Origin of the sequence: uncultured Nocardioides sp. (genome assembly GCF_947489365.1) — a bacterium.
GTDB lineage: Bacteria > Actinomycetota > Actinomycetes > Propionibacteriales > Nocardioidaceae > Nocardioides.
In genome coordinates, this window is sequence record NZ_CANLDB010000005.1 from 1 (window position 1) to 230686 (window position 230686).

The following is a 230686-nucleotide window of genomic DNA, read 5'->3' on the forward strand; positions in this document are numbered from 1 at the left end:
GCCCCGCCCGCGCCCGCACGACCGGCCGCTCCCGCGGCTCCGCCCGCGGCACGACCGAGCGGGCCCGCCTTGGCCGCGCTGCTGCCGGCTCCGATGGGCCGAGCGCCCGCCCCGGCGGCCTTCGCGGCCGAGGCCGCTCCGGACCTGGCCATGGCGGCCGCGCCCGCGGCCGCCGGGGCGACGGCTGCCGCCGCGGCGCCCGCGGAGGCGCCGGACGCACCGGGTGAGGCCGGAGCCGTCGCGGCGGGGGCGCTGCCCCCACCGATCGGCGCCGCCTGGCCCGGGCCGGCGAGGCCGCCGCCGGGGTCGGTGGCGACGGGCGTGGCCACGACGGCCTCGCCCGGGCTCGCGGGCGTCGGGGTCGTCCCGACGGCGTCGGGCTGGCCGGGGACGGGCTCGCTCGTCGAGGTGCCGGACCCGTACGTCGGCCGGCCCCCGCCGGAGGAGGACCCGCGGCCACCGATCGAGGAGGGGTCCGAGCCGTTGCTGCCCGCGGAGGAGCCGCTGGCTCCCCACGACGTGCCGCCGGTGCCTTCCTGGTGGGCCGCGCCGGGGTTCATCTTCCGCATCGTCGCGGCGCTCTCCCGCAGGTCGCGGTCGAGCTGCTGGTTCGCGAGCCTCGCCCGCTCCTCGCGCTCGGCGAGCTGCTGGTTGTAGGACCCGAGCTGCCGGCCGAAGGTCTGCTCGGCCCGCAGCTGGTCGCCCTCCCGCATCGTCGAGAAGTTCGCCGGCTTCGAGGGCTCGCTCGGCGCGCCCTGCTGGTCGAGGCTCCGCAGCGTCGACCTGGCGGTCCGCAGCGCCTGGGCGGCGTTGAGGAGGGCGGTCTCGCCCTCCCGCATCGCCTGGGCGCGCTCCCGGGCCCGCGACCCGGCGTTCGCGAAGGAGGTCTGGGCCGCGGCCCGGGTCACGTCACCGAGCTCGCCGTCCAGGCCGGTGCGGCCCTCGTCGAGCTGGGCGGCGACCTGCTCCAGGTCCTGGGCGTTCTTGCCCCACGTGGTCGCGGCGGGGTCGATGACGTCCGGGTCGGCGCCGGCCAGGTTGGACCGGAGCTTCTCCACCTCTGCTTCGTGCGGCATGACCTCAGTCCTTCCCCGGGTCGAAGTTGCCGATCTGGCGCAGTGCGACGGCGTTCAGCGTGTCCGAGTCCAGCTGGTCCTGCACGGATCCCCGGAGGTTCACCGCGTAGTCGCCGAGCATGGTCACGCACTCGTCGTTCTGGTTGACGGCGTCGGCGAAGGCGCCCTCGTAGTGGCCGCCGAGGTCGGCGCCGGCGGTCGAGGCGCCGAAGTGCACGGCCCCGAGCGGCAGGGCCGCGAAGTCGGACCCGGCGACGTTGTCCGACTCCGTGCGGAGCCGGTCGGCGATCTGGTGGACCTTCTCGACGGTCAGGTTGACCTGGCCACCGCCACCGCCCTGGTTCTGGTTGGTCACTGGCTGCTCACCCCTCGATGCTCTGCCTGTGTGGTGCTGGACGTGCTGCGGGTGTCACGTCCACGAGGTGTGGACGTGGCCGACGGAGGGACCGGGTCGCCCGCGGCGTCCGGCCCCTCCGTCGGGCGACTGCGCGTCGCTCAGCCGCGGAAGCGGTCCTCGCCGCGGAGGTCCGCGGCGCGGTAGGCGGCGGAGGAGTCGCGCACGGTGTTCGAGGCGCCCTCGAGCACCTGGATCATCTCGCGCATCAGCTGGTCCCACTCGGCCTTCGCGGAGTCGTAGGCCTGCTTCGCGGAACCCTCCCACTCGCTGCGCAGCGGGTTGAGCTGCGCCTCGAGGCCGTCGAGGTCGCTGTTGATCGTCTTCGCCTGGGTCACCAGGTCGTTCGCGGCGCCGTCGAGGGCGCTCTGCTGAATCCTCAGGTCCATCTCAGATCCCTTCTCGTGTCAGGTCGGGTGTCGCTGGAGGTCGCTCAGGCCTCGAGGCCGCGAGCGATGGTGGCGACGCCCTGCCCGATGTCGGCGTCGTTGGCCACGCTGTCGCGCTCGGTCTCGTCGAGCGCCTCCGCGAGCTGCCCGAGGACCCGGGTGATGCGCTGGTGGCGCTGCTGCCAGGCCTGGGCGAGGCCCTGGAAGGCGTTGCCGCCCTCGCCCTGCCAGCCGCTCGCCATGCCGGCGATCTTCTGCTGCAGGTTGCCGGCGTCCTTGTCGAACTTGCTCTGCGCGTCGCGGACGACGCCGGCGGCGTTCTTGAGCCTGCCTTCACCGAGCCTGATGTCCTGTGCCATGTCGCTCCTCCTCACCGGCGTGGTGAGCCGGTTCGTCGTTGGCTGACTTCTTCGGGGAGACCCCGTGGGCTCCCGCTCAGGAGGGTGTATGCCCGGCCGTGGGACCTCTAAACCTCAGGACGTCAATTCCCACAAGAACCTGAAGAGACCGGTCGCGACGAGCACCGCGGCGAGGGCCAGGGCGCCGCTGAGGGCCTCCCCCTGCTCGGCCCGGCGGGACCACCACAGCGAGCGCCACCCCTGCCCGGTCGCGACCCCCGCCGCCACGCACCCGCCTCCGGCGAGGGCCATCACGACGCCCCCCACCAGCAGCACGCGGTCGCCGAGGAGGCTCAGCCCCACGGCGGCCAGCGCCACCCAGCAGGCGAGGCCGGCGACCCGGAGCAGTCCCTGCGCGGCGCGGTGGCGGTAGCTGCGCGCGGCGAGCAGCAGGGCGCCGCCGGCGAGGAGGACCTGGGCCCAGGCGCCGATCCGGTCCAGCTCCAGCGTCGCGGTCGCGAGGAGCATCGGGGCGCCCACGACCGCGGCGAGGGCGACCGCCGCGGCGGCCGCGGTGACGAGGCGCGACCCGCGGTCGACGAGACCGGACACGGCGTCGGCGGTGACGACCATGCTGGAGCGGCGGCCGCGGCGCGTGTCGCGCGCGCTCCACGCGGTCACGGCCAGGCGGTCGAGGTCGAGCAGGACCTGGTCGGGGACGTCGACGGCCAGCGAGGGCACGAACCGGGCCGCGAGCATCGCCGCCAGCAGGAGCAGCGACCACACCACGGCCGGCCGGACGCCGACGACGGCGGCCGTCCCGGCCAGCACGAACACGGCACCGCCGGCCACCATCCACACGCGGAGGGCCTCGTCCTGCTCGTCACGCCAGGACCGGGCGACGGCGGCCGTGACCGCCGCTCCGAGCGCGGCCGTGCCGAGCACCATGGGCAGGCGCTCGGCGCCCGGCGACCAGGCCACGACGAGTGCGGCGCCCGCCCCGAAGGCCGGGGCGGTGACGGCGCGCTGGCCGGCCAGCTGACCGACCGGCGCGGCGGCCAGCAGGGCCGTGCCGGCGAGGACGGCGGCCACGACGCTCGACTCCGGGCCCGGGCCGGTCTGGCCCGCCCACCAGCCGGCGAGCAGCCCCAGTGCCCCGGCGAGCGTGAACCACAGGGCGGAGAGCCGGCCGGGCTGCACCCGCTCGGCGCCGCGCCCGACCTGCGGGGCCGTCGTACGGCGCTCCTCGCGGGCACCGGTCGTGGCGACGACGACGTCGCCGGCCTCGACGCCCGCCGACGACAGGGGTCGCTGGGCGGGCAGGGCCTCGCCGAGCGGGGAGTACAGGTGCGGGAGGACCTCGAGGCCGGCCAGGCGGGCGTACTCGCGGGCCACGTCGACGCCGGTCGCGCCGTCGGGGACGACGAGGTCGAGGACACCGGTGGGGCCGTGGATGCTCAGCGCCATCGTGTCGCCGGAGCGCACGGCCGGGCCGGAGCGCGGCAGGGCCCGCTGGCTCACGCGACCCCCTCCCCTGGCGTCCGTCGGCTGGACCACCCGTCGACCCCCGCCGACGACGAGTCGCAGCCTAGACGCGTACCACCCCACGCGGGGGGGCACTCGGACCTATCATCGGCCGCAGCGTCGGGCCCGGTGGCACGGATGGGACGACGAGACGGAGGTTCGGGGGCGGGCGACCGCGCCGGAGCCGTGCGGTGGAGGGGGTCCCCGGGTGAGCACCACGCTGCGTGCCGGCCAACGGGTCGAGCAGCCGGAGATGCCCAGCGGCCGGATCGAGGTCCAGCCGCCACCGGAGCTGCAGGACCACGAGGGCGCCGCCGGGGTGGCGATGAACGCCATCCCGATGCTCGGCAGCCTCGGCTCGATCGTGCTCGTCGCGACCATGGCCGGCGGCGACAGCGAGACCCGCAACCGCAGCCTGATCGCGGCCGGCATGTTCCTGTTCGCCACCCTCGGCTTCATCGCCATCCAGATCGACCGTCAGCGCAAGCAGAAGGCCCAGCAGCTGACGGGGTCGCGCACGGAGTACCTGCGCTACCTCGCCAACGTCCGCAAGGTCGCCCGGGAGGCCGCCGACCAGCAGCGGCGGGCGCTGAACTGGCACCTCCCCGAGCCGTCCGTCCTGCCCTCGCTCGCCGAGGACCGCACGCGGCTGTGGGAGCACCGCCCGGACGACGAGCGGTTCCTCGAGGTCCGCTACGGCCTCAACACCCAGCCGCTCGCCCTGGAGCTGGTGCCGCCGGAGACCACCGCGGTCGACCAGGTCGACCCGGCCGCCGCGTCGGCCCTGCACCGGCTGCTCGTCGTCCACCGCCAGCAGCCGCACCTGCCTGCGTCGGTCGACCTGCGCGGGTTCGACCGGATCGAGCTGTGCGGCGAGGCGGAGACCGCCCGGTCGCTGGCGCGGTCGATGATCTGCTCCGCCGCGGCGTTCCACTCCCCCGACCACCTCGTCGTCGCGGTGCTCGCCTCGGACCGCAACCTGGCCCACTGGGACTGGGTGAAGTGGCTGCCCCACGCCCAGAGCGCGGAGCGCACCGACGCCGTCGGCCCGATGCGGATGGTGACGACCTCGTTGGAGGAGCTGGGCACGATGCTGCCGCCCGACCTCAGCGAGCGCCCCCGGTTCGGCGCCGACGAGCGCGGCGCGACCCCGCACATCCTGCTCGTCCTCGACGGCGGTCACCTGCCGCCCGGCAACCACATCGTCCCGCCGTACGGGCTGCACGGCGTGACGCTGCTCGACGTCCCGTCCCGGTGGGACGAGCTCGAGGAGCCCACCCGGCTGCGGCTCCAGCTGCTGGACGCCGAGCCGCCGCGGACCGGCCCCGCCGCCGGGAAGCCCCCGGTGCGTGCCGTCCTGGTCCGCGAGGAGCCCGTCTCGGCGTACGCCGACCAGTGCGACCTCGCGACCGCCGAGGCGTTCGCGCGGCGCCTGGCCCCGCTGCACGTGGTCTCCGCCGGCTCCGAGTCGTCCGGGCCGGCCGAGCTCACCGGACCCACCGACTTCATGGACATGCTCGGCCTGGGCGACGTCCGCACCTTCGAGACCGACGGCGCCTGGCGTCCCCGCCCGGCGCGCGACCGGCTCCGCGTGCCGATCGGACGCGGTGACGGCGGTCTGATCAGCCTGGACATCAAGGAGTCCGCCCAGCAGGGCATGGGCCCGCACGGCCTGGTCATCGGCGCCACCGGCTCCGGCAAGTCGGAGTTCCTCCGCACCCTCGTGCTCGGCCTCGCCCTCACCCACTCCCCCGAGCAGCTGAACATGGTGCTCGTCGACTTCAAGGGCGGCGCGACGTTCGCCGGCATGTCCGACATGCCCCACGTCTCCGCGGTGATCACCAACCTGCAGCAGGAGCTCACCCTCGTCGACCGCATGCAGGACGCGCTGTCCGGCGAGATGGTGCGACGCCAGGAGATGCTGCGCGAGGCGGGCAACTTCGCCTCGATCCGCGACTACGACAAGGCCCGGTCCTCCGGCGAGGACCTGCCGCCGATGCCGTCGCTGTTCATCGTCGTCGACGAGTTCTCCGAGATGCTGTCGGCCAAGCCCGAGTTCATCGAGCTGTTCGTCGCCATCGGACGCCTCGGCCGCTCCCTCGGCCTGCACCTGCTCCTGGCCTCGCAGCGCCTGGAGGAGGGTCGGCTGCGCGGCCTCGAGTCGCACCTGTCGTACCGGCTGGGGCTGCGGACCTTCTCCGCCGCCGAGTCGCGCACCGTGCTCGGCGTGCCCGACGCCTACGAGCTGCCCGCCGACCCGGGCCTGGGCTACCTCAAGCCCGACCAGTCCCAGCTGCTGCGGTTCAAGGCGGCGTACGTCTCCGGGCCGCCGCCCGGCCGCCGGCGGGTCCAGCGCGACGAGGGCGGCAACGTCCGCGGCATCCTGCCCTTCTCGGTCTCCGAGGTGCTCGCCCTCGACCCGGGCGACGACGAGCCCGAGGCCGAGCCGGTCGTCGCGCCCGTCGGCGAGGGCGACCAGAAGAGCCTGCTCGACATCGCCGTGGAGCGGATGCTCGGCAAGGGCCTGCCCGCCCACCAGGTGTGGCTGCCGCCGCTGGACGAGCCCGACACCCTCGACGCCCTCATGGGCGACCTGACCGAGGACCCGCAGCTCGGCCTGGTCTCGCCGTCCTGGCGCTCCCGCGGCGGCCTCGTGATCCCCCTCGGCACCGTCGACAAGCCCCGCGAGCAGCGGCGCGACACCCTCACCATCGACTTGGGCGGCGCGTCCGGCCACGTCGCCGTCGTCGGCGGTCCGCGCAGCGGCAAGAGCACGCTGCTGCGCACCATCACCGCGAGCCTCGCGCTGACGACGACCCCGCTCGAGTCGCAGCTGTTCGTCCTCGACTTCGGCGGCGGCACGTTCGCGTCGCTGACCGACCTGCCGCACGTCGCCGGTGTCGCGACCCGCTCCGAGCCGGACGTCGTCCGCCGCATCATCGCGGAGGTCTCCGGCGTCGTGGACCGTCGCGAGGCGTACTTCCGCTCCCAGGGCATCGACTCGATCGAGACCTACCGCAGCCGCCGCGCGGCCGGCCGGGTGGACGACGGGTGGGGTGACGTCTTCCTCGTCGTCGACGGCTGGAGCACCCTGCGCGCCGACTTCGAGGACATCGAGATGGAGCTGCAGCAGCTGGCTCCCCGCGGTCTGACGTTCGGCCTGCACCTCGTCGTGGGCGCGACCCGCTGGGCGGACTTCCGCGCGGCGATGCGCGACATGTTCGGCACCCGCCTCGAGCTCCGGCTCGGCGACCCGCTCGACTCCGAGGTGGACCGCAAGGTCGCCGACCTCGTGCCGAGCGGCCGCCCCGGCCGCGGTCTCGTGCCGGGCAAGCTGCACTTCCTCGGCGGTCTGCCCCGTGTCGACGGCAGCTCCGACGCCAGCACCCTCACCGACGGCATCGAGGACCTCGTCAAGCGCTCCTCGGCCGCCTGGTCGGGCCAGACCGGCCCGAAGCTGCGGCTGCTGCCGGAGCGCATCGACCTCGAGCGCGTCATCGAGCTCGCCGGGGCCGGGGACGACGACCCGCGCGTGCTGCTCGGCATCGACGAGAAGGAGCTGGCCCCCGTCGCGCTGGACCTGGAGAAGGAGCAGCACCTGCTCGTCTTCGGCGACAGCCAGTCCGGCAAGTCGACGCTGCTGCGCTCCTACATCCGCGAGGTCGTCCGCTCCCGCGACGCCAAGCAGGCGCAGCTGATCGTCGTCGACTACCGCCGCTCGCTGCTCGGCGAGACGCCGGAGGAGCACCTGCTCAACTACCTCACCTCCGCGGCGCAGGCCGGTCCCGTGCTGGCCGACCTCGCGACGTACCTGGAGCGCCGGATCCCCGGCCCCGACGTCACCCCCGAGCAGCTGCGCAACCGGTCGTGGTGGTCGGGCGCCGAGTGCTTCGTCGTGGTCGACGACTACGACCTGGTCTCCACGCAGAGCAGCTCGCCGCTGGCCGCGCTGCAGCCGTTCATGGCCCAGGGCCGCGACGTCGGCCTGCACGTGGTCGTCGCCCGCCGGGCCGGCGGTGCGTCCCGGGCGCTCTACGAGCCGATCATCCAGTCGCTGCGCGACCTGGCGATGCCCGGCATCCTGCTGTCCGGCCCCAAGGACGAGGGGTACCTCATCGGCAACAACCGCCCCCAGCCCGCCCCGCCCGGCCGCGGCAAGCTCATCACCCGCGACCGCGGCACCGAGACCGTCCAGCTGGCGTACTGCGAGTCGCGGATCTGACCCGGCGCCCGGCCGCCCACCGCCCGCCCAGCATGTAACGCGGTGTTACCGCCACTGCACAGGGCGCGGGCGGGGTCCGGAGCGCCGTCAGACCGCGGCAGACGGCCCGGACGGCGGTCGCCGGCGTACGCCGGGGGTCGGTGCGGGCGGGCGGGGAGCCACAACATTCCTGTAACCCGGAGTCAACCTCCTGGCGACCTGGATCGTTAAAACTGGTGCACGTCCCTCCCCTCCACCCGAGATGGAGCACCACCGTGAGCCAGACCAGCACCCACCGTCAGGCCGACACCGCCGACACCGTCGCGGCCGACCCGAAGGTCGACACCCAGCTCGAGCGTCTCAGCGCCCAGCGAGCCCAGCTCGTCACCCGCCACTCCCGCAAGCTGCGCGACCTGATGGAGTCCCGCTCCGACCTCCGCGGCGTCCACGCGATGGCCGACTACGTCGACGACGCGGTGCGCTGGTCCGCCTGAGGCACCTCACCGCTCCGGTCGCGGCCCCGGGATCCGCGATCGGAGCGGGCGCCCGCGCGATCGCTATGATCCGCCCGTGATCTTCAAGCGGGTGGGCGACGGGCGTCCCTACCCCGAGCACGGCCTCGGCTCGCGGGAGTGGGCGAAGATCCCCCCGCGCCAGGTCCGGCTCGACCAGCTGGTCACCACGCGCGACACCCTGCGGCTGGCCGACCTGCTCACCGAGGACTCGACGTTCTACGGCGACCTGTTCGCCCACGTGGTGGCCTGGCACGACGAGCTGTACCTCGAGGACGGCCTGCACCGGGCGATGCGGGCCGCGCTGCACCAACGTCCCGTGCTGCACGCCCGCGTGCTGGAGGTGGCGGACCGGTGAGCCGCAAGATCCGCTCCGCGATCACCCTCACCGTGATGGCGGTGGTCATCCTCGCCGGCGCCACGTGGGCGTGGGCCGCGCTCACCGACCCCTTCCCGGAGGGCGGCCTGTTCGGCGGCGGCGGGACGACGCCCGAGGTCGAGGTCTGCGCGCCACGCGCGTTCGGCCCCGGCGACACCCTGTCGACCGGCCAGGTCACCGTCAGCGTCCTCAACGCCGGGTCCACCGCGGGCGCCGCGGCCGGCACCCTGGAGGAGCTCGTCGGGGCGGGCTTCGGCGAGGGTGTCGAGGGCAACGCCCCCGAGGACGCCGACGTCGACTTCGTCCAGATCTGGACCGGCGACCCCGCCAACCCGTCCGTGCGGCTCGTGAAGACCTGGGTCGGCGAGGACACCCTCGTCGTCGAGCGTGAGCTGGACAGCCCCGAGGTGTTCGTCGTCGTCGGCGACCGGTTCGGCGACCTGGCCGAGGGCCGCGAGAGCGTGCAGGTCCAGCGCGACGTCGAGGTGTGCGGACCCGCCAACGCCGGCTGACCCGCCGTACGGCGCCTCCTACGGGGTCCGGTCGGTGCCCTCCGCGGGAGGGTTCCAGCGCGCGAGCCGGCCGCTGGTGGAGATGTCGCGCAGCCGCCGCTCGGTGGCCTCGCGGTGCCCGCGCGGGACGACGACCAGCAGGTCGTCGCCGTGGCGCAGGACCGTCCGGCCGTCCGGCACCAGGATCTCCTCGCCGCGCACGACGAGGGAGAGCGACGCCCCCGGCGGCAGGCGCAGCTCCCGCACCTCGACCCCGTGCAGCCGTGAGGTCTCCCCGACGCGCAGCTGGAGCAGGTCCGCGGCCATCCGGTCGAGCGGGGCCGCCTCCACCTCGAGGTCCCGCGGGCCGGCGCTCGCGACCCCCAGCCAGCGCGCCACCGCCGGCAGGGTCGGACCCGTGATCAGCGTGTAGACGACGACCAGCACGAAGACGATGTCGAACAGCTGCTCCGAGCCCGGCACCCCCTGCGACAGCGGGATCGTCATGAGGACGACGGGGACGGCGCCGCGCAGGCCGGCCCACGACAGGAACGCCAGCTCTCGCCACGGCAGCGGCTGCACGACGGCGGAGACCGCGACCGACACCGGCCGGGCGACGAAGGTCAGTACGAGCCCGGCAACGACCGCGGTGAGCACCGTCGAGAGCGTGATCCGCCCCGGGGACAGCAGCAGCCCGAGCATCACGAACAGGCCGATCTGCGCCAGCCAGGCGACGCCCTCCGCGAAGGACCGGGTGGCGTTGCGGTGCGGCAGGTCGGCGTTGCCCAGCACGAGCGCCGCCAGGTAGACCGCGGCGAACCCGGAGGCGTGCAGGCCGGCCGCGGCGCCGTACGCGAGCAGGGTCAGGCTGAGCACGGCGATCGGGTAGAGCCCGGACGACGGCAGCGCGGCCCGGCGCATCAGCCAGGCGCCCCCGAAGCCGACGCCCAGGCCCACGAGGGAGCCGAGGGTGAGCTCGAAGACGATCTCACCGAGCATGGCCAGGACGCCGTGCTCGGTCGCGGCGCCGGACGCCACGAGGGTGACGAGGACGACGGTCGGGGCGTCGTTGAGTCCCGACTCGGCCTCCAGGGTGCCCATCAGGCGTCTCGGCAGCGGCACCACCCGCAGCACCGAGAACACGGCGGCGGCGTCCGTCGCGGACGTCGCCGCGCCGAGCAGGACCGCGAGCTGCCAGGGCAGACCCAGCAGCAGGTGGGCGCCGACGGCCACGACGAGGACGGAGACGGCGATGCCGACGGTGGCCAGCGTCGCGCCCAGCGCGATGGCCGGGCGCACCTCGCTCCACTTCGTCGTCAGGCCGCCCTCGGCCAGGATCAGCGCCAGTGCGGCGAACCCCAGCGCGTGGGCGAGGTCGGCGTCGTCGAAGCCGATGCCGGCGCCGGCCTCGCCGATCGCGACGCCGATGAGCAGGTAGAACAGCAGGCTCGGCAGGCCGGCACGGCTGGAGAGGCGGACCGCGAGGATCGCCAGGAGGGTGACGGCGGCGCCCACGAGCAGGAAGCCGTCCAGCTGCTCGACGTCGAAGGTCACGCGCACCTCGCTGCTCGCCGTGGCCGGGTTCGCAGACTACCGGCGAGCCGCACTCCGTCCCCAGGCGGCGGGGTGCGCGTCGTGTCCACAGCCTCCTCGGCGACCGGCCCGCGGGGTCCGCCGGCGGGCGGAGTCTGCTCCCGGGACCGGCGGGTCGGCGGGTCCGGGAGGAGGACACGGGATGGATGGGACCGGGCTCGGGACGGGGTCGGGCACGGCCGGCATCCGGGCGCTCGCCCGCCGGGTGCGGGCGTACGCCGACGCGACGAGCACCGACGCGGCCGCCACCCGGGGATCGGTGGCCCGGACGGGGTGGGAGGGGGCCGCCGCCAGGGCGGCGTCCGCGTCGGCCGCGCGCGGGGCGGACCGGCTCGACGCCACCGCCGCCGCGCTGCGGGAGGCCGCGGACGCCCTGGACGCCCACGCGGACGCCGTGGACCGCCGGCTCGTCCTGCTCCGCACGCTCGGCGACCGGGCGGCGTCGTACGCCGAGGAGGTGGGCGGCGTGCTCCCCCCGCTGCCGGACCTGCCGGACCTGCCGGACCTGCCGGACCTGCCGTGGTCGGCGTGAGCGTGGACCCGGCGGACCTCGTCGTGCGGGGCGGGGTGGGCGGCCTCGCGGCGACGTACGCCGACCTCCGGGACCTCGCCGACGCCCACGACGCGCTCGGTGACCGCGTCCGCGCACGGGGCCGGGCCGTCCTCGCGCTCACCACGGAGGGCGACCTGCTCGCCTCCGCGGCCCTCTCCCCTGTCAGCTTCGCGACGGCCGAGGCGGCACTGACGGGCGCGGTCTGGGGCACCGACGGGGCGTACGCCGCCGCGTCGCACGTCGAGGCCGACGCGGTGGCGGTGCGGTCGGTGGTCGCGCTCCTCGCCGGCGCCGACGGCACGGTCGCCAGCGGGGTCGGGATGCTGGCCCACGGCCTCGGCCGGGCCGCGGCCCCGGGCCTGGTCGCGGTGGCCGCCCCGATCGCCGCCGGCCTGACGCTGGTCCACCTCGGCGGTCGGCTCGGTGCCGTGCCGCCGCTGGTGACGGCCGCGGCGCGCCACCCCGGCCTCGTCGAGCCGGTGGTGGTCGCGGTGTCGGGGTCGGTCGACGTCCTCACCGGGCGCGCCCCACCCGTGCCCGGCGTCCTGGCGCTGCCCGTGGCACCCGACCTGCTGGGCTCGACCGGGGTGCTGGCCGGCGCCTACGGACCCGACGGTCCCCCGCGGGTGGCGCACCGGGGCGACCTGGACGGTCCGGTCGCACCGCCGCGCGGGGTGGCCGACCTGCTGGACGGGCTCACCGTCGTCCACGGGCTGTCCGACGCGCCGGGCGGGCACGGCACGGTCGCCGTCGACACCCTCGTCGGGGCCGACGGGTCGCGGCGGCACGTGGTGCACCTGCCGGGCACCGACGACATGGGCACGCCGCCGTGGGGGCAGGACGACGACGTCCGCGACCTCGCCACCAACCTGCGGCTGATGGCGGGCGAGCCGACGACGTACGGCGCGGGGGTGGTGGAGGCGATGCGCGAGGCCGGGGTGCGCCCCGGCGAGCCCGTGCTGCTCACCGGTCACTCCCAGGGCGGGATGCAGGCGGTGGCGCTCGCCGACGACCTCGCCGGGTCGTCGTACGACGTGCGGCAGGTCGTGACGGCCGGGTCGCCGACCGCCCAGGTGCCGCACCTCGGCGAGGACGTCGCGGTGCTGTCGCTGGAGAACCGCGGCGACGTCGTCCCGCTGCTCGACGGCGCACCCAACCCGGACACCCCGCAGCGGGTGACGGTGACCTTCGACGCCCCGGTCACCCACGGGGACGGGGACGGGGACGGGGACGGGGCCACCGACCCGGCGGAGCGGCACCGCCTCGGGCACTACCGCGACGCCGCCGCGGCCGTCGACGCCTCGATGGACCCGTCGCTGCGGACCCAGGTCGACCGGATGCGCGAGTGGGGGTTCCTCGACGCCGAGTCCGCCGAGCGGCGCGTCTTCCGGATCACCCGGTGAGGCGGTCGTGGGAGGCTGGGGTCCTCGGGTCCGCCGCAGGTTTCGCGGCGACCGCCGTGGGGCAGCAGTCCAGGAGTCCGGTGGAGGAGGCAGGCGATGTACGGCGATGTCGCGGTGATGCGTCGGCGGGTCGGTGACCTGCGGGAGCAGGCGACCGAGGTGCGCTCGCGCGCCCAGTCGCTGGTCGCCCAGGCCGAGAGCGTCCCCTGGACCGGACGCGCCGCCGAGACCATGCGGGAACGGGTCCGCGACCGAGCCTCGCGCCTGCGGGACGCGGCCCGCCTCCACGAGGAGGCCGCTGACGCGCTGGAGAAGCACCTCACCGAGGTCGAGCACCTCACCGAGGCGATCACCGCCGCCGAGCAGCGCCACCGCGATCGCGACGACGAGCCGCGCGACGCCGTCACGGCACGGGAGCCCGAGACCCCGCCGCCCGGCCACCGCGACTGGCTCACCTACTCCTCCGACGCGCGCTGAGAGGACCCCGTGCCCACCGTCGACCTCTCCACCCCGCCCCCGCCGCCGGACCACCTGCTGGCCGGTCTGCCCCGCCGCCTCAGCGTGACGCTGCCCGAGCTGCGGCTCGTGGCCGAGCGCTCCGGCGGGGCTCCGCTGCCGTTCCTCGCGCCCGCCCCGGACGCCGGCCGCTCCTCCGGCCTCGAGTCGCGGCTCGGCCCGAGCCGGGGCTCCGGCGACGACGCGGCGTACGCCGCCGCGCTGGCGGGCCTGCACGACCCGATCGACTCACTGACCCGCCGCGGGCTGCTCGACCAGTGGGGCGAGCCCGACCCGGGTCTCGCCGGCGCCGTCGGTCTCCTGGCCACGCCGCGGGTCGCCGTGGACCTCGACCTCAACATCGGCGGCGCCCAGCTGCGCGCCTGGCACCGTCAGGGACGGGCCGCGGTCGCCACCCTCGCCACCGCCGACGGCCTCGTCTTCGAGCTCGCGTGGTTCGCCACCGCGCAGTGGCCCGGCGAGCTGGCCCGCGTCGCGGCGCTGCCGGCCGAGCTGCCCCGTCGGACCTCGGCGCTGCCCGCCGTCCTCGACCTGCCGTACGAGCTGCTCGACGCCTCCGGGGAGGCCCTCCGCGCGGGACGGGCGGACGTCGTCCCGGTCCTCGCGGGCCACCACTCCGGACGGGTCCTCGCCGACGGGACGACGCTCCCCGACGCCCAGGTGCCCGGCCTGCTCGGCGCCCTGCAGCAGGAGTCCCGCGGCCGGCTGCGTGCCCTCGTCGCGGACCTCCCGGCCTCCCCCGACGACGGCACCGACGACGGCACCGACCAGGCGCCGCCCGTTCCCGACACGGTGGGGGTCACCTCCTGGCTCCTGCTCGCCGACGGCTGGCACGCCCTGCGTCCGCACGTCGACGACCACGACGGGCGGCAGGAGGGCCGGGTCGAGGTACGACGGGTGGAGCCGGCCGACCTCGCGACCTCGCTCGCCCCGGTGCTCGCGGAGGTGAGCCGATGACCAGCGACCCCAGCGCCACCACCCCCGGCCACGGCCTGTCGGGCGACCCCGGCACCGGCACCGGCCCCGGCACCGAGCGCGGCGTGACCCAGGTCGAGGCCGCGGGTGACCGGTACGACCGGATGACCCAGCTCGCCGAGCTCTTCGACCGTGTCGGGGGCGAGCTGCGGGAGCGCTCCCGCCTCGGCGTCCGGATCCTCGGGGACGACGACGTGGCGGCGTCCGCGGCGCTGTCCCCGCGGACCTGGGAGGCCGCGGAGGAGGCCGTCCGCCGGGCCACCACCGGCAAGAGCGGCCTGCTGCCCGGCTCGACCGAGCTCGACGCCGACGCCCTGGTGGTCCGCGCGACCGTGCTGACCTACCGGTGGATCGACGAGCTCGCCGAGACCGCGTCCCGCACCATCGGCTCCATCGCCGGCCGCGCCATCGGGTTCCTCGCCCCCGAGGTCGAGCTCGGCGGCGTCGTCGTCGCCGCCGGCCTCATCGAGACCGACCTCGACGACCGCGAGGGCATCGCGGCGTACCTCGGGGAGCTCGCCGAGCTCCACCCCGACCTGATGGACCACATCAGTACGGCCGGTGGCCTGCTCGACGGGCTCCAGCTGCGCACGCTGCTCACCCCCGGGCTGGCCAGTGGCGGCGAGACCGCCACGGCGGGCACCGCGCTGGCGGGGCTGCGCGCCGTCGGCGTGCCGGCGTTCGGGGCGGACGCGACGAGCGCCGTCCGCGACGTCGCCGGCGACCTCCTGGGTGCCGACCCCTCGACCCCGCGCGGACCCGCCCGGGTGGCCGCGACCGGCCTCCCCACGGGCCTCGAGCAGCTCATGACGACGCTGGCCGGGGTGGACGCGAGCGTGGAGGTCCACCGGGCCTCCCCCGGTCGTTACCTCGTCTATTTGCCCGGCCGCACCGGCGGCGACGGCGGCCGCCTGCGGCTCGTCGGCGGCGACCACGCGACGTACGCCGCCGAGGCCGTGCGCGTCGTGGAGGCCGCCGTCGAGGCGTCCGGTCCCGCCGGGCCCGGGGACGCGGCGGCGCGGGTGATGCTCGTCGGCGGGGGGCGCGGTGGTGTGGCCGCGGCGGAGGTCGCCGCCCGGCAGCCGTCGGCGCGGTTCACCGTCGACGCGGTCGTGACCGTCTCGTCGCCCGCCTCGCAGGTCCCGCGGATCGGGGGAGACGTCCGGGTGCTGTCGCTGGAGGACAGCGCCGACCCGGTCGCCCTCCTCGGCTCGCTGATCAACGCCGGCGAGTCCCACCGCACCAGCGTCGTCTTCGACGGCGGCGGCGCGGTCGGGCCTGCGGCGTGGGCCCTCGGCGGCCGCGCGGCGGACGCCTCGGAGCACGAGGGTCTCCGCGGCGAGCTGGACCGGCTCCGCGACCTGGGCTACCTGGCCTGACCCGCGGTCAGCCGACGGGCGGTGCCCCGCGGTGGCGGACGACCGCGGCGGCCACCTCCGTGAGCGTCCCGGCGGACGCCGCGGTCAGCTCCAGCAGCCGGGCGTAGGCCCCGCCCATGTCGAGGTCCTCGGTCCAGGCCAGCACGCCCTTGGCCTGCTCGACGACCGTGCGGTCGGCCAGGGCGCGGCGCAGCTGCGTCCGGACGGCGGCCGGGTCGTCGAGGGCCGGGTGGGCCAGGGCGAGGGCGACGAGGTCGGCGTACACGAACCCCGGCTCGCCCGCCGGCGCCGGCTCCTCGGTCACCTCGCTCGGCCAGAACAGGGTGAGGCCCGCCAGGGTGACGCCGCGCCAGGTGACCGGGTAGGCGCTGACCGCCAGGAAGCCCGCCTCGCGCATCAGGGCCCCCACCGTCGCGTCCCGGGCGTCCTCGGCCACGGCGGTGCGGTGCACCGCGAGGGAGCCGTCGATCGCGTCGACGCACGGACCGCTGTCGTGCTGGGCCTGCCAGAGCTCCATCTCGAGGTCGGTGTGCGACGACGCGGCGAGCAGCTCCAGGCCCGGTCCCCGCTCGCCCACGAGGACCGCGACGGCGAGCGCGCCGCAGGTCTCGGCGCAGTCGACGACCAGCGTGGCGAGGACGTCGGTGACGTCCGGCGCCTCCCCGGAGAGCGCCGCGAGGACACGGCCCACCCGCGGCACCTGCGGGGTCGTACGTCGTCCGGTCACCGCGGCCCGCTCCCGTCCGGTCCTCCCTCGCCGCGGCCCAGGTCCAGCTCGCGGCTCACCACACGTCGGCTGACCTCGGCGACCGTGACGCCGTCCGCGAAGGCGCGTGCCCTGATGAGGGCGAGGGCGTCCTCGGGGGTCCCCCCGGTCTGTGCGACGACCATCCCGACGGCCTGGGCGACGCGGTCCCGGTCGATCCACCGCAGCTGCTCGTCCTCCGGCAGGAAGGTGTCGGCGAGGACGACGGCGCCGAGCGTGTCCGCCACGAACAGCACGTCGGCGAGGGCGTCGGCCCTGGCCTCGTCGGAGCCGCCGTGCAGGTGCCGCCCCAGGCTCGAGCGCAGGCCGTGGTGGATCGTGAGCACCCCCACCACCTCCGTCGGCTGGGCCGTCATCGGCACCGCCACGACGGGGCCCGCCTCCACCGTGCCATAGAGGGCACCGAGCCGGGGCCAGCGACGGAGGTCACCGTCGCCACCGGTCACCAGCACGGGCGCCGACGTCGCGAGGACGTCGTGGACGGGGCCCTCGCCGCAGATCTCCTGCGCCTGCCCGTACGCGGCGGCCCGCCGGCTGGAGGCGCAGAGCATCTCGGGGACGCCGGCGACCGACAGCGCGATGCTCCCGTCGTCCACGCGCAGCCCGCGCACCGCGGCCCGACACAGCGCCGGCCAGCGATCGGCACGGGGGTTCTCGGCCAGGGCCCTGGAGAGGCCCAGGAGCAGGTCAGCGTGATCGAACATGGTGGTCCTCCGGGCAACTGGCAAGCATGGATGCTCGGCAGCTCGTGTCCCCCAGGCCCCACCGACCCAGGGAGTATCACCCGGGTCGTGCCCTGGGGCCGACGCTGACGCGCCGGTTCCGGGCGATGGCCCAAGTATGTGGTCCGTGCAGATGGATCCCCACATCGGCGACGTCGTTTGACGGACCCCCTCAGGGGGGCCCTAACGTCGTAAGCCTCAGCTCACTGAAGCAGCCGGTGAGACCCAGGCACCGCCCGCGCCAGTGAGGTCTCCATGGTCGCCCCTCCCGTTCCGTCGCCCTCTCGTACCGACGCCTTTCCCCGGACCACCTGGGTCGAGCTCGTCGCCACCGCCCGCCGCCAGGTGCGCTGCACCCACGACGAGCGCCGTGCGCTCTCGCAGGAGCTGCTCGTGCGCGCAGGCGCCACCGCCGAGCCCGAGGCCCGCGCCGAGATGCTCGACGCGGTCATCGGGCTGAACCACCGGGTGGCGCTCGCCGTCGCACGGCGGTACTCCGACCGCGGCATCGACCTCGAGGACCTCGAGCAGGCCGCCGCCGAGGGGCTCGTCAAGGCGGTACGCCGCTTCGACCCCGCCCGTCAGCACGACCTCCTCAGCTACGCCGTGCCGTCGATCCGCGGCGAGGTGCTCCGCTTCTTCCGCGACCACGGCTGGATGGTCCGCCCACCCCGCCGCGTGCAGGAGCTGCAGCTGGCGCTGCGGCGGGCGTCGTCCGACCTCAGCATCTCCACCGGTCGCGAGGCCACCCCCGACGAGGTCCGCGAGGCCACCGGCACGTCGCGGGCCGACTACGCCGAGGCCGGCAGCGCGCTCGGGTGCTTCACCCCCGCCTCGCTCGACCAGCCGCCGGAGTCCGGGTCGACCGTCACGCTCGGCGACACCCTCGCCGCGGAGGACGCCCTCGGCGCCGCCGAGGCCCGCCTGATCCTCGGCGGGGTGCTCGGCCACCTCGGCGAGCGTGACGCGACCGTGCTGTACCTCCGCTTCTTCGAGGAGAAGTCGCAGCGCGAGATCGGCACCCGCTTCGGGGTCACCCAGGCGACCGTCTCCCGCTGGCTCGGCGAGATCCTCGCGGAGCTCCGCGGCGCGATCGAGGGCACTGCCGAACCCGTCACCGCCGTCGCCTGACCCGGCCGCCTTCGCCCGTGGCCCGTGGCTCGTGGCTCGTGGGTGCGGTGCGTCGTCCACAGGGCGGGGCGGGTAGTCCCCTGAGGAACTGTCCTCCCGCACCCCGTCGAACGACCGATGCTCAGGGGACTACCGCCCGAGGTGGGGCCCAGGCTGTGGACGGAGCCCGGCCGGACCGCGAGGCCCGGGTAGTCCGTGACGTTGTGCACCCCCGTCAGGCCGTACGACGGTGCACAACGTCACGGAGTACCCACCTCCGCCGGCCGCCGAGCGCGCGCTCCACCGTCGTCCACAGGTCGGGCGGGTGCGGCGGGTAGTCCCCTGAGGAACTGTCCTGCCGCACCCCGTCGTACGACCGATGCTCAGGGGACTACCTCCCGTGGCGGGGCTCGGGCTGTGGAGGAGCGCGCGCTACAGGTGCTCGCGCACGAAGCGGGCGAGCTGGTCGAGGTCGCGGCACTCGGCCATCGGGACGACGCCCGCGTAGCGGCCGGCGTCGGAGTCGCCGGTGTCCCACTGGCGGCGGGGCTCGGGGTTGAGCCACCACGCCTGGCGGGCGTGCTCGACCATCCGCCGCAGCGGGACGAGTCCGGGGTCGGAGTAGTTCGACCGCGCGTCGCCGAGCACGAGCACCGTCGTCCGGGGGCCGACCGCGTCGGCGTGCCGCTCGACGAACGAGTTCAGGGAGCGGCCGTAGTCCGTCCGCCCCAGCCGTACGGCGCGCCCCCGGGCGTCGACCAGGTCGGCGAGCACCTCGGCGACGTCGGCGCCGGGGCGCAGCAGGTCGGTCACCTCGACCACGTCGTCGACGAACGCGAACGCGCGGACGCCGTTGAACTGCTCCCGCAGCGCCACCACCAGCATCAGCGTGAACCGTGCGAAGTGCGCCACCGAGCCGCTGACGTCGCACAGCACGACGAGGTCCGTTCGACGGGGGCGCCGCGGCCGGTGGTGCGTCGTCAGGGGTACGCCGCCGGTGGCCAGGGACGAGCGCACGGTCCGGCGTACGTCGAGGGGCCCGCGGCGTCCCGTCCGGTGGTCGCGGGCGAGCCGTGCCGCCAGCCGCCGGGCCAGCGGGGCGACCGCGCGGCGCATCTCGGTCAGCTCGGCGGCGCTCGCGGAGGTGAAGGCGACGCGGTCGGTGGCGGGGCGTACGGCGGTCCGCCCGACGTGCTCGGCGCCCTTCTGCTCCGCGATCCGGCGCAGCGCCTCGCGCTGCACCCGCGCCTCGAAGTCGGCCAGCGCGTCGTCCGGCACGTCGAGGTCGCCGGGCGCGAGGCGCCGCAGGGTCGTGTACGCCGACCACGTGCTCGCCCCCGCCGGCCGCCCCGACAGGCGCCCGAACCGGCCCACCGCCTCGACCGCGAGCGCCTCGACCTGGGCGTCGGTGGTGGTGGGGTCCGTGAGCGCCTCCGCGAGCCGCCGGCGCAGGTCCTCCCGCTGCTCCCCGGAGTCCGGGGCGCCGCCGTTCTCTGCCGTTTCTGCCGAATCGGCATCAGCCTCGGCACCAGAACCGGCCCCCGACCCCGTCCGCGACGTCCCCACCCGCGGCGGGAACCACAGGTCGAACAGTGCGTCGAAGGCGGCGCGGTGGGCGGTGCGCTTGAGCAGCGTCGCGGCGTACGCCTCGCGCACGGACGCCCGCCGCTCCCAGTCCAGGGAGCGCACGGCGGCGAGGGCGTCGAGGTCCTCGCTGACCGCCACCGGCACCCCCGCGGCGCGCAGCGCGCCCACGAAGCCGAGGTGGCGGTCGAGCATCATGCGCGCGCGAGCTCCTTCGCGGCCGCCTCGAGGTCGGAGCCGTGCTTCACGACCACGCCGAGCGTCCGCTCCATCGCTGCGTCCGCCCCGTCGCCGAGGGAGCCGGACTGCAGCGCCACCAGCGTCCGCACCCAGTCCACGGTCTCCGCGATCGACGGCGCCTTGCGCAGCTCGAGCGAGCGCAGCCGGCCGACCACCTCGACGACCCGGCGTACAAGACCCTCCTCGGCGTCCGGCACGTGCGACAGCACGATCTCCCGCTCACGCTCCGGCGTCGGGTGGTCGAGGTGCAGGAAGAGACAGCGACGCCGGACGGCCTCGCTCAGGTCGCGGCTCGCGTTGGAGGTGAGGACGACGTACGGCCGCCGCGTCGCCGTGATCGTCCCGAGCTCGGGCACGGTCACCGCGAAGTCCGAGAGCACCTCCAGCAGCAGCCCCTCGACCTCGACGTCGGTCTTGTCGACCTCGTCGACCAGCAGCACGGTCGGTCCCGTACGCCGGATCGCGGTCAGCAGCGGCCGCGTCAGCAGGAACTCCTCGCTGAAGATGTCGTCCTGCGTCGCCGCCCACCCCTCGTCCTCGGCGCCGGCCTGGATCCGGAGGAGCTGCTTCTTGTAGTTCCACTCGTACAGCGCCCGCGCCTCGTCGAGGCCCTCGTAGCACTGCAGCCGCACCAGCTCCGCGCCGTGCGCGCGGGCGACGACCTTCGCGAGCTCGGTCTTCCCGACCCCCGCCGGGCCCTCGACGAGCAGCGGCTTGCCGAGCTCCCCGGACAGGAAGGCGGAGGTGGCGGTCGCGTCGTCCGCGAGGTAGCCCGCCTCTCCCAGTCGTACGGCGGCGTCGTCGGGCGAGGCGAACCAGGTCACCCGGTGAGCCTAGGAGCACCACGGGTGGAAAAGTGACGAGCGTGAGCGACCAGACCGACCCGCAGCGCCGACTGGCCGCGCACGAGGTCGCCGCGGAGGGTCTCGACGACTGGCGGTTGCTCTTCGACCGGCTCCACGCCAGCTACGACACCGGTGACCTGGGCGCCGCGGTCGCGCTCGTCGCCGAGGTCGCGCGGGCCGCCGGCGCGAGGGAGCACCACCCCGACCTCGACGTCAGGTCCGGACGGCTCGACGTCCGCCTCACCACCCATGACGTCGGCGGGGTGACGTCCCACGACGTGGCGCTGGCTCGCAGGATCAGCGAGCTCGCCCGCGACGCCGGGGCGACGCCCCGCCCGGAGCGCACCGTCGTCCTGGAGCTCGCCCTCGACACCCCGGACGTCGACGGGGTGGCGTCGTTCTGGGCCACCCTGCTCGGCTACGACACCGCCGAGGTCGAGGTGACGGGCGGGGCGACGGAGCTCGAGCTCCGCGACCCTGCCGCGCGCCGGCCGTCGATCTGGTTCCAGGAGTCCGAGGACGGCGAGGTCCCGAGCCAGCGCTGGCACCTCGACGTCTGGCTCCCCGACGAGGTGGCCGACGACCGGGTCGCCGCCGCACTCGAGGCCGGCGGGACGCTCGTCGATGACACCGCGCCCGGGTGCCGGGTGCTCGCCGACCACCAGGGCAACCGCGCGTGCGTCGTCACCTGGCAGGGTCGGCAGCCACCCGGCTGACCCCGGCTCAGACCGGCAGCGGCTTGCGGCTGGTCTCCCGCAGGGTCAGCACGGTGACGATGCCGATGACCACGACGCCCATCACCCAGAAGGCCGGCGCCATCGAGTTGCCGGTGCTCTGGACGAGCTGCGCCGCGATGTACGGCGCGCTGCCACCGGCGATGATCGTGCCGATGTTGAAGCCGAGCGCGACGCCGGTGTAGCGGACGTTGCGGGGGAACAGCTCGGTGAACTGGGGGAACGCCGGCACCTGCGCCAGGCCGTTGAACATCATGTAGGCCACCCACACGATGCCCACGACGAGGATCGAGTCCGTCGAGCCCATGATCGCGAAGACGGGGTAGGCGAGCACGAGGAACCCGACGTACGCCGTGAGCAGCACCGGCTTGCGGCCGAACCGGTCGGTCAGCAGGCCCGCGAGCGGGAAGCTGGCGCAGGCGATCGCGATGGCGATGGCGGCGGTCCAGTAGATGGCCTGGGGATCGAAGCCCTCGCCGGTCAGGTAGATGGAGAAGTAGGTCAGGCCGATGTAGCCGGAGCCGTTCATGGCGATCGCGATGCCGATGACGCGCAGCACCGACATTGGGTGCTCGCGGATCACCTGCAGCAGCGGGCTGCGGACGACCTCGGCCTTCTCGGCCATGGCCTCGAACTCCGGGGTGTCCTCGAGCTTCACCCGCGCCCACAGGCACAGGATCGCCAGCGGGATCGAGAGCAGGAACGGGATGCGCCAGCCCCAGGCCGACATCTGCTCGGGGGTGGTGAGGGCCGACACGGTGCCGACGACCGCGGCGGCGACGGAGAAGCCGAGGGTCGAGCCGATCGGGGTCATCGAGCCGAAGATCCCGCGGCGGCCGGCGGGCGAGGACTCCGCGACGTACGTCGCCGCGCCGCCGATCTCGCCGCCCGCGCTGAAGCCCTGCGCGAGCCGGATCAGCACCAGCAGCACCGGGGCGAGGACGCCCACGGTGGCGTGGGTGGGCAGCATGCCGAGCAGCGCGCAGCACACGCCCATCGCGACGACGGTGACGACGAGGGCGTGGCGGCGGCCGCGGCGGTCGCCGAGGCGGCCGAAGAACCAGCCGCCGATGGGCCGCATGACGTACGCCGACCCGAACACCGCCAGCGTCAGCAGGACGCCGACCGCGGGCTCGTCGGAGGGGAAGAACAGCGGCGCGAGCGTGACCGCGAGGAAGGCGTAGACGCTGAAGTCGTAGTACTCGATCAGCGTGCCGACGCCGCCGGCGAGGGCGGCGCGCTTGGCGGTGGTCGGGCTCGGCTCCGCTGCCGATTCGGCAGAAACGGTGGAGCCGGGTCGGGTGTCGGTCATCGTGGTTCCTCGGACGTCGGGAGGGCTGGTCAGGACGTGGGGGCCGGGGTGCGGCCGTGCTCGGCGAGCAGGAGGTTCAGGGAGCCGCCCGCCGCGATCACGTGGGCGACGCGGTCGCTGGGCGGGGTGCCGACGAGGTGGGCGCCGGAGTCCGGGAGCCGGACGTCGGCGGCACGCCAGTCGAGCACGACACGATCCCCGGTCGCCGCGGTGCGGCTGATGCCGGGCACGGTCAGCAGGGGGACGCCGTTGTAGGTCTCGCCGCGCCAGAAGCCCGGCGAGAACGACTCAGCGAGCACCGCGGCGATCCCGAGGTCGCGCAGCGCCACCATCGGCGGGTAGTGCGGGTGGCCGTACCCGAAGTTCCGGCCACCGACGACGACGTCGCCGGGGCGGACGCGGTCGACGAACGTGGGGTCGTACGCCTGCATGCAGACCCCGCGGAGGAAGTCGGCGTCGTACGACTTGATGTTCTCGACCCCGATGACGAGGTCGATGTCGAAGTCGTCGCCGAAGACCCAGGCGACGCGTCCGGTGATGACGTCGGGCGGCGGCGGGTAGGTCCTCATGCGCGGCCCACCTCCTCGGCGGTGGTGATCGACCCGGCCAGCGCGGACGCGGCGACGGTCGAGGCGGAGCCCATGTAGATGTTGGCGGCGGTGCTGCCCATGCGCCCGGAGATGTTGAGGACGCCGGTGGAGATGCAGTTCTCGTCGGGCTGCAGCGGCTTCTGGTAGCCGAAGCAGAAGTCGCAGCTCGACCGCGCGATGGTGGCGCCGGCGCCGCGGAGGACGTCGAGCAGCCCCTCGGCCTCGGCCTGGTCGTGGACGGCCTGAGAGGTGGGGACGACGTTCAGGTCGACGCCGTCCGCGACCGTGCGGCCGTCCAGCACGAGCGCGGCGGCGCGGATGTCCTCGATCCGTCCGCTGGCGCAGGAGCCGATGAACGCCTTGGTCACCGGCGTCCCGGCGAGCTCGACGGCGTGGCGGGTGTTCGCCGACCGGGCGGAGCCGGGCTCGACCACCCGGGGACGCAGGGTCGCGAGGTCGATGGTGTGCCGGGCGGCGTACGACGCGTCGGGGTCGGGCAGCACGGGATCCCCGGCCTCGACGCCGAGGGAGGCCAGGTGGGTGGCGACCTTGTCGTCGGCCTCGAACACCGCGGAGACGGCGCCGGTGAACATCGCCATCCCGCACAGCGACTGGCGGTGCCCGATGGCCATCGTCTGCGCACCGGGGCCACCGAACTCCATCACCTGGTGGGCGCAGCCGTCGGCGCCGAGCAGGGCGATGATCTCGTGGACGAGGTCGCGGGCGTCGACGCCGGCCGGGAACTCGCCGACGAGGTCGAACCGCGTGGTGGCGGGGACGTCGAGGTGCAGCTGGCCGGTGACCCATCCCTCGAGGAGGTCGCGGCGCACGCCCCAGCCGAGCGCCCCGAACGCGCCGGCGCCGGAGATGTGGCCGTCGAAGTGGACGAGGAACGCTCCGGGGACCACGTACCCCTTCTCGACCATGACCTGGTGGCCGATGCCGTCGGCCTCGTGGAGCGCGATCCCGTAGTGGTCGCACCAGTCGCGGGTGACCTGGTGGACCTCCTGCTCCCGGCCGTCGCCGCGGGTGAGCATGTGGTCGATGAAGACGACGTACCGCTCGGGCTCCGCGAGCTCGGTGATCCCGAAGTCGTCGTGCATCTGGCGGAACATGACGTCGGTGTAGCCGGGGAAGTCGTAGGCCATCATCCGGTCCGGGCGGACCGGCAGGTTCTCCCCCGCGGTGACCTGCTCGCGGCCGGCGGTGCGGGCGAGGATCTTCTCGACGATGGTGCTGGGCATGTCGGCTCCTCTCCTCTCTGGTGTCCGGGTCTCAGACCGACGCGGGCAGGTAGGTGTCGCGCAGGCGGTCGACCTCGTCGGTGCCGATGACGTCGACGAACGTCGCGTGCGGCATGGCGTCGGCCCCGACCGTGGCGGGGTCCTCGCCCTTCGCAAGGCGGGTGAGGGTCTGCTGGGCGGCCTGCGCGACGCTCATGAGGAGCTGGGTGGGCAGCAGCGCGAGGCGGACGCCGACCTCGCGGCAGACCTCCGGGGTCAGAGCCTTCTCCGTCCAGGCCGACGCGGTGAGCGTGGCCATCAGCGGGACGCCGAGGGTCTCGTGGCAGCGGCGCCACTCCTCGACGGTCGTGAAGGTCTTCGTCACGGGCATGACCAGGTCGGCGCCGGCGGCGACGTACGCCTCCATGCGGCGCAGAGCGTCGTCGCCGCGGGCGTCGGTGCGGGCGATGACGAGCATCTGCCGGCTCGGGTCCTCGGCGGACTCGCGGGCGGCGTCGACGACGGCGCGGACCTTGCCGGCGGCCTCGTGGGTCTCGAGGAGGGGGACGTCGGCGCCGGTGGTGAGCGGGCAGCGCTTCGGGGAGAGCTGGTCCTCCATGAACACGGCCTGGACGCCGGCGTCGGCGAAGCGGCGGGCGGTGCGGGAGGCGTTGACCGCGTTGCCGTAGCCGGTGTCGATGTCGGCGACGACCGGGAGTCGGCTGGCCTCGCGGACCCGTCGTACGGCGTCGAGGTTCTCGGTCATCGTGTAGAGCTCGGCGTCCGGGTAGCCCAGGGACGCCGACACCGCGAAGCCCGACGCGCACAGCGCGCGGAACCCGGCCTGCTCGGCGAGGCGGGCGGTCAGCCCGTCCCAGACGCCAGGGGCGTGGACGAGGTCCTCGTCGATCATCTGCCGCAGGTGCACCTGAGTCTCCGTTTCGTCTTGCGGAACGCGTTTCGCGGAATGCGTTCCGGAAGTGAACCGTGACGGCGGTCACCCTGTCAACAGCGATGGCTACGATCACGGCGACCGCCACCGGAGGGGAACGCATGACCGAGCGCGAGACCGTGGGCTCGGTGCTGCGCGCCTGCGGCCTCCTGGGCCACTTCAGCGCCGCGCGGCCGGTGGTGACGCTGGCCGAGCTGGCCGTCGAGTCGGGGCTCAACAAGCCGACGGTCCACCGGCTGATGTCGACCTTCGTCGAGGCCGGCTGGGTCGACCGGGACGCCCAGGGCGCCTACTCGATCCGGATGCCGCTGTTCGTCATCGCCTCCGCCGCGCTCGCGGACGGCGACCTGCGGGCCCTGGCCCGCTCCGACCTCGAGGCGCTCGCGGCCCGGTTCGGCGACACGGCGTTCCTGATGCTCCCCGCGGACGCCGGCGCGGTCGTGGTCGACCGCGTGCAGGGCGGCCGGTCGCTGCAGGTCACCGGCATCGGCGTCGGCACGGTGCTGCCGTTCCACGCCGCCGCCGGACCCGTCGTGATGGCGGCGTACGACGACGCGATCGGCCGCCGCCTGCTCGCGGCGCCGGCGACGGCGTACACCGACGCGACCGTCGTCGAGGCCGACGCCCTGGAGGCGCGGCTGCAGGAGGTGCGCCGCGACGGCGGGGCACTCAGCCACGGCGACTACCTGGACGGCGTCTCCGCCGTCGCGGCCCCGGTGCTGGGACGCGCCGGCGAGCTGGTCGCCACCCTCAGCCTGGGCGGGCCGAGCTCGGACTTCACCGACGCGGCCGGGGCGGAGCGCTTCAGCGCTGTCGTCGAGGCCGCCGACCGGCTGACGCAGTCCCTGGCCATCGTCAGCGCCTGACCCGACCTCGACCGGCCCTCGGGCCCGACCGGTCCTCAGGCCGACGGGCCCCCGTCGTGGCTCTGGAGGACCATCCGGGCGACGTCCTCGACGTCGACCCCGGCGCGGTGGGCGGCCCGGCGCAGGGACTCGGCGGCGTCCTCGAGCTCGACGTCCATCCGTGCGGCGAGCACCTCCGCGGCCCGGGCGACCACCCGCTCGGCCTCCAGCCTCGCCGGGGCCTGCTGCGAGGTGGCGAGGGTGGAGAAGGAGAGATCGGCGTTGCGGACGGCGTCCGCGGCGTGGCCGCCGACGATCACCGCGACCGCGTCGTGGTGGCCGTCGAAGGCGTCGGGGGTGGCGGCGTACAGGTTGACGGTCCCCACCACCGTGCGGGCGTCGTTCAGCAGGGGGACGGTCAGCGTGCTCGCCACCCCACGAGCTGCCGCCGCCCTGCTGAACAGCAGCCACCGGTCCTCGTTGAGCGGGCTGTCCATCCGGGTGCCGAAGGGCTGCCCGCCGGTGTCGACCTCGACGCACGGGCCGCCGTCGAGGTACTGCACCGCGTCCAGCGCGGCCGTCGCGACGTCGCTGGCGACGAGGGTGAACGAGACGCCGAGGTCGAACCACGCCACGCTCATGCCCACGCACTCGGGCACCACCGACTCGACCAGGTCGGCGACGTCCCCGAGGTAGCCGAGGAGGTCCAGGTCGGGGTCCGCCGCGCCCAGGTCGCCGGCGGCTCGCACCGACTCGTCGATCGGCTGCATCCTCGAGAACATCAGGTCTCCTGCTCAGCCCGCGGAGGTCGGCCGACACTGCTCGGGGCGGGCTGCGAGGCAATGGCCACCCCTGGTGCCCCGTCCCGGGCCACGCACTCGTGGGAGCCGGGTCCTCAGATCGGGTCGAGCAGCCGCCGGCGCTCCTGCAGCGCCGCCGAGACCCGGCTCGGCCCCTGGGGGCCGCTCGATCCCGGGCCGGGCCTGGTCTCGACGTCGTACGGCGCGGGGCTGGTGCCGCAGGCCGGGCACCGCCCCGTCCGGTCGAGGTCGGTGCCGCACGCCGCGTGCGAGAACAGCCGGCGCGGGCCGTCGGGCGAGGCGTGGTCGTCGCCCCAGGCGAGCAGCGCGACCACGACCGGCCACAGCGCCAATCCCGCCGCGGTCAGCTCGTAGGCCTCCCGCTCGCCGCTGGGCACCCGCGCCAGCACGCCGTCGTCCACCAGATGCGTGAGGCGCTCGGACAGCACGGCCCGCGAGACGCCGAGGTGCTCGCGCAGGTCGGTGAAGCGGCGTACGCCGAAGAAGCAGTCGCGCACGATCAGCAGCGTCCAGCGCCCGCCGACGACCTCGAGGGTGCGGGCGACCGAGCACTGCTGCGCGGCGTAGTCGACTCCGAGGGCCATGTCCGCACGATAGCGAATGGTCCGGTGACCAGACCGGAACCTGCTACGGTCCAGCCCGTGACCACCGAGGCCGGACGCCGGACGACGCGGGCCACGCTCGCCGTCGTCGCCCTGGGGACGACGACCTCGCTGGCGGCGTTCACCGCTCCCCTGGCGACCATCACCTCGACGGCCGCCGGTCTCGGCGCCGGGCCCGCGGGCCGCACGTGGATCCTCAGCTCGATGGCGATCGGCCTCGGCGCGTTCCTGCTGTCGGCCGGCACGCTCGCCGACGACCGCGGCCGCCGCCGGGTGTTCGTCGCGGGCCTCGGGCTTCTCACGGCCTCGTCGGTGGTGTGCGTGGTCGCGCCGGAGGAGGTCTCCTTCGTGCTGGGCCGGGTCGGGCAGGGCGCCGGCGCGGCCGCCGTGATCGCCGCCGGGCTGGCGCTGATCTCCGCGGCCTTCCCTCCCGGTCCGCTGCGGGCGCGGGCCAGCGGCGTGTGGGGCGCCAGCGTCGGCGCGGGTATCGCGATCGGTCCGCTCGTGTCGGCCGGGCTCGACCGGGCGATCGGCTTCCGGGCCGTCCACGGCGTCCTCGCCGTCGCGGCGTTGGGTCTCGCCGTGCTCGCCCTGCGCCGCGTCGAGGAGTCACGGACGCCCGAGCCGCGCGGTCTCGACCTCGCCGGCACCGTGCTGTTCACCGGGGCCGTCGGCTGCTTTCTGGCCGCGCTCGTGGAGGGCAGGCTCGGGTGGGACCGCACCCCCACCCTCGTCCTCGCCGTGCTCGCCGTCGTCCTCGGCGTGGCCTTCGTGGTCGTCGAGCGGCGCGGCCGCGCGCCGATGCTGGACCTCGGGCTGCTCACCCGCCCCGCCTTCCTCGCCGCCACGGTGGCGGCGACCGTCACCGGCGCCGGGATCATCGCGCTGCTCTCGACGATGTCGCTGTTCCTGGGCGGGGCGCTCGGCATCTCCGCGTTCGGGGCGGCCTGGCTGCTGCTGGCGTGGTCGGGCACGTCGGTGGTCACGGCCCTGCTCGCGCGCCGGCTGCCCGCGTCGGTCACCGGTCGCCACCAGCTCGCGGCCGGGCTGCTCGTCGTGGCCGTGGGCCAGCTGCTGCTCTCCGGCGTCGACGTCGACGCGACCTGGGTCCGGTTCCTGCCCGGTCTGCTCGTCGCCGGGGTCGCGACCGGGGTGGTCAACTCCGCGCTGGGCCGCGAGGCCGTCGCCAGCGTCCCCCCGGGCCGGGCCGGCATGGGCAGCGGCGCCAACAACACCGCCCGGTACGTCGGGTCCGCGGTCGGTGTGGGCGTGGTCGCCGCGATCCTCGGCGCCCCTCGGCCGGGCTCCCCGGCGGAGGCCCTGGTGCAGGGGTGGAACCTCGCCGCCGTCGTCACGGCGGTCGTCACGGCGGCGGGCGCCGTGGTCGTCGCGCTGTGCCGGGAGCGGACGCCCCGCGCCTGAGCTCCCGCATCGGGTGTGAATTTCGGGTCAATCCTCGGGGGGCATTTCCCTGTGTCCTGCGTCTCCTTTACGGAAAAGCCGTGGTGAGGCAATCCGTGCGCGGCGGTGGTGGCGAATACCGGACATCACACCGATGCAATACCAAGGAGCTCCACCATGTCCCTCAAGACTTCCCTGACCGCCCGTCGCGGCCTCGCGACCGTGGCCCTCGTGGCCCTCGCCACCGGCACCCTGGGTGCCTGCAGCACCGACTCCGGCACCGACGCCCAGTCCGCCGGCTCGTCCTCCTCCGACGCCTCGCCGGTCTCGCAGTCCGAGCAGGGCCCGCCGCAGCCCGTCGCGTCCATCGACTCGCTCACCGGCGACGACACCGAGGTCGCGCTCGACGAGGGCTTCACCACCGCCCTCGGCGACCTGGGCCTGACGCCGGGCACCGTCGGCGACGGCAAGCTCACCAACGCTGGGGCGCTCCGCTTCCCGGTCACCGGCGGCAACGTCACGGTCTTCGAGCCGGGCGAGGTCTCGCCGTACGTCATCGGCCAGGTGCAGCACGAGGGCTCCGGCTTCTCGCTCACCGCGGGCCAGGGCGACGACCAGACCGTCGTCGAGATCGAGAACCTGAACGTCGACCCGGGCGTCTCCCGCGTGTACGGCGACGTCACGGTGAACGGCGAGCTCGCCGCCGCGAGCGCCTACATCTTCTCGCTGAACGGCAACACCCTGCAGCCCCTGCAGACCGAGGGTGACACCGCGGTCCTGGAGGGCTCGGAGGTCTACGTGTCCCCGGTCGCCGCCGGCCTGCTCAACGACACCTTCGGCACCGACGCGGTGACCGAGGACCTGCTCGTCGGCATCGCCACGGTCACCGTCAACACCACCCCGGGCGACTGACCGACTCCCCCTCCGCACAGGGCGCGGGACTCGCATGACACGGCGGGCTCGGGTGACTCCAGGTCACCCGGGCCCGCCGTGGCGCGCCCGGCCACGGTTCTCCACGCTTCTCGGAATTCATTTCTTCCGGCGACCTCACTCGTCCGGGGCAATCTCGGACGACAACACCAGGAAAAAGGCCGCCCGTCGGAGCCGGCCGTATTTCCCGGGTGCTCGCCGCGTCAATTCCCGACGCCCGGCCGTGGCGGTCGAGGACGGCGTGGTCCGGCGTACCGATCCAGGAGCCGGGCACGCCCTGGCCGGCGCCTACGCCGTCGACGCGATCGCCACCCACGACGCGGGTGACGCCTCGGCGCGCGGGGCGTTCGAGCGCCACCTCGCGAGGTGCCCGGACTGCCGAGACGAGGTCGCCGGCCTCCGCGAGGCCGCGGGCCTGCTCGCCGCCACCTGCACGACCGCCCCTCCTCCCGCCCTGCGGAGCGAGGTGCTGGCGCAGATCCGTCACGTCCGGCCCCTGCCTCCTCTGGCGGAGCCAGGGTCGGACGGCGGCCGACGGCGACCGCTCCGGGCGGCCGCGGTGGTCGTGCTCGCCGTGGCCCTCGTCGTGACGCTCGTCCTCGGGCTCGTCCTCGGTCTGGACGTCGCCGGGTCCGGCTGACCCTCCGGCGCCGGCCCCTGGGCGGGGCCGGCTCACTCGACGCGGGTCGCTGTCGCGAGCAGGTGGGGGCTCAGCCCCAGGAGCTCGGGCACCCTCTCGATCGTGCGGGCGCTGTCGAGGAGCATCGCCCACGCCGCGGCGTCGTCCGCCCGCTCCGCGACGTCGGCGCTCGACAGGGGCAACCCCTCGACGCCCACCAGGTCGTCGAGACGGAGGCCCGCCTGCGTCACCTCGTCCGCGAGCTCGCCGGGACGGTGGGTGTAGCCGAGGAAGCCGCCCTCGACGACCGGCGGGAGGGCGCCCGTCATCTCGGACTCCGCGATCTGCGGCAGGAACTCCGGGTAGCGCTGGTCGAGCCGTTCCTGCAGCCCGCCGTCCAACCGGGCGGCCCAGCGCGAGATCGCGGCGACGAACACGGGTCCGCCGGGGCGGGTCACCCGCGCGGCCTCGCGCAGGCACCGCAGCCGGTCGGCGCGGTCCTCCAGGTGGTACATCGGCCCCAGGAGCAGGACGGCGTCGACGGAGGCGTCGGCCAGGTCGACGTCCCGGGCGTCACCGACGGCGGACCTGATCGACACCTCGCCCAGCGCGTTCACCTGCTCGACGTGGAGGTCCATCACGTCGCGGTGCTCGACCTCGTGGCCGAGGCCCGCGAGCCAGGCGGCGTACCGGCCCGGTCCGCCGCCGATGTCCGCCACCACGGCGGGCGGGTCCGGCAGCCGCCGCAGGACGACCTCCTGGGTCCGCTCGAGCTCCAGCCTGCCCTTCGGCGTGGCGAGCCGGTCCCGCTCTCGGCCACGGTCGTAGTAGGCGCGCAGGGCGGCGTCCGGATGTCCCATGCCCGGACCCTGCAGGATCCGCCGCGGTTCCACCACCGCCTTTCCCGCGGCCTGCCGTCGCCGCTCAACCCCCGCCCGGCCCCGCTCAGCCCCCCGCTCAGCCCTGCGGCCGGAGGTCGAGCCGGCGCAGCAGCTGGGCGTTGAGGGCGACCACGACGGTTGAGACCGACATCAGCACCGCGCCGACCGACATCGGCAGCACGAACCCGATCGGGGCGAGCACGCCCGCCGCCAGGGGGACCGCGGCGAGGTTGTAGCCGGCGCCCCAGGCGAGGTTCTGCACGCTCTTGCGGTACGTCGCCCGCGACAGGTCGATCACCGAGAGCACCGAGCGCGGGTCGTCGGAGGCGAGGATGATCCCGGCCGAGGCGATGGCGACGTCGGTGCCGGCGCCGATGGCGACGCCGACGTCGGCCCGCGCGAGGGCGGGCGCGTCGTTCACGCCGTCGCCGACCATGGCGACCAGGCGACCCTCGGCCTGCAGCGCGGCGACCGTGCCCGCCTTGTCCTCGGGGCGGACGCCGGCGTACACGCGGTCGATGCCGAGCTCGGCCGCGACCGAGGTGGCCACCGCCTCGGCGTCGCCGGTGACCATGACGACCTCGACGCCCCGGCGGTGCAGCTGCTCGACGGCGACGCGGGACTCGGTCCGGACCTCGTCGGCCAGCCGGAGCGCGCCCGCGACCTCGCCGTCCACCACGACGTGCAGGATGATCGCGCCGTCACGGCGCCACTGCTCGGCGACGCCCAGCTCCGCGGCCCCGGCCTCCTCGAGGAGGGCGGGCCCGCCCACCTGGACCCGGCGACCGCCGACCCGGGCGCTGACGCCCACGGCCGGGCGGGAGTCGAACTCGGTCGCGCGGGGGACGTCGAGGTCCCGGTCGGCGGCGGCGCGGACGATCGCGCGCGCCAGCGGGTGCTCGGAGTCGGTCTCCGCGGCGGCGGCGAGGGCGAGCACGTCGTCGGCGGACCGGGCCGTCCCCGGCTCCACGGCGGTCACCGCCGGCCGGCCCTGCGTGAGGGTGCCGGTCTTGTCGAACAGCACGGTGTCGACGCGCCGCATCTGCTCCATCGCGAGGCGGTCCTTGACGAGGACGCCGGCGCGGGCGGCACGCTCCGTCGAGATCGAGATGACGAGCGGGATCGCCAGGCCGAGGGCGTGGGGGCAGGCGATGACGAGGACGGTGATGGTGCGGACGACGGCGTCCTCGGGCAGGCCCACGACCGACCACACGGCGGCGGTGAGGACGGCGGCGCCCAGGGCGTACCAGAACAGCCAGCCCGCGGCGCGGTCGGCGAGGCGCTGGGTGCGGGACGCCGAGGACTGCGCCGCGGCGACGAGCGCCCGGATGCCGGCGAGCGCGGTGTCGTCCCCGACGGCGGTGACCTCGAGCCGGAGGCCGGAGTCGGTGGCGACCGTGCCGGCGACGACCTGGTCGCCCCGGGTGCGCCGTACGGTGCGGGACTCGCCGGTGATCATCGACTCGTCCATCGCGACGGAGCCCTCCACCACCGTGCCGTCGGCCGGGACCCGCGCGCCGGGGCGGACGACGAGGACGTCCCCGACCTCCAGGGTGGCCGGGTCGACGACCGTGACCTCCCCGTCGGCGCCGACCTTCTCGGCGGTGTCGGGCAGCAGCGCCGCGAGGGAGTCGAGGGCCGAGGTGGTCTGCGCCAGCGAGCGCATCTCGACCCAGTGGCCGAGCAGCATGATCGAGACCAGGAGCGCGAGCTCCCACCAGAAGTCCAGGTGGTGCGGCAGCACACCGAGGGTCGAGCCCCACGAGGCGACGAACGCGACGGTGAGCGCCAGGGCGACGAGCAGCATCATGCCCGGTGCGCGGTCCCGCGCCTCCTGCCAGCCGCCGGCCAGGAACGGGCGCCCCGCCCAGAGGTAGAGCACTGTGCCGAGGACCGGGGAGACCCACGCCAGGCCGGGGACGTCGGGCAGGTCGTAGCCGACCAGGCCCGCGAACATCGACGAGGCCGCCACCGTCGGGACCGCCAGCACGAGCGAGGACCAGAACAGGTGGCGGAACATCGCCACGTGGGCCCCGTGGCCGGCGTGTCCCTGGTGGTCCTCGTGCGCCTCGTCGGACCGGACGTCGGTCCCGGACGGGTCCTCGGTGGTGCTGCCGTGCTGCATCGTCTGCTCCTGCCTGTCGGTACCCCCCAGGGGTATATGTCCGACCGTACTAGGTACCCCCCAGGGGTATCAAGGCGAGTTCGACATGGCGGAGCGGGCCGTGGCACGAGACACGGCGCGGTGCGAGGGTGGGGCCTCGTGATCGCCCTGCTGTCGGCCCCGACCAACCTGGGGCTGCGGCCCCCGCAGCCGGGCAGCGTCCCGGGGTGCGCCAAGGCGCCCGAGGCGCTGCGCGGCGCCGGCCTTCACGCCCGGCTGGCCGCGAGCGGAGCCCGGGACGCCGGCGTCGTCATGCCCGGCCGCTACCTCAGCGAGGTGCCGGCGGGCCGGTCGCGCAACGAGGAGGCGATCGTCGACCACGGACGACGCCTCAGCGCCGCGGTGTCGTCGCTGTGGGCCGAGGACCGGACGCCGCTCGTGCTGGGCGGCGACTGCAGCGTCCTGCTGGGCGTCGGCCACGCCCTCGCGTGCCGCGGCCGCTCCGGCCTCGTGCACGTCGACGGCCACACGGACTTCCGCCACCCGGGCAACTCCTCGACCTGCGAGAACCTCGCCGGGGAGGACCTCGCGACGGTCGTCGGCAGGCACCGCCCGGCGGTCGCGGACGTCGACGGCCTCGCGCCGTACGTCGACGCCCGGCACGTCACCCACCTCGGCTGCCGGGACGACGACGAGCACCTGGCCGAGGTCCGCGACACGCTCGGGTGCGTCGTCCCCGCCTCGACCGTGCTGGCCGACGGGCCCGGGGCGGCCGCCGGCGTCCTGCGCGGTGCGCCCCACGAGACGGCGCCCGCCGGCTTCTGGCTGCACCTCGACGTTGACGTCCTCGACCCCACCGTCCTGCCCGCCGTCGACAGTCCCGACCCCGGTGGCCTGCGGCCCGACGACCTCGTGGCCGTCCTGGGCGAGCTGGCGCCGCTGGCGGTCGGTGCGAGCGTCTGCATCTACGACCCGGACCTCGACCCCACGGGTGGGTACGCCGCGCTGCTGACGGACCTACTGGCGTCCGGCCTCGCGCGCCTCGGCGCCGACCGGGACGGCTGAGGAGCCGAGCGAGCGCCGGTGCTCGCCCATCGCCGTGACGGCGGAGCGCAGGAAGCGGTCGACGACCTCGAGCTCGGCCGGGCCGAGGCCGTCCATCGCGGCGCGGGTGCGGTCGCGGAGGGGGTCGAAGAACGCGTCGGCCAGCGCGCGACCGGCCGGCGAGTAGCGCACGAGCACCCGGCGGCGGTCCGCGTCGTCGCGCTCGCGGACGAGGTGGCCGGCGCGCACCAGCCGGTCGACCACCGCCGTCGTCGAGCCGGTGCTGCGTCCCAGCTCGGCGGCGAGCACCCCGGCGGTCAGCGGCGTGCCGCGCGCCTCCGCGACCTGCACGTGGGTGAGGGCCTCGACGTCGGTGCGGTGCAGGCCGTGCGCCGCCGCGAAGTCGTCGACGACCTTCGAGCCCTCGGTGACGAGCAGCTGGACCAGCCGCTGCAGCTCGTCGCGCGGATCGTTCTCCGTCATCGCACCCTCGGTTTCTCTCGACTATCGAGATACTCTGTTGCCGAGCATTCTACGACCACCAGAGGAGAGAACGCATGCGTCTCGTCGTCTTCGGCGCGAACGGCCCGACCGGCCGCCTGGTCGTGAAGCAGGCCGCGGCCGCCGGTCACCGGGTCGTCGCCGTCACCCGCCGGCCGGCGGACTACCCGGTCACCGGCCCGCTCGTCGAGGTGGCCCGCGCCGACGTCACCGACGCGGACGCCGTCGCCGCCGTCGTCCGGCCCGACGTGGACGCCGTGATCTCGACGTACGGCGTGCCGTACAGCCGGCAGCCCATCAGCGTCTACTCCGAGGGCATGGCGCACGTCGTCGCGGCCATGACCGCGGCCGGCGTCGGCCGGCTCGTGTGCGTCACGTCGACGACGGTGGCCGCCGAGGAGGCGCCGGGGATGTCGCTGGCCTGGCGGAAGGTGATCGAGCCGCTGCTGCGCCGCGTGCTCGGCCGCACCCTGTACGACGACATGGAGCGGATGGAGGACGTCGTCCGCCGCAGCGACCTGGCATGGACGATCGTGCGGCCCGCGGGCCTGTACGACGCCGACGAGCCGAGCGGCGACCACACGGTCTCGACCGGACGCCTCTCCGGGCACCACACCTCCCGCGCCGACTCGCCGAGGTGCTGCTCGCGGAGGCGACGGGCCCGGGCCACCCGCGCTCGACGATCGAGGTCGTCAGCGCCGCCGGTCCCCCGCACCCGCTCCGCACGGTCCTCGCCGAGGTCCGCGGACGTCGCTAGCCCGCGACATCCCGGCGGTGATGCGTCCCGCGGCCGCTCGTGCAGGCGCGCAGCCAGAAATATTCCCGGTCGACGATTTCTGGCGATCCTCGGAAAATGCCCGACAGAGCAATCCACCGACGCTCCCGGCGCCGAATTGCAGACATCAATTCGACGCCCATCTCAAGGAGCTCCACCATGTCCCTCAAGACGTCCCTGACCGCCCGTCGCGGCCTCGCCACCGTCGCCCTCGTCGCGCTCGCCACCGGCACCCTCGGCGCGTGCAGCAGCGAGTCCGAGACCGACTCGCAGTCGGCCAGCTCGTCCTCCTCGGAGACCTCCGAGTCCGCCCAGGCCGACCAGGGTCCCCCGCAGCCCGTCGCGTCCATCGACTCGCTCACCGGCAACAACACCGAGGTCGCGCTCGACGAGGGCTTCACCACCGCCCTCGGCGACCTGGGCCTCACGCCCGGCACCGTCGGCGACGGCGAGCTCACCAACGCCGGCGCCCTCCGCTTCCCGATCACCGGCGGCAACGTCACGGTCTTCGAGCCGGGCGAGGTCTCGCCGTACGTCATCGGCCAGGTGCAGCACGAGGGCTCCGGCTTCTCCCTCACCGCAGGTCAGGGCGACGACCAGACCGTCGTGGACATCGAGAACCTCAACGTCGACCCGGGCGTCTCCCGCGTGTACGGCGACGTGTCGGTCAACGGTGAGCTCGCGGCCGCGTCCGCCTACATCTTCACCCTCAACGGCAACACCCTGATGCCGCTGCAGACGCAGGGCGACACCGCCACGCTCGAGGGCTCCGAGGTCTACGTGTCGCCGGTCGCCGCCGACCTCCTCAACGACACCTTCGGCACCGACGCGGTGACCGAGGACCTGCTCGTCGGCATCGCCAAGGTCACCGTCAACACGACGCCGGGCGACTGACACCCCCGCCGGGAGCACCCGGCAGACGCATGGAGGGCGGGCTCAGGTGACACCAGGTCACGTGGGCCCGCCCTCGGCGACACCTTCGGTCGCGACATGGGGCGCGCCCGAGGACGGCGACGTGGTCGTCGCCGAGCTGCTGGTGCGCACCGGCCAGGGAAGTCACAGCGCTTTTGCGGAGCTCCATCGCACGTGCGCGGCGAGAATTCACGGTCTCGCCCAGCGAATAGTGCGAAATCACTCACAGGCGCAGGAAATCACCCAGGACGTCTTTCTGGAGTTCTGGCAGAAAGCAGGGACTTTCGACCCTGCACGCGGATCGGCCATCAACTGGATGCTGACGGTCGCGCGTCGCAGGGCGATCGACCGCGCGCGGGCGACGTACGCCAGCGTCCGCCGCGACACGGTCTTCCACCACCGTCACTACTCCACGGCGCACGACAGCACGTCGGAGGCGGTCCTCGCCTCGCTGGAGGCCCACCGGGTGCACGTGGCGCTCTCCGGCCTCAGTGCCGTGCAGCGGGAGGCCCTCGAGCTGGCCTACCTCGAGGACCTCACCCACGTCGAGGTCGCCCGGCTCCTCGACCTGCCGCTCGGCACCGTCAAGGGCCGGATCCGGGACGGCCTGATCCGACTGCGAGCCGCCGAAGGGGTCGGACGGTGACCGACGAGCACACCGACGACGCCCTCGGCGGCGGGTCGTGGCCGGACCACGCGCTGGTCGGCGCCTACGCGCTCGACGCCGTCGACCCGCAGGACCGCGCGGCCGCCTTGTTCGAGCGCCACCTGGCGAGGTGTCCCGACTGTCAGGACGAGGTCGCCAGCCTCCGCGAGGCCGCGAGCACGCTCTCCGCGATCTGCAGCGCCACCCCGCGCGCCGAGCTGCGTCTGGCCCTGATCGAGCAGATCGGCCGGGTCCGGCCGCTGCCACCGACCGATCAGCGGTCCACGCCGGCCCGGCTTCCCGGACCCGGGCACCGTGACAGGCCGACCGCCCGGCACCGGCGTGGACGACGCCGGGCGGGCGTCGTCCTCGCCCTGGCCGCGGCTGTCCTCGTCGTCGCCGGTCTCGGTGCGACCCGACCCTGGGACGACGCCGTGCTCAGCCCGTCGCAGCAGGTTCTCCGAGCAGCGGACGCCCGCTCGGCCTCCGTCGACCTGGGCAGGGGCGCCCGCGCGACCCTCGTCCACTCCGACGACGTCAACAGGTCGGTCATCGAGACCGAGAACATGCCCGTGCCTCCGACCGGCTCGGTGTACCAGCTCTGGTACGAGCGCGACGGCACGCTCGTCTCCGCCGGCCTCATGCCGCGCGGCCCGGACCACACCGTCCGCCTCCAGGGCGACGCCCGTGGAGCCGACGGCGCCGTCGTCACCGTCGAGCCCGAGGGCGGCTCCGAGCGGCCGACGTCCGAGCCCGTCGCCGAGTTCGACTTCGGTCTCATCGGGTGAGGGCGGGCTCCGCGGCCGGCGAGTACGACCCCGCCCAGGGCTCCCCCGGCCAGGCCCACCCGGTCGGCGAGGACTTCCCCGACGAGGCCGTGACGTTCGACGACCCGGAGCACCGCCCCCGGTCCTGACCGGGACCGCACGGAAGCAGGCGGAAGCAAGGGCCGGCGGGCGGCGTTGGGGCTTGCACCCCAGCAGAAGGAGGCCCCGTGGCCACCAAGCGAGCGCTCGTCGTCGTCGACGTGCAGAACGAGTACGTCGAGGGACCGCTCCAGGTCCAGCACCCGCCGGTCGACGAGGCCGTCGCCCACGTCGCACGGGCGATCGACGCCGCTGTCGAGGCGGGGATCCCGGTCGCCGTCCTCCAGCACGAGCTGCCCGAGGGCGCGCCCGTCTTCGCGGTCGGCTCGCACGGGTGGGGGTTGCACCCGGAGGTCGAGAAGCGGCTGCGCCCCGAGTTCAAACGGGCAACCAAGCAGCACGGCAGCGCCTTCACCGCCCACGGCCTGCCCGAGTGGCTGGCCGAGCAGCAGGTCGACACCCTCACGATCGTCGGCTTCATGACGAACAACTGCGACCTCGCCACCGCGGCGGACGCCGAGGCGCGTGGTCTGGGCGCGGAGGTCCTGTCCGACGCCACCGGCGCCATCCACCTCGCGAACGACGCCGGTAGCGTCTCGGCCGCGGACCTGCACCGAACGCTGATGACGCTGCTGCACTCCAACTTTGCCGCCGTCGCCACCACCGACGCCTGGATCGAGGCCGTCCGCGCCGGCACCGAGCTCCCGAAGAGCGACCTCGGCACCTCCGCCACGAAGGGCCGCGCCGAGTTCGGCTGACCACGAGGTGGTCGAGGTGCGAACCGCCCCACCGGTGGTTGAGGTGCGAACGGCCACACCGGTGGTTGAGGTGCGAACGAAGTGAGCCTCGAAACCCGGTGAGAGGGGTTTCGAGGCTCGGCGCTGGCGCGCCTCACACCTCAACCACCGACGGCGGTGGTTGAGGTGCGAACGAAGTGAGCCTCGAAACCCGGTGACACTCTTGGCGCCATGCGCCCCGACGACGTACGCGAGCTCGCGCGCTCGGCGCCGTACCGTTGGATCGAGCTGGACCTCGTCCACCGCTCCTCGGGCGGTGAGCACCTCGAGGTGAGCCTCCGGCACGGCGTCCTGACGGGCCGGGACGTCGCGCACGGGCGGGACCTTCGCGACACGCAGTGGCCGCCGTCCTCGTTCTTCCGGCTGGTCGAGCCGTACCCGACCAACTACCGGTGGTGCGCGATGCTCGACCCGTACGAGCTGTCCCGCGACGTCGACCTCTCCGAGATCGCCGAGGGCGAGCTGTTCGGGCGGCCGGTGGTCAGCTTCGTCGCGCACGCCGAGGACGGGTACGACCCGATCTGCACGTGCTGCCCGCTGGTCTACTCCGAGGCCAGCGAGCGCCACGAGCAGCCTGACGGCTGGACGCCCGCCCCGGGCCAGTTCCCGGACGGCGTCGAGCTCGCCCTCGACCGCGAGGTCGGCATCGTGGTGAGCAGCCGCGACCGCGGCGGTCGGCTCGGCGGGTGGTTCACGACCGAGATCACCCGGGTGGACCGGTAGACGGATATGCCGAGGGGCCGGCCCGACCTCGGTCGGACCGGCCCCTTGCTACAGCGAACGGCTCAGCGGCGGACCCGCAGCCGCACGGTGTCGCTGGACGACGCGGTGAGCGTTGCGTTGGGCAGCACCCGCGCCCGCAGGGCGTAGGTGCCGGCCCCCAGCTCGGGCAGCTGCACCCGCACCTGCCCACCGGCGGGGACGGTCCGGGTCAGCAGCACCCGGTTGCCCCGCAGGACCGTGACCTGTCCGGCGCTCGGTGCGTCGAGCCCGAGCACGATCGGCGCCCGGGTGCCGGCCTTGACGGTGGACTTCGGCAGGCGCGCCGTCACCGTCGGCCGGGCCCGGCTGACCTTGACCTGCGCCGTCGCCCCGCTGGGTGCGACGCTCGACGAGCCGGCGTACGACGCAGTGACGACGTGGGTGCCGACGGAGATGTCGTCCGGCAGGACGACGTCCACGGACCCGCCGGCGAGGGTCCCCTCGACGGTCTTCCCGTCGACCTCGACGCTCACCGCGCCGGTGGCCTCAGGGTCGGCGGCGACGCTGACGGTGGCGGGGACGCCGGTGCCGTAGCGGGTGGCGGTCGTCCCGAGCGTGAGCGAGGTGACCGACTCCGCCGGCCCGGACCAGGGCAGCGCGGGGGCGTACTCGCTGAGGGGCGCGGCCTGCGCCTGCTGCTCGAGCGCGTAGCCCATGCCGACCACGTCGGCGTCGGTCCACGCGCGGCCCAGGATCTGGATCGCGTTGGACTGCCCGTCGTCGTTCGCGCCGATCGGCACCACGACGGTCGGCATGCCGGCCGCGGAGGTCAGCACCCCGGTGCCGCGGTCCGAGCTGAGGACGGCGGACGACGCGTCGTTGTTGCCCATGCTGGTGAGGAAGCCGGGGTAGATGACGGCGTCCACACCGTTGTCGTCCATCCAGGACGCCACGTTCTCCTTGTAGGTGTCGCGCCGGGCCAGGAACGTCTCGGTGTTGGCGTCGTCGAGGCCGGTCGCGCTCGACGGCTGCGAGACGTTGTACGGCAGGTTCTGCGGCGAGCCGAGGATGCCGTTGCGGTCCGCGAACGGGAACGTCGGGTGCTCGGCGATGTAGCGCTCCCAGCCCTCGACGCTCGCGCTGCCCTGGCTCGTGTTCGGCGGGTTCGTCGCCGAGCCGGTCATCTCGACGACGGTGGCTCCCGCCGCGGTGAGCGCCTCCCGGGCCTGGGCCAGCGCGACGGGTCCGGCGGTGTCGTCGGCGACCGACGTCGAGGCGAACGACGCCGGCAGGAAGCCGATCGTCTTCCCCTCCAGCGCGTCGGCGTCCAGGGACGGGCTGAACGCCTCCGGCCGCAGGTCGTTGTCGACGCGGGAGGTGAGCAGGTCGTCGGGGTTGTTGCCCGTCGTCCGGGTGGCCGTGGCGTCGAGCAGGTGCGCCAGGTCGGTCACCGACCGGGCGATCGGGCCGCCGAAGTCGGAGGCCCACGTCAGCGGCAGGATCCCGCCGGTGCTGGTCAGGCCGTCCGTGCCGCGGAACGTCGTGAGCCCGGCGCCGGTGGTCGGCGCGTAGAGGGAGACGCCCGTCTGGCTGCCCATCGAGCCGGCGGCCATGCTCGCCGCCACCGAGGTGGCCGAGCCGCCGGACGAGCCGAAGGACGTCTTCGACGGGTAGAGGCCGTTCCACGCCTGCTTGAAGCCGCTCTCGCTGAACGAGCCCGAGTTCGCGAACTCCGACAGCGTCGTCTTGCCGATGATCACTGCACCCGCGCGGCGCAGCGCGGCCACCTGGAACGCGTCCGTGGTCGGCCGCCAGTCGGCCAGTGCCCGGGTGCCGTTGGTGGTGGGCATGTCGAGGGTGTCGTAGTTGTCCTTGATCGACAGCGGGACGCCGAGCAGCGGGCTGTCCTCGCCGTCCGCGCGCGCCGCGTCGGCCGCGCGGGCCTGGTCGAGGGCGTTGTCCGCGACGGTGATGAAGGCGTTGAACCCGAACGGCCCGTCGTCGTACGCCGCGATGCGGTCGAGGTACGCCTGCGTCAGCTGGACCGAGGTCACACTGCCGTCGGCGAGGTCGGCGGACAGCTCGTCGATGGTCTTGCCCACCACGTCGTAGGCCACGTCGGTGGTGGCGTCGGCGTCCACCTGGGCCGCGGGCAGCTGCAGCGGCTCCGCGCCGGCGCAGGCGGTGGCGTCGACGCCGGGGACCTCGGTGAGGTCCCAGTTGGCGAGCGTGCACCGCTCGTCGAGCGACAGGTCGGAGAAGTCCGGCGTCGCGGCGAGCGCCTCGGTGGCGTCGACGGTCTGCTGCGTCGCCCCGGTGGCGCCGACCACGACGAAGTGCGCCAGCGACCGGGTCTCGCCGGGCTCGAGGGCGAGGGAGCGGACGAAGCCGGGGTCGTTGCTGTCGCTGCCGGTGGTCGAGTACGCGTCCTCGAACGGGTCGTCCTGCTGGTCGCCGACGCGGTCGACCCGCTCGCCGTTCGGCGAACCGAGCACGATGCCGGTGGCGCGCAGCTGGCCGTCGGGTGCGGCGACGGCCCAGTCGTCGTCGGTGTCGATCTCGGCGTCGCCGTCGCCGGAGTCGCGGACGACGCCCTGGTTGGCGCCGGTGCCGTAGCCGAGGGTGCCGCCGAACGACACCTCGACGTCCTGCGGCTCGGTGGCCACGGAGGTGAAGGTGTCGAAGAACAGCGCGGCGCCCGAGGCGGCGTCGATCTCGAGGCGCCGGGTGACCGCGACGTCGCCGAGGCGGACGGCGTTCGTCGAGGCGTACCCGCCGCCCCCGGTCGGGGTGAGCCCGAAGCCGCGGAGCATCTGGTCGTCCATGCGGGGCGCGTCGGTGTCATCGGGCTCGGCGACGCTCAGGAAGAGGCTGCCGAACGCCTCCATCCGCGACTGGCTGACGTTGCGGACGCTCCCGGTGTCCAGGCCCGGGCGGCGGGCGTCGTTGACGTTCCACGTCGCCCCGTTGTCGGCGGTGACGGTGCTGATCGCCTGCGCCGGCGCGGCGGCGTACAGCCCGCCGGTCACCAGTGCGGCCACAGCCGCGGCGCTCAGGCCGCGGGTCACCCTCGTGCGTGTCATGTGTGCGGTGTCCCTCCCGCCCGGGTCCGTCCCGGGCGGGCTCACTCCAGCAGCGCGTTGGACGCCCTGCGTGTCTGCTGTGAGTCAGCCGTGTAAATCGCGCCGGGCCGACCTGCCGCGGTTTGGGTCGCCGTCGGCAGGGACACACTGCCGGTGTGAGCACCCCGCAGAGGACCGCCGAGACCTCGCCGATCGGAGCGCTCGAGACGGGGAAGGTCCGCGGCTTCACGACTCAGTCCTTCAACCGTGCGGTAGGCACGGTCTTCGACGCCGCGGAACGCGTCGCGGCCACCTCCGGGCACCAGGTGCGTGAGGTCGACCGGGGCGAGCACACGATCACCGTCACCTCACGCGACGACGCTGGTACGCCGGCCTGGTCCCACGAGCTGGGCGTCGCGGACGACGAGACCGGCGGCTCCAGGCTGCTGGTCCTCACCACCGCCGACCAGGCCGACACGACCCGCGCCGAGCGGCGCGCCGGCCGACGTACGGCCCGCCGGTAGGTCGAGCAGATCAGCGCGGCGGTCGAGAAGGTCGAGCCGACCGCCGCCGAGGCCAGGATGCTGGCCGACCTGCCCGGCGCGAAGCGGCCCCTGCTCGCCCGCCTCACCGGGCGGCGTGCCCTGCTGGGCGCCATGGTGCTGACCGTGCTGTACGCAGAACCACTGCTGCTCACCTGGGCGATCGCGCGGGCTGCTGCGGCCGGACTGCTCGGTGACGTCCGGTGGCTACCGATCACCCTGGCCCTCGTGCTGGGGCTCGGTCTGCACATCGCGCTGACCGTCAAGCTCGGCGCCTGGGTGCAGATGGTCCAGTGGGGGGAGGAGTACATGATCACCTTCCCCCCGGTCTCGGGCTTCCTGCTGGGCTGGTGGCGCTTCGTCGTCCAGCTCGCCTCGTTCATCCTGGTCGTCTTCCTCGCCGCCGACGCCGACGAGGTCGCCAAGGAGCGGCAGATGTCCAACCCGGTGAGCGAGGCGCTGCCCGACTACGCGCAGCGCGCCCCCGCGCCGGAGGGGGCCGAACCGGGGCTGGGTGACGACGTCACGCAGAACGAGTACGTCGGCCGGCCCAACGCGACGTACGAGCTCAGCTACGCGGTCCCGGCGACCTTCGACCTCGCGGACGTCGAGTCCTACCTCGGCGACCCGGCCTGGGCCGACGGGGTCGACGGTGGCGAGCCGATCGGCGCGCTGCAGCAGATCGAGTGCGACACCATCCCCGACGTCTGCGAGGCGGAGGTGACCCCGCCCGGCGGCGAGCCGGTGGAGTACACCGTGGAGACCCGGCTCAACGACTCCTACACCGTCACGATGGACAACGGCGAGGACGGCCAGCTGCTCGACGTGGCGATCGAGTACGTCGAGGCGGAGTAGCGCTGGACCCGGCGACCGGCTGCGCTACCAGAGGACCTCCCGCCGCGGGGTGACCTTGTCCGGCGGGCGGTGTCCGATGGTCTCGAGCACGTCGATCTCGATGGTCCGGGTGATCGCGGTCATGGGCACGTCGTGCACGTCGTCGCTGAACGGGTCGGCCAGGTCCTTGCCGACCTGGACGGCGACGAGGTACATCATCCCGACGAGCCCGGACCCGATCGGTGTCAGCCACTGCAGGTCCTGCACGATCGCCAGGGGCAGGACGATCGCGAAGGTCCGCGCGAAGAACGAGGGCAGGAACCGGTACTGCACGGGCAGCGGGGTGTTCTTGATCCGCTCGAGGCCGCCCTGGGCGTCCGCCAACGTCGAGAGCGTGGTCTCCATCTGCACACGAGGGAGCTGTTCGATCATGTCCCGCTTGCGCGCCTCGGTGACCAGGGCCCCGACGTGGTTCAGGACCGCGTTGGGCCGGTTCGCCGCCGCCTGCGCGCGCTCCGCTGCGTCCGCTGTGAGGTAGCGGCCGAACTCGGGAGGGGTGTCCTGGCCTCGGAGGCTGGTGCGCAGGACGTGCACGTAGGCGGCCTGCGCCCGGACGAGCTCGTCGACCAGGCCCGCGCGCGCCCGCGGCGCGTCAGTGTCGATGAGGGTGACGGCCTGGCGGGCCAGGTTGCGGGAGTGGTTGGTGATCGACCCCCACAGGGTGCGCGCCTCCCACCAGCGGGCGTAGGCCGCGTTCACCATGAACCCGAGGAACAGCGCGACGGCCGTGCCGTACAGCGTGTACTGGATGGTGATGGTCTCGAAACCGAGCCACCCGCGCATGTAGGCCACCGTCACGGCCACGTCCCAGGTGAGCATCAGGAGGACCGGCCCGAGGAGGCGACGCCACGCGGGGACCGCGGTCGGCAGGTTCGCAACGATCACACTGTCGATCCTGGCGGGGTGCTGTTAGGGCGCACATCACATCCCGCCGCCGGGCGGCTCATCCCAGCAGCAGCGCCACCATGAGCGACACCGGCAGCGCGGCGACGGTGGTGACGAAGATGGTCTCGCGGGCCATGTCCTCACCGATCCGGTAGCGGGAGGCGTGGACGAAGATGTTCTGCGCCGTCGGCAGCGCCGCGACGATGACGACGCCGAGCAGCAGCGTCCCGTCGAGGCCGAACGCGAGCGCCACCAGCCACGCCACCAGCGGCATCACGACGAGCTTGAGCACCGACGCGACGGCGACCTCGGCGTTGTGCCCGGACCCGCCGACCGGGGGCGCCAGCCGCATGGCGACGCCGTACGCGAGCAGCATCGCCGGCACCGCCAGCCCCGCGAGCAGCGACAGCGGCTCCTCGACCAGCGCGGGCAGCCGCCACCCGGTGAGCGCGAGCACCAGCCCGATCGCCGCCCCGACGGTGAGTGGGTTGGTGACGATGCGGCGTACGGCGGCCCGTACGCCGGTCCCGGCCGCGCGGCGCCGGTCGAGGTAGGCCAGCGCGAGCGGCTGGACGAGCAGCATCTGCACCAGCAGCGTCGGGACGACGACCGCGACGTCGCCGACGACGAACGCCGCGACCGGGATGCCGAGGTTGCCGGCGTTGACGTAGCCCGCGGTCAGCGCCCCGATCAGCGCCTCTCCCCCGTCGCGGCGCAGGAGCAGCCGCGCGACGAGCAGGTAGATCACCATCGCCACGGCCAGCGACGCGACCGCGGCGACGACGTTGGCCGCGAGGTCGGCGTCCATCTCGACGTCAGAGATGACCAGCAGCATCAGCGCGGGGCTGGCAGCGAAGAACGAGACGTCGTTCAGGGTCCGGCGCCCGGCGTCGTCGACCAGCCTGAGGTGTCCGAGCAGGACGCCGACCAGCACGACGCCGACGACCGCGGCGAAGCCCGTCAACAGGTCCACTGGACACCTCCCCGGCACTTATGCGATAACTACGTCACTCATCATACAAGTAGGAGTGACCCCATGCCCGACGCCATCCGTCATCTGACCCTCTCGCACGTCGTCCTGCCCATCGACAACCCCGTCAGCGACGCCAAGGTGCTCACCGGGCGGCAGAAGCCGCTGACCGAGACGGTGATGCTGTTCGTCGAGGTGCTGACCGAGGACGGCCACCGGGGCATGGGGTTCAGCTACTCCAAGCGCGCCGGCGGTCCGGCGCAGTTCGCGCACCTGCGCGAGGTCGCCGAGGTCGCGATCGGGCAGGACCCCTCCGACATCGCGAAGATCTACGAGTCGCTGATGTGGGCGGGCGCCTCCGTCGGCCGCTCAGGCGTCGCGACCCAGGCCGTCGCCGCCCTCGACGTCGCGCTGTGGGACCTGAAGGCCCGCCGCGCCGACCTCCCCCTGGCGAAGCTGCTCGGCGCGCACCGTGACTCGTGCCGCGTCTACAACACCTCCGGCGGCTTCCTGCAGGCTGGAGTCGAGGAGATGAAGGAGAAGGCCACCGCCTCCCTCGAGGCCGGGATCGGCGCCATCAAGATCAAGGTCGGCCAGCCCGACTGGCGCGCCGACCTCGACCGCGTCGCCGCGCTCAAGGAGCACCTCGGCGACGTCCCGCTCATGGTCGACGCCAACCAGCAGTGGGACCGCGCCCGCGCCCGCCGCATGTGCCGCGAGCTCGAGCAGCACGACCTGGTGTGGATCGAGGAGCCCCTCGACGCCTGGGACGCCGTCGGCCACGCCGACCTCTCCCACACCTTCGACACCCCCATCGCCACCGGCGAGATGCTGACCTCGGTGGGCGAGCACATGGCGCTGATCGACGCGGGATACCGCGGCATCGTGCAGCCCGACGCCCCCCGCATCGGCGGCATCACGCCGTTCCTGAAGTTCGCGACGCTCGCGAACCACGCCGGCCTGGCGCTGGCGCCGCACTACGCGATGGAGATCCACCTGCACCTGGCGGCGGCGTACCCGACCGAGCCGTGGGTGGAGCACTTCGAGTGGCTGGCCTCGCTGTTCGAGGAGCAGCCGGAGATCCGCGACGGGCGGATGTGGGTGCCGGACCGTCCGGGTCTGGGGTTCACCCTGACCCAGCGGATGCGGGACCTGACCAAGGAGACCGCCTCGATCGGACGCCCGTGACCAGGACCCCCGGCGGCCTCGCCGCCCGCGTGGTGTCCGGGTTGAAGGACCGGGTGCTGGCCGGCGAGCTCGCCCCCGGCACCCGCCTGCCGAGCGAGGCGGAGCTGATCGAGACGTACGGCGTCTCGCGGACGGTGGTCCGCGAGGCCGTCGGCCAGCTCCGCGCCGAGGGCCTGGTCGAGACCCACCAGGGACGCGGCTCGTTCGTGCTCGCCGTCCCCGAGCCCTCGACGTTCAGCCTGGAGTCCTCGGCGATCCGCTCCCAGCACGACGTCCTGGCGATGATCGATTTCCGCCTGGGCGTGGAGTGCGAGGCCGCCGCCCTGGCCGCCCGAGCGATTACCCCAGAGTCAGCCGAGGCGGTGCGTGCGGCGCTCGCCCAGCTCGAGACCGCCGCCCCCTCCGACGCCGTCGAGGCCGACTTCGCCTTCCACCGCGCCATCGCCGCCGCCACCGGCAACCGCTTCTACCTCGACCTGCTTGACTCACTCGGGCCGATGATGATCATGCTGCCCCGGACACGCCTCGGCGACGCCCACTCCCACTCCGAGGCCGAACACGTCGCGCGGGTGCAACGCGAACACGCTCAGGTCGCGGACGCCGTCATGGCGGGCGACGCGAGGACAGCGCACGCGGCCATGCGGGTGCACCTAGGCAACACACGGCGACGGCTCACACGCTCGTAACCTCGACGTGGCCTCGAGAACGTACTTGGTGACCTGACGCGGCACCCTCCGCGGCAGCGGGCGTCGCGTTCGAGATGCCTAGCCAGCCTTCGACGAAGGTCATCCAATTGGCGCGGGTCGGGGTGAAGAGCAAGACGAGACAAACCGGGGATTCGGGCCTCGCGGCGTCTCGCCGCCAAGTCGGTCAGAGACCGCCTCAAAACCAGGATCCACGCCGCGATCGGCGGCTGGAAAGACCACTATTGCTCTTTGGAGTGGACCAAGACCGCCGCACAGATCCTCGCAAAACGAATCGTCCAACAACATGACACCCGCGCCAAGCGATCGCAGATCTCCTTTGAACTGCTCCCCTCAAGCGCACTGCCCGCTATCGTGCCAAGCAGACTCCACGCCATGCACTAAAGCCTACGTCGTGGCAGCATTCGTCGAACCGCCTGAGCACGACAACCCGCGAGTGTACGTAAGCGATGACTGCGCTATTGGGGCGGAATGAATCCCGGGGTCAGGAAATCGCGACACGAGTTCCAGACCCCAGCAGCGCCTAGCACTGTCGCCCCTTCATTAGAGGTAACTGCGCAACGCGACCAGTATTACGGCCGCAGTGACCGCCAGTTGCGGTCGTACTGCCAGGCGAACGAATCACCCGAAGAATGGCAAGACCGGGCAAAAGCGGACCCGGTGTCTGTTTGCTGCTCGCACACTGACCATCTCGACGCGATATACGGCTAATCGGGGATGGTGCGCCCTCTCCATAGATCGACCCTTCAACACGAAGTCCCTCGAGTGACACCAGCCTCAAACTCAGCGGAAAGGACGGCGGAGCATCTGGAGTTGAGGTGGCATGGGTGGGTCTTTTAGACCACCCTGACTACTTCTCCCATCGACAAACCTCCGACGCAAGTTAGACAGCCAGCGCTCCTCATCCGAGGATTCTAGACGAATCGCAGCATGCATCATACGTCGATGGTGGACAGGGAAGTCGCGCTCAAAAGCCTGATGTGTGACCAAGGCGTCAAAAAAACACTTCCAGTAGTGCTCCAGGAGATTAGACATTACCGTAACCCGGAATAATGAGATTTCTTGAAGTTTTTCAGTCCGGGTCTCATTGACACCATCCGATGATCTCGCTAACGCGGTTCGCCATTCGCCGTGGGCCAAGGAGTTTCGAGTATCGATTAGCGGGTCAAGATACTCACGCGCTACGCGGCTTAAATCTGCGTATCGCCGCTTATCATCGCCAGTCAATCTTCGCGGCATCTCGCCAGGACCAACCAGAACAGGGGGATCGCGACGCGATAAGCGATCGCTAAAAGCCAAACGCAAAAGCAGTTTCCAGCGCGAGGCGATACCGCCCTTTAGAGCCTCGGCTCGCTGAGTAGTATCGAGTCGTGAATCCGGGTGCCAAACGAGCCAACCCAGACGCGCCTCATATTGCGCCGCTAGGAGTAGGTAAGCAACTCTCGCCGTCGTGTCGGCAGCCACCATCCGCCCGTCAGTGTTTGCCCCTGAGATCCTCGATGCCGGGGCCCGGGCAGCCTGACTTTTCGCTTGTAGCAGCACTTGCCGCAAAGCAGACGTGCCCGTTCGAACGTTTTCGTCGATAGCAGCAAAGAGCCGAAGCTCATCCTCTGACATCTGCCACCTCTCGTACCGACGCAAGACATGACCCGTGGTGCATGTCCTCCGCCGGTACGGGAGTCGAACCCGAAAACTCCTGTCTCATCGGTGGTGACGCGCTGCGCATGCTCTCGGCGACACCCCTCCACAGACGTGTTTCCCATTACACCAACCGGCCACGACGGGGGCGACCCCGGCGGGAGCAGTACTGTAACAGGGGGGTCATGAGGCCAGCAGGCGCAGTCGGAGCTTCTTATGATTCCTGACCGCCCGCCCACGCTTGGGCGTACGTCTACACGTCGCGCATAGGGGTCGCGGCACATACGGTGCGCGCGGTAGGCACCCTGACGGCCTAGGTGCAGAGTTGCCGCGGCATCGGATGTGTTTCTAAGCCGCGGGTCTATATCAAAGGGACGGTGCCGCCGCCCCGCGCTCCTCGTCCGGCCCACTGCCCGTTGGCGAGGTATTTGTGCTGCGATCGGTTCTAAACCGACTCAACTCGGCCACTAGAAGGCAAGTCGACTTCCAGGAACCGGACACACATCCTGCGGCGACAAAAGAGATCGGACCCGACCGCAGCCTCGGCCATACTCTCAGTCGAGCCACCTCCGAACCGTGAACCTTGAGAACTCATGGCCAGGAAGCCAATGGTCTTCTAGAGTCACTTGAGTGTCGACCGATTACTACGCCAAGTTGCCAAGACTCCTGCAAGACGAGCTATTGGAGGGGCGTTGGTTGCCAGTCGTGGGTGCGGGGATGTCCGCCAACGCTGTTGCTTCAGACGACCGCAAGCCCCCAGGCTGGGCGAAGCTCGCGAAAGACATTGAGTTGTACTTGGACGATGAACACGGCTCGACTGGTGCGATCGACGCAATTAGCAACTTTGAGCAGCGGTACGGCCGACTGCCGCTAATCGACAAACTACGCGACCTGCTTCTGATTGATGAAGTCAAGCCAAGCCAGCTCAATATTGAACTTGGTCGGATTCCGTTCGATGCAGTTCTCACGACCAATTTCGACTTTGTGCTCGAGGACTCATGGCGCGAGTTGAACTGGCCTTTTGAGCCAATCGTGGGCGAGCAGAGGCTAGCTGCTCGCCGCCGTAGCCGCGCGACCCTCCTCGTGAAATTTCATGGCGACGTGCATCATCCGGATGAATTGGTTGCCACCGAGAATGACTATGATGGCTTCTTAACGAAGTACCCACTGTTAGCAACTTTCGTAGCCAACCTGCTCATCACTCGCGTCCCAGTTCTCATTGGCTACTCTGCAGACGACCCTGACTTCAGGGCCCTGCTGGCTCTGATCAAGAATCGATTGGGCTCAAACAGTTCTACACCATGGGTTATTCTGGCGACTGGAACCACCAGTCAAGTTAGTCGATTCGAACGTCGCGGCGTGCGAGTTGTCGTTCTGGAATCTCGTCGGGGAGTTAGTCGGACGTCGGTCTTCCAAAACTTCTTCAAGCAGTTGGCCGACGCACTCGAGGGGTCAGCAGCTTCACGCGCAGAATCGACCGAGGACTCCTTGTTAGCGGAGCTCCGAGTGCCAGTTCCTTCGGGGACGATGGTCGTTTTTCTTGGCGGCAACGAGGCCCTTGCGCGCTACCGCGAGGCAATATTCCCGGCGTTGCGCATGAACGGGCTCATCCCCGTGACACCCGACGATATTCAGAGCCAGCCCTCGCTGCACCTTGCGTCGTTGAGCCAACTCTTAAGGCGCGCGGCCGCTGTCGTTCTGGATGGAAGAAACCGTGATCAGTCAGCCGCCCTTGAGATCGGGGTGGCTCGTTCCACAGTAGATCCACAAAGAATGATTGTTGTCGACCCTGACGCAAACGCAGAAGTTGGTGGCAGGCGAGTCGTGTCGGAAGAAGCGGATGAGTTCGACCTCTATGGATTAATGACCATCGAGGATCGGGTGTTTGACGAGATTCTTCAGATGGTGGGACCAAGGACACCCGCGCTGACTGCAAACTCGGTCACCAGTCGGTTGAAGAATGGGGATAGCACTATGGCCTTTCTTGAGGCAGTTGTTGCCATTGAGGCTCAATTGAGAAGCCGGCAAGGCTTCCGGCAACAGTCGTTTCGACAACTGGTTAATGAGGCCAACATTCCGAAGGAGTACGTGCCCACCCTCCACGAGGCATACAAGTTGCGTGGAGAGTTTCTGCATCGCGGAATCCAGCCTCCCGCGGCGAAAGCGTCAGAAATGACATTAAAGTTGCTGTCGATCCTCGGAAGCCTGCCGCAGATTGATCTGCCGGAACGCTAGAGCATGTCCTGAGCTCAAGGTCGGCACCAATGTCAGGCCCCAGCAAGCCCTGGCCATTTATTGATGTACGCATGCTACAACTTATCCATCTATTTCAGAGGCCAGCACCATTGCGCACGCGCAAATCCCAGATGCTCGCGCCCAGTCGTTGAGGCGCTCCGAGCCCTAGCGAGAAAAGGACGAAATATGGTGACAATACGTCGATCGGACGCCAAAGATTCCACCTACGAGAACTGGGTCACTACACTGCACTGCGGCAATCAAAAGTCCCTTGATGTCTTTGAAGAGGCGTTGCACCCGGGCGAGCACCCTTGAAACCGAGTGAGCCGGCGCGCGTTTAGGTGACCCGGTTCTGAAGCAAGCAGGAATGGGTGGTCGTTGCATTCCGACTCCCAGCCTTGTGGCTCGACCGTTGGCGCCACGGGCTCTAGCTTTTCGTCAGTTCACACTAGAACCTCTACCGCTGCGCCGACACGCACTCCTTTAAAAATCCAGGATCCTTCGTGCGAGCAGGAGCCCTACTGTGGCTTCACCGCCAACACCGGCACGGGCAGCTCGAGGAGCAGGCGCTGGGCGTTGCTGCCCATGACGAGCTTGCCGACCGGCGTACGACGGCGCAGGCCGATGACGGCGAGGGTGATGGGGTGCTTCTCGGCGAGGCTCACGAAGGTGTCGACGAGGGACGAGCCGTGCTCGGCGTGGTCGACGGTCGCGGTGACGCCGGCGTCCTTCGCGCGCTGGACCAGCGTGGAGCTGGCGGCGGAGTCGAGCATCGAGCCGTCGACGGGGACGCCGCGGCGGGGGCTGTTGAGGATGACGGCGTCCTCGCCGCGCAGGCCGGCCTCGCGCAGGCCGGCGTCCAGCGCCGCCTCGCCCTCGGGGGTGGGCACGTATCCGATCAGGATGGTCACGGCCTGACGTCCTCTCGCTCGGAGCTGTCGCGGGCCGGGTCGGCTTCACGAGACCACCTGCAGCGTCGCAGACTCAGCCGGTGGGCTCCACCGGCGGCTTCACGGCGGTGACCGGGCAGCGCGCCTCGAGGATGACCCGCTGCGTCAGCGAGCCGAGGAGCAGCTTGCCGACCGCCGACCGGCGGCGCTGGCCCATGACCAGCAGCTCCACCCCGGCCTCGTAGGAGAGGTCGATGAGGGCGTCCGCGAGGTCGTGCTCGGAGTCCACCAGCTGGATCGTCACCGTCCGCGAGCGCAGGGTCGCCTCGGCGAGCGCGCGGTCGGCCGCGAACTCCGGGGTCTCCCCCACCGCGCGGGGGCTGACGATCACCAGGTCGGAGCCGTGCAGCGCGCACTCGTGCACGGCGTGGCCGAGCGCGGCGCGGCTCTCCGGGGTGCCGAGGTACCCGAGCCCGATGCTCATCGGACCGACTCCGGCACCGGGGTGACGAGCTCGCCACGGTCGAGAAAGGCCTCGAGGTTGTCGAGCGTCAGCTGCTCCATCGCCGCGCGCGTCTCGACGGTGCCGCTGCCGAGGTGCGGCAGCAGGACGACGTTGTCGAGGCCGAGCAGGGCGTCGGGGACCTTCGGCTCGTGGGCGAAGACGTCGAGGCCGGCGCCGGCGAGGCCGCCGGAGACCAACAGGTCGACGAGGGCGTCCTCGTCGACCACGGACCCGCGGGCGATGTTGATCAGCCAGCCGTCGGGACCGAGGGCCTTCAGCACCGTCCGGTCCACCAGGTTCGCGCTCTCCGGCCCGCCGGAGGTGACGACGACCAGGATGTCCACGGCGGCGGCGAGCTCGGCGGGCGAGGCGGCGTACGCGTAGTCGACGCCGTCGACCTGGCGCCGGGAGTGGTAGGTGATCGGGCAGCCGAAGGCCTCGAGGCGCTGCGCGACGGCGCGGCCGATGCGGCCCAGGCCGAGGATCCCCACCCGCTTGCCGGACAGCCGCCGCATCAGCGGGAACGACTTGCCCGCCGACCAGTCGCCCCCGCGTACGAACCGGTCGGCGGACGACAGGCCCCGGAGCACGTCGAGCGCGAGCCCGACCGCGGTGTCGGCCACGCAGTCGGTCAGCACGTCCGGGGTGTTCGAGACGACGACGCCGCGCTGCTGGGCGGCGGCGACGTCGGTGGTGTCGTAGCCGACGCCGAAGTTGCAGACCGCCTCCAGCGACGGCAGCGCCGCCATCAGCTCGGCGTCCACCCCGAAGCGGCCGGAGGTCACGACCACGCGGACGTCGCTGCCGTGCTCGGCGAGGTACGCCGCGCGCTCACCGGGGTCGGTCGGCAGCACGGGCGCGTCGTGGGTCTCGGCGAGCGTCGCGACCAGGGAGGGCTTGAGGTCTCCGACCGTCAGCACCTGGGACATGGCATCTGCCTTCCGTCGTTCATGGGGCGGTCATCGGTCGAGCGCCGGGCGCTTCGGGTCGAAGGTCCAGCCGGGCACGAGGTACTGCATCGCCACGGCGTCGTCGCGCGCGCCGAGGCCCTCGGCGAGGTAGAGCTTGTGGGCGGCGGCGAGCCGGTCCTCGTCGAGCTCGACCCCGAGGCCGGGGGCGTCGGGCACGGTGAGGTGGCCGTCGGTGATCCGCAGCGGGTCGCGGGTCAGACCCTGCCCGTCCTGCCAGATCCAGTGGGTGTCGATCGCGGTGATCTCCCCCGGCACGGCGGCGGCCGCGTGGGTGAACATCGCCAGGGACACGTCGAAGTGGTTGTTGGAGTGCGACCCCCACGTCAGGCCCCAGCTCTCGCACAGCTGACCCACCCGCACCGAGCCGGCCATCGTCCAGAAGTGCGGGTCGGCGAGCGGGATGTCGACCGCCCCCGACCGCACCGCGTGGCCGAGCTGGCGCCAGTCGGTGGCGATCATGTTGGTCGCGGTCGTCAGGCCGGTGGCGCGCTTGAACTCCGCCATCACCTCGCGCCCCGAGAAGCCGTTCTCGGCGCCGCAGGGGTCCTCGGCGTACGCCACGACGCCACGCAGCGCGCGGCCGTGGCGGATCGCGTCGGCGAGGAGCCAGCCGCCGTTCGGGTCCAGGGTCACGCGGGCCTCGGGGAACGCTGCGGCGAGCGCGGTGACGACCTCGACCTCCTGCTCGCCGGGGAGCACTCCCCCCTTGAGCTTGAAGTCGGCGAAGCCGTAGCGCTCCTGCGCCGCCCGGGCGAGCGCGACGACGCCGTCGGCGTCCATCGCCTCCTCGTGGCGCAGCCGCGACCAGTCGTCGGCCGCGTCGGACCCCGCGTCCGGCCCCGCGTCGTACGCGAGGTCGGTGCGGCCGCGGTCGCCGACGAAGAACAGGTAGCCCAAGGCGGGCACCCGGTCGCGCTGCTGGCCGTCGCCGAGCAGCTCCGCGACGGGGACGCCGAGGTGCTGGCCGTGGAGGTCGAGCAGCGCGGACTCCAGTGCGGTGACGACGTGGACGGTGGTGCGCAGGTCGAACGTCTGCAGACCGCGTCCCCCGGCGTCGCGGGAGGCGTACGCCGCGCCGATGCCGCGCAGCAGGCTGCGGAAGCCCGCGACCTCCTGGCCGATGAGCCGGTCGCCGGCCTCGACGAGGGTGCTGCGGATCGCCTCCCCGCCGGGGACCTCCCCGACGCCGACGAGGCCGTCGGAGTCGGTGAGGACCACGATGTTGCGGGTGAAGTAGGGCCCGTGCGCGCCGCTGAGGTTGAGCAGCATCGAGTCGTGGCCCGCGACGGGCACGACCCGGACCGACGCGACGACCGGACGATCAGCCACGACCCGGCTCACCGTCGACGAGCCGCCACAGCCCCAGGCTGTTGTCGACGTCCACCTCGGCGGGCAGCAGCGCCGGCGGCACGTCCTGGTAGGCGACGGGACGCACGAACCGCTCGATCGCCAGGGTGCCGACCGACGTCGACCGCCCGTCGCTCGTCGCGGGGAACGGGCCGCCGTGCACCATCGCGCTGCCGACGTCGACGCCGGTCGGCCAGCCGTTGAACAGCACCCGGCCGACCTTGGTCTCGAGCACGTCGAGCAGGCCCGCGGCGGCGGCGTGGTCGGACTCGACCGCGTGGACGGTGGCGGTGAGCTGGCCCTCGAGCCGCTCGGCGACGCCGGCGAGCTCCTCGGCGTCGTCGACCTGCACGACCAGGGAGGACGAGCCGAAGTTCTCCTCCTGCATCGCGGGCTCCGCGGCGAAGTCGCCGAGGGCGGCGGTGAAGACGTGGGCCTGGCCGCCGGCGGCCAGGGACTCGTCCTGCTTGCCGCTGCCCACCGTGGCCACCCCGTCGAGCGCGCCCGTGCTGGCCACGCCCTCGACGTAGGAGGCGTGGATGCCCGGGTTGAGCATCGGCAGCGCCGGGCTGTCGGCCAGGCGCGCGGCGACGGCGGCGAGGAAGGCGTCGAGGTCGGGCCCACGGACGCCGAAGACGAGGCCCGGGTTGGTGCAGAGCTGGCCGACGCCGACGGTGAGCGAGTCGACGTACGCCGCCGCGAGCGCCTCGGGCCCGGTCGCGAGGGCCCCGGGGAGCAGGAAGACGGGGTTGATGCTGGACATCTCGGCGTACACCGGGATCGGCACGGGCCGCCCGGCCGCCGCGGCGACGAGCGCGAGGCCGCCGGAGCGGGAGCCGGTGAAGCCGACGGCGCGGATCCGCGGGTCGGTCACGAGGGCCGTGCCGACGCCGCGGCCGTCGCCGTACACCATCGAGAAGACGCCCTCGGGCAGGTCGTGGGCGGCCACCGCTGCCGCCAGGGCGCCCGCGACGAGCTCGGAGGTGCCGGGGTGGGCGCTGTGCGCCTTGACCACGACGGGGCAGCCGGCGGCCAGCGCGGAGGCGGTGTCGCCGCCGGCGACGGAGAAGGCCAGCGGGAAGTTGCTGGCGCCGAAGACCGCGACCGGGCCCAGCGGGATCTTGCGCTGGCGCAGGTCGGGGCGCGGGAGGGGCTTGCGGTCGGGCAGGGCCGGCTCGACGCGGGCGCCGACCCAGCTGCCCTCGCGGACGAGCGCGGCGAAGCGGCGCAGCTGGCCGACGGTGCGGCCCAGCTCGCCCCGCACGCGGGGCTCGACGATGCCGGTCTCGAGCTGCACCTGCGCGACGAGGGTCTCGCCGAGGGCCTCCACGTTGTCGGCGGCCGTCTCCAGGAACGCGGCGCGCTCGCTCGGGGAGGTCCTGCGGTACGTCGCGAAGGCGGCGTCGGCGAGCTCGGCGGCGCGGGCGACGTCGTCGGTGCCGCCGAGGCCGTACGCCGGCTCGAGCTCGGCGCCGGTGCGGGGGTCGACCCCGCGCACGGTGCCGTGGCTGCCCCTCACGCGGGTGGCACCGAGGAACATCTCCCCGGTGAGGGTGCTGGTGCTGGTCTGCGTGGCCGTCATGGTCACACCACCTTCTTGACGAGGTCGGTCAGCTCGGCCATCTCGGACTCCGAGAGGTCGGTGAGCGGGGGACGGACGGGGCCCGCCGGTCGCCCGGCCGCGGCCAGGCCGGCCTTGACGATGGACACGCCGTACCCGGCCTCGCGGTCGCGGATCGCGATGTAGGGGACGACGAACTCGGCGAGCATCCGCTGCACGGTCTCACGCTCGTGCGCGCGCACCGCGGCGTAGAAGTCGACGGCCCACTGCGGGGCGAAGTTGAAGATCGCGGAGGAGTAGGTGCTCACCCCGAGCTCGAGGTAGGGCATCGCGTAGGTCTCCGCGGTGGGCAGGCCGCCGATGTAGACCAGCCGGTCGCCGAGCTCGGCGTGGAGCGTCACGAGGAGGTCGATGTCGCAGACCCCGTCCTTGAAGCCGATGAGGTTGGGGAACTCCTCGGCCAGGCGGATCACCGTCTGCGCGTCGTAGCGGGCGTTCGCGCGGTGGTAGACGATCACGCCGAGCGAGGTGGCCGAGCAGACCCGCGCGACGTGGTCGAAGAGGCCCTGCTTCGGCAGCTCGGTGAGGTACGGCGGGAGCAGCAGGATGCCGTCCGCGCCGATCTCCTCGGCCTGGCGTGCCATCTGGATGGCCTGCGAGGTGCCGTAGCCGGCGGCGCCGAGCACCGGGGTGCCGTCGGAGATCTCGTCGACGGTCGCGCGCAGGACCTGGGCCACCTCGTCGTGGGTGAGGGAGAAGAACTCCCCCGTACCGCCCGCGGCGAAGAGTCCGGCCACGTCGTACTGGTCGAGGTGCCGCAGGTGCTCGCGGTAGGCCGCCTCGTCGAAGGAGAGGTCCGCCGTGGTGTGCGTGACCGGGAAGGACAGCAGCCCACGGCCGAGCGCCTGGGCCAGCTCGTCGGGTGAGTAACGCGCCATCGATGTCTCCTGACTGGGGTGTCGTGGCCGCCGGTCGGCACACGTCAACGTGAGCGCCACGTTAGCAGCACTCAACTACCTATTGGAACATCGTCTGCGTATGTGTATGGTTCTCGACGTGATGTGAGGTGGGTCATGCGTTGACGGTCCTCGGGGGCGCTTCTACTGTGATCCACACTCACGTACGACATCCTCATTCGTAGATGAGCCGTCAAACGGAGGACCCATGACCCACTCGCGAAGCCCGCGCCCCCTGCGCTCGGTCGCACGACCGGCCACGCTGGGCGCTCTCGCGCTCGGCCTCGCCGTCAGCGCGACCGCGTGCTCCGTCAGCAACAGCGGTGGCTCCGGCAGCAGCGCCGACGGCTCCACCGTCCGCATCGTGCTGCCGGAGGAGCCGCCCACGCTCGAGCCCTGCGAGGCGTCGCTGACCTCGACCGGCGTCGTGGTGCGCTCCAACATCACCGAGCCCCTCGTCGAGCGCGACCCCACCAGCGGCGAGCTCGGCCCCAAGCTCGCGACGGAGTGGGAGCAGACCGCGGACGACACGTGGACCTTCTCGCTGCGCGACGACGTCACCTTCAGCGACGGCACCCCCTTCGACGCGGAGGCCGCCGCCTTCTCGATCGACCGCGCGGTCAACTCCGACCTCGGCTGCAACGTCGAGGGCTACGTCTTCGGTGACGTCGACCTCGAGCTGGAGGCCACCGACGCCACCACGCTGACCGTGACCACGCCCGAGCCGGACCCGATCCTGCCGCTGCGCATCTCCTTCGTGGAGATGGTCCCGCCCTCCACCGACACCGCCGAGAAGGTCCGCGAGCCCGTCGGCACCGGCCCGTACGCCGTCGACGTCTGGGAGGCCGGCCAGAGCCTGACCCTGGCCGCCAACCCCGAGTACTGGGGCGACGCGCCCGCCTACGACGCCGCCAACTACGTGTGGCGCAGCGAGGGCAGCGTCCGCGCCGCGATGGTGACCAACGACGAGGCCGACGTCGCGACGGGCCTCGGGCCCACCGACGGCGCCGGCGACCTCGCCGTCGAGTACCCCAACAACGAGACGACTGCGGTCCGCATCCAGACCACCACGCCGCCGCTGGACGACATCCGCGTGCGCCAGGCGATCAACATGGCCGTCGACCGCGAGGGCATCACGAGCTCGCTGTTCGGCGAGTCCGCCGAGGTCGCCGCGCAGCTCGTGCCGTCGGGCATCGTCGGGTTCAACGAGGAGCTCGAGCCCGCGCCGTACGACCCGGAGGCGGCGCGCGCGCTGCTCGACGAGGCCGAGGCCGACGGCGTCGACCTCTCCCCGCAGATCCGCCTGATCAGCCGTACGGCGCTGTTCCCCCGCGTCGAGGAGACCCTGCAGGTCATCCAGCAGGACCTCTCCGACCTGGGTCTCGACGTCGAGATCGAGCTGATGGACACCGCGGGCTCCACCGAGTACCAGGAGCGCCCGTTCCCGGAGGACTCCGGCCCGTACCTGCTGGTGATCCAGCACGGCAACCAGGCCGGTGACGCCGCCTTCTCCATGGACCAGTACCTGCTCTCCGACGGCTTCCAGAGCTCGGGCGGCACCGAGGAGCTGGACCAGCAGATCCGCTCGGCCGAGGAGCTCACCGGCGACGAGCGCCAGGAGGGCCTCGCCGACGTCTTCGCCGAGGAGCCCACCGAGGTCGGCCAGTTCGCCTACCTCGCTCACATGAACGGCGTGCTGGCCGTCGGGCCGAACGTCTCCTACGAGCCGAACTCGGCCACGGGCGACGAGATGCACGTGTTCGAGATGTCGCCGAGCAGCTGACGGCCTGGAGGGCCGGCGACGACCTCGCCGGCCCTCCGCCCCGCTCCACCCCCGATCCCCCGACGGACACCCGAGGAACCCGATGCTCACCTTCCTGCGCAAGCGGGCGCTGACGAGCCTGCTGCCGCTGCTGCTCGTGCTGCTCGGCGTGTTCGTGCTCGCCCGGCTCACGGGCAACCCGGCGTCGCTCTACCTGCCCGAGTCGGCGACCCCCGCCCAGCGGGCGGCGTTCACCGAGCGCAACGGCTTCGACGACCCGATCTGGCGCCAGCTGCTCGACTACCTCGGCGGCGTGCTGCAGTTCGACTTCGGCACCTCGCTGCGCACCGGCGAGGCCGCCTCGACCATGGCGCTGCGGGCCTTCCCCGCCACCCTGCAGCTCGCGGCCGCCACGATGATCATCGCGATCGTCCTCGCGGTCGTGATCGGCAGCTGGGCGGCGTACCGGCCCAACTCGATCGCCGACCGGATCTCCTCGTTCCTGTCGATGACCGCGGCGAGCGTGCCGGACTTCTGGATCGCGATCATGGGCATCTACCTCTTCGCGGTCGTCCTCGGCGTGCTGCCGACGTCGGGCACGAACGCCGGGGCGCTGTCGTGGATCCTCCCGGTCGCCACGCTCGCCATCCGCCCCGTCGGCGTCCTCACCCAGGTCGTCCGCGGCGCGATGGTCTCCGCGCTCTCGGCGCCGTACGTGCGGCTGGCGCGGAGCACCGGCGCCGGCGACGTCCGCGTCGTCACCCACCAGGCTCTGCGCAACGCGGCGGCCCCCGCGCTCACCGTCGCCGGCGACCTCACCGTCGGCCTCGTCAACGGCGCGGTGGTCGTCGAGACCATCTTCGGCTGGCCGGGCATCGGCAAGCTCATGATCGACTCGATCGTCGGCCGCGACTTCGCGGTCCTCCAGGCGGCGGTGCTGCTGACCGCGATCTCGATCTTCGTGCTCAACGTCCTGATCGACCTGGGCTACGCGCTGCTCGACGCCCGCGTCCGCGAGAAGGCGAAGGCCTGACATGACCCTCGACAACCCGACCGAGCCCGTGAAGAGCGAGGCCAAGGCCGCCGAGCCCGCCACGCCCGAGAAGGCCCGGGCCGCGAAGATCTCGATGTGGGGCCTGCTGTGGCGCGACAAGGTCGCGCTCGTGGCCGCCGCCGTGCTGGTCGCGCTCGCGCTGGTCGCCGTCCTCGGCCCCACGCTGGTCGGCGACGCCGCCACCGACCAGGACCTCGCCGCCGGCGTCACCCCGCCCCGTCTCGGCGACGGCTGGGTCAACTGGCTCGGCACCGACCCCCTGGGCCGCAGCCTGCTGGGCCGCATCGTCGTCGCGACGCAGACCACCTTCTCCGTCGCGGTGCCCGCCGTGATCATCTCGATGGTCATCGGCTCGCTGATCGGGATGTGGGCCGGCTACCACCGCGGCGTCCGCGAGACCATCGCGATGCGCATCGCCGACGTGATCATGAGCTTCCCCTCGCTCCTGCTCGCCGTCGTCGTGCTCTACGTCTTCTCCCCCAGCGCCGCCAACATCGTGCTGGTCCTCGCCATCACCCGGATCCCGATCTACTTGAGGACCGCCCGCGCGGAGTCCGCCGAGCTGCAGAGCCGGACCTTCGTCGACGCGGCCCGCACCTTCGGCACGCGGCCCAACGCGATCATCCGGCGCCACGTCTTCCCGATCGTGCTGCCGACGCTGCTCACCGTCGCGACGCTCGACTTCTGCTTCGTGATGCTCGCCGAGTCGTCCCTGTCCTTCCTGGGCATCGGCATCCAGCCCCCGGACGTCTCCTGGGGCCTGCTCGTGAGCCAGGGCCGCACCTACCTGCAGACCGCCTGGTGGCTGTCGTTCTTCCCCGGCCTGGCCATCGTCGTGACCACCGTGTCCACGACGATCCTCGCCTCGTGGGTGCGGATCGCGACCGACCCCGACCAGCGCTGGCGCCTCACCGTGCCGCGCTCCTCGCGGCGCAAGCTCGCCCGCGCCGACAAGGCCGCCGCCCGCCGCCGCGCCCGCGTCGGCGCCGCCACCTCGACTGTCCAGGAGAAGCGATGACCGCGACGTACGACCTGCCGGACGCCGGCACGGGCGGGACCGCCGCCGGCACGGGCTCCGTCGTCCTGGACGTCGACGGGCTGTCCGTCGACATCCGCACCCCGCAGGGCGTCGTACGAGCGGTGGACGGGGTGTCGTTCGGCGCCCGCCGCGGCGAGACGATCGCGCTGCTCGGGGAGTCGGGCTGCGGCAAGTCGATGACGGCCCAGGCGATCGTCGGGCTTCTCGCCCCGGTGGCCGACGTGTCCGCCGGCGAGGTCCGCCTCGACGGCACCGACCTGGTCACCGCCAGCCGCAAGCAGCGCCGGGCGCTGGCCGGGCCCGAGATCGCCATCGTCTTCCAGGACGCCCTCACCGCGCTCAACCCGGTCTACACGGTGGGCTACCAGCTGGCGGAGCCGTTCCGGATCCACCGCGGCATGTCGCGCAAGCAGGCGCGCACCGAGGCGATCGCCCTCATGAAGCGCGTGGGGATCCCCGAGCCCGAGAGCCGGGTCGACAACTACCCCCACCAGTTCTCCGGCGGCATGCGCCAGCGGCTGCTGATCGCGATCGCGGTCGCCCTGTCCCCCACCGTCCTGCTCGCCGACGAGCCGACCACCGCGCTCGACGTCACTGTGCAGGCGCAGATCATGCAGCTGCTCACCGACCTGCGCAGCGAGCGCGACATGGCCGTCGTCCTCATCACCCACGACCTGGCGCTCGTCTCCGAGCAGGCCGACCGCGTCGTGGTGATGTACGCCGGGACCGTCGTCGAGCAGGGACCCGTCGGCGAGGTCTTCGGCCGGCCGCGCCACCCGTACACCAAGGGCCTGCTCGACTCCGTGCCCGCCGGCGCGACCCGCGGCAGCGACCTGCGGTCGATCGGCGGGTCCCCGCCGGAGCTGCAGGACATCCCCGCGGCCTGCGTCTACCAGGACCGCTGCCCGCTGGTGCAGGACATCTGCCGCACCGAGCGGCCGGCGCCGCGCCACGTCGGGACCGACCACGCCTCGGCGTGCCACTTCAGCGAGGAGGTGTCGCGATGAGCGTCACCCACGACAGCACCGAGGCCACGTCGGGCACCCGGCCGCAGGGCGACGCCCTGCTCCAGGTGCGCGACCTGACGAAGGTCTTCGACGTCCGCCAGGGCCGGCAGACCACCCACCTGCGGGCCCTCGACGGCGTCACCCTCGACCTGCGCCGCGGCGAGACCCTCGGCCTGGTCGGCGAGTCCGGCTGCGGCAAGTCGACGCTGGCCCGCACGCTGCTGATGCTCGAGCGGCCCAACGCCGGCACGATCCGCTTCGACGGGGTCGACCCGCTGTCGCTGAGCGGCAAGGAGCTGCTGGCGTTCCGGCGCCGGGTGCAGATGGTCTTCCAGGACCCCTTCGCCTCGCTCAACGCCCGCATGACCGCCGGTGAGATCGTCGGCGAGCCGTGGGCGACCCACAAGGACCTGTACGCCACCTCCCGCGACCGCGCGGCCCGGGTGCGGGAGCTGCTGTCGCTGGTGGGGCTGCGTCCCTCCGACGCCGACAAGTTCCCCCAGGAGTTCTCCGGCGGCCAGCGCCAGCGCCTCGGCATCGCCCGCGCCCTGGCCCTGAACCCCGACGTCATCGTCTGCGACGAGCCCGTCTCCGCGCTCGACCTGTCGGTGCAGGCGCAGGTGCTGAACCTGCTCAACGACCTCCAGCAGCAGCTCGGGGTCTCCTACCTCTTCATCTCCCACGACCTGTCCGTGGTGCGCCACGTCGCGGACCGCGTGGTGGTGATGTACCTCGGCCGGATCATCGAGCAGGGCGACACCGAGCCGACGTTCGACCGCCCGCTGCACCCGTACACGGGTGCGCTGATGTCGGCGGCGCCGTCGCTGGGGGCCCGGACACGCGAGCAGATCATCCTGTCCGGCGAGATCCCGTCGCCGCTGAACCCGCCGTCCGGCTGCCGCTTCCGCACCCGGTGCTGGAAGGCCACCGACGAGTGCGCCACCACCCCGCCCGTCGTGCAGGGGTCGGGACCGGAGCACACCGCCGAGTGCTTCCACCCCCTCGGGGCCTCGGAGCTCGTCGACGTCGCCCCGTGATGCCGGGACTGCCCGCGGTGTCGATCGCGGGCTTCCTGGTCATCGCCGTCGCGGTCGTCCTGGCCTCGGCGCTGCAGGCCTCGATCGGCTTCGGGATGGGCATGTTGGCCGCGCCGATCGTCGCGTTGGTCGACCCCTCGCTGCTGCCTGGGACGCTCATCGTGCTGGCCGTGGTGGTGACGGTGCTGGTGGTGCTCGCCGAGCGGCAGCACGTCGACCTGACGGGCACCGGGTGGGCGATGGCAGGCCGGGTGCCGGGGTCGGTGGTCGGGGCGCTGCTGGTCGCGACGCTCCCCCAGCGCGGGCTCGCGCTCCTGCTGGCCGCCGTCGTGCTCCTCGGCGTCGCGGTCACCTCGCTGGGCTGGGCCCCGGCCCCCCGTCGTACGACCCTGGTCGCCGCGGGCGGCGCCTCCGGCGTGCTCGGCACCGCCACCTCGATCGGCGGACCGCCGATGGCGCTGGTCTGGCAGGGCAAGGAGGGCCCCGGCCTGCGGGGCACGATGAGCGGCTTCTTCCTCGTCGGCTCCCTGATCTCGATCGCCACCCTGGCCGTCGCCGGGGCGATCACGACGCACGTCCTGCTCGCGGTCGCGTGGCTCGCGCCGCTGCCGGTCCTCGGCTGGGCCCTGTCGCTGCTGCTCAACCGCCACCTCGACAAGCAGCGCCTGCGCCGCACCGCGATCGTGGTCTCCGCGCTCGGCGCCGCAGTCCTGGTGGTCCAACAGCTCGTCTGACCGCCGAGTCGGCCCGAACGCACGTGCTCACGGCGCCGAGTCGGCCCGAGCGCACGTCCTGATGGCGCCGAGTCGGCCCGAACGCACGACCTGACGGCGCCGAGTCGGCCCGAACGCACGACCTGACGGCGCCGAGTCGGCCCGAGCGCACGACCTGACGGCACGGAGTCGGCCCCAACCATCGCAGTTCGGGCCGACTCGAGGCCGATACGGCGTGGGTTCGGGCCGACTCGAGGCCCGTACGGCGTGCGTCCGGGCCGACTCGAGCCCCGTACGACGTGCGTCCGGGCCGACTCGAGCCTTCTGAGGCGTGCGTTCGGGCCGACTCGGCGGTCAGCGGGCGACGGGGTTGCGCAGCGGCCGGCCGGCGGCGAGGGCGTCGACGTTGTCGGTGACGTCGCCGGCGCGGCCGGCGAAGACCTCCGCGGTGTGGCCGGACTGGTGCGGGGTGAGGACGACGTTGTCGAGGCCCGTGAAGTCGAGGTACGACGGCGGCGGGGCGTCGGGGTCGCGCGGGTTGCGCCACCACACGTCGATCCCGGCGCCGGCGATCCGGCGCTCGGTCAGGGCGTCGTGCAGCGCCTGCTCGTCGACGACCGCCCCGCGGGCGACGTTGACGAGCACCGCCGTCGGCTTCATCGCCGCCAGCTCGGCGGCACCGATCAGACCGGTGGTGCCGGGTCCGAGGGGCACGGTGACGACCACGACGTCCGAGGCCGCGAGCAGCGCGAGGAGGTCGCCCTCGCCGCCCACCCAGTCGACCTGGCCCGCGTCGAGGCCGGCGGGCAGCGGGGCGTCGGGACGCCGTCGTACGGTCCGGACACGCATGCCGAGCGCCGCACCGGCGCGGGCGACGGCGGCGCCGATCTCGCCGAAGCCGACGACGCCGAGCGTCCGGCCGCCGAGGACGCCGCCGAAGGGGTGTCCGGGGGTCGCGACGGCGTTCGACCAGGTCCCGCGCCGCATCGCCGCGTCGCTGGCCATCACGCCACGGAGGAGCATCATCGAGACCATCACGACGTGCTCGGCGATGGAGCGGCCGTGGTGGTAGGTGTTGGCGAGCGCCACGCCGTCCCGCAGCGCGGCGGTGTCGATCTTGTCGGTGCCTGCGCCGGTGACCTGGACCAGCCGCAGCCCGGTCATCGCGTCCAGCAGCGGCGCGCGGGCCGAGGAGCAGACCAGCACGTCGTACGACGCCAGGGCGGCGGGGTCGGGCAGTCCGTCGAGGGCCCAGTCCCAGGTGTGGGGTGACGCCCCGTCGCGGGTGAGGACGTCGGCGAAGCGCTCCATCACCGGCTCGGTGATGAGGACGCGGAGCCCGGGTGCGGCGCTCACCAGCGCGGGATCGTGTTGTCGAAGTCCGGCTGGAAGCGGCGCATGTAGCCGGTGTCGTCGCGCTCGGTGAGGCCGCAGCGCTCGTACTGCTCGTGGAGGCGGTCGAGCCGGTCGCGGCCGAGCTCCACCCCGAGGCCCGGCCCGGTCGGCACCGGGACGGCGCCGTCCTCGATCCGCAGGACGCCGTCCACGACGACGTCCTCGTCGGCGCGCTTCCACGGCCAGTGGGTGTCGCAGGCGTAGTCGAGGTTGGGCGTCGCGGCCGCGAGGTGGGTCATCGCGGCCAGCGAGACGCCGAGGTGGGAGTTGGAGTGCATCGACAGGCGCATGCCCCAGGTGCGGCAGATGGTGGCGAGCTGCTGCGACTGCCGCAGGCCGCCCCAGAAGTGGTGGTCGCTCAGGATCACCTGGACGGCGTCCTGCGCGACGGCCGGCGGCAGGTGGTCGAACGCCACGACGGCCATGTTGGTGGCCAGCGGCATCGCCGCGGCGCGGGCGACCTCCGCCATGCCGTCGATGCCGGGGGCGGGGTCCTCGAGGTACTCGACGACGCCGGCGAGGTCGGCGGCGACCTGGATCGAGGTCGGCACGGTCCAGGCGGCGTTGGGGTCGAGGCGCAGCGGGAGGTCGGGGAACGCCTCGCGCAGCGCGCGCATGGCCGCGACCTCCTCGGCGGGCGGCATCACGCCGCCCTTCAGCTTGAGCGCGGTGAAGCCGTAGGTGTCGACGAGGCGGTGGGCCTGGGCCACGATGCCGGCCGGGTCGAGGGCCTCGCCCCACTCGTCGTAGGGCTCGCCCGGGTGGCCGGCCCACTTGTAGAAGAGGTAACCGGAGTAGGCCACGCGGTCCCGCACGGCGCCCCCGAGCAGGTCGGACACCGGGACGCCCGCGAGCTTGCCCTGCAGGTCGAGCGCGGCGACCTCGAACGGGGAGAAGACGCGGTCGGGGGTGGCGGAGCCGGTGACCATGCCGGACATCCCGTGCCCGCCGATGCCGTCGTCGGTGGCCAGCGACTCGACGACGGCCCGGCGGATGCCGTTGGTGTCGTGGACGTCGAGGCCCACCAGGTGCTCCGCCGCACGGCGCAGCCGGGTCAGGTGCGGCAGGTCGCCGTACGACTCGCCGAGGCCGTAGGTGCCGTCGGCGAGGACCACCTCGACGACCGAGCGCAGGGCGTACGGCTCGTGCACGCCGACGCTGTTGAGCAGCGGCGGGTCGCGGAAGGCGACCGGGGTGACGACGACGTCCGCGATGCGCGAGCGCGTCGGGGAGTCGTCGACGGACGGGTGGACTGTCGGCTCACGGAGGGACGTCACTCCCGCAGTGTGTCATGCGTCTACGAGTGCAGACAACACCCACGAGTGCGAACAGGGTGGCGGGCTAGCTCCAGGCGATCGACTGGCTCATCGGTCCCACGACCCGGGCGATCCGGTCGCCGACGTGGCGCAGCGTCTCGGTGATCTCGCGCTCGCGGGCCTCGTCGAGCCGCACCATCGGGATCGAGGCGCTGATCGCGTCCGTCGGCGGGTCGGCGTACCGCAGGGCGACGGCGAAGCAGCGCAGGCCGAGGGTGTTCTCCTCGTTGTCGATCGAGAAGCCCCGCTCTCGTGTGAGCCGGAGGTCCTCGGCGAGCGAGTCACGGTCCGTGTGCGTCTTCGGGGTGACCGGGCTGAGCTCGGCGGGCAGGTGCTCCTCGAGCTGCTCCGGGGGCAGCTGAGCGAGCACCGCCTTGCCGAGCGAGGTGGAGTACGCCGGCAGCCGGCGCCCGACGCGGCTGTACGGGCGGAGGTACTGGCTCGACTCCCGCGTCGCGAGGTAGACGACGTCGGCGCCGTCGATGCGGCCGAAGTGGAAGGTCTCGTCGAGGGCCTCGCGCAGCTCGTCGAGGAACGGCGCGACCATCGGCAGGTAGGGGTCGGTGTCGAGGTAGCTCGTGCCAGCCAGCAGCGCGCGGATGCCGATCCCGTAGAGGGTGCCGGTGGTGTCGGCGCGGACCCAGCCGTGCTTGGCGAGCGTCCGCAGCAGTGCGTGGAGGCTGCTGCGGGGGACGCCGAGCGCCTCGCTCAGCTCACGCAGGCGCACCGGCCGGTTCTGGCGGGCCGCCAGGAACTCGAGGATCTCGACCGTCCGGGCCGCGGACTTCACCTCACGGACGCCCCCGGCCGGGGCGGAGCTCACGTTCTCACTCATGGTTCTCCGTCGCTGGGGGCCGACCTGGCCCAGAGAGCCCACAGCATAGTCGAGCAGGTAGACGCTTGCCCACATATGAGGACGACGTCCTCGCGGCCGCCTGCCCCGTCGCTCCGCGGCGACTGCTCTCGGAGATAGGTAAGCCTTGCCATATCCTCTGGACGGACGTCTCCCCCACCCGAACGAGGACCCTCATGCGCCGCCGCTTCGTGAGCCTGATCGCCTGTGCGCCGCTGGTGCTGACGACCGCCGGGTGCGGGATCTTCGGCTCGGGCGGCGAGGACGCCGACCTGCAGGTCTACTCCGCTCGCCACTACGACCTGGAGGAGGCGTTCGCCGACTTCACGGACGACACCGGCATCACCGTCGAGTTCCTGTACGGCGAGGACGCCGAGCTGCTGGAGCGCCTCCGGTCCGAGGGCGAGGACACCCCGGCCGACCTGTTCATGACCGTCGACGCCGGGATGCTGTGGAAGGCCGCCGAGGAGGGGGTCCTGGCGCCGGTGGAGTCGCGCGCGATCGAGACCGCCGTCCCCCGCGACCTCCGCGACCCCGAGGGCCGCTGGGCCGGTCTGGCGATGCGGGCGCGGACCCTGATGTACGACCCGCGGACCGTCGACCCCGCCGACTTCGACCCCGTCGACAGCTACGCGGGCCTCGGCGACCCGCAGTGGGAGGGCCGGCTGTGCATGCGCGACGAGACGTCGTCGTACGTGCAGTCGCTGGTCGCGAGCCTCATCGACACCCAGGGTCGCGAGAAGGCGCTCGAGACCGTGCAGGGCTGGGTCGACAACGACGTCGAGATCGTGAGCAACGACGTCGAGCTGCTCGAGACCATCGCCGCGGGCGGCTGCGAGGTCGGCATCACCAACCACTACTACCTGGCGCGCCTGCTCGAGGAGGACCCCGACCTGCCGGTGGCGCCGTACTGGGCCAGCCAGGAGGGCGACGGCACCCACGTCAACATCTCCGGCGCGGGCGTGGTCGAGGGCTCGGACGCCGCCCCCGAGGCGCAGCAGCTGATGGAGTGGCTCGCCACCGAGGGCCAGAGCGACTTCGTCGACGACAACCACGAGTACCCCGTCAACCCGGACGTCGCGCCCGAGGACCTCATCGCCACCTTCGGCGAGTTCGACCGCATGCAGGTCGACGCGGCGGCGTACGGCGCCCGCAACGCCGAGGCCGTCGAGCTGCTCGACGAGGCGGGCTACCGGTGACCCGGACGGGGTCGTGACCGACCTCCTCGGTCGGGTCCCCACGCCGCTGCCCGAGCTCACCGGGCCCACCCCGTCGCGCGCACGGCGCCGGCGGGCCGCCGGGTCGGGCCGACCGGCCTGGTCGCTGCTCGTCGTCGTCCTCGGCGCGCTGGTCTGCTGCCCGGTCGTGGCGGTGACCGTCTGGGCGCTCACCCTCGGCGACGACCTCGCCCTGCCCGGCGGCGTCGGCGCGATGGTGCTGACCACCGTCGCCCTGCTCGTCGGGGTGGGTGTGGGGTGCGCCGTCCTCGGCACCGGCCTGGCCTGGCTGGTCACGGCGTACGACTTCCCCGGCCGGCGGGTGCTCGAGGTGCTGCTCGTGCTGCCGCTGGCGATGCCGGGCTACGTGCTCGGCTTCGTCTTCCTCTCCACCTTCGACTACCCCGGCCCGGTGCAGACCGGGCTGCGCGGCCTGCTCGGCGACGACCTGCCTGCGCTGCCGGTGCGCTCGCTCGCCGGGGCCGTGGTCGTGCTGGTCCTCACGCTCTACCCGTACGTCTACCTCGTCGTCCGCGCCGCCTTCCTCGAGCTCGCGCCCGCCGCCTGGGACGCCGCCCGCACCCTCGGCGCCTCGCGACGCCGCGCCTTCCGCAGCGTGCTGCTGCCGCTCGCCCGGCCGTCGTTGGTCGGCGGCCTCGCCCTGGTGATGATGGAGACGCTCACCGACTTCGCGACGGTGCAGTACTTCAACGTCCGCACCGTCTCCGTCGGCGTCTACCTGACGTGGAAGGGCAGCTTCGACGTCGCCTCCGCGGTGTCGGTGGCCGTGCTGGTGCTGCTGCTCGCCGTCGCGGTGCTGGGGCTGGAGCGGACGCTGCGGGGCCGGGCCCGCTTCGCGCAGCGCGGGGGCGCCGGCCGCGGCCTGGAGCGCCGTCGGCTCACCGGGCGCCGCGCCGCCGCGGCCACCCTCGTCGCGGGCGCCGTCGTCACGGCCGGGTTCGGCCTGCCGGTGCTCCGGCTGCTCACCTGGGCGGTGGACGCCGCCCGGACGCCCGGCACCCTCACCGACGACCGGTTCTCCGAGCACCTCGCCAACAGCGCCACCCTCGCCGCGCTGGTCGCGGCGGTGTGCGTGCTCGTCGCCCTGGTGATGTCCCACGCCCGGCGGCTCGGCGGCGGCCGGGTGGTCGGCACCGCGGCCCAGCTGACGATGGTCGGGTACGCCGTCCCCGGCGCGGTCATCGGCATCGGCGTCCTCGCCTCGTTCGACGCCGTCGACCGCTTGCTCGTGGCGCTCGGCGTCGACGGCGGCACCGGGCTGCTCGTCACCGGGTCCGTGCTCGGCGTCGTCGTCGCGTACGTCGTCCGCTTCACCGGGCCCGCCTACCAGGCGGTCGACGCCAGCTTCACCCGCGTGCCGACGTCCGTGACGGCCTCCGCGCAGGTCCTCGGCGCCGGGCCGGGCCGGCTGCTCGGCCGGGTCCACCTGCCCCTGGTGCGGTCGGGGGCGGCGGTGGCCGCCACCCTGGTGCTCGTGGACGCCGTGAAGGAGCTGCCGCTCGTGCTGCTGCTGCGCCCCTTCGGCTTCACCACCCTGTCGGTGTGGGTCTTCGAGCTGGCCTCGGAGAACTACTGGGAGCGGGCCGCGCTGCCCGCCCTGCTCATCGTGCTGCTCTCCGTGGTGCCCGTGGCGCTGCTGCTGCGCCACGGCCGCGCCCCGGGCCGGGAGGTCCGGTGACCGCCCTGTCGCTGCGCGGGGTGACCAAGCGCTACGGCAGCGTGGCCGCGGCGCTCGACGTCCACCTCGAGGTCGAGGAGGGCGAGATCGTCACCCTCGTGGGGCCCTCGGGCTGCGGCAAGTCGACGCTGCTGCGTCTCGTCGCCGGTCTCGAGCGCTCCGACGCGGGCACCATCACGATCGGCGGCGAGCTGTCCGACGACGGGCGCCGCCACCGCCCGCCGGAGCACCGCCGGGTCGGGATGGTGTTCCAGGACCACGCCCTGTTCCCCCACCTGGACGTCGCCGCGAACGTCGCGTTCGGGCTCACCGACGTCCCCCGCGACCGCCGGGCCGCGGAGGTCGCCGCGGCGCTGGAACGGGTCGGGCTGCCCGGCCTGGGCGCCCGGATGCCGCACGAGCTCTCCGGCGGCGAGCAGCAGCGGGTGGCGCTGGCCCGCGCCCTGGCCCCGCGACCGTCGGTGGTGCTGCTCGACGAGCCGTTCTCCAGCCTCGACGAGAACCTCCGCGCCCGCGTCCGCGCCGACACCGTCGCCGCGCTGCGCGACACCGGCAGCGCGGCGCTGCTGGTGACCCACGACCAGGTCGAGGCCCTCGCGCTCGGCGACCGCGTCGCCGTCCTCGACGCCGGCGGCCTCGAGCAGCTCGGCACCCCCCAGGACGTGTTCGACCGGCCCCGCAGCCGGTTCGTCGCGACCTTCATGGGCGAGGCCGACGTCCTCCCGGCGACGTACGACGACGGTCGCGTGGCCTGCGAGCTCGGGGCGCTGCCGCTGTCCGTCCCGCCGTCGGTCGCCGAGGGGCGGACCGACGACCTGGAGGTGCTGCTGCGCCCCCACGACCTCGAGGTCGTCGCGGACGCCGGCTCGGCGGCGCGGGTGGTGGGCTCGGAGTACCACGGCGTCCAGACCGCCCACGTCGTCCGCCTGCCCTCGGGCGCGACGATCACGGCGTGGTCGGCGCACCGCACCCGTCACGCGGAGGGGACGCCGGTGACGGTCACCGTCCTCCCGGGGTCGGTCCCGGTGCTGGTCCGCGGCGAGGACGTCGTCGCCACGACCAGGGCGCCGGCCCCCGGAGCCTGAGCGGCACGACGACGGGACGCGACCGCGTCCGCGCCCCGCCGGGCGAGCGGCACGACGCGCTGCACCGCGGCCCACACCGCCACCCCGGCCGCGAGGGACAGCACCACCCCGAGCAGCGGGCGGTCGTCCTCGAAGTGCGGGTAGACCTGCCAGTGCACGAGGTAGACGTGCAGCGACGCCGCGGCCAGCAGGCCCACCACCCGTGACGCCGCCCGCGGGATCCGCACCCGCGGCACCCACACCAGCAGCAGCATCCCGACGCCGACCACCGCCTCCCGCGCCGGGTCGTCGAGGAACCCGGGCGTCGCGAGGCAGACCAGCGCCGTGACGACGGCCCGGTGGCCCGTCGTCGTCGCCCGGGACGCCGCCCACCCGGCCAGGAACAGCCAGGCCAGCACGTGGGCGCGGTGGATCTCGTCGCCGCCGCGCAGGGACACGACGTCGTAGCGGGTGAGCAGCGCGACCACGGCCAGCGCGAGGGGCAGCCAGAACGGCCAGCGGCGCTCGAGGCGGTGGACGGCGGGCAGCGTCACCAGCGCCGTCACGCCCGCGACGAGCACCACCAGCGCCTCGAGGAACCACAGGTGCCAGGCGGGCTCGGCCCACTCCTCGGGCCCGAGCAGGCCGTTGAGGAGCAGCGCCGTCTGCCAGGGGTAGGCGGAGGCCAGCAGGGCGAAGCCCCCGACCCACAGCACCGTGGGCACGACCACCCGGGCCAGGCTCGCCAGCACCCGGCGCACGCGCTCGCGCCGGGAGGACCCCGCGAGCTGGAAGCGGGCCAGGTTGAAGCCGGCGAGACCGAGGAGCAGGTGCGCGCCGCCGGTGAGCACGAACAGGTTGCCGTGGGTGCCGACCACGGCGACGATCGCGACCGCCCGCAGGACCAGGCCGGTCTCGACCGACGCCCCGCGGCGGCGCCGTACGGCGGGGCTCAGCCGGCGCAGCGGCGTGGTGTGCCAGTCGGCGGGCAGGTGGCCCAGCCGCTCCTCGAGGCGCAGAGAGACCTCGACGTACGACAGGGAGTCACCGCCCAGCGACACGAACGAGTCGTCCTCGGTGACGTCGTCGCGGTCCAGGAGCTCGGCGTAGAGCGCCACGAGGTCGGCCGTGGCCGTCCCGGCGCCCTCCGGGGCCGGCTCCTGGGCCGCGGTCGCGGCGGCCAGCGCCGCGACCGCCCGGTGGTCCGGCTTGCCCGACGGCAGCCGCGGGAGCGCGTCGACGGCGTGGACGTCGAGCGCACCGGCCGGCACCTCGGTGCGGCGGGCCAGGAGCGCGCGCACCCGCTCGGCGGCGCCCGGCCCTCCCGTGACGGCCACGACCACGCGATCACCCTCGGCAGCGCACCAGGCCTCGAGCCCGGCGTCGGCGCAGAGGTGCTCCAGCCGGTCCAGGTCGACCCGCAGCCCGAGGACCTTCACGGAGCGCGACGCCCGCCCGACGACCTCGACCAGGCCGTCGTCGGTGAACCGCGCGAGGTCCCCGGTCCGCAGCTCGGTGACGACGCGGCCGCGGGCCAGGTCGGCCGGCGAGTCGGCGTACCCGAGCATCACGTTGGGGCCCGCGTAGACGAGCTCGCCGATCTCGGCGCCTGCCGGCTCGATCCGCAGCGTGCCGCCGGGCACGGCGCGGCCGACGGCGTGCGGGGCCGCCGCCGCCAGCTCGGGCGGCAGGTAGGCCATCCGGGCGGTGGCCTCGGTCTGCCCGTACATCACGACCAGGTCGAAGCCGCGACGCTGCCCCAGCTCCGCGAGGGCCCGCACCTTCTCGGCGGCCAGCTTGCCGCCGGCCTGCGTGAGCAGGCGCAGGGACGGCAGCGCGGTCACGGCCCCCTCCCCGCCCCGGCCGAAGCCGAGGCGGTCGAGCAGCTCGAAGGTGTGCGGCACCCCGGCCAGGGACGTCACCCGGTGCATCCGGCAGAGGTCCCAGAAGCAGCGGTCGACCACCGACAGGGACGTCAGCACCACCGAGGCGCCCCGGAGCAGGTGGGAGTGCAGGACCGACAGGCCGTAGCAGTAGTGCAGCGGCAGCGAGGTGACGGCGACGTCGCGCGGCTGCAGGTCGAGGTAGGTGGCGATCGACTCGGCGTTCGCCTGCACGTTCTCGGCGCTCAACCGCACCAGGCGCGGGGACCCGGTGCTGCCCGAGGTCGACAGGAGCAGCGCGAGGTCGGGGTGGAGGCGGTGGGCCGTCCCGGGTCTGCGCTGCCGGGCCTCGCCGTCCCTGACCACCACGTCGGGGTCGTAGGTCGCCACGAGCTCGCGGTCGTCACCGGCCGGGTCGGTCAGCAGCACGGGGTGGCCGCCGGCGAGGCAGGCGAGGTACTGCACCACGCTGCCGAGGTCGTTGCCCACGGCCAGGAGGACCAGCCGCCGCTCGGGCCCCAGGCGCTCGCCCGCCCGGTCGACCAGCCGCGCCAGCTCGTCGTAGGAGACGACGCCCTCGGAGGTGCGCAGCGCGACGCGGTCACCGAAGCCGTGCAGGGCCCGCGCCAGGGGCACGCCCGTCACGGGCCGGAGGGGGCTGAGGGTCACGAGGAGGATGGTAAGGGAAGGCTAACCTGGGCGGCCGATCGCTCGTCCGTGCCCGTCCCCGGTCAGGATGGGAGGAACGCAGGATCCGGCGTCTACCCTCGTCGCCATGTCCCTGCGCCCGGCTCGCACGGCGGTCCTGGCGCTGCTCCTGGCCTCGACCCTCGCCGCCTCCCTGTCAGCGGCCCCGGCCGTCGCCGAGGGACCGACCGACCGGGGCGAGACGCCGTTCTGGTCCGAGGAGTTCGACGGCCCGGCCGGCACCCAGGTCGACCCCGCGGTCTGGACGACGAAGGTCGGCAACCGCGAGACGCAGGGTTGGTACAACAACGAGCTGCAGTACTACACGAGCTACGCCGGCAACTCGGCGTACAACGGCAGCGGCTCGCTCGACCTCACCGCCCGGCGCGCGGTGCGCAGCTCGCGGCACCCCTGCTGGCCGTCGGGGTTCTGCGACTACACCTCCGCCCGCCTCACCACCGAGGGCACGGTCGCGCTCGGGTGGGGCCGGGTCGACGTCCGAGCCAAGCTGCCCACCGGCCGCGGCCTGCTGCCGGCGATCTGGATGCTCGGCGAGACCGACGAGATCTGGCCCGCGCAGGGCGAGATCGACATCGCGGAGGTCGTGGGGCACGAGCCGCGGACGGCGTACGGGACGGCCCACGGGCCCGGCTACTCCGGCCCGGACGGCATCGGCCACTCCACCGACCTCGGGGCGGCGGCGAGCAGCGGCTACCACGTGTTCTCGGTGGTGAAGGAGCCGTACAAGATCCACTGGCTCGTCGACGACGTCCCGGTCTACACGCTCACGCCCGAGATGCTGCCGCCCGGCAGCCGGTGGGTCTACGAGCAGGGGATGCACCTGCTGCTCAACGTCGCGGTCGGCGGCGACTGGCCGGGCTCCCCGACGCGGACGACGAAGTTCCCGGCGACCATGAGCGTCGACTACGTGCGGATGTACGGCACCGGCTGGGTCGACGGGCAGATGGTGCACTCGCCGTCGTGAGGCGCGAGCCGTCCTGTCAGGGAGAACGGGAGAAAGGCCCGATATCGGCCCGGTACCGGCGCGATCCGCTCCTTGGTCCCGTTCGCCGCCACGAAGGAACGGCGACCATGAGTGCCCTCTCATCCGCCGCTCACCATCGCCTCATCGCCACCCGTGAGCGTGTGCGCCATGGACACCACGACCCCCCTCGCCCCCCAGCGCCTCCGCGGAGTGAAGGCCTCCTACACGACCCGCTACGTCGCCGCCGCCGTCGAGGCCAGCGCCGACGGCTACCACCTGCTGAGCGGTCCGGACGTCGTCCCGGCCGCCGGTGACGTCGTCGTCGCCCGCGTCACCGAGATCGGCAAGCACACCCGCCTCGAGAGCCCCGTGTCGCGGCGGCAGCTGCTGTTCCCCGGCGACGAGATCCTCCTGGCCTACGGCCCGCGCTACGCCCCCGACCAGTTCCTCGCCGAGGTCCCCTCCGACCTCGGGCCCTGCGACCTCGTGGCCGCCGGCGGCCTCGCCGGCACCGTGATCGAGCAGCACGCCTCCATCGACTGCCCCACCCGCATCGAGCCGCTCGGCCTGCTCGCCGACGCCCGCGGCGTGGTCACCCTCGCCGACCACGCGCCGTACTCGCCCGACGCTCCGCGCGCGACGGTGGCGAAGGAGCCGCTGGTCGTCGGCGTCCTCGGGACGTCGATGAACTCCGGCAAGTCCACCGTGCTCGCCTCGCTCGTCAACGGCCTGACCCGGTCCGGCCTCGTCGTCTCCGCCGGCAAGGCCACCGGCACCGGCGCGGGCAACGACGCGAACGTCTTCCGCGACGCCGGGGCGCTGCGCGTCCTGGACTTCACCGACTTCGGCCACGCCAGCACCTACCGGCTCGACCTCGACGAGGTGACGGCGACCTGGACCGCGCTCGTCGACCAGCTCGCGCTCGACGGACCCGACGTCGTCGTGGTCGAGGTCGCCGACGGGCTCTACCAGGGCGAGACCGCGCAGCTGCTCGCCGACCCGGCGTACGCCGGCCGCGTGGACGCCGTCGTCTTCGCCGCGCAGGACGCGCTCGGGGCCGCCGCCGGCGTACGCCGCCTGCGCGAGCTGGACCTGCCCGTGGTGGCCGCGTCCGGCGTGGTGACCGCCAGCCCGCTCGCCGCCGGGGAGGCGCACGCCGCCCTCGCGGGGACCGGGGTGCCGGTCGTGGACACCTACGACCTCTGCCTCCCCGGTGTCGGCCTCGACCTGATCGGCCACGCGGGGCTCGAGGTCGGGGCGGCCTGATGCCCCCCGTCCTCGCCGGGAGCCGCCGCGCTCTGGTGGCGTGGCTCGTCGTGGTCTCGGTAGCGCAGAGCGCGGCGACGATGGGGCTCGCGCTGCTGGTCGGGCGGCTGGTCTCCGGGGGTGTCGTCACCACGACCGTCGGGCTGCTGCTGGGCGCGGTGGCCGCGACCGCGACGACGACGTACGGCGTGCGGGTGGTCGCGGAGCGGCTGGGGCAGGACTACGTCCACGAGCTGCGCGGCCGGCTCGTCGGCTCCGCGCTGTCCGCGCGGCGAGGGCCGTCGCTCGGCATCACGCTGGCCCGGACGACGAACGACCTCACCGCCATCCGCGGCTGGGTCGCGCAGGGGGTGCCGCCGCTGGTCGCGGCGGTCCCGCTGGTCGTCGGCGCCCTGGCGGTGCTGGCCTGGCTGGACCCCGTCGTGGCCGTCGCTGCGGCGACCCCGCTGGTGATGATGGGGACGGCGGCCTCGGTGCTGATGCCGCTCGCGTTCGAGCGGGCGCGACGCCTGCGGCGGATCCGCGGGCGCCTCGCCTCCCGGCTGACCGACACGCTGCAGGGGCGGGAGGGCATCCTCGCCGCGGGCGGGGAGGACCGGGAGCGGCGCCGCCTCGCCGACGACAGCCGCCAGGTCGCGGGCGCCGCCGTCGCGCGGGCCCGGACGGCCGGGGCACTGCAGGCCGCGGCCGCCGCCACGGCGGCGTCGATCGCGGTGCTCGTCGTGGTCGCGGGGCTGGGGATGGACCTCACCCCCGGCCAGCTCGCCACCGCGCTCACCGTGACCGCCGCCCTGGCCACCCCGCTCACCGAGACGGGCCGGATCGCGGAGCTGCGGCAGAACTACCGCGCCGCGCGGCGCATCCTGGCTCCACTGGTCGCCGTCCAGCCGGTTACGAGGCCGGCGCCGCCGACGAGGGTCGACGACAGCGACGCGCTCGTCGAGGTCGAGAGCCTCCTCCGGGCCCGGGCGGGCGACCGCATCCGGTTGGTGTCCTCGGACCCGGAGACGGCCTCCCGTGTCCTGAGGGACCTGGCGTCGCCCGACCCCGGCCGCCGGGTCGTGGTCGACGGCTGGCCCCTGGCGGAGCTCCCCGCCCAGCGGCGCCGGGAGCTCGTCGGTCTCGCCGCCGCCGGGCAACCCCTGGAGCGCGGGACCGTGTCGCGCGCCGTCCGCTACCGACGCCCCGACACCCACGCGGGCGCCGCCACGGCGGTCCTCGACCGCGTCGGCCTCAGCGCCACCGTCGCCGGCCTCGACCGCGGGGAGCGCACGGAGCTGCGCCGCGGCGGTGAGCCGCTGTCGTCCGCCGACCGGGCCCGGCTCCGGCTGGCGCGCGCCTGCCTGGGCGACCCGCCGCTCCTGCTGCTCGACCGCATCGACGGCGACCTGGACGCCGCCGGGCGCGCCTGCCTGCGCGACGTGGTCGACGCGCACCCCGGCGTCGTGGTCTTCACCTCCGACGTGCCCGACGCGGTCGCCACGACCTGGCGCGGCGTGGCCGCCGACGCTGTCGGAGCACCGTGACAGCCTGAGCCCATGGACGCCCCCGAGCTGCTGGTCCTCGACGTCAACGAGACGCTGTCCGACGTGACCGCGCTCGGCGCCCGCTTCACCGACGTGGGCGCCCCGACCGCGCTGGCGGTGCCGTGGTTCACCGGCGTGCTCCGCGACGGGTTCGTGCTGACCATCCTCGGCGGGTCCCGGCCGTTCGCCGAGGTCGCCACCGACGGGCTGCGGACGGTCCTCTCGGCCCAGTCGGACCTCGACCGTCCGCTCGACGACGCCGTCGCCCACGTGCTGGCCGGGTTCTCCGAGCTGCCCGTGCACGCCGACGTCGCAACCGGGCTGCCACGGCTCGCTGCGGGCGGCGTCCGCATGATCACGCTCTCCAACGGCTCCACGTCCGTCGCCGACTCGATCCTCACGAAGGCCGGGTTGCGGGACACCGTCGAGGACGTGCTGTCCGTCGAGGACGCCGGCGCCTGGAAGCCCGAGCCGCGTGCCTACGCGTACGGCGTCCGGAGGGCGCAGGTCTCCGAGCGCGCCGCGATGATGGTCGCCTGCCACCCCTGGGACCTCGCCGGCGCCGACGCGGCCGGCTACCGGACGGCGTACGTCGACCGCACCGGCGCGCCGTGGCCGTCGGTGTTCCCCGAGCCCGACCTCGTGGTGTCCGGGTTCGACGAGCTGGCGGACGTCCTGCTCCAGGGGTAGAGGGAACCGGAACGGCACGCCGCGCGTCGAACCCGCGGAAGGCGGACGATGGGGGGTTCGTGACCGAGCAGGACAGCACGCAGCTCACGGGGTGGGACCGGGTCGTCCGGCGCCTGCAGGACGCACGCCACACCGCAGGCGACCCGTCGTACGCCGACATCGCGCAGCGGGTCGTGCGGCTGCGCGTCGACCGCGGTGAGAGCGAGGACGCCGCCCGCCTGGCCCGGTCGACGGTCTACGACTGCTTCCGGACGGGGCGGGCGCGTCTCAACGTGCCCCTGGTCCGCGACATCGGCGAGACCCTCGACGTGCCTCCCGCCGAGATCGACCGGTGGGTCGCCGAGCGCGACCTCCCCATCGACCCGCCGCCTGCGCCGGAGCCCCCGGTCGTCGAGGAGCCCGCGCCCGCCGGGGAGCCGGCGCCCGTCCCGGTCGTCCCGCCCGTCACCGCGGCCCTCGCCGCGCTCATCATGGTCGGGAGCGTCCTGCTGAACCTCGCCGGCGTCCAGCTGCAGGTCGCGCTGGGCCTGCCGGTCCACCTGGACATGGTCGGCACCGCCGTCGCGGCCATCGCCCTCGGCCCGTGGCGCGGCGCGGCGGTCGGCGTGGCCACCAACGCGCTCGCCGTGGCGTTCTTCGGGTGGGTGAGCCTGCCGTTCGCGCTGGTCAACGTGGTGGGCGCGCTGCTGTGGGGGTACGGCGTCCGCCGGTGGGGCCTCGGCCGCACCCTGCCGCGCTTCCTCGGGCTGAACGTCCTCGCCGGCGTCGGGTGCTCGCTCGTCGCCCTCGTGCTGATCGCCGTGGTGTTCGGGCCGGAGCCCGCCGCGAGCGGCTCGGAGCTGCTCGGCGGGCTGCTCGTCGGCACCCCCGCCTGGGTCGCGCTGGTCGTGTCCAACCTCGTCACGTCGGTCGGCGACAAGGTCCTCAGCGGGTTCGTCGCCCTCGCCGTGGTCGGGCTGCTGCCCGTCGCGGTCCGCGCCGGGCTCGGGTCTCGGCTGGTCGGCACGTCACCCGCGGAACCGCAGCGGGTGGGCTGACGTCCGAGAGCCGTGACCGCCCGACGCCGTACGACGGCCCTCCTCGCGCTCCCGGCCCTGCTGCTGCCGCTCGCCGGCTGTGGCGCCGACCTGGCCGACCGTGACCCGGACGCGACGCTGGTCGACCTGGCGTTCACCGACAGCTCGGTGCCGCCGGAGTACCACCGCTCGTGGGAGCTGCTGGTCGACTCCGAGGCCACCGTCTCCACGGTCACCGACTACGAGGAGGTCCTCGACGAGGGCTCCGCTGAGACCGACCCGCAGGCGTGGCAGGAGTTCCTGGACGCCCTCCCCGACCTGGTCGACGACGCCGACGGCGCGGGCGACGACCCGGACGACTGCGCGGGCGGGACCACCCTCACCATCGTGGTGCACGACGCCGAGCCGGGCGAGGTGGACCGCGGCGCCGCCGACGAGGTCAGCGAGACCACCGTCGGCAGCTGCGCGGGCGGCGAGGAGATCGACGCGGTGCTGCGCGCGGTGACCCCGCTGGCCGAGCCGACCGGGCTGCCGCGGGAGGCACGTACCTGGCCGTGACGGCCTGTTCACCTCGCTGTCGGCGCCGAGCCCTAGTCTCGACGCGGGCGTCGTGCACGGCGCCCGACGAGTCGAGGAGGGGGCCGCATGGCCGACAGACCCACCGTGGTGGCGGAGGACCTGCGCAAGACGTTCGGCAAGGACGTGAAGGCGCTCGACGGGGTCTCGTTCGAGGTGCAGCCCGGCACGGTGCTGGGCCTGCTCGGCCCCAACGGCGCCGGCAAGACCACGAGCGTCAACGTGCTCACCACCCTGCTGCGGGCCGACTCCGGGCGTGCCGAGGTCGCCGGCGTCGACGTGATGGCCGACCCCGCCGAGGTGCGCCGCCGCATCGGGCTGGCCGGCCAGTACGCCGCCGTCGACGAGATGCTCACCGGCCGGGAGAACCTCACCCTCGTCGGGCGGCTCAACCACATGGCCACCGCCGACACCAAGCGGAGGGCCGGCGAGCTGCTGGACCGCTTCGAGCTCTCCGACGCCGGCGACCGCCCCGCGAAGACCTACTCCGGCGGCATGCGGCGCCGCCTCGACCTCGCCGCCGCCCTCGTCGCGCGGCCGCCCGTGCTGTTCCTCGACGAGCCGACCACGGGCCTCGACCCCCGCAGCCGACTCGGGCTGTGGGGCGTCATCGAGGACCTCGTCCGCGACGGCACCACCCTGCTGCTGACCACGCAGTACCTCGAGGAGGCCGACCGCCTCGCCGACCGCATCTCGGTCATCGACCACGGCCGCGTCATCGCCGAGGGCACCTCCGCCGAGCTCAAGGCCCGGCTCGGCGCCGCCGTCGTCGAGGTCGTCCTCGACACCGAGGAGCAGGCGGAGGAGGTGCGACGCCTCCTCGGCGAGTGCCGCGAGGCCACCCGGGAGGAGGAGACCGTCCGCGTGCCCGCCCCCGACGGGACGGCGACGCTGGCGACCGTCGTCCGCACCCTCGACGACGCGGGCCTCACCGCCCGCGGCCTGCAGCTGCGCGAGCCCAGCCTGGACGACGTGTTCCTGGACCTGACCGGCAAGCCCGCGGACGCCGGCACCACCGAGGAGAAGAGCGCATGAGCACGACGTCGAGACCCGGCGACGCCGGCGGCAGCGGCCCGCTGTGGGCGCTGCGCGACACCCAGGCGATGGCGGTGCGCAACCTGCGGCGCCTGACCCGTCAGCCCGAGCAGATCGTCTTCAACCTCATCAGCCCGATCATGTTCGTGCTGCTGTTCCGCTACGTCTTCGGCGGCGCGATCCAGGGCCTCGAGGACCTCGACTACGTCAACTACCTGATCCCCGGCATCGCCGTGCAGACCGTGCTGTTCAGCGCCGGCGTCACCGGCTTCGCGCTCGCCGAGGACATGCAGAAGGGCTTCGTCGACCGGCTCCGGTCGCTGCCCATGTCGCGCAGCGCCGTCTTCGGCGGCCGCGTGTACGCCGACTCCATCAACAACGCCGTCGGCCTCGGCATCCTGGTCGCGACCGGCTTCGCCGTCGGGTTCCGGCCCTCCGACCCGTTCGGGCTGCTCCTGGCGATGCTGCTCCTGCTGCTGTTCGCCCTCGCGGTGAGCCTCGGCTACGCCCTGATCGGGCTGACGGTCCGCAGCGCGGAGGCGGTCAACGCGGCGACCTTCCCGATCATCTTCCCGCTCACCTTCGCCTCGTCGGCGTTCGTGCCCGTCGAGACCATGCCGGACTGGCTGCAGGGCTTCGCGACCCACCAGCCCGTCAGCGTCGTCATCAACGCGGCGCGCTCGCTGATCCTCGGCGACGACGTCACCGCGCCGCAGCGCGAGTTCCTGCTCGCCGGGCAGGACACCACCTCGCTCGTCCTGCAGTCGCTGGCCTGGACGCTCGGCATCGCCCTGGTCTTCGGCCTGCTCTGCACGAGGAAGTACCGCTCGCTGAGCCGGTGAGGTCGCCGACCCGGCGGGGCCGTGCATGACCTCCCCCCATCCGGGAACTCGGGAGAAGCGGTGCAGCCACCCGCCGCCGGCCGCAGGACACCCCGCACCACGGAGTGACCTGTCCGGCCCGTCGTCGGTCCCGCCGCGCCCTCCTCGTGACGAGCGCGCTCCCGACGGCGCCCGTCACCGGAGGAGGAGTGGAACGCCGTGCCGCAGGTCAGCCCCGTCACCCGTGCAGCCCGACCCGTCGAGGTCGTCTCTGTGCCCGCCGGGCACCCCTACGTGCAGCAGGCGATCGCCGGCGGCTCCGGCGTCGTCGTCCACCCCGACCGCGACCCGGACGACCCCACCCGCCTCGCCGGGGACCGCTGGTGGCCGCCGGTCGCCCTCGACCCCACCTGGGTCGCCGGGGCCGACCTCGACGTCCTCCACGTCCACTTCGGGTACGACGGCGCCTCCCCCTCCGACCTGGCCCGCCTGGTCGACGTGCTCGACGACCGGGGCGTGCCGCTGGTCCTGACGCTGCACGACCTGCGCAACCCGCACCACGAGGACCCCGCCCAGCTGGAGCGCCAGCTCGACGTCCTGATCCCCCGCGCCGCCGACCTCGTCACCCTGACCGACGCCGCCGCCGACGCGGTCGCGCGCCGGTGGGGACGGCGTCCGCTGGTGCTGCCCCACCCCCACCTCGTCGACCTCGACGCCATGACCGCCCTCCGCGCGGAGCGACGGGCCCGCGCCCGCGAGCTGCCCGTCCCGGTGGTGGGACTGGCGGTCAAGGAGCTGCGCCGCAGCAGCGACCCGCTGCGCCTGCTGCCCACGCTGGTCGCCGGGGTCGAGCGCCACCCCGCCGCGCGGCTGCGGATCACCGTCCACACCGAGGTCCGCGACCCCGACCGGCTCGCCCGCGACCCCGCCGCCCGTGAGGTCGTCCGACGCCTCGACGCGGTGACCGGGAGCGACCGCGTCGACGTCGTCTGGCACGAGCGGCTCTCCGACGCCGAGCTGTGGCGCGAGCTCGCCGGGCAGCACGTCGCGGTCCTGCCGTACCGCTTCGGCACCCACTCCGGCTGGCTCGAGGCCTGCCACGACGTGGGCACGCGCGTGCTGGCGCCGTCCTCCGGCTGCTACGGCAGCCAGGGCGCCGACGCCGTGTTCACCGCCGACGAGGACCACGTCGACACCCACTCCCTCGCCGCCGGCCTCGACCGGCTGCTGCGGCAGCCCTCCGACGTGCTCGCCGGCGCCGAACCGGAGGAACGTGACGCCGAGCGACGCGCGGTGGTGGCCGCCCACCACGCGCTGTACGCCGAGGTCGTCCGCCGGGCCCGCGCCACCCGCACCGCCCGGCAGGGGGGTGCCGCGTGAGGCCGTTGCGGATCTGCGTCATCGCCTCCAGCCGCTTCCCCATCGCCGAGCCGTACGCCGGCGGGCTCGAGGCCCACACCGCCGCGCTCGTCGTCGAGCTCCGTGCCCGCGGGCACGACGTCGACCTGTTCGCCGCGCCCGGGTCGTCGCCCGCGCTCGGCGCCCGGGAGCTGCCGGTCGCTCCGTTCGCCAGCTCCCCCGCCGCCCGCGCCGACCTCGCCGCCCCGCCGGAGACGTGGATGCGCGAGCACCACGCCTACCTCGACCTGATGCTGGGCCTGCACCGCGGCGCCGGTGACCGGGGCGGCCGCGGCACGTACGACGTCGTCCACAACAACTCGCTGCACCACCTGCCCGTGGCGATGGCGAGCACCGTCCCCGCGCCCGTCGTCACCACGCTGCACACCCCGCCGATCCCCTGGCTCGAGTCCGCGGTCGGCTTGTCGCGGGCCACGAACACCCACTTCATCGCCGTCAGCGACGCCACCCGCGTCCAGTGGGCGCCGCTGGTCGACGCCGAGGTGGTCCACAACGGCGTCGACACCGACGCCTGGGTCCTCGGCCCCGGCGGCGACCGCGCCGTGTGGTCCGGACGCCTCGTGCCGGAGAAGGCGCCGCACGCCGCCGTCCTCGCCGCACGCGCCGCCGGCATCCCGCTCGACCTGATCGGACCCGTCGGGGACCCCGAGTACGTCGCCACGCAGGTCCTGCCGCTGCTCGACGACCCGGGCGACCCCCACGCCGACTACCGCCACCTCGGCCACCTGACCCGCGCTGCCCTGGCGCGGGCCGTCGGGTCCGCGGCGGTCGCCGTCCTCACGCCGGCCTGGGAGGAGCCGTTCGGGCTCGTCGCCGCCGAGGCGATGAGCTGCGGCACCCCGGTCGCGGCGTACGCCCGCGGGGCCCTGCCCGAGATCGTGGACGCCGACACCGGCCGCCTCGCCGAGCCCGACGACGTCGCCGGACTCGCCGCCGCCATGCGTGACGCGACCCGGCTCGACCGGGTCGGGGTGCGCACCTCGGCGGTGAAGCGGTTCGGGCTGACCGCGATGGTCGACGCCTACGAGGACCTCTACCGCCGCGCCGTCCACTCCCTGGGCCAGGCCGCGTGATCGGCTACTACGTCCACCACCACGGCCAGGGGCACCTGCACCGGGCGCGCGTGCTGGCCGAGGAGCTCGCGACCGGACCGGAGCCGGAGGCGGTCACCGTGCTGACCTCGCTGACGCGACCGGACGACGAGACGCTGCCCTGGCTGGGCCTGCCGTACGACGCCGACCCGGCGACCGCGGCGCGTCCCGACGACCCCACCGCGCGGGGCACGCTGCACTGGGCGCCGCTCGGCCACGCCGGGCTGCGGCAGCGGATGGCGGCGCTGTCGGCGTGGCTCGAGCACGCCCGCCCGCGGCTCGTGGTCAGCGACGTCTCGCAGGAGGTGACAATGCTGTGCCGCCTGCACGGCGTCCCCGTCGTCTCGGTGGTCCTGCCGGGCCGCCGGTCGGACCCGGCCCACCTGCTCGGCCTGCGGGCGTCGTCCGCGCTGGTGGGGTTCTGGCCCCCCGCGGCCACGCACCCGCTGCCCGGCGTACCGGCCGACGTCGCCGACCGCGTCGTCGCCCTCGGTGGGCTGTCCCGCTTCGCCCCCGTCCCCGGACGACCGCCCGCGGCCACCGCGCGGCGGGTCGTCGTCCTCGGTGGCCGCGGCGGTGACGCGTGGACGACGGCGCAGGTCGAGGCGCTGCGGGCGGCCCTGCTGCCGACCGGTCGTGAGGTCGTCGTCCTCGGTCCGGGCCGCACCTGGGTCGAGGACCCGTGGCCGCTGCTGGTCGGCGCCGACGTCGTCCTCACCCACGGCGGGCAGAACGCCGTCGCCGAGGTCGCCGCCGCCCGGGTCCCCGCGGTCGTCGTCCCCGCCGAGCGACCCTTCGAGGAGCAGGCCGTGTCCGCCCGCGCGCTCGACGGCGGCGAGTGGCCGGCCGTCATGCTCGACTCCCTCGACCACCCGGACTGGCCCGGACTGCTCGACCACGTCGCCGCGCTCGACGGACGCCGCTGGGCGGAGTGGTGCGACGGTGACGCGGCCGCCCGCTTCGCCGCCGTCGTCGGCGACCTGACGCGCTACGACACGCCCCTGGGTGGTGCCGCGTGAGCCGCCTCGCCGTCGTCACCGTTGCGCGCGGACGCCGCGACCACCTCGCCGCGCAGCGCACCACGCTCGCGCTGTCGGAGCGGACCCCGGACGTCCGCGTCGTCGTCTCCATGGGCGACCCGGAGATCACCGGCGCGGACGTCGTCCACCTCGACGTCGCCCCCGGCGAGGCCCTGCCCGTCGGGGCCGCCCGCAACCTCGCCGCCGCCACCGCGCTCGACCGCGGCGCGGAGACACTGGTGTTCCTGGACGTCGACTGCCTCGTCGGCCCGGCCACGCTGGCGGCGTACGAGGTCGCCGTCGACGACCGCCCCGACATGGTCTGGTGCGGGCCGGTGTCCTACCTGCGCGCCGAGGACCGGCCCTACCCGCTCACCGCGCTGGGCACCCTGCACGACCCGCACCCCGCCCGGCCCGCGCCGGAGCCCGGGACCCGGGAGGCGGGCGACGACTGGGAGCTGTTCTGGTCGCTGTCGTTCGCGCTGTCGGCCGACGCCTGGACCCGGGCGGGCGGCTTCGACGAGGCGTACGTCGGGTACGGCGCCGAGGACACCGACCTCGGGCAGCGCTTCCGCGCGATCGGCCTGGGGCTGGGCTGGGTCGGCGACGCGCCGGCCTACCACCAGCACCACCCGGTCAGCGACCCGCCGGTCGAGCACGTCGCCGACATCGTCCGCAACGGCCGGCTGTTCGCCGACCGGTGGGGCTGGTGGCCGATGGCGGGCTGGCTCGAGGCGCTCGCCGAGCGCGGCCTGGTCGAGCGGGACGCCGCCGGGGACTGGCACGAGGTCACCCAGTGACGCCCGCGCACCTCCTCGTCGCCGGCACGGAGCGGCACGGGGTGACGATCCTCGCCGCGCAGCTGGCCGAGAGGACCGGCGCCCGCACCGTGCACGACCACCTCGACCTGCCCGCCGGGACACCGCTGCACGTGCACTTCACCGACCGCCTGCTCGGCGCGGACCCCGTCACCGCGGCCGGGACCGTGGTCGCGATGGCCGCCCGGCACCGGCTCACCCTGACCCTCCACGACGTGCCGCAGCCCACCGACGGGGACGCGTTCGCCGAGCGGCGGACGGCGTACCGCCGGGTGCTGCAGGCCGCGGCCGGGTGGGTCGCCTGCTCGGAGACCGAGCGCGCGACCGTCCTCCGCCACTGCTCGCCGCCGGGCTCCGGCCGCGGGGGCACCGTCATCCCGCTGCCCGTCGTCGACGCCGAGCCCGTCCCGGCGCGCCACGGCCACGGCTCGGTCCCGCCCGGGGAGGCGAGCGTCGCCGTCTTCGGGTGGGTCTACCCCGGCAAGGGCCACCGCGAGGCGATCCAGGCCGCCGCGCTGCTCGGCGACACGCCCGAGGACCGCCCGCAGGTCGTGGCGCTGGGCGCGCTCTCCGCCGGTCACGAGGACCTCGGCACCGAGCTCGCCGCCCTCGCCCGACGCCTCGGCGTCCGCCTGACCATCACCGGCTGGCTCACCGACGCGCAGGCCGCCGCGGGCCTCGCCGAGGCGACCGTCGGACTCGTCGCCCACGGCAACGTGTCGGCGTCCGGGTCGCTGCACAGCTGGCTCGCGGCCGGGCGGCGTCCGCTGGTGCGGGACAGCCCGTACGCCCGCGAGGTCCTCGCGCTGCGCCCGGACACCCTCGAGCTGCTGGACACCGACGCCGGGGCCGACGGACTGGCCGAGCGCCTCCGGGCTCGCCTCGCCGACCGGGCGTCGGGCGACCTGGACGGGCCCGCGCCCGGACCCCGGCTGCCGGAGGTCGCCCAGGCCTACGAGCGGTGGTGGCGACGGTGGCCGGCGCTGTGGGCGGTCCCGTGAGGTCCGGTCGGGTCTCGGTGGTGGTCGCCCACTACGAGCAGCCCGCCGAGCTCGCCCGCACGCTCGCCGCCCTGGCCCGGCAGGACGTCGTGCCGCACGAGGTGATCGTGGCCGACGACGGCTCGGCGACGACGCCGACGCTGCCGGACGGCGTCCGCCTCGTGCGCCAGCCCGACGACGGCTTCCGCGCCGCGCGGGTCCGCAACCGCGGCGCCGCCGTGGCGACCGGCGACGTGCTGGTCTTCCTCGACGCCGACACCGCCCCCGAGCCGTCGTACGTCGGGGCGCTCGCCGCGGTCGTCGACGCCGAGCCGGACGTGCTCGCCGTGGGGCTGCGGCACCACACGGTGTTCCCCGGACTGGACCCCGACGACCCCCTCCTGGGGGCCACGGAGCACGCGTTGGCCGACCCGGCCTGGCTGGCCGACGGCTGGCGCGACACCGACGACCTGCGGGCCGCCGACGCCTCCTCGTTCCGGTACGTCATCTCCGCGACGATGGCCTGCTCCGCGGCGTGGTTCGCGCGGCTCGGCGGCTTCGACGCCGGGCTGGTCGGCTACGGCGGCGAGGACTGGGAGCTCGCGCACCGCTGGTGGACCGCCGGCGGCCGGCTCCGGCACGTGCCCGCCGCGGTCGCCTGGCACGACGGACCCGCGGCCGGGGAGGGCGACCGGTCCGAGCCGACGACGTCCGAGCGTCGTACGCGGGAGGCGGTGGCGATCGGTCGCCGGGTGCACGCGTGGCCGGTGGCGTTCCGCGGGCTCCGCTCGGCGCCGCCGCGGGTCGTCGTCACGCACGAGGAGTCGGTGTCGGACCACGCGCTGCTGGTCTCCGCCGACGGGCTGCTGGCCGCGGCGCCGCAGGCCGTGGTGCTCAGCGACCGGGGGCTGTGGTCCGACGTCGGCGACGACCGGGTGCGCCGCACGTCGGACCCCGCGCTCGAGCGTGCGGCCCTGCGGGTGCACCTGCACCGCGGCGTCCGGGCCGAGCCCGAGGCGTGGCGCGCGCTGGCCGCCCCACCCCCGCCCGGGGTGGGCGCCGTCGACCGCGGCGGCTTCGCGACGGTCACGGACCTGCGCCTCCGTCGTCGCGCCGACCTGGACCTCGAGCCGCTGGTGGAAGCCACCGAGCCCGCCCCGCCGGGCGTCACCGACGCCACCGGCGTCGCCCTCGACGCGTGGCTCGGCGGCTGGGGCTGAGCCCACCCCGCATCGGAGGTCGAGGTGCGAGGAGCCCCGGAGGTCGAGGTGCGAGGAGCCCTGGCGACGAGCCACGAGACCCCGCCAGAGGCCCCGTGATCCCGCACCGGATCTCGTGGCTCGGCCGCGGCCGGCCTCGCACCTCGATCCCCGACGTAACCGCTCGGCCGTGGCCGGCCTCGCACCTCGATCCCCGACCTCGACGAACCCCGGACCCACCGGAGGTCGAGGTGCGAGGAGCCCCGGCGACGAGCCACGAGACCCCGCCCGAGGCCCCGTGACCTCGCACCAGATCTCGTGGCTCGGCCGTGGCCGGCCTCGCACCTCGATCTCCGACGTAACCGCTCGGCCGTGGCCGGCCTCGCACCTCGATCCCCGACCACGACGCACCCCGGACCCACCGGAGGTCGAGGTGCGAGGAGCCCCGGCGACGAGCCACGAGACCCCGCCCGAGGCCCCGCGACCTCGCACAGGATCTCGTGGCTCGGCCGCGGCCGGCCTCGCACCTCGATCTCCGACGGAACCGCTCGACCACCTTTCCTACGGGCGGTCCAGGAGCTTGTGGGTGCCGTCGCACCACGGCGCGACGGCGGAGGCGCCGCAGCGGCAGACCGCGGTGACGGGGCGGGTGGAGCGGTGGACGACGCCATCCTCGGTGGTCACCTCGACGTCGCCGTCGACGAGGAGTGGGCCGTCGGGGCAGGCGCGGATGCGGGCGGTCACGCCGCCGCCTCCCCGCGACCCCACCGCTGCAGGGTCGCGGCCGCGTTGCGGGACTCCAGGTCGAGGCAGGTCCACGCCCCGAACATCACCGACTCCGCCTGGTCCGGCTCCGCGGCCACCAGCGCGCCGCACACCTCCCGGACCGCGAGCTGCTCGTGGACGGCGTCCGCCTCGACGTGCTCGTCGTAGTACGCCGCGAGCGACTCCGGGAAGCCGAGCCGGCGCATGCCCCGCGCCAGGCGGCGCGACGGCAGCGAGCTCGTGGTCTCGAACGCCGCGAAGTGTCCGAGCGCGGCGCCGCGCAACCGGCGGTGGCGGCCGAACAGCCCCATCGTCGTGTTCTGCTCGAGCGTCTCGAGCCACGCCTCGCCGACGTGGGCGCCGTACGACGCGTCGAGGCCGGCGTCCGCCATGCCGCGCTCGAACAGCGCGTGGTGGACGGCCTCGGGGCGGCCGGTGCCGTACTCGTCGTACTGCACCTGGACCAGCGCCGCCTTCGGGGCCGCGTCCAGGCGGGGGATCACCCACGCCGTGGGGTCGGCCTCCTTGAGGTGGTAGACCGACCGCTGCCGCAGCAGCTCGGTGACCTCGTCGCGGGTGGCGTGCCGCTCCACGTGGCGCGCCAGCGACGGGCCGTCGTGGGTCTCGGCGAGGGCGAACAGGTCGGCGGCGACGTCGCCGGTCGAGGCGGGGAGGTCGGCGCGCGCGGCGTCGTACCGCTGCCGCAGCCGGGCCTCCAGCTCCGACTCGAGGGCGTGGGTGAGCGGCGTCAGGGCGGGGTGGTGCTCCCAGGCGTCGTCGACCTCCTCGAAGCCGCGGTAGCCGAGCTCCTGCACGGTCCACAGGCTGAGCGCGTCGTCGTCGGGGTCCTCGCCCACCGCACGGACGGCGTCGTCCGCGCCGCGGACGAGACGGTCGCCGGGGTCGGACAGGAGGAGGTCGTGCAGCCGGGCGCCGACCGCTCCGCGGGCCGCCGGGAGCCTCATCGCGCACCCCCCGTCAGGACGCCCGGGTGCATGGCGGTCACCGGACGGGTCACCGGGGCCCCACCACCCTCCCGATCGGAGGGCCGGGAGAGGAGAGACCGATGACGCTCACGCACCACACGTTCGCCGACCTGAAGATCGCCCACACCCCGGGTGTGCTCGAACCCCGGCCGTGGACGGCGATGCAGTCGGACTGGGCCGCCGAGCTCCTCCACGACGCCCCGCCCGGGCCGCTGCTCGAGCTCTGCACCGGCGCGGGACAGATCGGCCTGCTCGCGGCGCACCGGTCGGGCCGCCCGCTGGTCGCGGTGGACGCCGACCCCGCCTGCTGCCGGCTCGTCGCGCACAACGCGGAGGCGAACGGGCTCGACGAGGTGGAGGCCCGGCTGGGCGACCTCGCGGAGGTCCTGGTGGACGGCGAGGTGTTCGCGCTGGCGCTGGCCGACCCGCCGTGGGTCCGCAGCACGCAGGTCGAGCGGTTCCCGGAGGACCCGCTCACCGCCATCGACGGCGGCCTCGACGGCCTCGGCCCGGCGCGGGCCTGCGTGGCGGCGGTCAGCGGTCACCTGGCCCCCGGCTCGAGCCTGCTGGTGCAGCTCGGGGACGACCGTCAGGCCGACACGCTGGCCGCGGAGGCCGCCGACGCGGGCTGGTCCCCCGGCGGCCGTCGGCACGGTGAGCGGGGGCTCGTGCTGCGGCTGCGGCACGGCTGAGGAGGTCTTGTGCATGCCCGCGCGGTACCCCTCGCGCGGCGATGGATCGAGCCCGGGCGTGTCGGCGGGGGGTCGGATCGGACCCCTCGGCCCCGGGTACGGGAGTGCTCGCGCCCGGGTCGGACGACCGGGGCGCCCCTCGACACGACGGAGCTTCTCCATGGCAGGCAACTCGATCTCCCGCAGCATGCACGACGTCGGCCTGGCCGCCTGGTTCGGTGGCGGCCTGATGGGTGCGGTGGGCCTCAACGGTGCCGCCGCCCAGGCCAACGACCCGAAGGAGCGCCTCGAGCTCTCCGCGAAGGGCTGGGCCCGCTGGGCCCCCGTCGACGCCGCGGCGATCGGCGTCCACCTCGTCGGCGGCCTCGGCCTCATCGGCGCCAACAAGGCGCGTGTCGCGGCCCAGCCCGGCGCGAAGTCCAACACCAACGCCAAGGCCGCGCTGACCCTCGCGGCGATGGGGCTCACGGCGTACGCCGGCGTGCTCGGCCGCAAGGTCGGCGAGGGCTCGCACCAGGGCGGACAGGGCGCCACCGAGCCCGGCGCCGGCACCAGCCCCGAGGTCGCCTCGGCGCAGCGCCAGCTGAAGATCGTCCAGTGGGCCATCCCCGCGGTCACCGGCGCCCTCGTCGTCCTGGGCTCGGTCCAGGGCGAGCAGCAGCGCCCCGAGCAGCTCGTCCGCGCGCAGCTCAGCCGCATCCCCGGGGTCTCGCGCGTCGCGTGATCCCTGCCCCGGAGGTCGAGGTGCGAACGACGTGAGCCTCGAAACCCGGTGACGGCCGCAGCACGTCCCACCGGATCTCGTGGCTCGGGCCTAGCGGCCCTCACACCTCGATCACCGGGTGGGACCCGTGTGACCACCACGACACCCCGTCCCACCGGAGACAGACACCCGGTGCGGGCGGGGTGTCGTGTGTGGTCTGCTGCTCGTCCGCACCCCGCGAGCGGCAGGAGCACCCCGTGGACCTCACCCCCGGCGACGTCGAGAAGCTGCTGCTCGCCACGGCCGGCATGGTCGCCCGCGACCGCCAGGCCCGCGGCGTCCGCCTCAACCGCCCCGAGGCCATCGCCCTGCTGTCCTGCTGGGTGATCGAGCGCGCCCGCGACGGCGCCACGGTCGCCGAGCTGATGGAGGCCGGGCGCGACGTCCTCGGCCCCGACGACGTGATGGACGGCGTCGCCGAGATGCTCCACGACGTGCAGGTCGAAGCGACGTTCCCCGACGGCCGCAAGCTCGTCACCGTCCACGACCCCATCGGGGCGGCGTACGACGGCTCCGGACCCGGCGCGGTCCGGGTCGGCGAGGGCACCGTGGCCCTCAACGAGGGCCGCGAGACGGTGACGCTGGTCGTCGAGAACACCGGCGACCGGCCCGTCCAGATCGGCTCCCACCTGCACCTGCCCGACGCCAACGGCGCGCTGGACTTCGACCGCGAGGCGGCCCAGGGGTTCCGGCTCGACATCCCGTCGGGCACCTCCGTCCGCTTCGAGCCCGGCGCCTCCCGCGAGGTCGTCGCCGTCGCGCTGGCGGGCGCGAGACGCGTCCCCGGTCTTCAGCGAGGGAAGGACTTCTGATGGTGCTCATCGACCGCTCCCGCTACGCCGCCCTGTACGGCGCTACCACCGGCGACCAGATCCGCCTCGCCGACACCGACCTGTGGGTCGAGGTCGAGCGCGACCTCACCGTCGGTGGTGAGGAGGCCGTCTTCGGTGGCGGCAAGTCCGTGCGCGAGTCGATGGCGCAGGGGACGACGACCCGCGCCGGGGGCGCCCCCGACACGGTGGTCACCAACGTCGTCGTCCTCGACTGGTGGGGCGTGGTGAAGGCCGACGTCGGCATCCGCGACGGGCGGATCTGCGGCATCGGCCGCGCCGGCAACCCCGACGTCGCGGACGGCGTGGACCCCGCCCTGCGCATCGGGCCTTCGACCGACGTCATCGCCGGCGAGGGCCGGATCCTCACCGCCGGCGCCATCGACTCCCACGTCCACCTGCTCTCCCCCAGCCAGCTCCACGAGGCGCTCGCCACCGGCGTCACCACCGTCGTGGGCGGCGGCACCGGGCCCTCCGAGGGCTCCAAGGCCACCACCGTCACCCCGGGCGCCTGGCACCTCGGACGGCTGCACCGCGCGCTGGACGCCGTCCCGCTCAACGTCCTGCTGCTCGGCAAGGGCAACACCGTCTCCGCGGCCGGGCTGGCCGAGCAGGCCCTCGGCGGCGCGGCGGGCTACAAGGTCCACGAGGACTGGGGCTCCACCCCCGCCGCCATCGACGCCGCGCTCACCGCCGCGGGCGAGTGGGGCCTGCAGGTCGCGCTGCACTCGGACTCCCTCAACGAGGCCGGGTACGTCGACTCCACCCTCGACGCCATCGCCGGACGGTCGATCCACGCCTTCCACGTCGAGGGCGCCGGCGGCGGCCACGCGCCGGACATCCTCACCATCGCGGGCCGGCCGCACGTCATCCCCGGGTCGACCAACCCGACGCTGCCGCACACCGTCAACACGGTCGCCGAGCACGTCGACATGCTGATGGTCTGCCACCACCTGTCCCCCGACGTCCCCGAGGACCTCGCGTTCGCCGAGTCCCGGATCCGCGCGACGACGATCGCCGCCGAGGACGTCCTCCACGACATGGGCGCCCTGTCGATCACGTCCTCCGACGCCCAGGCGATGGGCCGGATCGGCGAGGTGGTCACCCGCACCTGGCAGGTCGCGCACGTCATGAAGCACCGCCGCGGCCGCCTGTCGGAGGCGATGCCGGCCGACAACGAGCGCGCCCGCCGCTACGTCGCGAAGTACACGATCAACCCCGCGATCGCGCAGGGCGTCGACGCGGAGGTGGGCTCCGTCGAGGTCGGCAAGCTCGCCGACCTCGCGCTGTGGGAGCCGGCGTCGTTCGGCTGGCGGCCCGCGCTGGTCGTCAAGGGCGGCACCATCGCCTGGGCCGCGCTGGGCGACCCCAACGCCTCCATCCCGACCCCGCAGCCGGTGCTGATGCGTCCCGCCTTCGGCGACGCGGTCGGCGCCGACTGCTCGGTCAGCTTCGTCGCCCCCGCCGCCCTGGACGACGGCCTCGCCGACCGGCTCGGGCTGCGCCGCCGCCTGCTGCCGGTCGCCGACACCCGGGGCGTCGGCAAGGCGCAGATGCGCAACAACGACGTCCTGCCCGTCATCGAGGTCGACCCCGAGACGTTCGCGATCACCGTCGACGGTGACCTCGTCGAGCCCGCGCCCGCCGACCGGCTGCCGCTGGCGCAGCTGCACGCGCTGTTCTGATCGTGACGGACTCCCCCGTCGACGCCGCCTTCGTCGGCCTGCTGCTGGCCGACGCGCGGCTCCCCGTCGGCGGGCACACCCAGTCGGCGGGCCTCGAGCCCGCGGTGACGGCCGGCCTGGTCGGCGACGGCGAGGGCGTCTCGGCGTACGTCGCGTCCCGGCTCGCGACCGTCGTCCGCGTCGAGGCGGGGACGGCGGTCGTCGCCCGCCGCGTCGCCCTCGCCGGCGGCTCCCCCGACGACCTCCTCGACGTCGAGGCCCACTGGGCCGCCCGGACGCCCAGCCCCGCGCTGCGCGTCGCCTCCCGGCGGCTCGGCCGGGGGTGGCTGCGGCTCGCCGCCCGGGTCTGGCCCGCGACCCTCGACCACCTGCCCCCGGACGCCGAGGTGGCGCGGCCCGTCGTCCTCGGTGTCGTCGGCGCCGTGACCGGCCTCGCCGCGGCGCAGGTCGCCCGGCTGGCGGCGTACGACGACGCGCAGAGCGTCACCGCCGCCTCGCTGAAGCTGCTGCCGTCCGACCCCGTCGCCGCCACCGCCCGGCTCGCCGCCGCCGGGCCGGAGCTGGAGGCCGTCGTCGCCGCGACCGCCCACCTGACCCACCCGGCCGCGATCCCCGCGGCCGGCGCACCGATGACCGACGTGCTCGCCGAGCGGCACGCGAGAGCCCCGATGAGGTTGTTCCATGCCTGAGCAGATCCCCACCCGCGCGCTGCGGCTCGGTGTCGCCGGACCCGTCGGCACCGGCAAGAGCTCGCTGATCGCGACGATCTGTCGCGTGCTCGCCGACGAGCTGCGCCTCGGCGTCGTCACGAACGACATCTACACCGACGAGGACGCCCGCTTCCTGCGGAGCGTCGGCGTCCTGCCCGCCGACCGCATCGTCGGCGTCGAGACCGGCGCCTGCCCCCACACCGCGATCCGCGACGACGTCACCGCCAACCTCATCGCCGTCGAGACGCTCGAGGCCGAGCAGGGGCCGCTGGACGTCGTCCTCGTGGAGTCCGGCGGCGACAACCTCACCGCGACGTTCTCGCCCGCGCTCGTCGACGCCCAGCTGTTCGTCCTCGACGTCGCCGGCGGGGGCGACGTGGCGCGCAAGGGCGGCCCCGGCATCGCTCGCGCCGACCTGCTGGTGCTCAACAAGACCGACCTCGCGCCGTACGTCGGGGTGGACGTCGAGCGGATGCTCCACGACGCCGGCCACGCCCGCGACGGGCGGCCCGTGCTCGCGCTGTCCCGGGACGACGACGCCTCGGTCGCCGCCCTCGCCGACTGGGTACGACGCACCCTCGCCGCCCACCGCAGCGGCGACCACGTGCCCGTCGACCCGGGCCCGATGGCGCCGCACACCCACGGCGAGGCGCATGCGCACCCGCATTGACCTGCGGGTCGACCCCGGTGCCGATGGGGGCCGCCCGCGGGTCGACCTCGGCCACGGGCTGCTGCAGGCGCGCCGCGTCCGCACCGCGGCGACGGGCACCGTCGAGGTCGCGCTGCTCGCCGGGCAGGCGCTGCTGCTCGCCGGGGACGAGGTCGCGGTCGACGTCCGCGTCGAGGGGCCCGTCCACCTGGTGGTGACCGAGCCCGCCGGGACGGTCACCTACGACATGCGCGCCGACCCCGCCGGGCGGGGCGCCCGCTGGGACGTCACCGTGACCGCCTGCCGCGGCGCCCGCGTGACCTGGCGGGGCGAGCCGTTCGTCGTCGCCGACGGCGCCGCGGTGGACCGGGCGACGACCGTCGCGGTCGACGAGGACTCGGTGGTCGCGCTGCGGGAGACCGTCGTCCTCGGTCGCAGCGGGGAGGTCGGCGGCGCGCTGCGGACCACCACCCGCCTCACCCGCGCCGGGCGACCGGTGCTCGCCGAGGACCTCGACCTCTCCCCCGGCGTCCGCGACGGCGTCGCGGTGCTCGCCGGCCACCGCTGCCTCGACTCCCTCACCGTCGTCGGCGAGCGCCTGCCCGACGGGCCCGACGTCCTGCAGCTCGACGCCCTCGGCTCCGTCCGGCGCTGGCTCGGCGCCCGCGCCCACCTCTCGCCGCTGGCCGCCACCTGATCCGGAGATCGAGGCTCGTCGCAGGCGCTCCTCGCACCTCGACCACCGGGAGCGCCGGGTCCGCATGACCGCGCAGGTCAGGGGCACGGGAGGCCATGCGACCCACACAGCAGACCAGCAGCTCCCCCGGGGCCACCGCGTGAAGGCCGTCACCTGGCAGGGACCCCGTGACATGCAGGTCACCGACGTCCCCGACCCCGTCCTGGTCGACCCCACGGACGCGATCGTCCGGGTCACCAGCACCGGCCTGTGCGGCTCCGACCTGCACCTCTACGAGCCCCTCGCGCCCTTCATGACCCCCGGCGACGTCGTCGGCCACGAGCCGATGGGCGTCGTCGAGGAGGTCGGCAGCGACGTCTCCACGCTGAAGCGCGGCGACCGCGTCGTCGTCCCGTTCAACGTCTCCTGCGGCACCTGCTGGACCTGCAGCCAGGGCCTGCACAGCCAGTGCGAGACCACCCAGAACCGCGACCAGGGCACCGGCGCCGGCCTCTTCGGCTACTCCAAGCTCTACGGCCAGGTCCCCGGCGGCCAGGCCGAGGCCATGCGGGTGCCGTTCGCGGACCACCTGCCGATCGTCGTGCCCGAGGGGCCCAGCGACGACCGGTTCCTCTACCTGTCCGACGTGCTGCCGACCGCCTGGCAGGGGGTGCAGTACGCCGACGTGCCCGAGGGCGGCTCGCTGCTCGTGCTCGGCGCCGGCCCGATCGGCGACATGGCCGCGCGCATCGCGCTCCTGCGCGGTCTGCAGGTCATCGTCGTCGACCTCGTCCCGGAGCGTCTCGCCCGGGTCGCCGCCCGCGGCGCCGACGTCATCGACCTGGCCCAGGTGGGCGCGGACGCCGTCGCCGACCTCGTCCGGGAGCGGACGAACGGGCGCGGCACCGACGCCGTCATAGACGCCGTCGGCCTCGAGGCGCACGGCTCGCGCACCGTCACGGCGATGCACAAGGCCGTCGGCTTCCTGCCCAAGCGCCTCGGCCAGAAGGTCATGGAGACCGCCGGCGTCGACCGGATGGCCGCGCTCTACCAGGCCATCGAGTGCGTCCGCCGCGGCGGCACGATCTCGATCTCCGGCGTGTACGGCGGCGCCGCGGACCCCATGCCGATGCTGCAGCTGTTCGACAAGCAGATCCAGCTGCGCATGGGCCAGGCGAACGTGCGGCGCTGGAGCGACGACATCCTCGGCGTGCTGCAGCAGGACGAGGACGTCCTCGGCGTCGAGGACTTCGCCACCCACCGCCTGCCGCTGTCCGACGCCCCGTCGGCGTACGCGACCTTCCAGCAGAAGGACGACGGGATGGTCAAGACCATCTTCCGCCCCTAGAACTCCTCCGCGGGCCGGATGGGCGGGGGCGCCGCCGGTCCGCTGAGGACCCCCTCACGTCGGCAGCCGCGAGGACCGACGTGCAGAAGTGCTCAGAAGGCCCCGATCCGTGACCGGATCGGGGCCTTCTGCACGTCGGTCCTGACGGGCGGCTCAGTCCGGGCGCGTACGACGCTCGACGACGTACGTCAGGCGCTGGAGCGTCTCGAGGTTGCGGTGCCGGATCGCCAGGTCGCGCAGCGGCTTCGGCACCAGCAGGCCGGGCCCGGAGGTGACGTCCTCCTCGAGGACCACCTCGGTGCCGTGGTCCGTGGCGTGCAGGACGAACGTGACGGTGGCCTCCCCTCCGGGACGGCCCCGCGCGACGAGGCGCAGCATCGTGCGGGGCACGGACTCGAGGACCTGGGTGGTGTCGTCCAGCACCGCCGGCCACACGCCGAAGGAGTGATGCAGCTCGGCGCCCACCTCGGGCCAGTGGTCGTCCACCTCGCGCATCCGCGACGCCCCGGTGACGAACAGCGGGTAGAGCCACCCGTCGGCGAGGGTCGCCCAGACGTCCTCGACCGGTGCGTCCACGTGACGGCGGACCACACCCATCTCAGGACCTCCTCTGCCGGAGCCCGCAGGTCGCCGGCCCCTCCAGCACGTCGCCGCGTGGGCCGAACCGCGAGCCGTGCAGCGGGCAGTCCCAGCTGCGCTCGACGTCGTTCCAGGCCACGACCCCGCCGAGGTGGGTGCAGAGCGACGACACCGTCGTCCCCTGGTCGTCGGTGGCGCGGGCCACCGGGCGCGACGCGCCCAGCCCGACCCGGTCACCCGGCCGGACGGTGCGGACGACGCCGCGCGCCAGCTCGAGGGCGACCGCGGCGTTGTCGGCGGCCAGGGACGGCAGCGACCGCAGCTCGCGGCGCGACCAGGGGTCCATCACGTCGGCCCAGTCCGGGCGGCTGCCGGTGAGCTGGGCGGTCACCGCCAGCGCGGCGGCCACGCCCCCGGTCATGCCCCACTTCGCGAAGCCGCCGGCGACCATGACGTGCGGACTGCCGGGCAGCACCGGGCCGGCGAACGGCAGGCCCCGGGCCGGCACGTAGTCCTGCGCCGACCACGCCGCCAGCTCGCGTCCCTCGGGGAAGGCCCGGGCCGACCAGTCGCGGAGCTGGGCGAGTCGCGTCCCCGGGTGGTCCCGGCCGGTGGTGTGGCCCGCCCCGCCCACGAGGACGACGGGCCCGTGCTCGGGGTGGACGGCGTCGCGCAGCGACCGCGAGGACGGGCCGCCCTCGGCGGAGAGGTACATCGCGTCGACGGCCCGGGAGGGCGTCGCGAGCGCGAGCGTGTACGACCGGGCGGGGACCATGCGGCCGAACCAACCGGCCCGGTCGAGGATCGGCATCCCGGTCGCGACGACGACGGCACCGGCGTGGATGCGCCCGGCGGAGGTCGTGACGCGCACGGGCTCCCGGCCGGCGACGCGCTCGACCCGGGTGCCCTCCAGCAGCTGGACGCCCCGGGAGACGGCCTCCGCGGCGAGGGCCTCGACCACCGAGACCGGGTCGACCTGCGCCTGGCCCTCGAGCCGCGCGCCGCCCGAGGTCGGGAACGGCAGGTCGAGGTCGCTCCGCCAGCTCGCGTCGAGGCCGTGCTCCCGGGCGAGGGCGAGCTCGCGGTGCGCCGTCCGGGCGCCGCTCGCGCTGCGGGCGAACGTCACCGCCGCCCGCTCCTGCGTCTCGACCCCGTGCGCCTCGCAGAAGTCGAGCAGCCACGCCTGGCCCGCCCGGTGCGCCTCGACGTACGACGACAGGACGGCCGGCGGGTGCTGGTCGGCCAGCGACGACAGCCGGGTGCCCTGCAGCAGGCTCACCTTCGCCGTGCTGCGCCCGGTCGTCCCACCGCCGAGGTGACGGCCCTCCAGGAGGGCGACCGACCTCCCGGCGCGCGCGAGCAGCACGGCCGCGGTGAGCCCGGTGATGCCACCACCGACCACGGCCACGTCGACCTCGGTCGGCATCGCGACCGGCGGTGCCGGCGCGGGTCGGGAGGGGCGGTGGGCGTACCAGTAGGAGGTCCTCATCACCGTCGTGGTGCCCGCCGGTGGGCCGGCCATGCGGGGGCGTACGTACGTCGGGCCGTGGTGCACGCGCCGGCCCGGTGCGGCACCTGCTGCCGGACGTCATGGGCTCGGTCCTCGAGCTCGGGGACCCGGACGGCGGGACGCACCGCACCTACGTCACCGGCGACACCCTGCACCGGCCCTGGCTGGCGGAGGTCGTCGACCGGCGAGGACCGCTCGACGCCATGGTCGCCCACCTCGGGGGGACCCGCATCCTCGGTCTGCTGGTGACGATGGACGCGACGCAGGGCGCCGACCTCGTCGAGCTGCTGCGACCGGGCGTGACCGTGCCGGTGCACCACAGTGACTACGGCGTCTTCCGCTCACCGCTGTCGGACTTCCTGGACACGTGCCGGGCCCGGGGCCTCACCTCCCGGGTGCGAACCGTCGGGGCCGGGGAGACGGTGTCGCTCGAGCCGTGAGGCCGCCTCAGCCGACCGGGGCGGACTCCGGGGTGCCGTCGCCGGCGTCGTCGTTCGCGCCCGTCGCACCGGTCGTTCCCCGGGCCGCCGCGGAGTGCTCCCCGGCCAGCACCTGCTCGGCGACGTCCCGGAGCTTGACGTTGCTCGTCGACGAGAGCCGCTGCAGGAAGGAGAAGGACTGGGCGGCGGTGAGTCCGTGCCGCTCGATGAGGACGCCCTGGGCCATGCCGATGAGGTGCCGGGAGGCGACGGCGGTCTGCAGGCCGCTGATCTCGTGCGCCGAGGCGAGCGCCGTGGCCGCGTGGGTGGCGAACAGGAGGGCCTGGGTCAGCGCCTCGGGGTCGGTGAAGCGGCCGGTCCCGTCGGCGTACAGGTTGAGGGAGGCCGCAGGCTCCTTGCCCTGCACGAGCGGCAGGCCGAGGAGCGAGCCGAACCCGAGCTCCGCGGCGAACGGGCCCCAGCGCGGCCAGCGCTCGTCCTTCTCCAGGTCCGTGCTGAGGAACCAGTCGTCCTCGTCGATGGCCTCGACGCACGGACCCTCCTTGAGGTCGTGCTGGGCCGCGTCGGCCTTCTCGACCGACTCCGCGCTGGCGCCGAGTGACCGGTAGCGACCGCCGCGCAGCCTGATGGTGATGCTGGCGTGGTCGACGTCGGGCAGGCTCGTCGTCGCGAGCCGGATGATGGTGGCCGCGGTCAACGGCTCCTCGGACTGTGCCTGCATCTCCCGGGCCAGCCGGGCGAACGCTGCGGCGTCGTGCTGCTCCATGGTCTCCTCGTCGGGGTCGTGCGGGTCGCCCGAATCGACCCGGGGCCACCGTAGCGCCGGTGGCCCGGTGGCTCGATACCCCCAGGAGCGCCTCCAGCAGACGGCCCGTGCCGGGAGCGTGACGAGATCGTCCGCGACGGTGACCGGATTCGCGTATCGCCCTGGCCGCGAGGGGCTACCGCGCCAGTACGTCGAGATTGAATCCGCGCGGAATTGATCCGACCAGGCTCCCAGGCTGCAGACCAGGCGGCCTGGGAGCCGTCCCGGTACCCCACCAGGTCACGCGAGAAACTCCCTTCCCCGGGGTGGGGGGGTGCGCTAGCGTCGAGGACATCACTCCGCTGCAGCCAACCGGCGGGGCCGCTCCACATCTCGGACGGTGCCCCCCGTGTCTGTCTCCACCCCGCCCTCCTCCACGTCCCCGTTCTCGCACGGTCGCCCCGACCGTCCGCTGAGTCACGACGAACGCCAGGTCCGCACGACGGACCTCCTCCTCGAGGCCTCCACCGAGTCCGACCCTGAGCGTCGTCAGGCGCTGCTGGCGACCGTGGTCGAGCTCAACCGCCGCGTCGCCATGGCCGTCGCCCGCCGCTACGCCAACCGCGGCATCGCCCTCGACGACCTGCAGCAGGTCGCCTGCGAGGGCCTCGTCAAGGCCGTGCAGCGCTTCGAGGTCACCCACGAGCGCGACCTGCTCGACTACGCCGTGCCCACCATCCGCGGCGAGGTGCTCCGCCACTTCCGCGACCAGGGCTGGGCCGTGCGCCCGCCCCGGCGCATCCAGGAGCTCCAGCAGCGGATGCGGATCTCGGCCGAGGAGCTGCGGCTCACGCTGGGTCGCGAGCCCACCCCGGACGAGATCTCCGCCGACCTGGGGGTGAGCCGACGCGACCAGGACGAGGCGGCCTCCGCGCGCGGCTGCTTTCAGCCGACCTCGCTCGACCTGCCCGCGGACGCCGCGTCCGGCTCCACGCTGGGCGACCTGCTCCCCGCCGCCCGCGAGGGGTACGACGCCGCCGAGGCGCGCGCTGTCCTCGCGGCCCCCATGCGGGCGCTCGACGCCCGCGACCGCCGAGTGATCTACCTGCGCTTCGTCGAGGAGCGGACCCAGTCCGAGATCGGCGACGAGTTCGGGGTCACCCAGGCGACGGTCTCGCGCTGGCTGCGCGAGAGCCTGGGCCGCCTGCGGAGCACGATCGAGCCCTCCTCCGCCTGACCGGCCGGGCGGTGGGGTCCCCGAGGTTTGGGCGCGCTGGGAGCGGGTAGGACCGTGGTGACCCCAGCGGAGGGATGGCCTTGCCACACCGACCCACGGAGCCCGAGCAAGTCAGCACGACCCGGGAGCGCGAGCGGGAACGGATCCTGCGCGAGCCCTTCTGGGGGGCCTTCCGGCGCCGACGGCCCGCGGTCGACGTCGTCCTGCTGCCCCCGGAGGCGAGGACGCCGTCGGGCGACGCCGAGGCGGACCCGTCGTACGACGAGCCCGCCGTGGTCGTCGCCGCGGCGGAGCGCGCCGAGATCCTCACGGCCGAGCTCTGGCTGGCCTGCACCGGAGCCGACGAGTGCGACCCCGCCGGTCCGCCGCCGCGGTGGACCCACGGCCCGCGGAAGGGCGTCGTACGCCGGGAGATCAGCCGCGTCCTGACCCAGGCCGACCCGGTCACCGCGGCGCTCGCCGTCGACCGGGGCGCCACCGCGCTGCGCGACGAGGGGTGGACCGTCACCGAGCCCACCGACGGCACGCCCCGGGTCCTGGCCTCCCGCGGTGAGGGTGCCCGCCGCGAGGAGGCCCTCGTGCTGGCCGCGGTCGACACCGGCCGCGTCGTGGTCCGCTACCGCTCCGGCGGTCTCGTCGTGCCCCGCGCGGCGGCGCGTCGGCTGGTGGCGGGAGGTGCGGCGTGAGCACACAGGGTCTCGAGTACAACAGCCTGCGCGGTGCGGTCAGGGACTGGCGGAGCGTGCGCGAGCGGATGACGACGCTCAGCTCGGACATGGCCGGGTACGACCCGGGCGGCCTGCCCGCGAGCGTGCAGGGCGAGGCCCAGCGGTTCCTCGACAGCTGGTCCGACCTGGCGGCCGAGAGCGCCGACCTCGCCGGCGGGTACGCCGACGCGGTCCAGGCCACCCTGGACGACTTCACGGGTGAGGACGAGCTCAGCGCGAGCGAGATCGGCGACCTCGAGGGGAGCGTCCGCGGATGACGGTCGTCATCGACGTCCCGCCCGCCGAGCCGACCATCGAGCGGCCCGACGGCGAGGTCGGTCGCATCGAGGCCTTCGCGGCCGGGCTCCACCGCGCGTCCACGAGGTTCGAGGAGGTCGCCGACGAGGCCGCTCAGCTCGCGAACCTCACGAGCTGGGAGGGCGCGGCCTTCGAGGCGTACCGCTCGGCCGCGGGGACGACGTCCGCGGAGCACAGCGCCCTCCGGGGCACGATCGAACGGGTCGGCCGCGCCGTCAGCGCCCACGGCGACGCATTGACCGACCACCTGCGCCGCTACGACGACCTCGTGGAGCGGCGATCGCGCCTCGACCAGCGGCGCGACGCCCTGATCGCGGACGTCGAGGCGACCACCGACGCGACCGACGCCCAGATCGAGGAGCTCCGCCGACGGGCGCGGGAGCTCGGGGCCGACTACCGGACGCTCCGCGCCGACCACGACGCCCTGCACCGCCGCGTCGACGCCGACGAGCGCCTGCTGGCGCAGGCCTTCCGCTCCGCCGACACCACGGGCGAGGCGCTGTCCGACGACGGCGGGACCACGTCCGCGGCACGCTCGGCGATGAGGAAGCCGGGCGCCCCCGGCGACGGCGCCTCCCCCGAGGCCGTCAACGACTGGTGGAACGGCCTCACCCCGGCCGAGCAGGCCGCGGTGGTCGCGGCGTACCCGGGGGTGCTGGGGTCCGCCGACGGGCTGCCCGCGTCCGCACGCGGTGACGCCAACCGGGTCCTGCTCGCCGAGGACCTCGCCGAGCTCACGGCCAAGGAGCAGGAGGGGACGCTCACCGAGCTCGAGGAGCGGATGCTCAAGAACGCGCGGGAGACCGAGACGGCCCTGCAGGACGCCGACGGCTACACCGACCCGATCGACGGGCACCACCCCGGCGGGACGCTGTGGATGTACGACCCGGCCGCCTTCGACGGCGAGGGCACGGTGGCCCTCGGGTACGGCGACCTCGACACCGCCGACGACGTGGCGGTCTTCACGCCCGGCATCAAGTCGACCATGGGCGACGACACCGCCTACTACGGCGAACGGATGCGCAACCTCTACGAGTCGTCCCGGTACGGCGGCGACGGCTCGAGCGTGGCCACCATGTTCTGGTTGGGCTACGACTCCCCCGACGCCTGGAACGACCCCGCCACGCTCGGCGAGGGCCGCGCCGCCGAGGGCGGGGAGGCCCTCGCGGACGACGTGGCCGGCATGCGCGCCGCACGTGCCGACGACCCCGCCCACATGACGGCGGTCGGGCACTCCTACGGGTCGACCACGACCGCGCACGCCGCCGCGGACCACGGCCTGGACGTCGACGACATCGCCCTCCTCGGCAGTCCCGGCGCGGGACCGGCCGAGACGGCCGGCGACCTCGGGGTGGGCGAGGACCACGTCTTCGTCGGCCGGGACAGCCGCGACGGGGTCGCCGACCTGGGTGACATGGACTCCACCGGCGGCCCGGGGCTGGGTCGCGATCCCTCGTCGGCCGGTTTCGGCGCCAATCGTTTCGAGGCCGAGGACCACGAGCGAGGCTGGCACCAGACCCTGACGGACAACCACAACAACTACTTCGACGTCGACAGCGAGTCGCTCTACAACCTCGGCCGCGTCGTCGACGGGGACCACGACTCCGTCAACGCCGCCCCGCCGAACGTCGACACCGGCGTGCCCGGGGCGCTCGGGGAGCACGACCCCGAGTTCTGGGACGACGACGTGACGCACGACGAGCCCGGCCGTTCCGACACCTCCCCCGACCAGGAGTGACATGAGCCGCAGGACCGCACTCGCCGTCCCCCTCCTCGCGACCCTGGTCGCGGGGTGCTCCTCCGACGGGGGCAGCGGCGACGTCGACCGTGCGGACATGCGCGACGACGTCCGCGCCAGCGTGCAGGAGACCGTCGCGCAGCTCGGCGAGGCGGACCTCCGCCCGCTGAGGGCCTCGGGCCGCTACACGACCTGCGAGGAGAGCGGGTACGAGTACCGCGGTGGCGCCCTGCTGAGCACGACCGGCGACCTCGCCGCGGCGATCGAGGACGCCGAGAGGGTGCTGGCCGGCGCCGGCTGGGAGGTCGACGACTCCGAGCGGGGTCGGACCCCGTTCGTGAACCTGTCGCGCGGACCGCTCGAGGCCAGCGTCAAGGAGTCCCAGGTCGAGCCCGGTGCGATCGAGCTCGGGATCGACCACGACTGCGTCGACGGCGAGCGCGACGACACCCCGAGCTTCGACCCCGAGGAGATCGACGTCGGCGCGTGACGCCGGGCGCCGGTCTCAGTGGCGCAGCGCGCGCTCCAGGTCCAGCAGGGCGCCCTCGACGACCTCGGTGAGGGCGGGGTGGATCCAGTACTGCGACCGCGCCAGGCCGGCGACCGGGAGGTCGTGGGCCATCGCCGTGAGCAGCGGCTGGATGAGCACCGAGGCCTGCGGACCGACCAGGTGCGCGCCGACGAGCAGGCCGGTGGCGCGGTCGGCGAGCAGCTTGACCAGGTGGCCGGTGGCGGGGCCGTGGCGGTCGTCCTCCTCGAATGCCCAGCCGTGGGCTGTGTCGCCGTACTCGGCGCGCCCGACGACCAGGTCCGCGACCTGCTCGCGCGCCTGGGACTCCGTGAGCCCGACGGCGGCGACCTGCGGATCGGCGAAGACCGCCTGCGGCACGAACCGGTGGTCCGTCGTCCGCGGGTCGTCGGGGTGCAGGAGGTTGTGGCGGACCACGCGCGCCTCGTGGTTGGCGACGTGCTTGAGCGGGTGGTCGGTGCTGGCGTCGCCGAGGGCGAGCACGCCGTCCGCGGACGTGCGCTGGTGGGCGTCGACCACGATCCGGCCGTCGTCGTGGGTGTCGACCCCGGCCTTGTCGACGGCGAGCACGTCGGAGTTGGGGCGGCGACCGACGGCGAGCAGCAGGCACTCGACGACCCGCGTCGAGTCGTCGTCCAGGTGCAGGCGCAGGCCTTCCCCGCCGTCCGCCGTCTCGACCCTGACGACCTTCGCGCCGCAGCGGACGTCCCAGCGCTGCGCGACCTCGCGGGTGAAGACCTCCGCGACCTCGCGGTCCTGGGTGGCGAGCAGCACGTCCTCGGACTCGACCTGGGTCACCCGCGTGCCGAGCGAGGCGAAGACGTGGGCGAGCTCGGAGCCGACGTACCCGCCGCCGACGACGGCCATCGTCGCCGGCAGCCTGTCGAGGCGCATCACGGTGTCGCTGGTGTGCACACGGGCGCGGTCGGCGTCGGCGAGGTCGTCGAGCCCGTCGATCGGGGGGACGACGGGGCGGGTGCCGGTGGCGATGACGACCTGGTCGGCGCTCAGCGCGGTCTCGGTGCCGTCGGGGCCGTGGACGACGAGCTCGCGGGGGCCGGTGAAGTGGGCCTCGCCGACGACGACGTCGACCCAGTCCTTCTCGGCCTGGCCGTCGCGCCCGCCCTCGGCGTTCTCGTCGACGCGGCCCATGATGCGGTCGCGGATCGCGGGCCAGTCGGCGCCGTCGTACGACGTGGCGAGGTCGAAGCGGTCGCCGGTCGCGGCGCTGTGGGCGACCTCGGCGGTGTGGAGGTACATCTTCGAGGGGATGCACCCGCGGTTGAGGCAGGTGCCGCCGAAAGGACCGCGGTCGACGATCGCGACCCGGAGGTGGGAGAAGTCGTGGCCCGCGATCATGTTGCCCGAGCCGGCGCCGAGGATGACCAGGTCGTAGTGCGTCACCTCGTCAACGTAGCCGCCGGTCCCGATAGCGTCGGCGTCATGATCGACCGGTGGTCGCAGGCGGCGGACCTGCAGGGATGGATGGCCGAGCACCAGCGGACGCTGCACCAGCAGCCCGAGGTCGGCCTCGAGCTGCCCGACACCCACGCGTACGTCGCCCGGGTCCTGCGGGACCTCGGTCTCGAGCCCGAGGTGCACGTCGGGGCGGGGGTGACCGTGACGCTGCCCGGCTCCGGGGCGGGCACGCCGGTCGTGCTGCGTGCCGACATGGACGCGCTGCCCGTCGTCGAGCGCAGCGGCGTCGAGCACCCCTCGCAGCGGGACGGCGCGATGCACGCCTGCGGCCACGACCTGCACATGGCGATGCTGCTGGGCGCGGCGAGCGCGCTCGTCGACCGACCGCCGGCGCGGCCGACGGTGCTGGTGTTCCAGCCGGGCGAGGAGACCGACCGGGGCGCCGTACCGACGCTGGAGTCGCACGCGGCCCTGGCCTCCCTGACGGACGCCGAGGCCTTCGCGATCCACGTGCACGCGACCTGGCCGGCCGACACCGTGCACCTGCGGGCCGGCACGTTCATGGCGTACGGCGACTGGTTCCGCGTCGACTACCGCGGGCCGGGCGCCCACGCGAGCCAGCCGCACCTCGCGGGCAACCCGGTCGTCGCGGCCGCCGAGCTGGTCACCGGGCTGCGGGACGCGGTCGCCGGGCTCGCCGCCGAGGAGCACCTCGTCGCCACCGTCACCGAGTCGCTGATCGGCAACACGGTGAACGTGATCCCCACCGACGGGCGGCTGCGCGGCACGCTGCGGACCCTGTCGGCCGGCCGCCGGGACGCGCTGCTTGAGACCCTCGACCGCCTCGTCGGGTCGACCGCCGCCGACGTGGGGGTCGAGGCCGACCTCACGGTCACCGAGGGCTACCCGGCCGTCGTCAACGACCCGGCGTACGTCGAGAGGGTGCGGGCCGCCGTCGGCGACCGCGCCACCGTCCTCGACATGCCGGACCCGTCGATGGTGATCGAGGACTTCGCCTACTTCCTCCACCGCTGGCCCGGCGCGATGGTCTACCTCGGCGCCCAGGTGCCCGGCCGCACCGCCTTCAACCACGCCGCCGACGCCGTCTTCGACCCGAGCGTCCTCACCACCGGCGCCGCCCTCCACCTCCTCGCCGCGGACGGCCTTCCCCCGGCCTGACAGCCGAGTCAAGCCGCCACGGCCGAGCCGGCGAGGCCGTGACGCGGCGCAGGTCGAGCGAGCGCGCGGCCGAGCTCGCGAGGCCGCGTTCGCGGGTCGAGACCCGGTGGGACAACCCTCGGTGGAGACCACGGGCCGTCGACCCTTGCGACAGGCTCGACCACCGTGGTCGAGCCTGTCGAGACCCCTCACGCTGCGCAGACGTGCCGACTCAACGCCGTACACCTGCGCAGACGTGCCGACTCGAGCCCTCTCAGCTGCGCAGACGTGCCGACTCGGCCCTAGGGGTGCAGCAGGCGGGCGCCGTGGTGGGTGGTGCTGGTGGCGGCGGCGGCGTTGGCGCGGCGTACGGCGTCGACCAGGGGCTCGGCGGCGGCGAGGCCGACCGCGAGGCAGCCGCAGAAGACGTCGCCGGCGCCGCTGGCGTCGACGGTGTCCACCCGCTCCCCCGGGACGGCGACCGGCTCGGCGCCCTTCTCGAAGCACAGGGCCCCGTCCGCGCCGAGGGTGACGACGACCGATCCGGTGAGGTCGAGCGCGGCGACGCACTCGGCCACCTCGGCGTGGGTGGTCGGCTCGGGGCGTCCGGCCAGGCGGCCCAGCTCGCCCCGGTTGGGCACGAGGACGTCGACCGAGCCCAGCAGGTCCCGGACGGGCTGCGGGTCGGCGGGCATCGGCGCGGGGTTGAGGACGACGAGGCCACCACCGTCCGGGCCGACCGCTCGCGCCGCGGCGCTGACCGCCGGCAGGGGCACCTCGAGCTGGAGCACCAGGACGGCGGGAGCGAGCGCCGCGACGGCGTCCGCGGTCTCGCCGTGAGCGAGCGTGCCGTTCGCGCCGGGGTCGACGACGATCGTGTTCTCCCCGGTCGCGTCGACGGTGATGACGGCGATGCCGGTGCCGTTGGTGTCCCGGCGGGCCACCCGGGTGACGTCGACACCGACGGACGTCAGGGCGGCCAGGGACCGCTCCCCCGGCTCGTCGTCCCCGACGGCGCCGACCATCGCGACCTCGCACCCGAGGTCCGCCCCGAGGACGGCGGCCGCAGCGGCCTGGTTCGCGCCCTTGCCCCCCGGCGAGGAGAGGCGGCTCGTGGTGGTCAACGTGGTCTCGCCCGGGGTGGGCAGCGCCTCCACCCGGAGCGTCGTGTCGTCGTTGAGCGAGCCGACGACGCAGACCAGGTGGCTCACGTCGCCGCGCCGAGCCGGTCGAGGGCGGCGAGCACCAGGTCCCAGTAGCGCTCGGCGTCGAGCTCGAGCGCGACCGAGGCGTTGGGCTGCTCGTCGGGGTAGCGGTCGTACAGGTCGACGACGGTCGTGCCCCGGGTCCAGCGGCCGTCCAGCTCGACCGCGACGAACGACGGCCGCCAGCGGATCACGTCCGGGTCCAGCAGTGCCGCGATGGTGCAGGGGTCGTGCACCGGCGGGGCGGAGAACTCCCAGATCCGCTCGTAGGAGTCGCCGAAGAAGCCCATCCACGCCGCGCAGGTGCGACCGACGGTGTGCGGCATGGCCGCCATCCGGTCGACGACCGGCTGCGTGGCCAGCGCCTGGTGGGTGAGGTTGAGCCCGACCATTCGCACCGGCACGCCGGAGCGGAGGACGACGTCGAGCGCCTCGGGGTCGGCGTACGTGTTGAACTCCGCCGTCGGCGTGTGGTTGCCCCGCTCGGTCGAGCCGCCCATGAAGACGATCTCGGCGATCTTCCCGGCGATGCCGGGCTCCGAGGTGAGCAGCACCCCGAGGTTCGTCATCGGACCCGTCACCACGACGGTCAGGGGCGCGGGGGCCTCGGTCAGCGTCCGGTAGAGGAACGACACCGCGCCCTCCGCCACGGGCGACACCGTCGGCTCCGGCAGCTCCGGGCCGTCGAGGCCGGTGACGCCGTGCACGTAGTTGCCCAGTGCGGTCGCGCCCCGCATCGGGCCCGCGGCTCCCTCCGCTACGGGCACGTCCTCGCGCCCGGCGAGCGCGAGCACCCGCTGGGCGTTGCGGGTCGCGTCGGCGACGGCGCAGTTGCCGAAGCAGGTGGTGATTCCGAGCAGCCGTACGCCGGGCGAGCCGAGCGCCAGCAGGATCGCCACGGCGTCGTCGTGGCCGGGGTCGCAGTCGAGCAGGATCGGCAGGGGCCCGCCGGTCGGTTCGCTCATCGGTCGCCCAGCCAGCGCAGCATCGCGCCGACGAGCGGCGCGAAGCCGTCCCAGGCCAGGAAGTCCTCGGGGCACCAGTGGGGGCCGATGTCGGAGGTCCACACCAGCGACCGGCCGAAGCCGACCTCGCGGGTCGCGACCAGGACGTCCTCGCCGACGGTGGCGACGACGGTGGCGTCCTCGCGCGGGTGGACGACGTTGTAGCCCAGCAGCGTCGGCGCGGACTCGACGAGCCCGCCCCAGCCGGCGGCCGCGGCGTGGTCGGGGGCGGTGACGGCGACGTACGCCCCCTGCGGCGCCTCGACGCGGTCGTCGGACTCGAGCATCGTGACGGGCAGGACGTCGGCGACGGCGGTGCGCTGGAAGTTCGCGCGGGCCTGGAAGCCGGTGAAGCTGAGGTAGCCGCCGGCCATCATCAGCCCGCCGCCACCGCGGGTCCACTCGGCCAGGGCGAGCAGCGGGTTGTCGGCACGCTTGCCCTCGAGGAACACCTCGGGCGGCAGCACGAAGCTGTTGGCGCCGATGTCGGACAGGATGACGACGTCGTACGCCGACAGCGCGTCGACCGTGCGGGGGAACTTCCCGGGCACGTCGTGGGCGTACATCTGCTCGATCTCGATGCCCTCGCTCGCCGCGGCGGCGATGAAGGCGTCCGCGCCGGTGTGGAACGTGGTCGACGAGAACTCGTCGAAGCCCTTCACGTGGGTGGCGGTCGAGATCCAGCTCTCGCCGGCCAGCAGGACGCGGGTCACGGTGTCTCCTCGGTGATCTGTGCGGGGGTGGTGGAGCCGCCGAACAGGCGGCGGGGGTTGTCGGTCATCAGGGAACGCACCTCGTCGGGCGTGAGCCCGTGCCGCTCGAGGCGGGGCGCGAAGTACTGCAGGACGTGGGCGTAGCCCGGTCCGCCGTGGCGGCGGTAGAGCGACTTCACGAACACGTCCTGGCTGAGCAGGAGCCTGTCGCCGTACCCGTCGCGCACGAGGGCGGCGAGGTGGCGGGCGTTGTCGTCGTCGGAGGGGCACTGCACGCCCTGGTCGGCGTAGAAGACCTCCATGCCGAGCATGTCGTACTGCAGCCACGCGCCGCGGTCGGCGACGGAGCGCTGGTAGGCGCCGTCCTCGCCGGACGGCCCCATGTGGCACAGCACGACCTTCGCCGGGTCGGCGCCCGTCTCGTCGGCGACGTCGAGGACGTCGTGAGCGAGGCGGAACCAGCCGGGCAGGTGGACCTGGATCGGCAGGCCCGTCTCCGCCTGCGCCGCCATGGCGCCGCGGAGGCTGGTCCGCTCGGCGTCGGTGAAGTCGGCGGACACGCCGATCTCGCCGATCAGGCCGGGGCGTACGCCGTCCTCGCCGTCGCGCAGGTCGTCGAGCAGCCGCGCGGTGACGCCGTCGGCACCGAGGGCGACGACGTCGACCGGGTGGGAGGAGTCGAGGTAGAAACCGGTGCCCGCGACGATCCGTACGCCGGTGCGCTCGGAGATCGTCCGCAGCCCAGCGAGGTCGCGGCCGATGCCCCAGCCGGTGGTCTCGACGACGGTCGTGCCGCCGAGGGCGGCGTACCGGGCGAGCTCGGCGCAGGCGACATCGACGTCGTCCAGCGCCAGGTTGTGCCGGTTGCCGAACGGGTCCTGCCGCAGCTCCCAGAGCACGTCCTCGGTCACCGGGGCCTCGGCGAAGGCCTCGGCGTCCACCCCGCGCGACTCCGAGCGGGTCCACCACGACGAGACGTCGTTGAGCAGGTGCTCGTGGGTGAGGACGACGCCGAGGTCGTCGGCGTCGACCGGGCCGGTCACCGTCTGGACGGTCGCTCCCATGGCCGGGGCCTAGCCCTTCTGGCCGGAGATCCGGCCGAACAGCTTGGCGTTGAGCAGGATCGCGACGATGAGGATGAGGCCCTGGGTGATCGGCACCCAGTAGACGTCGACGCGCAGCAGGACCAGGCCGTTGCTGATGACGCCGAGGGTGACGGCGCCGATCGCGGAGCCGAGGATCGAGCCCTTGCCGCCCATCAGCGCGGTGCCGCCGAGCACGACCGCGGTGATGACCTCGAGCTCGAACAGCGTGCCGGAGTTCGACGAGCCGCTGGCGAGCCGGGTCGCGGTGATGACGCCGGCGAGACCGGCGGCGAGACCGGTGAGGGTGAGGACGGCGAGCTGGATGCGGCGGACGTCGACCCCGGCCCGGCGCAGCGACTCGGCGTTGGAGCCGACGGCGACGACGTACCGGCCGAAGCGGGTGTGGTTGAAGACGTACCACCCGAACGCGACGACGACGACCGCGATCCAGGTCGGGGTGTAGAGGCCGGCGAGCTTGCCGTTGCCGATCGGCAGCAGCACCTCGGAGGTGATCGGGGTGGAGTACCCGTCGGTGATGAGCAGCGCGAGCCCCCGGACGGCGGTGAGCGCGGCCAGCGTGACGATGAACGACTGGAGCTTGCCGAACGCGGTGAGCGCACCGTTCACGAGGCCGATGCCCAGGCCCAGCACGAGGGTGAGCAGCAGCGCGACGAGCGGGCTGCCCGACTCGGCGAAGATCGCGAGCGCCGCGGCGGTCAGGCCCAGGATCGAGCCGACGGACAGGTCGATGTTGCCGGTCGTGATGACGAAGGTCATCGCGGTGGCCACGATGACGGTCGGGGCGACCTGCCGGGCGACGTTGACCAGGTTGTTGGCGCTCAGGAACGCGTCGGTCTGGACGCTGAAGAACGCGAACAGCACGACCAGCACGGCGGCGATGGACAGGACGCCGAAGTTGCGGGTGACGAAGTCCTGGCGCGCCCCGCGGCGGTTGCGCGGCGGGGCCGGGGTCCCCTTGCCGGTCGTGGCGGCGGTGGTGTCGGCACTCATCGGGTCACTTCCCCATCATGGCGGTCACGAGACCGCCCAGGTCGGTCTCGGCGGGCGCGAGCTCGCGGTGGTTGACGCCCTCGTGGAGGACGACGAACCGGTCGGCGACCTCGAACAGGTCCTGCAGGCGGTGGGTGATCAGCACGACGCTGACCCCCCGGGCCGAGACGTCGCGGATCAGCTGCAGCGTCATCTCGACCTCGCGGGCCGCGAGGGCGGCGGTGGGCTCGTCGAGCACCAGCACCTTCGGCTCGAAGGTGACGGCGCGGGCGATGGCGATGGCCTGCCGCTGGCCGCCCGACATCGCGCCGACCATGCGGCGGGTGTCGGTGATGCGGATGTGGAGGGTGGCGAGGTCCTTCGCCGCCTCCTCGTGCATCCGCTTGGTGTCCAGCCGTCGGCTGAACGGGCGGTAGAGCTCGCGGCCGAGGAAGAGGTTGCCCGCCACGTCGACGTCGTTGCAGAGCGCGAGGTCCTGGTAGACCATCTCGATCCCCGCGGCGCGGGCCGCCCGCGGGCCGGTGCCCGTGAGCGGTGCGCCGTCCACCCGGATCTCGCCGCGGTCGGGGGTCACCGCGCCGGCGAGCATCTTCATCAGCGTCGACTTGCCCGCGCCGTTGTCGCCGACGAGCCCGACGACCTCCCCGCGGCGGACCGTGAGGTCCACCCCGCGGAGGACGTCGAGGGCGCCGAAGCTCTTGGTGATCCCGCGCATCTCGACGCGGGGCTCACCGATCCGCTGCGCTCCCGGGGCAGCCCCCGAGGGCTGCCCGGACGATCCCTTGGTCAGATCCGTCACTGGAAGATCTCGCGGTACGGGTCGACGTTGTCCTCGGTCACGATCGTGATCGGGACGTCGATGAAGCCGGCGGGCTCCGCGCCGTCGAGCAGGGCGGCGAGCTCGTTGACGGCCTCGACGCCCTCCTGCTTCGGGTCCTGCTGGACGACGGCAGTGACCAGGCCGGAGTCGATGCCGGCGATGACCTCCGCGGTGAGGTCCCAGCCGATGACCTTCGTGTCGCTCCCGGGGTCGAGGGCGGCGACGGCACCGACGGTGGCGGGCTCGCCCGTGGTGTAGACGAAGTCGAGGTCGGGCTGGGCGGTGATGAGGTCCTGGGCGGCGGTGGCCGCCTGCTCCTGGACGTTCTCGCCGTCGACGGCCTGGGTGAAGGTCGCGCCGTTGTCCTCGACGATCGCGCGGAAGGAGTCCTCGCGCTGGTTCTGGATGAAGGAGCTGCGGGCGTCGACGATGCCGTACGACGCACCGTCGGCGAGGCCCTCGTCGATGACCCACTGGCCGGCCTCCTCGCCGGCGGCCTCGTTGTCGACGCCGACGAACGTGTCGACGGCGCCCTCCTCGAGCTCGGCGTCGATGGCGACCGCGCGGATGCCCTGGCCGGTGGCCTGCTCGACGGCGGGCAGGACGCCGTTGACGTCGATCGCGACAACGATCAGGCCGGTCACGCCCTGGGAGACGAAGTTCTCGATGTCGCTGTTCTGCTTGGCGGCGTCGTTGTTGGCGTTGGCGATCTGCAGCTCGCAGCCGGCCTCGTCGGCCGCCTCCTGCGCGCCCTCGTTCATCTGGGTGAAGAACGCGGCGGTCTGGTTGATCTGCGTCATGCCGATGACGCACTCGTCGGCGGGCTCGCCCGCCTCGCCGGTGGTGGGCTCCTCGTTGCCGGTGGAGCAGGCGGCGAGCAGCAGGGGGAGGGTCGCCAGGGCGGCGAGGGTGGCGGTACGGCGGCGCTGGACGGTCGGGGGACGGGTCATCGGGGGTCCTCAAGAAGTCGGTAATCGTTTGCCGAGAGGACTCGGACTCTGGCAGAGAGCCACGTCACACGTCTAGGGTCTGTCGGAAATCGTTTGCAGGTTTAACAGGACCGTCACATGGGCCGGTCGAGTGAGGGAGGTGCGAGCGATGTCCCGGACCCGTCCCGCGACGATGGCGGACGTCGCCCGCCTCGCCGGCGTCTCGACCGCGACGGTCTCCCGGGTCCTGTCCGGCACCCGGGCGGTCGACCCCGCGATGGCCGAGCGCGTCACCTCCGCGGCCGGCCGCCTCGACTACCGCATCAACCTGCTCGGGCGCGGCCTGCGGCGCACCAGCACCGCGACGGTCGGGCTGGTGCTGCCCGACCTGCGCAACCCGTTCTTCTCCGCTCTGGGCCAGCACCTGGCCCGGGCGTTCGCCGGCTCCGAGGTCGACCTGCTCCTGTTCAGCGCCGACGACTCCCTGGCCACCGAGGCCCGCGGCGTGCGGTCGTTCCTCGGCCGGCAGGTCGACGCCCTCGTCCTCATCCCCGTGCACGAGGAGCGGAGCGCGGAGGCGGTGGCGCTGGCCGCGTCGTCGGTGCGGACGGTCCAGCTGGACCGGCGGGTCCCGGGCACCCAGGCGTCGTACGTCGGGGTATCCAACCGGGACGGCATCGCGCTGGTGCACGACCACCTCGTCGCGGCCGCGGACCTGGTCTCGCACCCGGTGACGTACGTCGGCGCGACGCCCGACAGCTCCTCGGCGCACGAGCGGCTGGACGCGGTGCGCCGCTGGTTCGGGCAGGAGGTCGACTGCCTGCTCGGAGACTTCTCCGCGGCCTGGGGTCGCGAGGCGGCGGCGCGGCTGCTGTCGTCGGGCGCCCGCACGGGCACGCTGATCTGCGCGGCCGACGTCATCGCGGCGGGAGCGGTGGCGCACCTGCTGGCCGCGGGTCACCGGGTGCCGGAGGACTTCCGGGTGACGGGGTTCGACGGTGTGGGCGCCGAGGAGCTGACCCACCCGTCGCTGACGACGGTCCGTCAGCCGGTCGAGGCGATGGCGGCGGCGATCCGCGACCTCGTGGTGTCCGAGGGCGACGCCTCCGCGCGGTGGTTCGAGCCCACCCTGGTGGTGGGCGGCACGAGCCCCGGCTGAGCCGGGACCCGCGCCGGTGCTCGCGTGGGAGCCGAGGCTCAGGCGTGGCCGGCGGAGGCCTCCGGACCGTCGACCTCCTGCGGCTTGTCGTCGGGGACGACGGCCCGCTCGGCGTCGGCCTCGTCGATCCGCACCCCGTCGATGGGGCTGCCGCCGCTGGTGCCGGCGTCCTCGTGCTCGGTGCCCGTCGCGTCGCTGCTGGTCGCGTCGGCGCGGGGCTTGTCGTCGTCCTCGTGGTGGCTCATGGCTCCACCGTAGGAGCACCCTGACTGCCGAGCACCGCCACGGCCTGCCGGGCGATCTCCCACTCCTCGTCGGTCGGGACGACGAGGACGGCGACCGGCGAGCCGTCCGGCGAGATCCGGACCGCGGAGCGGGGGCCGCGGGCCGCGTCGTTGCGGGCGGCGTCGACCTCGATGCCGAGGTGGGCGAGGCCGGCGAGGGCGCGCGCCCGGACGGGGGCGGCGTTCTCCCCCACTCCCCCGGTGAGGACGACGGCGTCGAGGCCCCCGAGCGCGGCGAGGTAGGCGCCGACGTAGGCCCGGATGCGGTGGCAGTAGACGTCGAGCGCCAGGGCGGCGTCCTCGTCGCCGACGTCGGCCGCCGCGACGACGCCGCGCATGTCGTTGTCACCGGCGAGGCCGCGCAGCCCGGAGGAGGTGTTGAGGGCGCGGTCGACGTCGTCGGCGGACAGGCCCAGCTCGCGGCGGACGTGGCCCAGGACGGCCGGGTCGAGGTCGCCCGAGCGCGACCCCATGACCAGGCCCCCGAGCGGGGTCAGGCCCATCGAGGTCTCGACCGAGCGGCCGCCGTCGACCGCGGTGGCCGAGGCGCCGTTGCCGAGGTGCAGCACGATCTGCCTGGTCTCCGCCAGCGGCCTGCCGAGGGCGGCGGCTGCGGCACGGGAGACGAACGCGACCGACGTGCCGTGGAAGCCGTAGCGGCGCACGCCGGCCTCCCGCCACGCGGCGGGGACGGCGTAGGTGTGGGCCGCGGGCGGCAGTGTGGCGTGGAAGGCGGTGTCGAAGACGGCGACGTGCGGCAGGTCGGCGAACACCCGCCGGGCGGCCTCCAGGCCGACCGCGTTGGCGGGGTTGTGCAGCGGCGCCAGCGGCGCGAGCTCGTGGACGGCGGCGACCAGGTCGTCGTCCACCAGCACCGGCTCGGAGAACCGGGTGCCGCCGTGGACGACGCGGTGCCCGACGGCGACGAGGCCGAGGTGCGCCAGGTCCGGGCCGTGCTCGGTGAAGGCGTCCAGCGCGGCGGCGACGGCGGCCTCGTGGTCGTCCAGGTCCCGCTCCCTGACGTGCTCCTCGGCGCCGGTCGTGTGGACGACGGTGTGGACGACGCGGCTGCCGGGCTCCCCGATCCGCTCCACCAGCCCCGACGCGGCGACGCCGCCGTCGGTCGCGTCGACGACGCGGTACTTCAGCGACGACGAGCCGGTGTTCAGCACGAGGACGGGGGCGCTCACGCGCGTGCCCCCTGCTGGTCCTGGGCCTGGATCGCGGTGATGGCCACGGTACCGACGATGTCGCGGACGTCGGCGCCGCGGGACAGGTCGTTGACCGGCTTCGCCAGGCCCTGGAGGACCGGGCCGACGGCCACGGCGCCGGCCGAGCGCTGGACGGCCTTGTAGGTGTTGTTGCCCGTGTTGAGGTCCGGGAAGACGAAGACGGTCGCCTGGCCGGCGACGGCCGAGTCGGGCAGCTTCGTCGCGGCGACGGCGGAGTCGATGGCGGCGTCGTACTGGATGGGCCCCTCGACGGGCAGGTCCGGACGGCGCTCGCGGACCAGGCGGGTGGCCTCGGCGACCTTGTCGACGTCGCTGCCGGCGCCGGAGGTGCCGGTGGAGTAGGACAGCATCGCCACCCGCGGCTCGATCCCGAACGCCGTGGCGGTCTCGGCGGACGACACGGCGATGTCCGCGAGCTGGGTGGCGGTCGGGTCGGGGTTGATCGCGCAGTCGCCGTACACGAGCACCCGGTCGGGCAGGCACATGAAGAACACCGACGAGACCGTCGAGACGCCGGGCGGCGTGCGGATCACCTCGAGCGCCGGGCGGACCGTGGAGGCGGTCGAGTGGGCGGCGCCGGAGACCATCCCGTCCGCGAGGCCGGTCTCGACCATGAGGGTGCCGCAGTACGACACGTCGACGACGAGCTCGCGGGCGTCGGCGAGCTCGACGCCGCGGTGGGCGCGACGCTCGACGTACAGGGCGGCGAAGCGCTCGACGAGCTCGGTCTCGCGGGGGTCGACGACCTCGACGTCGCCGAGGTCCACGCCCACCTCGGCGGCGCGGGCGCGGACCGCCCGCGGGTCGCCCAGCAGGACGGGCCGCGCGACCCCCCGTCGTACGACGACCTCGGCGGCGCGCAGGACGCGCTCGTCGGTGCCCTCCGGCAGGACGATCCGCTGCAGGGAGGCCCCGGCACGGTCGAGCAGCTGGTGCTCGAACATCAGCGGGGTCACGGTCCCGGTCGGGGTCAGGGCGAGCCGGTCGAGCAGCGCGTCGCCGTCGACGTGGGTGGCGAACAGCGCCGTCGCCGTCGCGAGCTTGCGCGGCGAGTCACGGGTGAGCCGGCCGCGGACGGCGTTGAGCGCGGACGTGGTGGCGTGGGTGCCGAGGTCGGTGGCGACGATCGGGGTCGCGGAACCGAGCCCGTCGAGCAGCCGACCGACCTGCAACGGCAGGTCGAGGCCGCCGTTGAGCACGATCCCGGACGTACGCGGGAAGCCCTCCGAGCCCTGCGCCATGAGCACACCCAGCACGATCTCGGGGCGGTCGCCGGGGGTGACGACGACGGCGCCCTCCACGAGGCGGTCGAGCACGTGGGGCAGGGTCATGGCGGCCACGACGACACCGGTGACCTCGGTGCCGAGCAGCGCCTCGTCGCCGCTGACCAGCCGGGCGTCGCAGGCGGCGGCGAGCTCGGCCATCGACGGGGCGCCGAGCAGCGGCTCGTCGGGCAGCGCGAAGCCGGGGGCGTCGCCGAGCGTCACCGCGTCGCGCGCCGCGGCCAGCTCCTCCTCACCGCCGGTGACACGGTTCGCGACGACCCCGAGCAGGGTGGCGTGGTGGGCGCGCAGCTCCTCGGCCGTGACGGCCGCGAGGGTGCCGACCTCGGCGGCGGACAGCCCCGCGGCGCCGAGCGTCAGCAGCACGGGCGTGCCGAGGTTGGCGGCGACAGAGGCGTTGAACGCGAACTCGGCCGGGTTGCCGACGTCGGTGAAGTCGCTGCCCACGACCACGACGGCGTCGCACTGGGCGGCGACCGCGTGGAAGCGTTCGACGATCCGCTCCATCGCCGACGCCGGGTCGGCGTGGACCTCCTCGTAGGCGACTCCGGCGCACTCGTCGTACGACAACCGGACGGCGTCGTGGCCGACCAGCAGGTCGAGCACGTAGTCGCGGCCGCGCTCGGCTCCCCCGCCGGCGCGGACGACGGGCCGGAAGACCCCGACCCGCTCGACGCGGCGCGACAGCGCCTCGACGACCCCGAGCGCGACCGTCGACTTGCCGGTCCACCCGGTCGGCGCGGCGACGTAGACGGCGCTGACGGGACCGCCCGGGGCGCCCGGGGCGCCAGGCGCGCTCGCCGCGCCGTCCGGGCTCACGGGACGAGCGCGATCTTGCCGCCGGGGTGCTGGCCGCGGAGGAACGCGGCCGCCTCGACGGCCTGGTCCAGGGGGTAGGTGCGGGCCACGGGGACCTCCAGGCGACCCTCGCGGGCCAGTCGGACGAGCTCGGTCCGGACCCCGTCACGGTAGGCCTGCGAGGCGGCCATGCGCCCGGCGATCGCGCGGATCCCCTCGGCCTCGGCGCGCTGGAACGCCGCGATGGTGACCAGGCGCTCCTTCGCGACTAGGGCGAGGGAGACGTCGAGGGCCTCGTCGGTGCCGACGCAGTCGAGGGCGGCGTCGACACGGCCCCAGCCCTGCTCGGCGACCGCGTCGCGGACGCGCTGCTCGAGCCCCTCGCCGTACGTCACGGGGACGCCGCCGTAGCGGCGGACGACGTCGTGGTTGGCCTCGCTCGCGGTGCCGACCACGTGGACGCCCAGCACGGCGGCCTGCTGCAGGACGCTGACACCGACGGCACCCGAGGCGCCGTGGACGAGGATCGCCTCCCCGGCGCTCGCGCCCGTCACGTGCAGCATCTCCGCGGCGGTGCTGCCGGCGAGCAGCAGGTTCGCCGCCTGCTCCACCCCGACCTCCGCAGGCCGGTGGAGCACGTCCTTCGCCGCGACGGTGACCTCGGTGGCCCAGCCGCCGCTGATGCGGAAGGCGAGCACCTCGTCGCCCTCGGCCACGGGCCCGGTGACGATCTCGGTGTCGGGACCGACGGCCACCACGGTGCCGGCGACCTCGTAACCCACGGCCTTCGGGAAGTCCGCGGGGTCACCGCCGGCGACGTGCTTGTAGTCGGCGGGGTTCATGCCCGCGGCCCGCACCCGGATCGTCACCTCCCCCGGCCCCGGGGCGGGGGTGTCGACCTCGGTGAGGGCGAAGACGTCGAGGTCTCCGGGACGGCTGGCGATCCACTGCTGGGCCATGACAGGGCCAACGGACCACGGCAGGAGCGTGTTCCCGGACTCGGCGTGACATGGCGTGGGGCCCCGCCCGCGTCCCCATGTCCGCCGACGGGGCCCCACGACCTCCCCCATGTACGAGGAGAACGGTAAGCAGGTGTCCACCCGATCCCGGCCGTTGATTCACAGATCGTCGTTCTGAATCATCCCGGCTGGACGGGCCCCGGGAACACGGGCGGACCCGGGGGCGCTGGGCCGGCCATGGACCGCCCCGCCGCCACCGTCCTCGTCACCGGCGTCCGTGCCAAGACCGGCCGCCCGCTCGCGACCTCCCTCGCCGGGCGCGACGACGTCACCGTCCGCGGCGGGTCCGGCGACCCGGCCGCGGTCGACGTCCCGGACGTCGAGCCCGTCGCCTTCTCGTGGGACGACCCCACCGGCTGGGACGCCGCCGTCCGCGGCGTCGACGGCGTGTACGTCGTCCGCCCCGACCGGCCGGACGCCCCGGCGCTGATCGGCGACCTGCTCGCCCGGACGGCGCCGCACACCCGGGTCGTGCTGCTGTCCGACCTGGACGCCGGCTTCGGCGGGGCCGATCGCTGGTCGTTGCGCGTCGAGGAGGCGGTCCGCGACTCCGGCCGGCCGTGGGTGGCCCTGCGTCCGGGGTGGTTCGCGCAGGTGCTGACCGACCCGCGGTTCTACCTGGGTCCGATCGTCGAGGACGGCGAGCTGCCCTACCCCGCCGGGGACGCCGCCCTGTCCTGGATCGACGCCCGCGACATCGCCGCGGTCGCCGAGGTGGCCCTGCTCGACCCGGCGTACGACGGCCGGCTGCTGACCCTGACCGGCCCCGCGGCGTACACGCTGCCGGAGACCGCGAGCCTGGTGTCGCAGGCACTCGGGCGGCCCGTGGTTCACCGCGACCAGACCGTCGCGGAGGCGACCTCCGGCGGCGAGGGCTTCCAGCTCGCCCTCGACACGGTGACCTTCGAACGCGTCCGCGCCGGGGTGTTCGCGCTGGTCACCGACACGGTCACCGAGGTCACGGGCCGGCCCGCGCGCCGGTTCGAGGACTACGTGACGGAGGCCTTCTCCCGCGTCGCCACGACGGAGAACAGCGGGTCGCCGCGGTAGCGACCGGACGGCGTCCGCCGCTCCACGCGCGCCGGCGTGAAGCCGCCGGCGCGGGCGAGGTGGTCGGCGACCAGCGCGCACCGCCCGGCGTCGTCGGTGGCCAGCCACGCGTGCACGGCCTTCGTCGGGAAGCACCGGTTGGAGAACGTGATCACGACGGGCGCGCCCGGACGCAGCACCCGGGCGGTTTCGGCCAGGACCGCCACCGGGTCGACGAGGTAGTCGATCGAGACGCAGCACAGCACCGCGTCGAACGCCGCGTCGCCGAACGGCAGCGTCGGGTCCGCGTTCAGGTCGTGCACGACTCGCGCGGTCGCCATTGGGTTGGCGGCGAGCTCCTCGGCGTTGAGGCCCAGCACGGTGAGCCGCTCCGGCGCCCGGCGCAGGTGGGAGACCCAGGACGACATCAGGTCCAGGACGTCGCCGTCGACGCCCAGCTCGTCGTACAGGTCGGAGACCGCGTCGACCGCGGCGTCGTCGATGTGGGTGACGAAGCGCGGGACGGCGTAGAACTCTGGGTCAGGACTCTCGTCGTACCGCTCGCTCATGCCGCCAGCCTGTCAGGAGGCCGTGCTCTTGGTGATGTCCAGTGAGACGGCCCGGCGGGACATTGCCCGCCGGGCCTCGATCTCACGGATTGATGCTCTCACCGCCCGTGACCGTTCGCGGCCGGCGGTCGCTGCGGCGGCCCGAACCGGCACTGTTGGCCCGGTTCTGACCGGGCGGCACGGGCGCGTTGACGTCAGGCGTCGGGATCTTCCGCGGCCAGACGTCCGGCGGGGTCGGGTAACGCCGGCTGACGATGGCGTAACCGAGCCTCCTTGCGGGGCTCATTGGTTTCCACCGCCGTCGAACGGACGCTGTGGAAGCCCTGAGCTCCCATCCCGGTGACCATCTACGTAGCCGGCCTTGTAGCCGTCACCGGCACCATCGAGGTAGCCGTCCACATAGTTGCTCGACCGGGAGTTGCTCACGACGGCGGCGATCTTCTTGCGGTGAGGGTCGTTGAAAATTCTGGGTCGTCCCACTTGGGACTCCTTTCGGGCGTGCACGTCAGCAGACAGCTGCCCGTGACTTTTGGCGGCTTCTGTTGGCATGCGTCGGTTACTGACAGCAAGCGGCATAGATGCGCTTGCGGAGGGCACATCGGGTGCCTGGCACCTCAGTGCCGAATCTCCTCTCAGGCTTGAGTTAGCACTGAGATGTCCCTTCTGCCCGTTGTCGAACTTCTGGCCGCCCGACCCATAGCGACACATTTTGAACCGGTGCGCGCGCGATCACAAGACCCGTCGGACCGTTGCTGGGCAACAGCCCCGAACCGCAAGTGGCACGGTCTGGGCGAAAGTGAAGACGAGCAGCCCCCGTCCTGCGGGACTCGCAGGTCGAGGGCTGCTCGCACTCGGCGGTGGCGGAGGGATTTGAACCCTCGGTGGGGTCGCCCCCACAAACGCTTTCGAGGCGTTCTCCTTAGGCCGCTCGGACACGCCACCGCGCGGAACGGTACCGGAGCCCGCCCCCCGCCCGGAAACCGAGGGTGTCCGGGTCGGGCCCGGGGCCACGTCATCCGCGATGGTGACGTGTGACAGAGGACACACAGGTGCGCTTGACTGCCGTGATGACGGATCTCGGGAAGCAGCCCCCGCCCGGCGGCGCCGGCGGCACACGGACGGACGTCGAGGCGGCGTTCATGAGCTCGGCGACCTACCGCAGCCTCGGGGAGCAGCAGCTCTCCCCGCGGGAGGAGGCCTTCGAGCGGGGCCGGCGGACGGTCGGGCTGTTCCTCGCGCCCCTGGTCACGCTGGTGTTCTGGTTCCTGCCGTTCGGGATCGACGCGACCCAGCAGCAGCTGGCGGCGATCCTGCTCGGCGTCATCGTCCTGTGGATCACCGAGCCCGTGCCGATCCCGGTCGGCGGGTTCCTCGGCATCGCCGCGATCGTCGTCCTCGGTGTCGCCGGGGCGGACGACGCGCTGGCGCCGTTCGGGTCGTCCACCGTGTTCACCTTCATCGGCGCGTTCATCCTGGCCCAGGCGATGCTCAAGCACGGGCTGGCGCGGCGCTTCGCGATGTTCGTGCTGAACCTCCCCGGCGTCGGGAGGTCGACCTTCCGGGTGATCCTCGCGTTCGGCGCGATCACCGCGATGCTGTCGGCGTTCGTCTCGAATACCGCGACCGTCGCGATGCTGCTGCCCACGGCCCTCGGCATCCTCACCGTGATCGCCAAGCTGATGCAGTCCCAGGGCCTCGTCGCCGAGGACTTCGACCCCCTCCGGCTGCGGGTGAGCGCGGCGATGACGCTGATGCTCGCGTACGGCGCCACCGTCGGGGGGCTGCTCACCCCGGTGGGCTCGCCGCCCAACCTCATCGGCCGCGGGCTGATCGAGGAGGCCACCGGCGAGCGGATCTCGTTCCTCGACTGGATGCTCGTCGCGTTCCCGATCTGCGCGCTGATGTTCGTGGCCCTGATGTTCGTCCTGTTCCTGGTCAACAAGCCGGAGATCAAGCACCTCGAGGGCATCGAGGAGTGGGTGGCGGCCGAGAAGAAGAAGCTCGGCGGCTTCTCCCGCGCCGAGAAGAACACGCTCGTCGCGTTCACCGTCACCGTCGCCCTGTGGATCACCCCCGGCATCGTCGGGATCGCCGCCGGCACCGAGTCGGCGGCGTACACGGCCGTCGGGGAGCGGCTGGACGAGGGCGTCGTCGCGATCCTCGGCGCGGCGCTGCTGTTCCTGCTCCCGACGGACTGGGCGCAGCGCGAGTTCACCCTGCGCTGGTCGGACGCGGCGAAGATCGACTGGGGCACGGTGATCCTGTTCGGCACCGGCATCATCTTCGGCTCGCTGCTGGAGTCGACGGGGCTGGCGCTGACGATCGGGAACGGCTCGTTCGAGACGCTCGGCCTGACCAGCGCCCTGGCCATCACCGTGTTCGCGACGATCCTCGCGATCGTGATCTCGGAGACCACGTCGAACACGGCGGCCGCCGCGGTCGTCGTCCCGATCATCATCCCGATCGCCATAGCCGCGGACGTGAACCCGTTCGTGCCCGCCCTCGCGGCGACGTTCGCGGCGTCGTTCGGGTTCATGCTGCCGGTCTCGACGCCGCAGAACGCCATCGTCTACGGCTCCGGCACAGTGCCGATCACGCGGATGATCCGGTCCGGCTTCACCTTCGACATCCTCGGCGCGATCCTGATCATCGCGCTGCTGCCGGTGATGGTGGCGCTGCTGGGGCTGGGAGGCTGAGGCGATGAGCACCCAGCGCATCGCCGTCATCGGGGGCGACGGGATCGGGCCGGAGGTCGTCGACGCGACCCGGACCGTCCTCGACGCCCTCGCCGAGGTCCACTCGCTCGACCTGGCCTACGACGACTTCGACTGGTCGTGCTGCCGGTACGCCGAGCACGGCGCGATGATGCCGGACGACGCCCTCAACACGCTGCGCCCGTACGACGCGATCCTGCTCGGCGCCGTCGGCTGGCCCGGCGTCCCGGACCACGTCTCGCTGTGGGGGCTGCTGATCCCCATCCGGCGGACGTTCCGGCAGTACGTCAACGAGCGGCCGATGACGGTCTTCGAGGGGGTCGACTCGCCGCTGCGCCGGGCGCGTCCCGGCACGGAGCCGGGTGGCGTCGACCTCGTCGTCGTCCGGGAGAACGTCGAGGGCGAGTACTCCGAGGTCGGCGGCCGCATGAACCGCGGCTTCGCCGACGAGATGGCCATCCAGGAGTCGATCTTCACCCGCGTCGGGGTCTCCCGGATCGCCGAGTACGCCTTCGACCTCGCGGGCCGCCGTACGGGCTACCTGACGTCGGCGACGAAGAGCAACGGCATCGTCCACACCATGCCGTTTTGGGACGAGGTCGTCGCCGACGTGGCCGCCGGCCATCCCGACGTCCGGTGGGACTCCGAGCTGATCGACGCCCTCGCCGCGAAGGTGGTGCTCGAGCCGGAGCGCTTCGACGTCATCGTCGGCTCGAACCTCTTCGGCGACATCCTGTCCGACCTCACCGCCGCCGTGGCGGGATCGATCGGCATCGCTCCCAGCGCCAACATCGACCCGACGCGGGAGTTCCCGTCGATGTTCGAGCCGGTCCACGGCTCGGCGCCCGACATCGCCGGGCAGGGCGCCGCGAACCCCGTCGGCACCCTGTGGTCGGCGGTGATGATGCTCGACCACCTCGGCCACCCCCAGGCGGCCGCCGAGCTGATGACCGCGATCCGCGAGACGCTCAAGGACCCCTCGACCCGCACCCGTGACCTCGGCGGCACCGCCACGACCGCCGAGGTCACCGCCGCCGTCGTCCGGCGCGTGCGGCAGTAGGCCGAGTCGGCACGTCTGCCCAGCCCCAGGGGCTCGAGTCGGCACGTCTGCGCAGCCGACAGCAGCGGACGGTGCGCAGACGTGCCGACTCGGGCTTTCTCTGCTTGATGTGTGGGTGGCGCGTTCTCGTGCTGGAGCTGGCTGTGTCGGGTCGGCTGGAGGCTGCACGAAGGGACACAGTTCGCCTCGGCGGTGGGTGCGCCGGTGCGGCCTGGTGCGGTGTGAGGCGGCGAGGGAGCCCGCCCGGTGTCGAACTGTGTGCGTTCGTGCACGGGACCGCGACGGTCCTCGCGCCAAGGGTGGCGGCGCCACCCGCGCGCGTGGCGCGCCGGTGGTCGACGGGATCGACGGGGTCGACGGGGTCGCGAGGCGTTGTCCACCGTGACCGGGTGAACCGCAGGATTAGTCCCCTGAGGTCCTGCTGTCCGACAAGGTCCGGAACGACAGTTCCTCAGGGGAGTACCGGGGCGGACCCGGCCGGCTGTGGACGAGCGGTACTCCGTGACGTCTCGCACGAGCTCAGACCCGCGGATGGTGCATATCGTCACGGAGTACCGCGACCACGCCTCCCGACCGCGATCGGACCGCACGACCCACACATCCAGCAGAAGAGCCCGACTCGAGGTCTCGCAGGTGCGCAGACGTGCCGACTCGACCTCTCAGAGGGCGGTCGTGTCGAGGACGAACCGGAAGCGGACGTCGTTGCGGGCGAGGCGGTCGAGCGCGGTGGCGACCTCGGCGGCGGGCAGCACCTCGACGTCGGCGGTGATCCCGTGCTCACCGCAGAAGGCGAGGAGCTCGGCGGTCCGGTCGACGCCGCCGCTGCCCGACGAGCTGAGCCGCTTGCGGCCGGCGAGCAGGCTCATGCTGTCCACCGTCAGTGGGCCCAGGTAGCCGACCGGGAAGAGGACGCCGTCGGTGTCGACGCAGGCGAGGTACGGCGCGAGGTCGTGCTCGACCGCCACCGTGTCGATCACGACGTCGAGGCTGTCGGCCGCCGCGGCCATCTGCTCGGCGTCGGTCGAGACGACCACCCGGGTCGCGCCGAGCCGGCGGGCGTCGTCGGCCTTGGCCGCCGAGGTGGTGAACGCGGTGACCTCCGCGCCGAGGGCGGCGGCGAGGCGGACGGCGAGGTGGCCCAGGCCGCCGATGCCGACCACCCCGACCCGGCTGCCGGGCCCGACCCCGGTGGTCCGCAGCGGTTCCCACACCGTGATGCCCGCACACAGCAGCGGGGCGACCCCGGCCGGGTCGAGACCCGGCGGGCGGGCGTGGACGAAGCGCTCGCGGACGACGTACTCGCCGGAGTAGCCGCCGAGCGTGCGTGAGGAGTCGTGCCGGTCGCGGCCGGCGTACGTGAGGACGTACTCGGGGCACCAGTTCTCCTGGCCCTCGGCGCAGCGGCGGCACTCCCCGCAGCTGTCGACGATGTTGCCGACGGCGACCGGGTCGCCCACGGCGTACGACGTCACCGCCGGCCCGACCGCCGCGACCTCGCCGACGAACTCGTGGCCGGGCACGAGGGGGAAGACCCCGTCGGCGGTGCTGCGCAGGTGGTGCAGGTCGGTGAAGCAGACGCCGCAGTGCGTGACGCGGACGGCGACGTCGTCGTCGCGCAGGTCGCGGCGCTCGATCGGCGTCGGGGTGAGGGGTGCCCCCGGGCGGTCGGCGAGCAGGGCGGTGGTGGGGCGCATCAGATCAGTCCTAACTGGTTGGTTTCTTTTCTCCAGCGTGACAGCACGCGCTCGAGAAAGCAACCAACCAGTTTGTTCTGTACCCTGGTCGCATGACCGCAGAGCCCGCCCCCACGCCCAAGGGGGAGGCGACGCGGCAGCGGATCCTGGACGCCGCGCTGGAGGAGTTCGCCGCGCACGGCCTCGCCGGCGCGCGGGTGGACCGCATCGCAACCGCGGCGGCCGCCAACAAGGCGCAGCTCTACGCGTGGTTCGGCAGCAAGGCCGGCCTCTTCGACGCCGTCTTCTTCGGCTCGATGCACCGCATCCTCGACGACGCCCCGATCGACGCCGACGACCTCGCCGACTGGGCCGTGCGGCTGTACGACGACTACCTGCGGCAGCCGGAGCTGATCCGGATGGCGTCCTGGCACCGACTGGAGCGGCGCCCGACCGGGCTGCTCGTCGACGACCAGGACCGCCTCGACGCCGGGAAGCTGGCCGCCATCGCCGCCGCACAGGAGGCGGGACGGGTGCGGGCCGGTGACCCGTTCGACCTGATGGCGCTGGTCATCGCGATGTCGACGGCGTGGTCGCCGATCAGCGGGGTGTGGGCCGCGACGGCCGACGAGCCGGAGGCGACGCACGAGGCGCGACGCGACCTCCTGCGGCGGGCTGTGGCCGCGGCGGTCGCACCGGACTGACGACGAAGACCGCCCGCCGCGGGGCCCGTCCTCGTCGGACGAACGCTCCCCGGAGCGGGCGGCTGAGAATGTACTGTGCACAGAGCGGTCCGGACCATCCCCTGGCAGCGGCTATCAGGGATGGCCCGGACCGCGTCTGCGTCCGGCTGGGCCGGGTAGGGGCCGGGGCGACGTCGGACGACGTCACCACCGGCCCCCGGACGGGGACCCGCGGCCGGAGCGGCCGGCCTCGAGCCCCCGTCGGGTGGGGATCCGCTGGGGTCAGCGGACCTTCTTGTCGTTCGACCGGTCGTACGTGGTGGTGTCGGTCTTCTGGACCACCGCGAAGTACCGGGTCACCCGGTTGCCGTTGCGGTCCCGGGTCGTGAAGCTCGCCGCGCCGTTCTGGTTCAGCTCCTTCTGACCCAGCAGGACCTTGCGGCCGTTCCGGAGGGTGAACAGCTTCGCCACCGCGCCGGCCGCAGCACGCGCGGGGCTCGTGGTCACCTTGAGCCGGTCCGCCTTCGCGCCGTTGTTGGCACCCGTCAGCGTCGCGGTGATCTCGGTGGGCTCCGGGGGCTCGACCGTGCCGTCGTCGAAGACGACCTCGTCGGTGAGGGTGCGGATGGGCTCCGTCCCCTCGTCCTCGGAGATGACCGCGCTGATCCGCGCCGTGCCCTCCTCCGTACCGACGAAGTTGTAGAAGGCCTCACCGTTCTCGTTGGTGGTGCGGTTGGCGTTGGTGTCGCCGTCCTGGTCACCGGGGCCGGAGCGGATGAACTGGACGTTCAGGCCCTCGATCGGGTTGCCCTCCTGGTCCACGACGCGGACCGTCTCCGTGACGGCGGTGCCGACCTCCTGCGTGCCCTCGGGCGACGAGGAGAGCTCGAAGGTCGACTGTGCGTAGTCGATCTCGTAGAACTCGGTCTCGGCGGAGTCCTCGAGGGTCTCGTTGTTGCCCGAGCCCGCGACAGGCTCGGTGCCGAACGGGTCCGCGACGTAGACCGTGGTCCCGGTGGTCCACTCGACGTCCACGGAGACGACGCCCGCCACGTAGCCGTAGACCGCGAAGTCGCCGTCGTCCTCGAAGTCCGAGCTGGAGTTGTACTGGACGAAGAAGTTGTCGTCGTCGTCCGTCGTGGCGGTGTAGTCCTCGCCGCCGACGACGTTGCCGAACTGGTCGGTCGTGGTGACGTCGAAGTAGACGTAGTCACCCACCCGTGTCGGGTCGACCGGGTTGTCCTGGACGCTCTCCGGCGACTGCTCGACGACGACCTCACCACCGTTGATCGGGTCGGAGGAGTCGAAGAGCTGGTCTTCGGTGTCCGACACCGAGCCCGAGCGGGCCGTGATGGTGGCCGTGACCTGGCCGTCGTCGTCGAACCCGCTGTCGCGCTCGATGGTGGTCTGGAACTCCGCCTGGCCGTTGGAGTCGGTGACGACGGTGATCGTCTTGCCGAGGTTCTCGAGGCGGAAGTCCTCACCCACGACCGCACCAGGGGCGGCCGTCCCGTTGGTGAAGAACGCGTTCTGGTCGATGTCCAACGTGACCGCGAGACCCTCCACCGGGGTGGCGGCCGTGTTCGGGTCGTTGTCGGCGTCGGACACGACCCGGAGCGAGCCAGTGGTGGCCTCGCCGGGCTTGCCGTCGCCGATCTGGAACACGGTGACCGTGGAGCGGGCCGGCGGGGTGCCGTCCACGAAGTCGACGTCGAGCGGGTCGGCGTCCGCGTTCGCGTCACCGATCGCGTTGGCGATCGTCTCCGCGTCCAGCTGACCGTTCAGCTCCGCCTGGTCCGGCGAGGCCGGGTCAGACAGCGCCACGCTCGCCACGCCCTGGGCGTTGGTCGTGCCGGTCGCCTGGGTGTCGCTGTTGCGGGTCGTGCCCGAGGGCTGGTTGCCCTGGGCCGCCACCACGACGTTGCCGGTCGCCGTGTAGGTGAAGCGCACGGCGCGGCCAGCGAGCGGGGTGCCGTCGGCGAGGGTCAGGCTGGCGTCGTAGGTGTCGGTGGTGCCGGACACCGACGTCGCGGTCGGCTCCTCCGCGAACTCCAGGTCCGCGTCACCGGCCTTGAACGTGCGGTCCGCACCGGAGAGGTCACCGTCCTGCTGGCCGGGGGTGCCGTTGCCCTCGATGTAGGTGCGCAGCGTGTAGGTGCCGTCGCCCAGGTCGGTGAACGGGATGTCGGCGACGCCGTCGGCGCCGGTGGTCGCCGTGCCGGTGGTCGAGGTCGTCCCGTTGGTGGTGCCGTCGAAACGGGCCACCGACAGGGTGTAATTGACCGTCTGGTTCGGGACGCCCTGGCCGTTCTGGTCGAGGACCGTCGCCTGCAGGTCGTCCCCGTCGTTCTCGTCCACGTCGAAGGCGTCGCCGTCAGCGGAGGAGGTCGTGATGCGCGTCGGCACCTGGGCGAAGGAGGTGACGGTGACCGTGCGGCGGAAGTCGATCGCCGGGTCGTAGTCGTCACCGCCGTCGGTGTTGACGAAGAAGGCGTACGTCGTGCCGCCGGCCGAGCCGGAGAGGCCGGTGAAGCGGGCCTGCCCGTTGGCGTCGGTGTAGCGGGACTCCTCGGTGCCGCCGTTGTCCGCGCCGTCCCAGACGCCGTCGTTGTCCCGGTCGTAGATGACCTGGGCGCCGGCGACCGGGCGGTTCTGGGCGTCGGTCACGGTGATGACCGCCGTCGAGGTCTGTCCGTTGGGCACGCTCGCCGGCGAGGCCTGGGCGGTGACGTTGGAGATGGTCTGCGACTGGAGGTTCACCACCTCGGCGTCGTCGCTGCCGTTGACCTGGTCAGCACCGACGACCGCCTCGTCGGGGGTGCCCGACAGGTCGTAGTCCTGGAAGTTCACCGTGCCGCGGAAGGGCCGCGCACCGTCGGAGCCGGCGGAGCCGGGGGTGACCGCGGGGCGCGGGGCGCTGCCGGAGACCAGGTCGCGCAGCGTGACCGCACCGGCACCCGAGGTGGTGCCCGTGATGACGCCCTGGCGGGTGCTGTGGTCGACACCGTCGCCGGGCAGGCCGCGCTCCTCGCTCTCCACGCCGTAGGGCTGGCTGAAGACGCCCAGGGCGGAGCCGGGGGCGTTGGCGATGTCGAGGGCCGCGGCGTCCGCGCTCACCGTCACCGCCGACTCGTCCGTGGCCCCGTTGATCGGGGTGTCGACGCTGCTCAGGCCGACCGCGCGGACGGTGACCGTCTGGCCCAGGAGGCTGGACGGCGGGGTCCACTCGTCGCTGAACACCCCGTTCGTGCGGGACACCGTCGAGATGACGGTGGTCGCGCCACCGGCGGTGTACTCGAAGCGGACCCGGCTGACGTCGTCACCGCCGCCCGCGAGGAGGTGGACGGTCCGGTTGACACCGTCGAACTGGGTGGAGGCGACGCCGGAGTACTGCGTGAAGAGGTCGACGTTCCCGTTGCCGACCTGGGCGTTGACCGAGTCGGCGTACGCCGTGCCGGCCATGAGCGGGAGACCCGTCACCGCCAGGGCGGAGATGGCGGTCGCCGCCAGTCCCCGCTTGATGCCGCTGCTGCTGAACATGCTGTGTCCCTTCGAGATGAAATGAACGCGAGGGGACGCCGAAGAACGACAACGTGAGCCCCCATGGCTGTTACGGAGGTCGTCACTCCGCAAGTTGCGGGAGGATCATTACTCGGCTTCCGGGAATGTCCGGGTTTGTTGCACGGAAGCCGACTTGTCGACAACTACTGGCTTTTCCTGAGGTTGCCGATTTACAAAGACCCCATGTCCATGGGGGAACATTCGGGGTCTTCGCGCGCGCCCACCGGGCCCGATCCGGGGTCCAGGCCCGCCGGCCGACCGCAGCGGCTGCCGACCGACCCGAACCCCGTGGGCAGCAGCGACATCAACGGTCCGCGACGCATGGCCTGGCTGCTCGCCACCTCCCGGTTGCTCGCCGCGTCCACCTCGACCCTGACCCGCGAGCGGTTCGTGGCCGGGCTGAGGGCCGACGGCCTGTCCGTCGACGGGCCCCGGATCAGCCGTCTCGAGTCGGGGACGCAGCGCGCGTCGTTGGCCGTCCTGCAGGCCTACGAGACGCACACGGGGCTGGGTCGCGGGGTCCTCGGAGCGGTCGACAGCCTCCTGTCGCGGGCCTGCGGGGACAAGCCGGCGTTCCTGGCGCACCTCGACTCCGCGCAGCACGACCTCGACTGGCTGCTGGAGCGGGTCTCCGCGGGGGAGGCGGACGCGAGCGACTGGCTGAGCCTGACCGCCGGCATGACCGGGTACGAGCGGATCTACGTCCACACCTCGACCTGGGCGGAGCTGACCAAGCACCTGCTCGGGGAGCTGACGCGGTAGGTGGGCCCCTCGTTCGTCGCCCGCCACGAGGCCGCCGTCCTGCTGCTCTCCCACGACCACGTCCGCGGGCACGTCACCCGGAGCCTGGGTCGCTTCGTGATGGACCCCGCCGTGCAGAGCAGCACCCCGGCCCTGGCCCTGCTGGCGGAGGTCGGCGACGACGTCGCCGCCGACCTGCTGGTGCGCCTGATGGGGGACGCCAGCCCGCTGCTCCGTCACGGCGCCACCGGTGTGGTGGCGACCCTGGCCGGCCGCGGCGGGTTCGGCGGCCAGACGATCGCGACGCTGGAGCAGCACGTCGCCCGCGACCTGGCCAAGGGCGGCCCCCTCGTACGCCGCCTCGACGCGCTGGAGCTCGCCGTCGAGCTCCCCGAGGTGTCCCTCAACCGCGTCCTGGCCACCACCCCCGACCTCGCTGTCCGACGCCGCGCGCTGCTGGCGCGCCGGCAGCGGGAGACCGTGGAGCCGGACGTCGCCCGGTCGGTCTCCGAGGGGGCGGCCGAGCGGGTCGAGCGCTCGGTGGGTCGGCGCGCGCACGACCCCGACCAGATGCTGTCGCGCCTGCTGCGGGAGTCGCTGTTCCACCTCCGCCGCGAGCGCCGGCACCTGGCGGCCGCGCTGCTCGGCGCGAGCCACTACGCGCCGGCGGTCGCCGAGGTGGTGCTCGAGCTGACCGGGTCCGACGACGAGGTGATCGCCGCGACGAGCTGGTCGCTCCTGCGGCGCCTCGGCCACGTCGTCACCCGCGAGCAGCTCGCCGAGAGCGTCATGAGCGAGAAGCGCCCCGACGTCTACCCCCGCGCGCTGATCAGCCTGGGCCTGAGCCACGGAGCCCTGCCGCCCGAGGTCTCGGCGCGGCTCGCGACGGACGCCGTCGAGCACGGGCTGGCCTCGACCCGCCACGCGTCGCTGTTCGCCCTCGGGCTGGCCGGCGACCCGGTGCTCCGGGCGCTGGCCCGCGTCGAGCCGAGTCGTCAGGGCGCCCAGTGGTGGCTGTCGGTGGGCCCGGCGGTGCTGGACGACCACGCCCAGTGAGCTCAGCCCTCGGCCGTGCGGCGCTCCCGGAAGAAGGCGTCCAGGACCGCCGTGCAGTCGGCGGCGAGGACCCCCGCCACCACCTCGGCCCGGTGGTTCAGCCGACGGTCGCGGACGACATCCCACAGCGAGCCGACGGCGCCCGCCTTGTCGTCCCACGCCCCGAGCACGACCCGGTCGACGCGCGACAGGACGGCGGCCCCGGCGCACATCGTGCAGGGCTCGAGCGTGACGACGAGGGTGCAGCCGTCGAGGCGCCACGCCCCCCGTCGTACGGCGGCGGCGCGGAGCGCGAGGACCTCCGCGTGCGCGGTGGGGTCGCCGTCCGCCTCGCGACGGTTGTGGCCCCGGCCGAGCACGTCGCCCGCGGCGTCGAGCACGACGGCCCCGACGGGCACGTCGCCGACCTCGGCGGCGCGCGCCGCCTCGGCGAGGGCGGCCCGCATCGGGGCCTCCCAACCACTGCTGTCCACTCGGCGAGTCTGGCGGACCACTACGCTGCCCCGCATGCGGACCCACGTCGTCGACCACCCGCTCGTCTCGCACAAGCTGACCACGCTGCGTGACGTGGAGACCGACTCGCCGACCTTCCGGCGGCTCGCGGACGAGCTCGTCACGCTGCTGGCCTACGAGGCCACGCGCGACGTCCGCGTCACCGAGGTCGAGATCCTCACGCCCGTCTCCCCCACCACCGGGGTCCGGTTGGCCGAGAAGCCGCTGGTCGTGCCGATCCTCCGCGCCGGACTCGGGATGCTCGACGGGATGATGCGGCTCCTGCCGACGGCCGAGGTCGGGTTCCTCGGGATGGTCCGCAACGAGGAGACCCTCGAGGCGTCGACGTACGCCGAGCGGCTGCCCGAGGATCTGTCGGGTCGCCAGTGCTACGTGCTCGACCCCATGCTCGCCACCGGTGGCACGCTCGCCGCGGCCATCCACTTCCTCGTCGACCGCGGCGCCGACCACATCACCGCGATCTGCCTGCTCGCCGCCCCCGAGGGCTGCGAGCGCCTCGAGGCGGCGCTGGCCGGTGTCGAGGTGCCCGTCACGGTCGTCACGGCGGCGATGGACGAGAAGCTCAACGAGGTCGGCTACATCGTGCCGGGTCTCGGCGACGCCGGTGACCGCCTGTACGGCGTCGCGGGCGCGTGAGCGACTCCCGGCACCAGTCGGTGGACCAGCCGGCGTACTACCTGCCGGTCGACCCCGGGGCCGGGCTCTTCGAGTCCACGAAAGCGACCGAGAGCCCCTGGGACTCCTCCTCCCAGCACGGCGGGCCGCCAGCCGCCCTGCTGCTGCGGGCCATCGACGCGACGGCCGCCGACCCGGTCGCGATGCCCGTCGCACGGCTCACCGTCGACATGCTCGCCGGCATCCCGCAGGGCCGGATGCGCACCGAGGCCACCGTCGTCCGCCCCGGCAAGCGGGTCGAGATGGTCGAGGCGAGCCTGTACGCGAACGACACGCTGGCGGTCCGCGCCACCGCGTGGCGGATCCGCCGCGATGAGGGCACGACCGCCGAGCACGCGCGGGCGGACGCCGTCCCGCCCGTCCCGGACGAGCAGCCGCAGCGCTACTTCCCCGGCACCAGCCCCGACTGGGGCTACGGACGGTCGATCGACTGGCGCTTCGTGACCGGCGGGTACGACGACCCCGGCCCCGCGACCGTGTGGGCGCGGGTCCGGATCCCGCTCGTCGAGGGCGAGGAGGCCACCCCGCAGCAGCGCCTGATGGTGGTCGCCGACTCGGCCAACGGCCTGTCGGGACAGCTGCCGATGACCGAGTGGTTGTTCATCCCGCCGACGGTCACCGTCACCTTCCGCCGCCCGCCGACCGGCGAGTGGACGCTCCTCGACGTCGCCACGACGATCGGCCTCGACGGCACCGGCCTCGCCTCCGGCACCCTCTCCGACGCCGACGGTCTCGTCGCCGCCGTCGCCCAGCCGCTCCTCGTCGCGCGGCGCTGATCCCAGGGGCCTCACCTGCCTCTGGTTTCACCAGCCGGCTGGTGAAACCCCCGCCGGGCCCACGAAGCTTCGTCAGCCCAGTCGGGGTTTCGTGGACCCGACCGCGCGGGGCTCAGCGTCGGACGTAGCGGATGACGCCTGGCTCGCCGGACGGCAGCTCACCGGCGACGAAGAGGGTGCGGCCGTCCGGTGAGACGGCGAGGTCGGCGGCGCGGCGGACGTCGGTCCGCAGGGTGCGCAGGTGGGTGCCGGTCTCCGAGAACATCTCGACCTGGGAGCGCTCACCGCCGGGCTCGAGGCCGAACAGCCGGCCGCCGCCGGCGGCCACGCGGCGGACCCTGTTGCCGAAGTAGCGCTCGCCCAGGGTGCGCAGGTGGCGTCCGCCACGGCCGAACACCAGGAGGACCTTCCGCCCCGAGTCGGCGACCACGAGCCTGGACTCGGACAGCAGAGCGAGGTCCGCGGCGAAGTCGAGGCGGCCGGGAGGGTTCGTCCCGTCGTTGCCGTTCTCCCCCCAGGTGTCGACCTCGGCGCCGGTCCGCGTGTCGTAGGTCCGGATCTTGTCGTCGATGCCGTCGGCGTAGATGACCCGACGCAGGTCCTCGACGACCTGGAAGCCGCCGGCCACCGGGAGGTTCCGGCCGTAGGTCCGGACCAGTCGGCCCCGCGGACCGAAGACCCGCATGGTCCGGTTCACGGCGCCCGCGCCGGGGTCCACCATGAGGTGGACCAGACCGTCGACGGCGACGTCCAGGCTGCCGGGCGGTATCGGCGCCCGGAAGGTCGAGACCACCTCTCCCGTCCGGTCGTGGGTACGGACCCGGCGGTCCTCGGTGGCCACGACGACGCGACCAGCGGGGTCGACATCCAGGCCGGTGACGGGTGCGCTGGTCGTGAAGCTCCCGGCGGGCTGCCACGACGTGGCGCGTGCCGACGCCGGCGTGGTGCGGTCGCCCTCAGCACCGCTGGGTGACCCGGCGACACCGAGGGTCAACGCGGCGGCGAGCGCGGCACCCAGGACCCGCCCGGTTGCCCCGAGCGCGGTCCGCCGTGCCCTCATCGCCGTACCCACCGGACGATGCCCGGCTCGCCGGACTCGAGGCGGCCGGCGACGTAGACCACGTTGCCGTTCGGGGTCGCGGCGACGTCGACGGTACGACGGATGCCGGTCCTCAGGGTCCGCTGGTGGGTGCCGTCGACGGCGAAGACCTCGACCTCGGAGCGGCGGGACTCGAGACCGAAGACCCGACCACCGCCGTACGCGACCCGCTCGACGCTGATGTTGAACCGACCCTGCCCGATCGTGCGGACGTAGCGGCCGCCGCGCTGGAAGACCCGCAGGGCGCTGGAGTTGGCGAGGACGAGCTGGTTGTCGGGCATCAGGGCGAGGTCGTTCGGGAAGTCGAGCGCGTTCGGGTCCGTGGACCCCTCCGTGCCGTCCTTGCCCCAGGCGCCCAGCTGACGCCCCGACGCGACGTCGTACGTCACGACCTTGCACCAGACGAGGTCCGAGATGATCAGGCGTCGCACGCCCTCGTCGATCTCGAACCCACCGAGCTTGGCCACCTGGTCCCGGCCGTACAGGCGCTTGGTGCGGCCCTTCGGGCCCAGCACCCGAACGGTCTGGGTCGTCCCGCGGGCCTCGTAGGCCGGCAGCACATGGATGTCACCGTCCGAGGCGACGTCGAGGTTGCCCGGCCGGAAGCGTGTCGTGAACGTCGACAGCTGCTCGCCGACCCGGTCGTACGTCCTGACACGGCGCGAGTCCATCGCGACGACGAGATCGTTCTCCGGGTCCAGCGCGATGCTCGTGATCTCCTGGCCCACCTCCCCGGTGGCCCACTCCCCCGCTCGCTGCCACGACCTCGCGGCCGTGTCCGGGGGTTCCGCGCCCTCCGCCACCGCCGTCGGCGAGCCCGCCAGGCCCGCCGTCAGTCCTGCCGTCACGACCGTCGCCAGGCCCGCGGCCAGCGTCCGTCCCGAGATCCTCATGTCCGTCTCCTCTGTGGTTGGTGACCAGCACCTCCCCACGGCGGGGCGTGAGCAAACTCACATCGTGAGACAATCTCTAGAGCTTCTTGACCCCGGCCAGGACGTCGGTGAGCGACTCGCGGGCGTCGCCGAACAGCAGCATGGTGCCGGGCTGGAAGAGCAGCTCGTTCTCGATGCCGGCGAACCCGGGCCGCATGGAGCGCTTGAGGAAGACCGTCTGCTTCGCCTTGTCGGCGTCCAGGATCGGCATGCCGTAGATCGGTGAGGACTTCTCGGTGCGGGCCGCGGGGTTCACGACGTCGTTCGCGCCGACGACCAGGACGACGTCCGCGGTCGGGAAGTCGCCGTTGATGCGGTCCATCTCGCGCAGCTGGTCGTAGGGGACCTGGGCCTCGGCGAGCAGGACGTTCATGTGGCCGGGCATCCGGCCCGCGACGGGGTGGATGGCGTAGTCGACGCGGACGCCGCGCTCGGCGAGGACGTCGACCAGCTCCCGGAGCGTGTGCTGCGCCTGGGCGACGGCGAGGCCGTAGCCGGGGACGACGATGACCCGGTCGGCGTACGCCAGGGTGATCGCGACGTCCTCGGCGGAGCCGGAGCGGACGGGGCGGTCGGAGACGGCGGTCGACCCGAGCGTCGAGCCGCCCTTCAGCGCCCCGAAGAGGATGCCGGGGACCGAGCGGCCCATGCCGTTGGCCATCAGCAGCGTCAGGAACGTGCCGGAGGCGCCGACCAGGGTGCCGCCGACGAGCAGCACCGTGTTGCCCAGCAGCCAGCCCGACCCGGCGACGCACAGGCCGGTGAAGGCGTTCAGCAGCGAGATGACGATGGGGACGTCGGCCCCGCCGACGGGCAGCACGAGCAGCACGCCCAGGGCCAGGCCGAGCAGCGCCAGGACGAACCCGAGCCACAGCGACTGTCCGCCGAGGGTCAGCCAGACCGATCCGGCGAGGGCGAGCACGACGACGGCGACCGCGGCGACGGGCAGGCCCGGGAAGACCACGGGCCGTGACGTCATCAGCTCCTGGAGCTTGGCGAAGGTGACCACCGACCCGGAGAACGAGACCGTGCCGACGACGACGGTGAACGCGGTGATGGCCCAGGTGTCCCAGCCGAGGACGTCCAGGTCGGCGACGGCGAGGAACTCCTCGAGCTCGACCAGCGCCACCAGGGCCGCGGCGCCACCGCCGACGCCGTTGAACAGCGCCACCATCTGCGGCATCTGCGTCATCTGCACCTGGCGGGCACCGACGACGCCGAGCACCGTGCCGACGACGATCGCGCCGACGATCAGCAGGACGTTGTCGAGGTCGAGGTAGAGGAACGGCAGCAGGCAGGCGACGGTCGCCGCCGCCGCGCCGACGAGGTTGCCGGCGCGGGCCGTCCGGGGACCGGACAGACCCTTCAGCGCGAGGATGAACCCGACCGCGCAGAGCAGGTAGGCCAGCTGCACCCAGGTCGGCGCGGCCATCACGGGCGGGCCTTCGCGTCGGGGCGCGGCCGCTTGCGGGAGAACATCTGGAGCATCCGGTCCGTCACCACGAACCCGCCGACCATGTTGACGGTCGCGAGGACGATCGCGAGCGTGCCGAGACCGACGAAGACCGGGTCGTCGGTGGACCCCGTCACGAGGATCGCGCCGAGCAGGATCACGCCGTGGATGGCGTTCGCGCCCGACATCAGCGGGGTGTGGAGGGTGGAGGAGACCTTCGAGATCACCTCGACCCCCACGAACACGCTGAGCACGAGGATGGTCAGGAGCTCGATCACAGGGAACCGCCTTGCAGGACCGCGCGGGTCATCTCGTGGACGACGACGCCGTCCTTGACGACGCAGGACTTCGCCACGACCTCGTCCTCCATGTCGGGGGCGAACCGGAGGACCCGCTCCCCTGCCGGCTCGTCGACCGGCCCGTCGACCGGCTCGTCGGACTGGTCGTCGGGTGCGGGGACGTCGGGCTCGTCGGTCGTCATGAGGGTGACGAGGGCGAGCAGGTTGGCGGCGTACAGCGTGGACGCCGGCTCGGGCATCTGGGAGGGGACGTTCTCGCCGCCCCAGACCTGGGCGTCGCCGACCCGGATGACCCGTCCGGGCTCGGAGCGCTCGACGTTGCCGCCCGACTCGGCGGCGAGGTCGACGACCACGGACCCGGGGCTCATCGCCTCGACCATCTCGCGGGTGACCAGCATCGGCGCGGTGCGCCCCGGCACGGCGGCGGTGGTGATCAGTGCGTCCGCGGCGGCGACGTACGGCGCGAGCAGCTCGCGCTGCCGCTCGGCGCGGTCGGTGGTCATCTCCTTGGCGTAGCCGCCCTCGGCGGAGAGGTCCTCGAGGTCGAGGGTGATCGCCTCGGCGCCCATGGACCGGATCTCCTCGGCGGCGGCCGGGCGGACGTCGTACGCCTTCACCACCGCGCCGAGCCGGCGGGCCGTCGCGATCGCCTGCAGACCGGCGACGCCCGCGCCGAGCACGAGCACCTGGGCGGGCTGGACGGTGCCGGCGGCGGTCATGTTGAGCGGGAAGAACCGGCGGAGCAGGCCGGCGGCGACGATCGCGGAGCGGTAGCCGGCGACCAGGGCCTGGGAGGACAGGGCGTCCATCGACTGGGCGCGCGAGATGCGGGGCAGCAGCTCCATGGCCCAGGCATCGACACCGCAGTCGCGGAGCTCGCCGATGCTGTCGGCCGCGGAGGTGGGCAGGAAGGACACCAGCGCCGAGCCCCGGGGGATGCGCCGCACGGTGGCCGGGAGGGGGGCCTGGACGGCCAGGACGAGGTCCGCCACCTCGAGCGCCTTATCGTCGAGGACGGCACCGGCGGCGGCGTACGCCTCGTCGTCGAACCCGGCCGGGACGCCGGCGCCCGGCTCGACGTGCACCTCGGCGCCCATCGCCACGAAGCGTCCGACGACGTCGGGCACCAGGGCGACCCGCGCCTCGTCCCGGCGCATCTCCCGCGCCACCGCGATCCTCACGGTCGTGAACCTAGGCCATCGGGCCGACGGTGTCCTGCGTTGAGCGCGCGTCGTGACCGGTCGTCGCCCACGTCAGCGACGGGCCACGTCCAGCAGCACCGAGGGGTCGACGTCGTCGACCGCGTCACGGGACTGGGAGAAGGTGAAGAAGCGCACGCGCCCGACGGGCAGCCACTCGGTCGACAGGCGCACGATCGTGCGGCCACCGACGCCCGGGACCCGCTCCACGTCGAGGTTCCGGGGTCGGACGCGGGTCGCCTCCGCGCCGTCGACGCCGGCGGCGAAGACGTGGGCCGGGCCCGAGGCGTTGCCGAGCCAGAAGAACCACGTCGCGCCCGTCGCCGGGTGCTGCATCATCGTCAGCTGCTGCTGCTGGCGGACGCCGCCGCTGCTGCCGTCCCTCAGCTGGGCCCACGTCACCGCGACCCGGATGGCGCCGCCCGGCCGGCTCGGGGTCGTGTACGACGTCCGCAGGATGTCGGCGTGGCGGTTACGGACTCCGCGCGAGGCGCCCAGCGGGTGGTGGACGTCGCCGCGCGGGTCGGTGACGACGTCGTGGAACCGTGTCCCCGGACGCTGCGGGGCGTCGTCCGCCGCGGCCGCGGGTCCCGGACCCAGCAGCGCCACGAGGAGCAGGACCACCAGCGGGCTACGACGTCGTCGACTCACAGGCACGAACGGTCCCCATCCTGCTCGGCGGGAGACGACCTGTCGCCCAGGGCGCACTCTGGCACAGCGTCAGGGCGATCCCGAGGAACGACCGGCGGCTGTCTCAGCGCGCCTCGCCGACGCGCAGGGGCCGGGACCTCGCCACCGGGTCGCGGGGACGCGAGAACGAGCCGCCGGCCCACGTGGTGAACTCGACCCTCCGCGGGTCGGCGTCGCGCATCCACTCGGTGGACATCCGGAGGTCCATCCGACCGTCCAGCCCGACGTCGAGGTCGACCTCGGCCCGCTCGGGCACGATCACCGTGTACCCCTCGTCGCCGGTGTAGTCCTCGAGGAGGACGTCGCCGTCGTTGCCGACGTAGACGGTCCAGGACCCGGTGCCCGAGCTCTCGACGAACTCGGTCCACAGCAGCTGGCCCGGGTTCCCCTCGCGCCTGCCGTTCCACAACCTCGCCCACCGGGAGGTGATCCGCAGCTCGCCCCCGATCCGGGACGGGGTCCGGTAGCGGACGCTGGTCAGGTCTGCCTCGAAGGCCCCGCGCACGTCCTGCGGCTTGCGGATCACGTCACCGCGCGGGTCCCGGACGACCTGCACCCGCGCACCGTCCGGCGCGGTGACCGCGGCGGCGACCCCGTCGGCGACCCCGTCGGCGATCCCGTCGGCGGAGGACGGCACGGCTGCGGGCCCCGCCGACAGCGTCAGGACGGCGAGGACGGCCAGCGCGGTGGCGCCGAGACGGGTGCTGGGCATCGGGGGTTCCCCACTGTCGTCGGGGGCGGCGCCCACCGGGCTCCCCACTCTGCCCTACCGGACGCCTCCGCGGTGGCCCCCGACGGTCAGTCCCGCACCCGACCCACGTCGAGGAGCGGCGAGTACCGCGACCTGTCGACCGCGCGCCGCGAGAACGACGCACTGACCGCGTCCACCCGCGCGACGTCCAGCCACTCGCTCGACACGGTGATCGTGATCGTGCCGCCCGGGCCGAAGGTCCGCCGTACCGAGGCCGACTCCGGGACGACGTCGACCTGTCCGTCCCGGTCGATCCGCGAGGCGAAGACACCGTCGCGGAAGTTCGTCGCGCCCACGATCCAGGCCCGCTCCCCGTCCCGTTCCTGGAGCAGGACGAAGAACGACTGCCGGCGCACCCCGGGCCGGCGGGCGTCCCGCAGGTCGGCCCACCGGCTCCGGACGACGAGGTCCCCGCCCGCGCGTGACGGCGTCCGGTAGGCGACGCCGGTGAGGTCGGCGAGCCGCACGTAGGAGCGTGGGCCGCGCAGGACGACGTACCTGCCCCGCTCCGCGTCGCCCCGCGGGTCCGGGGCGGCCCAACGGCGAAGCGGCGACCGGACCGAGTCGTCGTCCTCGTCGCCGCCGCGGTCCGGCGGGTCGACCGACGCCGCCCACTGGCGGACCTGCGCCCACGGGACGCCGGGGTCGGCGCTCGCCGGGGGCTGGGCGAGGCCGAGGGCCAGCAGCGCCGTGACCAGCAGGCCCGCGGCGCGGGCCGACCTCATCGGAGCGGCCCCACGTCGAGGACCCGCGAGAGGTCGGTGGCGTCGAACGTCCGGAAGTCACCGGCGAAGCTGACCGTGTTCATCGAGACGCGGCGGGTGTCCAGCCACTCGCTCGACAGCACCAGGTCCGTCGTGCCGCCAGGACCGAAGGTGCGGTCGACGACGACCTTCTCCGGGCGCACGCGATGGGACTCGCTCCTCGTGTTGCCGATGTAGTGGACCCGGACCCGGTCGTCGGCGTTGCTCACCTCGACGTACCAGGCCTCCCCCTCACGCTTTCCCATCAGGAAGGTGACCTGGGTCTGCCTGCGCACGCCACGCTGACGGCCGTCGCGCAGGTCGGCCCACCGGGTGGTGATCCGGACGTCGCCCGCGACACGCGACGGGGTCTTGTAGCGGACCCCGGTCAGGTCGGCGAGCCGCGTGTAGGGCCGAGGACCCCGCGCCATCCCGATCCGCTCCGCGTCACCGCGGGGGTCGCGGACGGTGTCCACGCGGCGGGCCTTCCGGCGCTCGTCGGCGGCGAAGGCGGCGCCCACGTCGAGCGTCGCGGCGAGGTCGCGCAGCTGACCGGCAGACGGACCGTCGACGGCCGGACCCTCCGCGGCGAGGGCCGGACCCTGCGCGAGGGGGAGAGCCAGGAGCCCGGAGACGCCGAGTGCGGCGGCGCGGCTGAGGCCCCTCATCGGGCCACCGGGCCCACGACGAGCGGCTTCGTGGCGTTGGTCCCGTCGTACGCGCCCTCACCGCTGCCGGCGATCGCAATGGTGTTCCCCGTGAGGCGGCGCGCGTCGAGCCACTCGCCGGAGAGCACGACGTCGGTCGTGCCGCCGGGGCCGAACGTGCGTCGGACCTTCGTCTTGTCGGGGCGGACACGGACGGAGTCGTCCTCCGTGAGGGCGAAGACGCGCACCCTGTCGGAGGCGGTCGAGACCTCGACGACGTAGACGTCCTGCGAGCGGGGCGGGGAGAAGAACGACACCTGGAGCTGGCGTCGGACGCCCCGGCGACTGCCGTCCACCAGCTCGGCCCACCGGGTCGTGATGCGCAGGTCACCTCCCTCGGTCGAGGGCGTCTTGTAGCGGACGCTCGTGAGGTCGGCCAGTCGTGTGTAGGGCTTCGGGCCGCGCGCGGAGGACGCCTCGAACCGCTCGGCGTCGCCGCGCGGGTCCGCGACGACGTCGACGCGGCGCGGGCGCCCGGCCCGGCCTTCGGCGCCGGCGTCGCGGTCGGCCAGGGCGGCGAGGTCTCGGAGCTCGGCGACGCTGAGGCGGTCACGCTCACCGGAGGCCCGGTCGACCGCCGACGACGGCGCTTGCGCGAGACCGACCGCCAGCAGGCCGGAGGCGAGGACCGCGACCGCGCGCGATGCGCGGCGGCGGGTGGAGGTGGTGAGCATCGGCGGGTCCCCGTTCGTCGTCGAGGTGGCCACGCCCCCTCGTGTGGCGCACAGGATGCACCGAGCCCACCGACAGTGCACCCTTCGACACGGGTGGTCTAGACCAGTTGCTGCTGCCGGGGCTCGTCACGGGGTCGCTCGCGCGGCTCCTCCCGGTGGCCGTGGCGCTCCCACCAGCGGCGCAGGGGGCCGGGGGCCCACCAGTTCCAGTCCCCCAGCAGCCGCATGGTCGCGGGCACCAGCAGAGCGCGGACGATCGTGGCGTCGATGAACAGCGCGACGAGCATGCCGACGCCGATCATCTTGATGAGCACGATCCCGCTGGTGCCGAACGCGCCGATGACGACGCCGAGCAGCAGCGCCGCGCTGGTGATGATCTTGCCGGTCTTCTGCACCCCGGCGGCGACGGCGTCGGTGTTGGAGGCGCCGGCGTCCCACTCCTCCCGGACGCGGGAGAGCAGGAAGACCTCGTAGTCCATCGACAGCCCGAACAGCACGGCCAGCATGAGGATCGGGTTGGTCGCGTCGAGGAACCCCATCGGCTCGAAGGCGAGCAGCCCGGACAGGTTGCCGTCGTCGAAGATCCAGGTCACGACGCCGAACGCGGCGGTGATGGACAGGACGTTCATGACGACCGCCTTGAGCGGCAGCACGACGGAGCCGAACGCGAGGAAGAGCAGCACGAGCATCACCAGGACCATCACCGCGACCATCAGCGGCAACCGCTCGGCGAGGACGTCGATGGTGTCGACCGACTCCGCGGTGACGCCCCCGACCAGGGCGGAGCCCGCGTCGGGCTGCACCTCGCGCAGGTCACGCAGCAGGTCCTGCGAGGACTGGGACTGGCTGCTGCCGGACCAGCTGGCCCGCAGCAGCGCGGCGCCCTCCGCGCCGGCCCCGTCGACGGTGTCGAGCACCTGCGCCTCGACGCCGTCGACCTCGCCCAGCTGCTCGGCGTACGACGCCACGCCGGCCTCGTCGACCCCCGTGAGGACGATCTCGGCGGTCGAGGTCTCCGACCCGAACTCGTCGGCGAGGGTGTCGGCCGCGACGCGGGCGGGCGAGTCCTCGGGCAGGACGCGGTGGTCGACGCTGCCGAAGCGGGCGCCGAGGAACGGCGAGGCGACGACCAGCAGCAGCGCGGTGAGGACGACGACCACGAGGACCGGACGCCGCATCACGGCCCGGGCGAGCCGAGCCCAGCCGCCGTGCGGGGAGTCGACGGCCACCGGGCGGCCGCGACGCCACGGCAGGCGGCCGGCGTCCACGCGGGGGCCGAGCAGCCGCAGCACGGCAGGCAGGACGGTCACCGCCGCCAGGACGGCGACGAGGACGGCCACGACGCCGCCGTACGCGACCGACTTCATGAACGCGAGCGGGAAGACCAGCAGGCTCGCGAGGGCAGCGGCGACGGTGAGGCCCGAGAAGAGGACGGTGCGCCCCGCCGTCACGACGGTACGACGGGTGGCCGCGGCCGGGTCGAGACCGCGGGCGAGCTCCTCCCGGAAGCGGCTGACGACGAAGAGCGCGTAGTCGATCGCCAGCCCGATCCCGAGCAGGGTGATGACGTTGACCGCGAACACCGAGACGTCCGTGACCTGCGCCAGCAGCCGGGTCAGCGCGAGGCCGCCGACCGTCGCGAGCAGGCCCACCATGACCGGCATGGACGCCGCCACGGCGCTGCCGAAGATCAGCAGCGCGAGCACCAGCACGACCGGGAGCGAGATCAGCTCGGCGCGCTTCAGGTCCTCGGCGGTGGTCTCGTTGACGTCGTCGTACACCGCCCACGGCCCGGCCAGGCGGACCTCGAGACCGTCGGCCTCGGGGCCCGCGATCAGCGGCTCCTGGACCTCGTCGTAGGAGGCCATGAGCTCGTCCTGGCCCTCGCCGGACAGCGACAGGACCACCTGGGCCCACTCGCCGTCGGCGCTGACGAGACCGGCGGAGGCCGGCACGTCGGCGTACGACGTCACCCGGACGACCGCGTCCGACGGCAGGGCCGCGACGGCGTCGGCGACGGCGGCGTCGAAGGCCGGGTCGCCCGGCCTCGTGTCGCCCTCGCCGCGGTAGAGCGCGAGGACGTCGGCGTCCTGGTTGCCGAACAGCTCCCGCTCGACCTCGCCCTGCCGCTCGCTCTCGGAGCCGGCGACGCCGAAGCCGCCGGTCGACAGCGAGCCGAAGACGCCCGCGCCGTAGATCCCGGCGACGAGGGTCACCAGGAGGCCGGACAGGAGCACCGTCCACGGACGGCGGGCGACGAGGGAGCCCCAGCGGTCGAGCACGGGTCCACGGTGCCCGCCCCGCCTCCGGGCCAGTCCAGGGGGGCCGGTCCAGCGGGGTCAGCCGAGGAGGATGCCGGACTCCGCCGCCATCGCGGGGGCCAGGTCGAGCAGCTGGGCCGTGCCGAGCGTCGCGCCCCGCAGCCCGCTGGGCGGGCTGACCTCGCCGAGCCGGGCGCCACGGAGGTCGACGTCCTTCAGCCGGGCGCCGCGGACGGTGAGGGTCTCGACCGTGCAGCGCTCGAAGGTCGCACGCTCGAGCGTGGCGTCGGCGAGGTCGAGCTCGCCGACGACGCAGTCGGTGAGGACCAGGTCGGAGACGGTCGAGCCGCGCAGGTTGAGGTAGGCGACCTTGCAGTGCTCGAGGCGGAGCGAGGACACCGTTGAGCCGTGGGCGCTGAGCGCGCCGAGCCGGGAGCCGAGCACCTCGCTGTCGCGCCAGACGCCCTCGGCGAGCACCAGCTCCGGGGCGTCGAGGCCGTCGAGCCGGACGTCGAGCATCCGGCAGCGCTCGAGACGGGTGCCGTCGGCGCGCGCGTTCACCAGCTCGCTCTCCTGGAGGGTCACGCCGTGCAGCACCCGGTCCGAGAGGTCGAGGCCGGTGACGCGGACGCCGTCGAGGCCGTCGTCGACATCGACGTCGCCGGGCTCGGTGTCGGTGAGGCCGACCAGGCTCGGCGGCGTACGGCGGGGCGCCTTCACGGCCCACCGTCCAGCGGCAGGCTGGCGAGGACCTCGTGACGCGCTCCGCGGCGCGGCCCCTCCCCGAGGTGGGAGGCCACCACCTCGACCTCGTCCGCCCGCCAGTCGGGCCCGGCGTACGCGTCGAGGAGCTTCACCCAGTCGCTGACCTGGCCCGGCCGGCTCAGACGGGCGACGGTGAGGTGCGGGCGGAAGCGGTCGCCGTCCACGACGGCGCCCGCCCGGGAGCAGGCGCTGCGGCTCAGCGAGGCCAGCTCGACCAGGCCGTCGCGGTCGCCGGCCAGGTCGGCCCACACCACCTTCGCGCCGTCGGGGTGGGGGAACGCCCCGCCGCCGTCGAGCCGCAGGTCGAGCGGCGCACGCCGGGCGACGGCGTCCCCGACCCGCTCGACGAGGTCCTCGACGCGCCAGTCGTCGACGTCGGAGCAGAAGGCGAGCGTCACGTGCCACTGCTCGGCCGGCGTCCACCGCCAGCCGGTGTCCGGTGCCGCGTCGCGGCGGGGCTCGAGGAAGGTCGCGAGGTGCTCGATCACCTCCGGGGCAGGTCGCAGGGCGACGAAGATCCGCACCCGGAGACGGTAGTCCGTGACGTCTCGCACCGCTCCGGGGTTTCGGTGGGGTGCGAGGTGTCACGGACTACCGTGCTGCCCATGGCCCGCAACATCGCGACGACCGACCACGTCGACCTGGAGGGGCTGCTGGACTTCGTCCGCCCCCGGCACCACATGGTCCTCATCACCTCCCGCAAGGACGGCGCCCCGCAGTCCTCCCCCGTCACCGGCGGGGTCGACGCCGAGGGCCGCATCGTCATCGCGACCTACCCGCGGCGCGCGAAGACCGCCAACGCCCGGCGCAACGAGAAGGGGTCCGTCCTGGTCCTCTCCGACGAGTTCGACGCCGCGTGGGTGCAGGTCGACGGCGACATCGAGGTCCTCGACATCCCCGAGGCCGTCGAGCCCCTCGTGGAGTACTTCCGCTCCATCGCGGGCGAGCACAGCGACTGGGACGAGTACCGCCAGGCCATGGTCGACCAGGGCAAGTCCCTGATCCGCCTCACGCCGACCCGCTGGTCCCCCATCGCCACCGGGGGCTTCCCGCCGGAGCTCGCGGACGACTGAGCCGGCGCGTCCCACGACCGGGACGCGACACACGCCCGCAACACGGGCACGGGACGATGTCGGCCGTGACCACCCGCACCGAGAACCCCGACGTCGACGCCCTGCTGGAGGCCGACCGCCGCGACCTCGACCCGGCGCTGTTCGCCGGCGGGGTGTCCTCCGACGACTCCCACGCCGTCCTGCGGGGGTCCGTACGACGGCTCGCGGCGCTGCTGGGTGACGCACTGCGCCGTCACGAGGGCCCCGAGCTGCTCGACCTGGTCGAGCGGGTACGCCGCCTCGCGCGGCAGCCCGACGACGCCGAGCTGCGCGCCGTCCTCGACGAGGTCGACGCCCCCACCGCCGTCGTCCTCGCCCGGGCGTTCACCGGCTACTTCCAGCTCGCCAACATCGCCGAGCAGCTGCACCGCGGGCGCGAGCTCGAGCGCGGCGAGGTCGGCCCGCTGGCCGCCAGCATCGACCGGATCGCGACGGCCCTCGAGGACGGGTCGCTGGACCGGGACCTGCTCCTCGAGGTGCTCGACCGCGTCGAGTACCGCCCGGTCTTCACCGCCCACCCGACCGAGTCGAGCCGCCGGTCGGTGCTGCGGCTGCTGGCGCGCATCGCCGGGGTGGTCGACGACCTCGCCGACCCGCGGCGCGCGCCGCGCCGTACGGAGCACGACGAGCGCCGGCTGGCCGAGCTGGTCGACCTGCTGTGGCAGACCGACGAGCTGCGCGTGGTCAAGCCGCAACCCCAGGACGAGGCCCGGACCGCCGTGTTCTTCCTCCGCTCCCTGGCCCGTGACGTCGTCGGCGACCTCATGGCCGAGCTCGACCACCGGTTGGAGGCGGTCGACGTCCGGCTCCCGCCCGCGGCGCGGCCGCTGCGCTTCGGCACGTGGGCCGGCGGTGACCGCGACGGCAACCCGCACGTCACCTGCGAGGTCACCCTCGACGTCCTGCGGATGCAGCACTCCGCCGGCCTCAGCGAGCTCGTCGAGCTGGTCGAGCAGGCCCTCACCGAGATGACCACCTCGACCCGCGTGGTCGGGGCGAGCCCGGAGCTCCTCGCAAGCCTCGAGCGGGACGCCGCGGCGCTGCCGATCACCTGGGAGACCGTCCGCCGCCTGAACGCCGAGGAGCCCTACCGGCTGAAGCTGAGCTTCGTGCGCGTCCGGCTGCTGCGCACCCGCGACCGTCTCGCGCACGGCACCCCGCACGAGCCGGGACGCGACTACGCCGGCATCGACGAGGTCGTCGAGGACCTGTCGCTGGTCCGCGAGTCGATGCTCGCCGCCGGGGACCGCCTCACCGGCGACGGGACCGTGCTGCGGCTGCTGCGCACCGCCGTCACCCTCGGCGCCGGACTGGCCACCCTCGACGTCCGCGAGCACTCGGGACGCCACCACACCGCGCTCGGCGAGCTGTACGACCGCCTCGGCGAGCTCGACGCGCCGTACGACGACCTCTCCCGCGAGCAGCGCATCGCGCTGCTGTCGGGCGAGCTGGCCGCCGCCCGGCCGCTGACCGGGGCCGCCGTCGGCGGGCTGGGCGAGGACACCGCCGCGTGCCTCGACCTGATGTCCACGCTCCGCACCGCCCTGGACACGTACGGCCCCGAGGTCGTCGAGACCTACATCGTCTCGATGACCCACGACGTCGACGACCTGTACGCCGCCGTGGTGCTCGCCCGCGAGGCCGGCCTGGTCGACCTCGGCTCGCCGACCCGGCCCGCGACGGCACGCATCGGGTTCGCGCCGCTCTTCGAGACGGTCGCCGAGCTGGAGGTCGCGGGCCCGCTGCTGGAGAAGCTGCTCGCGGACCCGTCGTACCGGCGGCTCGTCACGGCGCGCGGTGACGTGCAGGAGATCATGCTCGGCTACTCCGACTCGTCGAAGGACGCGGGCATCGCGGCATCGCAGTGGCAGATCCACCGCGCCCAGCGCTCCCTGCGCGACATCGCGACCGCCCACGGCGTGACCCTGCGGCTCTTCCACGGTCGCGGCGGGTCGGTCGGCCGCGGCGGGGGCCCGACGGCGGAGGCGATCCTGTCCCAGCCGAACGGCACCCTCGACGGCCCGATCAAGATCACCGAGCAGGGCGAGGTCATCTCCGACAAGTACTCCCTGTCGATGCTCGGTCGTCACAACCTCGAGTCGGCCCTCGCCGCGGTCATCGAGGCGTCGGTCCTGCACCGCACCTCGCGGCTGCCGCAGGACCTGCTGGCCACCTGGAACGAGGCGATGGACGAGGTCGCCGGGGCCGGCCAGGAGGCGTACCGCGCCCTGGTCCGCCACCCCGACCTGCCGACGTTCTTCACCGCCGTCACCCCGGTCGACGAGCTCGCCGGGATGAACATCGGCTCCCGCCCGTCCAAGCGCCCCGGCGGACCGGGCGGCATCGAGGACCTCCGCGCGATCCCGTGGGTCTTCGGCTGGACGCAGGCGCGGATCATCCTGCCGGGGTGGTTCGGCGTCGGCTCCGGTCTCGCCGCCGCGCGGGCGTCGGGCCGGGGCGACACGCTCGCGGAGATGGTGCGCTCCTGGCCGTTCTTCCGCACCTTCCTGTCCAACGTGCAGATGACGCTGGCGAAGACCGACCTCGACATCGCGGCGACGTACGTCGACACGCTCGCGGACCCCGGGCTGCACCACCTGTTCGAGACGATCCGGACCGAGCACGCCCTGACGGTGCGCGAGGTCCTGGCCGTCACCGGGCAGTCCGAGCTGCTGGAGTCCGCCCCGGCGCTGCGGCACACCCTCGCGCTGCGCGACTCCTACCTGGCGCCGCTGCACGCCCTGCAGGCCTCGCTCCTGCGGCGGGCGCGGGAGACGCCGGAGGGCACCGAGGTGGACGCCGACCTGCGTCGCGCCCAGCTGCTGACGATCAACGGGATCGCGGCGGGGCTCCGCAACACGGGCTGAGCCAGCCCGCGGACCACCGCTCGAGGAGGGTGCGTCAGGACGGACGTGCAGAAGTCCCCGAATCGCCCCTGGGGCGGGCTTCCCGGCCGCTTCTGCACGTCGGTGCTCGCACGTCGGCCGACGCTCGGGCCGAGCACGTGGAGACTCAGGCGGGCCGCAGCCACGGACGGTCCGCGCGGCTCGCGGGCGTCGTCCCGCACAGCACCCGCAGGGCCAGCACCGTCGTCGTCGAGACGCCCAGGTGCCCGGCGACCCGGGACACCGCCTCCTCGTCGAGCGGCAGCGCGCCGGTCGAGCGTCGTACGTCGGGGGTCAGACCGAGGTCGAGGTCGTCGCGGCCGGCCATCATCGAGCGGTTGAACTCGAACTGCTCCCGCGCGCCCTCCGCCGCGAGCTTCCGGAGCACGCCGGCCCCCGTCCGCCGACCGGTGCGCTCCACGGACAGGGAGTCGAGGGCCGCGACGAGGGTGGTGCCGTCCGCGTGCTCGATGTCGGCCCACACCGCCCGCATCGACCCGGCGGCCTCGAGCAGCAGCGACGCCGCCTTCTCGCCGATCCCGGCCACCCCGGGGAGGTTGTCGCTCGCGTCGCCCCGCAGCGCCGCGAAGTCGAGGTAGTGACCGGCCTCGACGCCGTACATCGTGAAGAGCTTGGCGGGGTCGAGCAGCGGGGAGGCCCCGATCCCCCCGTTGATGAGGCGGAGCACGCGGGTCGAGTCCGAGATGTGGGCGAAGGCGTCCCGGTCGGAGGTGATGACGATGCACTCCCACCCGTGGCTGCGCGCCCAGGTGGCGGCCGAGGCGGTGACGTCGTCGGCCTCGAGGCCGGGCGGGGTGACGGTGTGCAGGCCCATCGCGTCGAGCATCGCGGCGCCGCGGTCGATCTGCTCGAGCAGCTCCGGGTGCTTCTCGGCGCGGCCCGCCTTGTACGCCGGGTAACGCGCGGCGCGCTCGGAGAAGGAGCGGTCGTCGAACCCGAGGACCACCCGGTCGGGCGCGAACCGCTCGACCGCCTCCAGGACCTGGAGCAGCATCCCGTGCAGCGCCCACGCCGGCCGTCCCCCGCGGTCGCGCTGGTCGGACGCCACCCGCGCGTGGTGCGCGCGGTGCAGCAGCGAGGGGGCGTCGACGGCCAGCAGGAGCGGCCGGGTCTCGGGTGGTGTCGTCATGGCGGTGCCCACGAGCCTAGGCGGCCGCGCCGCTCGCCGCGCGGCATCATCGGCGCATGAGGATCGGGCTGATCGGCGACGTCGAGGGCGAGATCGAGGTGGTCCTGGACTGCCTGCGCCGCCTCGGCGAGCGCGGCGACGTGGGGACCGCCTACCAGCTGGGAGACCTGCGCTTCGGGATGGGCGCGGACCCCGAGGGCTACCTGGACACGATCGAGGCGGCGTGCGTCCGCCACGGCCTGCGCCTCGACTGCGTGCCCGGCAACCACGAGGACTGGGCCCGGCTCGACGCGCTGTGGGCCGACCCGGGGGCGTACGGCGCCGACGGTCGCCTCCTCCCCCTCCCGGTCCGGGAGCACGTCAGGATGCTGCCCCGCGGCCACCGGTGGACGCTCGGCGGCCGGACATTCGTCGCGCTCGGTGGCGCACCCTCGATGAGCGTGGGGCAGAGGCCCGAGGGGGTCGAGTGGTGGCCGACCGAGGTGATCCTGGACGCCCACGTCGACGCCGTCGTCGCCGACGGCCCGGCCGACGTGATGCTCACCCACGACAGCCCCGGCCCGCCGTACTGCGTGCCCGAGGTCGGCGCGATCCTCCACCGCAACGTGCGCGAGAACCCGCGGCAGTGGTCGCCCGCGGCGCTGGCGTACGCCGAGACCGGCATGACGCGGATGACCCGCGCCGTCCTCGGGGTCGCCCCGCGGTTCCTCGCCCACGGCCACTTCCACGTGGCCGGTGAGGACCGGGTCCGGCTGCCCGGCGCCACCCACGAGACCACCGTCTGGTCCCTGGCGGCCCGGGGTGACGACGGCACCCTGCGCGCGCTCGACCTCGACACGCTCACCGCCTGCTGACCCGGTCGTGGCGCGAGCCCTCGGCGTGGTCACGACGGAGGCGATCACTGTCGCTGACAGACAGTGATCGCCTCCGATGCCACCCGTGCCGCCTGTTCGACTGGAGCAGGTCCATGCCGACCACAGCCATCCCTCGGCGGACCAGGGACTCCGCACCTGAGCGGAACCCGCGTGTTCCCCTACCGTCTGACCATGGGTCCGACGTCCTCCGACCGTCTCGCCGAGGCGGTCGAGACCGCTGCCCTCGTCGGCCGCCGCCAGCGGCAGCTCGCGCGGGCGCGGGACACCGGGCAGGCCCGCGAACGCGAGGTGACGGCGAGCAGAACTGTGATCGCCGATGAGCGGGTACACGTTCTCGAGCGATAGTTTGATCGTTCCAACCCGACCTGTGGAGGCGACTGTGGTGGAGAGCTGGCCGGGAGAGCCCTATCCCTTGGGCGCGACGTTCGACGGGAGCGGGACCAACTTCGCGCTCTTCAGCGAGGCCGCCGAGCGGGTGGAGCTGTGCCTCATCGAGGTGGCGGCCGACGGCACCCGCACCGAGACCCGCGTCGAGCTGACCGAGGTCGACGCCTACGTGTGGCACTGCTACCTGCCGACGGTCCAGCCGGGGCAGCGGTACGGCTACCGCGTCCACGGCCCGTGGGACCCGGAGAACGGGCTGCGCTGCAACCCGAACAAGCTGCTGCTCGACCCCTACGCCAAGGCGACCCACGGCGAGATCGACTGGGACCCGTCGCTGTTCGGCTACGACTTCGACGACCCGGACTCCCGCAACGACGAGGACTCCGGGCCGCACATGACGCTCGGTGTCGTCATCAACCCGTTCTTCGACTGGGAGGGCGACCGCGCCCCGCGGACCCCGCTCAACGAGACCGTGATCTACGAGGCCCACGTCAAGGGCATGACCATCCAGCACCCCGACGTGCCCGAGGAGCAGCGCGGCACGTACGCCGGCCTCGCGCACCCCGCGATCACCGACCACCTCCGCAAGATCGGCGTCACCGCCATCGAGCTGATGCCGGTCCACCAGTTCGTGCAGGACAACACCCTGCTCGAGCAGGGGCTGCGCAACTACTGGGGCTACAACACCCTCGGGTTCTTCGCCCCCCACGCCGCGTACGCCGCCACCGGCGACGCCGGCCACCAGGTGCAGGAGTTCAAGGCGCTGGTGAAGTCGATGCACGACGCCGGCATCGAGGTCATCCTCGACGTGGTCTACAACCACACCGCCGAGGGCAACCACCTCGGCCCGACGCTGAGCTTCAAGGGCATCGACAACCCCGCGTACTACCGCCTCGTCGAGGACGACGAGCAGTACTACATGGACTACACCGGCACCGGGAACTCTCTCAACGTCCGCCAGCCGCACTCGCTGCAGCTGATCATGGACTCGCTGCGCTACTGGGTCACCGAGATGCACGTCGACGGCTTCCGCTTCGACCTCGCCAGCGCCCTGGCCCGCGAGTTCTACGACGTCGACCGCCTCGCGACCTTCTTCGAGCTCGTGCAGCAGGACCCGGTCGTGAGCCAGGTCAAGCTCATCGCCGAGCCCTGGGACGTCGGCCCCGGCGGCTACCAGGTCGGCAACTTCCCGCCGCTGTGGGCGGAGTGGAACGGCGCCTACCGCGACACCGTCCGCGACTTCTGGCGCGGCGAGCCCAGCCTCGGCGAGTTCGCCAGCCGCCTGGCCGGCTCCAGCGACTACTACGAGCACTCCGGACGCCGCCCGGTGGCGAGCATCAACTTCGTCACCGCCCACGACGGCTTCACGATGCGCGACCTGGTGTCGTACACCGAGAAGCACAACGAGGCCAACGGCGAGGACAACAACGACGGCGAGAGCCACAACCGGTCGCAGAACTTCGGCGTCGAGGGCCCCACCGACGACCCCGAGGTCCTGCGCAAGCGGGCGCGGGCGCAGCGCAACTTCCTGGCCACGCTCCTGCTCAGCCAGGGGGTGCCGATGATCCTGCACGGCGACGAGATGGGTCGCACCCAGGACGGCAACAACAACACCTACGCCCAGGACTCCGCGATCGCGTGGATGGACTGGGACGCCGTCGACGGCCCCCTGGTCGAGTTCACCGCCGCGGTCACCAAGCTGCGCCACGACCACCCGACGTTCCGCCGCAAGCGGTTCTTCACCGGCGACCAGGTGCGGGTGCCGACCGGCGACGAGGGCGACCGCCTCAACGACATCGTGTGGCTGCACCTCGACGGCCGCCCGATGGAGGACGACGACTGGCACGGCGAGTCGCCGGCCCAGGCCCTCGGCATGTACCTCAACGGCCACGGCATCGCCGGCAAGGACGCCCGCGGCGGCTCGATCGTCGACGACCATTTCCTGCTCTACTTCAACGCCGACGGCGACGCCGAGATCACCCTCCCGCCGGCGGAGTACGCCGACGGCTGGGACGTCGTCATCGACACCTCCGGCGAGGTCACCGGCCGGGCCGGGGTCGAGCCGGGCGCGACCCTGCCGATGTCGTCGTCCAGCCTGCTCGTGCTGCGCGAGGCGCAGCCGCCCGCGCCCGAGGTCGACCACTCCGTCGACGCCTCGATCGCGGCGTACGCCGACCGTTCCCAGCCCGTCAGCGAGGGGTGAGCATGAGCCAGGCCGACCAGCGGCGCGTCCCGACCAGCACCTACCGGCTGCAGGTCCGTGAGGGGTTCGACCTCGCCGAGGCCGCCGGCCACCTCTCCTACCTCCGCGACCTGGGCGTCGACTGGGTCTACCTGTCGCCGCTGCTCGAGGCCGAGCCCGGCAGCGACCACGGGTACGACGTCGTCGACCACTCCCGCGTCGACGGCTCCCGCGGCGGTGGCACCGAGCTGGAGGCGCTGTCCCGGCAGGCCCACAGCCTCGGGATGGGCGTGCTGATCGACATCGTCCCCAACCACGTCGGCGTCGCGACCCCCGCCGCGAACCCCTGGTGGTGGGACCTGCTGAGGAACGGCCGCGGCTCGGCGTACGCCGACGCGTTCGACGTCGACTGGGAGGCCGGCGACGGCAGGCTCGTGGTCCCGGTCGTCGGGGACGGCGACGAGGGCGCCATCGAGGTCGACGTGGAGGCCGGCGAGGTCCGCTACCACGACAACCGCTACCCGCTGGCCCCCGGCACGACGACGCTCGACGAGCAGCACTACCGCCTCGCGCACTGGCGCGAGGCGGACCACGGGCTGAACTACCGCCGGTTCTTCGCGGTCAACACCCTCGCCGGGATCCGGGTCGAGGAGCAGCGCTGGTTCGACGAGTCCCACGCCGAGATCGGGCGCTGGTTCCGCGAGGGCCTCGCCGACGGCCTCCGCGTCGACCACCCGGACGGGCTGCGCGACCCCGAGGGCTACCTCGCCGACCTCGCCGAGCTCACCGGCGGCGCCTACGTGCTCGTCGAGAAGATCCTCGAGCCCGGCGAGGAGCTCCCGCAGAGCTGGTCCACCGCCGGCACCACCGGGTACGACGCCATGGCCCAGGTCGACCGCGTCCTCGTCGACCCCGCCGGCGAGGAGCCGCTCACCGCGCTCGAGGCCCGCCTGGCCCGACGGCCCTACGACTGGCACGCGCTGATCCACGACACCAAGCGCGCCGTCGCCGACGGTGCGCTCGGCTCCGAGGTCCGCCGCATCGTCCGCGAGCTGCCCGCCGACCGCCTGGCCGGCGCGGACGCAGACCGCCTCGTCGACGCCGTCGCCGAGCTGCTCGCCTGCTTCGAGGTCTACCGCTCCTACCTGCCCACCGGGCAGGAGCACCTCGAGCGCGCCGTCGCCGAGGCCCGGGAGCGCCGCGGTGACCTGGACGACGTCCTCGACGTGCTCGCCCCGGTCCTCGCCGACCCGGCCGAGCCCGCCGCGCTGCGGTTCCAGCAGACCTCCGGCATGGTCATGGCCAAGGGCGTGGAGGACTGCGCGTTCTACCGCACCTCGCGGCTGTCGTCGCTGTCCGAGGTCGGCGGCGACCCGTCCGTCTTCGCCGTCGCCCCTACCGACTTCCACGCCGCCATGGCGCGCCGCCAGCACACCTGGCCCGACGCGATGACCGCGACGTCGACCCACGACACCAAGCGCAGCGAGGACGTGCGGGCGCGGATCGCCGTCCTCGCCGAGGTCCCCGCGCTGTGGGAGGACGCCCTCGACCGGCTCCTCGAGGCCGTGCCCGTGCCCGACCCGTCGTTCGCGTCGCTGCTGTGGCAGGCGATCCTCGGCGCCTGGCCGTCGCGCCCCCACCCGGACCTGCGGCCCCGGCTCCACGCGTACGCCGAGAAGGCGATGCGTGAGGCCGGCGACCGGACGCAGTGGACGGCCCCCGACGAGGCCTACGAGGCCGCCGTCCACGCCTGCGTCGACGCCGCCTTCGACGACCGTCGGGTGGTCGCGATCATCGAGGAGCTGCTCGCCGCCACCACCCGGGCCGGGCAGTCCAACGGGCTCGCCGCGAAGCTCGTCTCGCTCACGATCCCGGGCGTCCCCGACGTCTACCAGGGCAGCGAGATGTGGGAGCAGAGCCTCGTCGACCCCGACAACCGGCGGGAGGTCGACTTCGAGGTCCGCCGGACCGTCGTCGACGCCGTCGCCGGCGGCGTCCGCCCCCCGTGGGTCGGCAGCCGCCAGGACGCCGGCGCCGCGAAGCTCCACGTCGTCCGCACGGCGCTGCGCCTGCGTCGCGACGCCCGCGAGCTGTTCACCACCTACGAGCCCCTCCTGGCCGAGGGCCCGGCGGCCGGCCACGTGCTCGCCTTCGACCGTGGCGGCGCCGTCACCGTCGCCACCCGCCTGCCCATCGGCCTGGCCGGGGCCGGCGGCTGGGGCGACACCCGGTTGCGCCTGCCGAGCCAGCCCGGTGACGTCCCCCTGGTCGACCGCCTCACCGGCCGGGAGTGGGCCGGCGACGTCCTGCTCTCCGAGCTGCTGGACGCCTACCCGGTGGCGCTGCTGGCTCCCGCGGGGGCGGACGCGTGAGCCGCTTCGACGTCTGGGCACCTGCCGCGGAGCGCGTCGACCTCACGGTGGCCGACGAGGTCGTCGCCATGCGACGCCGCGGCGGCGGCTGGTGGACCCCCGACGGCCCCACCCCGGACGGCGAGGTCGACTACGGCTACCGCCTCGACGGCGACGAGACGGTCCTCCCCGACCCCCGCTCGCGGCGCCAGCCTGACGGCGTCCACGGCCGGTCCCGCACGTACGACGCGTCGGCGTTCGCGTGGACCGACCAGGCCTGGACCGGACGCCAGCTCGCCGGGTCCGTCGTCTACGAGCTGCACGTCGGCACCTTCACCCCCGAGGGCACCCTCGACGCCGCCCTCGGGAAGCTCGACCACCTCGTCTCGATCGGCGTCGACCTCGTCGAGCTGATGCCGGTCAACTCCTTCGACGGCACCCACAACTGGGGCTACGACGGCGTCGGCTGGTTCGCCGTCGACGAGACGTACGGCGGCCCCGCGGCGTACCAGCGGTTCGTCGACGGCTGCCACGCCGCCGGCCTCGGCGTGATCCAGGACGTCGTCTACAACCACCTCGGCCCGTCCGGGAACTACCTGCCCGCGTTCGGGCCCTACCTGACCGAGGGCAGCAACACCTGGGGCGACCAGGTCAACCTCGACGCCGAGGGCAGCGACGAGGTCCGGCGCTACATCCTGGACGACGTCGCGATGTGGCTGTCGGCCTACCACGTCGACGGCCTCCGCCTCGACGCCGTGCACGCGCTCGTCGACTCCTCGCCGACCCACCTGCTCGAGGAGATGGCCGTCGAGGTCGCCGCCCTGTCGGCGCACCTGCGCCGGCCGCTGACGCTGATCGCCGAGTCCGACCTCAACGACACGCGCATGGTCACGCCCCGCGAGGGCGGCGGCCGGGGCATCGACGCGCAGTGGAGCGACGACTTCCACCACGCCGTCCACGTCGCGCTGAGCGGGGAGACCCACGGCTACTACGCCGACTTCGCACCGCTCTCGGCGCTCGCCAAGGTGTGCGAGCGGGGCTTCTTCCACGACGGCACGTGGTCGTCGTTCCGCGAGGCCGACCACGGCCGGCCCGTCGACGTCGACCACATGCCGTCCTGGCGTCTCGTCGTCTGCTCCTCCAACCACGACCAGGTCGGCAACCGCGCGCGCGGCGACCGCCCCTCCGACCCGGAGCCCGGCCACCTGGACGACGACCGCCTGGTGATGGCGGCGATGCTCGTCATGGCCGGCCCGTTCACGCCCATGCTGTTCATGGGAGAGGAGTGGGCCGCCTCGACGCCGTTCGCGTTCTTCACCTCCCACACCGACCCCGAGATCGCCGAGGCCACGCGGACAGGCCGGATCGAGGAGTTCGCGAAGATGGGCTGGGACCCGGACACCGTGCCGGACCCCCAGGACCCCGCGACGTTCGCCATGAGCCGCCTCGACTGGTCCGAGGTCGACCGCGGTCGCCACGCCGTCGTCCTCGACGCCTACCGGCGCCTCGCCGAGCTGCGTCGCACCGTCCCCGCGCTCACCGACCCCGACCTCGGCGCCGTGCGGGCCACCGCCGACGACGAGGCGCGCGTCCTGACGCTGCGCCGCGGGGACGTGCTGGTGGTCCTCAACCTGGGCGAGGCGTCGTACGACCACGCGCTGGACGGGCCCGCCGAGGTGCTGCTCACCACCCCGACAGCAGTCTCCGAGGAGACGGACAGGATCAAGCTCCCCGCCGGATCGGGTGCGCTCGTGAGGTTTCGGCGGCCGCAGAGCCGGGCATGAGCCTGGCCACTGCGTGATCCACCCGAGACATCCGTCGAGGAGGAACCCATGACGATCCAGGTCGTGGAGCAACAGCTGAGGAGCCTGGCGTCCGACATCGACGACGCCGTGTCCGACTCCGTCACCCGCACCATCTCCCTGACCGCCCCCAGCCCCGAGACGTACGGCGACGTCGTCCTCTCGGGGTACGTCGACTCCGCGAAGGAGGGGTTGCAGGGCGCGGTCCGCGCCCTCGCGACCGACGCCCAGGCCGCGGCGTCCAGCGTCCGCGACCAGCTGGCCGACTTCGTCTCGACGGACAACGAGTCCGCCGCCGGCATGCGGCCCGCGGGCGGGGGTGTCCCGGTATGAGCGAGCTCAGCACGAAGGAGCTCGGCGAGACCGAGAACCCCAAGGAGATCGTGCCCGGCGAGCCGGGCCAGGTCCGGACCGCCGGCACCACGTTCACCGACGAGGGCGACCGCATGGTCCGGATCGGCGGCACGCTGTCCGGACTGCGGGCCCCCGCCTGGGAGGGCGGCGCGGCCGACGCGTTCAACGGGGCCTTCCCGGACTCGGTGAAGCCCTGGACGGAGGTCGGCGAGGACGCCCGCGCGGCGGGCAAGGCCCTCGGCGACCACGCCGGCGTGCTGACGTCGGCCCAGTCGAAGGCCCAGGAGGCGATCGAGAAGTACAAGGCCGGCAAGGAGGCGCAGGAGCGCGCCCTCGCCGAGCACAACTCCGCGGTCGCCGACTACAACAGCAGCCTCGGCTCCACCGGCACCCTCGGCGGAGGGGGCAGCCGGCCCACGCCGCCCGGTCCCTTCCACGACCCCGGGATCGCGCGGATGCGCGAGGCCCAGGAGATGGTCGAGGAGGCCCGGACCTCCGTCACGGAGTCCGCCCGGACGACCGGTGACGCCCTGGCCAAGCTGCCCGGGACGCTCACCGCCAGCGGCCAGAGCCCCGACGACGGCTCCGGCGAGGTGACCGTGAACGGCGAGGCCTTCGAGATCGGCAGCGTCGGCAACGCCCCGTGGAGCGACGAGGACGCGCTCCGCCCGTGGGGCGACGCGGTCGACGAGGACGGCGACGGGCGGGACGACCGCACCGGCGTCGACGTGAGCGTCGACCTCGGCAGCGAGGACGCCGAGGCCACCGCCTTCGGTGCCGAGGGCTCCTTCCAGGACGACTTCGGCGGCGTGGGCGTCTCCGGCAACGGCGAGGTCAACGTGCTGTCCGCCCAGGCGGGCGCCTCCGCCAGCGTCGGCTCCGACGGTCTCGCGGCCCAGGCCAACGCCGGCGCGTACGCCGCCCAGGCCCAGGGCTCGGTGAGCGCCGAGTACGGCATGGCCTCGGTCACCGCCGAGGGCGAGGCCATGGTCGGCGCCGAGGCGGAGGGCGAGGTCAGCGTCGGGCTGGACGGCGTCCACGCCGGCGGCGAGGTCTTCGCCGGCGCCCGCGCCGAGGGCTCCGTCGGCGGCGAGGTCGGCGGCGTCGGCGGTCAGGTGACCGGCGAGGCGTGGGCCGGCGTCGGTGCGTCCGCGGACGTCGACGTGGGGATGAACGACGACGGCTCCTTCACGATCGGCGGCCACCTCGGCGCCGGGCTGGGGATCGGTGGCCAGATCGGCGGCGAGATCACCATCGACCCGGGCGAGGTCGTGGAGACTGTCGAGGACGTCGGCGAGGGCATCGCCGAGGGCGTCGAGGACGTCGGCGAGGGCATCAGCGACGCCGCCAGCGGCATCGGCGACGCCCTCGGTTTCTGACCACCTGCTGCACCGGACGAGACCAGAAGGAGAGCACGACATGGAGGAGTTCCCCGTCCCCATCCGGTTCGAGCTGCCGGGTCCGCAGTGGCGGGCCGTGCAGCCGGAGTCGGTGGGGGTCAGCAACGCGATGTTCGTCGCGCTGCGCGACGACACGCCCGGCGACTACACGCCGATCATCTCCTTCAGCGGGGGGTGGCGCACCGACGACGCCACCATGGAGCAGATCGCCGAGGAGGCGGTGCTCCGGCTCCGCGACGAGACCGGCGACGCCCAGCTCATGGACCGTCGGCAGTTCGGCACCGAGCAGACCCCGTCGTACAGCCAGGTCCTGCGGGCCTCCGCCGAGGTCGACGGCCAGCACTACGACCTGGCGCGCCTGCAGGCCCTCATCGGTCTGCAGGACCCGGCCCAGGAGCGGCGGCGGGCGGTGCTGATCGTCAGCTGCACCTGCCTGGCCGACCAGCTCGACGTGGTGACACCGGAGTTCCAGGCCCTCGTCAAGGGTCTGCGGGTGGACGAGGCGAAGGCGGCCGGCTGAGGCAGCGCCCGGGCCCGACCGTCAGGGGAAGTTTCCCGTCAGGGCGAGGATGCCCAGGATGATCCCGCCGAGGGCCAGGCTGCCGATCGCGAGGACGGCGAAGCCGAGGCCGACCTTGGCGGTGGTGTTCAGCTTCTTCTCGAGGCCGAGCCGCTCGCCGACCATGTCGATGAGGCGGTTGCCCTCGCCGGAGTCGAAGGCGTAGTCCACGACCTTGCCGTACTGGCCCTGGTCGTCGAAGGCGTACTCGCGCCGGAACGAGATCGTGCGGACCGTGCCCTGGGCGCCGCCCGCCGAGGCGCGCAGCACCGGCCGGGGCACGCCGCCGGCGACGTCGGCGCCGGCCTGCCACTCGACGGTGACCAGACGGTCGGTGACCGTGTAGGTCCCGTTCGTGGGGTCGACCGTCACGAGGTGCGTGAACGCCTTCTTCAGCGACTTGCGGTGCATCAGGGTCCACCACTGGGCGTCGACGACGTCGATGTGGACGGTGAACCCGTCGGCGGTCTCGTCGGCGACCATGTACGGCGTGTCCGCGGCGACGCGGCGGACCTCCTCGGCGAACTGCTTGGCATCGGCCATGGGGCGACCCTACTGGGGTCCGTAGCCTGGCCCGGTGAGGCGAGCGGTGGTGGGGCTGGCGTGCGCCGGCCTGCTGCTCGCCGGCTGCGCGGACGACGAGCCCGCCTCCGGCGGACCCGCCCCGTCGGCGTCGTCCTCGTCACCGGGCTCCACCGCGCCCGCTCCCAGCCGTGAGCCCGAGCCGGAGCCCGAGCCGGAGCCCGGGGCGACGCCCCCGCCGTGGCTGGGGACGCGGGTCCTGCCGGAGCGGGCCGACGGGTTCGGTGAGGTCCGCCCCACGCCACCGGCGCTGCGGGAGCGGGCGTTCACCCTGCCCGACGCGCTCCCCGCCCTGCCGGGGTCGGGGTTCGCGAGCCGGGTCGCCGATCCGGCGCCCGCGCGGGTGGTCGAGAGGTCCACCTGGGAGGCCGGGTGCCCCGTCGCCGCCGACGACCTGGCGTGGGTCCGGGTGACCTTCCGCGGCTTCGACGGCGAGCGCCACACCGGGGAGCTGCTGCTCGCCTCGGAGTGGGCGGAGCCGATGGTGACGGTGTTCCGCGACCTGTGGGACGCCGACTTCCCCCTCGAGGAGCTCCGGATCACCCGGTCCGACGAGCTCGACGTGCCGCCCACCGGGGACGGCAACAACTCCGGCGCGTTCGTCTGCCGAGCCGTGACCGGCGGGACCTCGTACTCCGAGCACGCCTACGGCCGCGCGATCGACCTCAACCCGTTCCAGAACCCCTACGCCCGCGACGACGTCGTCGTCCCCGAGCTGGCCTCCGCCTGGCTCGACCGCGACCGCGACCTGCCCGGCATGGTCCGGCCGGACGACGTCGTGGTGCGGGCCTTCGCCCGCATCGGGTGGCAGTGGGGCGGCGACTACCAGTCCCTGAAGGACTACCAGCACTTCTCCAGCACGGGCGGCTGAGCCGCCCCGCGCCCGAGGATCAGCGGTCGGCCTTGCGGACCCTCCGACGCAGCTGCCAGATGCGGAGCGTGCCGGCGAGACCGGCGACGGCGAGCCCGGCGGCGAACGCCAGCAGCAGCGCGACCGCGAGCGGCGAGCTGCCCGTGGCGCCGAAGTAGTTGACCTGGACCGAGGCCAGGTTCTGCAGGATGAAGATCGCCAGCAGGACCAGCAGGACCACCATCAGCACGACCACGACCCAGATGTGGCTCGCGGCGGAGCCGCGCAACGGGTCGTCGGCGGTGCCCTTGAGGCGACGCTGCTCGGGGGCCGCGTCGGGCGCGGGCTCCTGACGACGCTCCGGGTCGGCCGCGCGGTCGTCGTACGCCGGGGCGGGCGGCGGGGGCGGCTGGTTCGCGGGCTGCCCCGGGACGACCGGGTCGTGCTGGCTCATGGGGTGGCCTCCTCTGGCTCGGCCCCAGCCTAGGGCGTCCGGGACCCGGTCCGGACCGCTTCGTGCACTGCGCCACGCCGGGCTTAGGGTGGCCTAACCTGACCAGCACCACCGAGCGGAGGAGCCGTGGAGAAGGCGCCAGCGACGAGCGCCGCGCTCGTCCGCCGCACGCTGCGCCGCCAGCGGCGGCCCCTCGCCGCGAGCCTGGTGATCATCGGGCTCTGGCAGGTCTGCGAGGCGATGGTGCCGGTGATGATCGGCGTCGTCGTCGACCGCGCGGTCGCCACCGGCGACCCGCTCGCGTTCGTGCTGTGGGGCGGGGCGACCGCCCTGCTCTTCGTCGTGCTCGGCCTGTCCTTCCGGTTCGGCGCCCGGATCGTGCTGCGCACCCGCACCGTGGAGATGCACCGCATCCGCAGCGAGATCTCCTCGCACGTCCTCGCCCCCGCCGGCGCCCGCACCGGCCGGCCGGTCGGGGAGGTGCTGAGCCTCGCCACCACCGACGCCGAGACGGTCTCCAACGTCCTGCGCCAGGTCGTGTTCGCCGTGGCCGCACTGCTGGGCCTGACGGTCAGCACGGTGATCCTCGTGACCATCGACCCCGTGCTGGCGCTGGTCGTCCTCGTCGGGGTCCCGTTGGTGCTGGCGGGCACGCAGCTCCTCGCCCCGCGCCTGGCCCGCCGCAGCACGGTGCAGCTCGAGGCGGTCGGGGACGCGACCGGGGTGGCGACCGACCTGGTGCGCGGCCTGCGCCCGCTGCAGGGCATCGGTGGGCAGGACGCCGCCCTCGCGGGCTACCGCCGCCGCAGCCGCGCCGCCGCGGACGCCGCAGTCGACTCCGCCCGCTCCGAGGGGCTGCTGGTCGGCGTCGCGAACGGGCTGTCCGGGCTCTTCCTCGCGGTCGTCGCGCTGCTGGCCGGGCTGCGGGCCGCGCAGGGCGAGATCGGCGTCGGCGAGCTGATCGCCGTCGTCGGGCTGGCCCAGTTCTTCGCCGAGCCCATCCGCATGGCCACCGACCTCATCGCGGACCTCGCCCGGTCCCGCGCCGCCGCCGGCCGGGTCGTGGAGCTCCTCGCCGCGCCCCCGCTCGCCGAGGACGGCGCCCTGGCCGCCGCCGGGACCGGCCCGCCCGCCCTGGACCTCGACGACGTCACCACCGGGCCGCTGCGCGGGCTGAGCCTCCATGTCGCGCCGGGGCGCCTCACCGCCGTCGTCCTCGACGACCCGGCCGCGGCCGCCTGCCTGCTGGCACTGCTGCGGGGCGAACGGCGCCCCGAGGCCGGAGCCGTCCGGCTCGACGGGACGCCGCTGACCGACCTCGGCGTCGGTGACCGCGCCGCCCGGCTGCTCGTCGACGACCACGGCACCGACCTGTTCGAGGGCACCCTGCGCACCAACGTCGACCCCGCCGGCCGACTGGAGAGCGACCGGCTCGCCGTCGTCCTCGAGTCCTCCGCCGCGACGGACGTCGCCGAGCTGGACCCCGCCGGCGTGGACCGCCCGATCAGCGCCGACGGCACCGACCTGTCCGGCGGCCAGCGCCAGCGGCTCGCCCTCGCCCGGGCGCTCGCGGCCGACCCGCCGGGCCTGGTCCTGCACGACCCGACCACCGCCGTCGACGCCGTGACCGAGCAGCGCATCGCCGCCGGCCTCGCCGCGCTGCGCACCGGACGGACCACCCTCGTGCTCACCACCAGCCCCGCGCTGCTCGACGTCGCCGACGAGGTCGCCCACGTCGCCGACGGGCGGGTCGTGGCCCGGGGCCGCCACACTGACCTGCTCACCGACCCCGCCGCGACGGCGTACGCCGAGGCGGTGCTGCGATGAGCGACCGACCGAGCGAGCGGGTGGACCCGGACGCGCTCCCGATCAGCACCGCCGGGGAGGCGGCACGTGTCGCCTGGCCCCTGCTGCGGAAGCGGCGCGGCGCTCTGGTGACCACCCTGGTGTCCCTCGTCCTCGTCGGGGCGTCCGGCGTGGTCGGACCGATCATGCTCGGGCGCGTCGTCGACGTCGTGGACGCCGGCGGGAACACCTCCGGGATCGTGCTGGCCGCCGTCTGGATCGCGGTCGCCGCCGTGGTCGGCGCGGTCGCGACCGCGGTCGGTGTGACGTCGCTGGCGGCCCTGGGGCAGCCCGCGCTGGCGGAGCTGCGGGAGGAGGTCCTCGACGTCGCGCTCCACACCGACCCCGCCCGTCTGGAGCGGGCCGGGTCCGGCGACCTGCTCAGCCGCGTCGGGGACGACGTCCGGCTGATCTCGGAGTCCCTGACCGAGGCGCTGCCCCTCGTCGTGAACTCGATGGTCACCGTCGCCTTCACCGCCGGCGGGCTCTTCGCCCTCGACTGGCGCCTCGGGCTGGCGGGGCTCGCCGCGGCGCCGGCGTACGTGCTCGCGCTGCGGTGGTACCTGCCGCGCAGCGGGCCGAGGTACCAGGCCGAGCGGGCCGCGAACGGCGTCCGCGCCCAGGCGCTGGTCACCGGCATCGGCGGCAGCGCGACCCTCCGCGCCCACGGCCTGGCGCCGCAGGCCCAGCAGCGCATCGAGACGACCTCGTGGTCGGCGGCGGAGATCACCCTCGACGTGTTCCGCCTCTTCACCCGCTTCGGGTTCCGGATGAACCTGTCCGAGGGCCTCGGCCTGCTCCTGGTCCTCGGGGTCGGCTTCCTCGCGGTCCGTGCGGACGCCGTGAGCGTCGGCGAGGTCACCGCGGCGGCGCTGTTCTTCCACCGGCTGTTCAACCCGGTCGGAGCGCTGCTGTTCTTCTTCGACGACGTCCAGTCCGCCGGGGCCTCGCTGACCCGGTTGACCGGCATGGTGCTGATGCCGCGCCCCGCCCGTCCCACGGACCTCCGGCGGCCCACCGGCGCGGGCGTGGCGCTGCGGGACGTCGACCACGCCTACGTCGAGGGCCGCCCCGTCGTCGTCGGCGTCGACGCCGCCCTCGCCCCCGGCGAGCGGGTCGCGGTGGTCGGGGCCACCGGCGCCGGCAAGACCACCCTGGCCGCGATCGCCGCCGGGCGGCTCGTCCCCACCGGGGGCACCGTCGAGCTCGGGGGCGTGCCCCTGGGATCGGTCGACGGCGAGGGCCGCCCCGCCGTCGCGGTGGTGACGCAGGAGGTGCACGTCTACACCGGCACCGTCCGCGACAACCTGCTGCTCGCGAAGCCGTCGGCGGGCGACGACGAGCTCCGCGCCGTCCTCGGTGACCTGGGGGCGCTCGGGTGGGTCGAGGCCCTGGCCGACGGCCTCGACACGGTGGTCGGGGAGGGCGGGCACGACCTCACCCCCGCCCAGGCCCAGCACCTGGCGCTCGCCCGGCTACCGCTGGCCGACCCGCTGGTCGCCGTCCTCGACGAGGCCACCGCCGAGGCGGGCTCGGCGGGCGCCCGCGACCTCGAGCGGGCGGCGTACGCCGCGACGCGTGGCCGCACCGCGCTGGTCGTCGCCCACCGGCTCACCCAGGCCGCCACCGCCGACCGGGTGTGGGTGATGCACGACGGGCGGATCGTGGACGACGGCCCCCACGAGGAGCTCGTCGCCGCGGGCGGCCGGTACGCCGAGCTCTGGCGGGCCTGGTCGCAGCGCTAGGCACCTCGCCCGCACGCTCGTCGGACCCCGCAGGGCATGGCGGGCGTCCTCTCCGGGCACACTGAGGGCATGGCTGACTCCTTGCGCGTCCTGGTGACCGGCGCCACGGGTTTCGTCGGTCAGCGGCTCGTCCCGGCCCTGGTGGCCGAGGGGCACGAGGTCCGCGCGATGACCCGCCGACCCGAGGAGTACACCGGCGAGGGCCAGGCCGTCGGCGGGGACGTCTTCGAGCCGGACACCCTCGACAAGGCCCTGGCGGACGTCGACGTGGCCTACTACTTCGTCCACTCGCTGGGCACGAAGGACTTCGAGCGCCTCGACGCCGAGGCCGCCCGCTCGTTCGCGACGGCGGCGTCGTCCGCCGGGGTGTCCCAGATCGTCTACCTCGGCGGCCTCGGCTCCGACGACCAGGTCCTCTCGCCCCACCTGCGCTCACGGCGCGAGGTCGAGAAGCTGCTCGGCGCGACGGGGGTGCCGGTCACGGCGCTGCGCGCCGCCATTGTCGTCGGCCACGGCGGCATCTCGTGGGAGATCACCCGCCAGCTCGTCGACAAGCTGCCCGCGATGATCGCGCCGCGGTGGGTGAAGACCCGCACCCAGCCGATCTCGCTGGCCGACGTCGTCCGCTACCTCGTGGGCGTCGCCGGCAACGACGCCGCGGTGGGCCGTGTCTTCGAGATCGGCGGGCCCGACCAGATCGACTACCTGGAGATGCTCCGGGTGGCCTCCACGGTCATCAAGGGCCACGCCCCGCCGATCGTGCCCGTGCCGATCCTGAGCCCGCGGCTGTCGTCGTACTGGCTGAGCCTGGTCACCGACGTCGACACCATGACGGCCCGCAACCTCGTGGACTCGATGGACACCGAGGTGCTCGTCTCCGACCACTCCATCCTCGACGTCGTCCCGGGCGACCCGATGACGTACGAGGAGGCCGTGCGACGGGCCATCGAGGACCGCGAGGCCGCGGAGGCCTGAGGCCCCGCCCGCGCCCGGCCCTCAGACCGGGAAGAGCAGCGGCAGCGCGTAGAGCATCGAGACCGACCAGGTCACGTGGGTGATCATCGGTGCCATGATGCCGCCGGTCACGCGGCGCTGCTGGCCCGTGATGGCCCCGAGGACGATGGCGGCGAACGCGAGCATGACGTTGCCGGTCAGCAGCGTCGCCAGGGCGTAGACGACCGTGGTGATGAGGACCTTCCGGCCGCGCACCGCGTCGTACAGGGCGCCGCGGAAGAACAGCTCCTCGCCGAGCCCGTTGACGACGGTGATGAACAGCAGCAGCGGGCCGGTGCCCGCCGCGGCGAAGGCCAGGACCGCGGTGACGGCCTCGTAGAGGAACGGGATCTCGCGCACGATGAGCCCGCCGACGATGAAGACGCCCGCCAGGCCCAGCCCGATGCCGAGCGGGACCAGGAAGGGCCGCGGTCCGACGAACCGGTCGCGCGGGCCGGCGTCGGTGCGGGTCTCGTCGGGCCGCCGCGCCGGCTCGGAGGGCCGGATCGTGAACCATCCCTGGCGGCCGAGGTGGACCGGGCCGGCGGCGAACGCGCCGATCGCCCAGACCAGGGCGAGCGCGAGGGTCACGACGTAGAACGACGTGCCGCCCGGCGTCAGCCGCAGCAGGGAGCCCAGGAGCACCGTCCCGACGACGGCGAAGACGGCCGTGACCACCTGCTGTCGTCGCGCCGTCGTCATGTGTCCTCACTGTAGGGAGCCGACCTGACGGGTACCCGATCGGGCCCGGCCCTCACGCCCGCGGCCAGGCGCGTCAGTCGCCGAGCAGCTCGTCGACCCACGCCGGCACCAGGACCGACGCCGGGCCGTGCCGGGCCTCGGCGAAGTGGGCCGTGCCCTCGCTGGGCACGAGGTTGAGCTCGAGGGTCCTCGCGCCGTACGCGGCGGCGTACTGCACGAAGCCGGCGGCGGGGTAGACGGCGCCGGACGTGCCGATGGAGCAGAAGACCTCGCAGCCGGCCACGGCGCGCTGGATGCGGTCCATCCCCAGCGGGACCTCGCCGAACCACACCACGTCCGGGCGCAGGTCGCCCCCGCAGTCGGCGCAGGGCGCGGCGTCGAGCATCGGGCCCTCCCAGCCGGTCCGCGCGCCGCAGCCCGCGCACAGGGCGGAGCGGAGCCGGCCGTGCATGTGCAGGACGTCGGCCGAGCCGCCGCGCTCGTGGAGGTCGTCGATGTTCTGCGTCACCAGCAGCAGGTCGTCGCCCAGCGCCCGTTCGAGCCGCCCCAGGGCCTCGTGGGCGGGGTTGGGCGCGACCGCGGCGAGGGCCGCTCGGCGGGCGTCGTAGAAGCGGTGGACGGTCTCGGGGTCGCGGGCGAACGCCTCCGGGGTCGCGACGTCCTCGACGCGGTGGCCCTCCCACAGCCCGTCGGCGTCGCGGAAGGTGGGGACGCCGCTCTCCGCCGAGATCCCGGCGCCGGTGAGCACGACGACCCTCACGAGCGCTCCTCGGACGCCACCGCCCGCACGTGGACACTCACGGCGTACCCGTCGCCGGGGACCCCGGCGGTGGCGTGGTCCCAGCCGGCGTACCGCTGCCGCAGCACGAGGCCCGCCGCGGCGCACGCGGCGTCCCACTCGGTGAGCGAGGTGACCGGGCAGCCGTCGGGCAGGTGATCGGCGTCGAGGCCGAAGCCGCTGACGACGAGCCCGCCGGGGACGACGGCACCGGCGCACCCGGCCGCGACGGCCGGCAACGTGCCGGTCTCGCAGAGGGGCACGACGTTGCCGGCGAGCGCGACGAGGTCGAAGCCGACGAGGTCGGCGGGCAGGGCGGCGAGGTCCACGCCCCGCCAGGTCAGCGCCGGCGCCGCGGCGCGGGCCACGTCGAGCATGGCCTCGTCGACGTCGACACCGACGACCTCGTGGCCGAGCCCGGCGAGGCGGACGGCGACCCGACCGGTGCCGCAGCCCGCGTCGAGGACCCGGCTGCCCGGGCCGAGCAGGCCGGCCAGGAACGTCGCCTCGCCGTGCACGTCGTCACCCGCGGCCTCCGCCTCGGCGAACCGCTGCGCGTAGGCCTCGGCGTACGAGGGACCGGCGTCCTCGGTGGCGACCCGCTGCCACCGGGTGGACCCGGCGGCGCTCACGGGTTGGGCTCGCTCGCCACCTCGATGGAGAAGTTCACGTTCGTGCCGTCGACGCCGGTCACCTCGACGGCGACGTCGTACTCCTCGCCGTCGGCCTCCAGGGTGCACGTGGCCGTGGCCCCCTGCTCCCCGACGAGGTCCTCGGGGCAGGTCACGTCCTCCGGCGCCGTGCCGACCTGCTCGGCGAGCTGCGTGGTGATCTGCTCCTCGACGTCGGGGGCGGCCACCCGCAGGACCCGCAGCTCGTCGGGGACCGCCACGTCGAACTCGGCGGTGTCGCCGTCGACGCCCGTCACCTCGACGTCGGCGTCGTACGTCTCGTCGCCGACGCTCACCTCGCAGGTGGTGGTGGCGCCCTCCTCCGCGTCGAGGTCCTCCGGGCAGTCGACGCCGTCGGGCGCCGAGCCGGACGCGTCCTCGACGGCGGCGGAGACCTGGTCGGTCAGGTCGCCGGGGTCCACGGTCTGGCCGCACCCGGCCAGCACGGCGACCAGGGCGGCGGCCCCGGCGGCGCGGAGGGGGGCTCTCATCGTCAGTTCGGCTGGTCCGCGACCTGGATGGAGAAGTTCACGTTGTCACCGTCGACGCCGGTGACCTCGATGGCGACGTCGTACTCCTCGCCGTCGGCCTCCAGGGTGCACGTGGTGGTCGCGCCCTCCTCGGCCTCGAGGTCGTCGGGGCAGTCGACGTTCTCCGGCTCGGTGCCGACCTGCTCGGTCAGCTGCGAGGTGATCTGCTCCTCGACGTCGCCGGCGGAGACGGTGCTCGCGCACCCGCCCAGCAGGCCCAGCGCGAGGGTGGCGCCGGCGGCGAGGGCGAGGCGGGACGGAAGGGTGCGAGCGGACACGGAGACCTCCGGGGTCAGGGTGCGAGCGGGACGGCGACAGTCTGCCCTACGGCCCCCGTCGCGCTCAGGAACGGCTGATGGAGACGGCCAGCGCGACGAGGTGGCCCAGGCGGGCGAGCTCGGAGTCGAGGAAGTCCGGACCTCCGCGGCGGCCGATGACGACCGCCTCGGGCGGCTCCCCGCCGGTGACCTCCAGGGGGGCACCGCACTGGACGACGTCGCCCTCGCCGTCCGGCAGCCGCGCGGCGCGGTCGAGGCCGGGCCACACGACCGTGTCCGGGGCCGCACCCGTGGCGTGGACGACGTGGCCCGCGCTGCCCGGCGCGGCCCCCACCTCGGCGGGTCGGACCCGGGCGGCCCAGTCCGCGCGGAACGTCAGCGGCACCAGGTCGACGAGACGGTCGAGCGCCTGGCTCGGGTTGGCGGTGAGCTCCTCCACGGCCTCGAGGTCCATGAACAGGTTGCCGCCGGCGGCGTACCGGCTGATCCAGATCACCTGCACCCCGTCGAGCGTGTTGCACGCCGAGACGATCGAGTCGGGCATGTGGCCGGGGGCGAGCTCGAGGAGCACGTCGTCGACCGCGTACCCGTCGTCGCGGTGCTCGACGATCTCGATGGCGTCGATGTCGCCGCCCGCCTCACCGATGGCCGTCGCGACGCGGCCCAGCGACCCGGGCACGTCGGGCAGCTCGACCCGGAGCAGGAACGGCATGCCGATGACCCTAGCGATCCGTGGCCGCGAGGCGCTGCCGCAACCCGGTGGCGCGCTGGGCGCGGGCCTCGACGGCACGGCGGACCGAGGCCTCCGAGCCGACGACACGGACGCGACGCTGCGCCCGGGTGACCGCCGTGTAGAACAGCTCGCGGGTCAGCAGCCGGGAGTCCTCCTCGGGCAGCAGGACCGTCACGGTGCCCGCCTGGCTGCCCTGACTCTTGTGCACCGTCATCGCGTGCATGGTCTCCAGCGCGCCGATCCGACCGGGCGCCACCTCGCGGCCACCCCCGAAGAACGCGCGCAGCCTCCCCGCGGAGGGGACGACGACACCGGTCTCGCCGTTGTAGAGGTCGAGCGTGTAGTCGTTCTCGGTGACCAGCAGCGGCCGGCCCGCGTAGAACGGTCCGTACGTCGGCGCCACCCCGGCGGCCTCGTCGTCCTCGGCGAGCCACCGCTCGACCTGGCGGTTCCACCACCCGACGCCCCAGGGACCCTCGCGGTGGGCGCACAGCAGACGGTGGGTGTCGAGACCGGCCAGCGCCGCGTCGACGTCGCCGCGGCGGGCGGCGTCGCGCACCTCCCGGGCCGCACCGAGACTGGCGTCCCGCAGCGCCTCCGCCGCCTCCTCGGGTCCGTCGACGGCCACGAGCCCCACCTCGTCGGAGTCCCGGGAGAGGACCGCCATGACGCCGTCGGCGTCGCCCTCCCGCAGGCGCTCGGCGAGGTCGTTGATGTCGGGGGTCGAGCGGTGGTTGGTGCGCAGCGCCGCGACGGGCAGGCTGGTGGGGCCGGCCGCGTCGACGAGGTCGCCGAGCACGGCCCCTGCGCCCACGGAGGTCAGCTGCTCCGGGTCTCCGACGAGCAGCAGCCGCGCCTGCGGACGGACGGCCTCCAGCAGGCGACCGGTCATCGTCAGGTCGACCATGGACGACTCGTCGACCACGACCACGTCGTGACCGAGGCGGTTGCCGCGGTGGTGGCGGAACCGCGTGGCGTTGTCGGGGCGCCACCCGAGCAGGCGGTGCAGCGTGACGCCGGCCAGCCGGGGCGCCCGGGCGACGAGCTCGGCCGCGGCCGGCTGGTCCGCGAGGTCGGCCAGCTCCGCACGGATGGCCTCCTCGAGCCGCGTCGCGGCCTTGCCGGTCGGCGCGGCCACGGCGACCGAGAGCCGCTCGCCGCGGGCGTGGGCCTGGTCGGCGAGCAGCAGCAGCACGCGGGCGACCGTCGTGGTCTTGCCGGTCCCGGGTCCGCCCGTCAGCAGGGCGGTGCGGGAACGGACGGCGACCGCGGCGGCGTCGCGCTGCTCGTCGCTGAAGTGCTCCCCGGCCAGCGCGGCGAGGGCCGCGGCCAGGCGGGCCTCGTCGACTCCCGGCACCGGCAGCGCCGCGCGGGCGAGCAGGTCGTCGGCGACCTGCGTCTCGAGCCGGTGGTAGCGGTCCAGGTAGACCAGGCCGCCGTCGACGTGGAGCATCCCGGCCCGCGTCAGCGGCGAGGCCGCGACCGCGTCGCGCCAGGCCGCGGGCTCTGGCCAGGGCAGGTCGGCGAGGTCGCGGACGTCGTCGAGGTCCAGGGCGACGGCGCCGCGCCGTACCGCGCGGACCAGGAGCGCGACCGCCAGCACCACGCTGTCGTCGTCCTCCCCGCCGAGCGCGGCGGTCCGGCGGGCGACGTGCACGTCGGCGGCGGTGAGCAGGCCCGCGGTGTTGCCCGCCGCCAGCAGACCGGTCGCCCGCAGCGCGAGACGGTGGTCCGCGGCGTCGCTGGGCTCGAAGAGCTCGGTCACGACGCACCCCCGCGCAGGTCGGCCCCGTCGAGCAGGTCGGACATGGCGGTCACCAGCGCGGTCGGGGGCCGCCAGGCGAAGACACCGCACGGCTGGCCGTCGACCACGGGCGTGTCAGCGCCGGCCATGCCGCGCAGGTACAGGTACAGCACGCCCCCGAGGTGGCGTGCCGGGTCGTACCCGGGACGGCGCCAGCGGAGGAAGCGGTGCAGGACGACGGCGTACAGCAGCGCCTGGAGAGGGTAGTCGGAGTGCGTCATGGCCTCCGCCAGGGCGTCGGGCGTGTAGCGGCCCGCGGTGAGGGGCTCGTCGAAGCCGCCGAGCCAGTTGGTCTTGTAGTCGACGACAAGGTACCGCTCGTCGGGCGCGGTGCCCGCGCGCAGGACGACGTCGACGGACCCGGTGAGGTAGCCGCGGAGGCTCTGCCGGCCCAGCGGGCCGCGCAGGGTGGCGGCGTACGGGCGCACCGGGTCGTCCGCTGGGAGGTGCTGCTCGAGCAGGGGGGCGAGCTCGCCCAGCAGGACCTCGCGTGCCCCGGGCCCGTCGTCACCGGGGCCACCGCGGTCGCCGCCGGCGAGGGGGAGCTCGAACTCCATCTCGACCAGCCGCTCCGCGAGGGGGAGGTCGCGCAGCCGTGCGCCCTCCGCCAGGGGTCCGAGCGGGGTGTCGCAGGCGGCCACCAGGGCGTCGAGGACGAGGTCGGGGTCGACCGCGACGGCCCACTGGTCGCCCTGCTCGGCCACGTGGCCGGCGAGCTCGGCGCGCCAGTCGGCGGCGGCCGGGTCGGCGAGCTCCAGGACCGCGTGCACGAGCGAGCCGAACGTGGCCCCGGTCGGCAGCGTCGCCATCGGGGAGACCACGTCGGCGACCCCCGTGGGCAGGCCGAGGGCCGGAGCGGTCCCCGTCGGCGCGACGGCCTCGTCGTCGCGGACCTGGACCTCCGGCTCGCTGGTGGGCGGCAGGACGGCGCCCTGGTCGGGGCCGGCGGCGAGGTTGTCGAGCCGACTCAGGGACGAGTAGGAGCTGCGGCGCCAGTCGGTGTCGACCGTGCGGGTGAAGCGGCGCACCGCGAGGGCCGGGTCGGGGCGCGAGGGCAGCGGCGGGCCGCCGTCGGGGTGGTCGGCGCGCTCCACGACCGGTCCGCCCGCGGCCTCCCAGGCCGCGAGCCGGGCGGCCATCTCGTCGTCCGACGGGGGCGTCGGGGCCACGGGCACCACCGGGGAGCCGGGCTCGCGCATCAGCAGCCGGTGGAGCGGGGACGCCACGACGTTCGAGGTCGGCGTCCACCAGGTGACGACCTGGGACTGCGCCCGCGTCATGGCGACGTACAGGTAGCGGAGCCACTCCCCCGCCTCCTCGGCGTGCCAGCGCGCGACGTGGTCGGACCAGCCGTCGCCGCCGTTGCCGACGTTGCGGCAGCGGGTGCCGTCGGCGTCGTGGAAGAGGGGGCGGTTCGGGTCGGGCACCCAGCGGTCGGCGACGGCGGGGAGGTACACCACCGGGTACTCGAGGCCCTTGGAGGCGTGGATCGTCACGAGCTGCACCGCCGCCGCGTCGGAGTCGAGGCGCCGGGTGCGCTCGGCGCCCTTGCGCTCGCGGCCCAGCCTCACCTGCTCGCGCAGCCACCCGAGGAGGGAGACCAGGCCGAGCCGCTCGGTCAGGGCGGCCTCGTGCAGCAGCTCGCCGACGTGACGGAGGTCGGTGAGCTGCCGCTCGCCGCCGACGACCCGCAGCACCCGGGCGGGCAGGCCACCGGCGGTGGCGGTCTCGAGGACGGCGGCGACGCCACGCTGGCGGAACAGCTCGGTCCAGCCGCGGAAGGTCTCGGCGACCGCGTCGGTGACCTCCTCGCCCCCGGCGTCCAGCTCGGCGGCGCCCAGCCCGACGAACGAGGTGAGGGCGGCGGCCCGCACGCGTGCGCTGCGGTGGGGCTGCTCCAGGGCCTCGAGGAGGACCACCCACTCGTCGGCCGCGGGGGTCGCGAACACGCTCCCCCCGCCCGCGATGACGGCGGGGACGCCCTCGGCGAGCAGGGCGTCCCGGGCCGCGGCGAGGTCGGCGTGGCGGTAGGCCACGACCGCGACGTCGCGGGCCTGGACCGCCCGGCCGCACCAGGTCGCCCCGGAGCCGAGGAGCCGGTGGACGTCGCGGGCGAGGTCGGTGGCGACCCGCGGGCGCGACACCTTGACGGCGACCAGGCCGTCGCGTCCCCGCCGGTCGAAGTCGTCGGTGCGCAGCGTCCGGAGCCGGAACGGCGGCAGCGGGGCCCCGTCCGCGCCGAGGAGCCGGCTGCCGCCGTGGTGGGCGACCACGTCGCCGACCGTGATCCCCTCGCCCAGCTCGGCGCCGCCGAGCAGGACCTGGAGCCGCTCCAGCAGCGCGCTGTCGCTGCGCCGGTTGACGCCGAGCGAGCGGCGGGCGCCCGCGGTGGCCGCGGCCTCAAGGTAGGTGGAGACGTCACCGCCGCGGAAGGCGTAGATGGCCTGCTTGGGGTCGCCGATCAGGACCATCGTGGCGTGCCCGGAGAAGGCACGGTCCAGGACCTGCCACTGCACCGGGTCGGTGTCCTGGAACTCGTCGACGAGGACGATCCGCCAGCGGCGGCGCATGCGGAGGCGGGCGGCGCCGTCCTCGTCGGCGAGCGCGTCGGCCAGCCGGCTCAGCAGGTCGTCGTAGGACAGGATCCCCTGGCGGCGCTTGCGGCGGTCCACCTCGCGGCGCACCGCCCGGGCGAAGGCGACCTTGCGTCCCTCGGTCGTGGTGCGGTCCGCGTCGGCGGGCTCGAGCCGGGCCTGCGGGTCGCCGACCGCGTCGGCGGCGATCGCGCGGGCGGTTTCGTGGTCGAAGACGGGCGGGGCGTCGGCGTAGGCGAAGGCGCGCAGGTAGAGGTCGTCGACGACCTCGCCCAGCAGCTCGTCGAGGTTCTCCACGAGCTGCGAGGACGGGTCGACGTCGCCCGCGACGCCGAGCGAGTCGAGCACCAGGCTGCAGAACTGGTGGGTGGTCACGATGGTCGCGGCGTCGTACGCCGCCAACGCCTCGCGCACCCGCACCCGGCCGGCCGCCCGCTCCGCGTCGGGCAGGTCGCGCAGGAGCCGGACGAGGTCGGAGTCCGTCTCGGCGGTCTCGTCGTCCTCCCCGGCGAGCACGCGCTCCGCCTCGACCAGCTGGGCGCGGACACGCTCGCGCAGCTCGCGGCTGGCCGCGCGCCCGAACGTGACGACGAGCATGTCGTCGAGCCGGGCGTGGCCGGACACCACCATGCGGGTCACGAGCGCACCGATCGTCCAGGTCTTGCCGGTGCCGGCGCTGGCCTCCAGCAGGACGGTGCCGACCGGGAGGTCCGCGGTGACGTCGAACGGGCTCGGCGACGTGGTCACAGGCCCCTCACCTCCTCGTGGGCCAGGAGCGGCTCCCAGACCCTGCGGGCGGCCGACGGCAGGCCCGCCTCGAGCAGGACGCGCAACGGCGTCGCGGGACCCCAGACCCGCACGTGCGCGGCCTCGGCGTCCTCCTTCGGGAAGGCGCGGGGGTTGTGCACGTCGGTCACCCACTCCTTGGCGGCCTCCTCCGCGGGGTCGATGCGTGAACCGCCCGCGCGCCGGGCGGCCGCCGCGGCGTACGCCTCGCCGGTCTCCGCGGGGAGCGGCATCGGCTGCCGCAGGCCCGCGTCGCGCAGGCGCACCAGGTCGGCGAGCAGCGCCGGGCCCCGGTCGTGCACCCCTCCGGCGAGCGCGCGTCGCGCCCCGCGGGAGGCGCGGCCGACCGCGTGGGAGGTCCAGGGCGTGGCGACGTCCTGTGCGGACAGCGCCAGGAGGTCCACCCACCCGGCCAGCCGGTGGGTGGCCTTGAGGCGGGAGTACCCGAGACGGACCACCCGGTCGGCGTGGACACCGGTGACCGTGCCGACGACGCGGCGCCCCGCGAGGTCGCCGCCCAGCTCGACGTCCACGTCGACCGCCCGGGGTCCTCCCTCGCGGAGCGCGACGGTGCTGTTCCACAGCTGCTGGCACTCCTGCGCGACCTCGCGCAGGGAGGCCTCGCCGAGCTGGCCGGGCCCCAGCCGACCCCCGAGCAGCTCGGCGTGGAGCAGGGCGTCGACGTCGGCACCCGCGAGCATCTCGCGCAGCAGGTGGTCCCCCATCTCCCACTTCGCCAGCTGCTTCAGGGTGACGGGGATCGCCGTCGCCTTCTCGCCGACGAGGCGGGACGTCGCCACGTCGAGGCGCTCCCGCAGGAACGTCGCCACCGGCCGGGCCAGGAACCGGCGGAGGTCGTCGAGGGAGACCTCGGTCTCGACCGGGCGCTCCGGGAGGGGGCCGGTCAGCAGCGGCGCGGGCTCGTGGCGGTCCGCCACCAGGGCCCGGGCGCCCGCCAGGCTGGTGGGGTCGAAGCCGAAGGGCCGCCGGTCGGGTCCCTCCAGCCCGTCGACCGCCCACTCCGGCGGGTCGTCGGCGGGGGGCCCGCCCTTGAGGTTGCGGGGGTCGTGGGCCTGGAGGGGGTGGCGCACGACGACCCGGTGGCCGTCGGGGAGGGTCGCCGTCCGCTCGGCGGCGTCGACGAGCTCGCCGAGCGGCACGGCGGGCGGTCGGCGCGCGCCGGTGTGCTCGTCCGCGCCGTCGTAGGTCACGACCAGGTGCTCCCCGGCGGCCAGCACCGCGTCGAGGAGGAGCTGGCGGTCCTCACCGCGCGCGTCGCGCTCCCCGGTCAGGGGCCGCCGGGCGAGCACGTCGTCGCCGTCCGGCACGGCCGCGCGGGGGAACGTGTCGTCGGAGAGGCCGAGCAGGCACACGACGCGGTGGGGCACCGACCGCATCGGCTTCATCGTGGCCACCGTCAGCGTGCCGGTGCGGAAGTTGGCGCGGGTCGCCCGGGACGTGAGCCGGGTGGCGAGCATGGCGCGGGCGTCGGCGAGGCCGAGCTCGGCGGCGCCGTCCCCACCCTGCGCGGCCCGGTCCAGCTCGCGCTCGAGCTGCGACCACTGCCAGACCTCGTCGGCGGGCACGTCACCCAGCGCTCGGACGCCGTCGCGCAGCGCGGCGGTCCACACCCTCACCGGCCCGGCCTCCTCGAGGGCGCGCAGGCAGCCGTCGAGGCGGTCCACCATCTCGGCGAGACGCCCGGCTAGCTCGACCTCCCCGCTGCCCACGTCGTCGAGGGGCAGCCCCCGACCCACGTGGCGGTGGTCGTCGCCGCTCATCGCCACGCCCAGCAGCACGCGGTCGAGCCCGGCCCGCCAGGTGTTGTGCCCGAAGGACTGCATCGCGAACGGTGCGCGGGCCTCCTCGTCGAGCCCCCACCGGACCCCCGCGGCCTCGACCCATCGCTGCACCCGGTCGAGGTCGTCGTCGTCCAGCGCGAAGCGCCGGCGGACGACGTCGGAGGCCATCACGTCGAGGACCTCGGTGGTGGTGACCCGGCCGCCGCTCAGCTGCAGCAGCCGGTCGGCCAGGGCCAGCAGCGGGTTGGTGCTGCCCGGGGAGCGGTCGGCCAGCCGCACCCGGAGGCGGTGCCCCGGGTGCACCGCGGGCGCCAGGTCGCCCCGGTCGGACGAGGAGAGCCCGAACCCCGCCGAGACCAGGGGCGCGAAGGCCTCGATGTCGGGGCACATGACCACGATGTCGCGGGGCTCGAGGGTGGGGTCGTCCTCGAGCAGCCCGACGAGGACCTCGCGCAGCACGTCGACCTGCCGCGACGGGCCGTGGCAGGCGTGGACCTGCAGGCTGCGGTCGTCGGCCGCGACCACCCGCGACTCCCGGGTGGCCGGGTCGGGGGCGGTGTCGGCGCGCAGGTCGGCCCGCAGCCAGTTGAGCAGCGTGGTCGCCTCCGGCTCCGGCGGCACCGTGACGGCGGCGTCGGGGAGGTGCGCCAGGGCGCGACCGAGCTCGCGGGAGTCGCGGCCCAGGGAGGCGAGCAGCGGGTGACCACCGAGGTCGGCGGTGGCGTCCTCGGCGCGGGGCACGGGTCCGCCGGGCGCCGCGGCGCGGACGGCGTCCCACAGGACGGCGGACGGCACGGGCAGCCAGAGGTGGACGTCGCGGTGCTCGCCGAGCGAGGTGAGGAGCTCCACCTCGCTCGCGGGCAGGCGGGTGTGGCCGACCAGCGAGAGGCGGCCCGGCAGGGCCAGGCCGTCGCCCCCGGCGGCGAGGCGGTCGAGCACCGTGGCCTGCCGCTCGTCGGGCGGAGGCGCGCCGACGCGGGGCAGCAGCCGCCGCCACAGCTCGGCCTGCCAGATCAGGTCGGCCTCGAGCGGGCGTCCGGTGCCGTCGGTGTCGTCGCCGGCCCGCCAGGCGGTGACCAGGCCCGGCCGCTGGACGGCGTACGACGCGAACAGGCTCGCGAGCCGGTGGGCGACCGACCAGCGACGAGCCCGCCGCAGCTCGCCGTCGGGGCCGTCCACGCCGTGGCCGAGGTGCGCGGAGAGCGTCTCGCACCAGGGCTCGCCGAGGCTGGCGTCGATGGTCTCCAGCAGGGGCCAGACGAGCCGGTCCGGCGCCCACGGGTCGTCGCGCTCACGGTCGAGCAGCATCGCGACCAGGGAGGCGGGGTTGAGGAACCGCACCCCGGCGCACACCCCGTCGCCACCCCGGGCCCCGACACCGAGACGGTGGCTCAGGCGCTGCGCGAGCCACCGCTCGACCCCCTTCGTCGGCACCACGACGACCTCCTCGACGAACGGGTCGTCGACCGGCTCGGCCAGGAGCGCGGCGAGACCCTCGGCGAGGGCCGCCGTGCCGGGCGCGTGGTGGACGGTGAGGGACACGCCGACGACCCTGCCACGGTCCACCGACAGCGGCCGGCGGACGGCTACCGTCGCCGGGTGCGGCTCCCCTTCCCCGGCCGGCCGGCCGCCGTCGTCCTGCGCGCCCTCCTGCTCGCGCTCCTGGTGGCGGGCCCGGCGTCCGTCGGTTCCGCGGCCCCCGCGGCCGCCGACCCCGACCGACCGCGGGTGCTGCCCCTGGAGCGTGAGGGCCAGCCCGACGACACCGACGGCGACGCCCAGCGCTGCGCCCCTCTCGACCCGGCGCGGCGCCCGCTGCGGGTGATGTTCGTCGGCGACTCGATGACCCAGGGCCTGTCGGGCTCGGCCACCTACCGCTACTGGGTGTGGCGCGGGCTGCAGGAGGCCGGCGTGGACGCGGAGTTCGTCGGGCCGCGGCTGCGGACCCACCGGGCGCCGCGGGACGTGCCACCGCGGGCGTCGTACGAGCACCTCGACCACGGCTTCGACCGCCAGCTGGCCCACGCGGCGCTCGCGGGGTCGACGTTCCTGACCCACCCGGACCCGCCGCGGGTGCTGGCGCGGCGCTACGACCCGGACGTCGTCGTCCTCCAGCTCGGCTACAACGACGCGAACCACGCCGACGGCACCGAGATCGCCCGTCGGACGGCGGCCTTCGTGCGGTCGTTCCGCCACGTCGACGAGACCCGGGGCGAGCGGCCCACCCGCTTCGTCCTCGGGCAGATCCCCCTCGCCGGCCGGAGCGGGTCGCGGCCCCTGGCCGAGCGCAACGGGGTCACCCGGGAGGCCAACCGCCTCGTCGGCGAGGAGCTCGCGGAACCGTGCCTCACCGTGCCCAACGACCTGCGCACCGGCAGCGCCCCGCGGTGGCGACCGGTCCGGGACACCTTCGACGGCCGGCACCCCAACACGGCCGGCGAGACGATCATCGCCCAGCGGATGCTCGACGCCCTGCGCCTGCTCGGCGTGCTGCGGGGCCGCCCCGACGTCTACCGGCCCGACGAGCCGTGGACGCCGGGCCTCGAGCTGACCGGTGAGGCCGTCGACGGCGGCGACCAGCGGCTCGACTGGGCGGAGTCGGAGCGGTTGGCCGGCGCGGACCGGGCACGGCTCCGGATCACGCCTCCGGGCCGGGCGCCGCGCCTCACGGCGTGGACCGCCGGCACGTCGGTGATCCTGCCCCTGCGCCCCGGCACCGAGGTCTCGTTGGTCCTGCGTCGCGGCGGCGCCCCGGGACGGATGGTCACCGCGCCGGGTCCCGCGTACGTGGTGCCTCCCGCTGAGGGCTGAGCCGGGCCGCGCCGGGCTGGTCCGCTGGCAGGTCGCGCACGGCACCCTGTCGGTGCCGCAGGCGGCCGCCCCGATCGCGTTCGGGCTGCTGGGGCTGCAGGCGACGGGGAGTGCACGGGCGGGCGCCGCGATGGTGCTGGCGATGACGGCCGCCCAGATCGCGGGCGCGGTGCCGCTGTCGCGGGGCGGACGTCACCTCGAGGCGGTGCGGTACCTGCGCGGCCTGCTGGCGCTCCGCGCCGTCGCGCTGCTCGGCATCGCGGGAGCGGTCCTGCTCGCGGCGCCCTTCGTGGTCCTGCTGGTGCTCTCCGCCGCGGCCGGGGTGGTGAACGGCGCGGCCTACGGCCTGGTGCGGACGCTCCTCAACGACGTCGTCGTTCCCGCCCGCCTGCCGCGGGCGCTGGGGATCGCCGCGACCGCGAACGAGGTGGCCTTCGCGACGGCACCGCTCCTCGCCGCGATCGTCGGGGCGCGCTCGCCGGTCGCGGCGCTGCTCGTCGTGGCGGCGATCGGCGCGGCCCCCGTCGTCCTGCTGTCGCCCCGGCGTCTGGCAGTCGGTACGACGGTCAGCGAGGAGGCGTCGGACCCGACGGAGCCGACCGCCGCCCCGGAGCGCCGGCCGTCCCGGGCGGTGCTCCCCTGGCTGTTCTGCGCCCTGGCGGGGAGCTCGGCGGTCGCCTGCGTCGAGGTCGGGGCGGTCTCGCTGGCGCTGGCGGAGGGCCTCGACCCGGCCGGGGCGTTCGTCTTCGCGCTCACCCTGTGCGTCGGGTCCGTCCTCGGCGGGGTGGTGGTCAGCGTCCTGAACCGCCGACTGCCCGTCCGGGCGGTCGTCGTCCTGCTGCTCGCGACCGCCGTCGCCTCGGCGCTGGTGGCCACCTCGTGGCACCTCGCGGTGGTCCTCCTCGGGGCCTTCGGGGTCGGCTTCTGCCTGCCGTTCCTCAGCACGGCGTACTCCTTGCGGGTCGAGGACGCGACCCCGCCGGCCGGCCGGGCGGAGGCGTTCGCGCTGCTGCGGACGGCGAGCTCGCTGGGCGTCGTGCTGGTCAGCGGGCTCATCGCCCTCGCCGGCCTGACGGCGGCGCTGCGGACGGCACCGGTGCTGCTGCTCGCCGCGGTCCTCCTCGTCGCCCTGCCTCGCGCCGGTCCAGGTGTCCGCTAGGCGGGTGGACGAGTGTTCAACTACCGTGGCGGACGTCGCAGGACAAGCCGCCACGCCGTCGACGGCGTGGGTACTCGGGGAGGACCTCACACATGGGCGAGACGACGCACGCCGTGCGCCGGCGTCTCCTCCCCTGGGCACTGACCCTCCTCGGAGCCATGGTCGCCGTCGTGGTCGTGGTCAGCCTGCTCGTCACGCAGGGCCGCGGCGAGCCGTCCGACCCGGTGCCCGGCGAGGTGCAGGTCGCCGACGGCGGCGCCTCGTGCGAGCTCCTCGACCCGGGGGACCGCGACCTGCGGATCATGTTCGTCGGCGACTCGATGACCCAGGGGCGCGCCGGGTCGGCGTCGTACCGCTACTGGGTGTGGCGCGGCCTGCAGGAGAAGCGTGACGACGTCGCGTTCGTCGGGCCGACCATCGCGCTGAACGGCTCCGACGCCCCCGAGGGCTACGAGCACCTCGACCACGGCTTCGACGACAACCTGTTCCACGCCGCCCAGGCGAAGTCGACGTTCGAGAGCCTGGAGGCGCAGTACCCCGTCGCCGACCTGGTGCGGGACCACGAGCCCGACGTGGTCGTGCTGCAGCTGGGTTTCAACGACGCCAACGCCCGCAAGGCCACGCCGGAGGTGATCGCGGCCCGGACGGCGGACTACATGAAGCAGGTGTGGGCGGTCGACGCCGAGCTGGGCCGCGAGCGCACCCGCTTCGTGCTGGGTCAGATCCCCACGGCCGAGCAGCCGTCGAAGCAGGTGACCACCGAGGCGAAGAACGAACGCACCGACGCCGCCAACGAGCTCATCGAGCAGCAGTGGGGCTCCCGGCCCTGCCTGGTGCAGGTGAACCGGCTGCGCACCGGGTCGAGGCTCACCTGGTCACCGGCCGAGTACACCTACGACGGCTCGCACCCGGACGCCCCCGGCGAGACCCTGATGGCGGACCGGATGCTGTCCGCCATGGGCCGGCTCGGGGTGTTCGACGGCAAGGTCCGGGTGTACGACGCCGACGAGACGTGGGACCCCGCCCCCCGCATCGCGGCGGGCGTCCTGGACGACGGTCGTGTGCGGGTGACCTGGGAGGGCGAGCGGGAGCGCTCCAGCGCCGACGCCATCCGCCTGCAGATCCTCACGGACGGCGAGCGTCAGCGGTCGGCCTGGACCGACACCCCCAGCACCACGCTGTCCCTGGGCCCCGGCACCCACGAGCTCCGCGCGCAGGTGCGCCGCGGCCTGCCCGGCCGGATGGTCTCCGAGCCGGGCCCGGCCGTGACGGTCGAGGTGCCGGAGTAGGGACTCAGTCGTTCGTCGGCTTCCCGCTGTACGGCGAGGCGTTGGGCCCGGCGGTGCCCTCCTGGGGCTTGGAGCCCTCGACGCCGGTGGCGCCGTCGATGTTGTCGTCGTCCTCGGGGTGGGTGGGGTAGCCGGCCGTCGCCTGGTCGGGGTAGATCTCCTGGCCGGCGTCGGCCATCGACTCCGCGTCGGAGACCTGGCCTGCGGACTGGGTCGGCTTGTCGTCGCTCATGTGGTCCCGGTACCCGCGGGGTGGCCCGGCTGACCCGCGCTCACTGGAAGTCACGTGAGCGGTGCCGCGCGGCGAGCGCCGCACCGGCGTCCGGGTGGAGGGTCTCGAGGGCGTCGAGGCGGTCGGCGACGAGGTTGACCACCCCCTCGGAGCGCTCGACGATCCCGCGGACCAGCAGCCCGGCGGAGTGGGTGGCGAGGCGGCGCTGGCGCTTCCACAGGCCGGGCGAGCAGACGACGTTCAGCATCCCGGTCTCGTCCTCGAGGTTGAGGAACGTCGTCCCACTGGCCGTCCCGGGCCGCTGGCGGTGGGTGACGAGGCCGCCGACGACGTACCGGCGGCCGGGCTCGACCCTCCAGCAGTCGGCGACCGACCGGATGCCCGCCGCCGTCAGCCGCGAGCGGAGGTGCACGAAGGGGTGGCCCTCCGGGGAGGTGCCGGTCGCCCAGAGGTCGGCGAGGGTGGTCTCGACGTCGTCCATCGTCGGCAGCGTCGGCGGCGGCCCGGCGACGCGGATGCCCTCGAGGTGGCCCTCGGACTCGGTGTGGCCCGAGGCCCACAGCGCCTCGCGGCGGTTCCAGCCGCCGCCGAAGTCGCAGGCGTCGAAGGCGCCCGCGGTGGCCAGCGCCTCCAGCTGGGCGGACTCCAGCCGGGCGCGCCGCGACAGGTCGACGAGGTCGGCGTACGGCCGCTCGGCACGTGCGGCCACGATCCGCTCCGCGACCTCGGTGCTGATCCCGCGGACGGCGTCCAGCCCCTGCCGTACGGCGTACGCGCCGTCGCGGCGGTGGGTCGGACAGGGGTCCGGCGCGTGCTCGTCGTACGGCGTGGGCACGTGGTCGCCGGCGACGCACGCGTCGAGCCCGGTCGGGCCGGGGGCGTGGCCGTCCAGGAGCTCGAGGTCGGCCTCCGCGGCGGAGCGCACCAGGCAGGGGCGGAGCACCTCGATGCCGTGGCGGGTGGCGTCCTGGGTCAGCGACTGCGGGGAGTAGAAGCCCATCGGCTGCGAGCGCAGCAGCCCGGCGAGGAACGCCGCGGGGTAGTGCAGCTTGAACCACGAGCTGGCGTAGACGAGCACCGCGAAGGACAGCGAGTGGGACTCGGCGAACCCGAAGTTCGCGAACGACAGGATCTGCACGTAGACCCGGTCGGCGAGCTCACGGCTCATGCCCTTGCCGAGCATCCCGTCGTACAGCGACTCCTTGACGCGCTCGATCCGCTCGACGCCACGCTTGGAGCCCATCGCGCGACGCAGCAGGTCGGCCTCGTCGGCGGTGCAGTCGCCGAGCACCCGCGCCATCTCCATCAGCTGCTCCTGGAACAGCGGCACGCCCAGCGTCCGGCCGAGCACGGGCTCGAGCAGCGGGTGGGCGAAGGTGACCTCCTCCTTCCCGGTGGCGCGGCGGATGTAGGGGTGGACGGCGCCGCCCTGGATGGGGCCGGGGCGGATCAGCGCGATCTCGATCGCCAGGTCGTAGAAGCAGCGCGGGCGCAGCCGCGGCAGGGTGCCGATCTGGGCGCGGGACTCGACCTGGAAGACGCCGATCGAGTCGGCGCGGCAGAGCATGTCGTAGACGGCCGGCTCCTCGCGCGGGATGTCGCGCAGCGGCCACCGCTCGCCGAGGTGGGTCTCGAGGATCTCGGTCATCTGCGCGATCGCGCCAAGCATCCCCAGCCCGAGCAGGTCGAACTTGACCAGACCCATGTACTCGCAGGCGTCCTTGTCCCACTGCAGGACCGTCCGCTTCTCCATCGAGGCGTGCTCGATGGGGCAGACCTCCCCGATCGGGCGCCGCGTCAGGACCATCCCGCCGGAGTGGATGCCGAGGTGGCGCGGGGCGCCGAGGAACTTGTCCGCGAGGTCGAGCACCGGCGCGGGGACGTCGATGCCCGGGTCCTCCTCCGTGCCGCCCTCGGCGACCATCACCCGCGCCCACGACGAGATCTGCTTCGACCACGCGTCCTGCTGGCCCGGGGAGTGCCCCAGCGCCTTCGCGGCGTCGCGGACGGCGGACTTCGGCCGGTAGGTGATGACGTTCGCGACCTGCGCCGCGTTGTCGCGGCCGTAGGTGTCGTAGACCCACTGGATCACCTCCTCGCGGCGGTTGGAGTCGAAGTCGACGTCGATGTCGGGCTCCTCGTCGCGGTGGGTGGAGATGAACCGCTCGAACGGCAGCCGGTAGAACACCGGGTCGATCACCGTGATCCCCAGCGCGTGGCAGACCGCGGAACTCGCCGCGCTCCCCCGCCCCTGGCAGACGATCCCCTGGCTGCGCGCGAACGCGACAATGTCGTGGACGATCACGAAGTAGCCCGCGAACTCCTTGTCCGCGATCACGGACAGCTCGTGCTCCACCCGCTCGCGGGCGTCGATCTCCAGCGGGCCCCCGGCGTACGTCGACTCGAAGCCGCGCTCGGTCAGCACCCGCAGCCAGCTGGTCGCCGTGTGGCCCGCCGGGATGCCGCGGTCGGGCAGCCGCGGGGTGGCGCGCTGGAGGTCGAAGGCGCACTCCTCGGCCAGCACCACGCTGCGGGCCACCGCGCCGGGGTGGCGCGCGAACCGCCGCGCCATCTCGTCGCCCGAGCGCAGGTGGGCGCCGCCGGCGGCGGGCAGCCAGCCGTCCATCTCGGCGAGGCTGCGGCGCGCGCGGACGGCGGCCATCGCCGCCGCCAGCCGGCCGTCGACGGGGCGTGCCTGGTGGACGTTGCCCGTCGCGAGCGTCGGCAGCCCCGCCTCGGCGGCGAGCGCGGCGAGGGCGTCGTTGGTCTCGGTGTCGCCGGGGTGGCCGTGGTCGGTGAGCTCCACGGCGACGTTGTCGTGCCCGAACCGCGCGACGAGGTCGGCGAGGGCCTCCCGTGCCGGGCCCGCGCCGCGGGCGAGGGCCTGGCGCACGGCGCCCTTGCGGCACCCGGTGAGCACCAGCCAGTGGCCGCGCCCGCGGTCGGTGAGCGCGTCGAGGTCGTAGACGGGGCGGCCCTTCACGCCCTCGCCGTTGCCGCGCAGCTGCGCGTCGGTGATCGCCGCGGCCAGCCGGTGGTAGCCCTCCACGCCCCGGGCGAGGACCAGCAGGTGCTGACCGACGGGGTCGGGGATGCCGTTCTGCGGGACCTCGAGGCCGAGGCTCAGCTCGGCGCCGTACACGGTCTTGAGCCCGGTGGAGCCGAACCGGCCGAGGTCCTGCGCGGTCTCCGCGAACAGCGGTGCGCCGTAGAACCCGTCGTGGTCGGTGATCGCCAGCCCGTGCAGCCCGAGCCGCACCGCCTCCGCCACCAGGTCGTCCGGCCCGCTCGCGCCGTCGAGGAAGCTGAAGGAGGAGTGGCAGTGGAGCTCGGCGTACGGCGTCCCGCCTTGGTCGTGGGCGTCGCCGGCGTCGAGGCTCTTGCCCGCGCGGCGCTTCCGCGTCGAGATGGGCGCCTCGACGTCCGGGGCGTCCGGCACCACGGGGCGACCGGAGAGCCGTTTCTCCAGCTCCCGCCACGGCATCGCGGGGTTGTCCCACCCCATCAGCCGCGGTCCCGGTCTCTCACCCCACCACGGTAGTCGAACGCGTGTTCGACGACAACGTCTCAGTCGGTGGCGACGCCCATGAGGTCCCGACCGTCGGCGGTGCGCGGGTCGGCGTCGATGGCCTCGACCGCCTGGGTGATGCCGGGCTCGACCTGCGGCGGGCGCCGGTCGAGGTGGACGCCGGCGATCATGCAGCGCACGGACCCGCCGGCGAGCTCGATGGTGGGGATGTCGACGGCGACGACCTCGCACGACTCCTCGATGGCCGCGACCTGGTCGTCGCGCAGGCTCGCCCGGGCCCGCGCCGACATCACCATGACGTAGCGGCGGCGACCCTCCGGCGTACGCCCGCACAGCTCGACGGCGTTGCCGGCGAACTCGCGGACCTGCTCCTCGGTGATCTCGACGACGGTCCGGCCGTTGACGCTGAGGCGCTCGCGGACCTGCTCCCGACGCTGCTCGTCGGGGATCATCCCGAGCGCGAAGAGGGCCACCTCCGTGCCGACACAGCCGATGACGTTGGTGTGGTAGACCGGCACGCCGCCGGAGTCGACGGCCTCGAAGGCCATCGGCTCGTAGCCGAAGTCGGTGCAGAACCGCTCCAGCACGTGGGTGTCGGCGCGGTGGCTGCGGGCGGCGTACGCGACCCGGGAGACGTGGTCGAGGACCATCGCGCCGGTGCCCTCGAGGAAGATGCCGTCCATCTCGAGGCCGGAGTAGTCGACGATCGTCTGGACGCGGTACTGCCGCTTCAGCATCTCCAGCACGTCGGCGCGGCGCTCGTGGCGGCGATTGGAGGCGTACATCGGGTAGACCGCGACCAGACCGCCGGCGTGGGTGGACAGCCAGTTGTTCGGGAAGACGCTGTCGGGGCGGGTGTGGTCGGAGTCGGAGAACACGTGCACCCGCACCCCGACGTCCCGCAGGGCGTCGGCGACGGCGTCCATCTCGGCCAGCGCCCGCGCCTCGACGTCACCCTCGGACCGGCCCGCGGGGACGTCGGTCTGGAAGGCGTTGTCCGCGGCGGTCGCGGGGTTGGGGTGGAACCGCTCCGCACGGACCAGGACGACTGCTGACGGGGCCTGCGCACTCACGGATCGCGACGCTAACGCACGCCTCGGCCCTCGCGCGCTCCGGCGGTCGCGTCCAGACTCGACCCATGAGCCTGGAGCGCCTGCTGGAGACCGTCCGCGCCCTCGACGGGGTGCTCGAGCTCGCCCCGACCGAGGGCGGACCCTTCCCCGAGATCGCCTGGGGCGACCACTTCTTCTACTACGCCCCGGACGGCGAGGTGCCGACCCGGGAGCAGCCCCACACCACGGTCGTGACGAAGGACTACCCCGACGACACCCTGTGCGACCTCGACCCGCCCGGACGGTGGCGGCTCAACGTCCACGTCGGCGCCGCGACCTTCACCGCGCTGACCGGTGAGGACCCGGGCGACGAGCCCGGCGCGTGGGACTGGACCGCGACGGACGTCGTCCTCCCCCACCCGGTCTACCGGGCGCAGGGGTGGGTCTCGATCGTGTGCCCCTCCCCCGACGGCCCAGCCGCGGACCTGGTGCGGCGGGCCCACGACGACGCACGGCGGCGGGCGGAGCGGCGGGAGGGCTGAGGTGTGAGGACGGACGTGCAGAAGTCCCGACCTGAGGTCGGTGAGGGGCCTGTGAGCCTTGTCTGCACGTCGGTCCTCACCACGGCGGCGTACGCCGTCGGGGGACGGGTAAACCCCGTACGGAAGAACGAGTGCGATCACCGATCCGGGGGCTGATCGGGCCTGATCGGCTCATTGGTCTCGTTCTTGCGCACGCGTCCGGGGCGGGGCGGGTGGGGCGCGGGTAGTCCCTGACGTTCTGACCCGGATCCGGCCAGAATCACGGTCGGAACGTCAGGGACTACCTGGAACACCTGCCGACGACGACCGACCGGACCCACCCGGGGGCTCAGTCGTAGCCCGCCTCGGTCCACCACTCGGTTCCGGCGAGGGCGAGGAGCCAGGCGCGACCGTCGACGCCGACGACCTGGAAGCGGGTGAGGCGCGAGCCGCCGCCCTCCTCCCACCAGGACTCCTCGACGGGCCACGGGCCGGCCCAGGCAGCGACGGGCTGCCAGGGCTCGGCGGCGCTGGTGCGGAAGCGGCCGGGGACGCCGCTCATCGCGCCGCGGTCGTCGACGACGACGGGGCGGCCGTCGCCGGTGACCATCGCCGCGGGCCACGGCTCGGCCAGCACGCGGGCGGGTTGCGGGTCGGGCAGGCGTCCCGGCCAGGGCAGGGCGCGGTCGCGGAGGGCGACGGGGCGTTCGCCGTACGGGACGAGCGCCTGGCGGTCCGCCGGCCCGCGGCCGCCCTGGAGGACGGGCACGAGGACGGCGTCGTGGCCGAGGATGCCCTGCACCTTCGCCAGGCCGCGGGCGACGCGCTCGTCGGTGGAGCCGCCCCACAGGCCCTCGGCGTGGGTGGCCTCACCGACGGCGACCACGGGCACGAAGCGGACCAGCGTCACCGGTGAGCCCACCTGGGTGCCGGTCCGCTGCCCGGCGGGGACGCCGCGCCCCCGGGTCGACCCGGACAGCTGCCAGTGCAGGCGGTCGACGAGGTCGGCGGCGGTGAAGACCCGCGGGTGCAGCCAGTCGCGGCCGACGGCGACGCCGGGGGCGTCCTCGGTCTCCACCTCGACGCGGACCTCGGTGGCCGCGAGCCCGTGGTGGGCGAGGCCGGCGACGAACGCGTCGGCGGTCCGGCGGATCGAAAAGCTGAGCACCTCGACGTTGTCGACGGCCGGCTCGAAGACCTGCTCGCGGGCGAGTTCGGGCGGCGGGGTGCGGGCGCCGAGGTGGCCGACCCCGGTGCCCGCGCCGGAGACGGCGCGGTGGAGCCAGGCGCCGTACGCGCCGAACCGCGAGCCGACCGCGTCGGCGGGCAGCGCGGCGAGGTCACCGAGAGTCCGCAGCCCGAGCCGGCGCAGCAGGGAGACCAGGTCGCCGGCGTCGGGCTGGGTGTCGACGACCTCGACGGGGAGGCCGGCGAGGTACGCCGCGGAGCCGCCGGGCGCGACGACCTCGGTCTCCTGCGGCGCGGCTCGGCGGGCGGCCTGCTCGGCGGTGAACAGGTCGTCGGCGACCCCGACGCGGCAGTCCCAGGCGCCGGCGGTGACGACCTGCTCGGCGAGGACGGCGCCGGCGTGGGCGTCACCCCCGTAGAACACGCCGGGCGAGCGCAGCGCCAGCAGCCCCGGCCGCAGCGGCGCCACCCCCGGTCGCAGCTCCTCGACCGCGGCGAGGATCGGCTCGAAGGCCCGGGCGTCGCGGTCCGGCGCCGCGTCGAGCAGCCGCAGGTCGGGGCAGCCCGACTGGGCGTCGCGCTTCCGCATCCCCCGGCGTACGCCGGTCTCCCGCGCCGCCGCGCTGCACGCGCCGATCCGTCCCTTCTCGAGGACGGCGGCGGGCACGCGCCGCGCGGACTCGGCGGGCATCCCGGCCTCCCACAGCGCCGCGACCACGGGCCAGTCCGGGCACCACACGACCATCACGCGGGCGCCCATCAGACCGGCCCCGATGAGTCCTGGTTGCGACCGTGGTCGACACCGGCATGGACACCGCCCCGACCAGCATCGACTTCCGCCCCACCACCACGCGCCTCGCGCGGGTCGTCGCCGGGATCGGCGACGACGCGCTGGACGGCCCGACACCCTGCCCGGCGTACACGGTCGCCGACCTGGCCGAGCACGTCGTCGGCCTCACGACGGCGTTCACCCACGCGGCGACCCGCGAGCCGCTCGACCCCTCGCTGATGCGCGACGGCGACGGCGACCAGCTGCCCGTCGGCTGGCGCGAGCGGCTCGCCACCGACCTCGACGCCCTGGCGGACGCCTGGGACGACCCGGCGGCGTACGACGGCACGACCATGGCCGGCCCGGTCGAGATGCCGGCGTACGAGGCGGGGCTGGTCGCGCTCGACGAGCTCGTCGTCCACGGCTGGGACCTCGCCCGCTCCACCGGCCAGGACTGGTCGCCCGACCCCGCGGCGGTGGCGGCCTGCACCGCGTTCGTGGCGGGCTTCGACGCGCCGGCGAACGACGACGGAGGGTTGTTCGGCCCGCCCGTCGCCGTCGGCGACGACGCCACCGACCTCGAGCGGCTGGTCGCGATGACCGGCCGCGACCCGCGCTGGACCCCGCAGCAGCCCGTCCACTAGCCGACCTCCCCCAGCAGCGGCCGGACCTTCTCCCCCGTCCGGTCGCGCCGGACGGACCCGTCGGCGGGGATCCACAGCGACGCCTCCCGTGCCGGCCCGGCACCCCGTCGTACGAGCAGGTCGACGTGGCGACCGGCGAGGTGCCCGGCGCCGTGGTCGGGACCGGTCCAGCGGAGGCCCGTCACCGCGAGGCGCGCCTCGCAGCGGGGCCAGTCCCCGAGCGCGACGAGCGCGGCGGAGCGCTTGCGGAGGCGGGCGGCGAGCTTCGCCGCGGCGGCCTCGGAGACCCGAGGCGGCGGGCGCAGCACGACCAGCGGGGCGACGTCGACGAGCGCGGCGGTGACCTCGAGCCAGGACTCGCCGGGGTCGGGGACGAGCACAGTCCGGTCGAGGTCGACCCCCAGCGACGCGAACGCCTCCGCCCCCAGGTCGCCGACCCCCACCACCGCGGTCCAGGACCCCTCCACTGACGGCCCGGCCATCATCAGGGCGGCGAGGCTGAGGCTGTCGACGGCGTACGACGACCCCGCCCGCAGGCGCAGCAGCCCCGCCAGCGCGGGGTGCGTAGGCAGCTCGACCCCGGTGCGCGACCCGGCCTGCTCCATGCCGCGGATGCGCTCCCGCAGCACGTCGAGGTCAGGGGCGGTGGTCACCCCTCATGATCGAACACGTGTTCGACGACGTCAACACCGATCGACCCCGTACGGCGTGTCGCGTTGCGTCGGCGTGTCGCGCCCTACCTTCGGCCGCGTCTGACGATACGGCGAGGACCGCCCACAGCGGCAGGGAGACCATGGCGGCACTCCACACGACGTCACCGACAGTGGGGTGCGGACCGCGACTAACCTCGACGGCGATGAGCGAGCCCTCCCCCTGCTGCGCCGGCGACGTCACGGGCAGCGTCCCCGCGCCAGACCCCGCGCTGGACGCCGACCCCGGGCACGACCCGCGGCCCCTCCCGGAGCGGGCGGCGCCGCAGCGACGGGGCCTGCTGCCGATCGCGGGCGGGTCGTTCACGATGGGCGACCACTTCGACGAGGGGTACGCCGGCGACGGCGAGCTGCCGCTGCACACCGTCGAGCTGTCGCCGTACCTGATCGCACCCACACCGGTCACCAACGCGCAGTTCGCGACCTTCGTGAAGGCCACCGGCTGGGTCACCGACGCGGAGGACCTGGGCGTCTCGGCGGTGTTCCACCTCGCGTACGCCGGGGAGCGCCGCCACGTGCTGCACCAGGTCGCCGCGACCCCGTGGTGGCTGGCCGTGCGGGGCGCGGACTGGCGCCACCCCGAGGGCCCTGGCTCGGACGTCTCGAAGCGGCAGAACCACCCCGTCGTCCACGTGTCGTGGCGCGATGCGCAGGCGTACTGCGCCTGGTCCGGCACCGTGCTGCCCAGCGAGGCGCAGTGGGAGCACGCCGCCCGCGGCGGCCTCGACGGCGCCCGCTACCCGTGGGGCGACGAGCTCACCCCGCGCGGGAGGTGGCGGATGAACATCTGGCAGGGCACCTTCCCCACCGCCAACACCCTGGACGACGGTCACCTGACGACCGCCCCGGTCAAGGCGTTCGCCGCCAACGGCCACGGCCTGCACCAGACCTCCGGCAACGTCTGGGAGTGGTGCGCGGACTGGTTCTCCCCGACGTACTACTCCGACTCACCCACCGCCGACCCCACCGGCCCGGACGGACCCGGCGACGGCCCCGAGCTGCGCGTCATGCGCGGCGGGTCCTACCTGTGCCACGCGTCGTACTGCCACCGCTACCGCGTCGCCGCCCGCTCGTCGAACGGGCCCGACGCGGCCAGCGCGAACATTGGGTTCCGGGTGGCGAACCCAGCCTGAATCATGAGGAATGCCGACACGGCAGCAAGTTGTGTTGATCGACCTAACGCCTGATAAGCGCGTACTATCACTCTGTGGACTGGGGCCTCGTCTTATCTGCAATTGGCACTTCGGCAATTACGAGTGGCATTGTTAGCCACTTTTTGCAGCGATCAACGATCGTTCGTCAAGCAGAGACGGCCCAGCGGTATGAAATTCGGCTCAGACAGATCGCCGAGATTGGCCCCCTTCGATATCAACTCTTCGAAGCGTGTCGAGATGTCTATTGGAGGGTGGCCGTGCATGCGGAGAGTGCGTCTTGGGACCTCAATCCAGATGGCGACTATGCAAAGTCATTCATATATCGCTTATTACGCCCAGTAGCGGTATGCCTCTTGATCCAACAGCGAGTAATTCTCGGCGACACTCGACTCGACAGAGAGTTCTACTCACCTCTAAAATTCGACCTAGCAGTGAGTCGAATGCTCACGGGAGCCGAACCACTTCGCGCGAGCGTGCGTGGGCCGTGGGTCCATCAGAGACAACACCTTTCTCGCGATCAACTTTACTCAGCAGCAAGGACCCTTCTTAGACTTAACGAGTCAGGCGGGACGGAGGTCGGCGACTATCTTTGGTTCTCGAACAAATATTCCACACCCGGGAGGGTCAAGGACTTGGGACCCATGGTGGAAATGTTCCAACGCAGCGGCAACTCACTTACGACCTTGCCGATGTTCTGGTTTCGAGTGGTTGGTTACGCCTATCTCTGCGAACTGACTCTTCGCGAAATTTCGACCACGATTGGGCTGAATGTGCAGGGCCTTGACATCGCAGAACTGCTCGCAGGCTCTTCACAAGAACTGCCAGCTATTCGAATCGAACAGGCCGCAGGAATCTTCCTCGCGATCTACGAAGCAGACCTCTAGAATGACGGCCGTGCACCGCTACCCCTGAGGGTCGCTGTGACAAAATGGCAGCATCTGAAGCAGTGTTCTTCGGGGTGAGCGGACAGGTACGAAACGCTAGGAATGCATGCCCGAGGCGCTTTCTATGTGGCACGGATGCGGATGGCGGGTCGATGCTACGCCGCAGTATTAGAAGAGACGCAGAGGCGACTTTTCGGCGATCCAGTACGAACAGTCGCCAACCACGGAAAGAGCCCGAGGGACATCGAGTCCCCTGTCATAATCGGCGGTTTCTAGCTCTGCCGAGCGCCGCTCTGTCACCGCTGCCGCATTCTTACTGCTCGTTGAACCGCCCCGCGCGGTAAATGCGCGCATGGCCTTTGGTGTGGCCAACGGGCCCGATGGGGCGCACTATCCGTCCATGACCCAGCTGCAGACCGTCCCGATCAGCAGCGACGTGCCGGCGGTGGCCGCGCCCGCCGAGCGCATGACCGTCCTCGTCGACCAGGACCTCATTGAGCGCGTTCTGACGGCGGCCGTCCGCGACGAACTCGAGGCGACGCTGGCGGCGGGTCTCGAGCTCCCCAAGCACCTCACCCGCCCCGATCCGGGGCGCTACGTTATGTACCCGCTCCACGTCTTCGCCGACGGCCGCCTCTCCATCGCCAGCGCCGTCTAGGACGTCGGCCAAGGCACCCCGCCACACGGACACGAGACGTGGGGCGTCGTCGGGATCCACAGCGGCGTCGAGGTGGAGACGCGGTACGAGATCCGACCGTTCCCGACGTCCCGCTCCTCGAGGAGGGCACGACGGGGTGGCCGGCCGGGGAGGTCACCGCCTGCTGCACGACGGACGACGACGTGAACCAGATGCGCTGCGGCGAGCGGCAGCCGGTGGTCGGCATCCACGTGTACGGCGCCGAAATCGGCACGCTCCCCCGCTGAAGCTACGACCCCGCCACCGCGCCGGCTCCTGGTTCACCTCACGATGGGTGGGCTAAGCAGCGTCACGGTCGCAATCTAGGAGGGCTTGAGGCCGCGAAGGCCGAAACCACTCCCCAGCCATCGCGATCCTTCTTCTATCCAACAGTGGCGCATATCCAGGATGCACTAAGGGACAGCATCCCTAAGATCGTTGCCAGAGCACTGTCGCGGAGGAACGTTACCTGATTGGCAACAGTCGATTGGGAAGTATTGACTGAAACTAGAGCATCTGTGGCGAGGGCGTACAGCCAATGCCCCTTTTGCCTAGATAGCCAGCGTGAACTTAATTCGCCCATGGTCTTCCGATTCACCATGATCGCGGCCGACCCGAGAATGGCTAGCAGAAGTAAGGCCGATGATATCGACCAGAGGATGAAACCCATCGCTGATGTAGAGTTCAGCACCTGTCGGAAGACGACAGCCGACACTCCTGCCAATGCCAGCAGACTGGTGAAGAGGAACTGACTTCTTCTTCGCAAGTGCTCTAACTGTTCTTCTGCCGCAGTCAACTGTTGCCTTGCCGTCTCCACAAGAAGTGTCAGATCTTCGTCAGAGCGACCGGCTAGAGATCCGGTGCCACTGTCCTCCAGTAGTGGGTTAGGGACGGACTTGCCTGCCCACAAACCTGGCAACTGGCGAAGAAACAGACACACCTCGTTCAACGAGACCCACTCCTGCCAAACCCGTCCAGGAGTCGACGACCTTCAAGCCAACGGGCAATCGACTCAGCGACTTGCGAAGCTACCGGTTCTGGCAGAAAAAGCCACTGTCCTCCGGGGTTCACGTCGAGAACGTAAAGATCTCCCGTTCCCGACGCTTTGACCCAGTCTTGGCTCGTGAATCCAAGTGAGAGGGCAGCCGCCAGATCTAGCGCTTGCCCCCAAAGGTTAGGAGGAGCGTTCGTTGTCACTTCAAACGAGTTGTGCGATTCGTCCTCGCTCCGCCAGTCAAACGGCCGTCCCCGCGCCGGAAGTTCACACACCCAAGACCTGTCACTCACGGTGACTACTCGATAATGGACATCAACATCAATCGGTTCCTGGATGATGAAAGGCGTAGATGCTGCACCCGCGTATATCGGATCGTCGAGATTGATCATATTGGCAAGTACTGACGCCTCGGAACCATCCGACCTGGTAAACTGACCCGGGCCCAAAGGCTTGACGACGACTTTCGCTCCTAGGAGACGACGGGCCTGCGAAAGGTCGTTGGTCACCACCGTCTTTGGGTAGCCTACGCCGATGGCGCGAGCAACGCGCGATTGCACGAGCTTGCTCTCGGCCACCATGAGAGCATCGATGTGCGTCAACCACGCAATTCCTGGCAAGCGCATTACTCCCGCCAGCAACGCAAGTGCCGACGCTCGCACCGCAGAAGAATGCGATCCCACACGATCGCCCCTGCCCCAGCCCGCCGGAGCCAATCGACGAACCCAACCATTTTCAAGTGACGAAACCGCGAACTCTTTAGATCCGAAGACAAATCCTGTGTCAGTTAGGCTGTATCGCTCATTGAGTAAACTCCGGCCGTCGACGATGGTCGCAGTTGAATTCAGAAAGTTGACAACGGCCTGCACGTGAGGGTCGGCGCGATCCCCTATGATCAAAGCCATCGGACCACAAGAACCCTATTCTTTCGGAGAATCGCAGGGACGATCGGCCAGTAGAACTAGAAGCCAAAAGAAAAGCCAGGTACAGCCAAATCACCAATCTCGCGGTCGCTGTCTACAGTCTCGACCGCATGAGTCAAGGTTTGCCTCTTCGTCACATCTCCCACAGGATCGACATCGCCAGCCGCGCCATCTTGGTCAAATTTCAAGTAAAAGTCGATTATCCCCACCCCATCAATCCCGCAAGACGGTCCGCGTCCGTAGTTTCCACTGCGACCTTCGTGATGGTTTCGACGCGATTGAGGTCACCCGCCGGCATACCTTCTGCCAATATCATGTAGAAGTCTGCCCGGCAATGAACGCAGTCCATTAGACCACCCTAGTTGTGTCGAGGGTCCGAGGACAATAAGTTTGCTCGTTGCGAGCCCTCCGTTGCGGCGCCCGCTGACCGTCAGTGCGCCTGGCCGGTGCTCGCGGTGGTGCCGCCGTCGACGGGCAGCCACGCGCCGGTGACGTACGCCGCGTCGTCGCTGGCGAGCCAGAGCACGGCGGGGGCGATGTCCTCGGGGCGGCCGGGGCGGCCCAGCGCGACGCGGTTGTTGGCGGCGGCCAGGGCGTCGGGGTCGTCCTCGACGGCCTGCGTCAGCGCAGTGATGGTGAGGGCCGGGGCGACGGCGTTGATGCGGACGCCGCGCCCGCCGTAGTCCAGCGCGAGGGACTGCACAAAGTTCATGATCGCGGCCTTCGTGGCGTTGTACGCCGCCTGGCCCCAGTCACCGGCCATCCCCGAGACCGAGCCGACCACGACGAGGTTGCCGCCGGACTTCTCGAGCTCCGGCAGGGCGTGGCGGGCGACGTGGACGAACCCGTCGACGTTGACCGAGCGGATCTGCTGCCACCGGTCGAGGTCGAGGTCGGCGAAGGGCCCGTTGACGTAGTCGGCCGCGTTGTTGACCACGACGTCCAGCGAGCCGAAGCGGTCCACGACGCTGCGGACCATCGCGGCGGCGGAGTCGTCGTCGGAGACGTCGGCCTCGACCACCAGCGCCCGGTCGTCGGGCACGTCGGCGAGGGTCTCGGCCAGCGGGTCGCGGCGACGGCCGGAGACCGCGACGTTCGCACCGTTGTCGGCGAAGGCCCGGGCGATGGCGCGGCCGATGCCGGAGCCACCCCCGGTCACGAGGACGGTGCGGCCGGCGACGTCGTACGTGTTGTGGGTCATGAGGTGGCAACGGCGCGTGGGGCGGGGCTGTTCCGGCCAAGGCTCGGGGCACCTCGAGCTCCGAGGGTCAGTCGAAGGCGAGGACCATCTGGGTCGTCGAGCGCTCCCGCCGGGCCAGGCCGAGGAGGGCCTCGGGGCCGTCGTCGACAGGGACGACGTCGGTGACGAGGTGGGTGAGCAGGTCGGCGCCGCGCTCGCGGAGCAGGTAAGTGGTCTCGGCGGCGAGGCGGTCGCGGTCCCAGGTGTCGGCGAGGCCGCGCGGCACCCGCCCGATCTGGGCGCACCGGACCGTGAGCCCGTTGTGGTGGAACTCCTCGCCGAGGCGCAGGTCGGGCGCCCCGCCCTGGTAGAACGCCAGGTCGATGACGCTGCCCTGCGGCCGCAGGCACTGCAGCGCCGCGTGCAGGACGTCGCTGCGGCCGCGGCACTGGAGCACCACGTCGGCGCCCCGGTCGCCCGGGCCGTCCTGCCAGCGGTCCTTCGTCCAGCGCCACAGCTCGGTCTGGGAGGTGTCGACGGTGGTCAACCCCAGGGCCTCGGCCACCGCGAGCCGGGACGGGTCGGGGTCCGCGACCACGACCTCGTCGGCCCCGTGGAGCTGCGCGAGCAGGGCGACCAGCAGCCCCACGACGCCCGCGCCCGTGACGACCACGCGGCGCCCCGAGACGCCGTCCCCGATGCGGCGGTCGGAGCCCGGGGCGAGCTCGGCGGCGGCGTGCAGCAGGCCGTTCGCGCAGATGGGGCCCATCTGGGCGAGGTAGATGCCCAGGACCGGGTCGACGTCGTCCGGCACCGGGACGACGACCGCGCCGGCAGCGAGCACGTGCTCGGAGCGGTGCCCGTAGGCGCCGGCGACCAGGTCGCCCACCGCGAGGTCGGGGCGGCGGCTCGCGACCACCTCGCCGACCTCCATGTAGCCCATCGCCTGCACCGGGAAGCTCCGCGAGGAGCGCCCGGGCACGAAGACGCCCAGGTCGGGGTCGCGGTACGACGTGAAGCCGGGGTCGGTGCCCTTCACGTAGGCCAGCTCGGTGCCGGCCGAGACCCCGCTGAAGCGGGTCCGCACGTGGACGCCGCCGTCCTCGAGCGCGGGCAGGTCCAGGTCGAAGAACGCCGGTCGCATCGCCTCGGCGACACCGAGCGAGCGGCAGGTCGTCACGGGTGCCTCAGTCATCGGTCTCGTCCCCGCCCGCGGGCGGCTGCTCGGCGGACCAGGCGAGCGCGTGGCTGCGCAACGCCTCGGCGTACGACGACCGCACGGCCTCGCCGCGCCCGGCGACGGCGTCCAGGAACGCCCGGTCCTCGGCGGCGATGGGGTCCTGGGGGCTGCGCTTCGTCACCGTCCCGGCCGCGGTGGTGACGGTCAGCTCGTGGTCGACGATGGCGCGCTCCCTGAGCTCGACGGCGTACCCCTCCCCGACCAGCTGGACCCCCACGTGGTGGCGCGCGGGCAGCACCCGGGACGCGGTCACGCTGCCCACCGCGCCCGAGGCGAAGCGCAGCGCGGTGACCGAGGCGACCGGGACGTCGTCCGGTGCGTCCACCCCGACCCGCGTGGTGGCGAACCCCTCGACCTCCCCGACCAGCAGGCGGGCCAGGTCGAAGAGGTGGGTCGCCTGCTCGACGAGCTGCCCGCCCGAGGAGCTGCGGCGCGACCACCAGGCGACGGGCGGGGCGGCGTCGAGCCAGTGCCCGGTGAGCACCAGTGGTGGCCGCTCCACGACGAGCTCGCGGACCTGCTCGACCAGGTCGAGGTGGCGCCAGTGGTAGCCGACGGCCGTCAGCAGGCCGGCGTCCTCGATGAGGCCGGCGATCCGCTCGGCGGTCGCGAGGTCGTGGGCGAGCGGCTTCTCGACGAGGAACGGCAGGCCCCGTCGTACGGCGGCCTCCTCGAGCGGTCCGTGCGCGAACGGCGGTACGCACAGCCAGAGCGCGTCGAGGTCCTCGGTCTCGATGAGCCGGACGCCGTCGGTGTGGGCGCGGGCGTCGTACGTCGCGGCGGCCGCCGTGGCGCGGGTCTCGTCGGTGTCGGCGACGGCGACGATCTCGACGTCCTCGAAGCCGGCGAGGGCGGTCAGGTGCTTGCCGGCGATGAACCCCGTGCCGACGCACCCCACCCGCAGCCGGCGCATCAGGTCCTCACCCCGGTCCGGGCGAGGACGTCGTCGTACACGGCGGCCGTGCGGGCGATCATCCGCGCGTCGGTGAAGCCCTCCTCGTAGCGGCGGCGCCCCGCGGCCCCCATCCGCCGGCGGCGGACCGGCTCGGACAGCACCTGCGCCAGCGACGCGGCCAGGGCCTCCGGGTCGGCCGGCGGGACGAGCAGGCCGGTGACGTCGTGCTCGACCACCTCGGAGGTCCCGACGACGTCGGTGCCGACGACCGGCAGGCCGGCGTCCATCGCCTCCAGCGCGGCGAGCGGCATGCCCTCCTGCAGCGACGGCAGTACGAAGACGTCCGCGGCGTCGAGCAGGCTGCGCGCGTCGGTGCGGTGGCCGACGAGCCGGACGACGCGCCCCACCCCGAGCCGGTCGGCCTGCTCGGTGAGGGCCCGGCGGAGGTGGCCGTCCCCGACGAGGACGACGGCCAGGTCGGGGAAGCGGCGGCGCAGGAGCGGCACGGCGTCGAGGAGGTGCCGCTGGCCCTTCATCACCGTCAGCCGGCCGACGGTCATCACGACCGGCTGCCGGGGGGTCAGACCCAGCGCGCGGCGCGCGGCGTCGCGGCCGGGCGAGGCGGCGCGGGGGGCGACGCCGTTGGGCACAGTCACCATCCGCCGCGAGGCGACGCCGATCCGCTCGTACGTCGCGCGCTGCCGCTCCGAGACCGTGACCACCCGGTCGACGGGCGCCAGCGCCGCGTGCAGGCCGACCCGCTTGCGGCGGTTGCGCAGCAGCCACGGCAGGTGCAGCGTCTGCACGACCGCCGGGACCCCGACGCCCGCGGCGACCCGGGCGCCGTCGAAGTTCTCGCGGCCGGTCCCGGCGTGCACGTGGAACACGTCGCTGGGGTGCCGGCGCAGGTCCTGGGCGATGCGGGCGCCGTACTCGGTGCTGCGCGGGTGCGGCAGCCGCGCGAGCCGTACGCCGTGGGTCTCGGCCGGCGCGAAGAGCTCCTCGGCCTGGTCGTTCGCCCAGTACATGAGCGTGACCTCGCGGCCCCGGCGGACGTAGCCCTCGGCCAGGCACCGCATGTGGACGCCCATCCCGGACGGGTCCGCTGAGGGGGTGTGCAGGTGCACCGACGGAGGGCTGTCGAGCAGCAGCGCCTCGTCCAGGAGGAGGTCGAGGGCGGGGTCCGGAGGCGGGGTCGAGAGGAGTGTCGTCAAGCACTTCGGTACCCGGCGACAGGGGTGTCATCCGGCCGCCCCGGCGCCGGCCCGAGGGCCGCCGGCGCCCGCTAGCGTCGAGGGGATGACGACCCCCGGGCAGCCCCCCGACCACCGGTGCGCGGCCTGCTCCGAGCCCCTGGTCGACGGCGTCTGCCCGAACACCGTGTGCCGGATGCCCGACCGCGGCTTCTCCCGGCTCTACACCGTCTCCGACGACCCCGAGGGCACCTGGGACCTCATCCGCCGCTTCAAGTACGACGAGGAGCGCGACCTCGCCGACCACCTCGGCGGCATGCTCGCGGCGTACCTCATCGAGCACCGCGACGAGCTGAGCCGCTTCGACGCCTTCACCACCACGGCCCTCTACATCGGTCCGCGGGCGCAGCGGCTGTGGGACTACCTGCAGGTGATCCTGGACGCCGCCCTGCGCGTGGCCCCGGACCTGCCGTTCGAGCCGGGCCTCATCGCGAAGGCCGGCCCGACCGGCCGCTTCCTGGACCTCGGGGTCGAGGAGCGACGCGCCATCGCCGAGCACGACCTGCGCGACGCCCTCCACGTGCCCGACCCCGCGCGGGTGGCGGGCCGCCGGATCCTCGTCGTCGACGACGCCTACTCGGAGGGCTTCACGCTGCGCGAGATGGCCCGCACCCTCCTGGCCGCCGGGGCCGTCGAGGTCGCCGGCCTGGTGCTGGTCCGCCGGAAGGGGACCTGAGCACGGTGGTCACCGACCTCCTCCTGATCCGGCACGGGCAGGCCGTGTCCAACGTGGAGCCCGTCATCGCCGGCCTCCACGGCGACCGGGGCCTGACCGACCTCGGGCGACGGCAGGCGGCGCTGCTGGAGCAGCGCCTCCGCACCGAGAGCCCTCACGTCGACGCCCTCTACGTCAGCACCCTCCCGCGGGCCCTCGAGACCGGCGCGTACGTCGCCCGCGGCCTCGGGCTCACCGCGGTCGAGACCGACGACCTGCACGAGCTGCGGCCGGGTGACGCCGCCGACGACCTGGGCATCGAGGAATGGCGGTCGCGCAGCGAGGTCGAGGTCCCGCCCCGCGACCCGTTCCGGCCCTTCTCCCCCGACGGGGAGAGCTGGGCGGCGTTCCTCGCGCGGGCCGGCGCCGCCCTGGAGGACCTCGTCGCGAGGCACCCGAGCCAGACGGTCGTGGCCGTCTGCCACCAGGGAGTCGTGGAGGCGTCGTTCGCCCTGGCCTACGGCCACGACGGCGCGGCGCGCCGCGTCGGGATCGACCCGCCCAACACGAGCCTCACCCACTGGCGCCACCGCCGCGATGCCGGCGGCGGGCCGCTCTGGGCGCTGGTGGCCTTCGGGGACGCGCGGCACCTCGACGGGTGAGGCCCGGCTGTACGGAAGAACGAGAGCGATCGGCAGATCAGGCGCAGATCCGGCAGTTCAGGCGATTCGCACTCGTTCTTGCCAACGAGGCCAGGCAGTCGGTGACCCAGTCCTGCTGCTCAGTGGCGGCGCGGTGGCCGAAGCGCGCCACGGTCCAGGTGTCGACGGTGAGGGCGGTGTAGCGCCACAGGTCGTGGGCGAACTGATCCGGTGCGCCGTGGTAAAGCCAGCCCTCGCCCTCGACGACCAGCCGCAGCCGTTCGTCGACGAGGTCCGGGTGGATGGTGATCCCCTCGACCACCACCGGCACCTGGGGCACGAGACGCAGCCCTGGCACGTCCAACGAGAGGGCCCGCAGCGCGGACTCGAGCGGGTTGCGGGCGAGGGGGTGCGCGTGGGCCGCCACCCGTCGGGCCGCCGGCGCCCCGGGCCCGCCCAGCCGGGCCGCCGCGACCTGGAGCTCGTCGAGGTCGACGACGCCGTGACGCAGCGCGGAGTCCGCGACCGCCAGCGCCTCGACGAGAGGGAGCCGCCGGGCGCACTCGAGCACGGTCTCGACGGGTGAGGTCACCGTCCCGCCGTAACCGGTGCGCAGCAGGTGGACGCCCCGGCGACGGTGCATCGGCACGTTGCGGTTCGGGGGCACCGAGAGCCAGGGACGGTCCGGCCGGTGGAGCACCTCCCACCCGTGGTCCACCGCGGCGGACAAGCAGCTGATCGTGGCGGTCAGGCTCGCGGCCGCGCGGTGGGTGGCGGCGACCGCCGGGAGGCCGTAGCGGCCTCGCGCCAGCCGCTCAACCTCACCGCGATCGACCGCCTCGGTCAGGGCCCGCTGGGTGACGAACCGGAGCAGCTGGTCGGTCCGGGCGGTCCCGCCCAGCCGCGCCACGACCTCCGCCACGTCCATGCGACCAGGGTGGGGCCGCAACGGCGAGCGTGCACCCGGCTGTCCACAGGGTCAGGCGGCGACCCGGTCGCGCCGTCCGGTCCGCACCACGAACGACAGCGTGGCGGCGAGGACGCACAGGACGGCGCCGGCCCACCACGCGTAGGTGTAGGAGCCGAGCTGGTCCCGGACCACCCCGGCACCCAGGGCCGCCAGGGCCGCCCCGATCTGGTGGGAGGCGAAGACCCAGCCGAAGACGATCGTGCCGCGGTCGCCGAAGATCTCCCGGCACAGCACGGCCGTGGGGGGCACGGTCGCCACCCAGTCCAGGCCGTAGATGACGATGAACAGCACCATGCTCGGGTGCACGGTGTCCGCCAGCAGCCACGGCAGCAGCATCAGGCTGACCCCGCGGAAGGCGTAGTAGCCGACGAGCAGGTAGCGCGGGTCGAAGCGGTCCGTGAGCCACCCGGACGCGACCGTCCCGGCGATGTCGAAGACGCCCACCATCGCGAGCAGGCCCGCGGCGGTCGTGGTCGACATCCCGTGGTCGTGCGCCGAGGGGATGAAGTGGATGCCGATCAGCCCGTTCGTCGTCGCCCCGCAGATGGCGAAGGCGATCGCGAGGGCCCAAAACGCGCGCTGGCGGGCGGCGTACGCGAGACCCTCCAGCGCCCGCCGTACGGCACCCCCGGCGACCCGGGTCGGCGGCGTCCAGGAGGCGGGGTCGGCGCCGTACGGCGCGGCGGCGCGGTCCTCGGGATAGTCGCGGACGACGGCCCACACCAGCGGGACAGCGGCGAGCGCGGCGCCGGCGATGACGAGCGAGGCGGCACGCCAGCCGACGCTCTCCGCGAGGGCGGCGACCGGCGGCAGGAGCGCGAGCTGGCCGGTCGCGGAGCCCGCCGTGAGGATGCCCATGACCAGGCCCCGCCGCGCCACGAACCAGCGGTTCGCGATGGTCGCGGCGAGCACGAGCGCCATCGAGCCGGTGCCGCCGCCGATGAGCAGGCCCCAGAAGAACAGCAGCTGCCACGACGCGGTCATCACGACGCTGCCGCCGGCGCCGAGCGCTATGAGCACGAGCGCGGAGCACATGACCTGCCGCATGCCGAAGCGGTCCATCAGCGCGGCGGCGAACGGCGCGACGAGCCCGAACAGCAGCAGGTTCACGCTGACCGCGAGCGACATCGACGTGGTCGACCAGCCGAACTCGTCGTTCAGCGGCACCATCAGCGCGCCCGGCGCCGCCCGGAACCCGGCGGCGGCGAACAGCGCGAGGAAGGCGACGGCGGCGACCCACGAGGCGGGGTGCACGCGCCGGCCCGGGGAGGTCCTCGGACCGGGCTCGGCGACCTTCTCCGTCGTCACGATCGCCCACTGTCCCACCACGTCGCGCCCGCGGGAATCCCCGTCCGCCGCGCGTTTGCGAGGACCGACGTGCAGAGGTGGCCGATCAGGCGCACTTCCGGCAGTCGAGACGACTTCTGCACGTCCGTTCCAACGACCTGAGGCAGTCGACGACCCAGTCCTGCTCGTTCGTGGCTGCCCGGTGGCCGAACCGGGCCACCGTCCAGCGGTCGACCGTCAGGGCGGTGTAGCGCCGGAGGTCGCGGGCGAACTGGTCGGGCGCACCGTGGTAGAGCCACCCCTCGGCCTCGACGACCAGCCGCAGACGCTCGTCGACGAGGTCGGGATGGATCTCGACCCCGTCGACCCTGACGGGGACCTGGGGCACGAGGCGGAGACCGGGCACCTCGAGGGAGAGCGCCCGCAGCGCGGACTCGAGCGGGTTGTGGGCGAGCGGGTGGGCATGAGTGGCGACCCGGACGGCCGCGGGGGAACCCGGACCGCGCAGTCCGGCCGCGGCCACCTGCAGCTCGTCGAGGTCGACCACACCGTGCCGGAGCGCCGAGTCGGCGACGCCGAGAGCCTCGACGAACGGCAGCCGACGGGCGCACTCCAGGACGGTGGTGACCGGGGACGTCACCGTCCCTCCGTGACCGCTCCAGGTCAGGTGCACGCCCCGCCGACGTCGAGGATCGACCTTGCGGTTGCGCGGGACCGCCAGCCACGGTCGGTCGGGCTGGCGCAGGACCTCCCATCCCTGTTCGACGGCGGCGGACAGGCAGGTGATCGTGGCGTCGAGGCGAGCGGCCTCCCGGTGCGTGGCGCCGAGCGCCGGGAGCCCGTAGCGGCCCTTGGACAGACGCTCGACCTCGCGCGTGGCGACGGCCTCGGTCAGGTCCCTCGGGGTGACGAACCGGAGCAGCTGGTCCGTGCGGGCGCTCCCGCCGAGCCTCGCCACCACCTCCGCCACGTCCATGCGCCCAGCCTGGGGTGGCGGGCGGCGGGCCGCATCCCGTCCTCCACAGGCTCAGGCGGCGGCCGGCTTCACCGCCAGCACCGGGCAGGTGGCGTCGAGCAGGATCCGCTGCGCCGTGCTGCCGAAGACCAGCTTGCCGACCGGCGAGCGGGCCCGGAGGCCCACCACGACGAGCCGCGCCCCGAGGCGCTGCGCCACCTGCACGACCTGGTCGCTGGGGTCCCCGACGTCCCCGTGCTCGACCTGCACCCGGCCGGCGAGGCCGGGCCAGCGGGCCGCGACCTCCTCCGCGGTGGGGACCGCCTCGCCGCGCACAGCCGGCACGAGGACGACGGTCTCGCCCTCGGGCCCTGGCGTCTCGGCGGCGGCGCGCACGGCGGCGTGGCCGGGATCGGTGTCGGCGTAGGCGACGACGACGGTCACTGGAGGACTCCCATCGGAAGGTCGACCGGCAGCAGCGACGGCAGCGCGAGCAGCATCGCGGCGAGCACCAGCGTGTAGACGATCGCGGTCCGGGGCCTCGTCCAGGCGGCGTACATGAGGAACACCGGGACGAAGACCAGGGTGGCGGCGACGTAGCCGACCAGGCCCACCAGGACCAGGAAGACGGCCATGGCGCCGAAGGTGCGGGCCGCGATCACGAGGTCGCGGCGGCGGGTGGCCGGCTCGACGGCGGGCTCGGTCCGGCTCCGGGTGGCGACCATGGTGGAGCTCCCCGACGAGCCCGACAGGGCGTCGTCCATCGGCACCGGGTCGGCACCGCGGGGACGGCGGGGCCGGCTGCGGAGCTCCTGGGCGACGAGCAGGCCGGCCATGACCAGGCCACCGATCGCCACCAGGCGCGGCATCAGCTGCGCCTCGTCGGAGAAGGACGAGCTGAGCCACAGGGCCCCCGCGAACACCACCACGGCGGTCACGGCGACGCCCAGCGACCAGCGGGTGCCGGCGAAGGAACCCTCGAGCTCGTCGCCCGCGGAGGTGTCGGGCTCGTCGTGCTCGTCGCGGTGGCCGTCGTCGACCTGGCCGGCGGTACGACGGAGCTTCTTCAGCAGCGACCACAGGATCGGCACGATGAGGACCGCGGCGAAGATCATCACGCCGGGGCGGGTCATCCAGCCGAAGCCGTCGTACAGGTTGGCGGTCAGGTAGTAGTAGCGCTCCATCGGGATCGCCAGGACGAAGCCGATCAGCATCGGCGCGCGGGGCATGCCCGTGGCCTTCAGGAAGAACCCGACCACGCCGAGGGCGACCATGATCCACAGGTCACCGAGCTGGCCACCCTCCTGGAACGCGCCGAGCAGCATGATGACGAGCAGGCCGGGGCCGAGGACCGCGAACGGCACCTTGGTCAGGCGGGCCAGCTGGCCGGTGAGCAGGAAGCAGAAGAACGCGCCGGCGACGGAGGCGATCGCGAAGGCCCAGACGATGAGGTACATCAGGTCGAGGTGCTCGGTGACGATCGCGGGGCCGGGCTGGATGCCGTAGGTGAGCAGCATCCCGAGGAGCATCGCGGACGGCACGCCGCCGGGGATCCCGAAGAGGAACGTCGGGATCAGGTCACCGGCCTCGACGGAGTTGTTGGCCGACTCGGGGCCGACGATGCCGCGGGGGTCGCCCTTGCCGAACTTCCGCTTGTCCTTCGCGGTGGCGACGGCCTGGCCGTAGGCGAGCCAGGTGCCGGCGGTGGCGCCGACGCCGGGCAGGACGCCGGCCCAGATGCCGATCAGCGCGCCGCGGATGACCTGCGACCAGTGGGTCAGCCACTCGCGGATGCCGGCGCCCCAGCCGCCGGACAGCTCGACGGGCTTCTCGGTGATGCGCCGCTGGCCGACCCGGCTGGCGATCTCGGCGAGGCCGAAGACGCCGAGGGCGACCGCGACGAGCGACATCCCGTCGGAGAGGAACAGCGAGCCGAAGCTGAAGCGCTCCTCCGCGGTGGTCGGCGAGGTGCCGACGAGGCCGAGCAGCAGGCCGAGCAGACCGGCGGTGAGCCCCTTGACCACGTTGCCGCGGGACAGGACGGCGGCGAGCGAGACGCCGAGGATGGTGAGCATGAACAGCTCGGGGCTGCCGAACGACAGCACCATCGGTCGGGCCAGCGGGATCGCGATCGTCAGGCCCAGGGCGCCGATGAGGCCGCCGGCCATCGAGGAGAGGAACGCCAGGGACAGGGCGCGTTTCGCCTGCCCCTTCCTCGCCATCGAGTAGCCGTCGAGCATCGTCACGCTCGCGGACGCCGATCCCGGTGCGCCGAGCAGGACGGCGGCGACCGTGTCGGAGGTGTGGACGACGGCGAGGGCGCCGATGAGCATGGCCAGGGCGGCCTCGGGCTCCATGCCGAAGGTGACGGGGAGCAGGATCGCGACGGCACCCGTGCCGCCGAGACCGGGGATCAGCCCGATGACGAGACCGGCGACGACGCCGATCGCGAGCATGATCAACAGGGACGGGTCGGCCAACGAGGCCAGGGCGGAGAACGCTGCGTCAGTCATGGTGGTGGGCCTCAGTCGATCGTGATGTCGTAGTCGCGCTCGAGCAGCTCGAGGACGTCCTCACGCACCTCGGCGTCCACCTGGTAGGCGGCGCCGATGCGCTCGGGGAGGTCGGGAGCGGCGTCGAGCGGGTAGCCGCCGAGGACCTCGGCGGCGGACTCCTCGAAGGAGGGGTCGACGCTGAGCTGCTCGGCCTCGTCGCGGACGAGCTCGAGAGCCTCGTCCGGCGTGTCCTCGGGCACCCAGAGCGCCTTCTGGAAGGTGTAGGTCAGGGCCAGGATCGCGGTGTAGGTCTCGAGGGCGTCGGCGGGCGGCAGCTCGCCGTTGAGCTCCTCGTAGACCTCGACGACCGTGGGCACCTTCGGGAAGTTCGGGTCGCGGACGATCTCGCCGTCCTCGTCGACCTGCCCGAGGCTGAACAGCGGGACGGCGGTCCCGTCGTCCACGAGCGGCTGCACGGCGGGGCCGTACGACGAGGTGGTCTGGTAGTCGATGTCGACCTCGCCGCGCTGGAGCGCGAGGTTGACGGGGCCGCGGCCCTCGAACCCGAAGGTCGACTCGACGTCCGCGCCGAGCAGGTCGAAGGCCAGCAGGGTGGTGAGGTCGAGGCTGGTCGCGGCGATGCCGCCGAAGACCAGGGGCCGGTCGCGGTCGACGAGGTCGGCCACGCCGTCCACGCCGGCAGCGGTGCGGGCGTAGACGACGGCGCCGGTCCCGTTCGCGAGGATCGGGCGGAGCTCGGTGAAGTCGTAGCGGACGGCGTCCATCTCGAGCAGGTAGGGCACGACCGTCGAGGCGGTCGAGACCAGCCACTCGGTGCCGTCGGGGCGGGCCGACGTCATGAAGTGGTTGGTGCCGACGATGCCCTCGCCGCCGTCGTCGTTGACCGGCGCGAGCCCCGGCTGGCCGGGGACGGCCCCGGTGAGCTCGGCCGCGACGAAGCGGGCCCACGTGTCGGTGCCACCGCCCTCCGCGAGCGGGATCATCATCTCGACGGTCTCGCCGGCGTAGTCGCCGTCCGTGGTCGAGGCGGGCGGGTCCAGGAGGCCGCCGCCGAAGGCGGTGACGCCGACGGCCAGGGCGGTGAACCCGGCGACCACGGCGGCGGCCGTGCGGGCGCGCGGGGGTCCGGCGTCCGTCGCGGTGGCCGACCCGTCCTCCGGCGGTGTCGGGTCGTCCGGGGTCGTGGCGTCGACCTCGTCCGTGTAGAGCGTCATGCGGTCCTCCAGGTGCGGTGAGCCTGCCACGCGGCGGGCCCGAGGGGCAGGGGTGAGACGGGGGACCTCACGCGGACACCGACGGCATCAGCGGGGGGTCGGGCAGGACGACGGACCCCTGGGCCAGCCGTCGGTAGGTGCGGGTGACGCCGACGACGGGGAGGTCGGCGTGGGTCTCGACGAAGGTCTCGACGCACCCGGCGGGGGTGCCGAGGCGCAGGCCCTTCCCCGGGTCGGCCCCGGTCGCGGCGGCGTGGGCCGCGACGAGGTCGGCGACGACCGTGCCGGGGGTGCCGGCGGCCAGCGTGAGGGCGACCGAGCCGGTGACGGGGACGGCCGGGTGGAAGCGGCCCATCGACAGCATCCGCACCGTGAGGTCGGTCGGCTCGTCGGCGTCCCGCGAGGGCGGGGAGACGAGCGCCAGCTTCGGGACCGCCCGCGCGACCTCCTCGGGGCTCTCGGCGAGGCCCATGCGGACGCCGGCCTCCCGGCGTACGGCGTCGAGGCGGGCCAGGAGTCCGGGGACGGCGTCGAGCCGCTCCGGGGACTCGTCCCCGACCACACCCGCGGCGGACGGACCGAGCCCCGCGACGTCGACCGCGACGACCGGCGCGCCGGCGTCCACGAGGGTGACGGTGACGCCGCCGGCCGCCGCGAGGACGTCGCGCCGGGCGCCGCTCGGGAAGAGGCTGCCGGTGCTGCGGCCGGCCGGGTCGACGAACCCCATCCGCACGGGCGCGCCGCCGAAGGGGACGCCCGGGATGTGGGTCGAGCCGTCCTCGGCGAGCACACGGCCCGGGGTGGGGACGTGCTGGACGATCAGCTGGTCGGTGTTGGTGTTGAGCACGCGCACGCCGGTCTCGACCTCGCCGGCGCGGACCCAGCCCTCACGGATGGCGAAGGCGGCGACCACGGCGGAGCAGTTGCCGCAGTTGCTGCCCCAGTCGACCTTGGCGTCCTCGATGCCGACCTGCGCGAACGTGTACTCGACGTCGACGCCCTCGGCGGACGACGGGGCCAGGATGACGGCCTTGCTGGTGGTCGACGTCCCGCCGCCGACGCCGTCCACCTGACGGTGGTCGGGGCTGCCGTAGAGGCGCAGCAGCACCTCGTCGACGGACTGGTCCGCGACCTGCAGGTCCTCGCGCCGGAAGACCCAGCACTTGCTGGTCCCCCCGCGCATCCACGTCGCCGCGATCTCCCGCATGCCGCCTCCTCGGTCACGCCCGGCGTCCCCGGGCGGACCCACCCTGCGGCGGTGGTGAGGTGTAGCACAATCACGAGTTCGTACGCCGTCGTGTAGCAACACTTACATGCGGCGGACCGCTCGTGACGCGACGACGCTTCCAGCAGGCCTGGACGGCAGTACATGACCGTGTAGCAACGCTTCAGGCAGAATGACGGAGTGCTCGACGTCAAACGCCTCCAGGTCCTCCTCGCCGTCGTCGAGGAGGGCTCGGTGACCGCGGCCGCCCAGGCGCTGGGCTACACGCCGTCCGCGATCTCGCAGCAGCTGCTACGCCTGGAGCGGGAGGCCGGCCAGCCGCTGCTCGAGCGGTTCGCGCGGGGGATGCGCCCCACCGACGCCGGGCTGGTGCTGGCCCGCCACGCCCGCAAGGTCGTGCGCCAGCTCGCCGCCGCGGAGGCGGACCTCGCCGAGATCGCCGGCGTACGGCGGGGCCGGGTCACCCTCGGCACGTTCCCCACGGTAGGCAGCTCGTTCCTGCCGCTGGCCGTGCGGCGGTTCCGCGAGCTCTACCCCGGGATCGAGCTGACCATCGAGTCCGGCCGCGAGGACCACCTCGTGCGCCACCTCGAGGAGGGCCGGGTCGCGATGTCGCTGCTGTGGGACTACGAGTGGCGGCGCATCGAGAACGACGAGCTGCTGCTCACCGAGCTCTTCACGGACCCGACCGTGCTGCTGGTCGGCGCGACGCACCGCCTCGCGAAGCGGCGGAGGGTGACGATGGCGGACCTCGCGGACGAGCCGTGGATCATCCGCGCCGGCGGCCACCCCGTCGTCGAGGTCCTCGAGCGCAGCGCGCTCGCGGCTGGGTTCACCCCCCGCATCGCCTTCCACGCCAACGACTACCAGGAGGCGCAGGCCATGGCGAGCGTCGGCCTCGGCATCGCGCTGGCCCCGCGGACCGCGACGGTGAACCAGCACCCCGACGTCCGGGTGCTGTCCCTCGGCGACACCGCTCCCCCGCGCCGCGTCCTCGCCGCCCGCCGTGAGGGGCGCGTCCGCGCCGCGGCCGAGCTTGCCCTCCACGACGTCCTGCTCGACGTCGCGGCCGACTACCGCTGACGCTGCGGGTCACAGGGGCCCCACCTGCCTCTGGTTTCGCGGGTCGGCTGGTGAAACCCCGTCCGGGCTGACGAAGTTTCGTCAGCCCCGACGGGGTTTCGTGGGCCCGGCACGCCGACCGACGCGCGTCAGGCGAGGCGGGCGGCGAGCTCGCGGCCGAGGGCGGCGCCGGAGAGGTACGCCGTCTCGACCTTCGAGGTCTCGCCCCAGCCGTCGCCGCACACCCCGACGAGGCCGGAGCCGACCGCGGAGACGTGAAAGGGCTCGGGGCGGTCGCCGGTGGGCTTGGCGAAGGTCCAGCGCTGGATGCGGGTCTCGGCGGGCTCGCCGGCGTCGAGCAGGGAGCTCAGCGCCATCGCCATCACGGGCGCGGCGCCGGCGGGGTCGTCGAGGTGACGACGGGCGAGCTCGGGGGTCGAGTGGGCCACGACCACCGGGGCGTCGTCGCCGCGGCGGCGGCCGTCGTCCGCGATCCACGACAGCACGGGGTCGTCGTTGACGAACGCGCCGTGGAAGGTGCCGGACGGCGAGACGCGGTCCCAGGTCCGCTGCTCCCACCGGGCGGCGAGCGCCAGGGTGGGCTCCCACTCGCGGGTCAGCACCGCGGCCACCTCGGCCAGGCCGTCACCGAGCAGGCGGGCGGCCTGCGGGTCGGGCATCGCGAGGACGACGGCGCTCGCGGGCTCGCCGTCCACCGTCAGGACCCCGTCGGCGCCGACGGCGACCGACTCGACCTGCTGGCGCTCCAGCGCGCCTCCGGCGATCACCGGCTCGAGGACGTCGTCCACCAACGCGCGCATGCCCCGGGTGCCGCCCCAGCGCGTCGGGCCCTTCTTGTCACCGGCCCGCTCGCCGCCGTGCAGGACGGTGAACGTGGCGGTCCAGTGGCGGGCCAGGCCGCTGACGCGCCAGTCCTGGGCGATCGTCCGGAACTCGGGGTCGTCCGCCGTGAAGTACGACGCCCCGAGGTCGGTCTCGCGGTCGCCGAGGTCGCCGCCGTCGTCGAAGGCCCGCCCGCTCATACGGCCGCCGGGACGACGACCGCGGTCGAGGACGCGCACGGGCACGCCGGCCGAGACGAGCTCGAGGGCGCAGGCGGCACCGGCGAGGCCGGCGCCCACGACGACGACGGGGGCAGGGCCGGGGCCGGGCTGGACGTCGCTCACGCCACCATCATGTCCAGAGACCTCACAGCTGGACGCGCTCGTTCTCTCCGCCGTCGTACCGCTCGCCCGTGACCTTGGCCTTCACCAGGCTCAGCGCGGACGAGATGCGGCTGCCGGGGGTGTCCCAGTACTCGCCCGAGCTGCCGGTGACCTTGAGCAGGACGACGGACGGGTCCTCCGGTCCCTGCGGCATCCAGGCCTCGACCCAGGGGTTCCACAGCTCCTTGGCCTTCGCGGTGTCCTCCACGACCTCGGCGGTGCCGTCGATCGAGATCCAGGTGTCGGAGGACGCCATCGTCAGGCTGACGTGGCAGTTCGCGCGGATGTGGGCGACCTTGCGGGAGTCGCGCTCGGCGAAGAACCACAGCTCCGCCACGTCGGTGACCTTCTGGTGGGCCATCGGCCGCGAGACCAGGGTCCCCGCGGGGTCGACGGTGGTCATCATGCAGATCCGCTCGCCGTCGGCGAGCTCGGTCAGGCGCTCGGTCATGCCGGTGTGGGTGCTGGTCGCGTCGCTCATGGGTCCTCGGTACCCCGCGGCACCCGCGCCAGTGGTGCGCGACGATGGGTCGATGTCGACCTCCGACGAGACCGCCGCGTACTGGGACGACCAAGCCGCGACCTTCGACGACGAGCCCGACCACGGCCTGCGCGACCCGGCGTGCCGGGAGGCCTGGCGCCGGGTGCTGACCGGGGTCCTCCCCGCTCCCCCGAGCCGGGTCGCCGACCTCGGCTGCGGCACCGGCAGCCTCGCCCGGCTGCTCGCCGAGGACGGCCACAGCGTCGACGCCGTCGACCTCGCCCCGAGCATGGTCGAGGCGGCGCGTACGAAGTGCGCCGGGCTGCCGGTGACCGTCACGGTCGGGGACGCCGGCGACCCGCCGCTGGCCGGGGCGTCGTACGACGTCGTGCTGGTGCGCCACGTCCTGTGGGCGCTGCCCGACCCCGGGGCTGCCGTACGACGGTGGGCCGGGCTGCTCGCCCCGGGCGGTCGGCTCGTGCTGGTCGAGGGCCACTGGGGCACCGGCGCCGGCCTCACCGGGGAGCAGACGCTCGCCCTCGTGTCGACCGCCCGCGAGCACGCCGAGCTCACCCCGCTGCCCGACCCGGTGCTGTGGGGCGGGCCCACGGGCGACGAGCGCTACCTGGTGCTCAGCCTGCGCTGAGCACCAGGTCGAGGCTCCGCAGACTCAGCGCGGCAGCTGGAACCGCGGGGTGCGCTCCGCGAGCGTGCCGGGGACGACCTCGTCGCGGGTGGGCAGCCACGCGTCGAGCGAGCGGGCGCCGCTCGGGCTCGTGGCGACGTCACCGGGGACGACGAACGACGTCCGCGCGAGGTCGACCGTGTAGCGCGACGTCGCGGAGGTGTCGACGTTGCGCACCCGGCTCGGCGCGGCGCCGACGAGCACGACACCCAGCCGGTGGCCGGCCTTCACGACGGTGTCGTCCGGGTCGAGCCGGACGGTGACGTCGCGGGTCCGGGCCCCGTCGAGGCGCGCCCAGCCGCGGCCGACCACCTGGAAGGGCGTGCGGCCGAGGTTGCGGGTCATCCGGAAGTAGCAGGCGTCGTCGTACGAGGTGGACTGTCCGACGCAGCTCTGCTCCTCGGTGGTGCGGGCCCCGTCGCCGGTGGCGAGGACGCGCTGGTCCAGGCCGTAGTCGACGAGCATGACGCCCACCTGACCGGTCTCGACCTCGTTCGTGACCCGCAGCTTCGCGACGGTCTCGCCGGACAGGCGGGTGTCGCGGGCCAGCGGCTCCGAGGCGAACAGCAGGCGGTTGGCCTCCGACCCGGCGGTCAGGGCGGCGGCCTCGCTCTGGTTGGGGGCGTTGAGCCACGAGGCGGTGCCGGTCGCGGCGTCGGTGGCCAGGGCGCCGTCGGCACTCGGGCGCATCACGGTGCGGCCGGGGGCGGGCCACTGCGCGGCGGTGGTCCACTCGTTCGGCCGGGTCTCGATATCGACGGCGGGCTCGTCGAGGATGCCGTTGTCGACGCCCAGCAGCTCGGAGTCGAACCAGCGGTGCAGGGTCTTCACCCAGCGGCCGCGGTCGGAGTCGAACGCGTCGACGTGACCCAGCCGGGTCAGCCACATCTTGCGGGTGACGCCGTTCGCGCCGAGCTGCTTCCACCACTTCGAGAAGTGGCGGGTCTTCACGTTCAGGTCCTGCAGGCCGTGCATCACGAAGACGCTCGCGGTGACGTTGGAGGCCTTCGTGGTGATCCCGTTGCGGTGGTCGCGCTCGGCCCAGAAGGCGTTGTAGCGACCGGTCTCGTCGTCGTCGTCCGCGGAGAGACCCTCGTACGTCGCCTCGCAGTCGACCTCCTCGGTGCGGTCGGCGGCGACGCGGCGCGACAGGCCCTCGGCGTAGTCCCAGCTGTAGGGCAGCTTCTGCGAGCGGGTGTAGTCGTACCAGGAGGAGATCGCCGAGATCGGGACGATCGTCTCCAGGCCCTCGGTGCCGAGCGCGGCGACGCCGTTGGCGATCGTGCCGTCGTACGACTTGCCGATCATGCCGGTCTTCCCGTTGGTCCAGTCGGCGACGACGGGCTCGCCGTCGGCGTCGACCGCCTCGGCGTTGCCGTTCAGCCAGTCGACGGCCGCGGCGGCGGACCCGACGTCGGAGACGCCGCCCTCGTCGACGCACCCGGTCGAGCGGGCGGTGCCGGCGAGGTCGACGGCGACGAACGCGTAGCCGCGGGGCACGAAGTAGTTGTCGTAGAACAGCGGCGTGAGCGCCGGGTTGCCGTCCTCGTCGTACGTCTTCTTCTCGGCCTCGTTGCCGCGGCCGATGGAGAGGTAGTACGGGCTGGCGTCCATGATCACCGGCACCTGCTCGCCGGCGCGGTCGGTCTCCGCGGGGCGCACGATGTCGACCGCGACGCGGTCGGGCTGACCGTTGCCGTCGAAGTCGTCGGCGAGCACGTAGACGGTCTCGCGGATCGCGCCGGCGTAGGAGTAGACCGGGGCGGTGCGCCCGTTCCTCAGCTCGTACGGCGCGTCCGCGGCGCGGACGGGTGCGGCTGCGGTGGCGCTCGTGGCGGCCAGCGCCGGCAGGGTGCCGAGCACGAGACCGGCGCCGGCGAGGGCGACGACCCCACGGGTGCGGGGGCGGGTGGGACGGGACCAGGTCATGGTCGTTCCTCACTGCGAGGGCGGCTCGGCGGTGAGGTCGTCGCACGGCCCCACGCACGGGACGCACCACGTCGACGATGGCCGAGATCCACCGGACGGACGGTGGTCCCACCCAATCGGTCGACCTCGGGAGCGTCAAGGGTCTTGACCACACCCGTACCATCCGTCCCACGCGTCACGGCGCGCGTCCCCCCACCGGACGTGTGGTCGACCCACAGTTGACCCATGGCCACCCGAGTCCGTCGCCGTTCCACCCTCGCGATGGCAGCGGGCGCGACCACGCTCGCGCTCCTGTCCCCCGTCGTCCCCGCGGCCGGCGCCCCCGACGGGGAGCCCGCCGCCGGAGGCGACGCCCAGACGCCCGCGCCGCGCCTGGCCGCGGCCCGCCGCGACCCCTCCGCCCGGGTCGCGTTCCTGCTGCGCCTCGGCGCCCAGCCGGCGCTGGCCGCCTGGCGCGAGACCCGCCGGGCCGGACGTCCCGCGGCCCGCGCCACCGACGCCGCGCGGCAGGCCGCGCAGCAGGTCGACGCCGTCCGGGGCCGGGTGACCGACGCCCTGCCCGACGACGTCGGGGTCCTCTACGAGACCACCAACGTCGTCGCCGGCGTCGCGGTCGAGGCCGCGGCGGCCGACCTGCCGGCGTTGCGCCGGCTCGACGGGGTGCGGCAGGTGGTGCCGATCGTCGAGAAGCAGCGCAGCAACGCCTCCGCCGTGCCGTTCCAGGGCGGCGACGCGGCCTGGGAGAGCTACGGCCAGACCGGCGAGGGCACCAGCATCGCCGTCGTCGACACCGGCATCGACTACACCCACGCCGACTTCGGCGGCCCCGGCACCCGCCAGGCCTACCGCCGCTCGCGGACCGCCGCGGAGCAGACCGACCCGACCGGCTTCCCCACCGACGTCGTGACCGGCGGCTACGACCTGGTCGGCGACGACTACGGCACGGGCCGCGAGCCCGCCGTCCCCGACGCCAACCCGCAGGACTGCGAGGGCCACGGCACCCACGTGGCGGGCACCGCGGCCGGTCGCGGCGTCCTCGCCGACGGCTCGACGTACGACGGGCCCTACGACACCACGACCGCCGGGCGCGACCTGGAGATCGGCCCCGGCATGGCGCCCGGTGCGGACCTCCTCGCCTACCGCGTGTTCGGCTGCACGGGCGGCACGCTGTTCGCCGCGGCCGCCGTGGACCTCGCGACCGACCCCGACGGCGACGGGGACTTCTCCGACGCCGCCGACGTCGTGAACCTCTCCCTCGGCCTCGACTTCGGCAACCTGCTCGACGCCGACAGCCTCGTCGCCGACGAGGCGTCGCGCCTGGGGGTGACCGTCGTCGCCGCGAACGGCAACGCCGGGGACCTCACCCAGGCCGGCGGCTCCCCCGGCGCCGCCGTCCGCACCCTCGCGGTGGCCTCCAGCACGGACCCGGTCTCCGTCGTCGACGGGCTCGTCGTCACCGACCCGGAGGCCCTGGCCGGCACGTACGCCGCGTCCCTGGCGCAGAACCACGACTGGGGCCGCTCCGGCTCCGGCGGTGCCGGCGCCCTGACCGGCGAGCTGGTCCTGCTGACCCAGTCCGGCAACACCGACGCCTGCGACCCGCTCGACACCGACGACGCCGCCGCGGTCGACGGCCGGATCGCGTTGGTCGAGTGGACCTCCGCCGACGACGAGCGCGAGTGCGCCTCCACCCGGATGGCCACGAACCTGACCCGGGCCGGCGCCGAGGGCTACGTGCTGGCCAACGAGGCCGACGCCACCGACGTCGCGATCGCGGGCAACCGGGCGATCCCCGGCGTCATCGTCCCGGCGCGCACCGGCGACCCGCTCCGCGAGGCCCTCGTGGCGGGCGACGAGGTCCGCCTCGGCGGCGTCGAGCCCCGGGCGGTCACGCTCGACGACGAGACCGCCGACACGATGTCGGGCTTCTCCTCCCGCGGGCAGTACGCCGACGGGCAGGTGAAGCCCGACGTCACCGCGGTCGGGGCGTCCGTGTCGTCGGCCGAGGTCGGCACCGGCGACGGCGCCCTCAGCCTCGACGGCACGTCGATGGCGTCCCCGATGGTGGCCGGTCAGGCCGCCCTCGTGCGTGCCGAGCACCCCGACTGGGACCCCGAGCAGGTCAAGGCCGCGATCATGAACACCGCCGGCGTCGACGTCACCACCGACGGCGACGGGGAGGGGACGCCGTACGGCCCGAACCGGGCCGGCACCGGCCGCATCGACGTCCCGGCGTCGCTGGCCACCGACGTCCTCGCGTACGTCGGCGCCGGGTCCGGCGCCGTGTCCGCCGGGTTCGGGCCCCTCGCGGTGCCCGTCGACGGCGGGGAGACCGAGCGCGACCGGACCCTCACCGTCGAGAACACCGGCGACGGGGCCGTGACCTACGACCTCGCCTACGTGGCACGGACCGAGGTGCCGGGGGCGTCGTACGAGGTCTCGCCGGCGACGCTCACCGTCCCACCAGGACGCACGGGGAAGGCCACGATCACGCTGCGCGTCGACCCCACCGCCCTGACCAAGCCGATCGACCCCACCACGGACCGCGAGCAGGCCGGCGAGGCGCGGCAGTACGCCGCCGCGGCCAGCGGCCTCGTCGAGCTGACGCCCACCGGCGGGACCGGGGGCGCGGCGCTCCGCGTGCCCGTCCACGCCGCACCCCGTCCGGCCTCCACCCTGGGCGTCGAGGGCGCCCGCCAGGTCGAGCTGCCCGTCCGCGGCGGCGCCCGCGGCACCGACCTCACCCTGACCGGGGAGGGGTTCGACCAGGGCGAGGACACCGACCGCACCCGCTCGCTCGTGGCGGGCTTCCAGCTGCTCGACACCAGCGAGGAGCAGTCCCGCTGCGCACCGGGCGAGGTCGTCTTCTGCGTCCCCCAGGAGGCGCGGGGCGCGGACATCCAGTACCTCGGCGCGACCACCGACGCTCCCGCCGTGGAGGCAGCCGGCGGCGACCCGCTCACCGACGGACACCTCTTCGTGGCCGTCACGACCCACGACACCTGGGACACCCCGGTCGGTCAGACCTCCGTCTCGGTCTCCCTGGACGTCGACGCGGACGGGAGGGCCGACTACGGCCTCGACTCCTACCGGGCCGGCGGCACCTCCGACACGCTCGTCGCCGAGCTGTACGACCTCACGGACTTCGAGGTCCTCGACACCCAGCCGTTGAACGGCGCGTACGGCGACCTCGACACCGCGGTCTTCGACAACGACGTCGTCGTCCTCCCCGTGGCCCTGTCGGCGCTGCCGGAGCTCACCGAGCGCGCCAGCGAGGTCCGGATCGAGGCCTACACGCCCAACTACTACGCCGCCTTCGGCCCCGGCGACGTCGCCGGCGACGTGCGCTCCGGCTTCAGCGCCGTCGACGTGCTGCGACCCGGCGTCACGCTGGCCGGCCCCGGCGGGGACGACCTGCCCGCCCCCTGGGTCGCCGCGGACGGCGGCGACGAGCTGCGCCTGGTCACCGACGGCGCGGCGTACACCCGGGCCGGCGGCCAGGGCGCGCTGCTCCTGGCGCCGCACGACGAGCCCGGCTCCACGACGACCGTGGTCGGGGCCCGCACGCCCACCGACGCCGACCTGCGGTTCCCGGACGCCCCGGCCGTGCTCGGACGCCCCGAGCCGGTCCGCGTCAGGGTCGACGCCGCGGAGACCTTCGACCCGATCACCCCGGAGCGGCCCGGCCGGGTCCAGGTCCTCCAGGGCGACGACGTCGTCGGGCAGGGGCGGCTCGGCGCGAACGGTCGCGCCGAGGTCCGGATCACCCCGGTGACCCCGGGCCGCCGGCAGTACCGGGTCCGCTACCTCGGCGACGCCGAGAACGCACCGACCGAGTCCTTCACCCGGGGCCTGGTCGTCGGCAAGCAGCGGCCGACGGTGGCGCTGCGCCGTACCGGCTCGAACGCGAACGGCGTCGTCTGGCGGGTCCGCGTCCGCGGCACCCTCGGCCCCGCCGAGGGGAAGGTCGCGCTGCGGCGGCGGTCCGGCGGCCAGGAGCGCGCGGTGCGCGTCGTCCGGCTGGACGACGGCCGCGCCCGCATCGTGGCCCCCCGCGGGCGCGGAGCGGTGTCGTACGTCGCCCGCTTCCTCGGGGAGGCCCGCTACTCCGCGGCGACCTCACCGCGCCGCCGACTGGGCTGACGCGCACCGCCCGGGCGGCTACCCGCGGGTGATGCCGGCCCGCAGGGCGCGGTCGGCGACCCGGTATCCGTCGCGGCACATGGCCCGCCACACCTCCAGGGCGACCTCGGGGGCCTCGACGGTCAGCCGGTCGATGGCGTCCGCGGAGAGGCGCAGCACCTCCAGGTCGGTGACCGCCCGGACCCGTGTCTCCTGGACGTCGTCGGTGCCGAGCGCGAGCTCGCCGAACGACGTCCCGACCTCGAGGCCCACCAGCACGCGGGCGGCCCCGTCGTCGGCGACGACCTCCGCCACCGCCCGGCCCTCGGTGATCAGGTGGACGCCGGCGAACGTCGTGCCGGCCTCGAGGACCGTCCCGCCCTCGGGGTGCCGGACCCGGTCCATCAGGGCCTCGACCGCGGGGCGGGCCTCGTCCGACAGGTCCCGCAGCAGGGGGTGCTCGTCGACCAGGCGCTGCGGGTCGGGCCGTCCGCCGCCGTGGCGGCGCAGCAGCTCGTCCTCGCACCACCGCACGGCCGCGTCGAGATCGGCGTGCCGGGCACCCTCGTCGTCGGTGCCGGCGTCCGGGTCGGTCAGCGTCCCGCGCGGGTCGACGGTGACCATCTCGGAGCCCGCCTCGCGCAGCAGCGCCCGCAGGCCCCAGATCGTCACCGCGGCGACGTCGCCGATCTCGTCGACCCGTCGTACGTCGAGGACGACGAGCTCCGGGGCGTCGTCGACGACCCGGCGGGTCACCCGCTCGGCCTCGGCGAACAGCAGGTCACCGTGAAGCTCGTAGACCATCGCCGCGTCGTCGAGGGAGTCCAGGAGCGCCCGGTCCTCCTCGGAGAGCCGGCGGCGGGAGGCCAGGCTCTGCAGCGGGTACGCCGCCCGCACGGCCGTCCGGCCGCTGCGCCCCACGTGCATGAGGTGCATCTCCATGTCGTGACTCATGCGCTCGAGCACGGTGACGCCACGGGCGGAGTTGCCGTGGACGTCGAGACGCGGCGAGAACACGGCGAGCCCGACCTGGCCCGGGAGGACCGCGACGATCCCGCCGGACACGCCGCTCTTCGCGGGCATGCCGACCGCGGAGACCCAGTCGCCGGCGGCGTCGTACATGCCGCAGGTCGCCATCACGCTCAGCGTCCGCTCGACGATGTCGACGGAGCACAGACGCGCGCCCGAGCGCGGGTGGACGCCGCCGTTCGCGAGCGTCGCCGCCATGAGGGCCAGGTCGCGGGTGTCGACCGCGACCGAGCACTGCCGGACGTACAGGTCGAGCGCCCGCTCCGGCTCGTCGCCGAGCACGTCGAACTCGCGCAGCATGTGCGCGATCGCCCGGTTGCGGTGCGCGGTGGCGAGCTCCGAGCGGTGGATGGTCTCGTCGAGGGTCAGGTCCCGGTCGGCGAAGGCGGAGTACCAGCGTCGGATGCGCTCGAAGCGGTGCTCGGTGTCGTCCCCGGCGACGAGCGAGGCGGCGGTGATCGCCCCCGCGTTGATCATCGGGTTGCGGGGGCGCCCGGTTCCCGCCTCGAGGCTGATCCGGTTGAAGCCCTCCCCCGACGGCTCGACGTCGATGTGGGTGTCGACCGCCTCCTGGCCGAGGTCGGACAGCGCGAGGGCGTAGGTGAACGGCTTGCTGATGGACTGGATCGAGTAGCGCAGGTCGGCGTCGCCGACGGCGTACACGTGGCCGTCGACGGTCGCCAGCGCCAGCGCGAACCGGTCGGGGTCGGCCGCGGCGAGCTCCGGGATGTACGCCGCCACCTCGCCCGCCGTGCCGCCGCAGGCGTCGACGATCTTCTCGAGGTAGTCCTGGACCGGGCTGCGGACGCTGCGGCGGGTCATCCGGCGACGCTACCGAGCCCGGCCGGGGCTCACCTCAGAGACGACGGCACTGGTCCTCCTTGTTCCCCTCGACGACGTTGCCGCTGCCGGTCGGGGACGGGCGGTTCTCCTTGCACTGCAGGTTGCCGTCGATCCGGTTGTCGCTGATCGTCTGCGCCCGGCGGTTCTCGAAGGACTGGACGTCGGAGCCGACCCGGTTCGCCACGAGGGTCGCGGCGCCGCCCTGGACGAGCTGGATGCTGCCGTCGACCGCGGAGCGCCGTACGACGACCTTCGCGTGGCCCTCGGCCTGCACGTTGCCCTCGACCGCGATGCGCCGCGCGACCAGCGTGCCGCCGTCGGCGACGGTGACGTTCCCGCCGACCTGGGTGCCGGTCAGGGTGCAGGTCGCGCCCTGGGGGACGCGGAGGTCGTCGACGCTGGTGGCACCGATCGACCCGCGGCAGGTGCGCTCGTCGGCGTGGGCCGGAGCGGCGACGGCGAGGGTGGACGCGGCGAGCGCGAGTGCGCCGAGGGCGGGGGCGGCGGAGCGGAGCAGGGCGGACATGGGGCCTCCTCAGGCGCTGCCGGGACCACCCCGGCGAGTGGCCCGAGCCTGACCGCCGCCCGTGAGGTCGGCGTGAGCCGCGCATGAGAGTGCTCTTACCGGACGGGCCGCGCCGCAGGCATGATGAGCCGACGAGGCGCCGACGGGCGCCGTCAGCACTCGGGGGAGCGCACATGCACAGGACCGCACGACGCACCGTGGGAATGCTCGTGGGGGCGCTCGGCGCCCTCGTGCTCGCCGGTTCGGCGCCCGCCGTCGCCGACACCGACCGCGTCACGGACGCCCGCGGTGACACCGCGACGGAGGACGGCCGCAACCCCGGCCAGCGCACCGCCGACATCCTCCGTTTCGACAGCCACCACGGCGAGGACCGTGTCGCCTTCCGCTTCCTCATGGCGGACGTCGACCCGCGCGCCACGCTGTACGCGACCGCCGTCGTCCGCACGAGCGACGGTCGCCGGTTCCAGGCGCAGGTGGGGAAGCTGGTGGACGAGCCGAGGCGCTTCCTCTGGATCTCGCGCGGCTCGGGACGCTCGATCCGGTGCCCGGACGCCGACGCCAGCGTCCGGCCGGCCACCCGGACGGTCTGGATCTCGGTGCCGCGCTCCTGCCTCGGCGAGCCCCGCTGGGTGAGGACCGGCGGCCTGGTGGAGTCACGACCTCCCCAGGGCTCCGTGTTCACCGACGACGCCCGGCGCGACGGCCGGGTGGACGAGTTCGACGTCGCGCTCGGCTCCCGGCGCCTCGCGCGCGGCTGAGGGCGTCGTCGGTTCGCCCCTCCTCCTATACTGGACAACGTCAGTCGACATTGTCATGAATGAGGAGACCATGCCCACCGTTCCCTTCACCGTCCAGACCTCCGGCACCGGCGTGGCCCAGGAGGTCACCGTCCTCGGCGAGGTCGAGCACGTCTTCCACGCCGACACCTACCCGGCGTTCGGCGGCGCCGACGCCGCCCCGAGCCCGCTGGCCTACGCCCTCGGCGCGCTCACCTCGTGCAACCAGGTCACCGCGCAGGTGGTGGCCAAGGAGCTCGGGGTGACCCTCGGCGAGCTCTCCCTCTCGGCTCGGGGCGACCTCGACCCGAGCGTCATGGTCGGCGGCGCCGAGGGCAACGCCAACTTCGACGCCGTGACCGTCGACGCCACCGTGCAGACCGACGCCGACGCCGAGACGTTCGACCGCCTCGTCAGCGAGGTCGACCGCCGCTGCCCCGTCACCCAGCTCTTCCGCCGCAGCGGGCTGGCCTTCACCAGCGAGTGGAAGGCTCTGCCTCTCTGAGATCCCGACGACGAGGGCATGGACCTCGGTCCCGCGGTCGCCTACCGTCCCGCCCATGACTTCACCTCGGGGGTCGTCCCTCGCCACCAGGGTGGCCCGCGCCACCGCCGTCCTCGCCGGTCTGCTGCTGCCGGTCGCCCTCATCGCCCCGGTCGCCGCGGAGACGCAGGTGGTGCGGGACGACGAGCGACCCGGCCACCTCAAGTCCATGACCGTCAAGCGCGGCCCGGAGCGCCTGGAGATCGTCACCTCCTTCGACGCGGCGGACGACCTGCACCAGTTCAGGCTGAGGCGCCCGGGCAGCCAACGGGTCGTGTTCCGTGTGGTGTGGCGCTCCGACACGGAGGAGACCGGCCGGGTCACCGTGAACTACGTCTACTACGACCCCTACGCCGACGAGCCGCCGCCGGGCCTCCCGGACCGCGGGGAGCGGACCTGCGACCTGCGCGACGGGGCGTCCTGGCGCGGCCCGGAGGCGACGAGGCTGGTCGTCACCGTGCCGAACCGCTGCCTCCAGGTGCGGAAGGGCATCGACGTGCCGCGGTTGTCGGTCTCCCAGAAGGCCTCGCAGGTCCGCGGCGGCGTCCACTACACGCAGGACCGTCTCGGCCCCAGCCGGCACCTCACCACCCGGTGACGGGCTGACGCGGCCGGCGGTCGCGGCAGGTGTCAGGACCGACGCGCAGAAGCCCCCGGAACGCCCCTCGTGGGGCCCGTTCCGGGGGCTTCTGCACGTTCGTCCTCGCACGGGCGAGGACGAGGGGTCTCAGCGGAAGGCGGCGTGCCCCGTCAGCGTCTGGCCGACGACGAGGGTGTGCATCTCGACGGTGCCCTCGTAGGTCAGCACCGACTCGAGGTTGTTCATGTGCCGGATGACCGGGTACTCCAGCGAGATCCCGTTGGCGCCCAGGATGGTGCGGGCGGTGCGGCAGATGTCGATGGCCTCGCGCACGTTGTTGAGCTTGCCGACGCTGACCTGCGGCGGGGAGAGCGTGCCGGCGTCCTTGCGGCGGCCGAGGTGCAGCGCCAGGAGCGTGCCCTTGGTCAGCTCGAGGCTCATGTCGGCGAGCTTCTGCTGCGTGAGCTGGAAGCCCGCGATCGGCTTGCCGAACTGCTCGCGCTGCTTGCTGTAGTCCAGCGCGGAGGAGAAGCAGGCGCGGGCGGCGCCCATGGCGCCCCAGACGATCCCGTAGCGGGCCTCGTTCAGGCAGGACAGCGGGCCCTTCAGGCCGGTGACCTCGGGGAGCACCGCGTCGGCGGGCAGGCGGACGCCGTCCAGGACGAGTTCGGAGGTGACCGAGGCGCGCAGCGACATCTTGTGGTGGATCTGCGGTGCGGAGAAGCCCGCGGTGTCGGTCGGGACGACGAAGCCCCGCACGCCCTCCTCGGTCTGCGCCCACACGACGGCGACGTCCGCGACGGAGCCGTTCGTGATCCACATCTTGCGGCCGTCCAGGACCCAGTCGTCGCCGTCGCGCTTGGCGCGGGTGCGCATCGAGTCGGGGTCGGAGCCGTGGTCGGGCTCGGTGAGGCCGAAGCAGCCGATCGCCTCGCCGGCGGCCATGGCGGGCAGCCACTGCTGCTTCTGCTCCTCGCTGCCCCAGCGGTGGATCGCGAACATCGCCAGCGAGCCCTGCACGGAGACGAGCGAGCGGATGCCGGAGTCGGCGGCCTCGAGCTCGAGGCAGGCGAGGCCGTAGTCGACGGCACTCATCCCGGGGCAGCCGTAGCCCTCGAGGTGCATGCCGAGCAGGCCCATCGCGCCGAACTCCTTGGCGAGCCCGCGGACGTCGGGGAGCTCGCCGCGCTCGAACCACTCCGCGACGTCGGGCATGACCACGTCGTCGCAGAGCTTCCTCACGGCCGCGCGGATGTCCCGCTCCTCCGCCGTGAGCTGGTCGTCGATGCCGACGATGTCGAGGGGGTCGATCTTCGCTGCCATGCGCTCGATCGTACGCCGGGACGGGCCCGGAACACCCGCCGAGGCGGAGTGGTTGAAAGCGGCATGACCACCATCGCGATCATCGGAGCCGGACGAGGACTGGGAGCGGCCGTGGCGCGCCGCTTCGCCGCCGAGGGGTACGCCGTCGGGCTGATCTCACGCCACCAGGGACGGCTCGACGCACTCGCCGCTGAGCTGGCCGAGGAGGGCGTGCGCGCCCAGGGGTTCGCCGCCGACGTGCGCGACCCCGCGTCCATCGCCGCAGCCCTCGAGAAGGTGACCGAGACCCTCGGCCCCATCGAGGTCCTGCAGTACTCCCCGCTGCCGCAGAAGGACTTCATGCGGCCTGTCCTCGAGACCACCCCCGCCGACCTCGTCGGCCCCGTCGAGTTCTCCATCTACGGCCCCGTCGCGGCCGTCCACCAGGTCGTCCCGGGCATGCGCTTCCTGGGTGAGGACAAGGGGACGATCCTCTTCGTCAACGGCGGCTCCGCCGTCAAGCCCGGCCGCAACGTCACCGGCACCTCGATCGCCTTCGCCGGCCAGGCGGCGTACGCCGAGCTGCTGCACGAGGTCCTCGGCGAGGAGGGCATCTTCGTCGGTCAGCTCATCATCGGCGGCGCGATCGTCGAGGGCGACAAGGACAAGGACCCGGCGGTCCTGGCCGAGAAGCTGTGGGACCTCCACACGAAGCGCGACACCTTCCGGGTGCAGGTCTCGGAGGACTGACCCGCGCGGCACGACGTCAGCCGAGACCGGCGCGGGAACGCAGCGCGGCGCAGGTGGCGCCGGGCCCGCCTCGCCCGCCGGTCCGGTCACGGTTCCGATGGTGACGCTCCCGCCGTAGGGGTGGCGGATCCACGCACCGCACGTGGAGACGGTCGCAGGGCGAGCCCGTCAACCGCGCTGCCCGGCCAGGTCGCCCGGCCACGTCCAGCGGGCGCCGACGGTGCCGGGCCCGAAGTGGCGGACCGCGGTCACCAGCGAGGTGCTCCCCTCCATGTCCACCGCGGACGACGTCTCCTCCCCGTCGGACAGGGTGAACGCCGTGGCCCGGAGGGGCAGGAGCGCGGAGTCGAAGCGCACCCAGACCTCCACCTCGCCGACACGGCGGGCGCAGTGCCAGAAGAACTCGGTCTCCGGCTCACCGGTGTCGGCCAGGCCGACCTGGTACTCGAACGTCGCGGTCTCACCGACCAGCAGCGGTCGCTCGAGCAGCATCTCGTAGACCATGAGCCCGATCGGGAGGTCCACGTGGATCCGCCCGATCCGGCAACCCCGGGTGCCGGTGAAGGTGACGGGCTCGCTCAGGGCCTCGCCGGCGTCGACCACGAGGGGTCGCCGGTCCACGCCGTCGCGGAGGGCCCGGATCCGGCTGCGGACGACGCAGCGGGTCTCCTGTCCGCGGGCGTCGACGTCGACGGCCACCATCACGTACTCCTCGGCCACCGCCGTCTCGGCGTCCTCGAGGCCCATCGCGGCCAGGGCACGGCTCGTCTCGTCGCCGGGCCGCACGAGGGCCGCGAGGTCGACGTAGTCGTCCGTCGCCGGGCCGCGCCGGCGGCTCGGCCCCACGCTGGCCCGCAGGGTCCCGGGGCTCCAGGTGGAGGACCTCGTCGAGACAGTCGAGGACGTCGAACGACACCGCGCCCTCCGGTGTCCGCTGCCCGGACCGCCAGTAGCTCAGCGTCGCCAGGCTGACCGACTGACCTCGGCGGGCGAGGGCCTCGCGGGTCTCCGAGAGCGTCAACCGCCGACGGTTCAACGCCTCCGTGAGGACCACCGGGAACTGCGCCCCCGCGGGCTTGCGGAGGCTCCGGAACCGGTCGCGGTCCTCGGCTCGCACCATGGGGCGGCACCCTTCCAGGCCACCGTCTCCGTCCACAACCTGCAGGGGTCCGCCCGACCCTGCGCAGAGACGGCCAGCTCCGCGGGGTCCCGCGGCGCGTCGACTTCCGCGTCGGTGCGTCTCACCCACCGAGCGCGACGTCCACCACCAGCGCGAGGTGGTCGCTGCCGCCCACGACCTCGGCCCGTGACGAGGTGACCCGCAGTCGGTGGCCCGGCGCGCGCAACGCGTGGTCGAGCTGCACGCGCGGGCCCTCGGCGGGGTACGTCGGGTGGCGGGCGAGCGGGGCCCACCCGCTGAGCCAGGCGGCCACGCGGGCGGGCATGTTGAGGTCGCCGAGCAGCACCACCGGCCCGGGGAGGCCCGACGCCCAGGCCGTGACCTCGCGCAGCTGACGACCCGCCCGCAGCGGCTCGAACGACAGGTGGGTGCTCACCACGGTGAGCGTCCCGGACGGTGCCGCGACCTCTGCCGCCAGCGCGACCCGCGGCTCGTCGGGCACCCACATCACCCGCTGCGGCGCCCCGGGCGGC

The 230686-nt window shown here is 73.8% G+C and carries 209 protein-coding genes, 2 tRNA genes and 1 pseudogene (1 of these 212 cut by a window edge); 106 read left to right on the forward strand and 106 right to left on the reverse strand.

Annotated elements, in window-relative coordinates; translation table 11 throughout:
* From Q0858_RS14460 to Q0858_RS14480, 5 genes and pseudogenes are all read right to left on the reverse strand, one after another.
* Positions 1–1076 (reverse strand): annotated as a pseudogene (locus Q0858_RS14460) (hypothetical protein); the annotation flags it as partial.
* Positions 1077–1080: 4 nt separating this feature from the next.
* Positions 1081–1431, reverse strand: a complete 351-nt coding sequence (locus tag Q0858_RS14465; protein WP_299055752.1) for a hypothetical protein — start codon at positions 1429–1431, stop codon at positions 1081–1083.
* A 140-nt stretch (positions 1432–1571) separates the two neighbouring features.
* On the reverse strand, positions 1572–1859 hold the full coding sequence (locus Q0858_RS14470; protein WP_299055754.1) for a WXG100 family type VII secretion target: 288 nt from the start codon (positions 1857–1859) through the stop codon (positions 1572–1574).
* Between the two features lie 44 nt (positions 1860–1903).
* Entirely contained in the window at positions 1904–2218 is a 315-nt protein-coding gene (locus tag Q0858_RS14475; protein WP_299055757.1) for a WXG100 family type VII secretion target, read from the reverse strand.
* A 114-nt stretch (positions 2219–2332) separates the two neighbouring features.
* Positions 2333–3718, reverse strand: a complete 1386-nt coding sequence (locus Q0858_RS14480) for a hypothetical protein (RefSeq protein WP_299055760.1) — start codon at positions 3716–3718, stop codon at positions 2333–2335.
* Between the two features lie 211 nt (positions 3719–3929).
* Between Q0858_RS14480 and eccCa the strand changes: the two genes are divergently transcribed.
* The 4 genes from eccCa to Q0858_RS14500 all read left to right on the forward strand — a co-directional run bounded on the left by eccCa (position 3930) and on the right by Q0858_RS14500 (position 9325).
* Positions 3930–7943 (forward strand): type VII secretion protein EccCa, encoded by a 4014-nt coding sequence (gene eccCa / locus Q0858_RS14485; protein WP_299055763.1) that lies wholly within the window; start codon positions 3930–3932, stop codon positions 7941–7943.
* Positions 7944–8197: 254 nt separating this feature from the next.
* Entirely contained in the window at positions 8198–8416 is a 219-nt protein-coding gene (locus Q0858_RS14490) for a hypothetical protein (protein ID WP_299055766.1), read from the forward strand.
* Positions 8417–8492: 76 nt separating this feature from the next.
* A complete protein-coding gene (locus Q0858_RS14495) occupies positions 8493–8792 on the forward strand; it encodes a type II toxin-antitoxin system VapB family antitoxin (protein ID WP_299055768.1) in 300 nt (99 codons plus the stop codon).
* Positions 8789–9325, forward strand: coding sequence for a LytR C-terminal domain-containing protein (locus tag Q0858_RS14500; protein WP_299055771.1), 537 nt, complete (start codon positions 8789–8791; stop codon positions 9323–9325). Before Q0858_RS14495 ends, Q0858_RS14500 begins: the two co-directional genes overlap by 4 nt.
* A gap of 18 nt (positions 9326–9343) precedes the next feature.
* Here the strand turns inward: Q0858_RS14500 and Q0858_RS14505 are convergent, their stop codons facing one another.
* A complete protein-coding gene (locus Q0858_RS14505) occupies positions 9344–10858 on the reverse strand; it encodes a potassium/proton antiporter (RefSeq protein WP_299055773.1) in 1515 nt (504 codons plus the stop codon).
* A gap of 181 nt (positions 10859–11039) precedes the next feature.
* Between Q0858_RS14505 and Q0858_RS14510 the strand changes: the two genes are divergently transcribed.
* The 5 genes from Q0858_RS14510 to Q0858_RS14530 all read left to right on the forward strand — a co-directional run bounded on the left by Q0858_RS14510 (position 11040) and on the right by Q0858_RS14530 (position 15723).
* A complete protein-coding gene (locus Q0858_RS14510) occupies positions 11040–11429 on the forward strand; it encodes a hypothetical protein (protein WP_299055775.1) in 390 nt (129 codons plus the stop codon).
* Entirely contained in the window at positions 11426–12853 is a 1428-nt protein-coding gene (locus Q0858_RS14515) for a hypothetical protein (RefSeq protein WP_299055778.1), read from the forward strand. The genes Q0858_RS14510 and Q0858_RS14515 overlap by 4 nt, the downstream gene beginning before the upstream one ends.
* Positions 12854–12949: 96 nt before the next feature.
* The gene (locus tag Q0858_RS14520) at positions 12950–13330 is read left to right on the forward strand and encodes a putative T7SS-secreted protein (RefSeq protein ID WP_299055780.1); all 381 of its coding nucleotides are present in this window, start codon (positions 12950–12952) and stop codon (positions 13328–13330) included.
* 9 nt (positions 13331–13339) lie between these two features.
* Entirely contained in the window at positions 13340–14326 is a 987-nt protein-coding gene (locus Q0858_RS14525) for a hypothetical protein (protein WP_299055783.1), read from the forward strand.
* A complete protein-coding gene (locus tag Q0858_RS14530) occupies positions 14323–15723 on the forward strand; it encodes a hypothetical protein (RefSeq protein WP_299055786.1) in 1401 nt (466 codons plus the stop codon). The genes Q0858_RS14525 and Q0858_RS14530 overlap by 4 nt, the downstream gene beginning before the upstream one ends.
* Before the next feature lie 7 nt (positions 15724–15730).
* Here the strand turns inward: Q0858_RS14530 and Q0858_RS14535 are convergent, their stop codons facing one another.
* On the reverse strand, positions 15731–16450 hold the full coding sequence (locus Q0858_RS14535; RefSeq protein WP_299055788.1) for an ANTAR domain-containing protein: 720 nt from the start codon (positions 16448–16450) through the stop codon (positions 15731–15733).
* Positions 16447–17193, reverse strand: coding sequence for an ANTAR domain-containing protein (locus Q0858_RS14540; protein ID WP_299055791.1), 747 nt, complete (start codon positions 17191–17193; stop codon positions 16447–16449). Before Q0858_RS14540 ends, Q0858_RS14535 begins: the two co-directional genes overlap by 4 nt.
* Before the next feature lie 273 nt (positions 17194–17466).
* Between Q0858_RS14540 and Q0858_RS14545 the strand changes: the two genes are divergently transcribed.
* The gene (locus tag Q0858_RS14545) at positions 17467–18342 is read left to right on the forward strand and encodes a sigma-70 family RNA polymerase sigma factor (RefSeq protein ID WP_299055794.1); all 876 of its coding nucleotides are present in this window, start codon (positions 17467–17469) and stop codon (positions 18340–18342) included.
* A gap of 411 nt (positions 18343–18753) precedes the next feature.
* Here Q0858_RS14545 and Q0858_RS14550 read toward each other — a convergent pair whose 3' ends face one another.
* Entirely contained in the window at positions 18754–20103 is a 1350-nt protein-coding gene (locus tag Q0858_RS14550) for a VWA domain-containing protein (RefSeq protein WP_299055797.1), read from the reverse strand.
* Complete coding sequence (locus tag Q0858_RS14555) at positions 20100–20969, reverse strand: MoxR family ATPase (RefSeq protein ID WP_299055798.1); 870 nt, start codon at positions 20967–20969, stop codon at positions 20100–20102. The genes Q0858_RS14550 and Q0858_RS14555 overlap by 4 nt, the downstream gene beginning before the upstream one ends.
* 41 nt (positions 20970–21010) lie before the next feature.
* Here Q0858_RS14555 and Q0858_RS14560 point away from each other — a divergent pair, with 41 nt between their 5' ends.
* Positions 21011–21706, forward strand: coding sequence for a 4a-hydroxytetrahydrobiopterin dehydratase (locus tag Q0858_RS14560; RefSeq protein WP_299055800.1), 696 nt, complete (start codon positions 21011–21013; stop codon positions 21704–21706).
* A gap of 7 nt (positions 21707–21713) precedes the next feature.
* On the opposite strand, the gene Q0858_RS14565 is transcribed toward Q0858_RS14560, so the two are convergent.
* The 4 genes from Q0858_RS14565 to Q0858_RS14580 are packed head-to-tail and all read right to left on the reverse strand — an operon-like array spanning position 21714 to position 25777.
* Positions 21714–23036 carry an MFS transporter gene (locus tag Q0858_RS14565; protein WP_299055803.1) on the reverse strand — a complete coding sequence of 441 codons (1323 nt, stop codon included), beginning with the start codon at positions 23034–23036 and terminating at the stop codon, positions 21714–21716.
* Positions 23037–23065: 29 nt separating this feature from the next.
* The gene (locus Q0858_RS14570) at positions 23066–23605 is read right to left on the reverse strand and encodes a hypothetical protein (protein WP_299055805.1); all 540 of its coding nucleotides are present in this window, start codon (positions 23603–23605) and stop codon (positions 23066–23068) included.
* A complete protein-coding gene (locus tag Q0858_RS14575) occupies positions 23602–24870 on the reverse strand; it encodes an aconitase family protein (protein WP_299055807.1) in 1269 nt (422 codons plus the stop codon). The genes Q0858_RS14570 and Q0858_RS14575 overlap by 4 nt, the downstream gene beginning before the upstream one ends.
* 31 nt (positions 24871–24901) lie before the next feature.
* The gene (locus tag Q0858_RS14580) at positions 24902–25777 is read right to left on the reverse strand and encodes an isocitrate lyase/PEP mutase family protein (RefSeq protein ID WP_299055809.1); all 876 of its coding nucleotides are present in this window, start codon (positions 25775–25777) and stop codon (positions 24902–24904) included.
* A gap of 125 nt (positions 25778–25902) precedes the next feature.
* On the opposite strand from Q0858_RS14580, the gene Q0858_RS14585 reads away from it, so the two are divergent.
* Positions 25903–26667 carry an IclR family transcriptional regulator gene (locus Q0858_RS14585; RefSeq protein WP_299055811.1) on the forward strand — a complete coding sequence of 255 codons (765 nt, stop codon included), beginning with the start codon at positions 25903–25905 and terminating at the stop codon, positions 26665–26667.
* Between the two features lie 35 nt (positions 26668–26702).
* Here Q0858_RS14585 and Q0858_RS14590 read toward each other — a convergent pair whose 3' ends face one another.
* Together Q0858_RS14590 and Q0858_RS14595 are read right to left on the reverse strand one after the other, a co-directional pair.
* On the reverse strand, positions 26703–27428 hold the full coding sequence (locus Q0858_RS14590; RefSeq protein WP_299055813.1) for a GAF and ANTAR domain-containing protein: 726 nt from the start codon (positions 27426–27428) through the stop codon (positions 26703–26705).
* A gap of 113 nt (positions 27429–27541) precedes the next feature.
* Positions 27542–28051: a helix-turn-helix domain-containing protein gene (locus Q0858_RS14595; protein ID WP_299055815.1), complete on the reverse strand. Its 510-nt coding sequence runs from the start codon at positions 28049–28051 to the stop codon at positions 27542–27544.
* A 57-nt stretch (positions 28052–28108) separates the two neighbouring features.
* Here Q0858_RS14595 and Q0858_RS14600 point away from each other — a divergent pair, with 57 nt between their 5' ends.
* The 3 genes from Q0858_RS14600 (at position 28109) to Q0858_RS14610 (ending at position 31040) form a co-directional block, all read left to right on the forward strand.
* Positions 28109–29491 (forward strand): MFS transporter, encoded by a 1383-nt coding sequence (locus tag Q0858_RS14600; protein ID WP_299055817.1) that lies wholly within the window; start codon positions 28109–28111, stop codon positions 29489–29491.
* 156 nt (positions 29492–29647) lie between these two features.
* A complete protein-coding gene (locus tag Q0858_RS14605) occupies positions 29648–30382 on the forward strand; it encodes a hypothetical protein (RefSeq protein ID WP_299055819.1) in 735 nt (244 codons plus the stop codon).
* A gap of 241 nt (positions 30383–30623) precedes the next feature.
* Positions 30624–31040: a hypothetical protein gene (locus Q0858_RS14610; RefSeq protein ID WP_299055821.1), complete on the forward strand. Its 417-nt coding sequence runs from the start codon at positions 30624–30626 to the stop codon at positions 31038–31040.
* A 32-nt stretch (positions 31041–31072) separates the two neighbouring features.
* Here the strand turns inward: Q0858_RS14610 and Q0858_RS14615 are convergent, their stop codons facing one another.
* Positions 31073–31879: a class I SAM-dependent methyltransferase gene (locus tag Q0858_RS14615; RefSeq protein WP_299055822.1), complete on the reverse strand. Its 807-nt coding sequence runs from the start codon at positions 31877–31879 to the stop codon at positions 31073–31075.
* Positions 31880–31976: 97 nt separating this feature from the next.
* Positions 31977–34025 (reverse strand): heavy metal translocating P-type ATPase, encoded by a 2049-nt coding sequence (locus Q0858_RS14620; RefSeq protein WP_299055824.1) that lies wholly within the window; start codon positions 34023–34025, stop codon positions 31977–31979.
* A 138-nt stretch (positions 34026–34163) separates the two neighbouring features.
* Between Q0858_RS14620 and Q0858_RS14625 the strand changes: the two genes are divergently transcribed.
* Positions 34164–35069 carry an arginase family protein gene (locus tag Q0858_RS14625; protein ID WP_299055826.1) on the forward strand — a complete coding sequence of 302 codons (906 nt, stop codon included), beginning with the start codon at positions 34164–34166 and terminating at the stop codon, positions 35067–35069.
* Here the strand turns inward: Q0858_RS14625 and Q0858_RS14630 are convergent.
* A complete protein-coding gene (locus tag Q0858_RS14630) occupies positions 35022–35531 on the reverse strand; it encodes a MarR family winged helix-turn-helix transcriptional regulator (RefSeq protein WP_299055827.1) in 510 nt (169 codons plus the stop codon). The two genes, Q0858_RS14625 and Q0858_RS14630, sit on opposite strands and share 48 nt — an antisense overlap.
* Positions 35532–35605: 74 nt before the next feature.
* On the opposite strand from Q0858_RS14630, the gene Q0858_RS14635 reads away from it, so the two are divergent.
* The 7 genes from Q0858_RS14635 (at position 35606) to Q0858_RS14665 (ending at position 40268) form a co-directional block, all read left to right on the forward strand.
* Positions 35606–36505 carry an NAD(P)H-binding protein gene (locus tag Q0858_RS14635; RefSeq protein ID WP_299055828.1) on the forward strand — a complete coding sequence of 300 codons (900 nt, stop codon included), beginning with the start codon at positions 35606–35608 and terminating at the stop codon, positions 36503–36505.
* Complete coding sequence (locus Q0858_RS14640; RefSeq protein ID WP_299055829.1) at positions 36484–37218, forward strand: hypothetical protein; 735 nt, start codon at positions 36484–36486, stop codon at positions 37216–37218. Before Q0858_RS14635 ends, Q0858_RS14640 begins: the two co-directional genes overlap by 22 nt.
* A 121-nt stretch (positions 37219–37339) precedes the next feature.
* Positions 37340–37882, forward strand: coding sequence for a sigma-70 family RNA polymerase sigma factor (locus Q0858_RS14645; RefSeq protein WP_299055832.1), 543 nt, complete (start codon positions 37340–37342; stop codon positions 37880–37882).
* The gene (locus Q0858_RS14650) at positions 37879–38670 is read left to right on the forward strand and encodes an anti-sigma factor (protein WP_299055835.1); all 792 of its coding nucleotides are present in this window, start codon (positions 37879–37881) and stop codon (positions 38668–38670) included. The genes Q0858_RS14645 and Q0858_RS14650 overlap by 4 nt, the downstream gene beginning before the upstream one ends.
* Positions 38667–38798, forward strand: a complete 132-nt coding sequence (locus Q0858_RS14655; RefSeq protein WP_299055837.1) for a hypothetical protein — start codon at positions 38667–38669, stop codon at positions 38796–38798. Before Q0858_RS14650 ends, Q0858_RS14655 begins: the two co-directional genes overlap by 4 nt.
* A gap of 78 nt (positions 38799–38876) precedes the next feature.
* Positions 38877–39506, forward strand: coding sequence for an isochorismatase family protein (locus tag Q0858_RS14660; protein ID WP_299055839.1), 630 nt, complete (start codon positions 38877–38879; stop codon positions 39504–39506).
* Between the two features lie 210 nt (positions 39507–39716).
* Positions 39717–40268: a hypothetical protein gene (locus Q0858_RS14665; RefSeq protein WP_299055841.1), complete on the forward strand. Its 552-nt coding sequence runs from the start codon at positions 39717–39719 to the stop codon at positions 40266–40268.
* Positions 40269–40330: 62 nt separating this feature from the next.
* Here Q0858_RS14665 and Q0858_RS14670 read toward each other — a convergent pair whose 3' ends face one another.
* Complete coding sequence (locus tag Q0858_RS14670; RefSeq protein WP_299055843.1) at positions 40331–43330, reverse strand: amidase; 3000 nt, start codon at positions 43328–43330, stop codon at positions 40331–40333.
* Positions 43331–43485: 155 nt separating this feature from the next.
* Here Q0858_RS14670 and Q0858_RS14675 point away from each other — a divergent pair, with 155 nt between their 5' ends.
* Together Q0858_RS14675 and Q0858_RS14680 are read left to right on the forward strand one after the other, a co-directional pair.
* Complete coding sequence (locus Q0858_RS14675; protein ID WP_299055845.1) at positions 43486–43833, forward strand: hypothetical protein; 348 nt, start codon at positions 43486–43488, stop codon at positions 43831–43833.
* Positions 43834–43890: 57 nt separating this feature from the next.
* Complete coding sequence (locus tag Q0858_RS14680; RefSeq protein ID WP_299055848.1) at positions 43891–44706, forward strand: hypothetical protein; 816 nt, start codon at positions 43891–43893, stop codon at positions 44704–44706.
* Positions 44707–44730: 24 nt separating this feature from the next.
* On the opposite strand, the gene Q0858_RS14685 is transcribed toward Q0858_RS14680, so the two are convergent.
* Positions 44731–45630, reverse strand: a complete 900-nt coding sequence (locus tag Q0858_RS14685; protein WP_299055851.1) for a bestrophin family protein — start codon at positions 45628–45630, stop codon at positions 44731–44733.
* 58 nt (positions 45631–45688) lie between these two features.
* Complete coding sequence (locus Q0858_RS14690; protein ID WP_299055854.1) at positions 45689–46603, reverse strand: AEC family transporter; 915 nt, start codon at positions 46601–46603, stop codon at positions 45689–45691.
* Positions 46604–46666: 63 nt separating this feature from the next.
* On the opposite strand from Q0858_RS14690, the gene Q0858_RS14695 reads away from it, so the two are divergent.
* Positions 46667–47788 carry a mandelate racemase/muconate lactonizing enzyme family protein gene (locus Q0858_RS14695; protein WP_299055856.1) on the forward strand — a complete coding sequence of 374 codons (1122 nt, stop codon included), beginning with the start codon at positions 46667–46669 and terminating at the stop codon, positions 47786–47788.
* Positions 47785–48474: a FadR/GntR family transcriptional regulator gene (locus Q0858_RS14700; RefSeq protein ID WP_299055858.1), complete on the forward strand. Its 690-nt coding sequence runs from the start codon at positions 47785–47787 to the stop codon at positions 48472–48474. The genes Q0858_RS14695 and Q0858_RS14700 overlap by 4 nt, the downstream gene beginning before the upstream one ends.
* Before the next feature lie 1683 nt (positions 48475–50157).
* On the opposite strand, the gene Q0858_RS14705 is transcribed toward Q0858_RS14700, so the two are convergent.
* A tRNA-OTHER gene (locus tag Q0858_RS14705) sits at positions 50158–50269 on the reverse strand.
* Between the two features lie 491 nt (positions 50270–50760).
* Between Q0858_RS14705 and Q0858_RS14710 the strand changes: the two genes are divergently transcribed.
* Complete coding sequence (locus Q0858_RS14710; RefSeq protein ID WP_299055860.1) at positions 50761–52365, forward strand: SIR2 family protein; 1605 nt, start codon at positions 50761–50763, stop codon at positions 52363–52365.
* Between the two features lie 518 nt (positions 52366–52883).
* Here the strand turns inward: Q0858_RS14710 and Q0858_RS14715 are convergent.
* The 6 genes from Q0858_RS14715 to kdgD all read right to left on the reverse strand — a co-directional run bounded on the left by Q0858_RS14715 (position 52884) and on the right by kdgD (position 58577).
* Positions 52884–53276: a universal stress protein gene (locus tag Q0858_RS14715; RefSeq protein ID WP_299055863.1), complete on the reverse strand. Its 393-nt coding sequence runs from the start codon at positions 53274–53276 to the stop codon at positions 52884–52886.
* A 73-nt stretch (positions 53277–53349) separates the two neighbouring features.
* A complete protein-coding gene (locus tag Q0858_RS14720; RefSeq protein ID WP_299055865.1) occupies positions 53350–53739 on the reverse strand; it encodes a universal stress protein in 390 nt (129 codons plus the stop codon).
* Complete coding sequence (locus Q0858_RS14725; RefSeq protein WP_299055867.1) at positions 53736–54689, reverse strand: 2-hydroxyacid dehydrogenase; 954 nt, start codon at positions 54687–54689, stop codon at positions 53736–53738. The genes Q0858_RS14720 and Q0858_RS14725 overlap by 4 nt, the downstream gene beginning before the upstream one ends.
* A 30-nt stretch (positions 54690–54719) precedes the next feature.
* Complete coding sequence (locus tag Q0858_RS14730) at positions 54720–56060, reverse strand: enolase C-terminal domain-like protein (protein WP_299055871.1); 1341 nt, start codon at positions 56058–56060, stop codon at positions 54720–54722.
* Positions 56053–57660, reverse strand: coding sequence for an aldehyde dehydrogenase (NADP(+)) (locus Q0858_RS14735; protein ID WP_299055874.1), 1608 nt, complete (start codon positions 57658–57660; stop codon positions 56053–56055). The genes Q0858_RS14730 and Q0858_RS14735 overlap by 8 nt, the downstream gene beginning before the upstream one ends.
* Before the next feature lie 2 nt (positions 57661–57662).
* Positions 57663–58577, reverse strand: a complete 915-nt coding sequence (gene kdgD, locus Q0858_RS14740) for a 5-dehydro-4-deoxyglucarate dehydratase (RefSeq protein WP_299055876.1) — start codon at positions 58575–58577, stop codon at positions 57663–57665.
* Positions 58578–58803: 226 nt separating this feature from the next.
* Here kdgD and Q0858_RS14745 point away from each other — a divergent pair, with 226 nt between their 5' ends.
* From Q0858_RS14745 to Q0858_RS14770, 6 genes are all read left to right on the forward strand, one after another.
* Positions 58804–60378 carry an ABC transporter substrate-binding protein gene (locus tag Q0858_RS14745; RefSeq protein ID WP_299055878.1) on the forward strand — a complete coding sequence of 525 codons (1575 nt, stop codon included), beginning with the start codon at positions 58804–58806 and terminating at the stop codon, positions 60376–60378.
* Positions 60379–60460: 82 nt separating this feature from the next.
* Positions 60461–61390, forward strand: coding sequence for an ABC transporter permease (locus tag Q0858_RS14750; RefSeq protein ID WP_299055881.1), 930 nt, complete (start codon positions 60461–60463; stop codon positions 61388–61390).
* 1 nt (position 61391) lies between these two features.
* The gene (locus Q0858_RS14755; protein ID WP_299055883.1) at positions 61392–62429 is read left to right on the forward strand and encodes an ABC transporter permease; all 1038 of its coding nucleotides are present in this window, start codon (positions 61392–61394) and stop codon (positions 62427–62429) included.
* A complete protein-coding gene (locus tag Q0858_RS14760; RefSeq protein WP_299055885.1) occupies positions 62426–63457 on the forward strand; it encodes an ABC transporter ATP-binding protein in 1032 nt (343 codons plus the stop codon). Before Q0858_RS14755 ends, Q0858_RS14760 begins: the two co-directional genes overlap by 4 nt.
* A complete protein-coding gene (locus Q0858_RS14765) occupies positions 63454–64494 on the forward strand; it encodes a dipeptide ABC transporter ATP-binding protein (protein WP_299055887.1) in 1041 nt (346 codons plus the stop codon). The genes Q0858_RS14760 and Q0858_RS14765 overlap by 4 nt, the downstream gene beginning before the upstream one ends.
* Complete coding sequence (locus Q0858_RS14770) at positions 64494–65228, forward strand: sulfite exporter TauE/SafE family protein (protein WP_299055890.1); 735 nt, start codon at positions 64494–64496, stop codon at positions 65226–65228. Before Q0858_RS14765 ends, Q0858_RS14770 begins: the two co-directional genes overlap by 1 nt.
* A 333-nt stretch (positions 65229–65561) precedes the next feature.
* Here the strand turns inward: Q0858_RS14770 and Q0858_RS14775 are convergent, their stop codons facing one another.
* The 3 genes from Q0858_RS14775 to Q0858_RS14785 all read right to left on the reverse strand — a co-directional run bounded on the left by Q0858_RS14775 (position 65562) and on the right by Q0858_RS14785 (position 68753).
* Positions 65562–66563 carry a 2-hydroxyacid dehydrogenase gene (locus Q0858_RS14775; protein WP_299055893.1) on the reverse strand — a complete coding sequence of 334 codons (1002 nt, stop codon included), beginning with the start codon at positions 66561–66563 and terminating at the stop codon, positions 65562–65564.
* Complete coding sequence (locus Q0858_RS14780; protein WP_299055895.1) at positions 66560–67879, reverse strand: glucarate dehydratase family protein; 1320 nt, start codon at positions 67877–67879, stop codon at positions 66560–66562. Before Q0858_RS14780 ends, Q0858_RS14775 begins: the two co-directional genes overlap by 4 nt.
* Before the next feature lie 64 nt (positions 67880–67943).
* Positions 67944–68753, reverse strand: a complete 810-nt coding sequence (locus Q0858_RS14785; RefSeq protein ID WP_299055898.1) for an IclR family transcriptional regulator — start codon at positions 68751–68753, stop codon at positions 67944–67946.
* A gap of 194 nt (positions 68754–68947) precedes the next feature.
* Between Q0858_RS14785 and Q0858_RS14790 the strand changes: the two genes are divergently transcribed.
* Genes Q0858_RS14790 through Q0858_RS14800 form a run of 3 tightly spaced genes read left to right on the forward strand, consistent with a single transcriptional unit; the run spans position 68948 to position 72772 of the window.
* Positions 68948–69970, forward strand: a complete 1023-nt coding sequence (locus Q0858_RS14790) for an extracellular solute-binding protein (RefSeq protein ID WP_299055900.1) — start codon at positions 68948–68950, stop codon at positions 69968–69970.
* 13 nt (positions 69971–69983) lie between these two features.
* Positions 69984–71687 (forward strand): iron ABC transporter permease, encoded by a 1704-nt coding sequence (locus Q0858_RS14795; protein WP_299055903.1) that lies wholly within the window; start codon positions 69984–69986, stop codon positions 71685–71687.
* Complete coding sequence (locus Q0858_RS14800) at positions 71684–72772, forward strand: ABC transporter ATP-binding protein (RefSeq protein ID WP_299055906.1); 1089 nt, start codon at positions 71684–71686, stop codon at positions 72770–72772. The genes Q0858_RS14795 and Q0858_RS14800 overlap by 4 nt, the downstream gene beginning before the upstream one ends.
* Here the strand turns inward: Q0858_RS14800 and Q0858_RS14805 are convergent.
* Entirely contained in the window at positions 72661–75303 is a 2643-nt protein-coding gene (locus Q0858_RS14805; protein WP_299055909.1) for an AMP-binding protein, read from the reverse strand. The genes Q0858_RS14800 and Q0858_RS14805 overlap by 112 nt on opposite strands.
* A 106-nt stretch (positions 75304–75409) precedes the next feature.
* Here Q0858_RS14805 and Q0858_RS14810 point away from each other — a divergent pair, with 106 nt between their 5' ends.
* The 14 genes from Q0858_RS14810 (at position 75410) to Q0858_RS14875 (ending at position 89783) form a co-directional block, all read left to right on the forward strand.
* Positions 75410–76306, forward strand: coding sequence for a glycoside hydrolase family 16 protein (locus tag Q0858_RS14810; RefSeq protein ID WP_299055912.1), 897 nt, complete (start codon positions 75410–75412; stop codon positions 76304–76306).
* Positions 76307–76474: 168 nt separating this feature from the next.
* Complete coding sequence (locus Q0858_RS14815) at positions 76475–77572, forward strand: hypothetical protein (RefSeq protein WP_299055914.1); 1098 nt, start codon at positions 76475–76477, stop codon at positions 77570–77572.
* The gene (locus Q0858_RS14820; protein WP_299055916.1) at positions 77572–79098 is read left to right on the forward strand and encodes an ABC transporter ATP-binding protein; all 1527 of its coding nucleotides are present in this window, start codon (positions 77572–77574) and stop codon (positions 79096–79098) included. The genes Q0858_RS14815 and Q0858_RS14820 overlap by 1 nt, the downstream gene beginning before the upstream one ends.
* Before the next feature lie 12 nt (positions 79099–79110).
* Complete coding sequence (locus Q0858_RS14825) at positions 79111–79788, forward strand: haloacid dehalogenase type II (RefSeq protein ID WP_299055918.1); 678 nt, start codon at positions 79111–79113, stop codon at positions 79786–79788.
* A 59-nt stretch (positions 79789–79847) separates the two neighbouring features.
* The gene (locus Q0858_RS14830) at positions 79848–80825 is read left to right on the forward strand and encodes a hypothetical protein (RefSeq protein WP_299055920.1); all 978 of its coding nucleotides are present in this window, start codon (positions 79848–79850) and stop codon (positions 80823–80825) included.
* Positions 80826–80837: 12 nt separating this feature from the next.
* Positions 80838–81362, forward strand: coding sequence for a hypothetical protein (locus Q0858_RS14835; protein ID WP_299055922.1), 525 nt, complete (start codon positions 80838–80840; stop codon positions 81360–81362).
* A gap of 87 nt (positions 81363–81449) precedes the next feature.
* A complete protein-coding gene (locus Q0858_RS14840; protein ID WP_299055924.1) occupies positions 81450–82415 on the forward strand; it encodes an ATP-binding cassette domain-containing protein in 966 nt (321 codons plus the stop codon).
* Complete coding sequence (locus Q0858_RS14845; RefSeq protein ID WP_299055926.1) at positions 82412–83257, forward strand: ABC transporter permease; 846 nt, start codon at positions 82412–82414, stop codon at positions 83255–83257. Before Q0858_RS14840 ends, Q0858_RS14845 begins: the two co-directional genes overlap by 4 nt.
* 252 nt (positions 83258–83509) lie before the next feature.
* Complete coding sequence (locus Q0858_RS14850; RefSeq protein ID WP_299055929.1) at positions 83510–84616, forward strand: glycosyltransferase family 1 protein; 1107 nt, start codon at positions 83510–83512, stop codon at positions 84614–84616.
* The gene (locus Q0858_RS14855) at positions 84613–85728 is read left to right on the forward strand and encodes a glycosyltransferase (RefSeq protein ID WP_299055931.1); all 1116 of its coding nucleotides are present in this window, start codon (positions 84613–84615) and stop codon (positions 85726–85728) included. Before Q0858_RS14850 ends, Q0858_RS14855 begins: the two co-directional genes overlap by 4 nt.
* Positions 85725–86765, forward strand: a complete 1041-nt coding sequence (locus tag Q0858_RS14860) for a glycosyltransferase (RefSeq protein WP_299055934.1) — start codon at positions 85725–85727, stop codon at positions 86763–86765. Before Q0858_RS14855 ends, Q0858_RS14860 begins: the two co-directional genes overlap by 4 nt.
* On the forward strand, positions 86762–87565 hold the full coding sequence (locus Q0858_RS14865; RefSeq protein ID WP_299055936.1) for a galactosyltransferase-related protein: 804 nt from the start codon (positions 86762–86764) through the stop codon (positions 87563–87565). Before Q0858_RS14860 ends, Q0858_RS14865 begins: the two co-directional genes overlap by 4 nt.
* Positions 87562–88584, forward strand: coding sequence for a hypothetical protein (locus Q0858_RS14870; RefSeq protein WP_299055937.1), 1023 nt, complete (start codon positions 87562–87564; stop codon positions 88582–88584). Before Q0858_RS14865 ends, Q0858_RS14870 begins: the two co-directional genes overlap by 4 nt.
* Positions 88581–89783, forward strand: coding sequence for a glycosyltransferase (locus Q0858_RS14875; RefSeq protein WP_299055938.1), 1203 nt, complete (start codon positions 88581–88583; stop codon positions 89781–89783). Before Q0858_RS14870 ends, Q0858_RS14875 begins: the two co-directional genes overlap by 4 nt.
* A gap of 540 nt (positions 89784–90323) precedes the next feature.
* Here Q0858_RS14875 and Q0858_RS14880 read toward each other — a convergent pair.
* A complete protein-coding gene (locus tag Q0858_RS14880; protein ID WP_299055940.1) occupies positions 90324–90506 on the reverse strand; it encodes a CDGSH iron-sulfur domain-containing protein in 183 nt (60 codons plus the stop codon).
* Positions 90503–91492: an iron-containing redox enzyme family protein gene (locus tag Q0858_RS14885; protein ID WP_299055943.1), complete on the reverse strand. Its 990-nt coding sequence runs from the start codon at positions 91490–91492 to the stop codon at positions 90503–90505. Before Q0858_RS14885 ends, Q0858_RS14880 begins: the two co-directional genes overlap by 4 nt.
* A 101-nt stretch (positions 91493–91593) precedes the next feature.
* On the opposite strand from Q0858_RS14885, the gene Q0858_RS14890 reads away from it, so the two are divergent.
* The 8 genes from Q0858_RS14890 to Q0858_RS14925 all read left to right on the forward strand — a co-directional run bounded on the left by Q0858_RS14890 (position 91594) and on the right by Q0858_RS14925 (position 98866).
* On the forward strand, positions 91594–92205 hold the full coding sequence (locus Q0858_RS14890; protein WP_299055945.1) for a methyltransferase: 612 nt from the start codon (positions 91594–91596) through the stop codon (positions 92203–92205).
* 160 nt (positions 92206–92365) lie between these two features.
* Positions 92366–92929 (forward strand): hypothetical protein, encoded by a 564-nt coding sequence (locus Q0858_RS14895; protein ID WP_299055947.1) that lies wholly within the window; start codon positions 92366–92368, stop codon positions 92927–92929.
* Positions 92930–93165: 236 nt separating this feature from the next.
* A complete protein-coding gene (locus Q0858_RS14900; RefSeq protein WP_299055948.1) occupies positions 93166–93780 on the forward strand; it encodes an urease subunit gamma in 615 nt (204 codons plus the stop codon).
* Positions 93780–95483 carry an urease subunit alpha gene (locus Q0858_RS14905; RefSeq protein WP_299055949.1) on the forward strand — a complete coding sequence of 568 codons (1704 nt, stop codon included), beginning with the start codon at positions 93780–93782 and terminating at the stop codon, positions 95481–95483. Before Q0858_RS14900 ends, Q0858_RS14905 begins: the two co-directional genes overlap by 1 nt.
* 2 nt (positions 95484–95485) lie before the next feature.
* The gene (locus tag Q0858_RS14910) at positions 95486–96172 is read left to right on the forward strand and encodes an urease accessory UreF family protein (RefSeq protein ID WP_299055950.1); all 687 of its coding nucleotides are present in this window, start codon (positions 95486–95488) and stop codon (positions 96170–96172) included.
* Positions 96165–96863, forward strand: coding sequence for an urease accessory protein UreG (gene ureG / locus Q0858_RS14915; protein ID WP_299055951.1), 699 nt, complete (start codon positions 96165–96167; stop codon positions 96861–96863). Before Q0858_RS14910 ends, ureG begins: the two co-directional genes overlap by 8 nt.
* Positions 96847–97539 carry an urease accessory protein UreD gene (locus Q0858_RS14920; RefSeq protein ID WP_299055952.1) on the forward strand — a complete coding sequence of 231 codons (693 nt, stop codon included), beginning with the start codon at positions 96847–96849 and terminating at the stop codon, positions 97537–97539. The genes ureG and Q0858_RS14920 overlap by 17 nt, the downstream gene beginning before the upstream one ends.
* Before the next feature lie 139 nt (positions 97540–97678).
* Entirely contained in the window at positions 97679–98866 is a 1188-nt protein-coding gene (locus tag Q0858_RS14925) for an alcohol dehydrogenase catalytic domain-containing protein (RefSeq protein ID WP_299055955.1), read from the forward strand.
* 153 nt (positions 98867–99019) lie between these two features.
* On the opposite strand, the gene Q0858_RS14930 is transcribed toward Q0858_RS14925, so the two are convergent.
* Complete coding sequence (locus Q0858_RS14930) at positions 99020–99463, reverse strand: SRPBCC family protein (protein ID WP_299055957.1); 444 nt, start codon at positions 99461–99463, stop codon at positions 99020–99022.
* A gap of 1 nt (position 99464) precedes the next feature.
* Positions 99465–100934 (reverse strand): FAD-dependent oxidoreductase, encoded by a 1470-nt coding sequence (locus tag Q0858_RS14935; RefSeq protein ID WP_299055960.1) that lies wholly within the window; start codon positions 100932–100934, stop codon positions 99465–99467.
* 77 nt (positions 100935–101011) lie between these two features.
* Here Q0858_RS14935 and Q0858_RS14940 point away from each other — a divergent pair, with 77 nt between their 5' ends.
* Positions 101012–101395, forward strand: coding sequence for a hypothetical protein (locus Q0858_RS14940; protein ID WP_299055963.1), 384 nt, complete (start codon positions 101012–101014; stop codon positions 101393–101395).
* 7 nt (positions 101396–101402) lie between these two features.
* Here Q0858_RS14940 and Q0858_RS14945 read toward each other — a convergent pair whose 3' ends face one another.
* On the reverse strand, positions 101403–102161 hold the full coding sequence (locus Q0858_RS14945; protein WP_299055964.1) for a GAF and ANTAR domain-containing protein: 759 nt from the start codon (positions 102159–102161) through the stop codon (positions 101403–101405).
* Positions 102162–102549: 388 nt separating this feature from the next.
* Between Q0858_RS14945 and Q0858_RS14950 the strand changes: the two genes are divergently transcribed.
* The 5 genes from Q0858_RS14950 (at position 102550) to Q0858_RS14970 (ending at position 106630) form a co-directional block, all read left to right on the forward strand.
* Entirely contained in the window at positions 102550–103377 is an 828-nt protein-coding gene (locus Q0858_RS14950) for a sigma-70 family RNA polymerase sigma factor (RefSeq protein WP_299055965.1), read from the forward strand.
* Positions 103378–103457: 80 nt separating this feature from the next.
* A complete protein-coding gene (locus Q0858_RS14955; RefSeq protein WP_299055967.1) occupies positions 103458–104063 on the forward strand; it encodes a hypothetical protein in 606 nt (201 codons plus the stop codon).
* Positions 104060–104362, forward strand: a complete 303-nt coding sequence (locus Q0858_RS14960; protein ID WP_299055969.1) for a hypothetical protein — start codon at positions 104060–104062, stop codon at positions 104360–104362. The genes Q0858_RS14955 and Q0858_RS14960 overlap by 4 nt, the downstream gene beginning before the upstream one ends.
* Positions 104359–106140 carry an alpha/beta hydrolase gene (locus Q0858_RS14965; protein ID WP_299055972.1) on the forward strand — a complete coding sequence of 594 codons (1782 nt, stop codon included), beginning with the start codon at positions 104359–104361 and terminating at the stop codon, positions 106138–106140. Before Q0858_RS14960 ends, Q0858_RS14965 begins: the two co-directional genes overlap by 4 nt.
* Before the next feature lies 1 nt (position 106141).
* Positions 106142–106630, forward strand: a complete 489-nt coding sequence (locus Q0858_RS14970; RefSeq protein ID WP_299055974.1) for a hypothetical protein — start codon at positions 106142–106144, stop codon at positions 106628–106630.
* A 15-nt stretch (positions 106631–106645) separates the two neighbouring features.
* On the opposite strand, the gene Q0858_RS14975 is transcribed toward Q0858_RS14970, so the two are convergent.
* Positions 106646–108073, reverse strand: a complete 1428-nt coding sequence (locus tag Q0858_RS14975; protein WP_299055976.1) for a mycothione reductase — start codon at positions 108071–108073, stop codon at positions 106646–106648.
* 39 nt (positions 108074–108112) lie between these two features.
* On the opposite strand from Q0858_RS14975, the gene Q0858_RS14980 reads away from it, so the two are divergent.
* Positions 108113–109267 carry a M20 family metallopeptidase gene (locus tag Q0858_RS14980; protein WP_299055978.1) on the forward strand — a complete coding sequence of 385 codons (1155 nt, stop codon included), beginning with the start codon at positions 108113–108115 and terminating at the stop codon, positions 109265–109267.
* 281 nt (positions 109268–109548) lie between these two features.
* Here Q0858_RS14980 and Q0858_RS14985 read toward each other — a convergent pair whose 3' ends face one another.
* From Q0858_RS14985 to Q0858_RS15015, 7 genes are read right to left on the reverse strand one after another with little or no spacing between them, the layout of a single operon-like run.
* A complete protein-coding gene (locus Q0858_RS14985; RefSeq protein WP_299055979.1) occupies positions 109549–110457 on the reverse strand; it encodes a ribokinase in 909 nt (302 codons plus the stop codon).
* A complete protein-coding gene (locus Q0858_RS14990) occupies positions 110454–111416 on the reverse strand; it encodes a nucleoside hydrolase (protein WP_299055982.1) in 963 nt (320 codons plus the stop codon). The genes Q0858_RS14985 and Q0858_RS14990 overlap by 4 nt, the downstream gene beginning before the upstream one ends.
* Positions 111413–112168 carry a glutamine amidotransferase gene (locus tag Q0858_RS14995; protein WP_299055985.1) on the reverse strand — a complete coding sequence of 252 codons (756 nt, stop codon included), beginning with the start codon at positions 112166–112168 and terminating at the stop codon, positions 111413–111415. The genes Q0858_RS14990 and Q0858_RS14995 overlap by 4 nt, the downstream gene beginning before the upstream one ends.
* On the reverse strand, positions 112165–113232 hold the full coding sequence (locus tag Q0858_RS15000) for an amidohydrolase family protein (RefSeq protein WP_299055987.1): 1068 nt from the start codon (positions 113230–113232) through the stop codon (positions 112165–112167). Before Q0858_RS15000 ends, Q0858_RS14995 begins: the two co-directional genes overlap by 4 nt.
* A gap of 9 nt (positions 113233–113241) precedes the next feature.
* A complete protein-coding gene (locus Q0858_RS15005; RefSeq protein ID WP_299055989.1) occupies positions 113242–114264 on the reverse strand; it encodes an ABC transporter permease in 1023 nt (340 codons plus the stop codon).
* Positions 114265–114268: 4 nt separating this feature from the next.
* Positions 114269–115063 carry an ATP-binding cassette domain-containing protein gene (locus Q0858_RS15010; RefSeq protein WP_299055992.1) on the reverse strand — a complete coding sequence of 265 codons (795 nt, stop codon included), beginning with the start codon at positions 115061–115063 and terminating at the stop codon, positions 114269–114271.
* Positions 115060–116034, reverse strand: a complete 975-nt coding sequence (locus tag Q0858_RS15015) for a substrate-binding domain-containing protein (RefSeq protein ID WP_299055995.1) — start codon at positions 116032–116034, stop codon at positions 115060–115062. The genes Q0858_RS15010 and Q0858_RS15015 overlap by 4 nt, the downstream gene beginning before the upstream one ends.
* A 148-nt stretch (positions 116035–116182) precedes the next feature.
* Between Q0858_RS15015 and Q0858_RS15020 the strand changes: the two genes are divergently transcribed.
* Entirely contained in the window at positions 116183–117172 is a 990-nt protein-coding gene (locus tag Q0858_RS15020; RefSeq protein ID WP_299055998.1) for a LacI family DNA-binding transcriptional regulator, read from the forward strand.
* 38 nt (positions 117173–117210) lie between these two features.
* Here Q0858_RS15020 and Q0858_RS15025 read toward each other — a convergent pair whose 3' ends face one another.
* From Q0858_RS15025 to Q0858_RS15040, 4 genes are read right to left on the reverse strand one after another with little or no spacing between them, the layout of a single operon-like run.
* Positions 117211–117417 (reverse strand): hypothetical protein, encoded by a 207-nt coding sequence (locus Q0858_RS15025; protein ID WP_299056001.1) that lies wholly within the window; start codon positions 117415–117417, stop codon positions 117211–117213.
* Positions 117414–118646 (reverse strand): acetate kinase, encoded by a 1233-nt coding sequence (locus Q0858_RS15030; protein WP_299056004.1) that lies wholly within the window; start codon positions 118644–118646, stop codon positions 117414–117416. The genes Q0858_RS15025 and Q0858_RS15030 overlap by 4 nt, the downstream gene beginning before the upstream one ends.
* Positions 118643–120790 carry a phosphate acetyltransferase gene (gene pta, locus Q0858_RS15035; RefSeq protein WP_299056007.1) on the reverse strand — a complete coding sequence of 716 codons (2148 nt, stop codon included), beginning with the start codon at positions 120788–120790 and terminating at the stop codon, positions 118643–118645. Before pta ends, Q0858_RS15030 begins: the two co-directional genes overlap by 4 nt.
* Positions 120787–121728, reverse strand: a complete 942-nt coding sequence (locus Q0858_RS15040) for an NADP-dependent oxidoreductase (protein ID WP_299056010.1) — start codon at positions 121726–121728, stop codon at positions 120787–120789. Before Q0858_RS15040 ends, pta begins: the two co-directional genes overlap by 4 nt.
* Positions 121729–121965: 237 nt before the next feature.
* Between Q0858_RS15040 and Q0858_RS15045 the strand changes: the two genes are divergently transcribed.
* Complete coding sequence (locus Q0858_RS15045) at positions 121966–122838, forward strand: hypothetical protein (protein ID WP_299056012.1); 873 nt, start codon at positions 121966–121968, stop codon at positions 122836–122838.
* Here the strand turns inward: Q0858_RS15045 and Q0858_RS15050 are convergent.
* Together Q0858_RS15050 and Q0858_RS15055 are read right to left on the reverse strand one after the other, a co-directional pair.
* Entirely contained in the window at positions 122778–123386 is a 609-nt protein-coding gene (locus Q0858_RS15050) for a methyltransferase domain-containing protein (RefSeq protein ID WP_299056014.1), read from the reverse strand. The genes Q0858_RS15045 and Q0858_RS15050 overlap by 61 nt on opposite strands.
* A gap of 855 nt (positions 123387–124241) precedes the next feature.
* A tRNA-Ser gene (locus Q0858_RS15055) sits at positions 124242–124328 on the reverse strand.
* 125 nt (positions 124329–124453) lie between these two features.
* Between Q0858_RS15055 and Q0858_RS15060 the strand changes: the two genes are divergently transcribed.
* Both Q0858_RS15060 and Q0858_RS15065 read left to right on the forward strand, forming a co-directional pair.
* Positions 124454–126082 (forward strand): DASS family sodium-coupled anion symporter, encoded by a 1629-nt coding sequence (locus tag Q0858_RS15060; RefSeq protein ID WP_299056017.1) that lies wholly within the window; start codon positions 124454–124456, stop codon positions 126080–126082.
* 4 nt (positions 126083–126086) lie between these two features.
* Positions 126087–127160 carry a tartrate dehydrogenase gene (locus Q0858_RS15065; RefSeq protein ID WP_299056020.1) on the forward strand — a complete coding sequence of 358 codons (1074 nt, stop codon included), beginning with the start codon at positions 126087–126089 and terminating at the stop codon, positions 127158–127160.
* A 659-nt stretch (positions 127161–127819) separates the two neighbouring features.
* Here the strand turns inward: Q0858_RS15065 and Q0858_RS15070 are convergent.
* Positions 127820–128854 (reverse strand): NAD(P)-dependent alcohol dehydrogenase, encoded by a 1035-nt coding sequence (locus Q0858_RS15070; protein ID WP_299056022.1) that lies wholly within the window; start codon positions 128852–128854, stop codon positions 127820–127822.
* Positions 128855–128946: 92 nt separating this feature from the next.
* Here Q0858_RS15070 and Q0858_RS15075 point away from each other — a divergent pair, with 92 nt between their 5' ends.
* Positions 128947–129537, forward strand: a complete 591-nt coding sequence (locus tag Q0858_RS15075) for a TetR family transcriptional regulator (protein WP_299056024.1) — start codon at positions 128947–128949, stop codon at positions 129535–129537.
* 261 nt (positions 129538–129798) lie between these two features.
* Here Q0858_RS15075 and Q0858_RS15080 read toward each other — a convergent pair whose 3' ends face one another.
* Positions 129799–133056 carry a hypothetical protein gene (locus Q0858_RS15080; RefSeq protein ID WP_299056031.1) on the reverse strand — a complete coding sequence of 1086 codons (3258 nt, stop codon included), beginning with the start codon at positions 133054–133056 and terminating at the stop codon, positions 129799–129801.
* Positions 133057–133365: 309 nt separating this feature from the next.
* Between Q0858_RS15080 and Q0858_RS15085 the strand changes: the two genes are divergently transcribed.
* Entirely contained in the window at positions 133366–133839 is a 474-nt protein-coding gene (locus tag Q0858_RS15085) for a hypothetical protein (RefSeq protein WP_299056032.1), read from the forward strand.
* Positions 133840–134874, forward strand: a complete 1035-nt coding sequence (locus Q0858_RS15090) for a hypothetical protein (RefSeq protein WP_299056033.1) — start codon at positions 133840–133842, stop codon at positions 134872–134874.
* 2 nt (positions 134875–134876) lie between these two features.
* Here the strand turns inward: Q0858_RS15090 and tadA are convergent, their stop codons facing one another.
* Positions 134877–135320 (reverse strand): tRNA adenosine(34) deaminase TadA, encoded by a 444-nt coding sequence (gene tadA, locus Q0858_RS15095; RefSeq protein WP_299056462.1) that lies wholly within the window; start codon positions 135318–135320, stop codon positions 134877–134879.
* Positions 135321–135381: 61 nt separating this feature from the next.
* On the opposite strand from tadA, the gene upp reads away from it, so the two are divergent.
* Entirely contained in the window at positions 135382–136023 is a 642-nt protein-coding gene (gene upp / locus Q0858_RS15100; RefSeq protein WP_299056034.1) for a uracil phosphoribosyltransferase, read from the forward strand.
* Positions 136020–136838, forward strand: coding sequence for a thioesterase family protein (locus Q0858_RS15105; protein ID WP_299056036.1), 819 nt, complete (start codon positions 136020–136022; stop codon positions 136836–136838). Before upp ends, Q0858_RS15105 begins: the two co-directional genes overlap by 4 nt.
* Positions 136839–136950: 112 nt before the next feature.
* Here the strand turns inward: Q0858_RS15105 and Q0858_RS15110 are convergent, their stop codons facing one another.
* From Q0858_RS15110 to thpR, 13 genes are all read right to left on the reverse strand, one after another.
* On the reverse strand, positions 136951–137898 hold the full coding sequence (locus tag Q0858_RS15110) for a hypothetical protein (RefSeq protein ID WP_299056037.1): 948 nt from the start codon (positions 137896–137898) through the stop codon (positions 136951–136953).
* Positions 137895–138830 carry a hypothetical protein gene (locus Q0858_RS15115; RefSeq protein ID WP_299056039.1) on the reverse strand — a complete coding sequence of 312 codons (936 nt, stop codon included), beginning with the start codon at positions 138828–138830 and terminating at the stop codon, positions 137895–137897. The genes Q0858_RS15110 and Q0858_RS15115 overlap by 4 nt, the downstream gene beginning before the upstream one ends.
* A gap of 76 nt (positions 138831–138906) precedes the next feature.
* On the reverse strand, positions 138907–140301 hold the full coding sequence (locus Q0858_RS15120; protein WP_299056041.1) for an NAD(P)(+) transhydrogenase (Re/Si-specific) subunit beta: 1395 nt from the start codon (positions 140299–140301) through the stop codon (positions 138907–138909).
* Positions 140301–140600 (reverse strand): NAD(P) transhydrogenase subunit alpha, encoded by a 300-nt coding sequence (locus Q0858_RS15125; RefSeq protein WP_299056043.1) that lies wholly within the window; start codon positions 140598–140600, stop codon positions 140301–140303. Before Q0858_RS15125 ends, Q0858_RS15120 begins: the two co-directional genes overlap by 1 nt.
* Positions 140597–141802, reverse strand: a complete 1206-nt coding sequence (locus Q0858_RS15130; protein WP_299056045.1) for an NAD(P) transhydrogenase subunit alpha — start codon at positions 141800–141802, stop codon at positions 140597–140599. The genes Q0858_RS15125 and Q0858_RS15130 overlap by 4 nt, the downstream gene beginning before the upstream one ends.
* Before the next feature lie 72 nt (positions 141803–141874).
* Positions 141875–142477, reverse strand: a complete 603-nt coding sequence (locus tag Q0858_RS15135; protein WP_299056047.1) for a hypothetical protein — start codon at positions 142475–142477, stop codon at positions 141875–141877.
* A 97-nt stretch (positions 142478–142574) separates the two neighbouring features.
* Positions 142575–143222, reverse strand: a complete 648-nt coding sequence (locus Q0858_RS15140) for a hypothetical protein (RefSeq protein ID WP_299056049.1) — start codon at positions 143220–143222, stop codon at positions 142575–142577.
* A gap of 86 nt (positions 143223–143308) precedes the next feature.
* Entirely contained in the window at positions 143309–143986 is a 678-nt protein-coding gene (locus Q0858_RS15145; RefSeq protein WP_299056051.1) for a hypothetical protein, read from the reverse strand.
* Positions 143983–144672, reverse strand: a complete 690-nt coding sequence (locus tag Q0858_RS15150; protein WP_299056054.1) for a hypothetical protein — start codon at positions 144670–144672, stop codon at positions 143983–143985. Before Q0858_RS15150 ends, Q0858_RS15145 begins: the two co-directional genes overlap by 4 nt.
* A complete protein-coding gene (locus Q0858_RS15155) occupies positions 144669–145418 on the reverse strand; it encodes a hypothetical protein (RefSeq protein WP_299056057.1) in 750 nt (249 codons plus the stop codon). The genes Q0858_RS15150 and Q0858_RS15155 overlap by 4 nt, the downstream gene beginning before the upstream one ends.
* Before the next feature lie 65 nt (positions 145419–145483).
* Positions 145484–147667, reverse strand: a complete 2184-nt coding sequence (locus Q0858_RS15160) for an MMPL family transporter (protein WP_299056059.1) — start codon at positions 147665–147667, stop codon at positions 145484–145486.
* Between the two features lie 57 nt (positions 147668–147724).
* A complete protein-coding gene (locus Q0858_RS15165) occupies positions 147725–148366 on the reverse strand; it encodes a pentapeptide repeat-containing protein (protein ID WP_299056062.1) in 642 nt (213 codons plus the stop codon).
* A complete protein-coding gene (gene thpR, locus Q0858_RS15170; RefSeq protein ID WP_299056065.1) occupies positions 148363–148935 on the reverse strand; it encodes an RNA 2',3'-cyclic phosphodiesterase in 573 nt (190 codons plus the stop codon). Before thpR ends, Q0858_RS15165 begins: the two co-directional genes overlap by 4 nt.
* An 81-nt stretch (positions 148936–149016) precedes the next feature.
* On the opposite strand from thpR, the gene Q0858_RS15175 reads away from it, so the two are divergent.
* Both Q0858_RS15175 and ppc read left to right on the forward strand, forming a co-directional pair.
* Positions 149017–149484 carry a PPOX class F420-dependent oxidoreductase gene (locus tag Q0858_RS15175; RefSeq protein WP_299056068.1) on the forward strand — a complete coding sequence of 156 codons (468 nt, stop codon included), beginning with the start codon at positions 149017–149019 and terminating at the stop codon, positions 149482–149484.
* A 65-nt stretch (positions 149485–149549) separates the two neighbouring features.
* Positions 149550–152390, forward strand: a complete 2841-nt coding sequence (gene ppc / locus Q0858_RS15180; RefSeq protein WP_299056071.1) for a phosphoenolpyruvate carboxylase — start codon at positions 149550–149552, stop codon at positions 152388–152390.
* A 145-nt stretch (positions 152391–152535) separates the two neighbouring features.
* On the opposite strand, the gene Q0858_RS15185 is transcribed toward ppc, so the two are convergent.
* On the reverse strand, positions 152536–153558 hold the full coding sequence (locus Q0858_RS15185; protein ID WP_299056074.1) for a 5'-3' exonuclease H3TH domain-containing protein: 1023 nt from the start codon (positions 153556–153558) through the stop codon (positions 152536–152538).
* Between the two features lie 56 nt (positions 153559–153614).
* On the opposite strand from Q0858_RS15185, the gene Q0858_RS15190 reads away from it, so the two are divergent.
* From Q0858_RS15190 to Q0858_RS15225, 8 genes are all read left to right on the forward strand, one after another.
* Complete coding sequence (locus Q0858_RS15190; RefSeq protein WP_299056077.1) at positions 153615–154412, forward strand: metallophosphoesterase; 798 nt, start codon at positions 153615–153617, stop codon at positions 154410–154412.
* Between the two features lie 192 nt (positions 154413–154604).
* A complete protein-coding gene (locus Q0858_RS15195; RefSeq protein ID WP_299056081.1) occupies positions 154605–154778 on the forward strand; it encodes a hypothetical protein in 174 nt (57 codons plus the stop codon).
* Positions 154779–154815: 37 nt separating this feature from the next.
* Positions 154816–157020: a glycogen debranching protein GlgX gene (gene glgX, locus Q0858_RS15200; RefSeq protein ID WP_299056084.1), complete on the forward strand. Its 2205-nt coding sequence runs from the start codon at positions 154816–154818 to the stop codon at positions 157018–157020.
* A 2-nt stretch (positions 157021–157022) separates the two neighbouring features.
* Complete coding sequence (gene treY / locus Q0858_RS15205) at positions 157023–159371, forward strand: malto-oligosyltrehalose synthase (RefSeq protein ID WP_299056086.1); 2349 nt, start codon at positions 157023–157025, stop codon at positions 159369–159371.
* Positions 159368–161134: a malto-oligosyltrehalose trehalohydrolase gene (gene treZ, locus Q0858_RS15210; protein WP_299056088.1), complete on the forward strand. Its 1767-nt coding sequence runs from the start codon at positions 159368–159370 to the stop codon at positions 161132–161134. Before treY ends, treZ begins: the two co-directional genes overlap by 4 nt.
* A gap of 48 nt (positions 161135–161182) precedes the next feature.
* A complete protein-coding gene (locus tag Q0858_RS15215; protein WP_299056090.1) occupies positions 161183–161485 on the forward strand; it encodes a hypothetical protein in 303 nt (100 codons plus the stop codon).
* Positions 161482–162885, forward strand: coding sequence for a putative T7SS-secreted protein (locus Q0858_RS15220; protein ID WP_299056092.1), 1404 nt, complete (start codon positions 161482–161484; stop codon positions 162883–162885). Before Q0858_RS15215 ends, Q0858_RS15220 begins: the two co-directional genes overlap by 4 nt.
* A gap of 40 nt (positions 162886–162925) precedes the next feature.
* Positions 162926–163426, forward strand: coding sequence for a hypothetical protein (locus Q0858_RS15225; RefSeq protein ID WP_299056095.1), 501 nt, complete (start codon positions 162926–162928; stop codon positions 163424–163426).
* Between the two features lie 21 nt (positions 163427–163447).
* Here the strand turns inward: Q0858_RS15225 and Q0858_RS15230 are convergent, their stop codons facing one another.
* Entirely contained in the window at positions 163448–164008 is a 561-nt protein-coding gene (locus Q0858_RS15230) for a hypothetical protein (protein WP_299056098.1), read from the reverse strand.
* A 34-nt stretch (positions 164009–164042) separates the two neighbouring features.
* Between Q0858_RS15230 and Q0858_RS15235 the strand changes: the two genes are divergently transcribed.
* Positions 164043–164918, forward strand: a complete 876-nt coding sequence (locus Q0858_RS15235; RefSeq protein WP_299056101.1) for a M15 family metallopeptidase — start codon at positions 164043–164045, stop codon at positions 164916–164918.
* Between the two features lie 19 nt (positions 164919–164937).
* Here Q0858_RS15235 and Q0858_RS15240 read toward each other — a convergent pair whose 3' ends face one another.
* Positions 164938–165351: a lipopolysaccharide assembly protein LapA domain-containing protein gene (locus Q0858_RS15240; RefSeq protein ID WP_299056103.1), complete on the reverse strand. Its 414-nt coding sequence runs from the start codon at positions 165349–165351 to the stop codon at positions 164938–164940.
* A gap of 126 nt (positions 165352–165477) precedes the next feature.
* On the opposite strand from Q0858_RS15240, the gene Q0858_RS15245 reads away from it, so the two are divergent.
* The 3 genes from Q0858_RS15245 to Q0858_RS15255 all read left to right on the forward strand — a co-directional run bounded on the left by Q0858_RS15245 (position 165478) and on the right by Q0858_RS15255 (position 169916).
* Positions 165478–167178, forward strand: a complete 1701-nt coding sequence (locus Q0858_RS15245) for an ABC transporter ATP-binding protein (RefSeq protein ID WP_299056106.1) — start codon at positions 165478–165480, stop codon at positions 167176–167178.
* On the forward strand, positions 167175–168941 hold the full coding sequence (locus Q0858_RS15250; RefSeq protein ID WP_299056108.1) for an ABC transporter ATP-binding protein: 1767 nt from the start codon (positions 167175–167177) through the stop codon (positions 168939–168941). The genes Q0858_RS15245 and Q0858_RS15250 overlap by 4 nt, the downstream gene beginning before the upstream one ends.
* Positions 168942–169010: 69 nt before the next feature.
* Entirely contained in the window at positions 169011–169916 is a 906-nt protein-coding gene (locus Q0858_RS15255) for an NAD(P)H-binding protein (protein ID WP_299056110.1), read from the forward strand.
* A gap of 21 nt (positions 169917–169937) precedes the next feature.
* Here the strand turns inward: Q0858_RS15255 and Q0858_RS15260 are convergent, their stop codons facing one another.
* The 9 genes from Q0858_RS15260 to recC form a co-directional block, all read right to left on the reverse strand.
* Positions 169938–170636, reverse strand: a complete 699-nt coding sequence (locus Q0858_RS15260) for a CPBP family intramembrane glutamic endopeptidase (RefSeq protein ID WP_299056112.1) — start codon at positions 170634–170636, stop codon at positions 169938–169940.
* A gap of 73 nt (positions 170637–170709) precedes the next feature.
* Positions 170710–171396, reverse strand: coding sequence for an NAD-dependent deacylase (locus Q0858_RS15265; RefSeq protein ID WP_299056114.1), 687 nt, complete (start codon positions 171394–171396; stop codon positions 170710–170712).
* Positions 171393–172046, reverse strand: coding sequence for a class I SAM-dependent methyltransferase (locus Q0858_RS15270; RefSeq protein WP_299056116.1), 654 nt, complete (start codon positions 172044–172046; stop codon positions 171393–171395). Before Q0858_RS15270 ends, Q0858_RS15265 begins: the two co-directional genes overlap by 4 nt.
* Positions 172043–172576, reverse strand: a complete 534-nt coding sequence (locus Q0858_RS15275; RefSeq protein WP_299056119.1) for a DUF4333 domain-containing protein — start codon at positions 172574–172576, stop codon at positions 172043–172045. Before Q0858_RS15275 ends, Q0858_RS15270 begins: the two co-directional genes overlap by 4 nt.
* A 2-nt stretch (positions 172577–172578) precedes the next feature.
* Positions 172579–172893, reverse strand: a complete 315-nt coding sequence (locus Q0858_RS15280; protein ID WP_299056122.1) for a DUF4333 domain-containing protein — start codon at positions 172891–172893, stop codon at positions 172579–172581.
* A 64-nt stretch (positions 172894–172957) separates the two neighbouring features.
* Positions 172958–173605, reverse strand: a complete 648-nt coding sequence (locus Q0858_RS15285; protein ID WP_299056125.1) for an ACT domain-containing protein — start codon at positions 173603–173605, stop codon at positions 172958–172960.
* Positions 173606–173615: 10 nt separating this feature from the next.
* Positions 173616–175391: an exodeoxyribonuclease V subunit alpha gene (gene recD / locus Q0858_RS15290; protein WP_299056128.1), complete on the reverse strand. Its 1776-nt coding sequence runs from the start codon at positions 175389–175391 to the stop codon at positions 173616–173618.
* The gene (locus tag Q0858_RS15295) at positions 175388–178771 is read right to left on the reverse strand and encodes a UvrD-helicase domain-containing protein (protein WP_299056131.1); all 3384 of its coding nucleotides are present in this window, start codon (positions 178769–178771) and stop codon (positions 175388–175390) included. The genes recD and Q0858_RS15295 overlap by 4 nt, the downstream gene beginning before the upstream one ends.
* Positions 178768–182154, reverse strand: a complete 3387-nt coding sequence (recC, locus tag Q0858_RS15300; RefSeq protein WP_299056134.1) for an exodeoxyribonuclease V subunit gamma — start codon at positions 182152–182154, stop codon at positions 178768–178770. Before recC ends, Q0858_RS15295 begins: the two co-directional genes overlap by 4 nt.
* Positions 182155–182211: 57 nt before the next feature.
* Between recC and Q0858_RS15305 the strand changes: the two genes are divergently transcribed.
* The 3 genes from Q0858_RS15305 (at position 182212) to Q0858_RS15315 (ending at position 185871) form a co-directional block, all read left to right on the forward strand.
* Positions 182212–183423: an SGNH/GDSL hydrolase family protein gene (locus Q0858_RS15305; protein ID WP_299056136.1), complete on the forward strand. Its 1212-nt coding sequence runs from the start codon at positions 182212–182214 to the stop codon at positions 183421–183423.
* Positions 183424–183475: 52 nt separating this feature from the next.
* Complete coding sequence (locus Q0858_RS15310) at positions 183476–184582, forward strand: MFS transporter (RefSeq protein WP_299056138.1); 1107 nt, start codon at positions 183476–183478, stop codon at positions 184580–184582.
* A 92-nt stretch (positions 184583–184674) separates the two neighbouring features.
* A complete protein-coding gene (locus Q0858_RS15315) occupies positions 184675–185871 on the forward strand; it encodes a GDSL-type esterase/lipase family protein (protein WP_299056140.1) in 1197 nt (398 codons plus the stop codon).
* A gap of 4 nt (positions 185872–185875) precedes the next feature.
* Here Q0858_RS15315 and Q0858_RS15320 read toward each other — a convergent pair whose 3' ends face one another.
* The 3 genes from Q0858_RS15320 to ctlX all read right to left on the reverse strand — a co-directional run bounded on the left by Q0858_RS15320 (position 185876) and on the right by ctlX (position 190705).
* A complete protein-coding gene (locus Q0858_RS15320; protein WP_299056141.1) occupies positions 185876–186103 on the reverse strand; it encodes a hypothetical protein in 228 nt (75 codons plus the stop codon).
* A 40-nt stretch (positions 186104–186143) separates the two neighbouring features.
* Entirely contained in the window at positions 186144–189608 is a 3465-nt protein-coding gene (locus Q0858_RS15325; RefSeq protein WP_299056143.1) for an error-prone DNA polymerase, read from the reverse strand.
* A 62-nt stretch (positions 189609–189670) separates the two neighbouring features.
* A complete protein-coding gene (ctlX, locus tag Q0858_RS15330) occupies positions 189671–190705 on the reverse strand; it encodes a citrulline utilization hydrolase CtlX (protein WP_299056145.1) in 1035 nt (344 codons plus the stop codon).
* 65 nt (positions 190706–190770) lie between these two features.
* Here ctlX and Q0858_RS15335 point away from each other — a divergent pair, with 65 nt between their 5' ends.
* The gene (locus Q0858_RS15335; protein WP_299056147.1) at positions 190771–191226 is read left to right on the forward strand and encodes a DUF6194 family protein; all 456 of its coding nucleotides are present in this window, start codon (positions 190771–190773) and stop codon (positions 191224–191226) included.
* Positions 191227–191554: 328 nt separating this feature from the next.
* On the opposite strand, the gene Q0858_RS15340 is transcribed toward Q0858_RS15335, so the two are convergent.
* Complete coding sequence (locus Q0858_RS15340) at positions 191555–193153, reverse strand: DNA polymerase Y family protein (RefSeq protein ID WP_299056149.1); 1599 nt, start codon at positions 193151–193153, stop codon at positions 191555–191557.
* Positions 193154–193185: 32 nt separating this feature from the next.
* On the opposite strand from Q0858_RS15340, the gene Q0858_RS15345 reads away from it, so the two are divergent.
* The gene (locus Q0858_RS15345; RefSeq protein ID WP_299056151.1) at positions 193186–193806 is read left to right on the forward strand and encodes a TIGR03086 family metal-binding protein; all 621 of its coding nucleotides are present in this window, start codon (positions 193186–193188) and stop codon (positions 193804–193806) included.
* On the opposite strand, the gene Q0858_RS15350 is transcribed toward Q0858_RS15345, so the two are convergent.
* Positions 193803–194459: a hypothetical protein gene (locus tag Q0858_RS15350; protein WP_299056153.1), complete on the reverse strand. Its 657-nt coding sequence runs from the start codon at positions 194457–194459 to the stop codon at positions 193803–193805. The two genes, Q0858_RS15345 and Q0858_RS15350, sit on opposite strands and share 4 nt — an antisense overlap.
* Before the next feature lie 203 nt (positions 194460–194662).
* Between Q0858_RS15350 and Q0858_RS15355 the strand changes: the two genes are divergently transcribed.
* The 3 genes from Q0858_RS15355 to Q0858_RS15365 all read left to right on the forward strand — a co-directional run bounded on the left by Q0858_RS15355 (position 194663) and on the right by Q0858_RS15365 (position 197212).
* Complete coding sequence (locus tag Q0858_RS15355; protein WP_299056156.1) at positions 194663–195649, forward strand: formylglycine-generating enzyme family protein; 987 nt, start codon at positions 194663–194665, stop codon at positions 195647–195649.
* Positions 195650–196311: 662 nt separating this feature from the next.
* Positions 196312–196554: a hypothetical protein gene (locus Q0858_RS15360; RefSeq protein WP_299056159.1), complete on the forward strand. Its 243-nt coding sequence runs from the start codon at positions 196312–196314 to the stop codon at positions 196552–196554.
* A gap of 400 nt (positions 196555–196954) precedes the next feature.
* Positions 196955–197212 (forward strand): hypothetical protein, encoded by a 258-nt coding sequence (locus tag Q0858_RS15365; RefSeq protein WP_299056162.1) that lies wholly within the window; start codon positions 196955–196957, stop codon positions 197210–197212.
* Between the two features lie 963 nt (positions 197213–198175).
* Here the strand turns inward: Q0858_RS15365 and Q0858_RS15370 are convergent.
* The 6 genes from Q0858_RS15370 to Q0858_RS15395 form a co-directional block, all read right to left on the reverse strand.
* Positions 198176–199129 (reverse strand): hypothetical protein, encoded by a 954-nt coding sequence (locus tag Q0858_RS15370; protein WP_299056165.1) that lies wholly within the window; start codon positions 199127–199129, stop codon positions 198176–198178.
* A gap of 56 nt (positions 199130–199185) precedes the next feature.
* Positions 199186–199356 carry a hypothetical protein gene (locus Q0858_RS15375; protein WP_299056166.1) on the reverse strand — a complete coding sequence of 57 codons (171 nt, stop codon included), beginning with the start codon at positions 199354–199356 and terminating at the stop codon, positions 199186–199188.
* Between the two features lie 221 nt (positions 199357–199577).
* Positions 199578–200348 carry an SDR family NAD(P)-dependent oxidoreductase gene (locus Q0858_RS15380; RefSeq protein WP_299056169.1) on the reverse strand — a complete coding sequence of 257 codons (771 nt, stop codon included), beginning with the start codon at positions 200346–200348 and terminating at the stop codon, positions 199578–199580.
* A 67-nt stretch (positions 200349–200415) separates the two neighbouring features.
* Complete coding sequence (locus Q0858_RS15385) at positions 200416–201522, reverse strand: zinc-binding dehydrogenase (protein WP_299056173.1); 1107 nt, start codon at positions 201520–201522, stop codon at positions 200416–200418.
* Positions 201515–202480, reverse strand: a complete 966-nt coding sequence (locus Q0858_RS15390; RefSeq protein WP_299056175.1) for a Gfo/Idh/MocA family oxidoreductase — start codon at positions 202478–202480, stop codon at positions 201515–201517. The genes Q0858_RS15385 and Q0858_RS15390 overlap by 8 nt, the downstream gene beginning before the upstream one ends.
* Positions 202480–203676, reverse strand: a complete 1197-nt coding sequence (locus tag Q0858_RS15395; RefSeq protein WP_299056177.1) for a glycosyltransferase family 4 protein — start codon at positions 203674–203676, stop codon at positions 202480–202482. Before Q0858_RS15395 ends, Q0858_RS15390 begins: the two co-directional genes overlap by 1 nt.
* An 85-nt stretch (positions 203677–203761) precedes the next feature.
* Between Q0858_RS15395 and Q0858_RS15400 the strand changes: the two genes are divergently transcribed.
* Both Q0858_RS15400 and Q0858_RS15405 read left to right on the forward strand, forming a co-directional pair.
* On the forward strand, positions 203762–204391 hold the full coding sequence (locus tag Q0858_RS15400; protein ID WP_299056179.1) for a phosphoribosyltransferase family protein: 630 nt from the start codon (positions 203762–203764) through the stop codon (positions 204389–204391).
* 5 nt (positions 204392–204396) lie between these two features.
* Entirely contained in the window at positions 204397–205032 is a 636-nt protein-coding gene (locus tag Q0858_RS15405) for a histidine phosphatase family protein (protein WP_299056181.1), read from the forward strand.
* A gap of 37 nt (positions 205033–205069) precedes the next feature.
* Here the strand turns inward: Q0858_RS15405 and Q0858_RS15410 are convergent, their stop codons facing one another.
* The 7 genes from Q0858_RS15410 to Q0858_RS15440 all read right to left on the reverse strand — a co-directional run bounded on the left by Q0858_RS15410 (position 205070) and on the right by Q0858_RS15440 (position 213160).
* Positions 205070–205939, reverse strand: a complete 870-nt coding sequence (locus Q0858_RS15410) for a type IV toxin-antitoxin system AbiEi family antitoxin domain-containing protein (protein ID WP_299056184.1) — start codon at positions 205937–205939, stop codon at positions 205070–205072.
* A gap of 51 nt (positions 205940–205990) precedes the next feature.
* Complete coding sequence (locus tag Q0858_RS15415; protein ID WP_299056187.1) at positions 205991–207289, reverse strand: MFS transporter; 1299 nt, start codon at positions 207287–207289, stop codon at positions 205991–205993.
* A gap of 85 nt (positions 207290–207374) precedes the next feature.
* Positions 207375–208244: a hypothetical protein gene (locus tag Q0858_RS15420; RefSeq protein WP_299056188.1), complete on the reverse strand. Its 870-nt coding sequence runs from the start codon at positions 208242–208244 to the stop codon at positions 207375–207377.
* A gap of 51 nt (positions 208245–208295) precedes the next feature.
* Positions 208296–208667 carry a universal stress protein gene (locus Q0858_RS15425; protein WP_299056191.1) on the reverse strand — a complete coding sequence of 124 codons (372 nt, stop codon included), beginning with the start codon at positions 208665–208667 and terminating at the stop codon, positions 208296–208298.
* Entirely contained in the window at positions 208664–210736 is a 2073-nt protein-coding gene (locus tag Q0858_RS15430) for a tripartite tricarboxylate transporter permease (protein ID WP_299056193.1), read from the reverse strand. The genes Q0858_RS15425 and Q0858_RS15430 overlap by 4 nt, the downstream gene beginning before the upstream one ends.
* Positions 210737–210747: 11 nt before the next feature.
* Complete coding sequence (locus Q0858_RS15435) at positions 210748–211953, reverse strand: tripartite tricarboxylate transporter substrate-binding protein (RefSeq protein WP_299056196.1); 1206 nt, start codon at positions 211951–211953, stop codon at positions 210748–210750.
* Between the two features lie 67 nt (positions 211954–212020).
* On the reverse strand, positions 212021–213160 hold the full coding sequence (locus tag Q0858_RS15440; RefSeq protein ID WP_299056199.1) for a PrpF domain-containing protein: 1140 nt from the start codon (positions 213158–213160) through the stop codon (positions 212021–212023).
* A gap of 198 nt (positions 213161–213358) precedes the next feature.
* On the opposite strand from Q0858_RS15440, the gene Q0858_RS15445 reads away from it, so the two are divergent.
* Positions 213359–214261 (forward strand): LysR family transcriptional regulator, encoded by a 903-nt coding sequence (locus tag Q0858_RS15445; RefSeq protein WP_299056202.1) that lies wholly within the window; start codon positions 213359–213361, stop codon positions 214259–214261.
* A gap of 128 nt (positions 214262–214389) precedes the next feature.
* Here the strand turns inward: Q0858_RS15445 and Q0858_RS15450 are convergent, their stop codons facing one another.
* Entirely contained in the window at positions 214390–215427 is a 1038-nt protein-coding gene (locus tag Q0858_RS15450; RefSeq protein WP_299056205.1) for an FAD-dependent oxidoreductase, read from the reverse strand.
* 22 nt (positions 215428–215449) lie between these two features.
* Positions 215450–215947, reverse strand: a complete 498-nt coding sequence (locus Q0858_RS15455; RefSeq protein ID WP_299056207.1) for a pyridoxamine 5'-phosphate oxidase family protein — start codon at positions 215945–215947, stop codon at positions 215450–215452.
* Positions 215948–215999: 52 nt separating this feature from the next.
* Here Q0858_RS15455 and Q0858_RS15460 point away from each other — a divergent pair, with 52 nt between their 5' ends.
* Complete coding sequence (locus tag Q0858_RS15460) at positions 216000–216593, forward strand: class I SAM-dependent methyltransferase (RefSeq protein ID WP_299056209.1); 594 nt, start codon at positions 216000–216002, stop codon at positions 216591–216593.
* A gap of 24 nt (positions 216594–216617) precedes the next feature.
* Here the strand turns inward: Q0858_RS15460 and Q0858_RS15465 are convergent, their stop codons facing one another.
* Positions 216618–218561, reverse strand: a complete 1944-nt coding sequence (locus Q0858_RS15465; RefSeq protein WP_299056212.1) for a CocE/NonD family hydrolase — start codon at positions 218559–218561, stop codon at positions 216618–216620.
* Positions 218562–218786: 225 nt separating this feature from the next.
* On the opposite strand from Q0858_RS15465, the gene Q0858_RS15470 reads away from it, so the two are divergent.
* A complete protein-coding gene (locus tag Q0858_RS15470) occupies positions 218787–222704 on the forward strand; it encodes a S8 family serine peptidase (protein WP_299056214.1) in 3918 nt (1305 codons plus the stop codon).
* 18 nt (positions 222705–222722) lie between these two features.
* Here the strand turns inward: Q0858_RS15470 and glsA are convergent, their stop codons facing one another.
* Together glsA and Q0858_RS15480 are read right to left on the reverse strand one after the other, a co-directional pair.
* Positions 222723–224534, reverse strand: coding sequence for a glutaminase A (gene glsA, locus Q0858_RS15475; RefSeq protein ID WP_299056216.1), 1812 nt, complete (start codon positions 224532–224534; stop codon positions 222723–222725).
* 34 nt (positions 224535–224568) lie between these two features.
* The gene (locus Q0858_RS15480) at positions 224569–225081 is read right to left on the reverse strand and encodes a hypothetical protein (RefSeq protein WP_299056218.1); all 513 of its coding nucleotides are present in this window, start codon (positions 225079–225081) and stop codon (positions 224569–224571) included.
* A 197-nt stretch (positions 225082–225278) separates the two neighbouring features.
* Between Q0858_RS15480 and Q0858_RS15485 the strand changes: the two genes are divergently transcribed.
* The 3 genes from Q0858_RS15485 to Q0858_RS15495 all read left to right on the forward strand — a co-directional run bounded on the left by Q0858_RS15485 (position 225279) and on the right by Q0858_RS15495 (position 226999).
* Entirely contained in the window at positions 225279–225839 is a 561-nt protein-coding gene (locus Q0858_RS15485; protein ID WP_299056221.1) for a hypothetical protein, read from the forward strand.
* A gap of 70 nt (positions 225840–225909) precedes the next feature.
* Positions 225910–226362, forward strand: a complete 453-nt coding sequence (locus Q0858_RS15490) for an OsmC family protein (protein WP_299056224.1) — start codon at positions 225910–225912, stop codon at positions 226360–226362.
* Positions 226363–226417: 55 nt separating this feature from the next.
* A complete protein-coding gene (locus Q0858_RS15495) occupies positions 226418–226999 on the forward strand; it encodes a hypothetical protein (RefSeq protein ID WP_299056226.1) in 582 nt (193 codons plus the stop codon).
* A 129-nt stretch (positions 227000–227128) separates the two neighbouring features.
* Here Q0858_RS15495 and Q0858_RS15500 read toward each other — a convergent pair whose 3' ends face one another.
* The gene (locus Q0858_RS15500; RefSeq protein ID WP_299056229.1) at positions 227129–228304 is read right to left on the reverse strand and encodes an acyl-CoA dehydrogenase family protein; all 1176 of its coding nucleotides are present in this window, start codon (positions 228302–228304) and stop codon (positions 227129–227131) included.
* A gap of 63 nt (positions 228305–228367) precedes the next feature.
* Here Q0858_RS15500 and Q0858_RS15505 point away from each other — a divergent pair, with 63 nt between their 5' ends.
* Complete coding sequence (locus Q0858_RS15505; protein ID WP_299056232.1) at positions 228368–229033, forward strand: SDR family NAD(P)-dependent oxidoreductase; 666 nt, start codon at positions 228368–228370, stop codon at positions 229031–229033.
* Positions 229034–229201: 168 nt separating this feature from the next.
* Here Q0858_RS15505 and Q0858_RS15510 read toward each other — a convergent pair whose 3' ends face one another.
* Together Q0858_RS15510 and Q0858_RS15515 are read right to left on the reverse strand one after the other, a co-directional pair.
* Positions 229202–229879, reverse strand: coding sequence for a hypothetical protein (locus Q0858_RS15510; RefSeq protein WP_299056234.1), 678 nt, complete (start codon positions 229877–229879; stop codon positions 229202–229204).
* Between the two features lie 395 nt (positions 229880–230274).
* Positions 230275–230686 carry the 3' portion of an endonuclease/exonuclease/phosphatase family protein gene (locus Q0858_RS15515; RefSeq protein WP_299056236.1) on the reverse strand. Its footprint extends 386 nt past the window's final position, so 412 of the gene's 798 nt are visible here — the last part of the coding sequence; its start codon lies off the right edge, out of view; its stop codon occupies positions 230275–230277.

Coding starts and splice junctions, on each gene's coding strand:
- Q0858_RS14470 (WP_299055754.1), bottom strand. CDS start 1,859: ATGGACCTGAGGATTCAGCAGAGCGCCCTCGACGGCGCCGCGAACGAC.
- Q0858_RS14475 (WP_299055757.1), bottom strand. CDS start 2,218: ATGGCACAGGACATCAGGCTCGGTGAAGGCAGGCTCAAGAACGCCGCC.
- Q0858_RS14510 (WP_299055775.1), top strand. CDS start 11,040: ATGGATGGGACCGGGCTCGGGACGGGGTCGGGCACGGCCGGCATCCGG.
- Q0858_RS14520 (WP_299055780.1), top strand. CDS start 12,950: ATGTACGGCGATGTCGCGGTGATGCGTCGGCGGGTCGGTGACCTGCGG.
- Q0858_RS14530 (WP_299055786.1), top strand. CDS start 14,323: ATGACCAGCGACCCCAGCGCCACCACCCCCGGCCACGGCCTGTCGGGC.
- Q0858_RS14540 (WP_299055791.1), bottom strand. CDS start 17,193: ATGTTCGATCACGCTGACCTGCTCCTGGGCCTCTCCAGGGCCCTGGCC.
- Q0858_RS14545 (WP_299055794.1), top strand. CDS start 17,467: ATGGTCGCCCCTCCCGTTCCGTCGCCCTCTCGTACCGACGCCTTTCCC.
- Q0858_RS14550 (WP_299055797.1), bottom strand. CDS start 20,103: ATGATGCTCGACCGCCACCTCGGCTTCGTGGGCGCGCTGCGCGCCGCG.
- Q0858_RS14565 (WP_299055803.1), bottom strand. CDS start 23,036: ATGACCGACACCCGACCCGGCTCCACCGTTTCTGCCGAATCGGCAGCG.
- Q0858_RS14570 (WP_299055805.1), bottom strand. CDS start 23,605: ATGAGGACCTACCCGCCGCCGCCCGACGTCATCACCGGACGCGTCGCC.
- Q0858_RS14575 (WP_299055807.1), bottom strand. CDS start 24,870: ATGCCCAGCACCATCGTCGAGAAGATCCTCGCCCGCACCGCCGGCCGC.
- Q0858_RS14585 (WP_299055811.1), top strand. CDS start 25,903: ATGACCGAGCGCGAGACCGTGGGCTCGGTGCTGCGCGCCTGCGGCCTC.
- Q0858_RS14590 (WP_299055813.1), bottom strand. CDS start 27,428: ATGTTCTCGAGGATGCAGCCGATCGACGAGTCGGTGCGAGCCGCCGGC.
- Q0858_RS14595 (WP_299055815.1), bottom strand. CDS start 28,051: ATGGCCCTCGGAGTCGACTACGCCGCGCAGCAGTGCTCGGTCGCCCGC.
- Q0858_RS14605 (WP_299055819.1), top strand. CDS start 29,648: ATGTCCCTCAAGACTTCCCTGACCGCCCGTCGCGGCCTCGCGACCGTG.
- Q0858_RS14615 (WP_299055822.1), bottom strand. CDS start 31,879: ATGGGACATCCGGACGCCGCCCTGCGCGCCTACTACGACCGTGGCCGA.
- Q0858_RS14620 (WP_299055824.1), bottom strand. CDS start 34,025: ATGCAGCACGGCAGCACCACCGAGGACCCGTCCGGGACCGACGTCCGG.
- Q0858_RS14630 (WP_299055827.1), bottom strand. CDS start 35,531: ATGACGGAGAACGATCCGCGCGACGAGCTGCAGCGGCTGGTCCAGCTG.
- Q0858_RS14635 (WP_299055828.1), top strand. CDS start 35,606: ATGCGTCTCGTCGTCTTCGGCGCGAACGGCCCGACCGGCCGCCTGGTC.
- Q0858_RS14640 (WP_299055829.1), top strand. CDS start 36,484: ATGTCCCTCAAGACGTCCCTGACCGCCCGTCGCGGCCTCGCCACCGTC.
- Q0858_RS14665 (WP_299055841.1), top strand. CDS start 39,717: ATGCGCCCCGACGACGTACGCGAGCTCGCGCGCTCGGCGCCGTACCGT.
- Q0858_RS14670 (WP_299055843.1), bottom strand. CDS start 43,330: ATGACACGCACGAGGGTGACCCGCGGCCTGAGCGCCGCGGCTGTGGCC.
- Q0858_RS14680 (WP_299055848.1), top strand. CDS start 43,891: ATGCTGGCCGACCTGCCCGGCGCGAAGCGGCCCCTGCTCGCCCGCCTC.
- Q0858_RS14695 (WP_299055856.1), top strand. CDS start 46,667: ATGCCCGACGCCATCCGTCATCTGACCCTCTCGCACGTCGTCCTGCCC.
- Q0858_RS14720 (WP_299055865.1), bottom strand. CDS start 53,739: ATGAGCATCGGGCTCGGGTACCTCGGCACCCCGGAGAGCCGCGCCGCG.
- Q0858_RS14725 (WP_299055867.1), bottom strand. CDS start 54,689: ATGTCCCAGGTGCTGACGGTCGGAGACCTCAAGCCCTCCCTGGTCGCG.
- Q0858_RS14735 (WP_299055874.1), bottom strand. CDS start 57,660: ATGACGGCCACGCAGACCAGCACCAGCACCCTCACCGGGGAGATGTTC.
- kdgD (WP_299055876.1), bottom strand. CDS start 58,577: ATGGCGCGTTACTCACCCGACGAGCTGGCCCAGGCGCTCGGCCGTGGG.
- Q0858_RS14745 (WP_299055878.1), top strand. CDS start 58,804: ATGACCCACTCGCGAAGCCCGCGCCCCCTGCGCTCGGTCGCACGACCG.
- Q0858_RS14750 (WP_299055881.1), top strand. CDS start 60,461: ATGCTCACCTTCCTGCGCAAGCGGGCGCTGACGAGCCTGCTGCCGCTG.
- Q0858_RS14755 (WP_299055883.1), top strand. CDS start 61,392: ATGACCCTCGACAACCCGACCGAGCCCGTGAAGAGCGAGGCCAAGGCC.
- Q0858_RS14760 (WP_299055885.1), top strand. CDS start 62,426: ATGACCGCGACGTACGACCTGCCGGACGCCGGCACGGGCGGGACCGCC.
- Q0858_RS14765 (WP_299055887.1), top strand. CDS start 63,454: ATGAGCGTCACCCACGACAGCACCGAGGCCACGTCGGGCACCCGGCCG.
- Q0858_RS14770 (WP_299055890.1), top strand. CDS start 64,494: ATGCCGGGACTGCCCGCGGTGTCGATCGCGGGCTTCCTGGTCATCGCC.
- Q0858_RS14785 (WP_299055898.1), bottom strand. CDS start 68,753: ATGAGTGAGAACGTGAGCTCCGCCCCGGCCGGGGGCGTCCGTGAGGTG.
- Q0858_RS14790 (WP_299055900.1), top strand. CDS start 68,948: ATGCGCCGCCGCTTCGTGAGCCTGATCGCCTGTGCGCCGCTGGTGCTG.
- Q0858_RS14810 (WP_299055912.1), top strand. CDS start 75,410: ATGTCCCTGCGCCCGGCTCGCACGGCGGTCCTGGCGCTGCTCCTGGCC.
- Q0858_RS14815 (WP_299055914.1), top strand. CDS start 76,475: ATGGACACCACGACCCCCCTCGCCCCCCAGCGCCTCCGCGGAGTGAAG.
- Q0858_RS14820 (WP_299055916.1), top strand. CDS start 77,572: ATGCCCCCCGTCCTCGCCGGGAGCCGCCGCGCTCTGGTGGCGTGGCTC.
- Q0858_RS14825 (WP_299055918.1), top strand. CDS start 79,111: ATGGACGCCCCCGAGCTGCTGGTCCTCGACGTCAACGAGACGCTGTCC.
- Q0858_RS14840 (WP_299055924.1), top strand. CDS start 81,450: ATGGCCGACAGACCCACCGTGGTGGCGGAGGACCTGCGCAAGACGTTC.
- Q0858_RS14845 (WP_299055926.1), top strand. CDS start 82,412: ATGAGCACGACGTCGAGACCCGGCGACGCCGGCGGCAGCGGCCCGCTG.
- Q0858_RS14885 (WP_299055943.1), bottom strand. CDS start 91,492: ATGAGGCTCCCGGCGGCCCGCGGAGCGGTCGGCGCCCGGCTGCACGAC.
- Q0858_RS14890 (WP_299055945.1), top strand. CDS start 91,594: ATGACGCTCACGCACCACACGTTCGCCGACCTGAAGATCGCCCACACC.
- Q0858_RS14895 (WP_299055947.1), top strand. CDS start 92,366: ATGGCAGGCAACTCGATCTCCCGCAGCATGCACGACGTCGGCCTGGCC.
- Q0858_RS14905 (WP_299055949.1), top strand. CDS start 93,780: ATGGTGCTCATCGACCGCTCCCGCTACGCCGCCCTGTACGGCGCTACC.
- ureG (WP_299055951.1), top strand. CDS start 96,165: ATGCCTGAGCAGATCCCCACCCGCGCGCTGCGGCTCGGTGTCGCCGGA.
- Q0858_RS14920 (WP_299055952.1), top strand. CDS start 96,847: ATGCGCACCCGCATTGACCTGCGGGTCGACCCCGGTGCCGATGGGGGC.
- Q0858_RS14930 (WP_299055957.1), bottom strand. CDS start 99,463: ATGGGTGTGGTCCGCCGTCACGTGGACGCACCGGTCGAGGACGTCTGG.
- Q0858_RS14935 (WP_299055960.1), bottom strand. CDS start 100,934: ATGAGGACCTCCTACTGGTACGCCCACCGCCCCTCCCGACCCGCGCCG.
- Q0858_RS14945 (WP_299055964.1), bottom strand. CDS start 102,161: ATGGAGCAGCACGACGCCGCAGCGTTCGCCCGGCTGGCCCGGGAGATG.
- Q0858_RS14965 (WP_299055972.1), top strand. CDS start 104,359: ATGACGGTCGTCATCGACGTCCCGCCCGCCGAGCCGACCATCGAGCGG.
- Q0858_RS14970 (WP_299055974.1), top strand. CDS start 106,142: ATGAGCCGCAGGACCGCACTCGCCGTCCCCCTCCTCGCGACCCTGGTC.
- Q0858_RS14980 (WP_299055978.1), top strand. CDS start 108,113: ATGATCGACCGGTGGTCGCAGGCGGCGGACCTGCAGGGATGGATGGCC.
- Q0858_RS14990 (WP_299055982.1), bottom strand. CDS start 111,416: ATGAGCGAACCGACCGGCGGGCCCCTGCCGATCCTGCTCGACTGCGAC.
- Q0858_RS15000 (WP_299055987.1), bottom strand. CDS start 113,232: ATGGGAGCGACCGTCCAGACGGTGACCGGCCCGGTCGACGCCGACGAC.
- Q0858_RS15005 (WP_299055989.1), bottom strand. CDS start 114,264: ATGAGTGCCGACACCACCGCCGCCACGACCGGCAAGGGGACCCCGGCC.
- Q0858_RS15015 (WP_299055995.1), bottom strand. CDS start 116,034: ATGACCCGTCCCCCGACCGTCCAGCGCCGCCGTACCGCCACCCTCGCC.
- Q0858_RS15020 (WP_299055998.1), top strand. CDS start 116,183: ATGTCCCGGACCCGTCCCGCGACGATGGCGGACGTCGCCCGCCTCGCC.
- Q0858_RS15025 (WP_299056001.1), bottom strand. CDS start 117,417: ATGAGCCACCACGAGGACGACGACAAGCCCCGCGCCGACGCGACCAGC.
- Q0858_RS15040 (WP_299056010.1), bottom strand. CDS start 121,728: ATGGCCCAGCAGTGGATCGCCAGCCGTCCCGGAGACCTCGACGTCTTC.
- Q0858_RS15045 (WP_299056012.1), top strand. CDS start 121,966: ATGGACCGCCCCGCCGCCACCGTCCTCGTCACCGGCGTCCGTGCCAAG.
- Q0858_RS15050 (WP_299056014.1), bottom strand. CDS start 123,386: ATGAGCGAGCGGTACGACGAGAGTCCTGACCCAGAGTTCTACGCCGTC.
- Q0858_RS15060 (WP_299056017.1), top strand. CDS start 124,454: ATGACGGATCTCGGGAAGCAGCCCCCGCCCGGCGGCGCCGGCGGCACA.
- Q0858_RS15065 (WP_299056020.1), top strand. CDS start 126,087: ATGAGCACCCAGCGCATCGCCGTCATCGGGGGCGACGGGATCGGGCCG.
- Q0858_RS15070 (WP_299056022.1), bottom strand. CDS start 128,854: ATGCGCCCCACCACCGCCCTGCTCGCCGACCGCCCGGGGGCACCCCTC.
- Q0858_RS15075 (WP_299056024.1), top strand. CDS start 128,947: ATGACCGCAGAGCCCGCCCCCACGCCCAAGGGGGAGGCGACGCGGCAG.
- Q0858_RS15080 (WP_299056031.1), bottom strand. CDS start 133,056: ATGTTCAGCAGCAGCGGCATCAAGCGGGGACTGGCGGCGACCGCCATC.
- tadA (WP_299056462.1), bottom strand. CDS start 135,320: ATGCGGGCCGCCCTCGCCGAGGCGGCGCGCGCCGCCGAGGTCGGCGAC.
- upp (WP_299056034.1), top strand. CDS start 135,382: ATGCGGACCCACGTCGTCGACCACCCGCTCGTCTCGCACAAGCTGACC.
- Q0858_RS15110 (WP_299056037.1), bottom strand. CDS start 137,898: ATGAGGGCACGGCGGACCGCGCTCGGGGCAACCGGGCGGGTCCTGGGT.
- Q0858_RS15115 (WP_299056039.1), bottom strand. CDS start 138,830: ATGAGGATCTCGGGACGGACGCTGGCCGCGGGCCTGGCGACGGTCGTG.
- Q0858_RS15120 (WP_299056041.1), bottom strand. CDS start 140,301: ATGGCCGCGCCGACCTGGGTGCAGCTGGCCTACCTGCTCTGCGCGGTC.
- Q0858_RS15140 (WP_299056049.1), bottom strand. CDS start 143,222: ATGCCCAGCACCCGTCTCGGCGCCACCGCGCTGGCCGTCCTCGCCGTC.
- Q0858_RS15145 (WP_299056051.1), bottom strand. CDS start 143,986: ATGAGGTCGGCCCGCGCCGCGGGCCTGCTGGTCACGGCGCTGCTGGCC.
- Q0858_RS15150 (WP_299056054.1), bottom strand. CDS start 144,672: ATGAGGGGCCTCAGCCGCGCCGCCGCACTCGGCGTCTCCGGGCTCCTG.
- Q0858_RS15175 (WP_299056068.1), top strand. CDS start 149,017: ATGGCCCGCAACATCGCGACGACCGACCACGTCGACCTGGAGGGGCTG.
- Q0858_RS15185 (WP_299056074.1), bottom strand. CDS start 153,558: ATGACGACACCACCCGAGACCCGGCCGCTCCTGCTGGCCGTCGACGCC.
- Q0858_RS15190 (WP_299056077.1), top strand. CDS start 153,615: ATGAGGATCGGGCTGATCGGCGACGTCGAGGGCGAGATCGAGGTGGTC.
- Q0858_RS15195 (WP_299056081.1), top strand. CDS start 154,605: ATGGGTCCGACGTCCTCCGACCGTCTCGCCGAGGCGGTCGAGACCGCT.
- treY (WP_299056086.1), top strand. CDS start 157,023: ATGAGCCAGGCCGACCAGCGGCGCGTCCCGACCAGCACCTACCGGCTG.
- Q0858_RS15215 (WP_299056090.1), top strand. CDS start 161,183: ATGACGATCCAGGTCGTGGAGCAACAGCTGAGGAGCCTGGCGTCCGAC.
- Q0858_RS15220 (WP_299056092.1), top strand. CDS start 161,482: ATGAGCGAGCTCAGCACGAAGGAGCTCGGCGAGACCGAGAACCCCAAG.
- Q0858_RS15225 (WP_299056095.1), top strand. CDS start 162,926: ATGGAGGAGTTCCCCGTCCCCATCCGGTTCGAGCTGCCGGGTCCGCAG.
- Q0858_RS15230 (WP_299056098.1), bottom strand. CDS start 164,008: ATGGCCGATGCCAAGCAGTTCGCCGAGGAGGTCCGCCGCGTCGCCGCG.
- Q0858_RS15240 (WP_299056103.1), bottom strand. CDS start 165,351: ATGAGCCAGCACGACCCGGTCGTCCCGGGGCAGCCCGCGAACCAGCCG.
- Q0858_RS15250 (WP_299056108.1), top strand. CDS start 167,175: ATGAGCGACCGACCGAGCGAGCGGGTGGACCCGGACGCGCTCCCGATC.
- Q0858_RS15255 (WP_299056110.1), top strand. CDS start 169,011: ATGGCTGACTCCTTGCGCGTCCTGGTGACCGGCGCCACGGGTTTCGTC.
- Q0858_RS15260 (WP_299056112.1), bottom strand. CDS start 170,636: ATGACGACGGCGCGACGACAGCAGGTGGTCACGGCCGTCTTCGCCGTC.
- Q0858_RS15275 (WP_299056119.1), bottom strand. CDS start 172,576: ATGAGAGCCCCCCTCCGCGCCGCCGGGGCCGCCGCCCTGGTCGCCGTG.
- Q0858_RS15285 (WP_299056125.1), bottom strand. CDS start 173,605: ATGCCGTTCCTGCTCCGGGTCGAGCTGCCCGACGTGCCCGGGTCGCTG.
- Q0858_RS15315 (WP_299056140.1), top strand. CDS start 184,675: ATGGGCGAGACGACGCACGCCGTGCGCCGGCGTCTCCTCCCCTGGGCA.
- Q0858_RS15320 (WP_299056141.1), bottom strand. CDS start 186,103: ATGAGCGACGACAAGCCGACCCAGTCCGCAGGCCAGGTCTCCGACGCG.
- Q0858_RS15325 (WP_299056143.1), bottom strand. CDS start 189,608: ATGGGGTGGGACAACCCCGCGATGCCGTGGCGGGAGCTGGAGAAACGG.
- Q0858_RS15335 (WP_299056147.1), top strand. CDS start 190,771: ATGAGCCTGGAGCGCCTGCTGGAGACCGTCCGCGCCCTCGACGGGGTG.
- Q0858_RS15340 (WP_299056149.1), bottom strand. CDS start 193,153: ATGGGCGCCCGCGTGATGGTCGTGTGGTGCCCGGACTGGCCCGTGGTC.
- Q0858_RS15355 (WP_299056156.1), top strand. CDS start 194,663: ATGAGCGAGCCCTCCCCCTGCTGCGCCGGCGACGTCACGGGCAGCGTC.
- Q0858_RS15360 (WP_299056159.1), top strand. CDS start 196,312: ATGGTGGAAATGTTCCAACGCAGCGGCAACTCACTTACGACCTTGCCG.
- Q0858_RS15365 (WP_299056162.1), top strand. CDS start 196,955: ATGACCCAGCTGCAGACCGTCCCGATCAGCAGCGACGTGCCGGCGGTG.
- Q0858_RS15370 (WP_299056165.1), bottom strand. CDS start 199,129: ATGGCTTTGATCATAGGGGATCGCGCCGACCCTCACGTGCAGGCCGTT.
- Q0858_RS15380 (WP_299056169.1), bottom strand. CDS start 200,348: ATGACCCACAACACGTACGACGTCGCCGGCCGCACCGTCCTCGTGACC.
- Q0858_RS15385 (WP_299056173.1), bottom strand. CDS start 201,522: ATGACTGAGGCACCCGTGACGACCTGCCGCTCGCTCGGTGTCGCCGAG.
- Q0858_RS15390 (WP_299056175.1), bottom strand. CDS start 202,480: ATGCGCCGGCTGCGGGTGGGGTGCGTCGGCACGGGGTTCATCGCCGGC.
- Q0858_RS15400 (WP_299056179.1), top strand. CDS start 203,762: ATGACGACCCCCGGGCAGCCCCCCGACCACCGGTGCGCGGCCTGCTCC.
- Q0858_RS15410 (WP_299056184.1), bottom strand. CDS start 205,939: ATGGACGTGGCGGAGGTCGTGGCGCGGCTGGGCGGGACCGCCCGGACC.
- Q0858_RS15420 (WP_299056188.1), bottom strand. CDS start 208,244: ATGGACGTGGCGGAGGTGGTGGCGAGGCTCGGCGGGAGCGCCCGCACG.
- Q0858_RS15430 (WP_299056193.1), bottom strand. CDS start 210,736: ATGACTGACGCAGCGTTCTCCGCCCTGGCCTCGTTGGCCGACCCGTCC.
- Q0858_RS15435 (WP_299056196.1), bottom strand. CDS start 211,953: ATGACGCTCTACACGGACGAGGTCGACGCCACGACCCCGGACGACCCG.
- Q0858_RS15440 (WP_299056199.1), bottom strand. CDS start 213,160: ATGCGGGAGATCGCGGCGACGTGGATGCGCGGGGGGACCAGCAAGTGC.
- Q0858_RS15455 (WP_299056207.1), bottom strand. CDS start 215,947: ATGAGCGACGCGACCAGCACCCACACCGGCATGACCGAGCGCCTGACC.
- Q0858_RS15460 (WP_299056209.1), top strand. CDS start 216,000: ATGTCGACCTCCGACGAGACCGCCGCGTACTGGGACGACCAAGCCGCG.
- Q0858_RS15465 (WP_299056212.1), bottom strand. CDS start 218,561: ATGACCTGGTCCCGTCCCACCCGCCCCCGCACCCGTGGGGTCGTCGCC.
- Q0858_RS15470 (WP_299056214.1), top strand. CDS start 218,787: ATGGCCACCCGAGTCCGTCGCCGTTCCACCCTCGCGATGGCAGCGGGC.
- glsA (WP_299056216.1), bottom strand. CDS start 224,534: ATGACCCGCCGCAGCGTCCGCAGCCCGGTCCAGGACTACCTCGAGAAG.
- Q0858_RS15480 (WP_299056218.1), bottom strand. CDS start 225,081: ATGTCCGCCCTGCTCCGCTCCGCCGCCCCCGCCCTCGGCGCACTCGCG.
- Q0858_RS15490 (WP_299056224.1), top strand. CDS start 225,910: ATGCCCACCGTTCCCTTCACCGTCCAGACCTCCGGCACCGGCGTGGCC.
- Q0858_RS15495 (WP_299056226.1), top strand. CDS start 226,418: ATGACTTCACCTCGGGGGTCGTCCCTCGCCACCAGGGTGGCCCGCGCC.
- Q0858_RS15500 (WP_299056229.1), bottom strand. CDS start 228,304: ATGGCAGCGAAGATCGACCCCCTCGACATCGTCGGCATCGACGACCAG.
- Q0858_RS15505 (WP_299056232.1), top strand. CDS start 228,368: ATGACCACCATCGCGATCATCGGAGCCGGACGAGGACTGGGAGCGGCC.